Origin of the sequence: Cellulomonas gilvus ATCC 13127, assembly GCF_000218545.1 — a bacterium.
In the GTDB taxonomy this organism is placed as follows: domain Bacteria; phylum Actinomycetota; class Actinomycetes; order Actinomycetales; family Cellulomonadaceae; genus Cellulomonas; species Cellulomonas gilvus.
The window spans coordinates 2,281,346-2,512,031 of sequence record NC_015671.1; the positions used below are offsets into that span (position 1 = coordinate 2,281,346).

The 230,686-nt window shown below is 74.3% G+C and carries 204 protein-coding genes and 6 tRNA genes (2 of these 210 cut by a window edge); 67 read left to right on the forward strand and 143 right to left on the reverse strand.

The features are described from left to right. Positions 1–1,212, reverse strand: the 5' portion of a protein-coding gene (locus CELGI_RS10510) for a proline--tRNA ligase (RefSeq protein ID WP_013884102.1). Its footprint begins 600 nt before the window's first position; only the first 1,212 of its 1,812 coding nucleotides appear in the window; its start codon is at positions 1,210–1,212; its stop codon lies beyond the left edge, outside the window. A 90-nt stretch (positions 1,213–1,302) separates the two neighbouring features. Here CELGI_RS10510 and CELGI_RS10515 point away from each other — a divergent pair, with 90 nt between their 5' ends. Next, positions 1,303–2,193, forward strand: coding sequence for an Fpg/Nei family DNA glycosylase (locus CELGI_RS10515; protein WP_013884103.1), 891 nt, complete (start codon positions 1,303–1,305; stop codon positions 2,191–2,193). 7 nt (positions 2,194–2,200) lie between these two features. Here the strand turns inward: CELGI_RS10515 and CELGI_RS10520 are convergent, their stop codons facing one another. The 4 genes from CELGI_RS10520 to CELGI_RS10535 form a co-directional block, all read right to left on the reverse strand. After that, the gene (locus CELGI_RS10520) at positions 2,201–3,097 is read right to left on the reverse strand and encodes a GNAT family N-acetyltransferase (protein WP_013884104.1); all 897 of its coding nucleotides are present in this window, start codon (positions 3,095–3,097) and stop codon (positions 2,201–2,203) included. A gap of 64 nt (positions 3,098–3,161) precedes the next feature. Then, positions 3,162–4,322, reverse strand: coding sequence for a flavodoxin-dependent (E)-4-hydroxy-3-methylbut-2-enyl-diphosphate synthase (gene ispG, locus CELGI_RS10525; protein WP_013884105.1), 1,161 nt, complete (start codon positions 4,320–4,322; stop codon positions 3,162–3,164). A gap of 100 nt (positions 4,323–4,422) precedes the next feature. Beyond that, a complete protein-coding gene (locus CELGI_RS10530) occupies positions 4,423–4,773 on the reverse strand; it encodes an iron chaperone (RefSeq protein ID WP_013884106.1) in 351 nt (116 codons plus the stop codon). A gap of 2 nt (positions 4,774–4,775) precedes the next feature. Further along, a complete protein-coding gene (locus CELGI_RS10535) occupies positions 4,776–6,092 on the reverse strand; it encodes a M50 family metallopeptidase (RefSeq protein ID WP_013884107.1) in 1,317 nt (438 codons plus the stop codon). A 149-nt stretch (positions 6,093–6,241) separates the two neighbouring features. Here CELGI_RS10535 and CELGI_RS10540 point away from each other — a divergent pair, with 149 nt between their 5' ends. Next, positions 6,242–7,426 (forward strand): NAD(P)/FAD-dependent oxidoreductase, encoded by a 1,185-nt coding sequence (locus CELGI_RS10540; protein WP_013884108.1) that lies wholly within the window; start codon positions 6,242–6,244, stop codon positions 7,424–7,426. Positions 7,427–7,447: 21 nt separating this feature from the next. Here the strand turns inward: CELGI_RS10540 and dxr are convergent, their stop codons facing one another. The 8 genes from dxr to rpsB all read right to left on the reverse strand — a co-directional run bounded on the left by dxr (position 7,448) and on the right by rpsB (position 14,426). Continuing rightward, positions 7,448–8,629, reverse strand: a complete 1,182-nt coding sequence (gene dxr, locus CELGI_RS10545) for a 1-deoxy-D-xylulose-5-phosphate reductoisomerase (protein ID WP_013884109.1) — start codon at positions 8,627–8,629, stop codon at positions 7,448–7,450. Positions 8,630–8,639: 10 nt separating this feature from the next. Further along, positions 8,640–9,194 (reverse strand): DivIVA domain-containing protein, encoded by a 555-nt coding sequence (locus CELGI_RS10550; RefSeq protein ID WP_013884110.1) that lies wholly within the window; start codon positions 9,192–9,194, stop codon positions 8,640–8,642. After that, on the reverse strand, positions 9,191–10,318 hold the full coding sequence (gene rlmN, locus CELGI_RS10555; RefSeq protein ID WP_013884111.1) for a 23S rRNA (adenine(2503)-C(2))-methyltransferase RlmN: 1,128 nt from the start codon (positions 10,316–10,318) through the stop codon (positions 9,191–9,193). The genes CELGI_RS10550 and rlmN overlap by 4 nt, the downstream gene beginning before the upstream one ends. Positions 10,319–10,343: 25 nt before the next feature. Beyond that, the gene (locus CELGI_RS10560) at positions 10,344–11,192 is read right to left on the reverse strand and encodes a phosphatidate cytidylyltransferase (RefSeq protein WP_013884112.1); all 849 of its coding nucleotides are present in this window, start codon (positions 11,190–11,192) and stop codon (positions 10,344–10,346) included. Continuing rightward, a complete protein-coding gene (gene frr / locus CELGI_RS10565; RefSeq protein WP_013884113.1) occupies positions 11,192–11,749 on the reverse strand; it encodes a ribosome recycling factor in 558 nt (185 codons plus the stop codon). The genes CELGI_RS10560 and frr overlap by 1 nt, the downstream gene beginning before the upstream one ends. 49 nt (positions 11,750–11,798) lie before the next feature. Then, positions 11,799–12,545, reverse strand: a complete 747-nt coding sequence (gene pyrH, locus CELGI_RS10570; RefSeq protein WP_013884114.1) for a UMP kinase — start codon at positions 12,543–12,545, stop codon at positions 11,799–11,801. Between the two features lie 89 nt (positions 12,546–12,634). Then, entirely contained in the window at positions 12,635–13,480 is an 846-nt protein-coding gene (gene tsf / locus CELGI_RS10575; protein WP_013884115.1) for a translation elongation factor Ts, read from the reverse strand. Positions 13,481–13,526: 46 nt separating this feature from the next. After that, entirely contained in the window at positions 13,527–14,426 is a 900-nt protein-coding gene (rpsB, locus tag CELGI_RS10580) for a 30S ribosomal protein S2 (RefSeq protein ID WP_013884116.1), read from the reverse strand. Between the two features lie 407 nt (positions 14,427–14,833). On the opposite strand from rpsB, the gene CELGI_RS10585 reads away from it, so the two are divergent. Then, positions 14,834–15,415 (forward strand): murein hydrolase activator EnvC family protein, encoded by a 582-nt coding sequence (locus CELGI_RS10585; protein ID WP_013884117.1) that lies wholly within the window; start codon positions 14,834–14,836, stop codon positions 15,413–15,415. A 2-nt stretch (positions 15,416–15,417) separates the two neighbouring features. Here the strand turns inward: CELGI_RS10585 and CELGI_RS10590 are convergent, their stop codons facing one another. The 29 genes from CELGI_RS10590 to CELGI_RS10730 all read right to left on the reverse strand — a co-directional run bounded on the left by CELGI_RS10590 (position 15,418) and on the right by CELGI_RS10730 (position 45,050). After that, a complete protein-coding gene (locus tag CELGI_RS10590) occupies positions 15,418–16,362 on the reverse strand; it encodes a FliA/WhiG family RNA polymerase sigma factor (protein ID WP_013884118.1) in 945 nt (314 codons plus the stop codon). Positions 16,363–16,376: 14 nt separating this feature from the next. Next, a complete protein-coding gene (locus CELGI_RS10595) occupies positions 16,377–17,297 on the reverse strand; it encodes a tyrosine recombinase XerC (RefSeq protein ID WP_013884119.1) in 921 nt (306 codons plus the stop codon). Between the two features lie 147 nt (positions 17,298–17,444). Next, positions 17,445–18,734, reverse strand: a complete 1,290-nt coding sequence (gene dprA / locus CELGI_RS10600; protein WP_013884120.1) for a DNA-processing protein DprA — start codon at positions 18,732–18,734, stop codon at positions 17,445–17,447. Further along, a complete protein-coding gene (locus CELGI_RS10605; protein ID WP_013884121.1) occupies positions 18,731–20,257 on the reverse strand; it encodes a YifB family Mg chelatase-like AAA ATPase in 1,527 nt (508 codons plus the stop codon). The genes dprA and CELGI_RS10605 overlap by 4 nt, the downstream gene beginning before the upstream one ends. Further along, positions 20,254–20,610 (reverse strand): YraN family protein, encoded by a 357-nt coding sequence (locus CELGI_RS10610; protein WP_013884122.1) that lies wholly within the window; start codon positions 20,608–20,610, stop codon positions 20,254–20,256. Before CELGI_RS10610 ends, CELGI_RS10605 begins: the two co-directional genes overlap by 4 nt. Positions 20,611–20,808: 198 nt before the next feature. Continuing rightward, complete coding sequence (locus tag CELGI_RS10615) at positions 20,809–21,132, reverse strand: DUF2469 domain-containing protein (RefSeq protein WP_013884123.1); 324 nt, start codon at positions 21,130–21,132, stop codon at positions 20,809–20,811. 7 nt (positions 21,133–21,139) lie between these two features. Beyond that, a complete protein-coding gene (locus CELGI_RS10620) occupies positions 21,140–22,033 on the reverse strand; it encodes a ribonuclease HII (RefSeq protein WP_013884124.1) in 894 nt (297 codons plus the stop codon). Then, positions 22,030–22,956, reverse strand: coding sequence for a signal peptidase I (gene lepB, locus CELGI_RS10625; RefSeq protein WP_013884125.1), 927 nt, complete (start codon positions 22,954–22,956; stop codon positions 22,030–22,032). Before lepB ends, CELGI_RS10620 begins: the two co-directional genes overlap by 4 nt. A gap of 108 nt (positions 22,957–23,064) precedes the next feature. Further along, positions 23,065–23,424 carry a 50S ribosomal protein L19 gene (gene rplS, locus CELGI_RS10630; protein ID WP_013884126.1) on the reverse strand — a complete coding sequence of 120 codons (360 nt, stop codon included), beginning with the start codon at positions 23,422–23,424 and terminating at the stop codon, positions 23,065–23,067. A 201-nt stretch (positions 23,425–23,625) separates the two neighbouring features. Next, a complete protein-coding gene (gene trmD / locus CELGI_RS10635; protein WP_013884127.1) occupies positions 23,626–24,420 on the reverse strand; it encodes a tRNA (guanosine(37)-N1)-methyltransferase TrmD in 795 nt (264 codons plus the stop codon). A gap of 3 nt (positions 24,421–24,423) precedes the next feature. Further along, positions 24,424–24,975: a ribosome maturation factor RimM gene (rimM, locus tag CELGI_RS10640; protein WP_013884128.1), complete on the reverse strand. Its 552-nt coding sequence runs from the start codon at positions 24,973–24,975 to the stop codon at positions 24,424–24,426. Between the two features lie 138 nt (positions 24,976–25,113). Next, positions 25,114–25,353, reverse strand: a complete 240-nt coding sequence (locus CELGI_RS10645) for an RNA-binding protein (protein WP_013884129.1) — start codon at positions 25,351–25,353, stop codon at positions 25,114–25,116. After that, a complete protein-coding gene (rpsP, locus tag CELGI_RS10650) occupies positions 25,353–25,784 on the reverse strand; it encodes a 30S ribosomal protein S16 (RefSeq protein WP_013884130.1) in 432 nt (143 codons plus the stop codon). Before rpsP ends, CELGI_RS10645 begins: the two co-directional genes overlap by 1 nt. 195 nt (positions 25,785–25,979) lie before the next feature. Further along, on the reverse strand, positions 25,980–27,074 hold the full coding sequence (locus tag CELGI_RS10655) for an amidohydrolase family protein (RefSeq protein WP_013884131.1): 1,095 nt from the start codon (positions 27,072–27,074) through the stop codon (positions 25,980–25,982). A gap of 1 nt (position 27,075) precedes the next feature. After that, positions 27,076–28,668: a signal recognition particle protein gene (ffh, locus tag CELGI_RS10660; RefSeq protein ID WP_013884132.1), complete on the reverse strand. Its 1,593-nt coding sequence runs from the start codon at positions 28,666–28,668 to the stop codon at positions 27,076–27,078. Positions 28,669–28,690: 22 nt separating this feature from the next. After that, positions 28,691–30,511, reverse strand: a complete 1,821-nt coding sequence (locus tag CELGI_RS10665) for a [protein-PII] uridylyltransferase family protein (protein ID WP_013884133.1) — start codon at positions 30,509–30,511, stop codon at positions 28,691–28,693. Positions 30,512–30,516: 5 nt separating this feature from the next. Further along, the gene (locus CELGI_RS10670) at positions 30,517–30,858 is read right to left on the reverse strand and encodes a P-II family nitrogen regulator (RefSeq protein ID WP_013884134.1); all 342 of its coding nucleotides are present in this window, start codon (positions 30,856–30,858) and stop codon (positions 30,517–30,519) included. Beyond that, positions 30,858–32,159 (reverse strand): ammonium transporter, encoded by a 1,302-nt coding sequence (locus CELGI_RS10675; protein ID WP_013884135.1) that lies wholly within the window; start codon positions 32,157–32,159, stop codon positions 30,858–30,860. The genes CELGI_RS10670 and CELGI_RS10675 overlap by 1 nt, the downstream gene beginning before the upstream one ends. Positions 32,160–32,316: 157 nt before the next feature. Then, positions 32,317–33,564, reverse strand: coding sequence for a signal recognition particle-docking protein FtsY (gene ftsY / locus CELGI_RS10680; protein WP_013884136.1), 1,248 nt, complete (start codon positions 33,562–33,564; stop codon positions 32,317–32,319). An 87-nt stretch (positions 33,565–33,651) separates the two neighbouring features. Next, a complete protein-coding gene (locus tag CELGI_RS10685; RefSeq protein ID WP_013884137.1) occupies positions 33,652–33,984 on the reverse strand; it encodes a hypothetical protein in 333 nt (110 codons plus the stop codon). Between the two features lie 86 nt (positions 33,985–34,070). Continuing rightward, the gene (gene smc / locus CELGI_RS10690; protein WP_013884138.1) at positions 34,071–37,625 is read right to left on the reverse strand and encodes a chromosome segregation protein SMC; all 3,555 of its coding nucleotides are present in this window, start codon (positions 37,623–37,625) and stop codon (positions 34,071–34,073) included. 61 nt (positions 37,626–37,686) lie between these two features. After that, positions 37,687–38,112, reverse strand: a complete 426-nt coding sequence (ndk, locus tag CELGI_RS10695; RefSeq protein WP_013884139.1) for a nucleoside-diphosphate kinase — start codon at positions 38,110–38,112, stop codon at positions 37,687–37,689. Positions 38,113–38,169: 57 nt separating this feature from the next. Further along, positions 38,170–38,577 (reverse strand): DUF4233 domain-containing protein, encoded by a 408-nt coding sequence (locus tag CELGI_RS10700; RefSeq protein WP_013884140.1) that lies wholly within the window; start codon positions 38,575–38,577, stop codon positions 38,170–38,172. Further along, positions 38,574–40,277 carry an MDR family MFS transporter gene (locus CELGI_RS10705; RefSeq protein ID WP_013884141.1) on the reverse strand — a complete coding sequence of 568 codons (1,704 nt, stop codon included), beginning with the start codon at positions 40,275–40,277 and terminating at the stop codon, positions 38,574–38,576. The genes CELGI_RS10700 and CELGI_RS10705 overlap by 4 nt, the downstream gene beginning before the upstream one ends. A gap of 81 nt (positions 40,278–40,358) precedes the next feature. After that, a complete protein-coding gene (locus CELGI_RS10710) occupies positions 40,359–41,051 on the reverse strand; it encodes a TetR/AcrR family transcriptional regulator (RefSeq protein WP_013884142.1) in 693 nt (230 codons plus the stop codon). 68 nt (positions 41,052–41,119) lie between these two features. Then, entirely contained in the window at positions 41,120–41,857 is a 738-nt protein-coding gene (dhaM, locus tag CELGI_RS10715; RefSeq protein ID WP_013884143.1) for a dihydroxyacetone kinase phosphoryl donor subunit DhaM, read from the reverse strand. Then, the gene (gene dhaL, locus CELGI_RS10720; protein WP_013884144.1) at positions 41,854–42,486 is read right to left on the reverse strand and encodes a dihydroxyacetone kinase subunit DhaL; all 633 of its coding nucleotides are present in this window, start codon (positions 42,484–42,486) and stop codon (positions 41,854–41,856) included. The genes dhaM and dhaL overlap by 4 nt, the downstream gene beginning before the upstream one ends. A gap of 48 nt (positions 42,487–42,534) precedes the next feature. Beyond that, a complete protein-coding gene (gene dhaK / locus CELGI_RS10725) occupies positions 42,535–43,530 on the reverse strand; it encodes a dihydroxyacetone kinase subunit DhaK (protein WP_013884145.1) in 996 nt (331 codons plus the stop codon). Between the two features lie 146 nt (positions 43,531–43,676). Beyond that, entirely contained in the window at positions 43,677–45,050 is a 1,374-nt protein-coding gene (locus CELGI_RS10730) for a bifunctional folylpolyglutamate synthase/dihydrofolate synthase (protein ID WP_013884146.1), read from the reverse strand. A 104-nt stretch (positions 45,051–45,154) separates the two neighbouring features. Between CELGI_RS10730 and CELGI_RS10735 the strand changes: the two genes are divergently transcribed. Next, entirely contained in the window at positions 45,155–46,210 is a 1,056-nt protein-coding gene (locus tag CELGI_RS10735; protein ID WP_013884147.1) for a right-handed parallel beta-helix repeat-containing protein, read from the forward strand. A gap of 51 nt (positions 46,211–46,261) precedes the next feature. Here the strand turns inward: CELGI_RS10735 and ileS are convergent, their stop codons facing one another. Further along, positions 46,262–49,558: an isoleucine--tRNA ligase gene (ileS, locus tag CELGI_RS10740; RefSeq protein WP_013884148.1), complete on the reverse strand. Its 3,297-nt coding sequence runs from the start codon at positions 49,556–49,558 to the stop codon at positions 46,262–46,264. Positions 49,559–49,872: 314 nt separating this feature from the next. On the opposite strand from ileS, the gene CELGI_RS10745 reads away from it, so the two are divergent. Then, positions 49,873–50,541, forward strand: a complete 669-nt coding sequence (locus CELGI_RS10745) for an HAD hydrolase-like protein (RefSeq protein ID WP_013884149.1) — start codon at positions 49,873–49,875, stop codon at positions 50,539–50,541. A gap of 4 nt (positions 50,542–50,545) precedes the next feature. Here CELGI_RS10745 and CELGI_RS10750 read toward each other — a convergent pair whose 3' ends face one another. Continuing rightward, positions 50,546–51,541 (reverse strand): aminoglycoside phosphotransferase family protein, encoded by a 996-nt coding sequence (locus tag CELGI_RS10750; protein ID WP_169315148.1) that lies wholly within the window; start codon positions 51,539–51,541, stop codon positions 50,546–50,548. A gap of 128 nt (positions 51,542–51,669) precedes the next feature. Here CELGI_RS10750 and CELGI_RS10755 point away from each other — a divergent pair, with 128 nt between their 5' ends. Beyond that, positions 51,670–52,335, forward strand: a complete 666-nt coding sequence (locus CELGI_RS10755; RefSeq protein ID WP_013884151.1) for an HAD hydrolase-like protein — start codon at positions 51,670–51,672, stop codon at positions 52,333–52,335. A gap of 15 nt (positions 52,336–52,350) precedes the next feature. Here CELGI_RS10755 and CELGI_RS10760 read toward each other — a convergent pair whose 3' ends face one another. Then, positions 52,351–52,866 (reverse strand): phosphoribosyltransferase, encoded by a 516-nt coding sequence (locus CELGI_RS10760; protein ID WP_041574657.1) that lies wholly within the window; start codon positions 52,864–52,866, stop codon positions 52,351–52,353. A gap of 112 nt (positions 52,867–52,978) precedes the next feature. Between CELGI_RS10760 and CELGI_RS10765 the strand changes: the two genes are divergently transcribed. Beyond that, the gene (locus CELGI_RS10765) at positions 52,979–53,728 is read left to right on the forward strand and encodes a MerR family transcriptional regulator (protein WP_013884153.1); all 750 of its coding nucleotides are present in this window, start codon (positions 52,979–52,981) and stop codon (positions 53,726–53,728) included. Between the two features lie 85 nt (positions 53,729–53,813). Here the strand turns inward: CELGI_RS10765 and CELGI_RS10770 are convergent, their stop codons facing one another. From CELGI_RS10770 to CELGI_RS10820, 11 genes are all read right to left on the reverse strand, one after another. Further along, positions 53,814–55,673 (reverse strand): ABC transporter ATP-binding protein, encoded by a 1,860-nt coding sequence (locus CELGI_RS10770; RefSeq protein ID WP_049785629.1) that lies wholly within the window; start codon positions 55,671–55,673, stop codon positions 53,814–53,816. Between the two features lie 26 nt (positions 55,674–55,699). Continuing rightward, the gene (locus CELGI_RS10775; protein ID WP_049785630.1) at positions 55,700–57,565 is read right to left on the reverse strand and encodes an ABC transporter ATP-binding protein; all 1,866 of its coding nucleotides are present in this window, start codon (positions 57,563–57,565) and stop codon (positions 55,700–55,702) included. 111 nt (positions 57,566–57,676) lie between these two features. Further along, complete coding sequence (locus tag CELGI_RS10780; RefSeq protein ID WP_013884156.1) at positions 57,677–58,432, reverse strand: SDR family oxidoreductase; 756 nt, start codon at positions 58,430–58,432, stop codon at positions 57,677–57,679. Then, positions 58,429–59,778: an aspartate aminotransferase family protein gene (locus CELGI_RS10785; protein ID WP_013884157.1), complete on the reverse strand. Its 1,350-nt coding sequence runs from the start codon at positions 59,776–59,778 to the stop codon at positions 58,429–58,431. The genes CELGI_RS10780 and CELGI_RS10785 overlap by 4 nt, the downstream gene beginning before the upstream one ends. A gap of 124 nt (positions 59,779–59,902) precedes the next feature. Further along, entirely contained in the window at positions 59,903–61,063 is a 1,161-nt protein-coding gene (locus CELGI_RS10790) for an ABC transporter substrate-binding protein (RefSeq protein ID WP_013884158.1), read from the reverse strand. 126 nt (positions 61,064–61,189) lie between these two features. After that, positions 61,190–61,969, reverse strand: a complete 780-nt coding sequence (locus CELGI_RS10795; protein ID WP_013884159.1) for an ABC transporter permease — start codon at positions 61,967–61,969, stop codon at positions 61,190–61,192. Then, complete coding sequence (locus tag CELGI_RS10800) at positions 61,966–62,835, reverse strand: ABC transporter ATP-binding protein (RefSeq protein ID WP_013884160.1); 870 nt, start codon at positions 62,833–62,835, stop codon at positions 61,966–61,968. The genes CELGI_RS10795 and CELGI_RS10800 overlap by 4 nt, the downstream gene beginning before the upstream one ends. Next, positions 62,832–63,794: an ABC transporter permease gene (locus tag CELGI_RS10805; protein WP_013884161.1), complete on the reverse strand. Its 963-nt coding sequence runs from the start codon at positions 63,792–63,794 to the stop codon at positions 62,832–62,834. The genes CELGI_RS10800 and CELGI_RS10805 overlap by 4 nt, the downstream gene beginning before the upstream one ends. Next, positions 63,791–64,828, reverse strand: coding sequence for a TIGR03842 family LLM class F420-dependent oxidoreductase (locus tag CELGI_RS10810; RefSeq protein ID WP_013884162.1), 1,038 nt, complete (start codon positions 64,826–64,828; stop codon positions 63,791–63,793). The genes CELGI_RS10805 and CELGI_RS10810 overlap by 4 nt, the downstream gene beginning before the upstream one ends. Positions 64,829–64,839: 11 nt before the next feature. Beyond that, complete coding sequence (hydA, locus tag CELGI_RS10815) at positions 64,840–66,261, reverse strand: dihydropyrimidinase (RefSeq protein WP_013884163.1); 1,422 nt, start codon at positions 66,259–66,261, stop codon at positions 64,840–64,842. 25 nt (positions 66,262–66,286) lie between these two features. Beyond that, positions 66,287–67,135, reverse strand: a complete 849-nt coding sequence (locus CELGI_RS10820) for a nitrilase-related carbon-nitrogen hydrolase (RefSeq protein ID WP_013884164.1) — start codon at positions 67,133–67,135, stop codon at positions 66,287–66,289. A 243-nt stretch (positions 67,136–67,378) separates the two neighbouring features. Here CELGI_RS10820 and CELGI_RS10825 point away from each other — a divergent pair, with 243 nt between their 5' ends. The 5 genes from CELGI_RS10825 to cofD all read left to right on the forward strand — a co-directional run bounded on the left by CELGI_RS10825 (position 67,379) and on the right by cofD (position 72,836). Beyond that, on the forward strand, positions 67,379–68,752 hold the full coding sequence (locus CELGI_RS10825; RefSeq protein WP_013884165.1) for an aminotransferase class I/II-fold pyridoxal phosphate-dependent enzyme: 1,374 nt from the start codon (positions 67,379–67,381) through the stop codon (positions 68,750–68,752). 184 nt (positions 68,753–68,936) lie between these two features. Beyond that, entirely contained in the window at positions 68,937–69,974 is a 1,038-nt protein-coding gene (locus tag CELGI_RS10830; RefSeq protein WP_013884166.1) for a putative F420-0 ABC transporter substrate-binding protein, read from the forward strand. 8 nt (positions 69,975–69,982) lie between these two features. Continuing rightward, positions 69,983–71,056, forward strand: coding sequence for a putative F420-0 ABC transporter permease subunit (locus CELGI_RS10835; RefSeq protein WP_013884167.1), 1,074 nt, complete (start codon positions 69,983–69,985; stop codon positions 71,054–71,056). Continuing rightward, positions 71,047–71,856: a putative F420-0 ABC transporter ATP-binding protein gene (locus CELGI_RS10840; protein WP_013884168.1), complete on the forward strand. Its 810-nt coding sequence runs from the start codon at positions 71,047–71,049 to the stop codon at positions 71,854–71,856. The genes CELGI_RS10835 and CELGI_RS10840 overlap by 10 nt, the downstream gene beginning before the upstream one ends. Continuing rightward, positions 71,853–72,836, forward strand: coding sequence for a 2-phospho-L-lactate transferase (gene cofD / locus CELGI_RS10845; RefSeq protein ID WP_013884169.1), 984 nt, complete (start codon positions 71,853–71,855; stop codon positions 72,834–72,836). The genes CELGI_RS10840 and cofD overlap by 4 nt, the downstream gene beginning before the upstream one ends. Here the strand turns inward: cofD and cofC are convergent. Both cofC and CELGI_RS10855 read right to left on the reverse strand, forming a co-directional pair. Beyond that, positions 72,826–73,485, reverse strand: a complete 660-nt coding sequence (gene cofC / locus CELGI_RS10850) for a 2-phospho-L-lactate guanylyltransferase (protein ID WP_013884170.1) — start codon at positions 73,483–73,485, stop codon at positions 72,826–72,828. The genes cofD and cofC overlap by 11 nt on opposite strands. A 325-nt stretch (positions 73,486–73,810) precedes the next feature. Continuing rightward, the gene (locus CELGI_RS10855) at positions 73,811–74,809 is read right to left on the reverse strand and encodes a hypothetical protein (RefSeq protein WP_041574177.1); all 999 of its coding nucleotides are present in this window, start codon (positions 74,807–74,809) and stop codon (positions 73,811–73,813) included. 137 nt (positions 74,810–74,946) lie between these two features. Between CELGI_RS10855 and CELGI_RS10860 the strand changes: the two genes are divergently transcribed. Then, positions 74,947–75,516, forward strand: coding sequence for an HhH-GPD-type base excision DNA repair protein (locus tag CELGI_RS10860; protein ID WP_013884173.1), 570 nt, complete (start codon positions 74,947–74,949; stop codon positions 75,514–75,516). A gap of 3 nt (positions 75,517–75,519) precedes the next feature. On the opposite strand, the gene CELGI_RS10865 is transcribed toward CELGI_RS10860, so the two are convergent. The 4 genes from CELGI_RS10865 to CELGI_RS10880 all read right to left on the reverse strand — a co-directional run bounded on the left by CELGI_RS10865 (position 75,520) and on the right by CELGI_RS10880 (position 79,811). Then, positions 75,520–76,740, reverse strand: coding sequence for a glycoside hydrolase family 3 N-terminal domain-containing protein (locus CELGI_RS10865; RefSeq protein ID WP_013884174.1), 1,221 nt, complete (start codon positions 76,738–76,740; stop codon positions 75,520–75,522). A gap of 51 nt (positions 76,741–76,791) precedes the next feature. Continuing rightward, positions 76,792–77,619 carry a coenzyme F420-0:L-glutamate ligase gene (cofE, locus tag CELGI_RS10870; RefSeq protein WP_013884175.1) on the reverse strand — a complete coding sequence of 276 codons (828 nt, stop codon included), beginning with the start codon at positions 77,617–77,619 and terminating at the stop codon, positions 76,792–76,794. Next, entirely contained in the window at positions 77,616–78,587 is a 972-nt protein-coding gene (locus CELGI_RS10875) for a TIGR03557 family F420-dependent LLM class oxidoreductase (RefSeq protein WP_041574661.1), read from the reverse strand. Before CELGI_RS10875 ends, cofE begins: the two co-directional genes overlap by 4 nt. Positions 78,588–78,845: 258 nt before the next feature. Further along, positions 78,846–79,811: an EamA family transporter gene (locus CELGI_RS10880; RefSeq protein WP_013884177.1), complete on the reverse strand. Its 966-nt coding sequence runs from the start codon at positions 79,809–79,811 to the stop codon at positions 78,846–78,848. Positions 79,812–79,963: 152 nt separating this feature from the next. Here CELGI_RS10880 and CELGI_RS10885 point away from each other — a divergent pair, with 152 nt between their 5' ends. Continuing rightward, entirely contained in the window at positions 79,964–80,521 is a 558-nt protein-coding gene (locus CELGI_RS10885; RefSeq protein ID WP_013884178.1) for a CGNR zinc finger domain-containing protein, read from the forward strand. A 13-nt stretch (positions 80,522–80,534) separates the two neighbouring features. Here the strand turns inward: CELGI_RS10885 and CELGI_RS16535 are convergent, their stop codons facing one another. Continuing rightward, positions 80,535–82,157, reverse strand: coding sequence for a hypothetical protein (locus tag CELGI_RS16535; RefSeq protein WP_013884179.1), 1,623 nt, complete (start codon positions 82,155–82,157; stop codon positions 80,535–80,537). Then, positions 82,154–82,444: a hypothetical protein gene (locus CELGI_RS10895; protein ID WP_041574178.1), complete on the reverse strand. Its 291-nt coding sequence runs from the start codon at positions 82,442–82,444 to the stop codon at positions 82,154–82,156. Before CELGI_RS10895 ends, CELGI_RS16535 begins: the two co-directional genes overlap by 4 nt. Before the next feature lie 169 nt (positions 82,445–82,613). Between CELGI_RS10895 and CELGI_RS10900 the strand changes: the two genes are divergently transcribed. The 4 genes from CELGI_RS10900 to CELGI_RS10915 all read left to right on the forward strand — a co-directional run bounded on the left by CELGI_RS10900 (position 82,614) and on the right by CELGI_RS10915 (position 88,500). Further along, positions 82,614–83,099 (forward strand): hypothetical protein, encoded by a 486-nt coding sequence (locus CELGI_RS10900; RefSeq protein ID WP_013884181.1) that lies wholly within the window; start codon positions 82,614–82,616, stop codon positions 83,097–83,099. Positions 83,100–83,157: 58 nt separating this feature from the next. Next, positions 83,158–85,797: a valine--tRNA ligase gene (gene valS / locus CELGI_RS10905; protein ID WP_013884182.1), complete on the forward strand. Its 2,640-nt coding sequence runs from the start codon at positions 83,158–83,160 to the stop codon at positions 85,795–85,797. 78 nt (positions 85,798–85,875) lie between these two features. Next, on the forward strand, positions 85,876–87,711 hold the full coding sequence (locus CELGI_RS10910; protein WP_013884183.1) for an AMP-dependent synthetase/ligase: 1,836 nt from the start codon (positions 85,876–85,878) through the stop codon (positions 87,709–87,711). Positions 87,712–87,876: 165 nt separating this feature from the next. Further along, the gene (locus CELGI_RS10915) at positions 87,877–88,500 is read left to right on the forward strand and encodes a PilZ domain-containing protein (protein ID WP_013884184.1); all 624 of its coding nucleotides are present in this window, start codon (positions 87,877–87,879) and stop codon (positions 88,498–88,500) included. Positions 88,501–88,565: 65 nt separating this feature from the next. Here the strand turns inward: CELGI_RS10915 and CELGI_RS10920 are convergent, their stop codons facing one another. The 7 genes from CELGI_RS10920 to CELGI_RS10950 form a co-directional block, all read right to left on the reverse strand. After that, positions 88,566–89,768 carry a baeRF2 domain-containing protein gene (locus CELGI_RS10920; protein ID WP_013884185.1) on the reverse strand — a complete coding sequence of 401 codons (1,203 nt, stop codon included), beginning with the start codon at positions 89,766–89,768 and terminating at the stop codon, positions 88,566–88,568. Positions 89,769–89,913: 145 nt separating this feature from the next. After that, complete coding sequence (locus CELGI_RS10925) at positions 89,914–90,255, reverse strand: chorismate mutase (protein ID WP_013884186.1); 342 nt, start codon at positions 90,253–90,255, stop codon at positions 89,914–89,916. A 31-nt stretch (positions 90,256–90,286) separates the two neighbouring features. After that, positions 90,287–91,564 (reverse strand): ATP-dependent Clp protease ATP-binding subunit ClpX, encoded by a 1,278-nt coding sequence (gene clpX, locus CELGI_RS10930; RefSeq protein ID WP_013884187.1) that lies wholly within the window; start codon positions 91,562–91,564, stop codon positions 90,287–90,289. A gap of 248 nt (positions 91,565–91,812) precedes the next feature. Then, on the reverse strand, positions 91,813–92,517 hold the full coding sequence (locus CELGI_RS10935; protein ID WP_013884188.1) for an ATP-dependent Clp protease proteolytic subunit: 705 nt from the start codon (positions 92,515–92,517) through the stop codon (positions 91,813–91,815). Between the two features lie 49 nt (positions 92,518–92,566). Continuing rightward, positions 92,567–93,163 carry an ATP-dependent Clp protease proteolytic subunit gene (locus tag CELGI_RS10940; protein ID WP_150104881.1) on the reverse strand — a complete coding sequence of 199 codons (597 nt, stop codon included), beginning with the start codon at positions 93,161–93,163 and terminating at the stop codon, positions 92,567–92,569. A gap of 206 nt (positions 93,164–93,369) precedes the next feature. Then, on the reverse strand, positions 93,370–94,731 hold the full coding sequence (gene tig / locus CELGI_RS10945) for a trigger factor (RefSeq protein ID WP_013884190.1): 1,362 nt from the start codon (positions 94,729–94,731) through the stop codon (positions 93,370–93,372). Positions 94,732–94,882: 151 nt separating this feature from the next. Continuing rightward, a complete protein-coding gene (locus tag CELGI_RS10950; protein ID WP_013884191.1) occupies positions 94,883–96,220 on the reverse strand; it encodes a glycosyltransferase in 1,338 nt (445 codons plus the stop codon). A 203-nt stretch (positions 96,221–96,423) separates the two neighbouring features. On the opposite strand from CELGI_RS10950, the gene CELGI_RS10955 reads away from it, so the two are divergent. Then, a tRNA-Gly gene (locus tag CELGI_RS10955) sits at positions 96,424–96,494 on the forward strand. Positions 96,495–96,693: 199 nt separating this feature from the next. Here the strand turns inward: CELGI_RS10955 and CELGI_RS10960 are convergent. From CELGI_RS10960 to CELGI_RS10970, 3 genes are all read right to left on the reverse strand, one after another. After that, a complete protein-coding gene (locus CELGI_RS10960) occupies positions 96,694–97,569 on the reverse strand; it encodes an IS3 family transposase (RefSeq protein WP_013884192.1) in 876 nt (291 codons plus the stop codon). Next, positions 97,566–97,853, reverse strand: coding sequence for an IS3 family transposase (locus tag CELGI_RS10965; protein ID WP_013884193.1), 288 nt, complete (start codon positions 97,851–97,853; stop codon positions 97,566–97,568). Before CELGI_RS10965 ends, CELGI_RS10960 begins: the two co-directional genes overlap by 4 nt. Positions 97,854–98,176: 323 nt before the next feature. Beyond that, on the reverse strand, positions 98,177–98,542 hold the full coding sequence (locus tag CELGI_RS10970; protein ID WP_013884194.1) for a hypothetical protein: 366 nt from the start codon (positions 98,540–98,542) through the stop codon (positions 98,177–98,179). A gap of 306 nt (positions 98,543–98,848) precedes the next feature. Between CELGI_RS10970 and CELGI_RS10975 the strand changes: the two genes are divergently transcribed. The 4 genes from CELGI_RS10975 to CELGI_RS10990 are packed head-to-tail and all read left to right on the forward strand — an operon-like array spanning position 98,849 to position 102,685. Beyond that, positions 98,849–99,871, forward strand: coding sequence for an SMODS domain-containing nucleotidyltransferase (locus CELGI_RS10975; protein WP_013884195.1), 1,023 nt, complete (start codon positions 98,849–98,851; stop codon positions 99,869–99,871). Then, positions 99,868–101,385 (forward strand): ThiF family adenylyltransferase, encoded by a 1,518-nt coding sequence (locus tag CELGI_RS10980; protein WP_041574180.1) that lies wholly within the window; start codon positions 99,868–99,870, stop codon positions 101,383–101,385. Before CELGI_RS10975 ends, CELGI_RS10980 begins: the two co-directional genes overlap by 4 nt. Then, complete coding sequence (locus CELGI_RS10985; RefSeq protein ID WP_150104720.1) at positions 101,382–101,921, forward strand: Mov34/MPN/PAD-1 family protein; 540 nt, start codon at positions 101,382–101,384, stop codon at positions 101,919–101,921. Before CELGI_RS10980 ends, CELGI_RS10985 begins: the two co-directional genes overlap by 4 nt. Further along, positions 101,918–102,685 (forward strand): DUF6602 domain-containing protein, encoded by a 768-nt coding sequence (locus CELGI_RS10990; RefSeq protein ID WP_013884197.1) that lies wholly within the window; start codon positions 101,918–101,920, stop codon positions 102,683–102,685. Before CELGI_RS10985 ends, CELGI_RS10990 begins: the two co-directional genes overlap by 4 nt. Before the next feature lie 112 nt (positions 102,686–102,797). On the opposite strand, the gene CELGI_RS17375 is transcribed toward CELGI_RS10990, so the two are convergent. Next, positions 102,798–103,535 (reverse strand): hypothetical protein, encoded by a 738-nt coding sequence (locus CELGI_RS17375; protein ID WP_013884198.1) that lies wholly within the window; start codon positions 103,533–103,535, stop codon positions 102,798–102,800. A gap of 345 nt (positions 103,536–103,880) precedes the next feature. Between CELGI_RS17375 and CELGI_RS17775 the strand changes: the two genes are divergently transcribed. Together CELGI_RS17775 and CELGI_RS11010 are read left to right on the forward strand one after the other, a co-directional pair. Then, complete coding sequence (locus tag CELGI_RS17775) at positions 103,881–106,754, forward strand: helix-turn-helix transcriptional regulator (protein WP_013884200.1); 2,874 nt, start codon at positions 103,881–103,883, stop codon at positions 106,752–106,754. Positions 106,755–106,890: 136 nt separating this feature from the next. Beyond that, positions 106,891–108,081 carry an LCP family protein gene (locus CELGI_RS11010; RefSeq protein ID WP_013884201.1) on the forward strand — a complete coding sequence of 397 codons (1,191 nt, stop codon included), beginning with the start codon at positions 106,891–106,893 and terminating at the stop codon, positions 108,079–108,081. 60 nt (positions 108,082–108,141) lie between these two features. Here CELGI_RS11010 and CELGI_RS11015 read toward each other — a convergent pair. Further along, a tRNA-Pro gene (locus CELGI_RS11015) sits at positions 108,142–108,215 on the reverse strand. 107 nt (positions 108,216–108,322) lie between these two features. Between CELGI_RS11015 and CELGI_RS11020 the strand changes: the two genes are divergently transcribed. The 4 genes from CELGI_RS11020 to epsC all read left to right on the forward strand — a co-directional run bounded on the left by CELGI_RS11020 (position 108,323) and on the right by epsC (position 112,788). Then, complete coding sequence (locus CELGI_RS11020) at positions 108,323–108,964, forward strand: SGNH/GDSL hydrolase family protein (protein ID WP_013884202.1); 642 nt, start codon at positions 108,323–108,325, stop codon at positions 108,962–108,964. 51 nt (positions 108,965–109,015) lie between these two features. Then, the gene (locus tag CELGI_RS11025; protein WP_013884203.1) at positions 109,016–110,764 is read left to right on the forward strand and encodes a bifunctional 3'-5' exonuclease/DNA polymerase; all 1,749 of its coding nucleotides are present in this window, start codon (positions 109,016–109,018) and stop codon (positions 110,762–110,764) included. Between the two features lie 415 nt (positions 110,765–111,179). Then, on the forward strand, positions 111,180–112,115 hold the full coding sequence (gene cysK / locus CELGI_RS11030) for a cysteine synthase A (protein WP_013884204.1): 936 nt from the start codon (positions 111,180–111,182) through the stop codon (positions 112,113–112,115). 88 nt (positions 112,116–112,203) lie between these two features. Continuing rightward, positions 112,204–112,788, forward strand: coding sequence for a serine O-acetyltransferase EpsC (gene epsC / locus CELGI_RS11035; RefSeq protein ID WP_013884205.1), 585 nt, complete (start codon positions 112,204–112,206; stop codon positions 112,786–112,788). On the opposite strand, the gene CELGI_RS11040 is transcribed toward epsC, so the two are convergent. Further along, the gene (locus tag CELGI_RS11040; RefSeq protein ID WP_013884206.1) at positions 112,779–113,270 is read right to left on the reverse strand and encodes an NUDIX hydrolase; all 492 of its coding nucleotides are present in this window, start codon (positions 113,268–113,270) and stop codon (positions 112,779–112,781) included. The genes epsC and CELGI_RS11040 overlap by 10 nt on opposite strands. Positions 113,271–113,406: 136 nt before the next feature. Between CELGI_RS11040 and CELGI_RS11045 the strand changes: the two genes are divergently transcribed. Genes CELGI_RS11045 through CELGI_RS11055 form a run of 3 tightly spaced genes read left to right on the forward strand, consistent with a single transcriptional unit; the run spans position 113,407 to position 116,142 of the window. After that, the gene (locus tag CELGI_RS11045) at positions 113,407–114,444 is read left to right on the forward strand and encodes an LLM class F420-dependent oxidoreductase (RefSeq protein ID WP_013884207.1); all 1,038 of its coding nucleotides are present in this window, start codon (positions 113,407–113,409) and stop codon (positions 114,442–114,444) included. Positions 114,445–114,478: 34 nt separating this feature from the next. After that, on the forward strand, positions 114,479–114,829 hold the full coding sequence (locus CELGI_RS11050; RefSeq protein ID WP_013884208.1) for an MGMT family protein: 351 nt from the start codon (positions 114,479–114,481) through the stop codon (positions 114,827–114,829). A 47-nt stretch (positions 114,830–114,876) separates the two neighbouring features. Next, a complete protein-coding gene (locus CELGI_RS11055; RefSeq protein ID WP_041574182.1) occupies positions 114,877–116,142 on the forward strand; it encodes a GNAT family N-acetyltransferase in 1,266 nt (421 codons plus the stop codon). A gap of 51 nt (positions 116,143–116,193) precedes the next feature. On the opposite strand, the gene CELGI_RS11060 is transcribed toward CELGI_RS11055, so the two are convergent. Further along, positions 116,194–116,640 (reverse strand): ribose-5-phosphate isomerase, encoded by a 447-nt coding sequence (locus CELGI_RS11060; protein WP_013884210.1) that lies wholly within the window; start codon positions 116,638–116,640, stop codon positions 116,194–116,196. Positions 116,641–116,697: 57 nt separating this feature from the next. Between CELGI_RS11060 and CELGI_RS11065 the strand changes: the two genes are divergently transcribed. Then, positions 116,698–118,677: a M13 family metallopeptidase gene (locus CELGI_RS11065; RefSeq protein ID WP_013884211.1), complete on the forward strand. Its 1,980-nt coding sequence runs from the start codon at positions 116,698–116,700 to the stop codon at positions 118,675–118,677. A 51-nt stretch (positions 118,678–118,728) separates the two neighbouring features. Here the strand turns inward: CELGI_RS11065 and CELGI_RS11070 are convergent, their stop codons facing one another. The 6 genes from CELGI_RS11070 to CELGI_RS11095 all read right to left on the reverse strand — a co-directional run bounded on the left by CELGI_RS11070 (position 118,729) and on the right by CELGI_RS11095 (position 123,041). Further along, positions 118,729–119,235: a hypothetical protein gene (locus tag CELGI_RS11070; RefSeq protein WP_013884212.1), complete on the reverse strand. Its 507-nt coding sequence runs from the start codon at positions 119,233–119,235 to the stop codon at positions 118,729–118,731. A gap of 111 nt (positions 119,236–119,346) precedes the next feature. After that, positions 119,347–119,961 carry a mycothiol-dependent nitroreductase Rv2466c family protein gene (locus CELGI_RS11075; protein WP_013884213.1) on the reverse strand — a complete coding sequence of 205 codons (615 nt, stop codon included), beginning with the start codon at positions 119,959–119,961 and terminating at the stop codon, positions 119,347–119,349. Beyond that, a complete protein-coding gene (locus CELGI_RS11080) occupies positions 119,961–120,884 on the reverse strand; it encodes an ABC transporter ATP-binding protein (RefSeq protein ID WP_013884214.1) in 924 nt (307 codons plus the stop codon). The genes CELGI_RS11075 and CELGI_RS11080 overlap by 1 nt, the downstream gene beginning before the upstream one ends. Next, a complete protein-coding gene (locus CELGI_RS11085; protein WP_013884215.1) occupies positions 120,881–121,942 on the reverse strand; it encodes an ABC transporter substrate-binding protein in 1,062 nt (353 codons plus the stop codon). Before CELGI_RS11085 ends, CELGI_RS11080 begins: the two co-directional genes overlap by 4 nt. 23 nt (positions 121,943–121,965) lie before the next feature. Next, positions 121,966–122,739: an ABC transporter permease gene (locus tag CELGI_RS11090; RefSeq protein ID WP_013884216.1), complete on the reverse strand. Its 774-nt coding sequence runs from the start codon at positions 122,737–122,739 to the stop codon at positions 121,966–121,968. Then, a complete protein-coding gene (locus tag CELGI_RS11095) occupies positions 122,718–123,041 on the reverse strand; it encodes a thiamine-binding protein (protein ID WP_013884217.1) in 324 nt (107 codons plus the stop codon). The genes CELGI_RS11090 and CELGI_RS11095 overlap by 22 nt, the downstream gene beginning before the upstream one ends. Before the next feature lie 302 nt (positions 123,042–123,343). Between CELGI_RS11095 and pepN the strand changes: the two genes are divergently transcribed. Then, positions 123,344–125,935 carry an aminopeptidase N gene (gene pepN, locus CELGI_RS11100; RefSeq protein WP_013884218.1) on the forward strand — a complete coding sequence of 864 codons (2,592 nt, stop codon included), beginning with the start codon at positions 123,344–123,346 and terminating at the stop codon, positions 125,933–125,935. An 81-nt stretch (positions 125,936–126,016) separates the two neighbouring features. Here the strand turns inward: pepN and malQ are convergent, their stop codons facing one another. After that, positions 126,017–128,146, reverse strand: coding sequence for a 4-alpha-glucanotransferase (gene malQ, locus CELGI_RS11105; protein ID WP_013884219.1), 2,130 nt, complete (start codon positions 128,144–128,146; stop codon positions 126,017–126,019). 123 nt (positions 128,147–128,269) lie between these two features. Here malQ and CELGI_RS11110 point away from each other — a divergent pair, with 123 nt between their 5' ends. Together CELGI_RS11110 and CELGI_RS11115 are read left to right on the forward strand one after the other, a co-directional pair. After that, positions 128,270–130,471, forward strand: coding sequence for a prolyl oligopeptidase family serine peptidase (locus CELGI_RS11110; protein WP_013884220.1), 2,202 nt, complete (start codon positions 128,270–128,272; stop codon positions 130,469–130,471). Then, positions 130,468–131,628 carry a mechanosensitive ion channel family protein gene (locus tag CELGI_RS11115; protein WP_013884221.1) on the forward strand — a complete coding sequence of 387 codons (1,161 nt, stop codon included), beginning with the start codon at positions 130,468–130,470 and terminating at the stop codon, positions 131,626–131,628. Before CELGI_RS11110 ends, CELGI_RS11115 begins: the two co-directional genes overlap by 4 nt. Before the next feature lie 7 nt (positions 131,629–131,635). On the opposite strand, the gene CELGI_RS11120 is transcribed toward CELGI_RS11115, so the two are convergent. After that, positions 131,636–132,097 carry a PTS sugar transporter subunit IIA gene (locus tag CELGI_RS11120; RefSeq protein WP_013884222.1) on the reverse strand — a complete coding sequence of 154 codons (462 nt, stop codon included), beginning with the start codon at positions 132,095–132,097 and terminating at the stop codon, positions 131,636–131,638. A gap of 22 nt (positions 132,098–132,119) precedes the next feature. Beyond that, positions 132,120–132,350: a glucose PTS transporter subunit EIIB gene (locus CELGI_RS11125; protein WP_041574184.1), complete on the reverse strand. Its 231-nt coding sequence runs from the start codon at positions 132,348–132,350 to the stop codon at positions 132,120–132,122. Between the two features lie 187 nt (positions 132,351–132,537). Here CELGI_RS11125 and ptsP point away from each other — a divergent pair, with 187 nt between their 5' ends. From ptsP to CELGI_RS11155, 6 genes are all read left to right on the forward strand, one after another. Further along, positions 132,538–134,232 (forward strand): phosphoenolpyruvate--protein phosphotransferase, encoded by a 1,695-nt coding sequence (gene ptsP / locus CELGI_RS11130; protein ID WP_013884224.1) that lies wholly within the window; start codon positions 132,538–132,540, stop codon positions 134,230–134,232. Positions 134,233–134,268: 36 nt separating this feature from the next. Next, on the forward strand, positions 134,269–134,652 hold the full coding sequence (locus CELGI_RS11135) for a globin (RefSeq protein ID WP_013884225.1): 384 nt from the start codon (positions 134,269–134,271) through the stop codon (positions 134,650–134,652). A 70-nt stretch (positions 134,653–134,722) separates the two neighbouring features. Beyond that, positions 134,723–135,589 carry an acyl-CoA thioesterase gene (locus CELGI_RS11140; protein ID WP_013884226.1) on the forward strand — a complete coding sequence of 289 codons (867 nt, stop codon included), beginning with the start codon at positions 134,723–134,725 and terminating at the stop codon, positions 135,587–135,589. Between the two features lie 50 nt (positions 135,590–135,639). Then, positions 135,640–137,955, forward strand: a complete 2,316-nt coding sequence (locus tag CELGI_RS11145; protein ID WP_245528091.1) for an MMPL family transporter — start codon at positions 135,640–135,642, stop codon at positions 137,953–137,955. 10 nt (positions 137,956–137,965) lie between these two features. After that, positions 137,966–138,961: a DNA topoisomerase IB gene (locus CELGI_RS11150; RefSeq protein ID WP_013884228.1), complete on the forward strand. Its 996-nt coding sequence runs from the start codon at positions 137,966–137,968 to the stop codon at positions 138,959–138,961. Between the two features lie 59 nt (positions 138,962–139,020). Beyond that, entirely contained in the window at positions 139,021–140,673 is a 1,653-nt protein-coding gene (locus CELGI_RS11155; protein ID WP_013884229.1) for an SDR family oxidoreductase, read from the forward strand. Between the two features lie 49 nt (positions 140,674–140,722). Here the strand turns inward: CELGI_RS11155 and CELGI_RS11160 are convergent, their stop codons facing one another. From CELGI_RS11160 to CELGI_RS11195, 8 genes are all read right to left on the reverse strand, one after another. Further along, positions 140,723–141,196, reverse strand: a complete 474-nt coding sequence (locus CELGI_RS11160) for a hypothetical protein (RefSeq protein WP_013884230.1) — start codon at positions 141,194–141,196, stop codon at positions 140,723–140,725. Then, positions 141,193–141,693, reverse strand: a complete 501-nt coding sequence (locus CELGI_RS11165) for an acyl-CoA thioesterase (protein ID WP_013884231.1) — start codon at positions 141,691–141,693, stop codon at positions 141,193–141,195. The genes CELGI_RS11160 and CELGI_RS11165 overlap by 4 nt, the downstream gene beginning before the upstream one ends. Positions 141,694–141,777: 84 nt before the next feature. Continuing rightward, positions 141,778–143,460: an energy-dependent translational throttle protein EttA gene (ettA, locus tag CELGI_RS11170; protein WP_013884232.1), complete on the reverse strand. Its 1,683-nt coding sequence runs from the start codon at positions 143,458–143,460 to the stop codon at positions 141,778–141,780. Positions 143,461–143,594: 134 nt separating this feature from the next. Next, complete coding sequence (locus CELGI_RS16540) at positions 143,595–144,203, reverse strand: single-stranded DNA-binding protein (RefSeq protein WP_013884233.1); 609 nt, start codon at positions 144,201–144,203, stop codon at positions 143,595–143,597. Positions 144,204–144,355: 152 nt separating this feature from the next. Next, positions 144,356–145,837, reverse strand: coding sequence for a GTPase (locus tag CELGI_RS11180; protein WP_013884234.1), 1,482 nt, complete (start codon positions 145,835–145,837; stop codon positions 144,356–144,358). After that, complete coding sequence (locus CELGI_RS16545) at positions 145,834–147,594, reverse strand: dynamin family protein (RefSeq protein ID WP_013884235.1); 1,761 nt, start codon at positions 147,592–147,594, stop codon at positions 145,834–145,836. The genes CELGI_RS11180 and CELGI_RS16545 overlap by 4 nt, the downstream gene beginning before the upstream one ends. A gap of 240 nt (positions 147,595–147,834) precedes the next feature. Beyond that, complete coding sequence (locus CELGI_RS11190; RefSeq protein WP_013884236.1) at positions 147,835–148,275, reverse strand: SRPBCC family protein; 441 nt, start codon at positions 148,273–148,275, stop codon at positions 147,835–147,837. Between the two features lie 105 nt (positions 148,276–148,380). Beyond that, positions 148,381–148,453, reverse strand: a tRNA-Arg gene (locus CELGI_RS11195). A gap of 577 nt (positions 148,454–149,030) precedes the next feature. On the opposite strand from CELGI_RS11195, the gene CELGI_RS11200 reads away from it, so the two are divergent. Then, positions 149,031–149,282 carry a hypothetical protein gene (locus CELGI_RS11200; RefSeq protein WP_013884237.1) on the forward strand — a complete coding sequence of 84 codons (252 nt, stop codon included), beginning with the start codon at positions 149,031–149,033 and terminating at the stop codon, positions 149,280–149,282. Between the two features lie 25 nt (positions 149,283–149,307). Continuing rightward, a complete protein-coding gene (orn, locus tag CELGI_RS11205; RefSeq protein WP_013884238.1) occupies positions 149,308–149,964 on the forward strand; it encodes an oligoribonuclease in 657 nt (218 codons plus the stop codon). Between the two features lie 96 nt (positions 149,965–150,060). Here orn and CELGI_RS11210 read toward each other — a convergent pair. From CELGI_RS11210 to CELGI_RS11230, 5 genes are all read right to left on the reverse strand, one after another. Further along, positions 150,061–150,136, reverse strand: a tRNA-His gene (locus CELGI_RS11210). An 81-nt stretch (positions 150,137–150,217) separates the two neighbouring features. Continuing rightward, positions 150,218–151,171, reverse strand: a complete 954-nt coding sequence (locus tag CELGI_RS11215; RefSeq protein ID WP_013884239.1) for an ATP-grasp domain-containing protein — start codon at positions 151,169–151,171, stop codon at positions 150,218–150,220. Positions 151,172–151,287: 116 nt separating this feature from the next. Then, positions 151,288–151,363, reverse strand: a tRNA-Lys gene (locus CELGI_RS11220). Between the two features lie 86 nt (positions 151,364–151,449). Then, complete coding sequence (locus CELGI_RS11225; protein WP_013884240.1) at positions 151,450–151,638, reverse strand: hypothetical protein; 189 nt, start codon at positions 151,636–151,638, stop codon at positions 151,450–151,452. A 130-nt stretch (positions 151,639–151,768) separates the two neighbouring features. Continuing rightward, positions 151,769–152,065: a GroES family chaperonin gene (locus CELGI_RS11230; protein ID WP_150104885.1), complete on the reverse strand. Its 297-nt coding sequence runs from the start codon at positions 152,063–152,065 to the stop codon at positions 151,769–151,771. 144 nt (positions 152,066–152,209) lie between these two features. Between CELGI_RS11230 and CELGI_RS11235 the strand changes: the two genes are divergently transcribed. Then, a complete protein-coding gene (locus CELGI_RS11235; protein ID WP_013884242.1) occupies positions 152,210–152,680 on the forward strand; it encodes a peroxiredoxin in 471 nt (156 codons plus the stop codon). Between the two features lie 8 nt (positions 152,681–152,688). Here CELGI_RS11235 and CELGI_RS11240 read toward each other — a convergent pair. The 4 genes from CELGI_RS11240 to trxA all read right to left on the reverse strand — a co-directional run bounded on the left by CELGI_RS11240 (position 152,689) and on the right by trxA (position 155,851). Beyond that, a tRNA-Leu gene (locus tag CELGI_RS11240) sits at positions 152,689–152,771 on the reverse strand. A gap of 32 nt (positions 152,772–152,803) precedes the next feature. Then, positions 152,804–153,811: a hemolysin family protein gene (locus tag CELGI_RS11245; protein WP_013884243.1), complete on the reverse strand. Its 1,008-nt coding sequence runs from the start codon at positions 153,809–153,811 to the stop codon at positions 152,804–152,806. Continuing rightward, positions 153,808–155,208 (reverse strand): hemolysin family protein, encoded by a 1,401-nt coding sequence (locus CELGI_RS11250; protein WP_013884244.1) that lies wholly within the window; start codon positions 155,206–155,208, stop codon positions 153,808–153,810. The genes CELGI_RS11245 and CELGI_RS11250 overlap by 4 nt, the downstream gene beginning before the upstream one ends. 277 nt (positions 155,209–155,485) lie before the next feature. Beyond that, positions 155,486–155,851 (reverse strand): thioredoxin, encoded by a 366-nt coding sequence (trxA, locus tag CELGI_RS11255; protein WP_013884245.1) that lies wholly within the window; start codon positions 155,849–155,851, stop codon positions 155,486–155,488. A 145-nt stretch (positions 155,852–155,996) separates the two neighbouring features. On the opposite strand from trxA, the gene CELGI_RS11260 reads away from it, so the two are divergent. Then, positions 155,997–156,551 carry an NUDIX hydrolase family protein gene (locus CELGI_RS11260; protein WP_013884246.1) on the forward strand — a complete coding sequence of 185 codons (555 nt, stop codon included), beginning with the start codon at positions 155,997–155,999 and terminating at the stop codon, positions 156,549–156,551. 7 nt (positions 156,552–156,558) lie between these two features. Here the strand turns inward: CELGI_RS11260 and CELGI_RS11265 are convergent, their stop codons facing one another. The 8 genes from CELGI_RS11265 to clpS all read right to left on the reverse strand — a co-directional run bounded on the left by CELGI_RS11265 (position 156,559) and on the right by clpS (position 163,572). Next, complete coding sequence (locus CELGI_RS11265) at positions 156,559–158,298, reverse strand: ABC-F family ATP-binding cassette domain-containing protein (protein WP_013884247.1); 1,740 nt, start codon at positions 158,296–158,298, stop codon at positions 156,559–156,561. Beyond that, on the reverse strand, positions 158,291–158,932 hold the full coding sequence (gene rdgB / locus CELGI_RS11270; RefSeq protein WP_013884248.1) for an RdgB/HAM1 family non-canonical purine NTP pyrophosphatase: 642 nt from the start codon (positions 158,930–158,932) through the stop codon (positions 158,291–158,293). The genes CELGI_RS11265 and rdgB overlap by 8 nt, the downstream gene beginning before the upstream one ends. Further along, complete coding sequence (gene rph, locus CELGI_RS11275) at positions 158,929–159,732, reverse strand: ribonuclease PH (RefSeq protein WP_013884249.1); 804 nt, start codon at positions 159,730–159,732, stop codon at positions 158,929–158,931. Before rph ends, rdgB begins: the two co-directional genes overlap by 4 nt. An 82-nt stretch (positions 159,733–159,814) precedes the next feature. Next, positions 159,815–160,600: an MBL fold metallo-hydrolase gene (locus tag CELGI_RS11280; protein WP_013884250.1), complete on the reverse strand. Its 786-nt coding sequence runs from the start codon at positions 160,598–160,600 to the stop codon at positions 159,815–159,817. Next, entirely contained in the window at positions 160,597–161,412 is an 816-nt protein-coding gene (gene murI / locus CELGI_RS11285; protein WP_013884251.1) for a glutamate racemase, read from the reverse strand. Before murI ends, CELGI_RS11280 begins: the two co-directional genes overlap by 4 nt. A 10-nt stretch (positions 161,413–161,422) precedes the next feature. After that, the gene (locus CELGI_RS11290) at positions 161,423–162,430 is read right to left on the reverse strand and encodes an IS481 family transposase (protein ID WP_013884252.1); all 1,008 of its coding nucleotides are present in this window, start codon (positions 162,428–162,430) and stop codon (positions 161,423–161,425) included. A 114-nt stretch (positions 162,431–162,544) separates the two neighbouring features. Continuing rightward, entirely contained in the window at positions 162,545–163,282 is a 738-nt protein-coding gene (locus CELGI_RS11295) for a DUF2017 family protein (protein WP_013884253.1), read from the reverse strand. Continuing rightward, positions 163,282–163,572, reverse strand: coding sequence for an ATP-dependent Clp protease adapter ClpS (clpS, locus tag CELGI_RS11300; protein WP_013884254.1), 291 nt, complete (start codon positions 163,570–163,572; stop codon positions 163,282–163,284). Before clpS ends, CELGI_RS11295 begins: the two co-directional genes overlap by 1 nt. A 59-nt stretch (positions 163,573–163,631) precedes the next feature. Between clpS and CELGI_RS11305 the strand changes: the two genes are divergently transcribed. Then, positions 163,632–165,017 (forward strand): nicotinate phosphoribosyltransferase, encoded by a 1,386-nt coding sequence (locus CELGI_RS11305; protein WP_013884255.1) that lies wholly within the window; start codon positions 163,632–163,634, stop codon positions 165,015–165,017. Positions 165,018–165,124: 107 nt separating this feature from the next. On the opposite strand, the gene CELGI_RS17380 is transcribed toward CELGI_RS11305, so the two are convergent. The 9 genes from CELGI_RS17380 to CELGI_RS11345 all read right to left on the reverse strand — a co-directional run bounded on the left by CELGI_RS17380 (position 165,125) and on the right by CELGI_RS11345 (position 174,166). Further along, positions 165,125–165,271, reverse strand: a complete 147-nt coding sequence (locus CELGI_RS17380) for a hypothetical protein (protein ID WP_013884256.1) — start codon at positions 165,269–165,271, stop codon at positions 165,125–165,127. A 251-nt stretch (positions 165,272–165,522) separates the two neighbouring features. Then, entirely contained in the window at positions 165,523–167,331 is a 1,809-nt protein-coding gene (locus CELGI_RS11310; RefSeq protein ID WP_013884257.1) for a DEAD/DEAH box helicase, read from the reverse strand. Next, positions 167,328–167,711, reverse strand: a complete 384-nt coding sequence (locus tag CELGI_RS11315) for a DUF3039 domain-containing protein (RefSeq protein WP_013884258.1) — start codon at positions 167,709–167,711, stop codon at positions 167,328–167,330. Before CELGI_RS11315 ends, CELGI_RS11310 begins: the two co-directional genes overlap by 4 nt. A 63-nt stretch (positions 167,712–167,774) precedes the next feature. After that, on the reverse strand, positions 167,775–168,557 hold the full coding sequence (gene nagB / locus CELGI_RS11320; protein WP_013884259.1) for a glucosamine-6-phosphate deaminase: 783 nt from the start codon (positions 168,555–168,557) through the stop codon (positions 167,775–167,777). Beyond that, on the reverse strand, positions 168,557–169,519 hold the full coding sequence (locus CELGI_RS11325; RefSeq protein ID WP_013884260.1) for an ROK family protein: 963 nt from the start codon (positions 169,517–169,519) through the stop codon (positions 168,557–168,559). Before CELGI_RS11325 ends, nagB begins: the two co-directional genes overlap by 1 nt. Before the next feature lie 14 nt (positions 169,520–169,533). Further along, a complete protein-coding gene (locus tag CELGI_RS11330) occupies positions 169,534–170,448 on the reverse strand; it encodes a carbohydrate ABC transporter permease (protein WP_013884261.1) in 915 nt (304 codons plus the stop codon). After that, positions 170,445–171,419, reverse strand: a complete 975-nt coding sequence (locus CELGI_RS11335) for a carbohydrate ABC transporter permease (protein ID WP_013884262.1) — start codon at positions 171,417–171,419, stop codon at positions 170,445–170,447. The genes CELGI_RS11330 and CELGI_RS11335 overlap by 4 nt, the downstream gene beginning before the upstream one ends. A gap of 157 nt (positions 171,420–171,576) precedes the next feature. Continuing rightward, the gene (locus CELGI_RS11340) at positions 171,577–172,905 is read right to left on the reverse strand and encodes a sugar ABC transporter substrate-binding protein (RefSeq protein WP_041574677.1); all 1,329 of its coding nucleotides are present in this window, start codon (positions 172,903–172,905) and stop codon (positions 171,577–171,579) included. A 94-nt stretch (positions 172,906–172,999) separates the two neighbouring features. Further along, the gene (locus CELGI_RS11345) at positions 173,000–174,166 is read right to left on the reverse strand and encodes an ROK family transcriptional regulator (RefSeq protein WP_013884264.1); all 1,167 of its coding nucleotides are present in this window, start codon (positions 174,164–174,166) and stop codon (positions 173,000–173,002) included. A 338-nt stretch (positions 174,167–174,504) separates the two neighbouring features. Between CELGI_RS11345 and pgi the strand changes: the two genes are divergently transcribed. After that, on the forward strand, positions 174,505–176,193 hold the full coding sequence (pgi, locus tag CELGI_RS11350) for a glucose-6-phosphate isomerase (RefSeq protein WP_013884265.1): 1,689 nt from the start codon (positions 174,505–174,507) through the stop codon (positions 176,191–176,193). A gap of 51 nt (positions 176,194–176,244) precedes the next feature. Here the strand turns inward: pgi and CELGI_RS11355 are convergent, their stop codons facing one another. Both CELGI_RS11355 and CELGI_RS11360 read right to left on the reverse strand, forming a co-directional pair. Further along, positions 176,245–178,962, reverse strand: a complete 2,718-nt coding sequence (locus CELGI_RS11355) for a multicopper oxidase domain-containing protein (RefSeq protein ID WP_013884266.1) — start codon at positions 178,960–178,962, stop codon at positions 176,245–176,247. Next, positions 178,959–180,098 carry a hypothetical protein gene (locus CELGI_RS11360; protein ID WP_013884267.1) on the reverse strand — a complete coding sequence of 380 codons (1,140 nt, stop codon included), beginning with the start codon at positions 180,096–180,098 and terminating at the stop codon, positions 178,959–178,961. Before CELGI_RS11360 ends, CELGI_RS11355 begins: the two co-directional genes overlap by 4 nt. A 121-nt stretch (positions 180,099–180,219) precedes the next feature. On the opposite strand from CELGI_RS11360, the gene CELGI_RS11365 reads away from it, so the two are divergent. Together CELGI_RS11365 and CELGI_RS11370 are read left to right on the forward strand one after the other, a co-directional pair. Next, complete coding sequence (locus CELGI_RS11365) at positions 180,220–181,077, forward strand: helix-turn-helix transcriptional regulator (RefSeq protein ID WP_013884268.1); 858 nt, start codon at positions 180,220–180,222, stop codon at positions 181,075–181,077. After that, positions 181,074–181,385, forward strand: coding sequence for a DUF2249 domain-containing protein (locus tag CELGI_RS11370; protein ID WP_013884269.1), 312 nt, complete (start codon positions 181,074–181,076; stop codon positions 181,383–181,385). Before CELGI_RS11365 ends, CELGI_RS11370 begins: the two co-directional genes overlap by 4 nt. Positions 181,386–181,487: 102 nt before the next feature. Here the strand turns inward: CELGI_RS11370 and CELGI_RS11375 are convergent, their stop codons facing one another. Next, positions 181,488–181,946, reverse strand: coding sequence for a GyrI-like domain-containing protein (locus tag CELGI_RS11375; protein WP_013884270.1), 459 nt, complete (start codon positions 181,944–181,946; stop codon positions 181,488–181,490). Positions 181,947–182,057: 111 nt separating this feature from the next. Between CELGI_RS11375 and CELGI_RS11380 the strand changes: the two genes are divergently transcribed. Beyond that, on the forward strand, positions 182,058–182,432 hold the full coding sequence (locus CELGI_RS11380) for an RNA-binding S4 domain-containing protein (protein ID WP_013884271.1): 375 nt from the start codon (positions 182,058–182,060) through the stop codon (positions 182,430–182,432). A 120-nt stretch (positions 182,433–182,552) separates the two neighbouring features. On the opposite strand, the gene CELGI_RS11385 is transcribed toward CELGI_RS11380, so the two are convergent. Then, positions 182,553–183,713: a GDSL-type esterase/lipase family protein gene (locus tag CELGI_RS11385; protein ID WP_013884272.1), complete on the reverse strand. Its 1,161-nt coding sequence runs from the start codon at positions 183,711–183,713 to the stop codon at positions 182,553–182,555. A gap of 295 nt (positions 183,714–184,008) precedes the next feature. Between CELGI_RS11385 and CELGI_RS11390 the strand changes: the two genes are divergently transcribed. The 4 genes from CELGI_RS11390 (at position 184,009) to CELGI_RS11405 (ending at position 188,500) form a co-directional block, all read left to right on the forward strand. Beyond that, positions 184,009–184,353, forward strand: a complete 345-nt coding sequence (locus CELGI_RS11390) for a YciI family protein (RefSeq protein ID WP_013884273.1) — start codon at positions 184,009–184,011, stop codon at positions 184,351–184,353. Positions 184,354–184,392: 39 nt separating this feature from the next. After that, the gene (locus tag CELGI_RS11395; protein ID WP_013884274.1) at positions 184,393–184,623 is read left to right on the forward strand and encodes a hypothetical protein; all 231 of its coding nucleotides are present in this window, start codon (positions 184,393–184,395) and stop codon (positions 184,621–184,623) included. 176 nt (positions 184,624–184,799) lie between these two features. After that, entirely contained in the window at positions 184,800–187,457 is a 2,658-nt protein-coding gene (locus tag CELGI_RS11400; protein WP_013884275.1) for a sodium-translocating pyrophosphatase, read from the forward strand. After that, positions 187,454–188,500, forward strand: a complete 1,047-nt coding sequence (locus CELGI_RS11405; RefSeq protein ID WP_013884276.1) for a hypothetical protein — start codon at positions 187,454–187,456, stop codon at positions 188,498–188,500. Before CELGI_RS11400 ends, CELGI_RS11405 begins: the two co-directional genes overlap by 4 nt. Before the next feature lie 10 nt (positions 188,501–188,510). Here CELGI_RS11405 and CELGI_RS11410 read toward each other — a convergent pair whose 3' ends face one another. Further along, positions 188,511–190,604, reverse strand: coding sequence for an acyltransferase family protein (locus tag CELGI_RS11410; RefSeq protein WP_013884277.1), 2,094 nt, complete (start codon positions 190,602–190,604; stop codon positions 188,511–188,513). Between the two features lie 115 nt (positions 190,605–190,719). On the opposite strand from CELGI_RS11410, the gene CELGI_RS11415 reads away from it, so the two are divergent. Next, positions 190,720–191,184 (forward strand): S-ribosylhomocysteine lyase, encoded by a 465-nt coding sequence (locus CELGI_RS11415; protein ID WP_013884278.1) that lies wholly within the window; start codon positions 190,720–190,722, stop codon positions 191,182–191,184. Beyond that, on the forward strand, positions 191,181–191,948 hold the full coding sequence (gene mtnN / locus CELGI_RS11420) for a 5'-methylthioadenosine/S-adenosylhomocysteine nucleosidase (RefSeq protein WP_013884279.1): 768 nt from the start codon (positions 191,181–191,183) through the stop codon (positions 191,946–191,948). The genes CELGI_RS11415 and mtnN overlap by 4 nt, the downstream gene beginning before the upstream one ends. Positions 191,949–192,005: 57 nt before the next feature. Here the strand turns inward: mtnN and CELGI_RS16925 are convergent, their stop codons facing one another. Then, entirely contained in the window at positions 192,006–194,090 is a 2,085-nt protein-coding gene (locus CELGI_RS16925; RefSeq protein WP_013884280.1) for a DUF7937 domain-containing protein, read from the reverse strand. A 135-nt stretch (positions 194,091–194,225) separates the two neighbouring features. Continuing rightward, entirely contained in the window at positions 194,226–195,341 is a 1,116-nt protein-coding gene (rlmC, locus tag CELGI_RS11430) for a 23S rRNA (uracil(747)-C(5))-methyltransferase RlmC (protein ID WP_041574683.1), read from the reverse strand. A 61-nt stretch (positions 195,342–195,402) separates the two neighbouring features. Between rlmC and recC the strand changes: the two genes are divergently transcribed. The 3 genes from recC to recD are packed head-to-tail and all read left to right on the forward strand — an operon-like array spanning position 195,403 to position 204,280. Continuing rightward, positions 195,403–198,915, forward strand: a complete 3,513-nt coding sequence (gene recC, locus CELGI_RS11435) for an exodeoxyribonuclease V subunit gamma (RefSeq protein WP_245528093.1) — start codon at positions 195,403–195,405, stop codon at positions 198,913–198,915. Beyond that, positions 198,912–202,373, forward strand: coding sequence for a UvrD-helicase domain-containing protein (locus CELGI_RS11440; protein ID WP_013884283.1), 3,462 nt, complete (start codon positions 198,912–198,914; stop codon positions 202,371–202,373). The genes recC and CELGI_RS11440 overlap by 4 nt, the downstream gene beginning before the upstream one ends. Then, the gene (recD, locus tag CELGI_RS11445; protein WP_013884284.1) at positions 202,370–204,280 is read left to right on the forward strand and encodes an exodeoxyribonuclease V subunit alpha; all 1,911 of its coding nucleotides are present in this window, start codon (positions 202,370–202,372) and stop codon (positions 204,278–204,280) included. The genes CELGI_RS11440 and recD overlap by 4 nt, the downstream gene beginning before the upstream one ends. Here the strand turns inward: recD and CELGI_RS11450 are convergent. From CELGI_RS11450 to CELGI_RS11485, 8 genes are all read right to left on the reverse strand, one after another. After that, positions 204,270–205,028, reverse strand: a complete 759-nt coding sequence (locus CELGI_RS11450; protein ID WP_013884285.1) for an alpha/beta hydrolase — start codon at positions 205,026–205,028, stop codon at positions 204,270–204,272. The genes recD and CELGI_RS11450 overlap by 11 nt on opposite strands. A 120-nt stretch (positions 205,029–205,148) precedes the next feature. Then, a complete protein-coding gene (locus tag CELGI_RS16555) occupies positions 205,149–206,540 on the reverse strand; it encodes a S1C family serine protease (RefSeq protein ID WP_013884286.1) in 1,392 nt (463 codons plus the stop codon). Positions 206,541–206,650: 110 nt separating this feature from the next. After that, a complete protein-coding gene (locus tag CELGI_RS11460) occupies positions 206,651–207,688 on the reverse strand; it encodes a glycoside hydrolase family 6 protein (RefSeq protein ID WP_013884287.1) in 1,038 nt (345 codons plus the stop codon). Between the two features lie 70 nt (positions 207,689–207,758). Continuing rightward, a complete protein-coding gene (locus CELGI_RS11465) occupies positions 207,759–208,061 on the reverse strand; it encodes a DUF1905 domain-containing protein (protein ID WP_013884288.1) in 303 nt (100 codons plus the stop codon). Between the two features lie 49 nt (positions 208,062–208,110). Then, positions 208,111–209,583, reverse strand: coding sequence for a glutamate synthase subunit beta (locus tag CELGI_RS11470; protein WP_041574688.1), 1,473 nt, complete (start codon positions 209,581–209,583; stop codon positions 208,111–208,113). A 39-nt stretch (positions 209,584–209,622) separates the two neighbouring features. Then, the gene (locus CELGI_RS11475; RefSeq protein WP_013884290.1) at positions 209,623–210,951 is read right to left on the reverse strand and encodes a glycoside hydrolase family 32 protein; all 1,329 of its coding nucleotides are present in this window, start codon (positions 210,949–210,951) and stop codon (positions 209,623–209,625) included. Between the two features lie 49 nt (positions 210,952–211,000). Then, positions 211,001–212,107, reverse strand: coding sequence for a bifunctional glycosyltransferase family 2/GtrA family protein (locus CELGI_RS11480; protein ID WP_013884291.1), 1,107 nt, complete (start codon positions 212,105–212,107; stop codon positions 211,001–211,003). Continuing rightward, positions 212,104–213,123, reverse strand: coding sequence for a phosphodiester glycosidase family protein (locus CELGI_RS11485; RefSeq protein WP_049785559.1), 1,020 nt, complete (start codon positions 213,121–213,123; stop codon positions 212,104–212,106). The genes CELGI_RS11480 and CELGI_RS11485 overlap by 4 nt, the downstream gene beginning before the upstream one ends. A 186-nt stretch (positions 213,124–213,309) precedes the next feature. Here CELGI_RS11485 and CELGI_RS11490 point away from each other — a divergent pair, with 186 nt between their 5' ends. From CELGI_RS11490 to CELGI_RS11510, 5 genes are all read left to right on the forward strand, one after another. Further along, the gene (locus CELGI_RS11490) at positions 213,310–215,238 is read left to right on the forward strand and encodes a DUF4914 family protein (RefSeq protein WP_013884293.1); all 1,929 of its coding nucleotides are present in this window, start codon (positions 213,310–213,312) and stop codon (positions 215,236–215,238) included. A gap of 10 nt (positions 215,239–215,248) precedes the next feature. Then, positions 215,249–216,493, forward strand: coding sequence for a DNA polymerase IV (gene dinB / locus CELGI_RS11495; protein WP_013884294.1), 1,245 nt, complete (start codon positions 215,249–215,251; stop codon positions 216,491–216,493). A 153-nt stretch (positions 216,494–216,646) separates the two neighbouring features. Then, positions 216,647–217,666, forward strand: a complete 1,020-nt coding sequence (locus tag CELGI_RS11500; protein WP_013884295.1) for a GmrSD restriction endonuclease domain-containing protein — start codon at positions 216,647–216,649, stop codon at positions 217,664–217,666. Between the two features lie 107 nt (positions 217,667–217,773). After that, entirely contained in the window at positions 217,774–218,733 is a 960-nt protein-coding gene (locus tag CELGI_RS17135; RefSeq protein WP_169315150.1) for an Ig-like domain-containing protein, read from the forward strand. 235 nt (positions 218,734–218,968) lie between these two features. Further along, positions 218,969–220,597 carry an ATP-binding cassette domain-containing protein gene (locus CELGI_RS11510; protein ID WP_013884297.1) on the forward strand — a complete coding sequence of 543 codons (1,629 nt, stop codon included), beginning with the start codon at positions 218,969–218,971 and terminating at the stop codon, positions 220,595–220,597. Positions 220,598–220,644: 47 nt separating this feature from the next. Here CELGI_RS11510 and CELGI_RS11515 read toward each other — a convergent pair whose 3' ends face one another. From CELGI_RS11515 to CELGI_RS11535, 5 genes are all read right to left on the reverse strand, one after another. Continuing rightward, positions 220,645–222,132: an MATE family efflux transporter gene (locus CELGI_RS11515; protein WP_013884298.1), complete on the reverse strand. Its 1,488-nt coding sequence runs from the start codon at positions 222,130–222,132 to the stop codon at positions 220,645–220,647. A gap of 300 nt (positions 222,133–222,432) precedes the next feature. Further along, positions 222,433–222,756, reverse strand: a complete 324-nt coding sequence (locus CELGI_RS11520; RefSeq protein WP_150104727.1) for an STAS domain-containing protein — start codon at positions 222,754–222,756, stop codon at positions 222,433–222,435. 749 nt (positions 222,757–223,505) lie between these two features. After that, positions 223,506–224,906 carry an HNH endonuclease signature motif containing protein gene (locus tag CELGI_RS16560; RefSeq protein WP_049785560.1) on the reverse strand — a complete coding sequence of 467 codons (1,401 nt, stop codon included), beginning with the start codon at positions 224,904–224,906 and terminating at the stop codon, positions 223,506–223,508. Positions 224,907–225,396: 490 nt separating this feature from the next. Then, a complete protein-coding gene (locus CELGI_RS11530) occupies positions 225,397–226,821 on the reverse strand; it encodes a dicarboxylate/amino acid:cation symporter (RefSeq protein ID WP_013884301.1) in 1,425 nt (474 codons plus the stop codon). Positions 226,822–227,191: 370 nt separating this feature from the next. Then, entirely contained in the window at positions 227,192–228,667 is a 1,476-nt protein-coding gene (locus CELGI_RS11535; RefSeq protein ID WP_013884302.1) for an amino acid permease, read from the reverse strand. A gap of 286 nt (positions 228,668–228,953) precedes the next feature. Between CELGI_RS11535 and CELGI_RS11540 the strand changes: the two genes are divergently transcribed. Beyond that, positions 228,954–229,610, forward strand: coding sequence for a TerD family protein (locus CELGI_RS11540; RefSeq protein ID WP_013884303.1), 657 nt, complete (start codon positions 228,954–228,956; stop codon positions 229,608–229,610). Between the two features lie 3 nt (positions 229,611–229,613). Here CELGI_RS11540 and CELGI_RS11545 read toward each other — a convergent pair whose 3' ends face one another. Together CELGI_RS11545 and CELGI_RS11550 are read right to left on the reverse strand one after the other, a co-directional pair. Then, a complete protein-coding gene (locus CELGI_RS11545) occupies positions 229,614–230,033 on the reverse strand; it encodes an SHOCT domain-containing protein (protein ID WP_013884304.1) in 420 nt (139 codons plus the stop codon). 67 nt (positions 230,034–230,100) lie between these two features. Beyond that, complete coding sequence (locus CELGI_RS11550) at positions 230,101–230,427, reverse strand: hypothetical protein (RefSeq protein WP_013884305.1); 327 nt, start codon at positions 230,425–230,427, stop codon at positions 230,101–230,103. Between the two features lie 71 nt (positions 230,428–230,498). On the opposite strand from CELGI_RS11550, the gene CELGI_RS11555 reads away from it, so the two are divergent. Continuing rightward, positions 230,499–230,686, forward strand: partial view of a TetR/AcrR family transcriptional regulator gene (locus CELGI_RS11555; protein ID WP_013884306.1) — the start only. The gene runs 397 nt beyond the window's last position; the window shows 188 of its 585 coding nt (coding positions 1–188); it begins with the start codon at positions 230,499–230,501; the stop codon falls past the right edge of the window.

Here is a 230,686-nt window from a genome sequence, read left to right on the forward strand (position 1 = left end):
GGCTGTGAAGTCGCGCCCGGCGACCAGGTCGAACACGTGCCGGCCGGGCACGTTCGCGCCCGTGATCCAGCGGGTGCCCGGCACCACGCGCGGGTCCAGCAGGTACCGCACCGCGGTCCGCTCGGCGCCGTCGGCCACGGGCGCGTTGGGCCCGAGCACCGCGGGACCGATGTAGCCGCGGACCAGCTCGGGGTGCGCCGCGAAGTCCGCGTCACCCGCGGCCTCGACCTCGGCCGGCGCGACGGCGGCCTCGAACCGCTTGAGGTCGACCTCGCGGTCGCCCGGCAGGCCGACCACGACGAGCTCGCGCTCGCCGGTGGGGTGCACGAGCGCGAGCACGACGTTCTTCAGCGTGTCGGCCGCGGTCCACGCGCGGTCGGGCCGCGCGAAGCGCTCGTTCGCGAGCGCGACGAGCGAGTCGATCGTCGGCGTGTCCGGCGTGTCCTCGACGTGCGCCGCGGGTGCGTCGTCGTACGGCAGCGCGTCCGGGACGACGGTCGTCACGGCCTCGACGTTCGCCGCGTAGCCGCCGGCCGAGCGCACGAACGTGTCCTCGCCGATCGCGGTCGGCGTCAGGAACTCCTCCGAGCGGGATCCGCCCATGGCGCCCGACGTCGCGGCCACGATCACGTACTCGAGGCCGAGCCGGTCGAACACGCGCTGGTAGGCCTGGCGCTGCGCGTCGTAGGACGCGTCCAGCCCGGCGTCGTCGACGTCGAACGAGTAGGCGTCCTTCATGACGAACTCACGCCCGCGGATGAGCCCCGCACGCGGGCGGGCCTCGTCGCGGTACTTGGTCTGGATCTGGAAGATCGTGAGCGGCAGGTCCTTGTACGACGAGTACAGGTCCTTGACCAGGAGCGTGAACATCTCCTCGTGCGTGGGCGCGAGGAGGTAGTCGTTCCCCTTGCGGTCCTTGAGCCGGAAGATGTTCGGCCCGTACTCGGTCCACCGGCCCGTCGCCTCGTACGGCTCGCGCGGCAGCAGCGCCGGGAAGTGCACCTCCTGCGCGCCCGCGGCGGCCATCTCCTCGCGCACCACGGCCTCGACCTTGCCCAGCACGCGCAGGCCCAGCGGGAGCCACGTGTAGATGCCGGGGGCGGCGCGCCGGATGTAACCGGCGCGCACCAGGAGGCGGTGGCTCGCGACCTCGGCGTCGGCGGGGTCCTCCCGCAGCGTGCGGACGAACAGCGTGGACATACGCAGGAGCATGGGCCGAAGCCTAGTTGTCCGCGCCGCGTGCGACGCACGCCGTTTCCGCAGCGGCCGACGCGCTGCCGTGCGGTGCGCCACGATGTCCTCATGCCTGAGCTTCCCGAGGTCGAGGCACTCGCCGGGTTCCTGCGCGAGCGCGCCGTGGGCCGGACCGTCACGCAGGTCGGCGTGGGTGACATCGCCGCGCTCAAGACGTTCCGGCCCCCGCCGGACGCCCTGGTCGGCGGGACCGTCGTGGACGCGAGCCGGCACGGCAAGTGGCTCGACCTGCTCGTCGCGACGCCCACGGGTGAGCCGTTGCACCTGGTGTGGCACCTGTCCCGCGCGGGCTGGGTCCGGTGGTCCGACCAGCTCGCGACGACGCCCGTGCGGCCCGGGCGGTCTCCGCTCGCGCTCCGGGTCCGGCTCGACGACGGCTCGGGGTTCGACCTCACGGAGCAGGGCACCCGCAAACGGCTGGCGGTGCACGTCGTCGACGACCCGCAGCTGGTCCCGCAGATCGCGTCGCTCGGCGTCGAGCCGCTGTCCGCGCAGTTCACGCGTGAGCGGTTCGGCGAGCTGGTCACGGGGCGCAACCAGCAGATCAAGGGGCTCCTGCGCGACCAGGGCACGATCGCCGGGATCGGCAACGCGTACTCCGACGAGATCCTGCACGCCGCGCGCACGTCACCGTTCGCGCTCACCGGCAAGCTGGGCGCCGCCCAGGTGGACGTGCTCTACGCGTCGATCCGTGACGTGCTCGACCAGGCCGTCGCGGCCGCGTCGGGCAAGCCCGCCGCCCAGCTCAAGGACGCGAAGCGTCAGGGCATGCGCGTGCACGGCCGCACGGGTCAGCCGTGCCCCGGGTGGGACGGCACGCCGTGCGGCGACACCGTGCACGAGGTCGCGTTCGCGGACTCGTCGTTGCAGTACTGCCCCACGTGCCAGACCGGCGGCAAGCCGCTCGCCGACCGCCGGATGTCCCGGCTGCTGCGCTGACGCGTGCTCAGAACAGCACCGTGGCGTACGAGCCGACCTGCCGGAAGCCCACCGCGCGGTACGCCGCGATCGCACGCGCGTTGTAGTCGTTGACGTACAGCGACACGACCGGCGCGAGCTCGCGCGCGAGCTCGACCACGGCCGCCATGCCGTGCTCCGACAGGCGCACGCCCCGCCGGTCGGGCGTCACCCACACGCCCTGCACCTGGGCGACTCCCCCGGCAATCGCTCCCAGCTCGGCCTTGAAAGCGACGCGGGCCGTCCCGTCGGGCCCGGGCTCCATGCGCACGAACGACCGACCCTGCGCCACGAGCGAGCGCACGCGGGTCTCGTACGGGCCGTGCGGTCCGCTCGCCGGTGAGTAGCCGACCTCCTCGGTGAACATGCGCACGCACGCGGGCAGCACCGTGTCGTACTCCTCGGGCCGCGAGCGGCGGACCAGGGGGTCGGGTGCGCGCAGCGGCGCGTGGTCGATGACCATCGAGGGCTGGTCGTCGCGGATCTCGCGCACCCCGGGCCATGCCTGCCGCAGCCGCTCCCACAGACCCAGCACCGCGGGCGCCGGGCCCACGAGCGACGAGCACCGCCGCCCCTGCTTCGCGGCGAGGAACGCGAACGCGTCCAGCGCGGCGCCGGCCACCGCGGGATCGGCGGCGGGCACCACCGGGACCATGTTCGCGCCCGCCCAGCACACCGCGACGAGCGTCCCCGCGTGCTGGTAGCCCCACAGCGTGCCGCCCGCGCTGCGCAGCCCGACCGTGCGCGCGTGCTCCAGGCGGGCCGTGGCCAGCACCGAGCCGACGGGGTCCTGCGCACACACGCCGAGCGCGGCGACCAGGTCGACGTCGGCCAGCACGCGCGCGCCGGGACGACGCTCGAGCACCGTCGCACGCCGCGCAGCCATGGGGGGATTCTGCCTCACCCGGCCGTGGTGCGCGCCCGGCGTCAGCGGTCCGGTCGACCCTGCGTCAGCCGACCGTGACGACGGGGCTGCCCTGACCGGCCTCGACCACGTCCATCGACTCCGCGATGCGCATGGCCTCCTCGATCAGCGTCTCCACGATCTGCGACTCCGGCACGGTCTTGATGACCTCGCCCCGCACGAAGATCTGCCCCTTGCCGTTGCCCGACGCGACGCCGAGGTCCGCCTCGCGCGCCTCGCCGGGACCGTTCACGACGCAGCCCATGACGGCCACGCGCAGCGGCACCTCGAGACCCTCGAGCCCGGCCGTCACGCGCTCGGCGAGCGTGTAGACGTCCACCTGGGCGCGACCGCACGACGGGCAGGAGACGATCTCGAGCTTGCGCGGCCGCAGGTTGAGGGACTGCAGGATCTGGATGCCGACCTTGACCTCCTCGACGGGAGGGGCGGACAGCGAGACCCGGATCGTGTCGCCGATGCCCTTGCTGAGCAGCGCGCCGAACGCGGTCGCCGACTTGATCGTGCCCTGGAAGGCCGGGCCCGCCTCGGTGACGCCGAGGTGCAGGGGCCAGTCGCCGCGCTCGGCCAGCAGCTCGTAGGCCCGGACCATGACGACCGGGTCGTTGTGCTTGACCGAGATCTTGAAGTCGTGGAAGTCGTGCTCCTCGAACAGCGACGCCTCCCACACGGCCGACTCGACGAGCGCCTCGGGCGTGGCCTTGCCGTACTTCGCGAGCAGCCGCGGGTCCAACGAGCCCGCGTTGACGCCGATCCGCAGGCTCACGCCGGCATCCGACGCCGCGCGTGCGATCGCGCCGACCTGGTCGTCGAACTTGCGGATGTTGCCCGGGTTGACGCGCACCGCGGCGCACCCGGCGTCGATCGCCGCGAACACGTACTTGGGCTGGAAGTGGATGTCCGCGATCACGGGGATCTGCGACTTGCGTGCGATCTGCGGCAGCGCGTCCGCGTCGTCCTGGCTGGGCACCGCGACGCGCACGATGTCGCAGCCCGAGGCCGTCAGTGCGGCGATCTGCTGCAGCGTCGCGTTGATGTCCGTGGTGGGCGTCGTCGTCATGGACTGGACGCTGACGGGGGCGTCCCCGCCCACCTCGACCTTGCCCACCCGGATCTTGCGGGACGGGCGACGCGGGGCCAGGACGGGTACGGGGGCCTCCGGCATGCCGAGGCTGATCGGGACGCTCACCGTCCCATCTTCCCACCCCGGTGCCGTGCACATGGCGCCCAGGCGTGCGCCCACCGCGAACCGGCACGGGATCGGCACACTCCGTCACCCGTCCGGGGCGTCACGCGCACTCGATCTCGTCCCGGCGGACGGTCAGCAACCGGTCCAGGACGTCGTCGGGCACGGGCCGCTCGGGCGTGAAGCGGACCGTGCCCTTCGACAGCGCGAACCCGACCAGCTCGGGGCGCACCGCGTCGATCGCCGCCGGGCTGAACGGGTACAGGCCGATGTGCCGCGCCGCGGGCCTCACGGCGACGAGCGGCCTGCCCCGGTGGACGAGCGCGGGCATGCCGTAGCCGAGGCCGTCGACCGCGTCGGGTACGAGCGCACGCGCGCGGTCGTAGACGCGCACCACGGCGGCGCGCGTGGGCTCCTCGAGCCCCGCGAGCATGGCCTCGAGCTCGCCCGGCACGGTCAGATCCGCACGGGGTTGACGATGTCCGCGTAGATCAGCAGCACGCCCATGAGCCCCAGCACCACGAACACCCCGTACGCGAGCGGCACCAACCTCGCCGTGTCGAACGGACCCGGCCGCGGCAGCCCGCGCACCCGCGCGACCTGCCGCTTGGCGCCCTCCCAGAGCGCCGCGGCCACGTGCCCCCCGTCGAGCGGCGGCAGCGGGATCAGGTTGAACACGAACAGCGCGAGGTTGAGCGCCGCGAGCATCTCGAGCAGCCCGGCGAGCTTGTCGCCCCAGTCGATCCCGTCCGCGTCGTAGGACGCGATCTCGCCCGCGAACCGCCCGACGCCGACGATGCCGACGATGCTGTCCGTGCCGCGCTCCTCCTGGCCGAACGTGGTCTCCACCAGGTCGACCATGCGTGCGGGCAGCGTCGCGACGACGGACATCGTCTGCCACGTGCGCTCGGCCACGACCTGCGGGACCTCCCCGACGCCCGTCGGCACCATCGCGGTGGTCGGGGTCACGCCCAGGAAGCCCACAGCGCGCGCGATGGCACGCCCGTCGTCGTCCAGCACCGGCTCACCGTCGTCGTCGAGCACGGGGCGCTGCGCCAGCACCGGCGTGACCGTGAGCTCGACCTCCTGACCGTCGCGCTGCACCACGACGGGCGTGGCCTGGCCGCCCGAGGCCCGGATCAGACCCGTGAGCTGGTCCCACGACGCCACGGCGACGCCGTCGTAACGGATCACGGTGTCCCCCGGCAGCAGACCCGCGGCCGCGCCCGGGGCGGGCTCGTCCGTGGCGGTGCACGTGCGGTCCGCGGGCTCGTCGGCCGGGATGACGCACTGCGAGACGGTGCCGAGCGTCGCGGTCGTGGTCGGCACGCCGAAGCCCAGCATCACGACCGCCATCAGCACGAACGCGATGATCAGGTTCATCACGGGCCCGCCGAGCATCACGACGAGCTTCTTCGGCGTCGACAGCCGGTAGAACGCCCGGTGGTCCTCGCCCGGTCGGATCTCCTCGGCGCTCGCCGCACGCGCGTCCTGCGCGAGCCTGCCCAACCAGGTGCGCGCGGGCGGGTTGCCCACGGCCTCGGCGGGTGCGTACATGCCGACGAGCCGCACGAACCCGCCCAGCGGGATGGCCTTGACGCCGTACTCGGTCTCGCCACGCGTGCGCGACCACAGCGTCGGGCCGAACCCGACGAAGTAGTGGCTCACCCGGACGCCGAACCTCTTGGCGGGCACCATGTGCCCCACCTCGTGCAGCGCGATCGACGCGAGCAGCACGACGACGGCGATCAGCACGCCGATCAGGTACTCCACGGACCCTCCCTGGACCGACCGCGCGGGGGCGCGCGGATGCCCATCATCCACCGCGTTCCTGGGTGCGCGCCGACGACCCGCGCACGGCACGGGCCGCGCCGCGTGCGTGGCGAGTTGAAGCGGGCGGCGCCGCGGGTGAGCATCAGCAGGTGATCCGACGACGACGTGCCGACGCCGGCGACGGCCCCCCGCTGTGGGTGGACGGCGCGGCCGTCCCCCGCCCCCCGCTCGACGGCGACACCACGGCCGACGTCGTGGTGGTGGGCGGCGGCCTGACGGGCCTGTGGACCGCGTACTACCTGCTCGACGCCGACCCGGCGCTCGACGTGCTCGTCGTCGAGGCCGGCGTGACCGGCCAGGACGAGCGCGGCGTGGGTGCGTGCTCGGCGCGCGCCGGCCTCACCGCGGACGCCCTCGCCGCGCGGCACTCGCGCACGGCCGCCGCGCACGCGCGCGCGCTGCTGCGTGATGCGGTCGTCGAGGTCGGTGGCGTCGCCGCGGTCGAGGAGATCGACTGCGGCTTCGCGTTCGGCGGCGAGCTGGTCCTGGCCGCCGACGACGACGCGCTCACCCGGCTCGAGCGCCAGGCCGCCTCCGCGCAGCGCTGGGGAGACGAGACGCACGTGCTCGACGCGGCCGGACTGCGCGAGCGCGTGCTGGTCGACGACGCGGTCGGTGGCACGTGGTCGCCCGAGGCGGCGCGGCTCGACCCGGGGCGCCTGGCGCGCGGCCTGGCCGGCGTCCTGGTCGCGCGTGCGGCCCGCATCGCGGACCGCACGCCCGCGGCACGCGTCGTCGACCAGGCCGTCGTGACGCCGCACGGCACGGTCCGCGCCGCGACCGTCGTGGACACCCGGCCCGAGGCACCCGAGCTGCGTGCCTGGGCCGCGACGCTCGCCACGGCGCCGCTGCCCGACGCGACATGGGCGCGGATCGGTCTCGCGGATGCCGAGGTGCTCGCGCACGGCGACGGCCTGCGCGTCGTCCGCACCCCCGACGGGCGGCTCGTGGCCGGCCGCGCGCGACCCGGGGCGCCGCGCCTGGTCCGCGCCCTGGACGCGCTGCTGCGCCCGCCCGCGTCGGCCACGGCGCTGCACGACCTGCTCGTCGACCTGCTGCCGGTGCTGACCGACGCGCCCGTGACGCACGCGTGGCTGCGACCGCTCGCGGCCTCCGGCGCGCTGCCGTCGGTCGGCCACGTGCCGGGCGCCACGTGGGCGCGCAGCGGCGGGACCGGACCGGCCGCCGCCAACGTCGCGGGACGCACCGTCGCCGAGCTCATCACGGGCACCGCGTCCGAGCTCGCGACCGCGCCCTGGGTGCGGCGCGCCTGAACCTCTCGGTCAGCGCTGCGGTCAGCGCTGCGCGAGCAGCGCGTCGGCCCGCGTGCGTGCCCACGTCTCGGCGGCCAGCACGGCCTCGAGCGAGAGGTCCTCGGCGGCGGTCCCGGCGTGCTCGTCGAGCACGCGCTCGACCGTCGTGACGATGTCGAGGAAGCCGATCCGCCCCGCCAGGAACGCCGCGACGCACTGCTCGTTGGCCGCGTTGTAGACGGCCGGGTGCGTGGCCGACGCCGCGACCGCGTGCCGCGCGAGCCGCACGGCACGGAACAGGTCCTCGTCGAGCGGCTCGAACGTCCAGGACGTGGCCGCCGTCCAGTCGCACGCGGGCGCGACGTCCTCGAGCCGCTCGGGCCAGGACAGCCCGAGCGCGATCGGGAGCCGCATGTCGGGCGGCGACGCCTGCGCGATCGTCGAGCCGTCGACGAACTGCACCATCGAGTGCACGACCGACTGCGGGTGCACCACCACGTCGATCCGCTCCACGGGCACGTCGAACAGCAGGTGTGCCTCGATCAGCTCGAGCCCCTTGTTCATGAGCGTGGCGGAGTTGATCGTCACCACCGGGCCCATCGCCCACGTGGGGTGCGCGAGCGCCTGCTGCGGTGTGACGGCCTTCACGTCGTCCGCGGTCCAGCCGCGGAACGGTCCGCCCGACGCGGTGAGCACCAGTCGAGCCACCTCGCCCGCGGTGCCGGACCGCAGCGCCTGTGCGAGCGCCGAGTGCTCGGAGTCGACCGGCACGATCTGGTCCGGGCGCGTCGCCGCGCGCCGCACCAGGGCGCCGCCGACCACCAGCGACTCCTTGTTGGCGAGCGCGAGCGTGCTCCCGGCCCGCAGCGCCGCGAGCGTGGGCTGCAGGCCCACCGAGCCGGTCACGCCGTTGAGCACGACGTCGGCACCCTCGCCCGCGAGCTCGGTGGCCGCCGCGGGCCCGGCCAGGACCGCGACGCCGCGAGCTCCCGCGGCGGTCAGCGCGTCGCGCACCGCGGGCGCGGCGCGCTCGTCGGCGACCGCGACGCGGGCGACCTCCAGCTCGACGGCCTGCCGCGCCAGCAGCGCGGGATCCCCGCCGCCCGCCGCCAGGCCGGTCACCCGGAACCGGTCGGGGTGCCGCACGACGACGTCGATCGCCTGCGTCCCGATCGACCCCGTCGAGCCGAGCAGCACGACGCTCCGGACGCGCTCCGCGCTCACGCGCCGCGCCTCACTCGACGCCGAGCAGGACCTCGACGGCCCGCGCGACGAACGCGTCCACGGCGGGCTCGCCATAGGCGTCACTGCCCTTGCGACGGCGGAACGTGGCCGAGCGGACCTCACCCGACGTGAGCGCCGCACCCTTGTCGAAGTACGCGATCAGCCGGTGGCACAGCGCGTCGACATCCGCGGGCTCGTAGCCCTGCTCGCGGCCCTGGGGCGGCGCGAACCGGTCGCCGTCGGGTCGCCCGAGCCGGCCGTACAGCGTCCTGGCCTGCTCGCCGAGCTGCGCCATCCACGCCTGCTGACCGTGCTGCTGCACGTACTCGGCCCGCGCGCGCGCGACGAACGCGGACTCGAGACGGTCGAGCGCCGCGTCGACGGCGGCCGTCGCGTACCCGCCGCGCACCATCTCGAACCCGACGCGGCGCACGTCCTTGGCCGAGAGCGCCGTGCCCGGCCCCTTCTCGTACATCGCGCGCGCGTGGTCGAAGAACTCGTCGACCTCGTCCGGGTCGTACCCCGACCGGAAGCCCGACACCGTCCGGAACATGCCGTCGCTCACTCGTCCTCCTCCGCGGCGAGCTGGCCGCACGCGCCGTCGATGTCGCTGCCACGGGTGTCCCGGATCGTCGTCGGGATCCCGTGCGCACGCAAGCGTGCCACGAACTCCTGCTCCACCCGGGGATCGCTCGCCGTCCACCGCGAGTTCGGCACGGGGTTGAGCGGGATCGGGTTGCAGTGCACCCATCCGCGGCCGCGCGCGTTGAGCTTCTCGCCCAGGAGGTCCGCCCGCCACGCGTGGTCGTTCACGTCGCGGATCAGCGCGTACTCGATCGAGACCCGCCGGCCCGTGACCTCGAAGTAGTGGTAGGCGGCGTCGAGCGCCTCGTCGACGTCCCAGCGCGTGTTCACGGGCACCAGCTCGCTGCGCAGCTCGTCGTCCGGAGCGTGCAGCGACAGCGCGAGCGTCACCGGGATGCCCTCGTCGGCCAGCTTGCGCATCGCGGGGACCATGCCGACGGTCGAGACCGTGACGTTGCGCGCGGACAGGCCCAGGCCCTCGGGCGCCGGGGCGACGAGCGTGCGCACCGTCGCCATGATCGCCTTGTAGTTGGCCAGCGGCTCGCCCATCCCCATGAACACGACGTTCGACAGACGCGTGGGCCCGCCGGGGACCTCGCCCGCCTGCAGCGCGCGCGCCGCCTCGCGGACCTGCTCGACGATCTCGGCCGTCGACAGGTTGCGCGTCAGGCCCATCTGACCCGTGGCGCAGAACGCGCACGCGAGGCCGCACCCGGCCTGCGAGGAGATGCACAGCGTGGTGCGGTTCGCGTACCGCATGAGCACCGACTCGACCTTGGCGTGGTCGAACAGGTGCCACAGCGTCTTGACCGTCGTGCCGCCGTCCGCGGTCTGCGTGCGCGCCCTGGTGAGCAGCTGCGGGAACAGGTCGGCCACGAGCGTGTCACGCGTCGCCGCGGGAAGGTCCGTCATCGCGGCCGCGTCGGCCGTGAGGTGCGTGAAGTAGTGCGTCGCGAGCTGCTTGGCCCGGAACGGCTTCTCCCCGAGCGCGGTCACCGCGGCGACGCGCTCGTCGGGCGTGAGGTCGACGAAGTGCCGGGGCGGCTTGCCCCGGGGCCCGCGGACGGGTGAGGACAGGTCCAGGCGGACGGGGGTGGCGGGCACGGGTGACTCCGGGGGATGGACTGGGCTAGAAGCCGACGGGGGCCGGCTGCAGCAGGGTGAGGACCAGGTAGACGGCGGGCGCCGTGAGCAGGAGCGAGTCGAGGCGGTCGAGCACGCCGCCGTGACCGGGCACCAGGCGTCCCATGTCCTTGAGCTCGAGGTCACGCTTGAGCATCGACTCCGCGAGGTCGCCCAGCGTCGCGGTGACGACGGTCGCCAGGCCCAGGAACACGCCGACCAGCGGCTCACCCTCGAACGCGACCTGCACGCTCACGACCCCGACGACGCATGCGAGCACGACCGAGCCCGCGAGCCCCTCCCACGACTTCTTGGGGCTGACCGACGGCGCGAGCGGGTGCCGGCCGAGCAGCACGCCGACCGCGAACCCGCCCGTGTCGCTCGCGACGCACAGCAGGATGAAGACGAGCACGCGCGCCGGGCCGTCGGGCTCCGCGAGCATGAGCATCACGAAGCCCGCCAGGAACGGCAGGTACGCCGCCGCGAACGCACCGCCGACCACGTCACGCAGCGCGCTGTCGCCGCTGCCGTCGAGGACCCGCCACACCACGACGCCGCCGACGGTCAGCATGAACGAGACGAACAGCGCCTCCGGCCCGGCGGTGTACGACGAGACCAGGATCCCGACCGCGCCCACCAGCAGGGGCAGCAGCGGCAGGTGGATCGCGCGGCGGGTGAACGCCTGCGCGAGCTCCCACAGGCCCGCGCACACCGCGAGCACCGCCACCACGAGGAACGCCTCCTTCCTGATGAACAGGGAGGCGACCACGACGACGAGCATGCCGACGCCGACCGAGATCGCGACCGGGAGGTCACGACCCGGTCGAGACGTGGTGGGGGCGGCGAGCTGCGTCATCAGACCTCGAGCAGCTCGCTCTCCTTGGACGTCAGCAGGTGGTCGATCGTGTCCACGTGCTTCTTGGTCAGCGCCTCGAGCTCCTTCTCGGCGCGTGCGACCTCGTCCTCGCCCGCCTCGCCGTCCTTGACGATGCGGTCGAGCTCCTCCTTGGCGCGGCGGCGCACCGCACGCACCGACGTGCGCGCCTGCTCGGCCTTCGCCTTGGCGAGCTTCACGAAGTCGCGGCGACGCTCCTCGGTGAGGGCGGGCAGCACGACGCGGATGACGTTGCCGTCGTTGTTGGGGTTGACGCCCAGGTCCGAGTCCCGCAGCGCCTTCTCGACCGCCGCGGTCGCCGACTTGTCGAACGGCGAGATCAGCACCGTGCGCGCCTCGGTCACGTTGAACGACGCGAGCTGCTGCAGCGGCGTCGGCGAGCCGTAGTAGTCGACGAAGATCTTGGAGAACATCGCGGCGTTCGCACGGCCCGTGCGGATGGTCGCGAAGTCGTCCTTGGCGACCTCGATCGCCTTGTCCATCTTCTCCTCGGCCTCGAGCAGCGTCTCGTCGATCACCGGTTCTCCTCGTGCATTCGTTCGATCAGGCTCAGGACGAGTCTGCTGGTCAGTCTGCCGTGACGGACGTGCCGATCTTCTCACCCTGGAGCGCGCGGGTGACGTTGCCGACCTCCTCGAGGCCGAACACGCGCATGACCACGTCGTTGTCGCGGCACAGCGACAGCGCGGTGGCGTCCATCACGGCCAGGTCGCCCACCAGGGCGTCGGTGTACGTGAGGTGGTCGAGCTTCACGGCGTCGGGGTCCGTGCGCGGGTCCGCGCTGTACACGCCGTCCACGCCGTTCTTGCCCATGAGCACCTCCTGGCAGTGCGTCTCCAGGGCGCGCTGCACGCTCACGGTGTCGGTCGAGAAGTACGGCATGCCCGCACCCGCGCCGAAGATGACGACGCGGCCCTTCTCGAGGTGCCGGATCGCGCGCAGCGGGATGTAGGGCTCGGCGACCTGGCCCATCGTGATCGCGGTCTGCACGCGCGTGCTCACGCCCGCCTGCTCCAGGAAGTCCTGCAGCGCCAGGCAGTTCATGACCGTGCCGAGCATGCCCATGTAGTCCGCGCGGGCCCGGTCCATGCCGCTCGCGGACAGCTCGGCACCACGGAAGAAGTTGCCGCCGCCGACGACGATCGCGACCTCGACGCCGCCGCGCACCGCGACCGCGATCTCCTCGGCCACGCGCCGGACCACGTCCACCGCGAGGCCGACCGAACCGCCTCCGAACGTCTCACCCGAGAGCTTCAGCAGCACCCGGCGCCGGGGGGCGACCGTGGTCGCGTCGGTGGAAGTGTCCAGGGTCACGTCGCCTCCAGGCGGGTCGCTCACGGGCTTGCCTACGCCGGTGGCCCCGGCCCACCTGGGACCAGGGCCACCGTGCGTCGATGGTGGGATCAGGCTCCCACGCGGAAACGGACGAAGCCCGTCACCGTGCCGCCGGCCTCCGCCAGCACCTGACCGACCGACTTCTTCGAGTCCTTGGCGAACGCCTGGTCGACCAGGACGTTCTCCTTGAAGTACCCCGTGAGCCGGCCCTCGACGATCTTCGCGAGCGCGGCCTCGGGCTTGCCCTCGTTGCGGGCCGTCTCCTCGGCGATCTTGCGCTCGTTCTCGACCGTCTCGGCCGGGACCTCGTCACGCGTGAGGTACAGCGGCGAGAACGCCGCGATGTGCGTCGCCACGTCACGCGCGACCGAGGCCGCGGCCGCGTCCGTCGCGACGAGCACGCCGACCTGCGGGGGCAGGTCCTTGTTGACCTTGTGCAGGTAGACCTCGACGTGCTCGCCGGCCACGCGGGCCAGACGACGCACGACGACGCGCTCACCGAGCGTGGCGGCCGTCTCGTCGACGATGTTCTGCACGGTCGTGCCCTCGTACTCGGCCGACGTCAGCGCGTCCGCGTCGCGGGCACCCGTCGAGACGGCCGCCGCGAGCACGCGCTCGGCGAGCGAGATGAACGACTGGCTCTTCGCCACGAAGTCGGTCTCCGAGTTGACCTCGACCAGCACGCCGGTCTGGCCCTCGCCGTCGGCCGTGGGGCCGACGTGCGCCGCGACCAGACCGTCGGAGGCCGCACGGCCCTCACGCTTGCCGACGCCCTTGAGGCCCTTCACGCGGATGATCTCGAGCGCCTTGGCCGGGTCGCCCTCGGCCTCCTCGAGCGCCTTCTTGACGTCGAGCATGCCGGCGCCGGTCTTCTCGCGCAGGTCCTTGATGTCCTGGAGCGAGTAGTTCGCCATCAGTGTGTCCGTTCTTGTCGATGAAGCGATCGAAGACGTGCGGTGCTCAGGCCTGGTCGGCCGGGGCGTCGGTGGCAGCCTCGGGCGCGGCCTCGGCGGCGGGCGCCTCCTCGGCGGCCGGCGCCTCGGCCGGGGCCTCGTCGGCGGCCGGAGCGGCGGCCAGGTCGGCCTCGGCACCCGCGAGGAGCTCACGCTCCCACTCGGCCAACGGCTCGGCCTCAGCCGGCGCGCCACCCTCGGCGGCGGCCTTGCCCGAGTGACGCTTCATCAGACCGTCCGCGACCGCGTCCGCGATCACGCGGGTCAGCAGCTGCACGGCGCGGATCGCGTCGTCGTTGCCCGGGATCGGGTAGTCGACCACGTCGGGGTCGCAGTTGGTGTCGAGGATCGCGACGACCGGGATGCCCAGCTTGCGCGCCTCGTCGACCGCGAGGTGCTCCTTGTTCGTGTCGACGATCCACACGGCCGAGGGGACCTTGGCCATGTCGCGGATGCCGCCGAGCGTCTTGGCGAGCTTGTCCTTCTCGCGACGCAGGACCAGGAGCTCCTTCTTCGTCAGGCCCGAGGCCGCGACGTCGTCGAAGTCGATCTGCTCGAGCTCCTTGAGGCGCTGGAGACGCTTGTGCATCGTGGAGAAGTTGGTGAGCATGCCACCCAGCCAGCGCTGGTTGACGTACGGCATGCCGACGCGCGCGGCCTGCTCGGCGACGGGCTCCTGCGCCTGCTTCTTGGTGCCGACGAACAGGATCGACCCGCCGTGCGCGACCGTCTGCGAGACGAAGTCGTACGCGCGGTCGATGTAGGACAGCGACTGCTGCAGGTCGACGATGTAGATGCCGTTGCGCTCGGTGAAGATGAAGCGCTTCATCTTGGGGTTCCAGCGGCGGGTCTGGTGCCCGAAGTGGACACCGCTCTCGAGCAGCTGGCGCATGGTCACGACGGCCATGGCACTTCCTTCCGTGGCGCACCGCTCGGCGGGGCGCACGTCAGGCGGGCCGCCGTTCGTGCCGGGTCCGTGCGGACGTCCGGCGGGCGGTCCCGCAGTTCGGTTGTCGGCGCCGGCGGATGCCGGAGCCCCTGGTGCCCTGGCGTCCCGCACCGGCCGGGAAGGACCCGACCGGACCACGCGGAGGACGCCCCGGATCCACCGCCGCGAACGGCGGCGTCCCGGAGGAGGGCACGCGAAGTCGACCAGCTCTCGCCGGTCGCGCGTGAAGTCTACCCGACGCGTGCGGCCCCCTCGGCCACAGCCGTGCGTCCCACCCGACCCCGGCCCGCACGCGCGGCCGCGCGTCCCCCGACATCGCGGCCGGACGCGGTGCGCGACCTCCCGCGGCCGCGAGCATCGGTGCCATGTCCACGTCGCGCCCCGCCCCGCGCACCCGCTCCGGCGTGGGTCCGGGGCGCACCGGACCTGCGGTCCGACGGGGCGTGGTCGCCGCGCTCCTGGCCTCGGTCGTCGCGGCATCGCTGTCGACCGCCGCGGCCGTGCCCACGCGACCTGCCACGGTCGCGACGTCGGCGGCCACCTGGGTGCTCCCGGTCGCGGGTGCGCACGTGCTGCGCGCGTTCGACGCACCGCCCGCGCCGTGGGCGGCGGGCCACCGGGGCGTGGACCTCACGGCGACGACGGGCGGTCCGGTCGCCTCCCCCGCGGACGGCGTGGTGGCGTTCGCGGGTCCGGTCGCCGGCCGGCGCGTGCTCACGATCCGGCACGCCGCGGGTCTGACGACCAGCCTCGAGCCCGTGCGCGCGGACGTCACCGTCGGCACGCACGTCCGCGCGGGAACACCGGTGGGCACGGTCGAGGGCGGCCCGCACTGCGGCGGCACGCCCTGCGTGCACTGGGGCGTCCGCACGGCGCCGGACAGCTACCTGGACCCGATGCTCCTGATCGACCCGGGCGGGCCCGTGGTCCTGCTGCCCGTCGGCTGACGTCAGATGCGCTCGGCGTCGACCAGTCGGGTGCGCAGGCGGGTCATCGCCGCGGTGTGCATCTGCGAGATGCGCGACTCCGTGACGCCGAGCACGCGGCCGATCTCGGCCAGGGTCATGCCCTCGTAGTAGTAGAGGACCACGACGATGCGCTCGCGCTCGCCGAGCTGCTCGATCGCGCGGGCCAGCAGGTGCACCGTCTCGGCGTCGGCGAGCGTGCCCGCCGGGTCGTCGATGCGCTCGTCGCACAGCGTGTCGCCGAGCGAGACGCCGCCCGCACGGTCCTCGCCGCCGAGGAGCTCGTCGAGCGCCGCCATGTTGGACGTCGCGAGCTGGGAGTTGACGTTGCGCAGCTCCGTGACCTGGCAGCCCAGGTGCTGGGCGACCTCGGCCTCGGTCGGCGCGCGGTGCAGCGTCGCCTCGAGCTCCGCGAGCGCACGATCCACCGAGCGGGCCTTGGTGCGGACCGAGCGCGGCACCCAGTCCATGGCGCGGAGCTCGTCGATGATCGCGCCGCGGATCCGCGACGACGCGTACGACTCGAACTTCACCGCGCGGTCGAGCTGGTACTTCTCGATCGCGTCGATCAGGCCGAACATGCCGTAGGAGACCAGGTCGGCCTGCTCCACCATCGCCGGCAGGCGCATGCCCACGCGGCCCGCGACGGCCGTCACCAGCGACGCGTAGTGCAGGATCAGCGCGTCGCGGTGCTCGCGCGCACCTGTCGCCTTGAAGTCCGTCCACATCGTGGCGACGTCCGGGTCGACCGGCTCGGCACGCTGCGTGGGGACCTCGGGGAGCGCGACGACGGTCGCGAGCTCGCCGTCCAGCAGCTCGTCCAGCTCGACGTCGAGCTGACCCCGCTGCTGGGGGATGACGCCGAGGGGGGCGGTCGCGCTGCGTCCGATGACAGCCAGCGCGGCCGGGGCGTCCAGGTGGATGGTCATTCCGTGTTCCGTCCTCAGGCCCGGGGGTGTGCCTGTGCATAGGCCGAGCGGAGCCGCTCGGCAGATACGTGGGTGTAGCGCTGCGTGGTCGTGAGGCTCGAGTGGCCGAGGATCTCCTGCACGCTGCGCAGGTCCGATCCGCCCTCGAGCAGGTGGGTGGCGGCCGAGTGCCGCAGCGCGTGGGGCGCGACGTCCGCGCCGGCGGCCGTGGTCGCGCGGTGCACCACGTCGCGCACCTGGCGCTGGTCGATGCGGCCGCCGCGCGCGCCGACGAAGAGAGCGGCGCCGGCGCCCGCGAGCTCGCCCCGCACGCGCAGCCAGGCGTCCACGGCGTCGGCCGCGGGACGCCCGAACGGCACCACGCGCTCCTTGTCGCCCTTGCCGACCACGCGCAGCGTGCACGTGGCGAGGTCCAGGTCGCTCACGTCGGCGCCGCACAGCTCGCCCACGCGCACGCCCGTGGCGTACAGCAGCTCGAGCAGCGCCCAGTCCCGCACCACGAGCGGTTCGCCCGTGCGCGCGTCCTGCGCGCGCTCGTCGAGCATGCGACGCGCGGTGTCCTGCGTCAGGACCGTGGGCAGCGGGGCCGCCACGCGCGCGGTCGCGAGCCGGATCGCGGGGTCGCGCTGCACCCGGCCCGTGTGCGCGGCCCAGGCGAAGAACGTGCGGGCGCTGGCACCGCGCCGCGCGAGCGTCGCGCGGCTGCGCTGCCCGGCCGCCATCGACGCGAGCCACGCGCGCAGCACGGCCAGGTCGACGTCGGCCAGCGTGCGTGCGCCGTGCCGGGCCGCGTACGACAGCAGCGCCTCGACGTCGCCGCGGTAGGCGCGGACGGTGTGCGCGGACAGACCGCGCTGCGCCACGAGGTGCTGCTCGAAGTCAGCCAGGAGACGCACCCGAGCGGGTGTCTCCTGGGTGATCTCGGCCTCGGGCATGGCACAAAGGTGACGGGAATCGCCCGGCAAGACAAGCGCCACTTTCACCTGACCGGGCTAACGGTGGGCGATACATTCTGCAATGTCCGATTCCTGTGGCTCCATTCCGTGTTCTCGGCGTCTTTTTCACCCGGGTGAGCGCTCAGGTCAGGCGTGGGTACGCCATCCGGACGCGTCCCGGAGCGCCGCGCCCGCGAGCTCCAGGAGCCCGAGAGCGGTCGCGGTCTCGCGCGTGGTGAGCCCCGCGTCCCGGGCGATCTCCTCGAGCGGGCGGCCGCGTCGCGTGCCCAGCGCGTCGTGCACGCGCTGCTCCCGCGGACCGACCCCGTCGAGCGGGCGGGGGCCCCGCGGGTCGCCGGGCTCGGGTGCGGCCGCACCCGCCGGGCCGGCGAGCTCGAGCACCTCGGCGGCGTCGGTCACGCAGACCGCGACGCCGTCCCGCAGGAGGCGGTGACACCCGGCGGAGGCCATCGACGTGACCGGCCCGGGCACCGCGCCCACGGGCCGCGCGAGGCGTGCCGCGTGATGCGCGGTGCTCAGCGCACCCGACCGCCACGCGGCCTCGACCACGACGGTGACCTGGGACAGCGCCGCGATCAGGCGGTTGCGCTGCAGGAACCGGCTGCGCGTGGGCAGCGCGCCCGGCGGCACCTCGCCGATCACGGCGCCGCCCGTGGCGACCGCCTCCTCGACCAGCCGGGCGTTGCCCGCGGGGTAGGCGCGGTCCACGCCACCCGCCGCGACGACGACGGTCCGGCCGCCGCGCACCAGCGCACCGCGGTGCGCCGCGGCGTCGATGCCGTACGCGCCGCCGGACGTCACGACGACGCCGGCATCGGCCAGTCCACCCGCCAGGTCGGCGACGACCCGCTCCCCGTACGCGGTCGCGGCACGTGCGCCCACGAGCGCGACCGCGCGACGAGGCCGGTCCGCACCGTCCGCGAGCGCGTCCGGGTCGCCCCGGACCCACAGGCACGCGGGGGCCGCGGCGCCCAGGTCGGTGAGTCCCACGGGCCACCGCGCGTCACCCGGGACCAGCACGTGCACGGCGGCCGGGCCGCCACGAGTGCCCGGGGCGACGAACGGCGCGACCTCCGGCGCGGGCGTCGCACTCCCCCACCCGTGCGCCGCGAGCACCGCGGCGCGCGGCGTCCACCGCTCGATCGCGCGGACCAGCCGACCGCGTGCGAGCTCGGTGCCCAGGCCGTCCAGGTGGGCCGGGGGCCGGTGCGGCGCCTCCAGGAGCCAGCGCCATGCCTCGACGGCACCCAGGGCGTCGAGGAGCGCACCCGCCACGACGTCGCCGGGCTCGGCGAGCGCGCTCCACGCCGCCCGCGCCCACCGCTCGGCCTCGTCGACGGTCACCGCGCCACCGGTCGGCCGCTGCGCCCCGCACCCGTCCACCGGCCGGTCCGCGTCCGGGCGCGCGCTCGTCACGACGCCCCCATGGTGCGCAGCGCGAGCGCGGTCGCGACGTCGTCGCGACCGGGTGCCGTGCGGCCCGCGAGGTCGGCGACGGTCCATGCGACGCGCAGCACACGGTCCGCCCCACGCAGGCTCAGCGCACCACGGTCCACCTGGACCGCCAGGCTCGAGACGAGCGAGCGGTCCGGGCCCAGGCGCTCCCGCAGCCACGCGGCGGGGGCCTGCGCGCACGTGCGCCACGGCAGTCCCGCGAACCGCTCGGCCTGGGCCGCCCGCGCACCTGCCACGCGTCGCGCGACCACCGCGGACGACTCCCCCGACCGGTCGCTCGCACGTGACGGCTGCAGCTCGACCTGGAGGTCCACCCGGTCGAGCAGGGGCCCGGACAGCCGGCCGAAGTACCGGCGACGCTGCTCCGGCCGGCACGAGCAGTCGAGGCCCTTGCCGACGGCACGCCCGCACGGGCACGGGTTCGCGGCCAGCACCAGCTGGAAGCACGCTGGATAGCGCGCGGTGCCCATCGCGCGGTGCAGCACGAGCTCGCCGTGCTCGAGCGGCTGCCGCAACGTCTGCAGCACGGCCGTGGTGAACTCCGGCGCCTCGTCGAGGAACAGCACGCCGCGGTGCGCCCGCGACGCCGCACCCGGGCGTGGCACGCCGCTGCCGCCGCCGATCACGCTCTGCGGCGTCGCGGTGTGGTGCGGGTCCTCGAACGGCGGCCTTCGGACCAGGCCCTCCCCCGGGTCGAACGTGCCCGCCACCGAGTGGATCGCGGTGACCTCGACCGCGTCGGCCTCGGACAGGTCCGGCAGGATGCCGGGCAGCCGGGCGGCCAGCATGGTCTTGCCCGTGCCGGGCGCACCCACCATGAGCAGGTGGTGACCGCCGGCCGCCGCGACCTCCAGGCACCAGCGCGCCTCGGGCTGGCCCACCACGTCCGCCAGGTCGAGCAGCCGCGTCCCGCCGCGGGTCTCCGGCTCGTCGTCGCGGACGGGCTCCACGTCGGCGACCTCGATCTCGGCGCCGTGCCACGCGAGCACCTGCGCGAGCGAGTGCGCTCCGCGCACGTCGGCACCCGGGACCAGCGTCGCCTCCTCGACGTTGCCGACCGGCACCACGATGCGGGTGCGCCCCGCCGCGACCGCCGCGGCGACGGCCGGCAGGACGCCCCGGACGGGCCGCAGCCGGCCGTCGAGACCGAGCTCACCGAGGTGCACGACATCGCGCGTCCGCTCGGGGTCGACGGTGCGCGCGCCCGCCAGCGCGGCGATCGCGATCGCGAGGTCGAACGACGAGCCGGACTTCGGCAGCGTCGCGGGCGAGAGGTTCACCGTGACGCGCCGGTTGGGCCACGTGAGCCCCGACGACGCGACCGCGGCGCGCACGCGGTCACGCGACTCGGCCAGCGCCGCATCCGGCAGGCCGACGAGCGTGAACGCCGGCAGCGCCGCGGCCAGGTGCGCCTCGACGTCCACGACGTGCCCGCGCAGCCCCACGAGCGCGACCGCGAGCGTGCTGCCCAGCCCCGCGCTCACCAGACCCCCTCGAGGTGCTCGACCTGCGCCGCACCCGCGGCCGGGAGCAGCACCGCGATCACGTCGACCCGGACCGACCGGGGCCGCACGTCGTGCGCCGCGAGCCACGCGGCCGCGAGGCGACGCACACGCGCGAGCTTGCGGTGCGTGACCGCCTCCGCCGGGGAGCCGTACGCCGTGGAGCGCCGCGTCTTGACCTCGACGACCACGAGCTCGTCGCCGTCCATGCCGACCAGGTCGATCTCGCCCTCGCGGCAGCGCCAGTTGCGGTCCAGCACCCGCCAGCCCCGCGCGACCACATGGGCCGCGGCCACGTCCTCGCCGTGCCGTCCGACGGCATCCGTCGCTCGCATGCCCACCACCTCCGGCCCGAACGCTCGCAGGCGGGCCACGGGGCACCCGGCGATCCGCAGCCCGCCCAGGGACCGGCGGCGCGTTCGGTGGGCTGTGGGCGGGTGGCGCTCGCGTGGCACGCGTCAGCCGCGTGGACCGGCGACGGGATGCGCGGCGGCCGGCCGCCGCGCGGGGTGGGACCCGCGGGGTGGCACCCGTCAGCGCGGGAAGCCCGCACCTCCGCCGAGGTCGAGCTCGGCCTTGGCGAGCTCCTCGACGTTGACGTCCTTGAACGTCACGACGCGGACCGACTTCACGAACCGCGCCGAGCGGTACACGTCCCAGACCCACGCGTCGGCGAGCGACAGCTCGAAGTACACCTCACCCGCCGCGGACCGGACCTGAAGGTCCACGTGGTTGGCGAGGTAGAACCGACGCTCCGTCTCGACGACGTACGCGAACAGGCTCACGACGTCGCGGTACTCGCGGTAGAGCGCGAGCTCCATGTCCGTCTCGTAGTTCTCCAGGTCCTCCGCACTCACGCGCTCATCATCCCCCACCGTCCGGCGCGCACACGTCGAGGTCCACGGCCCCGGGCGCGTCGCCCGCCGGGAGCCGCCACGAACGACGGTGCAGCGCGCTGGGGCCCAGCGCGCGCAGCGCCGCCACGTGCTCGGGGCTCGCGTAGCCCTTGTTCTCGTCCCAGCGGTACGCGGGGTGTGCGGGTGCGAGTGACGTCATGAGCGCATCGCGTTCGCACTTGGCCAGGACGCTCGCGGCCGCGACGCTCGCGCACGTACGGTCCGCCTTGATGCGCAGGTGCACGGCCGGCACGGGCACAGCGGGCACGGGCACAGGGGCGACGTGCGCATCGGAGGCGTGCGGAGCGAGCGCTCGGGTTGCCACCTCGAGAGCGAACAGCTCACCCTGCGCGGGAGGCGTGAGCCAGTCGTGGTTGCCGTCCAGGAGGACCACGTCGACCGGGCCCGCGACCGCACCGACGGCGGCGAGCGCGCGATGACCGGCGAGGCGCAGCGCGGCGATGATCCCGATCGCGTCGATCTCCGCCGGGCTCGCGTGCCCGACCGCGCGCGCCACGCCCCAGCGGCCGAGCGCCGGCAGGAGCGCAGTGCGCGCGGCGGGCGTCAGGAGCTTGGAGTCGGCGACGCCGCGGGGAGCGGACCGCGTCTCGAGGCCGACGACGACGACACCCACGGACACCGGACCCGCGAGCGACCCGCGGCCCACCTCGTCCATGCCCGCCACGAGGCGGGCCCCCGAGCGCAGCAGCGCACGCTCGTGCCGCAGGTGCGGACCGGGCCGCGCGCCACCCGACCCGCGGCCCGACACCGGGGCGCGGCGCGGCGTCGCGACGGCCGCGGCTGACCGTGCCGCCACGGAGGTCGCGTCGGCGACCACGGGCTCGTCGTGCACCGTCGTCATGACGGGTCGGGCACGTCCTTGAACGTGTCGCCCGGGTTGTGCAGGACCGTCATGCGGTCCACGGGCCACACCGTCACGAACGCCTTGCCGACGACGTTGTCCATGGGGATCGAACCACCGCCGGGCTCGCCCATGTGGAAACGGGAGTCCGCCGACCTCTGCCGGTTGTCACCCATCACCCAGAGGCTGTCCGCGGGGACCGTGATGTCGAACGGCTGCTGCGCCGGGATGGCACCCGGGGCGAGGTACGGCTCGTCGAGCGGGACGCCGTTGACGGTGACCGGCTCGCCCTCGCCCTTGCACGCCACACGGTCGCCGGGCAGGCCGATCACACGCTTGACCAGGTGCTCGCCCGCGTCCTGCGGGTACAGGCCCACCGACGTGAGCACGTCGTTGACCGCGCTGCGCCACGCGCTGGGCTTCTCGACCACCTGGCCGTCGAGCCACGTTCCGGGGTCCTTGAAGACGACGATGTCGCCCCGCTCGAGGTCGAACGGTCCCGGCGTCAGCTTGCTGACCATGATCCGGTCGTCCTCGATCAGGGTGTCGTTCATCGAGTCGCTCGGGATGAAGAACGCCTGCACCAGGAACGTCTTGATGAGCCACGAGAGCACGAGCGCGGAGACCAGGATGATGCCGGTCTCCTTGAGGATCGACGCCCCGGAGCCGCCGCGTGACCTGCGGGCCGCCGGGCGGGGTGCCTGCTCGTCGGACGATTCCGCCGCCACGTCGTTCACGCTCGAGTCCACGCCCACGTTCGTCCCGTCCTGATCGTCCTGGAAGTCCTGCCCGTCCTCACCGTGACGGCCGACCTCGCCGCTGCGCCGTCCCACGCGCGCGCCGCGGGTCGTGACGTCGTCGTCACGCCCGCCCGGCGCCTGGTCACCGGCGGCCGCGCGCGGGTGCTCGTCGTCGGCGCTCACGCGGACACTCTTGCACGCCGAGCCGTGCGTGGCGGATCCGGTCACCCGCCGGACACGAAGAAGGGGCGGTCACCGCCTGGCGGTGCCGCCCCTCCTCGTGACGCGTGGTCAGCCCTTGGGGGCGTTGACCCGCTTCTCCTTGATCTTCGCCTTCTTGCCGCGCAGCGCACGCAGGTAGTACAGCTTCGCGCGACGGACGTCACCGCGGGTGATGACCTCGATCGACTCGAGCGAGGGCGCGTGCACGGGGAACGTGCGCTCGACGCCGACCTGGAAGCTGATCTTGCGGACCGTGAACGTCTCGCGGACACCGCTGCCCTGGCGGGCGATGACGACGCCCTGGAACGCCTGGACGCGCGAGCGGTTGCCCTCGACGACCTTGACGTTGACCTTGACGGTGTCACCGGCGCGGAACTCCGGGATGTCGGTGCGCAGCGCGCCTGCGTCGACCTGGTCGAGCGTGTGCATGATGTCTCTCCCCGCCCTGCCACAGGTCAGGAACGCGATCAGTGGGCGCGTCCGCACGCGGACGGCGTCCCGATGGTCTGGTTCGTGGTGCGGCCGGACGGCGTACGCCCTCCGGTGGTCGGTGGTCGTCTCCCCTGTGGCAGAGACGCGGCCGCGCGCACCAACGGGCGATTCTGCCACACGGCGCGGGGCGGCCGGTAATCAGGCGGTGCCGGGCACGGCCTCGCCGTCGGGCACGTCGTCGGCCCTGCCGTCCGCCTCGGCGTCGAGCACCGCGCGGTCGTGCGCGTCGAGCGCACCGGCGGCGAGCGCCGCGATCAGGTCCGGGCGGCGTGCGGCGGTGCGGCGCAGCGCCTCGTCACGCCGCCACCGGGCGATGCGCGCGTGGTGCCCGGACAGCAGCACGTCGGGCACGTCCAGGTCCCGCCACTGCGGCGGCTTGGTGTAGACGGGGTACTCGAGCAGGCCCGCCTCGCCGTGCGACTCCTCGACCAGCGACGCGGGGTTGCCCACCACGCCCGGCAGCAGGCGCGCGACGGCCTCGACCACGACGAGCGCCGCGACCTCGCCGCCGTTGAGCACGTAGTCGCCGATCGAGTACTCGCTGACCCGCACCCCGGCCGCGCGGTAGTGCTCTGCGACGCGTGCGTCGATCCCCTCGTACCGCCCGCACGCGATCACCAGGTGCGACTCCTCGTCGGCCCACGCGTGCGCGGTCGCCTGCGTGAACACGTCACCCGACGGCGTGGGCAGCAGCAGGTGCGCCCCCGGCGTGAGCACGTCGTCGAGCGCGCGCCCCCACACGTCCGGCCGCATGACCATGCCGGCGCCGCCGCCGAACGGCGTGTCGTCGACCGTGCGGTGCCGGTCCTGCGTCCACTCGCGCAGGTCGTGCACGCGCAGGTCCAGCAGACCCGCCTCGTGCGCCTTGCCGACGAGCGACAGCTCGAGCGGCGCGAGGTACGCCGGGAAGATCGTCAGGACATCGATGCGCACGGCTCAGTCCCTCGGCTCGCCGCGCGTCTCGTCGGACACCACGAGGTTCGCCGCGTCCGACGCGAGCAGCCCACCGGGCGGGTCGAGGACCACGCGGCCACCGGCGACGTCGACCACCGGCACGATCGCGGTGACGAACGGCACCAGCGTCCGCGTCCCGTCGGGCTCGCGCACGACGAGCACGTCGTGCGCCGGCAGGTGGTCCAGGCCGACGACCTCGCCCAGGACGCGGCCGTCCACGTGCTCCGCGCGCAGCCCGGCCAGCTCGTGCGGGTACCAGGCGTCCTCCTCGTCGGACCCGTCCTGCTCGACGACCAGCACGGTGCCCGTCAGGGCCTCGGCGGCGGAGCGGTCGGCCACCTCGGCGAACGTCACGTACCAGCGGCCCTGCTGCACGCGCGTGCGCGTGACCGTGAACGGCCCCACACCCGGCGGGTCGGTGCTCAGCACCGCGCCGACGGCCAGGCGCTCGTGCGGGGTGTCCGTGCGCAGGTCCAGCGCGAGCTCGCCGCGCAGTCCGTGCGGGCGGCCGATGCGCGCGACGGTCAGCTGCATGTCCAGGTCCTTCGATCGGGGTGGGGCGGGCCGGGCGGCCGCGTCCGGGGCGGTCATGGCGCGACGAAGGCCCGGCCCCACAGTAGGGCCGGGCCTTCGTCGTCAGCGTGCGGTCCGGACGCGGCCGGACCGGGAGGCTCAGCGCCGGTCGACGTCCACGACGTCGACCCGGACCGTGCCGTCCGGCGAGAGCGCACCGACGACGGTGCGCAGCGCCTTCGCGGTGCGGCCGTTGCGGCCGATCACGCGCCCGAGGTCCTCGGGGTGCACCCGGACCTCGAGCAGCTCGCCGCGGCGCAGGGCCACGGCATTCACGCGCACGTCGTCCGGGTGGTCGACGATGCCGCGCACCAGGTGCTCGAGCGCGTCGGCCAGCATCAGGCCTGCTCGTCCTCGGTGGCCTCGGCCTCGGGTGCCGGGGTCTCCTCGACGGCGGCCTTCTTCTCGGACGCCTTCGCCTTGACCTTCTCGGCGTCCGCAGCCGCCGCCTCGACAGCGGCCTTCGGGTCGGCCTTGCCGGCCTTCACGCGCAGCGTGCCCTCGGCGCCCGGGAGGCCCTTGAACTTCTGCCAGTCGCCCGTGATCTTGAGGAGGGCGAGGACCTGCTCGGTCGGCTGCGCGCCGACGCCGAGCCAGTACTGCGCGCGCTCCGACTCGATCTCGATGAGCGAGGGCTCCTCGGTCGGGTGGTACTTGCCGATCTCCTCGATCGCACGACCGTCGCGCTTGGTGCGCGAGTCGGCGACGACGATGCGGTAGTAGGGGGCGCGGATCTTGCCGAGACGCTTGAGGCGGATCTTGGTGGCCACGGTGTGGTCTTCTCCTGGGGGTGTGCGCTGGGTGCCGTTGCGCGTCAGCCCGTGGGGTGGGCGACTGCGGTCAGGCCAAGGACACATCGAGAGCGGCTAGAGGGTCCGCGAACGACGAGTACAGCCGACCATCATGCCAGACGCACGGCGTGCTCCCCAACCGGCCCCGTTCGGCACGTGCCCTCTGGTCGGTGATCAGCGGACGCGGGTCCCCCGCAGCACGACGGCCGCGGGCCGGCGCAGCGCACCGATGTCCACGCGCGGGTCGGTGTCGTAGACCACGACGTCGGCGCTCGCGCCCTCGGACACGCCGTCCACGCCCAACCAGGCGCGGGTCCGCCAGGAAGCGGCGGCCACGACGTCGCGCGCGGGGATCCCCGCGGCCACCAGCTCCGCGGCCTCGTCCGCGATGCGCCCGTGCCCGATGGTCCCGCCGGCATCCGTGCCGACCAGGACCCGCACACCCGCGTCGTGCAGGTCACGCACGTGCGCGTACCGGCGCTCGCCCATCGCCCGCATGCGGGCCGCGAAGCGCGGGTAGCGCTCCTGTCCCTGTGCGGCGATCGCCTCGAACTGCGCGACCTGCAGCAGCGTCGCGGTCACGGGCACACCCAGCAGCGCGATGCGCTCGACCTGCTCGGCGTCCGCGCCCGTCGCGTGCTCGAGGCAGTCGACGCCCGCGTCGAGCAGCGGGTCGATCGACTCGGTCGCGAACGTGTGCGCCGTGACGCGCGCGCCCGCGTCGTGCGCCGCCGCGACCGCGCGGACCAGCACGTCGTCGGGCCACAGGGGGCGCAGGTCGCCCTGGGTGCCCAGGTCGCGGTCGATCCAGTCGGCGACGAGCTTGACCCAGCCGTCGCCGCGCAGCGCCTCGGCGTGCACCGCACCCGGCAGGTCCTGCACGTCGGGCAGCTCGCGGCCGTAGTGGCGCAGGTACCGCTTGGGCCGCGCCAGGTGGTGGCCGGCCCGGATCAGCCGTGGCAGGTCCGTGCGCGCGTGCACCCATGACGTGTCCGCGGGTGAGCCTGCGTCCCGCACCAGCAGCACGCCCGAGTCGCGGTCCGCGACCGCCTGCCGCTCCGCCGTCGCGCGGTCCACGGCACCGTCCCGCGCCAGGCCGATGTGGCAGTGCACGTCGACCAGCCCGGGCAGCACCCAGCCGTCGAGCGTGGTCGTCGTCGCACCCGGTGGTCGCTCGAAGGTCAGGCGTCCACCGACGACCCACGCCTCGCCGACCTCGCGCTCGTCGTCGAGCACGACCGTCCCGCGCAGGCGCAGGACGTCCGCCACGTCAGCGACCCAGGAACTTCTCGAAGCCGGCGGGCAGCTCGAGCGCCGCGGGGTCCGCCTCGGGCGCGGCGCCACCCAGGCCGAACGCCGAGCCCGTGGGTGCCGACGGTGCGGGCCGCCCGTCGATCGCGGCCCGCTCCTGCGCGGCGCGCTTGGCCGGGTTGCCCGACTTGCCGCGCACCTTGCGCGCGGGAGCCGCGGTCTTGCCCCGCGCCTTCTTGCCCATGCCCGGCAGGTTGCCCATGCCCGGCATGCCCGGCATCCCGCCCGACCTGGCCATCTGGCGCATCATCTTCTGCGCCGCGTCGAACCGCTCGAGCAGCTGGTTGACGTCGGTCGCCGTGGTGCCCGAGCCCCGCGCGATGCGGGCGCGGCGCGAGCCGTTGATGATCTTGGGGTTGTCCCGCTCGCCCGGCGTCATCGAGTGGATGATCGCCTCGATGCGGTCCACCTCACGCTCGTCGAAGCTGTCGAGCGCGTCGCGCATCTGCGCCATGCCCGGCAGCATGCCGAACATCTTCTTGAGCGAGCCCATCTTGCGCAGCTGCTGCATCTGCTGCAGGAAGTCCGCGAGCGTGAAGCCCTCGCCGCTCGCGAGCTTGCCGGCCATCGCCTCGGCCTGGTCGGCGTCGAACGCGCGCTCGGCCTGCTCGATGAGCGTCAGCACGTCGCCCATGTCCAGGATGCGCGAGGCCATGCGGTCCGGGTGGAAGACCTCGAAGTCGGTGAGCTTCTCGCCCGTGCTCGCGAACAGGATGGGGCGGCCCGTGACCGACGCGACCGACAGCGCCGCACCACCGCGCGCGTCGCCGTCGAGCTTGGACAGCACCACACCCGTGAAGCCCACGCCGTCGGCGAACGCCTGTGCGGTGGTCACCGCGTCCTGACCGATCATCGCGTCGATCACGAACAGGATCTCGTCGGGCTGGACCGCGTCGCGGATGTCCGCGGCCTGCCGCATGAGCTCGGCGTCCACACCCAGACGTCCCGCGGTGTCGACGATCAGCACGTCGTGCTGACGCGTGCGCGCGGCCTCGAGGCCCGCGCGCGCCACGGCGACGGGGTCCGCACCCAGCGGCATCACGTCGTCGGCGCCCTGGTTGCCCGGGTGGGGCGCGAACACGGGCACGCCCGCACGCTCGCCGACCACCTGGAGCTGCGTGACCGCGTTGGGTCGCTGCAGGTCCGCCGCGACCAGCAGCGGGGTGTGCCCCTCGCCCTTGAGCTGCAGCGCGAGCTTGCCCGCGAGCGTGGTCTTGCCCGCGCCCTGCAGACCCGCGAGCAGGATGACCGTCGGCGGGTTCTTCGCGAACCGCAGCGTCCGGGTCTCGCCGCCCAGGATGCCGACGAGCTCCTCGTTGACGATCTTGACGACCTGCTGCGCCGGGTTGAGCGCCTGCGAGACCTCGGCGGACAGCGCGCGCTCCCGCACGGCGCCCGTGAACTGCCGCACGACGGTGACGGCGACGTCCGCGTCGAGCAGCGCCCGGCGGATCTCGCGCACCGTGGCGTCGACGTCCGCCTCGGACAGGCGGCCCTTGGTGCGCAGGTTCTTGAACGTCGACGTCAGGCGGTCGGACAGGGTGGCGAACACGTGCGTCCTCAGCGGGAGGGGGTCAGGGACGTCCCAGCGTACCCGTGCCACCTGCCGCACGACCGGCGACGATCCGCGCACGCGCACGTCCGACGAGGTCGTCGACGAGCGTGCCGCGCCACTGGCTCCATGCCGCGGGGCCCGCGGCGACCGCATCGGCCTGCGTGAGCACGCGCAGCGCGTCGAGCAGGTCCTCGCGGTGGTCCACCGCGTCCAGCAGCCGGTCGACGGTGGCGGGGTCGTCGGGGTCCGCGGTCGTCGCGAGGTCGACGAGCGTGAGGTGCTCGCGCACGAGCCGCGCGACGTCACGTGCGACCTGCTCGCCGAACCCCATGCGCTCGACGATCGGCGCCGCGAGCCGCGCGCCCTCGACCGAGTGGTCGCCCGCGCCCGCGCGTTTGCCGATGTCGTGCAGCACGGCGGCGACCAGGAGCGTCTCCCCCGGCGTCGCGTCGCAGAGCGCGGCGGCGTTGGCCGCGGTCTCCACGAGGTGGCGGTCGACCGTGTGCCGGTGCACGGGTGAGCGCTGCGGGCGGTTGCGCACGCCGGCCCACTCGGGGATCCACGTCGTCACCACGCCCGCGAGGTCGAGCGCCTCCCAGATCGGCACCTGCGCGTGCCCGGAGCCGAGCAGCTGCAGCAGGTACGTGCGCGCCTGGCGGGGCCACGGCTCGGGCAGCGCGGGCGTGCCCGTGAGGTGCTGCACCGAGACCGGGGACAGCGACAGCCCCGTGCGCGCCGCGGTCGCGGCGGCCCGCAGCGCCAGCAGCGGGTCGTGCTCGGGCTGCGCGTCGACCGCGAGCACGATCTCGTCACCGTGCTGGACGAGCCCCTCCGCGATGGGGCGCAGGCGCGGCGGCACGCGCCGGCCCCGGACCAGCCGGGGTCCGCGTGCGGGCCGCTCGAGCGCCTGCCGTGCGTTGCGTGCAGTCGTGTCGAGCGCGTAGGAGATGGTCCGCGCGGCCTCCGCCACGCCGGCCAGCAGGTCGTCCCGGTCGGCCGAGCCGACGAGCGCCGCGACCTCGTCCTGGTCGGCCAGCAGCAGGCGGTTGGTGTGCCGCCGCGTGACGACCTGCACCGCGTCACGCACGTCGAGCAGATGCGTCCAGGCGCGGTCCACCGCGCCGTGCGGCCGGTCCGTGAGCCACGTGGCCGCGAGCGCCGAGAGGACCACGGCGTCCCGGATCCCGCCGCGCGCCTCCTTGAGGTCCGGCTCGATCAGGTACGCGAGCTCACCGTGCCGCTCGGCGCGCTGACGCGTCGAGGCCAGCAGCTCCGGCAGGCGTCGGCGGGCGGCCGCACGCCAGTCCTCGAGCAGCGCGGACGTCGCGCGTGCGATCACCACGGGGTCGCCCGCGACGTGCTGCAGGTCCAGCAGCCCGACCGCGGCGGGCAGGTCCTTGGACGCGACCTGACGGCACTGCGCGAGCGAGCGCACCGAGTGGTCCAGGTCGAGCCCCGCGTCCCAGATCGGGTACCAGAGCCGCTGCGCGAGGCCCTGGAGGTCCTCGGACGAGCGGCCCCGCCCCTCGTGCACCAGCAGCAGGTCCAGGTCGGACACCGGGCTCGCGTCGCCCCGCCCCACCGAGCCGACCGCGCCGAGCGCGATGCCCGTCAGGTCCTGCCCCGCGGTGGCCTCCTGCCACAGCTCGGCCAGGCGCGCGCGCACCAGGACCGAGACGCGCAGGCGCCGGGCCACGCCGTCGCTCGTCGGCCCGGACAACGCGGAGGCGAGGTCGAGGCGTTCGACACGCAGGTCCCGCACCCCAGGGGCGGGGTGCGGGACCTGCGTGTCGTTCTCGTCCCCGGCCGCGCCCCCCACGGGCGACCGTTCGTCGGACATCCGGGCTACAGCGCGTCGTCGCCGTGCTCACCGGTGCGGACGCGGGCGACGTCCTCCACCGGCACGACCCAGACCTTGCCGTCGCCGATCTTGCCGGTCTGCGCCGCGCGCACGACCACCTCGACCACGCCGGCCACGTCCTCGTCGGCGACCAGCACGTCGATCTTGACCTTGGGCACCAGGTCGACCGTGTACTCGGCGCCGCGGTAGACCTCGGTGTGGCCACGCTGGCGGCCGTAGCCGCTCGCCTCGCTCACCGTCAGGCCGCGGACGCCCGCCGCCTCGAGGGCCGACTTCACGTCGTCCAGCCGGTGCGGCTGGATGACCGCCGTCACGAGCTTCGTCATCACTTCACCTCCGTCACGACGCGGGCCCCGCCCAGCGTCTCGTAAGCCGACTCACCGTGCACGGCGAGGTCGATCCCGCCGACCTCGACCTCCTCGGAGACCCGCAGGCCCATGGTGGCCTTGAGCGCGAGCGCGATGATCGCGGTCACGACGCCGCTGAACAGCACGGCCGCCAGCGCGACGACGACCTGCGTGACCAGCTGGTCGGCACCGCCGCCGTAGAACAGGCCGTTGGCCGCGCCATCGGGGTACCAGGTCGAGTTCTTGTCGGTGGCGAAGAACCCGATGAGGATCGTGCCGACGAGGCCACCGACCAGGTGGACGCCCACGACGTCGAGCGAGTCGTCGTAGCCGAACTTGTACTTCAGGCCGACCGCCAGCGCGCACAGCACACCCGCGACCGCACCGATGGCGAGCGCACCCCACGTGTCCACCGCGGCGGCGGCCGGCGTGATGGCGACCAGGCCGGCGACGACACCCGACGCCGCACCGAGCGACGTGGCGTGCCCGTCGCGCACCTTCTCCGTGGCGAGCCACGCGAGCATGGCGAGCGCGGTCGCGATCGTCGTGTTGAGCCACGCGCGGCCCGCGGTGCCGTCCGCCGCGAACTCGGAGCCCGCGTTGAAGCCGAACCAGCCGAACCACAGGAGCGCGGCGCCGAGCATCACGAACGGGAGGTTGTGCGGACGCATCGGCTCACGGCCGAAGCCCTTGCGCTTGCCCGCGATCACGGCGAGCACCAGGCCCGCGATGCCCGCGTTGATGTGCACGACCGTGCCACCGGCGAAGTCGATCGGGAGCGGCAGCGAGTCCTTGAGGAAGAAGTTGCCGCCCAGCAGACCGCCGCCCCACACCATGTGCGCCATGGGCAGGTAGACGAGCGTGACCCAGACGCCCGCGAAGACCAGCCACGCGTTGAACTTGAGCCGGTCCGCGACCGCACCCGAGATCAGCGCGACGGTGATGACCGCGAACGTCAGCTGGAAGCCCGCGGCGACCAGGAACGGGACGCCGGTGGCCGCCATGAGGCTGTTCTCGTCGGCGACGCCCTGCAGTCCGAGGAAGTCGGTCGGGTTGCCGATGAACCCGCCGATGTCCGAGCCGAAGGCGGCGGAGTAGCCGTAGATCACCCAGATGACCGAGATGAGTCCCAGAGCGCCGAAGCTCATCATCATCATGTTGAGCACGCTCTTGCCGCGCACCATGCCGCCGTAGAAGAACGCCAGGGCCGGCGTCATGAGCAGCACGAGCGACGCAGCGAGGATCATGAACGCTGTGTTGCCGGTGTCGAGTTCGAACATCGAGTGTGCCTCTCCCCTCGCCAGCCCGGGGTGGCTGGACGCGGACAACGTTCGGGGAGCGGCGTTTCGCTGAGGCACGGCGGACGTTACTGCCGTGTGACAAGGGGCACGTGCGTGTAAACGTTCGGTTTCGTCGCGGCCGCATGGGCCGCGCGCGCTACTGGAGCAGGCCGTCGACGAACGACTCGGCGTCGAACGGCGCGAGGTCGTCGGGACCTTCGCCGAGGCCTACGAGCTTGACCGGCACGCCCAGCTCGCGCTGCACCGCGACGACGATGCCGCCCTTGGCGGTGCCGTCGAGCTTGGTCAGCACGATGCCCGTGACGCCGGCGACCTCACCGAACACGCGCGCCTGGTTGAGACCGTTCTGACCGGTGGTCGCGTCCAGCACGAGCAGCACCTCGGACAGGGGCGCCTCCTTGCCGATCACGCGCGTGATCTTGCCGAGCTCGTCCATCAGCCCCGCCTTGTTCTGCAGGCGTCCCGCGGTGTCCACGACGACGACGTCCACGTCGGCGGCCTTGCCCGTGCGGACCGCCTCGAACGCGACCGACGCCGGGTCGGCGCCCTCACGGTCGGAGCGGACCGTGGGCACACCGACGCGCGAGCCCCACGTCTCGAGCTGGTCGGCCGCGGCCGCGCGGAACGTGTCCGCGGCACCGAGCACCACGGAGCGGTCCTCGGCGACGAGCAGGCGCGTGAGCTTGCCGATCGTCGTGGTCTTGCCCGTGCCGTTGACCCCGACGACGAGCAGCACCGCGGGCGTGCGCGTGCCGTCGGCCGCGGTCGTCGGCGCGGTGCGCAGCGTCCGGTCGAGCGACGGGTCGACGAGCGCGACGAGCTGCTCGCGCAGCACCGCCTTGACGAGCGCGGGGTCCTTGAGCCCCTCGACGCGCACGCGCGTGCGCAGCGCCTCGATCAGCTCACCCGTGGGCCCCGCACCGACGTCGGCCAGCAGCAGCGTCTCCTCGAGCTCGTCCCAGTCGTCCTCGGTCAGGTGGTCGCGGGACAGGACCGCGAGCAGGCGGGTGCCCAGCGGCGAGCCCGAGCGCGCGAGCCGCTCGCGCAGCCGCGCGAGCCGGCCCTGCGCGGGTGCCGGCACGTCCAGCGCCGGCCGCCCGAGCTCGGGCGCCTCGACCGAGGGTGCCGCGGGCTGCGTCGGGACGTCGTCGAGCGTGCCGACGCCCGCACCCGGCGGGACCTCGAGTCCCGCGCCGGTCGCGTCCACCGCGTCGTCGACCGCCGCGGGCTGCGTCGGGACGTGCGTGATCGTCGGACCCGCCGGACCGGGCGCGTCCGCGTCGTCGCGCGGACGGCGGCGGGACACGAACACGGTCGCACCGGCCGCGACGAGCGCGAGCGGCACACCGGCGGCGAGCAGGACTGTCAGCACATCGGGGTTCACCCGGACAGTCTGACGGCGAACGCGGGTGGTGCGCTAACCAGGACGTTCAGCCGGCCGGCTCACGCGCCGGGGGGCACGCGCCGGAGGTCAGCCGTGGCGGCGCAGCGGGACCGCGCGCACGGCCTTGTCCCGCGCGCGCTGCAGGCCGTCGGCGAGGTCGTCGACGTGCAGGTAGCCCTCGCCCTGCTCGGCCGTGACGCGCAGGAAGTCGGCGAGCGACAGGTCCACCGGCTCCGCCTCGGCGGCCTGGGCCGCCGCCACCTGGTCCGGAGCGGGGTTGCGCCGCGCGGCCAGGCCGCGCCGGAAGGCCCGCCAGGGCGACTCGTCGTCCCGGCGGTCGTCGGCGCTCGAGGTGCTCGCGACGAGCAGGACGACGCCCGCGACGATCAGCGCGACGAGGACTCCGAGGACGACAGGCACACGACCAGTGTCGTCCCACGACCGGCCGCGTGCCGCCGTGGGACACGATCGCGACCGCTCCCACACACGATCTTCACGCCTGCCGGTCAGACGGTCTCGCGCATGCGCTGGCTGACCACGGTGGTGACGCCGTCGCCGCGCATCGTCACGCCGTACAGCGCGTCGGCGATCTCCATCGTGCGCTTCTGGTGGGTCACGACGATGAGCTGCGAGTCCTCCTGCAGCTCGCGGAAGATCTCGAGCAGGCGGCCCAGGTTCGCGTCGTCGAGCGCGGCCTCGACCTCGTCCATCACGTAGAACGGGCTGGGCCGCGCCTTGAAGATCGCGACGAGCAGCGCGACCGCCGTGAGCGACCGCTCGCCGCCCGAGAGCAGCGACAGCCGCTTGACCTTCTTGCCGGCCGGACGCGCCTCGACCTCGATGCCCGTGGTCAGCATGTCCGACGGGTCGGTGAGCACCAGGCGCCCCTCGCCGCCCGGGAACAGGCGCGGGAACACGTCGTCGAACGCAGCCGCGGTGTCCCGGTAGGCGTCCGTGAAGACCTGCTGCACGCGCTCGTCGATCTCCTTGACGATCTCGAGCAGATCCGCACGCGAGCGCTTGAGGTCCGCGAGCTGGTCGACCAGGAACTTGTGCCGCTCCTCGAGCGCCGCGAACTCCTCGAGCGCGAGGGGGTTGACCCGGCCCAGGAGCGAGAGCGCGCGCTCGGCGGCGCGCAGCCGCTTCTCCTGCTGCTCGCGGACGTACGGCACGTGCGTCGGGGCCTCGGGGTCCGGCTCGGTCCCGGGAGCCGTCACCACCGGCACGTCCTGGTGCGGCCCGAACTCCTCGACCAGGACCGCCGGGTCGAGCCCCAGCTCCTCGACCGCGCGCGTCTCGAGCTGCTCGATGCGCAGCCGCTGCTGCGTGCGCGCCACCTCGTCGCGGTGCGCGACGTCCGTGAGCCGCGCGAGCTCGGCTGCCTGCTGCTCGGCGAGCGCGCGGGCCTGCGCGATCGCCTCGTCGCGCCGCGCACGCGCGGCCTCGGCCGTCTCGCGCTCGTCCGAGGCCCGGCGCAGCGAGCTGTCGAGCACCTCGAGCGCGCGCGCCGCGCCCGCGCGGACCGCCTCGGCCACGGCCGCCTGACGGGCCCGCGCGCGTTCGCGCTCCGCCGCCCGCTCACGGGCCGCACGTTCGGCCTGCGCGGCGCGTTCGAGCGACTCGGCGCGGCCGGACAGCGCACGCGCGCGCTCCTCGACCGTGCGCAGCGTGAGGCGCGCCTCGGTCTCCCGGGTGCGGGCCTGCGTCGCGGCCTGTGCGAGCTCGTCGCGCCGCTGCGTGCCGGCCACGATCTGCGCCTCGCTCTCGACGGGCTCGACCTCGGCCGCGGTCAGCCGCTCGGTGAGCTCGGCCAGCTGCGCGGCGTCGTCCTCGAGCGTCCGGGCCGCCTGGTCGAGCGAGGCCTGCACGCGCTCGGCCTCGGCACGCGCCGCACGCGCGGCCGAGCCGAGGCTCCCCAGCTGCTCGGCGACCGCCGCGAGCTGCGCGTCGGACTCGTTGAGGCGCTCGAGCGTCGCCTCGTACGCGACCTTCGCCGCACGCTGCCGCTCGGTGGCGCTCGCGACCTCGAAGCGCAGACGCTCGGCGTCCTGCGCCGCGGTCTGCGCGCCGGTGCGCGCCTGGTCGAGCGCCGACTGCAGGTGCAGCGCGCTCGGCGCCGCGGACGACCCGCCGGACGCGCGGTGCCGGGACAGCACGTCACCCGTGCGGGTCGCGACGACGACGTGCGGCGCCCGGGTGAGCACCGCGCGGGCGGTCGCGAGGTCGTCGACCACCACGACGTCGGCCAGCAGCGCCTCGACCGTGCCGCGCACCTGCTCGGGTGCGCGCACCAGGTCGAGAGCCCGGTCGACGCCCGCGGGCAGCTCGACGGGTCCGGCGCCCGCTCCCCCGCCGACCAGGAGCGTGGTGCGGCCCGCGTCCTCGGTGCGCAGCCAGCGGATCGCGTCGACCGCGGCGTCGACGGAGTCGACCGCAACCGCGTCGGCCAGCGCGCCCAGCGCCGCGACCACGGCCTCCTCGTCGCGCTCGTCGACCGCCAGGAGCGCCGCGACCGAGCCGATCGTGCCGGGCAGGCCGTCGGCCGCCAGCAGCGCACCCGCGCCGTCCTTGCGGGTCAGGCTGAGCTCGAGCGTCTCGGCGCGCTGCTCGAGCGCGGTCCGCTCTCGCTCCGTGGCGGCCAGCCGCTCGGTGAGATCGGTGAGCGCGACGGTCGCGTCCTCGAGCGCCGCCGTCGCCGCCTCGTGCGCGGCGTCCAGGCCCTCCTCGCCCTCCTCGGCGCCCGCGACCTGCGACTCGAGCGCGGCGAACTCGGCCGTGGCCTGCGCACCGCGCCGCTCGGCCGCGGCCAGCGACTCGCGCAGGCGGCCGATCTCCGCCTCGGTGGCCTCGACGCGGCTGCGCCGGGCGGCGACCTGGCCCGCGAGCCGCGCGACGCCCTCGCGCCGGTCGGCGGCACCCCGCAACGCGGTGGCGAGCTCCTTCTCCGCGGCGCCCGCGTCCTGCTCGACCTGGTGCCGCGCGGCGACCGCACCCTCGAGCGCGGCCCGCGCGACGTCGACCTCGGCCGCGAGCTCCGCCTCGGCCACGCGGACTCGCTCGGCCTGCGCCGCGAGGTCGTCGGGGTCCCGGCCGTCGGTGCGTTCGGGCGCCGACGAGCCCAGCAGCCGCACACGGTCGGCCGCGAGCGTCGCGGTGCCGCGCAGGCGCTCCCGCAGCGAGGACAGGCGGTACCAGATCTCGCTCACCTCGGACAGCGCGGGCGCCGCCAGCGCGGCCTCGCGCTCGAGCGCGGCGAGGTCCGCGCGCGTGGCCGTGAGCGCGGCCTCGACCTGCGTGCGCTGCTCGACGAGCGCGGTCTCGTCGGCGATCTCCTGCTCGAGCTGCGACGTGAGCTGGGCCAGGTCGTCGGCCAGGAGGCGCGCACGCGCGTCGCGCAGGTCGGCCTGGACCACGGCGGCCTTGCGCGCGACCTCGGCCTGCCGACCGAGGGGCCCGAGCTGCCGGCGGATCTCCGCCGTGAGGTCGGCCAGGCGCGTGAGGTTGGCCTGCATCGCCTCGAGCTTGCGCAGCGCCTTCTCCTTGCGCTTGCGGTGCTTGAGGACGCCCGCCGCCTCCTCGATGAAGCCGCGCCGCTCCTCGGGCGTCGCGCGCAGCACCGCGTCGAGCTGGCCCTGACCCACGATCACGTGCATCTCACGGCCCAGGCCAGAGTCCGAGAGCAGGTCCTGGATGTCGAGCAGGCGGCAGCCCTGGCCGTTGATCGCGTACTCCGAGCCGCCGTTGCGGAACAGCGTCCGCGAGATCGTGACCTCGGAGTACTCGATGGGCAGCGCGCCGTCGGCGTTGTCGATGGTGAGCGCGACCTCGGCGCGGCCGAGCGGGGGCCGGCCCGCGGTCCCGGCGAAGATGACGTCCTCCATCTTGCCGCCGCGCAACGACTTGGCGCCCTGCTCGCCCATGACCCACGCGAGCGCGTCCACCACGTTGGACTTGCCCGACCCGTTGGGGCCGACCACGCACGTGACCCCGGGCTCGAAGCTCAAGGTCGTCGCCGAGGCGAACGACTTGAACCCGCGCAGGGTCAACGTCTTGAGGTGCACGGGGGCGAGTGTAGGTCGCGCGCGGTCCCGGACCGGGGACGCGGCGCTGCGGCGGGTGGCCTCAGAGAGCGGGGAACCAGAGCGCGATCTCGCGCTGCGCCGAGGCGGGCGAGTCCGAGCCGTGCACGATGTTCTCGATGACGTTCCTGCCCCAGTCGCGGGCCAGGTCCCCGCGGATGGTGCCGGGCGCGGCCGTCGTCGGGTCGGTGGCGCCCGCGAGCGAGCGGAACCCCTCGATCACGCGGTGCCCCTCGACGACCGCGGCGAACGTCGGGCCCGAGCCCATGAAGTCGATCAGCGGCTGCACGAACGGCTTGCCCGCGTGCTCGGCGTAGTGCTCCGCGAGCAGCGAGTCGTCGGCCGTGTGCAGGTCCACCGCGACGAGCGTGTAGCCCTTCGCCTCGATGCGGCGCAGGACCTCGCCGATCAGGCCGCGGGCCACACCGTCGGGCTTGACCAGGACGAGGGTGCGCTGGACATCGCTCATGGGACGAACCCTAGCCGTGCTCGTGGTGCGCGGCGCCGCGCGTCCGGCGCTCGGCCGTCACGGCCCGACGACACCCGGGTGGGCCGCGTCGAACTCGGCCCGCTCGCGGTCGATCCGGCCGCCCAGCCGCAGCGCGACGACCCACAGGCCGACGAACACGAGCGCGACGAGCACCGCCACGTCCCGCGCGACACGCGGCAGCACGACCGCCGCGCCGACCATCCAGCCCTGCAGGACCCAGCCGACGAGGTATCCCCCGGGCCGACCGACCATGCCCGCGGCGATCATCATGACGAGGGCCAGCCCCCCGCCGACACCCCAGACCCAGGCGGGCTCCGCCGCGCGCAGGCCGTGCGCCACGAGCGTCGCGAACAGCACGCACAGCGCCTCCAGGACGAGGATCGTCTGGGTGAACTGCGGCTTCGCGGGGCGCTTGCGGCGCACGGCCGGCGCGGGGGACGTCACCGGTCCAGGCTACCGGCGTGCTCCTGCGGCTCCGGCCGGGCGCCCACGTGCGCCGTGAGCTCGTCGACCACCACGGGAGCGTCCTTCTCCGACGCGTCAGGTGTGCCGGGCTGCGCGACGTGCGAGCCGTCGGCCGCCACGGCCTCGCCGCGCGCCACCATGCCGGCGACGTCGGAGAGCTTCACCTCGCGCAGGAAGAGCGCGAGCACGAGCCCGATCAGGACCAGCGGCACGAAGTACCAGAACGACGGGGCCAGCGTGCTCGCGAACGCGTCGATCACACCGCTCCGGTACGGCTCGGGCAGCTGCTGCACGACCTCGGGCGTGACGTCCGACGCGCCCGCTCCGTCGCCCGGAGCACCGGCGAAGACGTCGGTCAGCTTGGCGTACAGGGCCGAGGTGAAGATCGTGGAGAAGATGGCCGTGCCCACGGCCGCACCGATCTCCCGGAAGAAGTTGTTGGCGCTCGTCGCGGTGCCGAGCTCGTGCGGGTCCACCGCGTTCTGCACCGCGAGCACGATCGTCTGCATGACCAGGCCCATGCCCGCGCCGAGCACGAAGATCATCGCGCCGAACAGCCACATGGACATGTCACCCGAGATCCGCGTGAGCCATGCCAGGCCCAGCGCCGTGATGACCAGGCCCGCGACCGGGAAGATCTTGTACCGGCCGGTCTTGGTGATCGCGATGCCCGAGCCGATCGCCGTGAGCATCACGCCGACCATCATCGGCAGCATGAGGAACCCGGACTCGGTCACGCCCGCGCCCGTGGACATCTGCAGGAACGTGGGCAGGAACGCGAGCGCCGCGAACATGCCGGCGCCGAGGATGAAGCCGATGAGCGTCGCGATGGTGAACGTGGGGTTCCGGAACAGCCGCAGCGGCAGAATCGGGTCCTGCACCCGCAGCTCGACGAGCACGAACGCGGCGATCGCGACGACCGTCCCGACGACGAGGGCCAGCAGGCGCAGGTCGGACCAGTCGTAGCCGCTCTCGCCCGAGAACGACTGCCACGAGCTCGCGAGCACCAGGCCGGACGTCGCGACGACGAGGAAGAAGATCCCGGCGACGTCGAGCGGGCGGGTCGAGCGGTGCGACGGGAGCTTGAGCGTGAACCACGCGGTCACGAACGCCGCGACGCCGATCGGGATGTTGATCCAGAAGCACCAGCGCCAGTCGGCGTGGTCGGTGAACAGGCCACCCAGGAGCGGGCCGATGACCGCGGCGATGCCGAACAGCGCGCCCATCGGACCCATGTACTTGCCGCGGTCCTTCGCGGGCACGATGTCCGCGATGATCGCCTGCGACAGGATCATCAGGCCTCCACCGCCGAGGCCCTGCACGCCGCGCCAGGCCACCAGCTCGGCGAACGACTGCGCGAACCCGGCACCCGCGGACGCGACCGTGAACAGCCCGATCGCGACGAGGAACGGCCAGCGCCGGCCCCACAGGTCGCCGAACTTGCCGTACAGCGGCATGACGATGGCGATCGCGAGGATGTACGCGGTCACGACCCACCCCTGGTGGGCGACGCCGTCGAGCTCGCCGACGATCGTGGGCATCGCGGTGCCGACGATCGACTGGTCGAGCGAGGACAGGAACATGCTTGCCATGAGCGCGCCGAAGATCAGCCAGACGGTGCGCGGCGTGAGCACGACGAGCGGCTTGTCGCTCGTCTGCTCGGGGGCGGTGACGGCCATGCGGGGACCTCGTTCGGGTGGTGCGGACCGGGCCGTGCGGCGACCCGGCAGTCCTGGGGTGGGGTGGTGTGGTGTGGCGGGTCAGCCGGTGCCCGCGAAGACCGTGCGCAGCTCGGCGACGACGGCCGCCAGGTGCGGGCGCGGATCGGCGTCGGGGCCGGCGGCCTCCCAGCGCATCGCGGTCGCGTGCACCAGGTACATCGCGAGCGAGGCCACCGTGTCCGGCGCGACCGGCGCGTCGTGCCCGAGGCGCTCGGTCGCGAGCTCGAGCATCTGGGCGCGGTGCGACTCGACCCACGCGATGTGCCGTGCGAGCAGCCGAGGCTCGGCGGCCGCGAGCTCGAGCGCGCGCCGGAAGCGGTCGTGCCCCATGGGCGGCTGCGTGATGACCGTGGCCAGCAGCTCTTCGAGGTCGGCCACGAGCTCCCCGGTGGGTCCACCCTCGACGAACCGGACCGCGGCGGCCGGCGACACCGGCCACGGCCCGTGGCCGAGCACCGCGTCGTCCTTGGACTCGAAGTAGTTGAAGAACGTGCGCGTCGAGACGCCCGCCGCCTCGCAGATCGCCTCGACCGTCACCGCGTCCAGGCCGTCGCGCTCGACCAGTCGCTGCGTCGCGTCGACGAGCGCCTCGCGCCGCGCGCGCTTCTTGCGCTCGCGCAGGCCGACGTCGCCGCCTGCGGTCAGCGCGTCGGCGAGCGCCGCGAGGCCGGGGGCGTCGGCATCCGGACGCCCGGAAGCGTCAGGGCGCGAGCGAGGTCGGGTCGGGAGCACGGATGAACGTTACATCGAGTGCAACTTTGCACACCACGCAAGATCGAGCGACGTGCGTCACATGCGCGTCAGATCTCGCCGAACCCCGCATCGATCGCGTCGGTGAGCGCCGTCACCGCCTCGCGGGCCTGCGGGCCGGACGCCTCGACGCGCAGCTCGGCGCCCTGCGTCGCGCCGAGCTTCATGAGCTCGAGCACGCTCGCCGCGTTCACCCCGTTGACCGCCACCTGCGCGTCATAGCCCGCGAGCATGCGCGCCACGACCGCGGCCGGCCGGGCGTGCAGCCCCAGCGGGTTGAGCAGCGTGCGGTGCGCCCGGACCACGCCGTCGTCGGACCCCGCGCCCCCGCCGTCGGGGTCCGCCGTCGGCTCCGCGGACCCGACCTCGGGCGGTGCGCCGTACAGCCGGCCCGCATGCTCGGCCGCGGCCCGGACCTCGTCGTGCGGCGCGCCGCCGTGCGCGGTGACCGCGGCCGCGACCGCACCCTCGACGAACGGGGCGTCGACCAGCGCGACGCGTGCGGCGACGTCCGCGTCCGCGAGCTCGAGCACGGACTCGGTGGTGAGGACCGCGGAGCCCAGGTCCGCGAGGACCACGACCGACCGGCCGTCGCCCGCCGCGCGTGCCACGGCCTGCTCGATGCGCTCGAACGACGTGCCCAGCCCGCCGTCCGCCATCCCGCCCGCCGGCAGGATGAGGACGCCCGGCGCCATCTGTGCCGCGAGCTCGGCCGCTCCGCGCGCGAGCGCCTCCGAGTGCGAGACGAGCACGAGCGCGACGCGAGCGACGTCACGGTCCGGGGTCACGGCGCGACCTGCACGGCGGCGGCCAGCAGCAGCTCCGACGACCGTGCGCCGGGGTCCAGGTGTCCCGCCGAGCGCTCGCCCAGGTAGCTCGCGCGGCCCTTGGTCGCCACGAGCGGGATGGTCGAGGCGGCACCCTGCGCCGCGGCCTGCGCGGCCGCGACGAGCACGCCCCGCGGGTCGGCGCCCTCGGCCGCGGCCTTCGCCGCGGCGTCCGCCGCGGGCGACCACGCGTCGACCATGGTCTTCTCCCCCGTCGTGGCCTTGCCACGCGCGACGATCCCGTCCAGACCTGCCTCGAGCAGCGCCACGACGCCCGCCGCGTCGAGCGTCGCGACATCCGTGGCCTTCGCCGCGCGCAGGTACGCGGTGCCGTACAGCGGACCGGCCGCGCCCCCCACGGTCGACATCAGCGTGGTCGCGACCAGCCGGAGGACCTCGCCGATCGTCGCGGGCGGCGCGTCGAGCGCGTCGAGCTTGGCCGTCACCGCCGTGAAACCCCGCTTGAGGTTCTCGCCGTGATCACCGTCGCCGATCTGCCGGTCCAGCTCCACGAGCTCGTCCCGGTGCTCGACCACGGTGGCCGCGCTCGCGCGCACCCAGCTCACCGCCCACGCCACGTCCAGCGTCATGCAGGCCCCTCCTTCGTCGTCGCCCCATCCTGGCCCACGCGGCGGGCGCTACCAGCGCAGCGCCGTGGTGTGGACCGGAGCGTCCCACAGGGCCGTCAGCTCGGCGTCGAGCCGCAGCACGGTGACGGACGCACCCTGCATCTCGAGCGACGTCACGTAGTTGCCGACGAGCGAGCGGGTCACGCGCACGCCGCGCTCCTCCAGGAGCGCACGCGCGCGGCGGTAGACGATGTAGAGCTCGGACGCCGGGGTCCCGCCCATCCCGTTGACGAGCAGCAGGACCTCCTCGCCCGAGGTCAGCGCGAGGTCCTCGACCACGGGCGTCAGCAGCATCTCGGTGATGGCGTCCGCACCCGCCAGCGGGATGCGGTGGCGCCCGGGCTCGCCGTGGATGCCGATGCCGATCTCGATCTCGTCGTCCGGCAGGTCGAACGACGGCTTGCCGGCGTGCGGCACGGTGCACGCGGTCAGCGCGACGCCCATGGTCCGGACGTTGGCGATCACGCGCTGCGCGACGGCCTCGACCGCGGCCAGGTCGTCGCCGCGCTCCGCGGCCGCACCCGCGATCTTCTCCACCGCGACCGTGCCCGCGACGCCGCGCCGCCCGGCCGTGTACAGCGAGTCCTCGACCGCGACGTCGTCGTTCACGACGACCGTGCGCACGGTGACGCCGTCGGCCTCGGCCAGCTCGACCGCGGTCTCGAAGTTGAGCACGTCGCCCGTGTAGTTCTTGACGATCGCGAGCACGCCCGCGCCGCCGTCGGCGGCCTGGAAGGCGGGCGCGATCTGGTCGGGCGTCGGGCTCGTGAACACCGCACCCGGGACCGCCGCGTCGAGCATGCCCACGCCCACGAAGCCCGCGTGCAGCGGCTCGTGCCCGCTGCCGCCCCCGCTCACGAGGCCGACCTTGCCGGTCACGGCCCCGCCCGCGCGCGTCACGTAGTCGGGCCCGGTGTGGACCGCGACCAGGTCGGCGTGCGCCGCGGCGAACCCCGCCAGGGTCTCGGCCACCACGTCCGCGGGGTCGTTGATGAGCTTCTTCACCGTCGCCGTCCCATCCCCGGGGCACGTCCGGGCCCCGGCCTGCGCGTCCTGATCCCGACGTCCTCACCTTCGTCGTGCGCACCACCGGCGGCAAGAGGAAGGCGTGCACCCACCCTGCACGTCTGTGCAGGTCCGTGTCGAGCCCGTCAGGGCCGGCCGAGCAGCACGCGCGCCTCCGCGACCAGCAGGATCGATCCCGTGACCACGACCGCGGCCCCGCGCTCGACCTCGGACTCGGCGCGCTCGACCGCGATCGCGACCGCGTCGTCCAGCCGCTCGGCCACGTGGACGCGGTCCTCGCCGAACACCTCGACCGCGATCTCCGCGAGCTCGTCGGCCGGCATCGCGCGTGCGTTGCCCGCCTGCGTGACGACCACCTCGGCCAGCTCGGGCTCGAGGACCGACAGGATGCCCTCGGGGTCCTTGTCCGCCATGACGCCCACGACGCCTACCACGCGCTGGAACGCGAACGCCTCGTCGAGCGAGCGGACCATCGCCGCCGCGCCCGCCGGGTTGTGCGCACCGTCGACCAGCACCGTGGGGCTCGACCGCACGATCTCGAGCCGGCCCGGCGAGGTCGCGTCGGCGAACGCGGCGCCCACGACGTCACCGTCGAGCGCGGCACCGCCCGTCAGCAGCGCCTCGGCCGCGACCAGCGCGAGCAGCGCGTTGTGCGCCTGGAACTCGCCGTGCAGCGACAGGAAGACGTCCGCGTAGACACCGCCCAGGCCACGCAGCGTGAGCAGCTGGCCGCCCACGCCCACCTGCCGGTCCACCACCGCGACGTCGACGCCCTCGCGCACCACGCGTGCGCCACGCTCCGCAGCGACCTCGAGGACGAGCGCCTCGACCTCCGGGTCCTGCTGCGCGAGCACCACGGTGGCACCCTGCTTGACGATGCCCGCCTTGACGGCCGCGATCTCCAGCAGCGAGTCTCCCAGCCAGCGCTCGTGGTCCATCGCGACCGGCGCGATGACGGCCACCTCGCCGTCCGCGACGTTCGTCGCGTCCCACAGGCCGCCCATGCCGACCTCGACCACGGCGACGTCCACGGGGGCGTCGGCGAACGCCGCGAACGCCATGACCACGAACACCTCGAAGAACGACAGGCGTGGCTCGCCCCGCTCCGCGCAGCGCGCGTCGACCATCTCGACGTACGGCAGCACGTCGCGGTACGTCGCGACGAACGTCTCGTCGTCGATCGGCTCGCCGTCGACCGCGATGCGCTCGTTGACGCGCGTGAGGTGCGGGCTCGTGAAGCGGCCCGTGCGCAGCCCGTGCTCGCGCAGCAGCCGCTCGACCATGCGGCTGGTCGACGTCTTGCCGTTGGTCCCCGTCAGGTGCACCACGCGGTAGGCGCGCTGCGGGTCGCCCAGCAGCTCGCACACCTCCTGCACGCGCCGGAACGACGGGTCGATCTCGTGCTCGGGCTGCCGCTGGAGGATCTCGCGGTAGACCTCGTCGGCCGCGGCACGGGCCGCCGCGAGCGCCTCGGTGCGCACGTGCTCCTTGCCGCTCATGACGGACGACCGGGACGTGCGGCGGTGGGGGTCATGAGGCCATTCTGCCCGCCGTCGACCTGCGGGCCCACGCGCGGCGGCGCGTCCGCCGCTACCGTTCCGGGATGCGTCGCGCCGCCGTCCTCCTGATCGCCCTGGTGCTGGGCGCTCCCCTGGCCTCGACCCCGGCCGCCGCGGGCGGGGTCGAGGGCGCGGGCCCGGCGGCCGTCACGGCCGAGACCGTGAAGACGGTCGGGAACGGCACGCCCCGGTCCTGCACGCCCGCGGCGCTGGCCCGGGCGGTCCGCGGCGGGGGCACGGTCCGGTTCCGGTGCGGGCCGGACAAGGTCACGATCGTGCTGGACCGCACGCTCGTCGTGTGCAACACCACCACGTGCCGGCACCCGGGGGCGGACCCGAAGGCCAGGGTCGTCCAGGAGCTGGTGCTCGACGGTGGGGGCAAGGTCGTGCTCTCGGGGGGCGGCGCGCGCGGCATCCTCTACGCGAACACGTGCCAGGAGTCGTTCGGCTGGCTCTCGGCGCGCTGCGACCTGCAGACCACGCCGCACGTGGTGGTGCGGCACCTCGTCATGCAGAAGGGCGACGCGACCCGGGCACCGGTGTGGGGCGGGCGGCGCCTCGAGGACCTGCGCGGCGGCGGGGCCATCGCCATGCGGGGCGGCCGGCTCACCGTGCAGGACGTGACGTTCCGGGACAACCGCTGCGTCGCGCGTGACTCCGACGCGGGTGGCGGCGCGGTGCGCGTGACCGGGCAGCACGTGCGCGCCCGCGTCCTGGCCTCGACGTTCCTGCGCAACACGTGCGCCAACGGCGGTGCGATCTCCTCGCTCCAGGCCCCGCTGCTGGTGCGACGCTCGACGCTCGCCGACAACACCGCGACCGGGACGGGCGCCTCGTCGGGTCAAGGCGGCAACGGCGGTGCGGTGTACTTCGACGGGACCGACCAGGACGTCACCGTCGAGGACTCCGTGATCCAGCGCAACCACGCACCCGAGGGCGGACCGGGGGTGTTCTACGTGAGCAACGACCGCACGGGGACGTTGACGATCACGGGGTCGACCATCACCAAGAACACCGGTGCCCGGTTCTGGACCGGCAGCACGCGCAGCATCTTCTTCCTGGGCAAGGCGTTCGTGCGCGTGTCCTCCACGATCACCTGACGGTGCCCGCCCGGCCCGCGCGTCGCGGACCGGGCGGACCACCCGGAGCGGTCAGGCCTCCGCGCGGACCACGTGCGCGGCGAGCTCCGCGCCGGGCTCGATCGTCACGTCGAGCGCGAGCGTCTCGGCGGCGACGAAGTCGCGGTGCGCCTCGACCGCGCCGACGTGCTCGGCGGGCACGGTCAGCGTGAGCGTGATGCGGTCCGCGACGTTCAGGCCCGCGGCCTTGCGCGCGTCCTGCACCGCCCGCACCACGTCGCGCGCGTAGCCCTCGGCCCGCAGCTCGTCGTCCAGGCCGATGTCGAGCACCACGAACCCGCGCCCCGGCAGGACCGCGGCCGCGACCTCGTCGCCCTCCTCGTCGCGCACCGCCGCGACCAGCGTGTACTCGGGCTCGAGCAGCGGCACGTCGCCGTCGGGCGTGCGCACGACGACGCCGTCGGCCGTCTGCTCCCAGTCCCCCGCCTTGGCGGCCCGGATCACGGTCTGCACCGCGCGGCCGAGCCGAGGACCGGCCGCGCGCGCGTTGACGTCGAGCCGCGTCCACACGCCGAACTCCGACGCCGACGCGTCGTCGACCGACAGCACCTGCACGCTGCGCACGTTGACCTCGGTGGCGACCAGGTCCGCGAACGGCACCGCGAGGTGCGGGAACGGGATCGCGACGCGCAGCTCGCGCAGCGGCTGACGCACGCGCAGCCCGTTCGCCTTCCGCAGCGCGTGCGCGGCCGAGACGATCTCGCGCACCCGGTCCATCGCGGCGACCAGCTCGGCGTCCGTGAACTCGGCGCCCGTGAGCGGCACGCCGTCGGCCACCGCGGCCGCTCCGGCGCCGGGCGCCGTGACCAGCTCGTCGGGCGTGGGCCAGTCGGTGAGGTGCACGCTGCGCCCCCCGGTCAGCCCGCGCCAGATCTCCTCGGTGACCAGCGGTGCGAGCGGCGCCATGACGCGGGTCAGCGTCTCGAGCGCCGTGAACAGCGTGTCGAACGCCGCCTGGTCCTCGTCCCAGAACCGCTGGCGCTGCGTGCGCACGTACCAGTTGGTCAGCACGTCCAGGTGCTGCCGCACGGCCTCGCACGCACCCGAGACGTCGTACTCGTCGAGCAGCCGCGTGACGTCCGCGACGAGCTCGCGCGTACGAGCCAGCAGGTCACGGTCGGCCGTGCGCAGCGCACCCGCGCCGGCCTCGTCGACGCGCGCCGCACGCAGGCCCGCCCCGCCGCGCGCCGCACCGGCGTACAGCGTGAAGAAGTAATAGGTGCTCCACAGCGGCAGCAGCACCTGACGCACGCCGTCGCGGATGCCCTCCTCCGCGACGATGAGGTTCCCGCCGCGCAGGATCGGGCTCGACATGAGCGACCAGCGCACCGCGTCCGACCCGTACACGTCCCACATCTCGACGGGGTCCGGGAAGTTGCGCAGCGACTTGGACGCCTTGCGGCCGTCGTCGCCGAGCACGATCCCGTGGCACATCACGTTGCGGAACGCGGGTCGGTCGAAGATGCCCGTGGCCAGCACGTGCAGCGTGTAGAACCAGCCCCGGGTCTGGCCGATGTACTCGACGATGAAGTCGCCCGGGTAGTGGTGCTCGAACCAGTCCGCGTTCTCGAACGGGTAGTGCACCTGCGCGAACGGCATCGAGCCCGAGTCGAACCACACGTCCAGCACGTCCGGGATGCGGCGCATCGTGGACCGGCCCGTCGGGTCGTCCGGGTTCGGACGCGTCAGCTCGTCGATGAACGGGCGGTGCAGGTCGGGTTCACCCGCGGCGTTGGTGGGCACGCGGCCGAAGTCGCGCTCGAGCTCGGCGAGCGAGCCGTACGCGTCGACCCGCGGGTGCTCCGGGTCGTCGGACACCCACACCGGGATGGGCGTGCCCCAGTACCGGTTGCGGCTGATGGACCAGTCGCGCGCACCCGAGAGCCACTTGCCGAACTGGCCGTCCTTGATGTGCTCGGGGATCCAGGTGATCTCCTGGTTGAGCTCGACCATGCGGTCGCGGTAGTCCGTGACGCGCACGAACCACGACGAGACGGCCTTGTAGATCAACGGGTTCCGGCACCGCCAGCAGTGCGGGTAGGAGTGCTCGTACGTCTCGTGCCGCACGACGACCGCGCGCCGGTCGGCGGGGACGCGCGCGAGCGGTCCCGTGCCCGCCTTGAGGTCGGCGATGATCGGCTTGTTGCCCTCGAACACCTGCGTGCCCGCGTAGTCGGCCACCTGCGCGGTGAACCGGCCCTTCTCGTCGACCGGCACGATCGAGGCGATGCCTGCGGCGTCGCACGCCGCCATGTCGTCCTCACCGAACGCGGGCGCCAGGTGGACGATGCCCGAGCCGTCCTCGGTGGTCACGAAGTCCGCGACGAGCACGCGGTGGGCGTTCTCGTGCCCCGCGAAGTAGTCGAACGGCGGCGTGTAGCGGCGGCCGGCCAGGTCGGCGCCCAGCACGGTCTCGACGACGGTAGCCTCGCCGAGCTCACGCGCGTAGGCCGCGAGCCGCGGTGCCGCGAGCAGCACGCGCTCGCCCGGGTGCGCCTGCCCGAACGGCGAGTCGGCGGCGGGCTCGACCACGACGTACTCGATCTGCGGGCCCACCGCGACGGCCAGGTTGGACGGCAGCGTCCACGGCGTCGTGGTCCAGATCAGTGCGAGCTCACCCGTCTCGAGGCGCAGGCCGACCGTGAGCGCGGGGTCCTGCCGCGTCGCGTACACGTCGTCGTCCATGCGCAGCTCGTGGTTGGACAGCGGCGTCTCGTCGACCCAGCAGTACGGCAGGACGCGGTGCCCCTCGTACGCCAGGCCCTTGTCGTAGAGCTGCTTGAACGCCCAGATCACGGACTCCATGAACGTGACGTCGAGCGTCTTGTAGTCGTGGTCGAAGTCCACCCAGCGCGCCTGGCGCGTGACGTACTCGCGCCACTCCTGCGTGTACTTCAGCACCGAGTCACGGCACGCGTCGTTGAACGCCGCGATGCCCATCTGCTCGATCTGCGCCTTGTCGGTGATGCCCAGCAGGCGCTGCGCCTCGAGCTCGGCGGGCAGCCCGTGCGTGTCCCAGCCGAACCGGCGCTCGACGCGCTGACCCTGCATGGTCCGGTACCGCGGGACGACGTCCTTGGCGTAGCCGGTCAGCAGGTGCCCGTAGTGGGGCAGGCCGTTGGCGAACGGCGGGCCGTCGTAGAAGACGTACTCGTTGCTGCCGTTCTCCCCCGCGGGACGCTGGTCGATCGACGCCTGGAACGTCCCGTCGGCGGCCCAGTGCGCGAGCACGTCGCGCTCGAGCGCGGGCAGGTCGGGCGAGGGGGCGACGGGCTCGTCGCGGTGCAGCGGGTAGTGACGATCGGTCACCGGGCGTCTCCTGTGGTCGGCACGCCCTGGTCGGGCGCGCGTCGCGCGGCTGCGAGGACGACGACCCGGACCGGCCGGGACCACCGCGGTACCACCTCGCTTGCCGGCTCACCGTCACCCGGCCCGCCGACGCGACGGGTCCGACGACGACGCGTCGACCACTCGAGAGGCTGTGACGGGCCTGCCCCGTCCGGTTCTACTGGGGCCGCTGACGCGGCCTGTTCTTCCGGAGGCTCCCCGGTGATGGCCGGATCGGTGCCTGTGGGCTCAGCCTAGCCCAGCACCCCCAGCCCGCCGCACGGCATAGTGCCGGGGTGCCTGCTCATCACCGCCCCGTCGTCCTGCTCGACCTGGACGGCACGCTCAGCGAGTCCGCGCCCGGCATCACCGCGTCCGCGGCGCACGCCTACCGCACGCTGGGCCTGCCCGTGCCGGACCCCGCCACGCTGCTCGGGTTCGTCGGGCCACCGCTCGCGGACAGCCTGCGCGCGCACGGCGTGCCCGAGCACCTGGTGGCCGACGCGCTGACCGCGTACCGCGCGCACTACGACGCGGGTGCGCTGCGGGCCACGCGCGCCTACCCGGGCGTGCTCGACGCGCTGCGGACCCTGCGCGCCGCGGGCTGCACGCTGCTGGTCGCGACCTCGAAGCCGCAGGTGCGGGCGGACCCGGTGTGCGCGTACCTGGGCGTGGACGCGCTGGTCGACGGCGTGTTCGGGGCCCCGCCCGACGACGTGCCCAGCACCAAGGCCGACGTGGTCGCGGCGGCGCTCGCCTCGGTGCCCGGCCACGGCCCCGCCGTGATGGTGGGCGACCGCGTGCACGACGTCGTCGGCGCGCACGCCAACGGCGTACCGTGCGTCGGCGTGACCTGGGGCTACGCGCAGCCCGGCGAGCTCGCCGACGCGGACGTGCGCGTGTCCGCACCCGGTGCGCTCGCCACCGCGGTGCTCGCCCTCCTGGCCGCGGCGGGCCGCACCTGACCCGTCACTCGAGCGCGGCGGCCACCACGCCGGCCGACCCCAGGTGGGCCGCCAGGTCACCCAGCGCGGCCACGCGCCGCGCGGGTGCGCGTGCCGGGTCCAGCGCGACGGTCGCGGCGGCGACCACGTCCTGCACCGCGCGGACGCAGCGCACGTGCACCAGGCGGTCGTCGTCGATGTCAACCCGTCCGTAGCCCGTGAAGAAGGCCGCCGCCTGCTCGGCCGTGACGGGCACGTGCGGGAGCACGCCGCCCAGGACGAACATCAGGTCCGCCTCGGGCGGCGCGAGCCGTGCGTGCTCCCAGTCCAGGAGCGCGACGTCGCGCGGCCCCGTGGCGACCACGTGCCCGACGTGCGCGTCACCGTGGCAGACCACGAGCGGCTCGTCGTGCCGCCGCGCACGCAACCGCCCGCTCACGCGCACCGCACGGTCGGCCACCAGCGCGACCCGGTGCCGCGCGACCTGCCACGCCTCCACGACCGCGTGCGCGAGCGGGTCCGCCGCGGCACACCGCTCGATCGCGTGCTCGACGGCCGCGAGCGCCGCGCATGCGGGTGCGGGGTCGAACCGCTCGCGCGGCAGTCCGGGCACGCTCGCCGGGTCGATCGCGTGCACGCGCGCGACCAGCCGTCCGAACGCCGTCCACTGCGGTGGCGACAGCGGCACGTCGCGGCCCGTGGGGCCGTCCAGCCAGGGCTCGACGCTCAGCCGCCCGCCGTCGTGGACCGCGTCGGTCGACCCGGTGCGCGTCAGCACGGGCGGCGCGACGTGCGCGGGCGCAGGCACCACGGATGCGGGCCGCACCGGCACGGTGCGCGCGAGCGCGAGCGCGACGTGCGGTGCGGCCGACGCCGCGTACGTCCACCGGACCGCGTACGCGCTCGGCCCGACCGTGGCACGCCACACCCGCCCGGACGCGCCCGCGCTCACGGCCTCCAGGGTCTCCACCTCGAGCCCGTAGTCCGCGCGCACGCGCTCCCGGAGCGTCACATCCGTCACGCCCGGCACGCTAGGCACCCGGTGTTGCCCGCACGTTGCCAGCCCGTGCCCATCAGGACACGGGCGGCTCACACCCCCGCGGCGGGACGTCCGTCCGGCGCCCGCGCGCCGGGTGCGAGGATCTGCGGGTGAACCCCGTGGTGCTGCTGGACCTGGACGGAACGCTCGTCAACTCCTCGCAAGGGGTCCTGCACGCGCTGCGCGCGGGCTTCACGGGGGCCGGGCTGCCCGCCCCGGACGACGCGGTGCTGCGCACGTTCATCGGCCCACCGGTGCACGACTCGCTGCGGCGCGTGGGCGTGCCCGCGGACCGGCACGCCGACGTGGTGCACGGCTACCAGGTCGCGTTCGCCGAGCGTGGCAACCTGATGACGCACGTGTTCGACGGCATCCCGACCGCGCTGGCCGACCTGCGGGACGCGGGGGCCGTGCTCGTCGTCGCGACCGCCAAGCCGCACCGGTTCGCGGTGCCCGGGCTCGCGCACCTGGGCCTGGCCGGGCTCCTCGACGGGGTGGTCGGGGCACCGCTCGACGAGAGCGAGAGCAAGGGTCAGATCATCGGACGCGCGCTGGCGTCGCTCGGCGACCGGCGGCCCGACCGCACGCGCGTCGTCATGGTGGGCGACCGTGAGCACGACGTGGCGGGTGCGCGCGAGAACGACCTCGCGTGCCTGGGCGTGCTGTGGGGTTTCGGCGACCGCACCGAGCTCGAGGCCGCCGGCGCAGCCGCGCTCGTGAGCACCCCCGGCGAGCTGGCGGCCGCGGCGCTCGCGCAGCTCGGGGTCCGCACGTGAGCGCGCCGCGTCGCCTCAGCCGCGCGACGGCGTCACGGGCTCCTTCGCCGACCACGGGAACGTGATCCAGCGGTCCGTGCGGCGCCACACGTAGTCCGGGTCCACCACCGAGTGCGGCTTGGCGTACAGCACCGCGGTGCGTGCGTGCGCGCAGTGCTCCGCCACCAGCCGGCCGACCAGCGCGAGCGTCTCGCCCGTGTCCGCGACGTCGTCGACGACGAGTGCGCGCAGCCCCGTGAGCGCCTGCGTGTCCAGCAGCGGGGGCAGCACCGCGGGCTCGGGCAGGCGCGCGTCCACACCCGTGTAGAACTCGACGTTGAGCGTGCCCACCGCCTTGGTGCCCAGCGCGTAGGCGATCGCGCCGCCCGCCGGCAGCCCGCCCCGCGCGACCGCGACCACCAGGTCCGGCACGAAGCCCGAGTCGACGACCGTCTGCGCGAGCTCGCGTGCGGCCCGGCCGAACGTCTCCCAGTCCAGGATCTCGCGGTCGCCGGGGAGCTCGGTGCCGGGGGCGGCCTCGGTCGTCGTCATGCGCCGCATCATGCCGTGCGCGCATGTCGGGCTCGTTGCGCGGCCCGAGCGCTTGACCTTGACGCGACGTCAACTTCTACCGTGGCTCAGGTCCACATCTCAGGAGGTGCCCATGGAGGCGTCGATCCAGGAGGTCGCCCGGCTCACGGGGACCACCAGCCGCACCCTGCGGCACTACGACCGCATCGGCCTGCTGCCGCCCAGCCGCGTCGCCGACAACGGCTACCGCTGGTACGACGACGACGCGCTCGTGCGGCTGCAGCGCATCCTGCTGCTGCGCGGGCTCGGCCTGGGCCTGCAGGAGATCGGCCGCGTGCTCACCCACGAGCGCGATGAGCTCGTCGCCCTGGAGCACCACCTGGACTGGCTGCGCAGCGAGCAGCGTCGACTGGCCCGCGTCGCGGCGTCGGTCGAGCGGACGATCCACGCACGGCAGGAAGGAGCGCCCGTCATGGCGCACGAGATGTTCGACGGCTTCGACCACACGCAGCACCGCGAGGAGGTCGAGCGCCGCTGGGGCGCGCAGGCCTACGCGGACTCCGACGCGTGGTGGCGCGGCATGTCCGCCGACGAGCGGGCCGCGTGGCAGGAGCGCACGGCCCGGCTCGCGGCGGACTGGGCCGCGGCGGCGCACGCGGGCACGGACCCGACGTCCGAGGCCGCGCAGCGGCTGGCGGAGCGTCACGTCGCATGGCTCACCGCGATCCCCGGGACGCCGGGACACGGCACCGGCGCTCCCGTGGAGTACGTGCTCGGGCTCGCGGACCTGTACGTCGCGGACCCGCGCTTCACGGCCACGTACGGCGGCGCGGACGGCGCGACCTTCGTGCGCGACGCGCTGCGCGCCTGGGCCGCCCGCTGACCTGACCGCTGCCCGTTCCCGCCGCCCCCGCTCCACCGAGCCGGTGGACGCCGACCTGGTAGTTGTCCGCCGAGCCGGCGGACAACTACCAGGTCGGCGGGTGGGGGTGGGGGTCGGGTCGGGGGGCGGGGTGGGGCGGGGTGTGCAGGGTCGCCTGCCACTGTGCGTGCAGGTCCGCGAAGCGGCCGCCCGCCTCGACCAGCGCGGCGGGGCTGCCGTCCTCCACCACGCGGCCGCCGTCGACCACGAGCACCCGGTCGGCGCTCATCACGGTCGAGAGCCGGTGCGCGATCACGACCGCGGTCCGGCCCGCGAGGAGCGTGCGCAACCCGCGCTGCACCTGCGCCTCCCCCGGCACGTCCAGCGAGCTCGTCGCCTCGTCCAGGATGAGCACGGCGGGGTCCGCCAGCAGCGCACGCGCGAACGAGACCAGCTGGCGCTGGCCCGCGGACAGCCGCACGCCGCGCTTGTCCACGTCGGTGTCGTACCCGTCGGGCATCGCGGACACCAGCTCGTGCACGCCCACCGCGCGCGCCGCGGCCTCGATCTGCTCACGCGTGGCGCCCGGGCGACCGAGCGCGATGTTGGCCGCGACGGACCCGGAGAACAGGTACGCCTCCTGCGTCACCATCACCACCGCGCGGCGCAGGTCCGGCGGGGCGACCTCGCGCACGTCGACGTCGTCGAGCAGCACCGCGCCGGCGCGCACGTCGTAGAACCGCGCGAGCAGCTTGGCCACCGTCGACTTCCCGGCTCCCGTCTCCCCCACGAGCGCGACGGTCTGCCCCGCGGGCACGTGCAGGTCCAGCGCCGGCAGCACGGTCGGCCCCGTGCCGTACCCGAACTCGACGCCCACGAACCGCACGTCGCCGCGCACGTGCGGCAGCGCGACCGGCCGCGCGGGGTCGGGCAGGGTCGGCTCCTGCGCGAGCAGCGCCGACAGCTTCTCGAGCGCGGCGGTCGCGGACTGGAACGAGTTGTAGAACATGCCGATCTGCGCGAGCGGCTGGAAGAACCGGCGCGCGTAGAGCACGGCCGCGACCAGCACCCCGACCGCGAGACCGCCGTCGAGCACCCGCAGGCCGCCCGCGAGCAGCACCACCGCGACGGTCGCACCGCCGATCAGGTGCAGCCCCGTGTCGAACACGCCGTTGACGCGGATCGCCTGCGCCGTGGTGCGCCGGTAGGCGACCGCCTCGTCGTCGTACGTCGCCGCCGCGCGGTCCTCGCGCCGGAACGCCTGCACCGCACGGATGCCCGTCATGGTCTCGACGAAGCGGACGATCACGCGGGCCGCCGCGGTGCGGTGGCGCCGGTAGTAGCGCTGCGAACGCAGCTGGAACCAGCGCGTGAGGACCACGCCCGGGACCACGGCGACCAGCAGCACCAGCCCGCTGCGCCAGTCGAGCAGCGCGAGCGACACGGCCGTGAACGCCATCGCGAGCCCGCTGCCCGCGAGCGTGGTCACGCCGCCGTCGAGCAGCTCGCGCAGCGCGTCGGTGTCCGAGGTCTGCCGGGAGATCACGCGGCCCGACGTGTACGTCTCGTGGAACTCCAGGTCCAGGCGCTGCGTGTGCCGGAACAACCGCCCCCGCAGGTCCAGCAGCACGGTCTGGCTGACGCGCGCCGATGCGCGGACCACCTCGGCCGAGAGCAGACCGCCGACCAGCGCGAGCGCCAGGTAGGCCGCGGCCGCGCGGACCAGCGGACCGGCATCGTCGCGCGCCGCGAGCGCGGGCAGCGCGTGATCGATGCCGTACGCGACCAGGGCGGGCCCCGCGACGGCCGCGAGCTGCGCGAGCACGACGAGCGCGACCGTCCACCACGCGCGCCGCGCCACGGGCCGCAGCAGCGTGCCGAGCAGGCGCAGCGACCGACGCCGCACCGCGGCCGCCGACTCGGACGGTGCCCCGGGTGCCGGGGGGTCCGCCGCAGGCGTGCCCAGGGGCGCGGGCGAGGACCGGGCCCCGCTCACGGCGTCACCTCGGCCGACTCGTCGCACGCCCGCACCTCGAGGAGGTCCTGCTCAGCGACGTCGACGGTCCCGTCGACGTCGGTCTCCCCGCGTGGGCGGTCACGCTCCGCCGTGAGCACGTAGCGGTAGTGCGCATGCGTCGCGAGCAGGTGCTCGTGCGTGCCGACGCCCGTGATGCGGCCGTCCTCGAGCACCGCGACCCGGTCCGCGAGCGCGACCGTGGACGGCCGGTGCGCGACGACGAGCGTGGTGGTGCCCGCGAGCGCGTCCCGCAGACGCGCGGTCACCTGCGCCTCGGTGGCCACGTCCAGCGCGGACAGCGGGTCGTCGAGGAGCAGCACGCGGGGCCGCACGGCGATGGCCCGCGCGAGCGCGACGCGCTGCCGCTGGCCGCCCGACAGGCTCAGGCCCTCCTCGCCGATCACGGTCGCGACGCCGTCCGGCAGGTCGTCGACGAAGTCCGCACGCGCGACGTCCAGCGACTCGCGCAGCAGCGCGTCCGCGGCGTCGTCGGGCAGGTCCGCGGGCACGCCCAGCAGCACGTTCTCGCGCACCGACGCCGAGAACAGGATGGGGTCCTCGAACGCGATCGCGACGGCCTCGCGCAGCTCGCGGCGGCGCACGTCGCGCACGTCGACGCCGTCGACGAGCACCTGGCCCGCGGTCGCGTCGTACAGCCGCGGGACGAGCTGCAGCAGCGTCGTCTTGCCGCTGCCCGTCAGGCCGACCAGCGCGGTGGTCCGCCCGGGCTCGAGCGTCAGGTCCACCCCGGAGAGCACCTCGACGGGCGCCTCGGCCGGCGTACCCGCGTGCCCCCGCCGGACCGGGTGCGCGAACCGCACGCCGCGCAGCTCGACCAGCGAGCCGCCGTCCGGGCGCGCGGGCAGCGGCACCGGGTCCGCGGGGTCGGCGACCGTCGGTGTGGTGTCCATGACCTGCAGGTACCGCTCGGTGGCGGCACGCGCGTCGAGCGTCATCGCCAGGAACTGGCCGAGCCGCTCGACGGGCCCGTTGACGATCGCCGCGGTCGCGAAGTAGGCGACCAGCGCGCCCACGCTGAGCCGCCCCGACGCGGCCAGCGGGACGCCGACGGCGAGCGACACCGCGAGGATCGCCTCGGGGATCGCACCGAGCGCGAGCGTGACCCGCGCCTGCGTGCGCGCCTTGTGCACCTCCGAGTCGCGCAGCAGCGCGGCCTGCGCCTCGAAGTCACCCGCGGCGTCCTGCCCGCGGCCGAACCCCTTGAGCACGCGGATGCCGTGCACCGACTCCTCGACCAGCGTGGCCAGGTCCCCCGCCTGGTCCCGGGCCTTGCGCGCCACGGCCTTGTAGCCCTGCCGGAACCGGAACCCGAGCCACACCATCGGGACGGCCCCGACGAGGTACACGAGCCCGAGCACGGGTGCGGTCGCGATCATCAGGCCGATGCCGACCACCATCGTCGTCGCCGAGACGCACAGCATCACCAGGCCGAACACCATCCACCGGCGCACCGTGGACAGGTCGCTCATCGAACGGGACAGCAGCTGCCCGCCCGACCACCGGTCGTGGAACTCGACGGGCAGGTCCAGCAGCCGCGCGAACAGGTCCCGGCGCATCGCGAGCTCGGCCTCGGTGCCCGGGTCCAGCACGAGCGCACGCCGCGACCACACCAGGAACGACTCCAGCAGGCCGAGCAGCAGCACCAGCCCCGCTGCCTCGACCACGGCCGTGCGCGAGCCGTCGGTCAGCAACGGACCGTTGACCACCGACCTCAGCACCTGCGGCACCGCGAGCGCGAGCAGGCTCGCGCCGAGCGCGGTGAGCCCGCCCAGCACGATGCGCGGCAGCGCCGGCCTCGCCCACCGGACGAGCCGGAGCATCACGCGCGTCGTCGACGGCGTGGCGCGGTTCTCGGGGGGCACCGGGTCACCCTACGGCGGTGGGCCGACACCGCTCGTCGGCGTCGTGGCCCGTCCTGGTCGACGCGCGGCTCAGACGCCCGTGCGCGCGATCGTGGTGTTGTTGGCCTGCGCGCGGGGCCGCACCACCATGAGGTCGACGTTGACGTGCGCGGGGCGGGACAACGTCCACCAGATCGCGTCGGCCACGTCATCGGCGACGAGCGGCTGGTACCCCTCGTAGACCTTCGCCGCGCGCTCGGCGTCGCCGTCGAACCGCACGAGCGAGAACTCCTCGGTGGCGACGTTGCCGGGCGAGATCTCGATCACCCGGATCGGCTCGCCCACGATCTCCCAGCGCAGCGTCGTGGCGAGCATGCGCTCGGCGTGCTTGACGCCCGTGTAGCCCGCGCCGCCCGGGTAGGCGGCGTGCGCGGCGGTCGACGTCACGACGAGCACGTCGCCCTGGCCGCGCTCGCGCAGCAGCGGCAGCAGCCCCTTCGTCACGCGCAGCGTGCCGAGCACGTTGAGCTCGTACATCGAGCGCCAGCGCTCGAGGTCGGCGTCGGCGACGGTGTCGAGGCCGAGCGCGCCGCCCGCGTTGTTCACCACGGCGTCCAGCCCGCCCGTCGCGCGGACGTGGTCGACGAGCGCCGCGACGTCCTCGTCGGACGTGATGTCCGCGACGAACGGCTCGGCGCCCGTCTCGTGCGCGAGCGCGGTCAGCCGGTCCGCGCGGCGCGCGGTCGCGACGACGTCCCAGCCCTCGGCACGCAGCCGACGCACGGTCGCGGCGCCGATCCCGGACGAGGCCCCCGTGACGAGGGCGCGGCGCGGGGTGGTGGTCATGTGGTGCTCCCTGAGGGTTCGAGGACGGCGGTCAGCACGGCGTCCAGGACGGCGAGGCCCTCGCGCGCCTCGTCGGGGCTGATGATGCACGGCGGGACGACGTGCACGCGGTTGTCCTGCACGAACGGCAGCACGTCGCGGGCCAGCAGACCCGCCTTGATGGCGGCCATCGTCGCAGGTGGCAGCGGCGCGCGCGTCACGGGATCGGACACGAGCTCCACCGCCCAGAAGACGCCGGTCCCCCGCACCTCGCCCACGGCCGCGTGCCGCGCGGCCAGGTCCGCGAGGCCCGGGCCGATCACGGTGCGTCCCACGGCCGCGGCGTTCTCCACGACGAGCTCGTCCTCCATGGCCTCGATCGTCGCGACGACCGCGGCCATCGCGAGCGGGTGCCCGGAGTAGGTCAGCCCGCCCGGGAAGACCCGGTCGTCGAACGTGGCAGCGACCGCGTCGCTGATCAGCACGCCGCCGGCCGGCACGTACCCCGAGTTCACACCCTTGGCGAAGGTCACCAGGTCCGGCACCACGCCGTGCTGCTCGAACGCGAACCACGTCCCGGTGCGGCCGAACCCGGCCATGACCTCGTCGAGGATCAGCACGATGCCGTACCGGTCCGCGATCTCGCGGACGCCGGCCAGGTACCCCGGCGGCGGCACCAGCACGCCCGCGGTCCCGGGTACCGACTCGAGCAGGATCGCGGCGACCGAGTCCGGACCCTCCGCGGCGATCACGTGCGCCAGGTGCTGCAGCGCGCGCTCGCTCTCCTGCTCGGGGCTCGTCGACCAGAACTCCGAGCGGTACGCGTACGGCCCGAACACGTGCACGTGGCCCCGTGCGTACTCGTTGGGCACGCGGCGCCAGTCGCCGGTCGCGACGACCGCCGCTCCGGTGTTGCCGTGGTAGCTGCGGTAGTGCGAGACCACCTTGTCGCGGCCCGTGTGCAGGCGCGCCATCCGGATCGCGTTCTCGTTGGCGTCGGCCCCGCCGTTGGTGAAGAACACCTTGCTGAAGCCCGGCGGGGCGTGCCGGACCACCGCCTGCGCCGCGCGCCCGCGCGTGAGGTTGGCGGTCGCGGGCGCGATCGTCGCCAGGACCGCGGCCTGCTCCTGGATCGCGGCGACCACGCGCGGGTGCTGATGGCCGATGTTGACGTTGACCAGCTGGCTGGACAGGTCGAGCCACGTGCGGCCGTCGTGGTCCCACACGTGGCAGCCCGAGCCGCCCGCGAGCGCGAGCGGGGCCAGGTGGGCCTGCGCGGACCACGAGTGGAACACGTGCGCGCGGTCGAGCCGCAGCGCGGTCGCGCCGTCGCCCTCGAGGGCGGCGCTCGGGTCGGTGATCGGCATGGCGGTCTCCTTGGTCGCGCGCTGCCCGCGCGCGTCGGTGGGTGATGGCCGGGTCCGGGCCGGGCGGACTGATCGCCGTGGCCCGGGCCGGCGTGCGAGCACCGCGCCGGCCCGGGCCGCGGGCTCAGGCGCCGCCCTCGGCGAGGGTCACCTCGACGGGCTCCCAGTCGGCGCCCACCACGTCCACGCCCTCGGCGGTGAGCTCGTCGAGCGCCTGCTGGACGTACTCGGTGGTGTACGCCGACTCGGGCGGCGCCTTCGTGATGATCGTCGCGCCGGTCTCGTTGTGCGTGTCGAGCGCGAGCGCGACCGTGCGGTCCCAGACCTCCTGGTCCACCAGGCCGATGCCGCCCGTGGTGCTCGGCCAGATCAGCTTGTTGACCTCGTTGGTCATCCAGAGCTGGTGGCTCGTGCCGAGCGTCGAGCCCGCCGCCGTCACGGCGTCCGCGGCGGCCTGCGCGTTGTCACGCGCGTAGATCCAGCCCTGGATCGACGCCTTGAGGAACTTGACGGTCGTGTCCTGGTACTCCTCGTCGGACTCGAGCCGCTCCGTGTCCGCCCAGATCGCGTCCTGGAGCATGGCCACGCCCTCGTCGTTCCAGTCGATGACGTCGAAGTCGTCGGGCGTGTACAGCTCGCCGGTGTCCGGGTCCACGGTCTCGAGCAGCTGCGCGTACTCGTTGTACGTCATGGCCTGGGCGGCGTCGATGTCCCCGGACAGCAGCCCGAGCATGTCGAACGCCTGCGTGACCAGCTCGAAGTCCGTCACGCCGGCCTTGTTGAGCCCGGCGAACAGCTCCCACTCGTTGCCGTAGCCCCACGAGCCGACCTTCTTGCCCGCGAGGTCCGCGGGCGACGTGATGCCCGCGTCCTTGAAGGACACCTGCAGCGTCGCGGAGCGCTCGAAGATCTGCGCGACGTTGGTGATCTTCGCGCCCTGCTCGATCGAGCCGAGCACCTTGGGCACCCACGCGATCGCGTAGTCGACCTCACCCTGCGCGAGTGCGTCCTGCGGGACGATGTCGCCGCCCGACGGGATGATCTCCACGTCCAGCCCGGCATCGGCGTAGTAGCCCTGGTCGAGCGCGGCGTAGTAGCCCGCGAACTGGGCCTGGGTGAGCCACTGCAGCTGCAGCGTGACCGGGGTCAGCTCGCCGGGCTCCTGGCCGGCACCGCTCGGTGCGGCGCCCGGCTCGGAGTCCGAGCCGGACGAGCAGGCTCCCAGCATCAGCCCGGCAGCCATCGTCGCCGCGAGCGCAGCCCCCCAACGCGTCGTCGTCCTCATGTCACTTCCCTTCGTCGTGCCATCGATGGGTGGTGCAGGTTGCGCGCACGGGGCGCGTCGACCGGCCTGGCATCGTCGGCAGGCGGACGGGTGGGCGGGCGGCGCACGGGCGCGCCCGGGGCACTGTCAGGCATCGGGCCGCGGTCCGTGCCGCCGCGCGACGACGTGTTCGGCCAGCGCGGTGACCGCGTAGAACAGCAGCCCGACGACGATGCCGCCGAGCACGTACGCCCACGCCTGCGCGTAGTTCGAGCCCGCTGCGGCCGTGGTGATGAACGAGCCGATGCCCGAACGCGGACCGCCGAAGTACTCGGCGACGATCGCGGAGATCACCGCGAGCGAGGACGCCATGCGCAGGCCCGTGAACACGAACGGCACCGCGGTGGGCACCGTCACGGTCCGCGCGACCTCACGCGACGACGCGGCGAGCACGCGCATGAGGTCGCGGTGCACGGGCAGCACCTGGCCCAGCCCGCGCAGCGTGCTGACGTACACCGGCACGAACACCGCGAGCGCCGCGACGATCACGCGCGCCTGCTCCGAGGCCGCGCCGTACATGCCGTACAGCACGGGTGCGAGCGCGACGATCGGCACCACCGCGAGCGCCGCCACGACGGGCTCGGCCAGGCGGTCGAACGTGCGCACGGCGGACGCCAGCACCGCGAGCCCGATCCCGAGCACCGCGCCGAGCACCAGGCCCAGCAGCGCGTTGGCGCCGGTGACCTGGGCCGCGCGCACGATCGGCCCGCGGAACTGCTGCGCCTGGTCGAGCACGTCGGCCGGGCCCGGCAGGACGAACGGCGGGATGTCCGCGCCGGTCACGAGCGCGTGCCAGCCGAGCACGAGCGCCGCGAGCAGCACGACCGGCGGCAGCACCTGCCGCGCGAGCGCGCGGGCGGTGCTCACAGGTCCGTCCCGCGGGCGGTCGGCGCCCCGTGCAGGCTGTCCCGCACGGCCGCCACGGCCGCGAAGAACGCAGGGTCGTTGCGCACGGCGTCATCCGTGCGTGCGCCGGGCGGCGCGTCCGCGACGACGCCCGAGCGGTCCAGCCCGACCGGCACGATCTCGCGGATGCGCCCCGGCCGGGGCGACATCACCACGACCCGGTCGGACAGGAACACCGCCTCGGGGATCGAGTGCGTGACGAACACGACCGCCGCGCGCGAGCGGGCGCAGATCCGCAGCAGCTGCGTCTGCAGGTGCTCACGCGTCATCTCGTCGAGCGCGCCGAACGGCTCGTCCATCAGCAGCAGGCTGGGCTCCAGCGCCAGCGCGCGCGCTATCGCGACGCGCTGCTGCATGCCGCCCGAGAGCTGGTCCGGATGGTGCTGCGCGAACGACGAGAGCCCCACCAGGTCGAGCAGCTCGTCGGCCCGTTCGCGCCGCGCTGCACGGCCCGTGCCGGCGAGCTGCAGCGGCAGCTCCACGTTCGCGCGGACGCTCCGCCACGGCAGCAGCCCCGCCTGCTGGAACGCGATCCCGTACTCGCGGTTCTCGCGCGCGGTGCGCGCGCTGTGGCCGAACACCTCGACCGTGCCGCTCGTCGGGGAGTCGAGGTCCGCGACCAGGCGCAGCAGCGTGGACTTGCCGCAGCCCGAGGGGCCGATCAACGACACGAACTCGCCGGGTGCGACCGTCAGGTCGACGTCCTGGAGCGCCGCGACCTGACGCGGTCCGGTGCCGAACACGCGCGTGACGCCCGTGGCCTGCACCGCGCGCGCGAGCGGCGGGCTCGCGGTCGCGGTCTCCAGCGTGGGGGTGGGAGTGGTCATCGCAGGACCTCCGTGCGTCGGTACCGGACGAGGGTGCGGCCGAGCAGCGCGACGACGCCCGCGGCCAGCAGGCCGAGCGCGACCGCACCGAAGATCGGCGCCCAGGGCTTGGCGGGGTCGCTCGCGGCGAAGTTCGCGAACTCGACGATCATGCGGCCGATGCCGCCGGGCAGACCCGTGGCGACCTCGGCGACGACCGTCCCGACGACCGCGTTCGCTGCGGCCAGGCGCAGCGCGGGCAGCACGTGCGGGACGGCCGCGGGCAGGCGCAGCCGCAGCGTCGTGGTCCACCAGCCGGCCGCGCTCGCGCGCAGCAGCTCGACGTGGATGGCCGCGGGCGACTGCAGCCCGCGCAGCATGCCCACCGCCACGGGGAAGAACGCCAGGTAGGACGCGATGACCGCCACCGACATCCACGGCTGCCAGTCGGCCGAGCCGAGCTCGAGCTGCGAGCCCCAGGACCGCACGAGCGGGGCGAGCGCGATGAGCGGGACGGTCTGGGACAGCACGACGAGCGGCAGGACGGCGGCCTCGACGATGCGCACGCGCTGCATCGCGAGCGCCAGCAGCACGCCGACCGTCACGCCCAGCAGCCAGCCGACCACCGCGATGCGCAGGCTCGCCCCCGCGGCCGCCAGCACGGCCTGCCACAGCGGCTCGGCGTCACGCGCTCCTGTCACGGGTTCGAGCAGGCGCTCGACCATCGACCAGGTGTGCGGCATGACCATGTCGTCGGTGCGAGGCAGCAGCCGCGTGTCCCCCAGGCTCCAGCCCTCGCACGGACCGAGCCACTTGTACAGCTCCCACAGCGAGCCGACCGCGAGCAGCGCCAGCAGCGCGGTGCCGACGCGCGCACCCGTCCGCGTCGCCGCCCGCCGGGCACGGGCTCGTCGCGTCGCCCCGGCCGCCGGCGTGACGGCCGGGGCTGCGACGGGAGGCGCCGCGGTCGTCGTGGTCATGCCGACGCCGTCGCGACGACGGGCTCGGCGAGCGCCGGGATGATCCGCTCGCCGTACAGCCGCATGGTCTCCTCCTTGTTGTCGTGCTGGAGGTAGGCGGCGAACTGCGTGCACCCGAGCGCCTCGAGCGCCCGCAGCTTCTCGACGTGCTCGTGCGGCGAGCCCAGCAGGCAGAACCGTTCGACGATCTCGTCGGGTACGAACGTCGTGTGCGAGTTCCCCGCGCGGCCGTGCTCGTTGTAGTCGTACCCCTCGCGGTCCCGGATGTAGTCCGTCAGGGCCTTGGGGATCGCCGAGTCGGTGCCGTACCGCGCGACGATGTCCGCGACGTGGTTGCCCACCATGCCGCCGAACCACCGGCACTGCTCACGCATGTGCGCGCGTTCGGCGGGCGACTGCCCGTCGCCGACGTACGCGGGTGCCGCGACGCAGAACTTCACCGCGTCCGGGTCGCGGCCCACGGCCTCGGCCGAGTCCCGGACGGCCTTGATCATCCACGCGGCGATGTCCGGGTCCGCGAGCTGCAGGATGAACGCGTCACCCACCTCGCCCGTGAGCTTGAGCGCGAGCGGGCCGTACGCGGCCACCCACACCTCGAGCTCCGAGCGCCGCGACCACGGGAACCGGACGGTGCGTTCGTTGTGCTCGACCGAACGCGAGTTCGCGAGCTCACGGATCACGTGGATCGACTCCCGCAGCGTCGCCAGGTTGGACGGCCGGCCGTTGAGCGTGCGGACCGCGGAGTCCCCGCGCCCGATGCCGCACACCGTGCGGTTGCCGTACATCTCGTTGAGCGTCGCGAACAGCGACGCGAGCACGGTCCAGTCGCGCGTGGCCGGGTTGGTCACCATGGGTCCGACGACGACCTTGCGCGTGGCCGCGAGGATCGCGGAGTAGATGACGAACGGCTCCTGCCACAGCAGGTGCGAGTCGAACGTCCACACGTAGTCGAACCCGTGGTTCTCGGCCTGGCGCGCCAGGTCGACCGTGCGGGACGCGGGCGGGTTGGTCTGCAGGACGACGCCGAACTCCATGGTGACTCCTCTCAGACCAGGTACTGGGACAGGCCGCGGCGCACGAACGCGCCGTGGCCGGGCCGGCCGTGGTAGCCCTCGTCGTCCACGACGACGAGCCCGCGGGACAGCACGACGTCGACGTGACCGTCGATCTCGTACCCCTCCCACGCGGAGTGGTCCATGTTCATGTGGTGGGTCTCGCCCACCCCGATGGACGTGTGGCCGTTCGGGTCGTACACGACGACGTCCGCGTCAGCCCCGGGGGCGATCACGCCCTTGCGCCCGTGCAGCCCGAACATGCGGGCGGGCGTCGTCGAGGTGAGCTCGACCCAGCGCTCGAGCGTGAGCTCGCCCGTGACGACGCCCTGGTACATCAGGTCCATGCGGTGCTCGACGGATCCGATGCCGTTGGGGATCGCCCGGAAGTCACCGACCCCGAGCTCCTTCTGGCCCTTCATGCAGAACGGGCAGTGGTCGGTCGAGACCATCTGGATGTCGTTGGTGCGCAGCGCCTGCCACATGTGGTGCTGGTGGCCCTCCTCACGCGAGCGCAACGGCGTGGAGCACACCCACTTGGCGCCCTCGAAGCCGGGTGCGCCCAGCTGGTCCTCGAGCGAGAGGTACAGGTACTGCGGGCACGTCTCGCCGAACACGTTCGCGCCGTTGTCGCGCGCCCATGCCAGCTGCGCGACGGCCTGCTTGGCGCTCACGTGCACCACGTACAGCGGCGCCTTCGTCAGGTCGGCCAGCATGATCGCGCGGTGCGTGGCCTCCTCCTCGAGCTGCCACGCGCGGGCGATCCCGTGGAAGTACGGGTCGGTCCGGCCGGCCTCGACCAGCTGGGCCGCGAGCACGTCGATGGCCGGACCGTTCTCGGCGTGCATCATCGTCAGCAGGCCCAGGTCGGCCGCCTTCTGCATGGCCCGCAGGATCTGCGCGTCGTCGGAGTAGAAGACCCCCGGGTACGCCATGAACAGCTTGTAGCTGGTGATCCCCTCGTCGACGAGCGACTCCATGGCGCGCAGCGAGGCGTCGTCGACGCCGCCGATGATCTGGTGGAACGCGTAGTCGATCGCGCACCGGCCCGCGGCCTTGGCGTGCCACGCCGCGAGCCCGTCCTCGACGCGCTCACCCGCCCGTTGCACCGCGAAGTCGATGATCGTCGTGGTGCCGCCCCACGCCGCCGCGCGGGTCCCGGTCTCGAACGTGTCGCTCGCCGCGGTCCCGCCGAACGGCAGCTCCATGTGGGTGTGCGCGTCGACGCCGCCCGGGATCACGTACCGGCCGGTCGCGTCGATCACGCGGTCCACGGAACCGGCCAGGTCGTGGCCCAGCAGGGTCGAGCCGGGCGCGAGCACCGCGGCGATCGTCTCGCCGTCGACGAGCACGTCCGCGAGCACGCGGCCGGTGGCCGAGACGACGGTGCCGCCGCTGATGAGGGTGGTGGCCATGGGGGTCCTTCCGGTGCGCGCGGGGTCAGGGGGCGACGATCGGGCCGTACGCGTCCGGGCGGCGGTCCCGGAAGAACTGCCACCGCTCGCGCACCACGCGGACCTGGTCCAGGTCGAGGTCCCGGATGACGAGCTCGTTCTCGGTGGAGGACGCGACCTCGCCGACGACGTTCCCGTCGGGGCCCACCGCGTAGGACGAGCCGTAGAACGCGACCGCCTCGTCGCCGTACTCGTTGTCCTCGAGCCCGACGCGGTTGTTCGCGACGACGAAGATCCCGTTGGCCGCGGCGGCGGCGGGCTGCTCGATCTCCCACAGGCGGTTGGACACGCCCGGGGCCGTGGCGTTGGGGTTGAACACGATCTCGGCGCCGTTGAGCGCGAGCACGCGCCAGCCCTCGGGGAAGTGCCGGTCGTAGCAGATGTTGACGCCGATCTTCCCGACCGCGGTGTCGAACACCGGGTACCCCAGGTTGCCGGGCCGGAAGTAGAACTTCTCCCAGAACTTCGGCAGGTGCGGGATGTGGTGCTTGCGGTACGTGCCCAGCACGGTGCCGTCGGAGTCGATCACCACCGCGGTGTTGTAGAGGACGCCCGGCTGGTCCTCCTCGTAGATCGGCAGCACCACGACCATGCCCAGCTCGGCCGCGAGCGCCGCGAACCGCTGCGTCGTCGGTCCGGGGATCGGCTCGGCGTAGCCGTAGTACGCGGTGTCCTGCGTGATGCCGAAGTACGGGCCGTAGAACAGCTCCTGGAAACCGATGACCTGCGCGCCGGCGGCGGCCGCCTCACGCATCCACGCCTCGTGGAGGTCGATCATCGACTCCTTGTCGCCGGTCCAGGTCGCCTGGGTGAATGCGACGCGTACGACGGTCATGGGTCCTCCGTGGGCTGCTCGACGGTCCGGCTCGGGCGGCGGACGGGACCCCGGTGCGCCGCGGCGGGCTCCCGGGGCTCCGTCGCCGTGGAATGTGACTGTCGTCGTTGAACATTTCTGCCAGGTCACCGGACCTTTGCCGGGCGCGAACATCGCGACCCCCGCGCGTCAACACCCCGTTTCGTGGTCCCCCGGGCGGGTGGACCGGGCAGGCCGGGCCGCCGCGCGGTGCACCATGACGCCATGGACCTGGCCCCCCTCGTCGAGGACCGCAGCCCTCGCGGCATCGCCGCGGCGGTCGCGCGCCTGGTGCGCGCGGGACAGCTGCAGCCCGGCGACCGCCTGCCCACCGTGCGCGAGCTGGGCGCGGCGCTCGGCGTGAGCCCCGCGACCGTGAGCGGCGCGTTCCAGGCGCTGGCCGCCGTGGGCCTCGTGGTCTCGCGGGGCCGCGCGGGGACGTTCGTCGTGCCGCCGCCCGCGGGCTGGCTGCCGCCGCGCTACCGCGAGCTGGCCGACGGCGCACCCGCGACGCGCGTCGACCTGTCCACCGGGACGCCGGACCCCGACCTGCTGCCGGCGCTCGGGCGCGCGCTCGTGCGCGTGGCCGGACGCGCACCGTCGGGCGCACCCGAGACGTACACGTCGGCGCCCGTCGTCCCCGAGCTCGAGGGTCTGCTGCGCGCGTCCTGGCCCTTCGCGCCCGAGCGGCTCACGGTGGTCGACGGTGCGATGGACGCGATCGGTCGCACGCTCGAGGTCGCCGCGAGCTTCGGCGACCGCGTCGCGGTCGAGGACCCCGGGTTCCCACCGCTGTACGACCTGGTGGACCAGCTGGGGCTCGAGCGCGTGCCGGTGCCGCTCGACCGGCACGGCATGACGGTCGACGGGCTCGACGCCGCGCTGCGGGCCGGCGCGACGGCGGTGGTGCTGCAGCCGCGCGCGCACAACCCCACGGGCGTGAGCCTGACCGCGACGCGCGCACGCGACCTCGCGGGCGTGGTGCGCCGGCACACCGCGGGCAGCGCGGGTCCCGCCGGCGGCGCGCAGGTGCGGTCCACACGCCGCATCGTCGTGATCGAGGACGACCATTCCGGTCAGATCGCGTCCTCGCGCGACGTCTCGCTGGGCGCGTGGCTCGCGACCGTGGTGCACGTGCGCTCGTACTCCAAGTCGCACGGGCCGGACCTGCGCATCGCCGCGGTGGGCGGGCCCGCCACCGAGCTCGACGCGCTCGTCGCACGCCGCATGCTCGGACCCGGCTGGACCAGCCGCCTGCTGCAGCACACGCTCGCGGACCTGCTCACGGACGCCGACGCGGTCGAACGCGTCGCGCACGCGCGGCGCGTCTACTTCGCACGCCAGCAGGCCCTCGGGGATGCGCTCGGCACGCACGGTGTCGCGGTCAGCCCCGGCGACGGCATCAACCTGTGGCTCCCGGTGCACGACGAGGCGACGGCGCTGGTCCGGCTCGCGGCCGCGGGCCTGCGCGTGGCGCCCGGCACGCCGTTCGCGGCGACACCCGACCCGCGCCCGCACCACGTGCGCGTCACGGTGAGCCCGCTGCGCGACGACGTCGAGCAGGTCGCGCACGCGCTCGCGCTCGCCGCGGCGCCCTGACCTGAGGGGTTGTTGCGTCGGTGCGGCCCGGTCCTTAGGGTGACCGGCGGAACCTGGTCGGTCGCTCGGCCGGGTCGCACCGTCCTCGACTGGGACGGTCCTCCGCGACGCGACGTGCGCCGAACCCCCTTCCCCCGCGCCCGACGGCGTGCGCGGCGCCGACCCCCCAGTCCCCGGAGGACCCATGCGCGCGCCCGCCCGCACCCGTCTGGCCCTGATCGGCCTGCTCACGCTGCCCGTCGCGGTCGTCGCGGCGTGCTCGTCGACCGACGGCCCCGCAGCCACGCCGTCGGCAGCCGCGTCGTCCGCGGCGACGTCGTCGACCGCGTCGCCGTCGGCCGCCGCCTACCCCGTGACGGTCGACAGCTGCGGCACCGAGGTGACGCTGACCGCCCCGCCCCGCCGCATCGTCACCATCAAGTCCTCGACCACCGAGATGGTCGCGGCGCTCGGTGCCGCCGACCGGCTCGTCGGGACCGCGTTCAGCGACGGACCGCCGCCCGCGGACCTCGCCGCCGCGCTCGCCGACGTGCCCGTCCTGTCCGACAAGGTGCCCGGCCAGGAGGCGCTGCTCGAGGTCGAGCCCGACTTCGTCTACGGCGGGTGGGAGTCGAACTTCTCCGCCGACGGCGCGGGTGAGCGGGACACGCTCGCGGGCTACGGCATCGGCACGTACGTCTCGCCCGCGGCGTGCAAGGAGCCCGGCTACCAGCCCGACCCGCTGACGTTCGAGGCGGTGTTCGACGAGATCCGCGAGGCCGGTGCGCTGCTGGGCGAGCCGGCCGCGGCGGAGCGCGTCGTCGCCGAGCAGCAGGCGACGCTCGACGCGGTCGAGCCGCTCGACGGCCCGAGCGTCGTGTGGTGGTCCTCGGGCGACGACACGCCCTACGTCGGCGCGGGCATCGGCGCACCGCAGATGATGCTCGACGCGGCCGGCCTGACCAACGTGTTCGCCGACGTGCACGACACCTGGACCTCGGCGGGCTGGGAGGAGATCGTCGCGGCCGACCCCGACGTGATCGTGCTGGTCGACGCGACGTGGAACAGCGCCGCGGACAAGAAGGCGACGCTCGCGGCGAACCCCGCGACCGCCGCGCTGGCCGCGGTGCAGCACGAGCGGTACGTCGTGGTCCCGTTCGCCGCGACCGAGGCGGGCGTGCGCAACGCGGACACGGTCGCCGACCTGGTGGCCCAGGTCACCGCGCTCGGGATCGGGGGCTGACCCGCCGCGTGCGCAGCGCACCGTCCCGTCCCCCCGCGCCCGGCGCCACGGACCCGCGCACGCGTCCGGCGCTGCGCCCGCCGCTGCCCGTGCTGCTCGGCACGGGCGCCGCGCTGCTCCTGGTGAGCCTCGTGGTCGCGGTCACGATCGGGCCCGCGGACCTCGGGGTCGCGCAGGTGGCACGCGTCGTCGGGCACCACCTGGGCCTCGTCGGGGACGTCCCGCCCCTGCACGACGCGATCGTGTGGAACCTGCGGCTGCCGCGCGTCCTGACCGCGGCAGCCGTGGGCGCGGGGCTCGCGGTCGCGGGCGCCGTGATGCAGTCGCTCACCCGCAACCCCCTGGCGGACCCGTACCTGCTCGGCCTGTCCTCGGGCGCGTCGCTCGGTGCGGTCGCGGTGCTGGTGGTCGGCGTCTCGCTGCTGCTGCCCGTCGCGGCGTTCACGGGTGCGCTGGCCGCGCTCGTCGCGACGCTCGCGCTCGCACGCACGGGCGGCTCGGTCACGCCCACGCGCGCCGTGCTGGCCGGGCTCGCGGTCTCGCAGCTCGCGGCCGCGGCCACGTCGTTCGTCATCTTCTGGACCGCGACGGGCGACTCCTACCGCGAGATCCTGTCCTGGCTCATGGGCTCGCTCGCGGGCGCGACGTGGCCGTCGGTGGGCATCGCGGGCGGTGCCGTGGTGCTCGTCGGCACGGTGCTCGTGGCCACCGCGACCCGCCTCGACGCGTTCGCGTTCGGCGACACCTCGGCCGCGGCGCTCGGCATCGACGTGGACCGCACGCGCTGGACGCTCATGACGCTGGTCGCGCTGCTCACGGGTGCGATGGTCGCGGTCAGCGGGGCCATCGGCTTCGTCGGCCTGGTCCTGCCGCACGCGGTCTCGGTGGTGACCGGACCCGCGCACCGGCGGCTCCTGCCCGTCGCGGCCCTGACCGGCGCAGTGTTCCTGGTCTGGGCGGACACGCTGGCGCGCACGCTGTTCGACCCGCGCGAGATCCCGGTCGGCATCGTCACCGCACTCGTCGGCGTGCCCGTGTTCGCGCTGCTGCTGCGCCGGGGACGGGGCACCGCATGGAGCTGAGCATCGCGGACGCGGGCGTGCGGCTGGGCGGCCGCTGGGTGGTCGACGGCATCGACGCGACTCCCCCACCGGGTGCGCTCACGGGGCTGCTCGGCCCGAACGGCGCCGGCAAGACCACGCTGCTGCGCCTGGTCGCGGGCCTGCTCCCGCCCGAACGTGGCGCGGTCCTGGTGCCCACGCCCGAGGGGCCGCGGCCGGTGCACACGCTGGACCGCCGGGCCCGTGCGCGCCGCGTGGCCCTCCTCGAGCAGGAGTCGCACGCATCGGTGCCGCTCACGGTGCGCGAGGTGGTCGCGCTCGGCCGGATCCCCTACCGCACGCTGTGGGGCTCGGACCCCGACGAGCGGGCGGTCGACCGTGCGCTCGACGCCGCCTCGGCCGCGCACCTGGCCGCCCGGTCCTGGGCGACGCTCTCGGGCGGCGAGCGTCAGCGCGTGCACGTGGCGCGCGCGCTCGCGCAGGAGCCCGAGCTGCTGCTGCTCGACGAGCCGACGAACCACCTGGACGTCGCCGCGCAGCTCTCGCTGCTCGCATTCGTGCGCGACCTGGGCGTCACGAGCGTCGCGGCGCTGCACGACCTCAACCTGGCCGCGGCGTTCTGCGCGCACGTGCTGGTGCTCTCGGACGGGCGCCTGGTCGCGGCCGGACCGCCCGCCGACGTCCTCACGCCCGAGCTGCTGGCCCGCGTGTACGGCGTCGACGCCGACGTCCTGGTCCACCCCCGGACCGGGCGCCCGGTGATCGCCCTGACGGGCCACGCCGACCCCCCTCTGCTCGGCCCACCACAGGAGGACGCGTGAACATCACCGTGCTGTCCGGAGGGGTCGGCGGCGCGCGGTTCACGCGCGGCCTGCTGGCCCTGCTGCGCGAGCGCCTGCCCGACGGTGCGGGCGGCACCACCGCGCACGTCACGGTCGTCGCGAACACGGGCGACGACCTGTGGCTGCACGGCGTGCGCGTCTGCCCGGACCTGGACACGCTCCTGTACACCCTGGGCGACGCGGTCCACGAGGAGCAGGGCTGGGGCCGCCGCGACGAGTCGCGCCGCGTGAGCGACGACCTGGCCGCATACGGGCTGGGCTGGGAGTGGTTCACGCTCGGCGACCTGGACCTGGCCACGCACCTGGCCCGCACCGAGCTGCTGCGCCGCGGGCTGCCGCTGTCCGCGGTCGTGGAACGCCTCGCGCAGCGCTGGCGGCCCGGGGTGCGGCTGCTGCCGATGACCGACCACGAGGTGGAGACGCACGTGCGCACGGCCGACGGGCTCCTGCACTTCGAGGAGTGGTGGGTGCGGCACCGCGCCGCCGTCCCCGCGCTCGGGTTCGAGCAGGTGGGCCTGGCGGGCTCGTCGCCCGCGCCCGGCGTGCTCGACGCGATCGCCGGGGCGGACGTCGTGGTGGTGCCGCCCTCGAACCCGGTGGTCAGCGTCGGCACCATCCTGGCCGTGCCCGGGGTCGGCGACGCGCTGCGCACGACGACGGCCCGCGTCGTCGGGGTCTCACCCGTGGTGGGCGGTGCGCCCGTGCGCGGCATGGCCGACGCGTGCCTGGCCGCGATCGGCGTCGAGACCAGCGCGCTCGCCGTCGCGCGGCACTACGGCCGGCGCGCGGCCGGTGGTGTGCTCGACGCGTGGCTGGTCGACACCGCCGACGCCGACGCCGTCGCTCCGCTGCGCGCCGAGGGCTGGGACGTGGCCGCGGCCGGGACGCTCATGCACGACGTGCCGACCACCGCGGGGATCGCAGCGCGTGCGCTCGCGCTCGTCGGCCTCACGCCCTGACGCCGGCCCAGCCGCCCACCAGCGCCGCCGTGTGCGGACCCGCCGCCCGCGGCGGCAGGTCGGCGGGCGTGTCCACGTCGTGCCGCAGCGTCGATCCCGCGGGCACGTCCAGCTCGACGTGACCCGCCGCGCGGTGCGCCGCGGCCGAACCGGTGCCGAACCGCGGCGCCAGCCGCGCATCGGCGCGCGCGGTCAGCAGCGTCGTGCCCGTGCCCTGCGCGTCGGCGACGAACGCCCGGGCGTGCCGGCCCGCGGCGCGCAGCGCGTCCGCGAGATCGGTCGGTGCCAGCGCGGGCAGGTCGCCCAGCAGCGCCGCGACACCCGCACCCGGCCACGCGTCGCGTGCCCGCTCCTCACCCGCGAGCACCGCGGCGTCCAGCGGCGGCACGTCGCCGGGCGCTGGCTCGTCGACCACGTGCGCGCCCAGCGCAGGGACGGCCGCGCGCAGCGCCTCGTCGGCGGTCACGACGAGCACGTCGCGCACCCCGCCGGCCGCGAGCGCGGCCCCGATCGTGTCGAGCGCCATCGCGCGGACCAGCTCGACGCGGTCCTCGGGTGGCAGCGCCCGGGCCAGGCGCGTCTTGCCCGCGCGCGCGTCCTTGACGGGCACGACCACCACCCACGCCACCCGACCGTCACGCGCCGTCATCCGACCATTCTCGCGTGCCCCCGCGGGCCGTCGTCGCGGGCGTCCGTGGCCCGCGCGAGCGCGCTGGGTCAGGATGGGCGCATGGGCCTCCAGATCGCCAACGAGCCGGCCGCCGACCAGGTGCTCGACGAGCACCCGTTCGCCGTGGTCGCGGGCATGATGCTCGACCAGAGCATTCGTTAACCACCGTCTATCACCGCAGGTCAGAGCGCTTCACCGTAGATCGGGGAACTCCGCATCGGCAGCCTCTACACCCTTGCCGACATGCTCAGAGTCCCAGCGACGACTTTGTTACCCGACGGCAGCCCCGTACCCGTCGATCCGGCTACGAGGTGAGACCGATCGGCGTCGGCGCGAGCACGGAGGTCACCATCTGGTCGGCTTTGACACCGCCCGCCACGATCAGACCGGCGGCCGACGTCTCCGTCTTGAGCAGTTCGGGCTGGGCCAGCCTCTTCAGCGCCTCGATGACGTCGACCGCCGGGAACCCCCGCCGGTCTTCGAGGTATCGCGCCACCTGTCGCGCGGCGGGCCGCGGAAGATCGACCTCCTTGGGGAGTTTGGCGTCAGCATGGATGAACGCTGTAACCACTTCCCACGCCATGTAGAAGATCTCAACAAATGCGCCGTCGTACGGCACCGGGCAGATGATGAGGCCCTTCCGGTCGTCCTTCCTAACAGCGTCGGAGCGGCCCTGGGAGGTGGGCACGAGACCTACGCGCAGACCGCGCGCTGGAGCGAGATCGATCTGGTTGATCTTCACGGATGTTCCAACCCACTTGTCGGAGTCGGAGTTACCAAGGAACAGATCGGCCTTCCACAGCCCGTCGATGCTCTGCGGCAGCCTAGAAGCCTTCCCCCGAGTTCGGAATGCGGTCGTAGCTGCCGCGATGTGTCGCTTGAGCAACGGCGGATGACCCACACGACCGGTCATCACTCGTGACTCCGATGTCAGCAAATCCGCGGCGGTGTCGATCAGAGACTGCTTCCCGCTCTTCTCCACGCCGAACAGGATCGAACTCTGATGGGATCCTGGGATCTTGCACAACTTGAGCGCATCCTCGACGCGCTCCTGGACCGAAGGTTCGCCTCTCTGGACAGCGTCATGAACTGCGTACTCAAAGCAGATTCCGGCGTCACCATCACCTGGCCGATGGTTCCGCGCGAGCAAGTACAGCGGGATCTTCTCGTAGCCTCCAAGAGCATCGGCCACCTCCCGCTTGAGCGAGTAGAGAACGCCATGAAGGATCGGACCTACCACGGCCGTGATGGCCGAGACCTCGTCTGCCACTGGGTTCAGTTGATGCTCTTCGCGAATCTCCACAACCTGGAGAGTAGCCAACCGGGCGTTCCGATAAACCCGCCACACGGAGGACGGCGCGCACTTCACCCGCCCGCCGGCGGGTCCGTCGGCCTCCGTCCGTTGCTGTCAAGCGGGTGCAACCGGTGCGGGATGGGAGGATGACCGAGCGTCTCTGGCTCACGGGCGACCCCGATGCCGACCAACTGCTGACCGACGACTTCTTCGCACTCGCGCTCGCGATGCTGCTGGACCAGCAGTACCCGATGGAGCACGCGTTCCGAGGCGGGTGGAAGGTGCTGAGCCGGTTCGGCTCGCTCGACCCGGCCGCGATCGCGGCAGCGGACCCGCAGGAGTTCACCGCGCTGTGCAGCACGCCCCCGGCGATCCACCGCTTCCCCGGCTCGATGGCGCGCCGCCTGCAGGAGCTCGCGGCACTGGTGGTCGAACGGTACGACGGCGACGTGACCCGCCTGTGGACCGAGCCGACGACGGGCGCGGAGCTGTTCGCGCGCGTCCAGGAGCTGCCCGGCTTCGGCCGGCAGAAGGCCCAGATCTTCGTCGCGCTGCTCGCCAAGCAGCTCGGGGTGCGGCCCGCGGGCTGGGAGGCCGTCGCGGGCGACTACGCGCTCGACGGGTACCGGTCGGTCGCGGACGTGGTGGACGGGGACTCGCTGCGCAGGGTCCGGGAGTTCAAGCAGGCGAAGAAGGCGGCCGCGAAGCGGGCCTGAGCCTCACGGCAGGGCGGACTTGGCCGCGAGCACGCGCGTGAACGCCGCGTCCACCTTGGCCGCGAACTGCGGGTCGACGCGCGCCTGGTGCACCACGGCCCCGACCATCTCCGGGGCGACCTGCGGGACCTTCGAGACCAGGACGAGGTCCACGCCCGCGTCGATCGCCGCGATCGCGCGGTCCGCGGGCGACCACTGCTGCACCTGCTCGGCGCCCGAGAGGTCGTCGGTGATCACCAGCCCGTCGAACCCGAGGCGCTCGCGCAGCAGCCCGCCGACGACCGCCGGTGAGAACGCCGCGGGCGCGGACGGGTCGATCTGCGTGTAGATCGCCGTGGAGACCATGACGCACGTGGCGCCCGCAGCGATGCCGTCGGCGAACACCCGGATCTGCGCGCCGTCGCTCGTCGTGACGTCGTCCGTCACGCCCGCGGTGGTGTCGGTGTCGGCGGTCACCGCGCCGAGGCCCGGGAAGTGCTTGATCGCGACCGCGACCCCGGAGTCGCGCAGGCCCGCGGCGAACGCGTTCGCGTGCGAGGTCACCGACCGGGGCGTGGTGCCGTAGTTCCGGTCGAGCGCACCGACCGGTGGGTTGTCGGCCTCAGTGCCCGCGGCGACCAGGTCCATCACGGGGGCGAGGTCCAGGTTCACGCCCACCGCCGCGAGCTCGCTCCCCCACGCGGTCGCCTGCTCGCGCAGGTCGGCAGGATCCCACGTCGCCTGCTCCGTGGCGGCCGGGATGTCCGAGAACCCCGGGCCGCGCAGCACCTGCACGCGGCCGCCCTCCTGGTCGGTCGCCACCAGCATGGGCCGGCCGTGCGTGGTCTCAGCGCCGACGAGCGACGTGTGGCGCTCGACGAGCGTGCGCACGTCGGCGGCGCCCGCGGTGCTGCGGCCGTGCAGGAACAGGTTGCCCACGTGGTCCTGCACGATCGCGCGGCGGCTCACGGGATCGGGCTCGGTCACGTCCACACCGACCATGAAGAGCTGGCCGACCTTCTGCTCGAGCGTCCACGCGTCACCCGCGGGCGTGGGCGTGGGCGTGGGCGACGGCGCGGGCACCGGCGTCGGGCTCGCCGTGGTGCGGGCGCTCGTGGACGGGGTGGGCGCGGCGGACCGGTCGGCGTCGCGTGCCAGCACCAGCGCGGCCACGGTCACCGCCGCCGCGACCAGCACGACCGCGACGGCCAGGAGCACGCGCTCTGTTCGGCTCACGCGCCCCATCGTGGTGCAGCCACCCCTCCGACGCGCGCGCTCACGAGCGCCTCGTCCCCGTCACCGGTCCGGGGCGTCCTGCGGGCGGTCGAGCGCGTCCTTCCACCCCTGGGCGTACGCCTCGGCGCTGCCCTGACTGAACATGTCCTGCGCGCCGAGCCGCACCAGCGTGCGGGCGCCCGGTCCGTCGTCGTCCAGCACGTGGCTCGCGAGCCCGCGCACCACCGCGACGGGACGCCCCGACGCCTTGCCCTTGACGAGCTCGGCCGCGGCCGCGACCTCGTCGCCCACCGCCGTGACGGTCATCGTCAGGGGCCGGCCCTGCGTGTCGTGCGCGCCGCGCAGGTCCTCGAGCACCCGGACGCCCGCGGCGCCGATCGTGATGTCCGTGACGCCGTCCCGCCACGGCCGGCCCGCGGTGTCCGTGACCAGCACGCCGATCCGCACACCGCACGCGGCCCCGACGCCCGCGCGCAGCGCCCGCGCGCTCGCATCCGGGTCGAGCGGCAGCAGCAGCACGGTGCCGACGGGCGTGTTGCTCGCATCCACCCCCGCCGCGGCCATGACCAGGCCCAGCCGGTTCTCCACGATGCGCGTCACGCCGCCGGCGTGCTCACGCGTGGCCACCACGCGCACGGTCTCGTCGGTGATCGCCTGCTCGCGGTCGTCGGCGGCGACCACGCGTCCCTCCGCCTTGGACACGATCTTGGACGTCACGACGAGGATGTCGCCGTCCCGCAGCGCGCGGTCCGGGTGCGCGGCGGCGTCGTCGCGCAGCAGCCCGACGAGCAGGGCCACGAGGTCGTCGCCCGGCACCACCTCCGGCAGCCCGGCGGGTGCCCAGACGCGGAGGTCGCCGGGCGCGTCGGACGTCGGCGCAGGGCTCATCGCACCAGCTTCGGCAGCACCTGCGCGCCGAACGTCTCGATCCACTCGCGCTGGTTGCGCCCCACGTTGTGCAGGTAGATGCGGTCGAACCCGAGGTCCACGTACTTCTGGATCTCCGCGCGGTGCACGTCGGGGTCGGCGGAGATCACCATGCGACCCTCGAAGTCCTCGGGCCGGACCAGCTTGGCCATCTGCTCGAACTCGAACGGCGAGCGGATGTCACCCTTGGGGAACTTCATGCCACCGTTGGGCCACTCGTGCATCGCGTTGGCGAGCGCCTCCTCGTCCGTGGGCGCCCAGGACAGGTGCAGCTGCAGCACCTTCGGGAGGTCCTCGGGGTTGCGGCCCGACTCGCGCACGCCGTCGTGGAAGCGGCCGAACAGCCCCTCGATCTTCTCGAGCGGCGCACCCACCGTGATGAGCCCGTCCGCGTGCCGGCCCGCCCGCTTGGCCGTGATCGGGCCCGCGGTCGCCACCAGGATGGGCGGCGCCTGCTCGGGCATCGTCCACAGGCGCGTGGACTCGAGCTTGTAGAAGTCACCCGAGTGCTTGACGTCCTTGCCCGCGAGCGACGCCGAGAACAGCTTCTTGATGATGTCGATCGCCTCGAACATGCGGTTGATCCGCTCGGGCGCCTCGGGCCAGTACTGCGCGGTGATGTGCTCGTTGAGCGCCTCGCCCGAGCCGAGCCCGAGCCAGTGCCGCCCCGGGTACATGGCCGCGAGCGTCGCGCTGGCCTGCGCGACCATCGCCGGGTGCCAGCGGAACGTCGGAGCGGTGACGCCCGGACCCATGTCGCCCACGGTCCGCTCGCCCACCGCGCTGAGCACGTTCCACACGAAGCTCGACTGCCCCTGCGCGGGGACCCACGGCTGGAAGTGGTCGGCGGCCATGACGCCGGAGAAGCCGTGCTCCTCCGCGTAAGCCGACAGCGCGACCGCCTCCGTCGGGTGGAACTGCTCGAGCATCGCCGCGTAGCCGACCGTCAGTCCGCTCGCCGTCACACCGGTCACGTCGCCCTCGTCCTCGTCTCGCCGTCCCGCGGCTCATCCGCCGGCTCGTCGGGCCCGTGCAGACCCGTCACGCGACCCTAACCCCGCGACATGACACCCACGTTTCCCCACCCACCCCCGACCTGGTACCTATCCGCCAGGTCGCCGACAAGACGGACACCCCCCACCGCCGAACTGGTACCTATCCGCCAGGTCGGCGGCATCGGCGGGGGGTCAGGGGTGCGTGGCGAGGGCGGGCTCGGGGTCCGTCGTCACGGGGGTGGGCGCGGCCTCGGCCGCGGCGCCCGCACGCACCAGCGCCACTCCCCCGACGACGAGCAGCGCGCCGGCCACCTGCACCGCGGTGGGCGCCTCGGCGAGCAGCAGCCACGCCAGGAGCACCGCGAACAGCACCTCGGTCAGAGCCAGGAAGGATGCGATCCGCTCCCCGAGCAGGCGCACCGACACGGCGCTGACCCCGTAGGCGAACGCGGTCGGCACCACGGCCACGACCGCGAGCGGCACGGCCCAGTGGACGTGCGCGCCCAGCAGGTCCACGCGGACGTCGGGCGCGTGGAGCGGAAGCACCCCGAGCACCACGCACACGCCGACGGTCAACGCGCCGACGACCATCGCGGACCCGGCCAGGGCGACGGGCGGCAGCGCGATGGGGCGTGCGGTGAGCGCGAAGTACGCGGCGTTCCCGACGGCCGAGGCGAGCGCGAACGCCAGGCCGAGCGGGTCCAGCGCGAGGTCCCCGGTCACGTCGAGCACCAGGACGAGTCCGCCCATGGCGAGCGCCGCGCCGACGAGCGTCGCGCGCGACGGCGTGCGCCGGGTCCTCACCCACGCCCACGCGAGCAGCAGCAGGGGCCCGGTGTACTCGATCAGCAGCGCGACCGCGACGGGCAGCCGGTCCACGGCCAGGTAGTACAGCGTCGACGCCCCGGCGACACCCAGCAGGCCGAGCGCGACGACGCTGCGCCAGTCGGTGCGCAGCAACTCCCACCGCCCGCGCAGCGTGATCGCGGCCGGGAGCGCGAGCAGCAGCGCTCCGAAGGACAGCCGCACCAGGATCGCCGCACCCGGGCTCCACCCGGCGGCGAGCAGCGGCTTGACCACGGGCCCGCTCACGGCGAACGCCAGCGCGGACACGAGCCCCGCGACCACACCGACGCTGCGCGCGCGCGTACCGTGCACGACTGGCTCCCGTTCCGGCGTCCTGCGACGCATCGCTCCCTCAGGTGCGCCGGCCCGGCGCGCCGCGGCGGACGGGTCCGGGATCACCGGATGTCAGGCGTCAACCGCTCATATGCTCGTGACAGTAGGCCCTCGCAACGACAGGAGTCAACGTGGTCTTCGCTCGTGACACCGAGGCCAACCTGCTGGCCGCCGCGGAGCTGGTCAACACCGCGCTGCGCCGCGACGGTCACGACGCGCTGACCACGCCCGCCGAGCTCGACGCGTTCTACGTCCGCTGGGGCTACTCGGTGCGGCACGACGGCGACGACGCCGAGCTCGCGGAGGTCCGTGCGGCCCGTACGCGCCTGCAGCGCCTGTGGGGCGTGGACCGCGACGAGGCGGCGGGCCTGGTCAACGCGATCCTGCGCGAGGCCGACGCGGTCCCGTTCCTCACCCGGCACGACGCGCTCGACTGGCACCTGCACGCGACCGCGCCGGGCGCACCGCTCGCGACCGTCGTGCTGGTCGAGACCGCGATGGGCGTCGCGGACGTGGTCCGGTCCGACGAGTACGCGCGCATGAAGCGGTGCGAGGGTGACGACTGCGACGCGGTGCTCGTCGACCTCTCGCGCAACAGGTCCAAGCGGTTCTGCGACGTCAACAACTGCGGCAACCGCGCGAACGTCGCGGCCTACCGCGCACGCCGGGCGGACGCGCAGACCGGCTGACCGCGGGGCCACCTCATCCCGCGGGCACCACCACGGCCCACGGCGTGTCCCACCCGCCGGCCCGGAACGATCCCTCGACGAACTGCTCGCGCGTGATGGTCAGCCGCACCCCGCGGCCCGGCTCGTACACGTCGACCGCCGCGTCGGCGTGCGCGTACACCAGCACCACGTGCCGCGGCATGCCCGCGTCGCCGACGTACAGCACCGCGGGGGCACCGTCGTCGGTCGCCGCGACGAGCCGCGCGAACGCCGCCGCCCGGTCCGCTCCCGACCGCGGGTCCACCAGGTCGACGCCGTACCCCGCACCACCGGGCGGCGCGAGCGCGGACAGCTCCTCCGCGGCGGCCCACGGCGACGTGCCGAGGAACGGCGGCCAGGGCGCGGAGACATTCGTCGGCGACCACGCGGCGGCCGTGTCCTTGCGCGGGTCGTCGGTACGGCGCTTGGTCGCGGCCTCGAGCGCCCGGAACCGCGCCGCCACGGCGTCGGACGGCAGCACCGCATCGCGCGGCGGTCCCGCCTCGGCCGACGACGCCGCACCGACCGACGGCCCCCCACCGAGAGCCGCGCCCGCGACCCCGGCTCCGGCCGCGCCGTCGGCCGCGTCGAACCCGGTCAGCACGTGCAGCGCGGCGACGGGGTCGCGCAGCAGCCGCGCGAGCACCAGCGACGACGAGCCGCACGTGGTGCCGGTCGACTGCCGGAACGGCCCGTCCGGCCGCAGGGCGCGCTCGGGGTCCAGCACCTGGTCCGGGTCGGACGTGGACGCGATCCGGACGGCGAACCGCCGCACGGTCGCCGCGTCGTGCCCCGCGGCCAGCGCGGCGAGCACCCAGGCGCGGTGCCGCGCGGTCGGTGCCTCGGCGAGGAGGTCGTCGAGCGCGCTGCGGTCGGCGGCGGGGAGCGCACGTGCCGCGGCCCGGGCCCGCACCAGCACGCCGCCGACCCACGGCCGACGGCCCGAACCCGGCTCGTGCTGCCCGACCGCGTCGAGCGCACGCATCCCGGGAGCGGCGCCGTCCGGGAACGGCATCGCCGCGCGCACCTGCGCGAGCTCGGCGGCGCACGTGCGCTCGGCCTGCTCCGCCCGGTCCCACGCCTCGGTCGCGCCCGCGATCGCCGCGCGCAGGTGACGGACCACGTCGTCGACCTGGTCGAGCTCTCCGGGATGGCGCGGGACGTCGTCCTTGGCGCGCGCCAGCTCGGCGAGCGCGTCGTCGTGCGCCCGGTGGGCGGTGTCCAGCTCGCGCGCGTGCGCCTGCAAAGCGTCCGCACCCCGCTGCGCCGCGACGCTCGCGGCACCGAGCCGGACGTCGAGCAGGGCCGCGGTCGCGTCGAACGCCACCGCCGCGGTCCCGCGCCACACCCGCCGGCGCTCGGCGCGCACGTCCTGGACGTCGGCACGCGCCGCCGCGAGCGCGAGCGCGAGCGTGCGCCATGCGCCCGCGGCGTGGCCGAGCGCGGCGGGGTCGCCCGGTGGGCGGTGCGCGAGCTCACGGCGCGTCTGGTCGACGAGGCCCGCTGCCGTGCGCACGTTCGTCGCGAGCTCGAGCGGGTTGAGCGAGAACCCGGCGTCGTCGACGCGGGCGAGCAGTCCCCACAGGCCGCGCACCGCGGCCTGGCCCCGCGCGCTCACGGCTGGACCCCGCCCGGCGTCGGTGCCACGCCGTCGTCGCCCGCCGGTGCCGCCGACGCGTCGACGTCGTCCGCGGCCTCCGCCAGGGCGGCGACGGCGACGTCCAGCCCGCGCGTCCACCTCTCGACCAGCACCGCGTGCTCGGTCTCCACCGGTGCCACGGCACCGCCTGCCGCCACGGCGTGCGCACCGCGCGCCGCGTCCAGCGCGAGACCCGTGCGCCGCAGCCGTTCGGCGATCACCGGCAGTGGACCGGCCGGGACCGGTGTCCCCTCGTGCTCCGTCACAGCCCGCCCCTTCGCGTCCGCTCTGTCCGGACCTGTCATGGTGCCAGGCCCGTGCGCGCCGACCAGGCGCGGAGACCGTAGGCGTGAACTCGCCCGCGACGGCCCGTGCGCGTGCGACGATCGCGCCGCCGGACCGCCCGGCGCCGTCCCGCCTCAAGGAAGAGCATCGATGACCCCCCTCGAATACCGCGCCGCCGTCGAGTCCCGCATGGTGGCGGCGGGCTACCAGATCCAGCAGTCGGACGCCTACGGCCTGATCGGGTACCGCAAGGAGTTCAAGCTCCGCTGGATGGCCTCGACGCTCCACCTGCTCGTGCACGTCACCGCGGTCCCGCAGGTGACGGGCCAGGGCCTGATGGAGCACACCCAGGCCGCGCTCGAGCACGCCAAGGCGACGCGGGGCGAGATGCGCGGGCTCCAGTCCGGCGTCGCGGTCATCACGGCCGCCGTCGGCGAGACCGCGGACGAGGCCGCGCACGACTACGCACGGCGCGAGATCGTCAAGGGGTTCGCCGCGTTCGCGTGGCCCACGGTCGTGGACCTCGGGGCGGGTGTGCGCACCAGCCACGTCGGGCGGCCGGTGATCGGTGCGGTGTTCACGCCGTGGATGCGGCAGCAGATCGAGACGGTCCTGCCGCAGCCGGGCGAGCTCTGAGCGACCGGACCCCGGACCTGGCGGGGGCGGTGCGTCGCATCTGGGAAGATGGGCGGTCATGAGCGACCTGACGTCCCGGCCCGAGTCCCCGACGACCGCCACCGCCGGCCGCGTACCGGACAAGGTCGGGCTCGAGGGGCTCGAGACCACGTGGTCGCGGCGCTGGGCCGAGGCGGGGACGTACGCGTTCGACCGCACGTGCACGCGTGAGCAGGTCTACTCGATCGACACCCCGCCCCCGACGGTCTCGGGCTCGCTGCACGTGGGCCACGTGTTCTCCTACACGCACACCGACGTGGTCGCGCGGTACCGCCGGATGCGGGGTGCCGAGGTGTTCTACCCGATGGGCTGGGACGACAACGGCCTGCCCACCGAGCGGCGCGTGCAGAACTACTACGGCGTGCGCTGCGACCCGTCGCTGCCGTACGTGCCGGACTTCACGCCTCCGTTCGAGGGCACGGACGGCAAGACGATCAAGGCGTCCGACCAGGTGCCGATCAGCCGCCGCAACTTCGTCGAGCTGTGCGAGCGCCTCACGGTCGAGGACGAGCGGCTGTTCGAGGCGCTGTGGCGCTACCTGGGGCTGTCCGTCGACTGGTCGATGACCTACCAGACCATCTCCGCGGAGGCGCGTGCGGTCGCGCAGCAGGCGTTCCTGCGCAACCTCGCGCGCGGCGAGGCCTACCAGGCCGAGGCTCCCGGGCTGTGGGACGTCACGTTCCAGACCGCGGTCGCGCAGGCCGAGCTCGAGGCGCGCGACTACCCGGGTGCCTTCCACCGGGTTGCGTTCCACGGCGCGGACGGCCCGGTGGTCATCGAGACGACCCGGCCCGAGCTGCTGCCGGCATGCGTCGCGCTCATCGCGCACCCGGACGACGAGCGGTACCAGCACCTGTTCGGCACCACGGTGACCACGCCGCTGTTCGGCGTCGAGGTCCCGGTGCTCGCGCACCCCGCGGCCGAGCCGGACAAGGGTGCGGGCATCGCGATGTGCTGCACGTTCGGCGACCTGACGGACGTCCAGTGGTGGCGTGAGCTGCAGCTGCCCACGCGGTCCGTGGTGCAGCGCGACGGGCGCCTGCTGCGCGAGACGCCGGAGTGGATCACGGACGAGGCCGGCCGCACGCGGTTCGCCGAGCTCGCGGGCAAGACGACGTTCTCGGCCCGTGAGGCGGTCGTCGCGGGCCTGCGCGAGACGGGCGACCTGGACGGCGAGCCGACGCCCACGCAGCGCAAGGCGAACTTCTACGAGAAGGGCGACAAGCCCCTCGAGATCGTGACGAGCCGCCAGTGGTACATCCGCAACGGCGGCCGCGACGCCGAGCTGCGGGACGCGCTGCTCGCGCGCGGCGCCGAGCTCGGCTTCCACCCCGAGTTCATGCAGGTCCGGTACGAGAACTGGGTGGGCGGCCTGAACGGCGACTGGCTGATCAGCCGTCAGCGGTTCTTCGGCGTGCCGTTCCCGGTCTGGTACGCGCTCGACGAGGACGGTCAGCCGATCCACGACGCACCGCTGCTGCCCACCGAGGACCAGCTGCCGATCGACCCCTCGTCGGACGTCCCCGCGGGCTACACGGCGGAGCAGCGCGGCGTGCCCGGCGGGTTCGTGGGCGACCCCGACATCATGGACACGTGGGCGACGTCGTCCCTGACGCCCCAGATCGCGGGCGGCTGGCGGTCCGACCCCGACCTGTTCGCGCGCGTGTTCCCGATGGACCTGCGCCCGCAGGGCCAGGACATCATCCGCACCTGGCTGTTCTCGACCGTGGTGCGCTCGCACCTCGAGCACGGCTCGCTGCCGTGGTCGGACGCCGCCATCAGCGGCTGGATCCTGGACCCGGACCGCAAGAAGATGTCGAAGTCCAAGGGCAACGTCGTCACGCCCATGGGTCTGCTCGAGGAGCACGGCTCGGACGCCGTGCGCTACTGGGCGGCCTCGGCCCGCCTGGGCACCGACGCGGCGTTCGAGGTCGGCCAGATGAAGATCGGCCGCCGCCTGGCGATCAAGGTCCTCAACGCCTCGAAGTTCGCGCTGTCGTTCGGCGGCGACGACGAGCCCGCCTCGCTGGACCCCGCGCGCGTCACGGTCGCGCTGGACCAGGCGATGCTCGCGGGCCTCGCGGACGTCGTCGAGCAGGCCACCGCGGCGCTCGAGGCGTACGACCACACGCGTGCGCTCGAGGTCACCGAGACGTTCTTCTGGACGTTCTGCGACGACTACCTCGAGCTGGTCAAGGACCGCGCGTACGGCGAGGGTGCGGGTGCCGACAGCGCGCGCACCGCGCTGTGCCTGGCGCTCGACGTGCTGCTGCGCCTGCTCGCGCCCGTGCTCCCGTTCGCCACGGAGGAGGTGTGGTCCTGGTGGCGCGAGGGCTCGGTGCACCGCGCCCCCTGGCCGCGCCCGGACGCGCTGCGCACCGCGGCCGGTGACGCGTCGTTCGCGACCGTGACCGCGTCGGGTGCCGCGCTCGCCGCGCTGCGCAAGGTCAAGTCCGAGGCGAAGGTCTCGATGCGCACCGAGATCCTCGCGGTGCGGCTCGAGGTCCCGACGGCCGCGCTCGCGGCGGTCGAGTCCGCGCTCGACGACGTGCGCGCGGCGGGCCGCGCCACGGGCACGCTCGAGCTGGTCGGCGGTGACGTCGAGCAGGCGACCGCGCACGACGCCGAGCTCGGCGAGTCGGTCAAGCGCGGCGGCTGACACCCGCACGTCGGGACGCGACCGGCCTGGCCCCTGCGGCCCACGAGGGGACGCAGGGGCGCCGGTAGTGTCTCGGGCGTGCCATCCAGCGACTCCCCCGCCACGCGTCCCGACGAGCCCGCCCTGACCGCTCCGCTCGAGCAGGCCCGGTCCCTGCCGGACCTGCTCGCACGCCGCCTCGCGCGCGACCCGCAGAGCACGCTCATCGAGCGCTCGGGCGGTCCCGGCACGGCGTGGACGCCGGTCTCGGTGCGCGCGTTCGTCGACGAGGTCACGGCGGTCGCGCGGGGCCTGGTGGCTCGCGGCATCCAGCCGGGCGACCGGGTCGCGATCATGTCCCGCACGCGGTACGAGTGGACGCTGCTCGACTTCGCGTCGTGGGCCGCGGGCGCGGTCGTGGTGCCGGTGTACGAGACGTCGTCGGCCGAGCAGGTCCGCTGGATCTGCGCCGACGCGGGCGCGCGGCTCGCGGTCGTCGAGACGCCCGCGCACGCCGCCGCGGTCGCGCAGGTCCGCGACGACCTGCCGGGGCTCACCGACGTGCTCGTGATCGACGAGGGCGGGATCGACGCGCTCGTCGCGGCGGGCGCGGACGTCCCGGCAGCCGAGGTCGAGCGCCGCAGCGCGCTCGCGGGCCTGGACGACCTGGCGACCGTGATCTACACCTCGGGCACCACCGGGCGGCCCAAGGGTGTCGAGCTCACGCACGGCAACTTCGTCGCCCTGACGCTCCTGGGCACCGAGGGGCTCGCGGAGGTGTGCGCCACGCCGGGCTCGCGCACGCTGCTGTTCATGCCGCTCGCGCACGTGTTCGCGCGGTTCATCGAGGTGCTGTGCATCCCGTCCGGTGCCGTCCTGGGCCACACCCCCGACACGCGGAACCTGCTCGCGGACCTCGCGTCGTTCCAGCCGACGTTCATCCTCGCGGTGCCGCGCGTGTTCGAGAAGGTCTACAACGCGGCCGAGCAGAAGGCGGGCTCGGGCACGCCGCTGCGCATCTTCCGCTGGGCGGCCAAGGTCGCGATCGCGTACTCGCGCGCGCTGGACACGCCGCAGGGGCCGAGCGCCGGGCTGCGCGTCCAGCACCGGCTCGCGGGGCGCCTGGTGCACGCCAAGCTGCGCGCCGCGCTCGGCGGTCGCGCCCGGTTCGCGATCTCGGGCGGCGCGCCCCTGGGCGAACGGCTGGGGCACTTCTACCGCGGCATCGGCGTGCGCGTGCTCGAGGGGTACGGCCTGACCGAGACGACCGCCCCCACCTCGGTCAACATGCCCGACCTCATCAAGGTCGGCACGGTCGGGCCGGCGTTCCCCGGGACGCGGGTGCGCGTCGACGAGGCGGGGGAGATCTGGGTGGCCGGGCCGCACGTGTTCCGCGGGTACCGGCACGACGAGGAGGCGACCCGCGCGGTGCTCGTCGACGGCTGGTTCCGCACGGGCGACCTGGGCACGCTCGACGAGGACGGCTACCTGCGCATCACGGGCCGCTCGAAGGAGATCATCGTGACCGCGGGCGGCAAGAACGTCGCGCCTGCCGTCCTCGAGGACCGTCTGCGCGGGCACCCGCTGGTGTCGCAGGTCGTCGTGGTCGGCGACCAGCGGCCGTTCATCGGTGCGCTCGTCACGCTCGACGAGGAGATGCTCCCCGGGTGGCTCGCCAACCACGGCCTGCCCGCGATGGACCTGGCCGCGGCGCAGGCGCACCCGGCCGTGGCCGAGGCGCTCGACCGCGCGGTGACCCGGGCGAACGAGGCGGTCTCGCGCGCGGAGTCGATCCGCAAGATCCGGATCCTGCCCACCGACCTGACCGAGGAGAACGGCTACCTCACGCCGAGCCTCAAGGTGAAGCGCGCGCTCGTGCTGCGCGACTTCGCCGCCGAGATCGACGCGCTGTACACCGACACCCGGACGGCGTAGTCCTCGCCCGCGGCGGCGCCCTGACCCGTTCGGGACGTCGCCGCAGGCCACGGCGCCCGTGCAGCGTCGGCATCCCGCCGTGGTGTACAAAGGTCGCCCCGGGCGCCTGCCCGGGGCGAGGCGAGGTGCGCCTCGAGGACGGTCCGGACGCGACGAGGCGGTGACGTGCACGAGCTGGCTGCCTGCCACGTCGTGACCAAGACGGGCACGGTCGTGGGATTCGTCGAGCGGTTCGAGGCCGGCGTCATGCTCATCCACGTCGACGAGCCGCCCGTGGACCGCCGCATCGGCGACGAGGCCCAGCTCGTCGTGCTCGACCCCGTGCAGGGCGAGTGCCGCTACGTCGGGCTGCTCGGGGGCATCGGCCCCGACACCGTGCACGTGGTGGTCGAGGACCAGGTGGCCCGCCACCAGCGTCGCTCCGCCGCGCGCGCGTACTACCGCGCGACGTGCCTGGGCGCGCTCGAACGTCACGCGGCCGACGACGCGTCGGGCGACGGGCCGGACGGCGCCGGCGCGTTGCGGCTCACGGTCGTGGACGTCAGCGCGTCGGGCATCCGGTTCGCGAGCCCGCACGAGCTCGCGCACGGCGACGTCGTGCGCATCTCCCTGCCGGTCGACGACACCGCGCTGCCGCTGCGGGCGCGGGTCCTGCGCATCGAGGAGTCCCAGAGCGGCTGGCGCTACGGCTGCGAGCTGCTCGACCTGGCCGAGCGCACGCGCGAGCAGCTGTTCCGCCTGGTCCTGCGCCTCCACCGCGAAGAGGCCCGCGCCCGCGCCGACCGCTGACCCCCACCCCACGCCACCCCACGCCGAGCTGGCGGACAAGTACCAGCTCGGCGTGGTGGAGGGGGTCAGGGGATGGAGCGGACGCGGTGGGCGTCGGCGGACTGCGTGAGCAGCTGCTCGCTGGGGGTCGAGCCGTCGGACCAGCGCAGCAGCGCCCCGACGCCGTCCACGAGCTCGGCAGCTCCGTCCGCGGCGAACGTGACGCCCGCGTCCTGGGCCAGCGCGGCGCGCACCAGAGCCACGATTGCGGGGTACCGGCGGGACTCGGTGGCTCCCAGCGCGTCGAGCTCGCTCTGCGAGCTGCCGAGCTCGAGCGGCTGGGCGCCGACCACGAGCTCACGCTCCTGCAGCGCGCCGAGCCCGGCCTCGCCGAGCACCAGCTCGGCGACCTGCCCGCGCCGCAGCACCTCGACCACGTCGTCGAGCGCCGTCACGGCGCCGTCGCCCCGGCCCAGGGCCTCCGCGAACCGGTCGAGCACGGCCTGCCGCCGGCGCGCCCGGTAGGCGTCCACGGCCTCGCGGACCTTGCCCGCGAACGCGTCGGTCTTCGCACCCTCGCCCCGTGCACCACCCGCGACCTCGACGACGAGCTCGCGCGCCTGCTGACCGAGCGCGTCGCACACGAGCGCGACCGCCCGGACGTCGCCCGTGAGGACCACCAGCTCGGGCGACCGCTCGGCGACCCGCTTGTCCAGGAACGCCGCGACCGCCTCGGCGTTGCGCTGCCACGAGTCCTCGGCCCGGGTCTGGCTGCGCCGGGACAGGCCGCCCTCGCGCGTCTTGTGGATGTCGTCGTGACCACCCTCGACCGACTCGTGCAGGTGCTGCTCGTCATCGGTCGGGGCCGACCGCGCGCCGCCCGCACCCTTCCACACCAGGTCCGCGCCGGTCCGGTCGACCGCGACCACGACCAGGGACACCGACTCGTCGGCGGACCGCACCGCGGGCAGCAGGTCCGGCACCGGCCCGTACGTCGCACCGCTGCGCGCGGGGGGCTCGGCCACCACGCGGTCCACGACCACGCCGTGGGCGTCGGCGACGACGACGCGACCGTGCGGTCCGCGGGTCCCGGTCGGCACCGAGACCAGGTCCGCGATCTCGTCGAGCACCGTCGCGTCCGCGCCGGCCCGCTCGAGCTCACGGCGCACCGCACGCCACCGCTCCGCGGCCTCCGACTCCCCCGCCGCCTCGGCGCGCGTCGCATCCAGGAACACGGTGGTGAACGGCGCAGGGCGGCCGACGAGCGGCTTGAGCCAGTGCAGGTCCATGGGCAACCTCCCGTACTCGGTGAGCGGGACGCGGCAGTCCACGGCCGGCCCCGCTGCTGACCTACCCAACCAACCGCACGGGGCGCGCGGACGCCACCCCTGGGGCCGCCGTCATCGCCCGTCCGCGCACCGCCGGGTGCGCGCCTCAGCCGCGCGGGGCGTGGTCCTGCGCGAGCGCCTCGTGGTGGCGGATGACCTCACCCACGATGAACGCGAGGAACTTCTCGGCGAACACCGGATCGAGGTCGGCCTGCTTGGCGAGGTCGCGCAGACGTGCGACCTGACGCTCCTCACGCGCGGGATCGGATGCGGGCAGCCCACGCTCCGCCTTGAGCACGCCTACCTGCTTGGTCGCCTTGAACCGCTCGGCGAGCAGGTGCACCAGCGCGGCGTCGATGTTGTCGATGCTGTGCCGCAGGCGTTCGAGCTCGGGCGGGATGGTGCCCGACGTGTCCGTGCTGCCGGCCGGCCCGCCCTGATCGCTCACGCGGCCGATCCTAGGCGCCGTGCGCCGGAGGTCAGGCGCTCTTCTCGCGGGGCGGTCGCTTGTCGCGCGGGACCTCGCGCGGCACGAGCGTGGGGTTGACGTTCTCGAGCACCACCTCGCGGGTGATGAGGACCCGGGCCACGTCGTCGCGGCTCGGCACCTCGAACATCACCTGCTGGAGGACCTCCTCCATGATGGCGCGCAGGCCACGGGCTCCGGTGCCGCGCAGCAGCGCCTGGTCGGCGATCGCCGCGACCGCGTCGTCGGCGAACTCGAGCTCGACGCCGTCGATCTGGAACATGCGCTGGTACTGCTTGACCAGCGCGTTGCGCGGCTCGGTGAGGATCCGGACGAGCGCGTCCTGGTCGAGCCGGCCCACGGCCGCCACGACCGGCAGACGCCCGATGAACTCGGGGATCAGGCCGTACTTCTGCAGGTCCTCGGGGCGGACCTCGGAGAACAGGTCGCCCTCCTCGTGCGCCTCGACCAGCGGGGCGCCGAAGCCGACGACGCGCTTGCGGGCACGGGCCGCGATGATGTCGTCCAGGCCCGAGAACGCCCCCGCGACGATGAACAGCACGTTCGCCGTGTCGATCTGGATGAACTCCTGGTGCGGGTGCTTGCGGCCCCCCTGCGGCGGCACCGAGGCGGTGGTGCCCTCGATGATCTTCAGCAGCGCCTGCTGCACGCCCTCACCGGACACGTCACGCGTGATCGACGGGTTCTCGCTCTTGCGCGCGATCTTGTCGATCTCGTCGATGTAGATGATGCCCTGCTCGGCCTTCTTGACGTCGTAGTCGGCGGCCTGAATGAGCTTGAGGAGGATGTTCTCGACGTCCTCACCGACGTACCCAGCCTCGGTCAGCGCGGTGGCGTCCGCGATCGCGAACGGCACGTTGAGCATGCGCGCGAGCGTCTGGGCGAGGTACGTCTTGCCGGTCCCCGTGGGGCCGACCAGCAGGATGTTGGACTTGGCGATCTCCACGTGGTCGTCCGCGCTGCGCGCGCCCTCGCCCGCCTGGATCCGCTTGTAGTGGTTGTAGACCGAAACCGCCAGGGCCCGCTTGGCGGCGTCCTGCCCGACGATGTACTGCTCGAGGAAGTCGAAGATCTCCTTCGGCTTCGGGAGCTCGACCAGGCCGGTCTCGTTGGCCTCGGCGAGCTCCTCCTCGATGATCTCGTTGCACAGCTCGATGCACTCGTCGCAGATGTAGACCCCGGGGCCCGCGATGAGCTTCTTGACCTGCTTCTGGGACTTGCCGCAGAACGAGCACTTGAGAAGGTCGGCACCGTCCCCGATCCGAGCCACGTGTGTCCCCTTCCCTGCAGCTGCTGCGTGCACCGCCCGGCGGGCGGATGGATGTCCGTGCGTTCATTGGACACTACGCCGAACCTCGTGTCAGGCGTACCCCGCCACGACGCTCCGGCGTGTCCCTCTCATCGGCTGGTCCGGCCCGGTTCCTGAACGGACCGCGGCGGCGACTCCGCACCCCGGCCGTAGCCGTCGGGTCCACGATGTGGACGGGGTGCGGGGTCGCCGCCGGTGCGGCGCGTGCGTCAGGAGGGCTCGACGACCGTCGGGCGCACGCCCTTGCGGCTCGCGAGCACCTGGTCCACCAGGCCGTACTCGAGCGCCTGCTGGGCCGTGAGGATCTTGTCGCGCTCGATGTCCTGACGCACCAGGGCGACGTCGCGCCCGGAGTGGTGCGCGATCGTCTCCTCGAGCCACTCGCGCATGCGGATGAGCTCGTTGGCGTGGATCTCGATGTCGGACGCCTGCGCGTAGCCGCCGCCCTCCATCGCGGGCTGGTGGATCAGCACGCGCGCGTTGGGCAGGGCCAGGCGCTTGCCGGGCGTGCCCGCCGCGAGCAGCACCGCCGCCGCCGAGGCCGCCTGCCCGAGGCAGACGGTCTGGATGTGCGGCTTGATGTACTGCATCGTGTCGTAGATCGCCGTGAGCGCCGTGAAGGAGCCGCCGGGCGAGTTGATGTACAGGATGATGTCGCGGTCCGGGTCGGTGCTCTCGAGCACCAGGAGCTGGGCCATGACATCGTCGGCCGAGGCGTCGTCCACCTGCACGCCGAGGAAGATGATGCGGTCCTCGAACAGCTTGGTGTACGGGTCCTGGCGCTTGAAGCCGTAGGCCGTGCGCTCCTCGAACTGCGGCAGCACGTAGCGGGACGACGGTGCGGCCGCCGCCGGCCGGCCGAAGCCGCCGGCGAGCGCGCCCGCACGGGCGATGAACTGGGACTCGGTGCTCACGGGTTCTCCTCGAAGTCAGCTGGGCTGCGGGCCGGACGGGGCTCCGCGCTCAGGCGGTCCCACCCTGGCCGGTCACCGAGCTCGCGGCCTCGACCACGTGGTCGATGAACCCGTACTCGAGCGCCTCAGGGGCGGTGAACCACCGGTCGCGGTCGGCGTCGGAGTTGATCTGCTCGACGCTCTTGCCCGTCTGCTCGGCGGTCAGCTCGGCCAGGACGTTCTTCATGTGCAGGATGAGCTGTGCGTTGATGCGCACGTCGGTGGCCGTGCCGCCGATGCCGCCCGAGGGCTGGTGCATCATCACGCGGGCGTGGGGCGTCGCGTAGCGCTTGCCCTTGGCGCCCGACGAGAGCAGGAACTGCCCCATCGAGGCCGCCATGCCCATCGCGATCGTCGCGACGTCCGGCTTGATGTACTGCATCGTGTCGTAGATCGCCATGCCCGCGGTGATCGAGCCGCCGGGCGAGTTGATGTACAGCCAGATGTCCTTGTCGGGGTCCTCGGCCGCCAGGAGCATCATCTGCGCGCAGATCGCGTTCGCGTTCTCGTCGCGCACCTCGGAGCCGAGCCAGATGATGCGCTCGCGCAGCAGCCGGTTGTAGATGTGGTCGTTCAGGCCGAGACCCGGGGAGTCGGCCCGGGCCATCGCCGGGAAGTCGTTCACGAAGGCTCCTTGTTCGGTACGGGGGTCCTGCGTTGCATGGACACTAACGCCCGAGCGTCACGCGTCATGGCCGCCGACGGGCCCTTTTCGCTGTCGGCGCAGCGGGAGGCCGCGCACGACGCAGGGCCCCGACACCGGTGTGCGGCGTCGGGGCCCTGCGTGGCGTGCGGGTCGTCGTGCGGGGCCGGTCAGGCCGTGGCGTCCACCGCGGCGTCCGCGACGGCGGCGGCCGCAGCGGCGTCGTCGTTCTGCTCGGCAGCGTCGTCCTCGTCCGTGCCGATGAAGTCGGACAGGTCCACCGCGTTGCCCGCGGCGTCGGTGACCGTCACGCGGCGCAGCGCGACCGCGAGCGACTTGGAGCGCGCGACCTCGGCGACCATCGCCGGGATCTGGCCGCCCTCGTCGAGCGTCTTGATGAACGTGTTGGGGTCCATGCCGTACTGGCGCGAGGACTGCACCAGGTACTCGATGAGCTCCTGCTGGGAGACCTTGACCTCGAGCTGCTCGGCGAGCGTGTCCAGCAGGATCTGGTTGCGCAGCGCGGTCTGCGCCTGCTCCGTGACCTCGGCGCGGTGCTCGTCGTCCTCGAGGCGGCTCTCGGACTCGAGGTGACGGTGCACCTCGGCCTCGACGACGCCCGACGGGACGGGGATCTCGGTGCCCTCGAGGAGCTTCTCCACCAGCAGGTCACGCGCCTGCACGGCCTGGTTGGAGACCTTGGTGCGGCCGACCTGCTCGCGCAGGTCCGCGGTGAGCTCCTCGAGCGTGTCGAACTCCGAGGCGAGCTGCGCGAACTCGTCGTCGGCGTCGGGCAGCTGGCGCTCCTTGACGCTCGTCGCGGTGACCGTGACCTGGGCCTTCTCGCCCGCGCGGTCGCCGCCGACCAGCTCGGTCTCGAACGTGGTGGTCTCGCCGGCGGACAGGCCCGTGAGCGCCTCGTCCAGGCCCGAGAGCATGTTGCCCGCGCCGATCTGGTAGCTGACGCCCGAGACCGAGTCGACGTCCTCGTCGTCGATCTTGGCGACCAGGTCGATCACGACGAAGTTGCCCTCGGCGGCCGGGGCGTCGACGCCCACGAGCGTGCCGAAGCGCTCACGCAGCGCGTCCAGGCGGCCGGTGACGTCCTCGTCGGACACCTCGACGCCGTCGACCTCGAGCGTGACGCCGTCGAGCGCGGGGATCGTGATCTCCGGGCGGACCTCGACCTGCGCCGAGAAGTGCAGCTCACCCTCGTCCTCGCCGGGGACCAGGCCGGGGACCTTGGTGACCTCGACCTCGGGCTGGCCCAGCGGGCGCAGCTTGTTCTCGCGCACCGCCTCGGCGTAGAAGCCGCCCAGGCCCTCGTTGACCGCGTGCTCGATCACGGCGGGCCGGCCCACGCGCTGGTCGATGATGCGCGGCGGCACCTTGCCCTTGCGGAAGCCGGGGACCGTGACCTGCTCGGCGATGTGCTGGTACGCGTGCTCGATGCTCGGCCGCAGCTCGTCGTACGTCACCTCGACGGTCAGCTTGACCTTCGTCGGCTCCAGGGTCTCGACGGCGCTCTTCACTTCGATGCTCTCCAACTGATCGGGGTGACCTGCCGAGGTCGGCGGGTTGGTGCGGCGGGGTTCCGGCGGATGCGTCGCCCCGCGGCGCGCGCGACTGGCGGCGCACAGGCGACCCTCGATGGTACGCCACGCGCCTCGTCGCGACCGAATCTCACGCGGGGTCCGCGGTCAGCGCTCCCCGTCCCGCCAGGCCCAGCACGACGTCCGCCACGCGGCTCGCACCGTCGAGCGCGGCGTACTCGCAGGCGAGCTCACGCGCCCGCGCCGCGAACCGCTGGTCGGTGAGCACCTGCCGCACGCCGCGCAGCACCGCCGCCGGGGTCGCGGCGTCCGTCACCCGGTCCGTGTGCACGACGACACCCGCACCCGACCACCGCACGCGCGCGCCCACCTCCGCCTTGTCCTGCGCGCGACCCGCGACGACGACCGGCATGCCGTGCGCGAGCGCCTCCTGCACGCCGCCGAAGCCTCCGTTCGTCACCAGCACGTCCGCGAGCGGCAGCAGGTGCTCGAACGGCACGAAGCGCTCCACCACCGCGTTCTCGGCCCGCCGCGTGGCCGGCACCGCACGCTCGAGCCCGGGCGCACCGGTCGTGGCGACGACGAGCACGTCCTCACCGCGCAGCGCGTCGAGCGCGGGCAGCACCAGCTGCGCCGGGTCGGTGGCGAGCGTCCCCTGCGTGACGACCACGACGCGGCGCCCGCTGGCCCGCGCCGCGTGCAGCCACGGCCACCACGCCGGCTCGTCGAACGGCGCCGCGGGGCCGCTGCGCGCAGTCGCACCCACGACCTCGACGTGCGTCGGCAGGTCCGCACGGGGGTACTCCAGGCCGGGAACCGACAGGTGCAGCACCCGGTCGGCGAGAGTCTGCGCCCAGTCCAGGACGAACCCGCGCGGCCGTGGCAGCCCCGCCTCGGCGACCACCTGCAGCGCCTCTCGCTGCGCCGCGCGGAACAGCCCGCGCTGCACCGCGACCCGCATCCATGCGGCCCGTGCACGCTCGACCGGCCCCTGCGGCGGCTGCAGACCCGTGCCGAACGGGAACGTGTCACGGCTGGTCAGCGACAACGGCGAGACCGAGAGCGAGACCGTCGGGATGCCGTGCACGCGGCCCGCGAGCACGCCCGCGACCATCGCCGTGTCCGAGACGATCACGTCCGGGCGCTCGTCGCGCACCAGGTCCGCGAGGTCCACAAGGAACCCGGGGATCGTGAGCACGACGTGGTGCAGCACGTCCCAGGCCAACCGGCGCAGGCCGGGCGGCGGCGCGCCGTTCCTCCGCGACCAGGCCTCGACGAGCGCCTCGGGCAGGTCCCGCCCGATCGTCGTCGGCGCGTGCCGCGCCCCCGCCGCCGCGATCGCGTCCCCGAACCGCTCGCCCGTGTACACCGTCACGTCATGCCCGTCCTGCGCCAGTCGCTGCACCACGGGCAGCACCGGACGCACGTGGCCCGTGGCCGGGGTGAGGGCGAACAGGATCCGGGTCATCGACGTCCACCGCTCCCAGGCCGGCCGGCCCCGCGCACCGGCGGGGCGGTGCTGCCGCAGCACCTGTGGGTGGAGGGGTGCGTCGCCCCCGCCCTGATACGTGCGGCGCCCGACGACGACGGCGTCGCGGGGTGGTCCGGGTGCGGACCGGGGCGTCGGAACGGGTAGCCTGTCCGGGCTGGTCGCGCCTCGGCGCGGCCCGTGCGGACGTAGCTCAATGGTAGAGCCCCAGTCTTCCAAACTGGCTACGCGGGTTCGATTCCCGTCGTCCGCTCCGAGGGTGGTTATGGTTTTGCAGCCATCCCAGTTCCGGAAATGGCTTGCGGACGGCGGCTACGGCTTGCGAGCGGCGTTGACTCGGGCCCGCCAGGCCGGATCAGTCTGTTCGATGGGGCGTGGGGCGTCGCGGGCAACCGTGTCGACGCCGTGCGCGGGAGCCTGACCCGCTTTCGCGGGCACCTGTGGTTGGTTGATCATGCCGCCGCGGTCGCGGCGGTGTGAAGGTTCTCGAACTCGGTCGGGGATCGGTTCCCGAGGCTGGTGTGCCGGCGTCGGGGGTTGTACCAGGCCTCGATCCACTCGAAGATCGCGGTCGCGAGTTCGGCTTTCGAGGTCCAGTGCTGCTGGTCGAGCAGCTCGCGCTGCATGGTCGACCAGAAGCTCTCGATCATCGTGTTGTCCACGCTCGAGGCGACCCGGCCCATCGAGCCGAGCAGCCCGGCCTCGCGCAGCCGGTGCCCGAAGACCCAGGACGTGTACTGCGGGCCCCTGTCCGCGTGGACGATCGCGCCGGGCTCGGGTCGGCGTCGCCAGGTCGCCATCTGCAGGGCGTCGACGACGAGTTCGGCGCGAATGTGGTCCGCGATGGACCACCCCACGACCTGCCGGGAGAACACGTCCAGCACCGCGGCGCAGTACACGCGGCCCTCGCTCGTGGGGTGCTCCGTGATGTCGGTGCACCACAACCGGTTCGGCTCCTCGGCGACGAACCTGCGACGCACCAGGTCCTCGTGCGGCGCGGGCGCGGGTCGGTGGCGGCCGCGTTTGCGCTGGTGGCAGATCCCACCGATGCCCGCGGCGCGCATCAGCCGCGCCACCCGTTTGCGACCGCAACGGATTCCGAGCCCCAGGCGCAGCTCGGCATGAACGCGCGGGGCGCCGTAGGAGCGGCGCGACATCTCGTGCACCGCCACGATCGTCGCCGACAGCTGCGCGTCGGCCACGGACCGCGCCGAGGGCGGCCGCGTCGACCAGGCGTGGAACCCCGAACGTGAGACGCCCAGGACCCGGCAGGCCACCGCGACCGGCACACCGGCCGCGGCGAGGTCTCGGACCAGCCGGAACATCATTTTGGGAGGACGTTCTCCCGGGCGAAGTACGCGCTGGCGCGCTTGAGGATCTCGTTCTCCATCTCCAGCACCCGGATCCGCCGGCGCGACTCGACCAGCTCCTTGCGCTCCTCGCTGGTCAACCCCTCGCGGCGGCCGGCATCGACGTCGTCCTGAGCCATCCACCGACGCAGACACGACTCGCTGATCCCCAGATCGGCCGCGATCCTCGCGACCGGCTGCTGACCCGAACGGGCCAACTCAACGGCTCGCCGGCGGAACTCCGGCGGCTTGGCTGCAGGCATCCAGGACTCCTCTCCGAGGCGATCATCACCTCAGCGAAGGTGTCCACGGAAGCGGGTCAGGCTCCGGCCAGGCTCCCCAAGCCTCAGCCCGGCGTGTCAGGCCGACCCCCGCCCACCGTTCATCTGACAGACCCACACCTGGCGCGCCGGCACGCACCGCTCCACGCCAGCGGAAATCGAGGAGACGCGAGTCGCCGTGCGAGACGCGCTGATCCGCGCAGGATGCCCCGTCCCACGCTTCCTGCGCTGAACACCCGTGAGGGGCCCCACCACGGGGCCCCTCACGTGGCTGCTGCACAGAAGCCGGGGATCGACCAGCACAGTCAGTTCGGCGGCTCCAAGTCGGCGTCCGCCTCGAGCACCAACTCGGCCGGGGCCTGCGATGCGGGCGTGCGGGAGACCGGCACCGGCGGCTCGGGCACTCCGAGGCCGACCTCGTCCAGCGCACCGTGCAGCGCCCGGACGACCTGGGCTTTGGCGTCGGCAACCCCCTGCGCATAGGCGAGTTGAGCCGCGGCACCGGCCGCCCAGCCTGCCTTGGCGTAGGCTTCGAACCACTGCACGACCTCGTACCCGCCGCCCTCGGCATGGCGCACACGCGCCACCCAGTAGGTCGAACCGTACGTTCGAACCGTCCACCACGAACCGTCCGCGGTGTAGGACCTGTAGCCGCCTCGCGCGTCGCTCATGGACCGACTATGGCACTGAACCGCGCGGCCGTCTGCCAAACGGTCGCGGCAGCCTTCGTCATCGCATCCAGGCCAACACCTGCCGACACGACTCCGGTCCAGCGGGCGTCCGAAGTCGCGGATCAAGTTCCAACCGAAGTCGGCCCACCTGGTCCTCAAGCACCCGTGCACCAGTGACCTGACCCATCGACGACGAGGGGGTCCGCATCAGTGGCTGTTGCGAGTGGCGGATAGGTGGCGAGAACAACCGCGTCATGTCGGTGCGCGGCGCTACCGTCTGCCCCACGGGATGAAGGAGATGTGCAGATGCCGCAGCTCACGAGCCAGTTCACGCAAGCGCTGCGCCGTGTGGAGCCAACCTCGGACGACAAGTCGAATGCGCCCAAGGCACACACGGACGTCCGAGATGTACTGCTCGCTGACGAGACCCTGTGCGGATGGGGCCTCGACCCGATTCTCATCGGGAGCTACAAGCGACACGTCAGCATCCGGCGAGTGAAGGACGTCGACGTCTTCGGCAGGCTGACGGAGCTCCCCGACGACGTCCCGCCCGCGAGCCTTCTCAAGGAGTTCGAGCGAGTCCTCAAAGCCGAGTACGGGGACCGGGTCGCGCGGCAGGCACGCAGCCTCCAAGTCTCGTTCCCGGACCTGGACGGCCTGTACGTCGATGCCGTGCCCGCCCGCGCCTGGGCGAGCCCCTTCGGCGAAGACGCGTGGCAGCTGCCCAAGCGCGGCGAGGCCGGGTGGCAGGCGACAAACCCTGAACGCCTCACCGAACTGGTCTCGGAGCTGAATGGGCAGTTCGACCAGCGGTTCGTGCACGTGGTCAAGCTCTTGCGGCAAACCCGACGGTCCCTGCTCGGCAAGCGGAAGCCCGGCGGCCTCACCATCGAGATGGCCACCGTGCTCGCGTTCCAGTCTGGCGCCGTCACTGGGGCCACCCTCACCGACCTGTACGTCTCGGCACTTAGAGAAGTCGGAACGCTGCTGTACAACGCATTCCATGTCGGGCTCGGCCTGCCCGACCCGACCCTGACCGGTGAGTACCTGGTAGTGCGCGGCGAGGACGACGACAAGCAGGCGCTGGCCGACGAATTCGTGGCCGCCGGCCGACGTGCGCAAGAGGCTCGGGACGCCGCGGACCGCGACAAGTGCCAGGCCGCGCTCACCTTCCGGAGGATTCTCGGAAAGGCCGTGGACGACCACGGCGACCAGGACTACGTGTTCCCGATGCCCGACGACTGCAATCTGGACGGCACGAGCAAGGACTTCGAGCGTGTCCGAGCTGGGGACCGGACGGTCGCCGGTGGCGACCGTCGGTTCGGGTGACCGAGCCGAGCGCAGCCGACCGTCTGCGGTGGGCGTGCGCCGAAGCCACTGACCGCCTGGTTGACCGCCTTGCACTTTCGGGGTTCCGTGAGGAACCCGGTCAGACGCACCAGTGGAAGGGCCTCGTGCCGTTAGGACCGGACGAGGACCCTCAGTTGACGTTAGTCGAACTCACCATCCCTATTGAGTACCCGTACCAACGTCCCCGGGTCACGCCGCTGCCGCGCGAAGCGGCCGAAGCTTGGGCCGGACGCGACCTGCCGGACTACTACGAGGTGTCGGCGTCATGGCATCTGGAGCCGTCGGGCCAGATGTGCCTGTTCGAGGAGGCCGACTACACCGAGCTCCCCTGGGCCGACCCCGGCAGCTTCCTTGACCACCTGCGCGCGTGGCTGGCGGCGGACCGGTCGTCGTGGCCGGACGACCCGCCCGCACTCGACCTCGACCGCTACTTCGATCGGTCCTCCCACGTCCTCGTCTACGACCTCGCCTCGCTCCGTGCGGCGACCGCTCAGGTAGTCGAACTGACTCGACGAGGCGACGCAATCAGGGTCGGCCCGGTCGCCCACCGGCCCACCGGGCGGAAGGCGGCCAGCACGAAGTGGGGAAAGAACCGGGCACTCATTCTCAACCTTGGTCCGGTCGACCATCCGTTGCGGAGCATCGAGCAGATCCTGGAGGTCGCCGGGGGCGACGCGGCTCTCATCGCCCAGGAGATTCGCCGGGGAGTCCCCGAGCTCATCTTCATCTACGAGCGGGCGTCCCGCCCCGGCGTCCTCGCCGTGAGCCTCATCGAGCGGCCAGGGAAGCTCGTTGCGCACCGGGCGGCACCGGAAGACACGGACGCCGTGATGCTTCGGTCCCACCCGGAGTGTCACACCCTCGCCGGCAAGGTCGTGACAGTTGTTGGCGTGGGTGCTATCGGTTCCACCGTTGCTGACCTGCTTCACCGCAGCGGCGTCGGCCACCTCCATCTGGTGGACCCAGACCGGTTGCTGCCCGGCAACCTTGTCCGGCACCTCTGCGGGCATTCCCAGGTTGGAAGACCCAAGCCGGAAGCGGTCCGCGACACGCTCCTACAGGTCCGGCCTTTGAATCCTGTGCAGGTCACGACGGGCACGGACGGTGTGGGGTCTTTGGCCGACGCGGTCACCCTGTTGGAGAGCTGCGACATTCTGGTCGACGCCACCGCGGACTCGACGGCCTCGCGGCTCATCCAGGCAGCATCGAATGCGGGCGCAGGCCGAGCCATCAGTGTCGCTGTGCTGGCGGACGGCTACGCGATCCGGATCGACCATTGGCCCGCGCCTCCCGGCGGCGGACTGCCGATGCCGGACCTCCCACAGGTCACCCCAGGGGTGTTCGAAGTCGGGTGCAGCAGCCCGGTGAGCACTACTCCCCCGGCGGCCGTGTGGGAGGCCGCGTCCGTCGCGGCACGCCACACCATCGACGCCCTTCTCGGTGCACCGACCCCTGCCGGGGAAGAGCGCGTCTTGCGCGGCGAGGACGGGTGAGCGTGGCCGGGCGCCCCGAGATCGTCGTTGCGGAAGCCGTGCTCGCCTCAATGACAGATGCCGGCCTTGCGGCTCTCCCGTTGGAGACAGGCGGCGTGTTGGCGGGGTTTCGGGCGGGCGACCAGATCTTTGTGACACGAGCGTTCACGCTTACCGATGCCGCAAGCACCCGGCGCAGCTACATTCGCCGCGAGGCGGGCGCACAGACATGGTTGACCGATGTCCTCGCTGCCGGCCCTCCGGTCGTGGGGTATGTGGGCGAGTGGCACACCCACCCGGCAGATGAGCCTCCGAGTCCCACGGACCGGTCCTCGCTGCGGGATGCCGCCCGCGCATCGCGTGACTTGGTTGCGCTGCTTGTCCTTCCGTTCCACGACGGGCAGCCCCGGCCCATCCACGGCCTGGTCGGCCAACGCCGGGCGGCACTGCGGCCCACACTGGTCGGAGAAGCCGACGTCACAACTTCGTGCTCCGATGCGACGGAGTTGGAAGCACGAGCCCAGGCAGTCTTCACCCTCGACGAGGAGATTCCATGACCGACGCCCCCGACCAAGCCGTGCAGTTCGACCTGCGAGGCACGTTCATCGGCCACAGCCAGATGATGGCTGCCAAGTTCGCCGTGGCGGCAGCCTCAACCACCCACGGCACGACGATCGGTGACGCCTCCGAGGACGCGTGGCGCAGCATGCTGCAGGAGTTGTTGCCGAGCCGGTACGCCGTGTCCAACGGGCTCGTCGTGGACAGCCACGGCCACAGCAGCCTCCAGATCGACCTGATCGTTCACGACCGCCACTTCTCCCCCGTGTTCTCCACGGCCGGGGCCACGTTCGTGCCGGCCGAGAGCGTGTACGGGGTCTTCGAGATCAAGCAAGACCTCTCAAAGGCGCACGTGGAGGCCGCAGCCGCGAAGGCAGCGAGCGTCCGTGCCCTGCACCGGACCTCGGCCCCCATCGCTCAGCTGAGCCAGGAACCAACGAGCAAGGAGCCGCCGCGCATTCTGGCCGGCATCCTGACCGGACGGAACTCGTGGGTAAGCCTTGGGGCACCTCTGGTGACAGCGCTCGATGCGCTGAGCGAGGACGAGCGTCTGGACCTCGGTTGCGTTCTCGACACTGGGACGTTCGAACTTGCGGAGGCGGCGCCAGCATCTGAGTTGGAGGTGACGGAAGCGGAGGTCGGGTTGGCAATGTTCGCGATGCGCCTGATCGCCCGGCTGAACGCCATGGGCACGGTCCCTGCAATGGATGTCGCCGCGTACACGTCGCCGCTGTCCCACCGCGTGGTGTCACCAAAGGCTTGACGCCTGTGACCGGTGGTCTTCTTGGATGTGCGAAGTCGCAGGTCAACGGGCCGTGTGGAGCGCGTCACACCTTGCTTCGGAGGGCCTCGTCAGATGTCGTAGTCGGGCCTGGTCACACCCAAGAGACCAAGCGGACGCGGCCTTCCCCGGACGCCGCGGCGATCGCCATCAGCTCCAACAACTGTGCCACCTCATCAGGCTGATTGACCGCCGCCCGCGTCAGGAACTCGACGAACTTCTCGTTCGCCTCCGCCGCACATGCGCGCAGACCCGCCTCGACCCCTGGAACCTCGGCTGGGCCGCAGCGGACGAAACCCGCGTCCAGCCACTTGAAGACCGGTGACCGTCTGGCTGCCTCCGTGAAGAAGAACCTCCACTCCCGCTCGGGATGCCGGGACAGCAATGGAGTCACCTCCCTCATCCCCGACCAGCGCGCAGAGCGCTCGTCATCCACGTCAACGACCGTGATCGGCGGGAACTCGTCAGGCGACATGACCGGATCGTGCACCAAGTCCTGGGACCAGCACCAGGGCGCCGTACAGGCTCCGCTGACGGTCACGCGCAGAATGAACGACGGTCGTCGGGCAGCCTCAAGCTCGGGCCTCCTGGACGCGGGCGCGGAGTGAACCGCCCCGGCTTCCATGGAGGCTCTCAATCCACGGAGGATGAGAGTCATGGCTGCACCGAGGAAGTACCCGGACGAGTTGCGTGAGCGCGCGATCCGGCTCGTGCTGGACGTGAGGAGCGACCCGGTGTCCTGGAGCATCGCCGACAGGCGCGCGCGGGCCTCGTCGAGCTCGCCGTCGTGGATCCACTGCTCGACCGACGCGGTCAGCTCGTCGGCGTCCATGCGCAGGACCCTGGTGCGGCCTGAGGTACCTCAGGGGCCGTTCCGGGCACCCGCCTCACTCAGGACTGGGCGCACGTCCGATCCGCCCGCCACCGCCTCACGGGCAACCTCGAGGGTGTCGGAGGAAGAGGGAGGGACTGCCATGCAGGAGATGTGGGGGCCGGCGCTGGAGGCCGAGCTCACGTACCGCCGTCAGGAGCTGGTCGAGTCGATGCGGGCGGCAGGCGTGGCGCGGGGGCGCCGCGCACCGGGCCGGGGGCCGGGCGGCTCCGCGGGGCCGCGCACGGGCACCCGTGCAGCGCGTGGGTGGTCGCTGCCAGGATCGGGGGCGTGGTCCGCGGCCCGATGAGCACACCATTCGTCGCCCGCTCGGGTCAGGTCGACGTCCTGCGGGACGCCCTGGCCCGGGCGGGCTCGGGCGCGCCCGGGGTCGCGCTGGTCGCGGGCGACGCGGGCGTGGGCAAGTCCGCGCTGGTGCGGGAGATGGCGCGCGTCGCGCAGGAGGCCGGTGCGACCGTCGTCGTGACGCACTGCGTGGACCTGGGTGAGATCGGCCTGCCGTACCTGCCGTTCGCGGACGCGGCGGCTCGGCTGCGCGACCTCGCACCCGAGCAGGTGGCCGCGGTGGAGACCGACCGGCCCGCGCTGGGCACGCTGCTGGGCCGGGGCTCGGGGAGCGCCGAGGAGGCGGACCGGCTGCAGCTGTTCGACGGGATCGCCGAGCTGCTCGGGGCCGTCGCCCGGCCGGGGGCGCCGCTGCTCCTCGTGGTGGAGGACGCGCACTGGGCGGACGCCTCGAGCCGCGACGTGCTGCGCTTCCTGGTCTCACGGCTCCGCGACGAGCCCGTGCTCCTGGTGGTCACGTACCGCACGGACGACCTGCACCGCCGGCACCCGTGGCGCCCGGTCGCGGCCGAGCTCGCGCGTCACCCCCGCGTGCAGCGGGTCGACCTCGCGCCGTTCACGCCCGACGAGATGCGCGAGTTCGCGATCGCGCTGACGGGTGCCGCTCCCCCGCCCCGCACGCTGCGCTCGGTCACGCGGCGCTCGGGCGGCAACGCGTACTTCGCGCAGGAGCTGCTCGAGACCGGGTGCGACGAGCTGCCCGGCTCGCTCGCCGACGTGCTGCGGGCGCGCGTCGAGGTGCTCGACCCCGCGGTCCAGCAGGTGGTGCGCGTGGCGTCGGTCGCGGGCAGGCGGGTCAGCGAGCCGCTGCTGCGTGCCGCATGCCGCGCGACGGACCCGCAGGGTGCGGGCACGCTCGACGCGGCGCTGCGGGACGCGGTGGGGCACCACGTGCTGGCGGTCGAGGACGGGCATCTGGCGTTCCGGCACGCGCTGCTGGGCGAGGCCGTGGCCGCGGACCTGCTGCCGGGCGAGCTGTCCTCGCTGCACCGTGCCTACGTGACCGCGCTGCGCGAGGACCCGAGCCTCGGCAGCCCGGCCGAGCTCGCGGCGCACGCGCTGCACGCACCCGACCTGCCCACCGCGCTCAGCGCGTCCCTGGCCGCGGCCGACGCGGCGCACACCCGCCTGGCCCCGCAGGAAGAGCTCCGGCACCTCGAGGTCGCGCTGCGCCTGTGGGACGCGGCGGCCGGCGCGCTGCCCGATCTGGAGCCGCAGGACGCGGTCCTGGACCGCGCCGCACGTGCCGCCGCGGCCGCGGCCCGTCGGGACCGCGCGGTGCAGCTCGCCCGGTCCGCCGTGGACGTCGCCGACGACGCCGCCCGGCCGCGCCGACGCGTGGCGCTCGCCCGCCACCTGCAGGCGGTCGAGCGGATCGACGACGCGCTCGAGCAGTCGACGCTCGCGCTCGACGCCATGCCGGGCACGCCGAGCGCCGGACGCGCCTGGGCGCTGGCGACGCACGCGCGCTCGCTCGTGTACCTGGACCGCACGCTCGACGCGTTCGAGGTGCTGCAGGAGGCGCTCACGGTGGCGCGCGGGGTCGGGGCGCTGTCCGCCGAGTCGGACGCGCTGACGTCGTTCGCGATCCTGGTGGCCGACGACGACGCCGCACGCGCCGACGCGCTGCTCGAGGAGGCGCTCGAGCGCGCGCGCACCGTCGGCGACGCGGGCACCGAGCTGCGCATCCTCATGAACATGGCGGCCACCCGGTACGAGGTGGGCGACCTGCCCGGGACCACGCGGCTCGCCGAGCTGGGTCTGGCCAGGGCCCGCGAGACGGGGCTGACGCACTCCGACTTCGGGCTCGAGCTCGCGGGGTACGGTGCGCTCGCGTCGTACGTGAGCGGCGATCTCACGCCCGTCGCGCAGCCGGCACGGGGTCCCGACGAGGACGGCGGCCTCCTGGACCTCGCGGTCCTGTACGCCGCGGTCGCGCGCGGCGACGACGACGTGGTCGCCCGGTGCCGGGCCCTCGAGCCCCGGTGGGAGCGGGACGGCCTCGCGGCGCTGATCGCCGGTGGGTGCGCGGCCGACGCGCTGGCGCGGGCGGGCGAGCACGACGAGGCGGTCACGCTGGTCCAGCGCGTGCTGGACCAGCTCTCCGCGGCCTGGAGCCCGCAGTTCTTCGGAGGCATCTGGCTCTCGGCGCTCGGGCTCGCGGCGCTGGCGGACGCCGCGACCCAGGACCGCCGGCACGGCCGGGACGCTGCCGAGCGCGTCGCGGCCGGCGAGCCGCTGCTGGCGCGCGCCGAGGGGACGATCGCGCGCCCCCTCCCGCCCGGTCGCAGCGTCGGCCCCGAGGGCCGCGCGTGGGCCGCGCGTGCGCGCGCCGAGCACGCACGGCTCGCGGGCCCCGCGGCCAACACCCCCGACGTGTGGCGCACCGCGGTCGACGCCTTCGGGTACGGGCACCGCTACGAGCAGGCGCGCAGCCGGTTCCGCCTCGCGGAGGCGCTCCTCGAGGCGGGCGAGCGCGCGGACGCGGCGAGCGAGGCCGCGACGGCGCTGGCCGATGCCGAGGCGATGGGGGCCGCACCGCTCGCGACCGCCGTGCGGGACCTGGTCCGCCGGGGACGGCTCGCCGTCACGGGCGCCGCCGCGGGCGCGGGCGACGTGCTCACCGCACGCGAGACCGAGGTGCTCGAGCTGGTCGCCCAGGGTCTGTCCAACAACCAGATCGGGCGGGCGCTGTTCATCTCGGGCAAGACCGTGTCCGTGCACGTCTCCAACGTGCTGGCCAAGCTCGGCGCGTCCGGCCGCGCCGAGGCGGTGGACCTCGCGCACCGCCGGGGGCTCATCGGACGCGTCTGAACCGCTCCGGCAACACCCGACTTGTGTGCGTCGCAGCGCCCTGACCTGCGGATCTTCACGCCGCGCACACGTGACCTCTCCCGCACGTCCGCCGGACCGCGCCCGCGCCAGGACGCGCCCGTCCTAGCGTGCCGACGTGACCACAGCACCCACCGATCCGGCCCGCCACTCCCGCCGCCCGCGAGGCTCCCGCACGGGTGTGCGCATCGCCGTCGCGACGCTCGTGGCGGTGCCCGTCTTCGGGCTCACGGCCGCCTGGGCCACCTACGCGCACCTGCAGGGCAACCTGGAGACCGCCGACGGCGTCGACGAGTACCTCGGCGCGTCGCGCCCGACCGTCGCCACGTCCGCGGACCCGCTGACCGACGGCTTCGCGGGTGCGCCGCTCAACATCCTGGTGATGGGCGTCGACGCGCGCGACGGCGACAACGCGAAGTTCGCCGGGTACGTCGAGGGGCAGCGCTCGGACTCGACGTTCCTGGTCCACCTGCCCGCCGACCGCTCCCGGATCGACGTGGTCTCGATCCCGCGCGACTCGCTCGTCGACATCCCGTCCTGCCTGCTCGCCGACGGGACCGAGACGGGCGACCGGACGATGACGATGTTCAACGCGGCGTTCGAGATCGGCTCGGGCCCGGACGACGACCTCACGACGGCCGCGGCGTGCACGCGCCGCACGTTCGAGCAGAACACCGGGCTGCGGACCGACGAGCACGTCGTCGTGAAGATGGACGGCGTGCGGGACGTGATCGACGTGCTGGGCGGCGTGCCGTTCTGCTTCCCCGAGGCGATGGACTCCGACGACGCCAAGCTGCACGTCGAGGCCGGCCCGCGCGTGCTCGACGGCAAGACCTCGATCGCGTTCCTGCGGGCGCGGACCGGGACCGGCTGGGGGCTGTGGATCGGCAGCGACCTCGGGCGCCTGGACCGTCAGCACGCGTTCCTCGAGGCGCTCACGGACAAGGTGCACGACGAGGACCTGCTGGGCGACCCCGCCCAGCTCCTCAAGGTGCTCGACCGCGCGACCAAGTCGCTCGCGGTCAGCCCGGGGCTCGGCGACCTGCGCACGCTCGCGGGCCTGGCCAACGGCCTGCGCGGCATCGACGGGACGGAGATCGAGGCCATCACGGTGCCGAACGAGCCGTACGGGAAGAAGGGCCGCGTGGTGTGGACCGCGGCGGCCGACGACGTGTGGCAGCGGATCCGCGAGGACCGCCCGCTCACCGACCCGACGCCCACGTCGCCGAGGTCGCACGGCACAGGGGGGAAAGGCACGGGGACGGGCTCGACCCCGGACCCGCAGGAGTCGACGGGACCGTGCGGCTGACCGACGCGCACCGTGCCCGGTCGCCGCATGCGCGAGGCGCACGGCGACCGGGTCACACGGTCGGGGTGGCGGGATTCGAACCCACGACCTTCCGCTCCCAAAGCGGACGCGCTACCAACCTGCGCCACACCCCGCAGCACGGGCCGGCCCGTGCGCGCGTCCAGGCTAGTGGACGCCCCGGGGACGCCCGACGCGCGTCCGGCGTGCGGGTCCCGGACCGGCGCCGGGCGCATGTGGTGGGATGGCCCGCGTGACGACGTACCTGCAGCGTGGCGACCACGTCCTCTTCCAGGGCGACTCCATCACCGACTGGGGCCGCGACCGCCAGGACCCGACGAGCCTGGGGCACGGCTGGGCGGCGATCGCCGCGGCACTGGCCGGGGCGCGCCGGCCCGAGCTGGGGCTCACGTTCAGCAACCGCGGCGTCGGCGGGGACACCACCGCGATGGTCCGGGCCCGCTGGGAGCGCGACGCGCTGGCGCTCTCGCCGACGGTCGTCTCGCTGCTCGTCGGGATCAACGACACGTGGCGCCGGTACGACGGCGGGACGGCGACCAGCACGGACGAGTACGAGGAGCACTACCGCGCGCTGCTCGACCCGGTCCGCGCCATCGGGGCGCGCCTCGTGCTGGTCGAGCCGTTCCTCCTGCCGGTCACCGCGCAGCAGGCGGCCTGGCGCGAGGACCTGGACCCGCGCATCGCGGTGGTCCGGCGGCTCGCGGCCGAGTACGGCGCACTGCACCTGCCGGCCGACGACCTGTTCGCCGAGGCGACGCAGGCCGCGGGCGCGGCGCACTGGACCACCGACGGCGTGCACCTCACGCCCGCCGGCAACGGCCTGCTGGCCGAGGCGTGGCTCGACGCGGTGGGCATCCCCGCCTGACACGTAGACGCGGCGCCGGGAGGTGTGGGCGGCGTACGGCAGGCTCGTGGTGTGCTCGTCCTGCTCGCGCGTCCCGCACGCGGCGCCCACCCCGGGGCCGTGGTGCACGCACGCACGCTCGACGATGCGGTGCTCGCCCCGGAGCGCGCGGTCCGGTGGGTGTGGGCGGACACCGCGGCCTGGTACCCGCGGCTGCTGACGGACGGCGTGCGCGTCGAGCGGTGCCTGGACCTGCGGCTCGCGCACCACGTGCTGCGCGCGAGCGCCGCGACCGCCACGTCCGACCTCGCGCGCGCACCCCGGGGGCCGTTCGACGCCGGCCCGGCCGAGCAGGCCGCCGAGCCGGACCGGCCGCCGACGCTGTTCGACACCGACGACGAGCCGACGACCGAGGCCGGGCAGTCGGACGCGGACGAGGACGCGTGCCTCGCGGAGGTCGCGGCGCAGGACGCCGCGGTGGCCGGCGCCGCGACCCCGGGCCGGCTGCGCCTGCTGCTCGCGGGCGAGTCGGCGGGCGCGCTGGCCGCGGCCGAGATGCGGCACACGGGCCTGCCGTGGGACGTGGCGGCGCACGACGCGGTGCTGCGCGAGCTCCTGGGCGACCGGCCACGCCGCGGAGAGCGCCCCGGCCGGATGGCCGCGCTCGCGGCCGAGGTACGCGACGCGCTCGACGCGCCGCACCTGAACCCGGACTCGCTGCCGGACGTGCTGCGCGCGCTGCGGCGCGTCGGGCTCGACGTGACGTCGACCCGGAAGTGGGAGCTGCAGGACGTCGACCACCCCGCGATCGCACCGCTGCTCGCGTACAAGAAGCTCTCGCGCCTGCACAGCGCCAACGGCTGGGCGTGGCTGGACCAGTGGGTCCCGGACGGGCGGTTCCGGCCTGAGTACGTGGTGGGCGGCGTGGTCACGGGCCGCTGGGGCTCGAGCGGCGGCGGCGCGCTGCAGATCCCGCGGCTGCTGCGCGGTGCGGTGTGCGCGGACCCGGGATGGCGCCTCGTCGTCGCGGATGCCGCCCAGCTCGAGCCGCGCGTGCTCGCGGGCATGGCGCGTGACGAGCGGATGTCGGCCGCGGGCGCAGGCAAGGACCTGTATGCGGGCATGGTGGACGCCGGGGTGGTGCCCGAACGCGCGCTCGCCAAGATCGGGATGCTCGGCGCGCTGTACGGCGGGACCACGGGCGCGAGCGCGGCCGTGCTGCCCCGCCTGCTGCAGGCCTACCCGCAGGCGTTCGGCGCGGTCGAGGCCGCGGCGCGCGCGGGTGAGCGCGGAGAGGTGGTCTCCACGCTGCTGGGCCGCAGCTCACCGCGCCCCGACGCCGCGTGGTCACGCGTGCAGGCGGACGCGCTGGACCCCGACGCGAACGACCGCGCGCAGTCCCGCGCCCGCGCGCAGACCCGGTCCTGGGGCCGGTTCACGCGCAACTTCGTGGTGCAGGGCACCGCGGCCGAGTGGGCGCTGTGCTGGATCGCCGAGCTGCGCCGACGCCTGTGGGCGCTGGGCGAGAGCACCGGCACGCCCGGCCGCGCACCCGCGCCGTTCACGGCGCGCCCGCACCTGGTCTACTTCCTGCACGACGAGATCGTGGTGCACACCCCGGCCGGCCTCGCCGCCGAGGTGGCCGAGCAGGTCACGGCGGCCGCGACGGCCGCGGGTCGGCTGCTGTTCGGCGACTTCCCGGTGCAGTTCCCGCTCTCGGTGGGTGCGGCGTCGTCGTACGCGGACGCCAAGGACGCCGCGCGCCTCCCGTGGGACGAGCCGCTGGACCAGCCGGTCGACGACCGGGCCGACCGGTCCTGAGAAGTGCGCCACGTCACGCGTCCGTTGGCCGGGAACCTTTGCGCACGTCGTCGCGTTGACGCTACCGTCAGCCCGACCGTGGCCCACCGGCCACATCTGGAGGAGAGCGATGAGCGAGCGGACGTCCGCCCCCGCCTCCTTCGTGCGTGCCCTCGGCGCGCCCTGTTGTCGCTGTCGGTAGAGCGCTGGCTCCCGCGCGCGACGACGCCACCACCCGGTGAGGATCGTCCCTGTGCGCCAGCGCTCGCCCCGGCGGACGCGTCCCCGCACCACCTGACCCACGGATCAGGTGACCCCGGTCCCCCGGACGGGCGCCCGTCCACCCGCACCGTAGCAGCAGTCCCGCACGACCACGTCCCCCGCAGTTGTCCCCGCACCGCCGCCGCACCCGCGGCGGCTCGACCGAAGAGGAACCATGGCACGCATCTACGACGACGCGACCGCGCTCATCGGCAACACCCCGCTGGTCCGCATCAACAAGATCACCGACGGCGCCCCCGCGACGGTCGTCGGCAAGCTCGAGTTCTACAACCCGGCGAACTCGGTCAAGGACCGCATCGGCGTCGCGATCATCGACGCGGCCGAGGCCTCGGGTGAGCTCAAGCCCGGCGGCACGATCGTCGAGGCCACGTCGGGCAACACCGGCATCGCGCTCGCGTTCGTCGGAGCCGCGCGCGGCTACAAGGTCGTGCTGACGATGCCCGAGTCGATGTCCAAGGAGCGGCGTGCGCTGCTGCGGGCGTTCGGCGCCGAGCTGATCCTCACGCCCGCGGGCGAGGGCATGAAGGGTGCGGTCAACCGCGCCAACGAGGTCGTCGCCGAGCGTGAGGGCGCCATCCTGGCCCGCCAGTTCGCCAACGAGGCCAACCCGGCGATCCACCGTGCGACCACGGCCGAGGAGATCTGGGCCGACACCGACGGCGAGATCGACATCCTGGTGGCCGGCATCGGCACGGGCGGCACCATCACGGGCGTCGGCCAGGTGCTCAAGGAGCGCAAGCCGGGCGTCAAGATCGTCGCGGTCGAGCCTGCGGAGTCGCCCATCCTCAACGGCGGCCAGCCCGGCCCGCACAAGATCCAGGGCATCGGCGCCAACTTCGTGCCGGAGATCCTCGACACCTCGGTGTACGACGAGGTCATCGACATCGACGCGGAGACGGCCGTGACCTACGCGCGCCGCGCCGCGGCCGAGGAGGGCCTGCTCGTCGGGATCTCGTCGGGTGCCGCGCTCGCCGCCGCCAAGCAGCTGGCCGAGCGCCCCGAGAACGCGGGCAAGCTGATCGTCGCGATCATCCCGTCGTTCGGCGAGCGCTACCTGTCGACGGTGCTGTACGCCGACCTGCTCGACTGAGCACGTGCCGTGCCCCGGTCGCCGCGCGCGGCCGGGGCACGGCGTCCCCGGGTCCGTCCCCCGCACCACGTCCCGAGAGCCAGGTCCCATGCCTCCGCTGCAGCACTTCGTCGCCACGTTCCGCGAGGACCTCGAGGCGGCACGTCGGCGTGACCCCGCGGCACGCTCGTTGCTCGAGGTGGCCCTCGCCTACCCGGGTGTGCACGCGGTGTGGACGTACCGGGTCGCGCACGCGATGTGGCGCGAGCCCGGGCTGCGGCTCCCGGCACGGCTGCTGTCGCAGCTGGTGCGGGCGCTCACGGGCATCGAGATCCACCCCGGCGCACGGCTCGGGCGCCGACTGTTCATCGACCACGGCATGGGCGTGGTCATCGGCGAGACCGCCGAGGTGGGCGACGACGTGGTGCTGTTCCACGGCTCGACGCTCGGCGGCAAGTCCATGCGGCACGGCAAGCGGCACCCGACGCTGGGCGACAACGTCGTGGTCGGCGCCGGCGCCAAGATCCTGGGCCCGGTGTGGATCGGCGACGGCGTCCAGGTGGGCGCCAACGCGGTGGTCATCCAGGACGTCCCCGCGGGGGCGATCGCCGTCGGGGTGCCGGCCCAGGTGCGCCTGCGCCCGGTCGCGGCGCCGTTCGACGCCGAGGTGGACGACCCCGCGATCTACATCTGAGGCTCGTCGGTGCGGCGGCGCACCACGCCGTCCTCGACCACGAGCACCGCGTCGGGGTCGGCGGGCGCCAGGCCCAGCACGTGCTGCACGAACGGCAGCGTCGCGACCGACGCGACCATCGGCCGCGGGAGCCACGCGATCGCGTCCGACGTCCCGTCGGACTCCGCCCGTTCCTCGCCGCCCTCGACCGCGACCGGGTAGCACAGCCGGACCGAGTGCAGCACGATGCCGCGGTCGCGGACCTCGAGCACGTCCGAGACGACCGTGGGCGGTCCCGTGACCCGCACGCGCAGGCCGGTCTCCTCCTGCACCTCACGCACCACGGCGGCCGCGGGCTGCTCGCCGAACTCCACGCCGCCGCCGGGCAGCCACCACGTCCCCGGCACGTCGGACCGCGGGCTGGCGCGCACCAGCAGCACGTTCCCGCCGCGCTCGACCACGCCGTACGCCCCGACCCGCACCACCCGCGCCTGCTTGACCACGCCCCGACCCTAGACACCGGCGGGGCCCGCGCGCAGCGCACCGCACCGTGACACGCGCCCGGGCGCACCGTACCGGCCGGTAACCTGGCCGCGCGCCGCGGGGGCGGCGCACGACGACGACGTCACGGAGGCTGGTATGCGACTGGGCTACTCGCTGGGCTACTGGTCGGCGGGCCCGCCGCCGCACGCGCTGGAGACCGTGCTCGCGGCCGAGCGGCTCGGCTTCGACTCCGTCTGGACGTCCGAGGCCTACGGGTCCGACGCGTTCACCCCGCTCGCGTGGTGGGGCTCGCGCACGACGAGCGTGCGGCTGGGCACCGCGATCGCGCAGATCTCCGCGCGCACGCCCACCGCCACCGCGATGGCGGCGCTCACGCTCGACCATCTCTCGGGTGGGCGGTTCGTGCTCGGGCTCGGGGCGTCGGGGCCGCAGGTGGTCGAGGGCTGGTACGGCGCGCCCTACCCGCGCCCTCTGGCCCGGACGCGCGAGTTCGTCGCGATCGTGCGGCAGGTGCTCGCACGCGAGGCGCCCGTGACGTTCGCGGGCGACTTCTACGACCTGCCGCTGCCGGGCGACCAGGGCATGGGCCTGGGCAAGCCGCTCAAGCCGACCGTGCACCCGCTGCGCGCAGACCTGCCGATCCACCTCGCCGCGGAGGGCCCCCGCAACGTCGCGCTGTCCGCGGAGATCGCGGACGGCTGGCTGCCGATGTTCTACTCGCCGCGCATGGACGACGAGTACCGCGCGCTGCTCGCCGAGGGCTTCGCGGCCCGCACCGACGGCCGCGACCCCGCGGGCTTCGAGGTCGTCGCGCCCGTCCCCGTGGTGCTGGCCGACAGCGTCGAGGCCGCCGCGGACCAGGTGCGCCCGTTCGTCGCGCTGTACGCGGGCGGCATGGGCGCCAAGGGCGCCAACTTCCACCGCAACGTGCTCGACCGGCTCGGCTACTCCGCGGTGTGCGACGAGATCCAGGCGCACTACCTCGCCGGGGACAAGGCCCGTGCCGCCGCCGCCGTGCCCGTCGAGCTCGTGCGCGACGTCGCACTCGTCGGGACGCCCGACGACGTGCGCGCACAGCTGCCCGCGTGGCGCGCGACCACGATCACGACGCTCGTGGTCCAGGGCGACCCCCGCACGCTGCCGGCCGTCGCGGAGCTGCTGCGCGACGCGTGACCCGACGGCCCCGCCGCCAGGGCACACTGCACGCGTGGACGACGAGTACCTCGAGGCCGTGCTGGACCTCGTCGCGACGATCCCGCCGGGCCGTGCGATGACGTACGGGACCGTGGCCGAGGTGGTCGCAGAGCGGTTCGTCGCGGCGGGCGGGCGTGCGCGCGGCGGGCCGCGACAGGTCGGTCAGGTGATGGCGCGCGCGGGTTCGGGCGTGCCGTGGTGGCGTGTGGTCAACGCCGCGGGCGCACCACCCGCACGGCACGCCACACGCGCGCTGACCGAGCTGCGCGGCGAGCGCACGCCGTTGTCCGCCGACGGCACGCGCGTCGCGCTGCGCCGGGCGATCTGGTTCCCCGACGAGCCGAGCGCGCACGGCACGGGCTGATGCAAAGCGCTGGGCTTTCCACCTGCGACGGGACCACGATGGGCGCCATGACCCCACTGCCCGACGGCTACCGCATCGTCACCGTGCCCCTGGACCGCAAGGACGAGTTCCGCGCGGTCAACCACCTCGCGTTCGCGTTCGAGCCCGACGAGAAGACCAGCGAGATCATCCCCGACCAGCTCGAGTGGGACCGCACCGCGGCCGTCGAGCGGCCCGACGGCACGCTCGCGGCCGTGCACGCGTCCTACGACTTCGACCTCCCGGTGCCCGGCGGCGAGGTCGCGTGCGCGGGCCTGACGTGGGTGGGTGTGCGGCCCGACGAGCGCCGCCGTGGCCTGCTCACGTCGATGATCGACTTCCACTTCGCGCGGTCGCTCGAGCGCGGCGAGGCCGTCTCGGCGCTGTTCGCGGCCGAGATGCCGATCTACGGCCGGTTCGGCTACGGCTCGGTGGCCGACGACGTGCGGCTCAAGATCCCGCGCGGCGCCCGTCTGCGGGACGTGCCGGGCAGCGCCGAGCTCACGGTGCGGTTCGACACGGCCGACGCCGACCGGCACACCGACCTGGTGCACACGATCCACACCGCGGGCGGCGCGGGCCGGCCCGGCTGGATGCCGCGCTCGTCGGACGCGATGCGTCGCGGACGCGTGGTCGACCCGCCCGCGTGGCGCGACGGGGGCGAGTCGCTGCGCATCGTCACGGTGCACGATGCCGCGGGCGAGCCGCGCGCGTACGCGCTGCTGCGCCGCAAGGAGACGTGGGCCGACCCGGGCGCCCGGTACCCGGTGCACGTGCGCGAGGCGGTCGCGCTCGACGCGGCCGCGGCGCACCGGCTGTGGTCGTTCGTGCTCGACCTGGACCTCACGGTCGAGGTGAACACGGGCATGCTGCCCGCCGACGACGAGCTGCTCCACCTGCTGGTGGACGCGCGCGGCGCCGTGCCGCGGTTCTCGGACAACCTGTGGGTCCGGCTGCTCGACGTGCCGACCGCGCTCGAGGCCCGGCGCTACTCGTCCGCGCTCGACGTGGTGCTCGAGGTCACCGACGCGCGGCTGCCGCAGAACGCGGGCCGGTGGCGCCTCACCACGGGTGACGCGGACGCCAGCGGCTTCACCGCGCGGGTCACCTCGACCGACGACGAGCCCGACCTGCGTCTGGACGTGCGGGAGCTCGCGGCGGCCTACCTGGGCGGCCGCTCGCTGGCCGCGTACGCGCGTGCCGGGCTGGTCACCGAGGTGGCACCCGGGACGCTGCTGCGCGCCGCGACCGCGTTCTCGTGGCCCGTCGCACCGGTGTGCAGCTGGGTGTTCTGACGCACGCTCGTCGGTCCCGCCGCTCCTGCCGCGGGACCGACGAGCGGACGGTCAGCGCGCCTCGTACGCCGTGAGCAGGTCGATGCGGCGCTGGTGGCGCGGGTCGCCGCTGAACGGCTCGGCCAGGAACGCCTCGACCATCGCGATCGCGTCGTCGACCGAGTGCTGACGCGCACCGATCGCGATGACGTTCGCGTCGTTGTGCTGCCGGCCCAGACGCGCGGTGTCCAGGCTCCATGCGAGCACCGCGCGCACGCCGGTCACCTTGTTCGCGGCGATCTGCTCGCCGTTGCCCGAGCCGCCGAGCACGATGCCGAGCGACCCCGGCTCGGCCACCACGGCCTCACCGGCCGCGAAGCAGAACGGGGGGTAGTCGTCCTGGGCGTCGTACTCCGCCGGCCCGTGGTCCACGACGTCGTGGCCACCGGCCCGCAGGTGCTCGACGAGCGCGACCTTGAGCTCGTACCCCGCGTGATCAGATCCGATGTGGATGCGCATGGCCTCATCCTGCCGCACGGTGCCGGGGCTCCCGGCGCACGTCCGTAGGCTGGGGCCATGACGCGCAGCGGACTCGACCTGACCGACCTCGACCCCGACGTCCGCCCGCAGGACGACCTGTACCGGCACGTGAACGGGCGCTGGATCGCGCAGCACGTGATCCCGGCCGACCGCGCGATGGACGGCACGTTCCGCACGCTGCACGACGCGGCCGAGGCGCAGGTGCGCGAGATCATCGCCGACCTGGGCGCGCAGGCGGGCGACGGCACGGGTGCGGGTGCGAAGGTCGGCGCCGTGTTCGCGAGCTTCATGGACACCGACGCGATCGAGGCCGCGGGGCTCGCGCCGCTGCGCACCGACCTCGCGCTCGTGGAGGCCGCGACCACGCAGGCCGAGCTCACCGGAGCGCTCGGCGCGCTGCAGCGCACGGGTGCGGGCGGCGCGTTCGGTTTCTGGGTGGACAACGACGCCGACGACCCCGAGCGCTACGTCGTCTACCTGCACCAGGGCGGCCTGGGGCTGCCCGACGAGGCGTACTACCGCGACGAGCAGTACGCGCACCTGCTGGCGGCGTACGGCCCGCACGTCGCGCGCATGCTGCTGCTCGCCCAGGTCGCGGCGGACCAGGAGGACGCCGACCGGCTCGCGGGGCTCGTCGTCGGGCTCGAGACCCGGCTCGCCGCGGCGCACTGGGACGTGGTCAAGGACCGCGACGCGGACCTGACGTACAACCCGACGACGCTCGCGGCGCTCGCCGAGCGCGCACCGGGCTTCGACTGGCACGCGTGGGCGCTCGCGCTCGGCGCCCCGGAGGGCTCACTCGACCACCTGGTGGTGCGCGAGCCCGACTTCGCGGACGCGTTCGCACGGCTGTGGGCCGACGAGCCGCTCGAGACGTGGCGCGCGTGGCTGTCCTACCACGTGGTCAGCGACCGCGCGCCGTACCTCACGCAGGAGCTGGTCGAGGCGAACTTCGCGTTCTACGGCCGGACGCTGACGGGCGCGCAGGAGCTGCGGGACCGCTGGAAGCGCGGCGTCTCGCTGGTCCAGGGCGTGCTGGGCGAGGCCGTGGGCGAGGTGTACGTCGAGCGGCACTTCCCGCCGTCGCACAAGGAGCGCATGGACGCGCTGGTCGGCTACCTGGTCGAGGCGTACCGCGAGTCGATCACGGAGCTCGACTGGATGAGCGAGGAGACGCGCGCCAAGGCCCTGGCCAAGCTCGACGCGTTCACGCCCAAGATCGGCTACCCCGTCCGCTGGCGCGACTACTCGGCGCTGCGGGTCGACGCGGGCGACCTGCTCGGCAACGTGCGGGCCGCCAACGTGTTCGAGCTCGAGCGCGAGCTGGGCAAGATCGGCCGGCCCATCGACCGCGACGAGTGGTTCATGACGCCGCAGACCGTCAACGCGTACTACAACCCGGGCATGAACGAGATCGTCTTCCCCGCCGCGATCCTGCAGCCGCCGTTCTTCGACGCGGACGCCGACGACGCCGTGAACTTCGGCGCGATCGGCGCGGTCATCGGGCACGAGATCGGCCACGGGTTCGACGACCAGGGCAGCAAGTACGACGGCGCCGGGCGCCTCGAGGACTGGTGGACGGCCGACGACCGCGCGGAGTTCGAGCGCCGCACGCGCGCGCTCGTCGCGCAGTACGACGCGTTCTCGCCCGCGCAGCTCGACGGCACGCACCACGTCAACGGCGAGCTGACGATCGGCGAGAACATCGGCGACCTCGGGGGGCTGTCGATCGCGCTGCGCGCCTACCGCATCGCGCTCGGCCACGCGCTCGAGGACGCGCCGGTGATCGACGGGCTCACCGCGGCGCAGCGGTTCTTCCTGGGGTGGGCGCAGGCGTGGCGCACCAAGGGCCGCGACGAGGAGGTCGCCCGCCGGCTCGCGACGGACCCGCACGCACCCGACGAGTTCCGCTGCAACGGCGTGGTGTCCAACGTGCCGGAGTTCTACACCGCGTTCGACGTGCAGCCGACCGACGCGCTGTACGTGGCGCCCGAGGACCGCGTCCGCATCTGGTGACGTCCCGCGCGGTCCGGGCGTGCGCTCAGCGCCGCTCGGACCGCGGTGCGGTCACGGCAGCTCGGACCACGCGGCGCGCGCCAGCTTGAACCCGGTGCCCGCGTCGTCGACGCAGCTCACGCCGTCGGTCGCGCTCGTGCAGACGTAGGGGCCCGAGGTCGCCTTGGAGCCGTACTCGAGGACCGGCACGTCGTCCCCCGCCACCGTGGGCGCAGGACCGTCGACGCAGTCGAACGCGAAGCCGTCGTCGTTGAGCACCAGCACGTGACCGGTGTCGCCCGCGCAGCCCGGGACCGCGGGCGGCTCGTACGTGATGCTCGCGATGGTGCACGTGACGCCGGACGGCGCCATGGTGCACGCGATGTTGCCGCTGGGCAGGCGGAACTTGGCGGGTGCGGCCGAGCCCGTCGCGGCCGCCGTGGGCGTCGCCGTCGTGCTCGCCGGTGCGCCCGGGCTGCCCGACGGTCCGCCGAGGGTGGCCACGAGCAGCACGACGAGCACGGTGACCAGCACCGCGTCGATCACGACCCACGTCCGGATCGTGCGCTTGCTCGTCATGGCTCTCCTGTCCGTCGGACCCTGCAGACCGCCAGACAGCATCACACGTCCACATCGGGACGATCCACCCGGCGGCACCACCCGGGACGGGGAGCCGCCGGGCGCGAGACGTCAGCCGAACACGGGGCCCGACGTGCGCGTGCGCTTGAGCTCGTAGAAGCCCGGCACGCGCGTCATGAGCACCAGCCCGTCGAACAGGTCGAGCGCGGCCTGCCCGGTCGGCGCCGGGGTCACGACGGGGCCGAAGTAGCCGACGCCGTCGATCGCGACGACCGGCGTGCCCACCTCGTCGCCGACGAGCGCGATGGCCTCGGCGTGCGACGCACGCAGCAGGTCGTCGACCTCGGTGGTCGCCCCCACGGCGGCGAGCTCGGCCGGCAGGCCGACCTCTGCGAGCGCCTCGGCCAGGATCGCGTCGCCGTCCGTGCGGCCGCCCGGGTGGCGGCGCGTCCCGATCGCGTCGTACAGCGGCTTGAGCACCTGGGGCCCGTGGTCGCGGGCGGCGGCGACCAGGACGCGCACGGGCGCCCAGCCCTCGGCCATGAGCCGGACGTAGCGCTCGGGCAGGTCCGCACGGCCCTCGTTGAGCACCGACAGGCTCATGACGTGCCACCGCACCTCGATGTCCCGGTGCTGCGCGACCTCGTCGATCCAGCGCGACGTCATCCACGCCCACGGGCACGCGGGGTCGAACCAGAAGTCGACGACGGGGGTGGTGCTGGGCATCAGGCGTTCTCCGATCGGTCGTGGGCACGGTCAGGTGCGCCGGGTCGCCCCGCCGCCTCACGTGACAATCCCCGACGAGCGCCGCCCATTCCCGGACGGCCCCCACGCGCCGCGACGTGGTCGTCGTCGGCCGCGGCGTCGAGCGCTGCGAGCACGCGCCTGCGCGCGTCCTCGTCGCCGTCCGCACCGGCCGCACCCTGCACGTCGAGCTCGAGGACCAGGCGCGCGGGCCGCGCGCTGAGGACCAGGACGCGGTCCGCGAGCGTCAGCGCCTCGTCGACGTCGTGCGTCACGAGCACCACGGCCGACGGCTCGGTGCCGCCCGCCGCGGCGCGCAGGTCGAGGTCGGCCAGCCACGCGTTCATCCGGCGCCGCGTAAGCGCGTCGAGCGCGCCGAACGGCTCGTCGAGCAGCAGCAGGCGCGCGCCCACGAGGCACGTGCGCAGCAGCGCGAGCCGCTGTCGCATGCCACCCGACAGCTCGTGCGGCCACGCGCGCTCGTACCCGGCCAGCCCGAACACGGTGAACAGCTCGCGCGCACGCTCACGTGCGGCGCCCAGGTCCACGCCCGCGATCTGAGCGCCGAGCGTCGCGTTCGCGAGCGCACGGCGCCACGGGAGCAGCCCGTCGCGCTGCGGCAGCCACGCGACCGCGGGTGCGGGCGGGACCGCGTCCGGCCGGTGCACGGTGCCGGCCAGCACGCGCGTGCCGGGTGCCGGCAGATCCGCGAGCACGCGCAGCAGCGTGGACTTGCCGCAGCCCGACGGCCCCAGCACCGCGACCAGCTCCCCCGGGCGCACCGCGAGGTCGAGCGCGTCGACCACGGTGCCGCCCCGGTCGAACGCGATCGTCAGGCCGCGCGCGCCCCACGGCTCGTCGGCGCGCGCGGCGCGCGGGGCCTCGACGGCCGGTGCGATGGTCACGGCAGGAACTCGTCGGTCCAGGCCGCGGCCGTGTCGAACCCCTCGTCGGCGAGGTCGTTGTCCTGCAGGAACGCGACGAAGTCGGTCCACACGCGCGCGTCCTGCCGGCCCCACGCGGCCGGGTCGTCGGCGTACCGCGTCGCGAGCCATGCGGCGCTGCGCTCGACCAGCTCGGGCTCGAGCTCGGGCGCGGCCGCCAGCAGCGCGTCGGCCGCCGCGTCAGGCTCGTCCATCGCGTCGCGGTAGCCGTGCGCGAGCGCACCGACGAACGCGCGGACCGTGGCCGGGTCCTCCTCGACGAGCTCCGCGGACGTCGCCACGAGCGGCGTGTACCAGTCCGGGATGCAGTCGGTGTGGTCCGCGAACGCCAGGGTCGTGACGTCCAGGCCGTCCACGTCCCGCAGGCGGATGGTGTCCCACGCGTCGAACACCCATGCCGCGTCGTACTGGCCCGCGGTGAGGCCGATGCGGAAGTCGTCGGACGTCAGGGGCGGCATCTGCACCGCGTCGGGGTCTCCCCCGTCGCACTCCACGAGCCGCCGGATGAGCGCCGACTCGAGCTCCGAGCCGTAGGACCCGTAGCGCTTGCCCGCCAGGTCCCGCGGGCGCGTGATGCCCGCCGACGCCAGCGAGATCAGGCTCGACGTGTTGTGCTCGATCACGGTCGCGACCGACACGACGTCGGCGCCCTGCTCACGCGCGGGCACCAGACCCTCGGCCACCGAGTACGCGAACTGCGCCTTGCCGACCGCGACCATCTGCAACCCCGAGGTCTCCCCCGGCTCGACGACGTCGACGTCGAGGCCCGCGTCGGTGAAGTACCCGCGCTCGAGCGCGAGGTACAGACCCGAGTGGTTGGTGTTGGGCGTCCAGTCGAGCACCACGGTCACGTGCGTGGGTCCGTCCGCGGCGTCGGCGGCCGTGCAGCCCGCGAGCGCGAGCGCAGCGGCGACGAGCGCCGCCGCGGCGGCGGCCGGACGCCGTCGCGCGGACGTCGGACCGGGACGGCCCGTGAGGGTGGACATGAGGCGGCGTCGGGCCGCGGACCGGTGGGACATCGGGACTCCTGGGGTTCGGGTGGTCAGCGCGCGCGGCGCGGCTGCCAGGGCGTGGCGGCCCGCGCGAGCGCGTCGACCGCGAGGAAGAGCAGGCCCGTCAGCAGGGCCACCAGCACGACCGCGACGAGGATCGCGTCCACCTGGTAGCCCTTGCGGGCCCGTTGGATGAAGACGCCGAGCCCCGAGTACCCCGCGAGGTACTCGGCGACCACGGCTGCCCCGATGGCGTAGGTCGCGGCCACGCGCAGCCCGCCGAGCGCGCCGGGCACGGCCGCGGGCAGCCGCACCCAGCGCAGCTGCTGGCTCCGCGTGCCGCCGAGCCCGGCGACGACGTCCACGTGCTCGTCGTCGACGTCGGCCATCGCGGTGACCGTCGCCACGAGCACGGGGAAGAACGCGGTGAGCGCGACGAGCACGACCTTGGGCGTCAGCCCGAAGCCCGCCCACAGCACCAGCAGCGGGGCGAGCACGACCGTCGGGATGGTCTGCGTCAGCGTGAGCAGCGGGTACACGGTGTCGCGCACGGCACCGCTGAGGCTGAGCACGACCGCGAGCGCCACCCCGACCACAAAGCCGAGCGTGAGGCCGAGGACCGCCTCGAGCAGCGTCGTCGCGACGTGCGGCCCGAGCAGCGGGGCGTCCGCGACGCCCGTGGCCAGGACCTGCGACGGTGCCGGCAGCACGAACGGCGGCAGCCCCGCGGCGCGCACCCCGACCTCCCACACCGCGAGCAGCACCAGCACGACGAGCGCGGGTGCGACGACGCGGCGCGCGGTCAGTCGGCCGCGGGAGCGCACTCGCCCGACCCGCGACGGAACTTCCCGACGAGGTCGAGGATGCTCGGCCCGGCGTCACCGCGCGCCTGACCCACCTTGATGACGCTCGTGACGCCGTCGGCACCCGCGGCGAGCGTCGCCTCGTGCACCGCGCGCAGCAGCGGCCAGATCTCGTCGGGGCTGCCCTGCACGGTGGTGCCCATGGCGCCCACCTCGTGCACGAGCCCCGAGGACTCGATCACGGCGATCGCCGCGTCCACGTGGGCGTACCTGTCGTCGTCGGTGCCGCTCGGGCGCGGGGACACCTGGATCTCTGCGAGCACGTCGCATCTCCTCCGGTCACGGGGACCGGGCATGCCGAAAGGGCGAGCCTGTCGCATCCCTCCGCTGGCATTACCCAGTTCAGGTTGACGGGTCGACAGGCGCCGGCACCCGAAGGTGCCACGGCCCGTCCTCTCAGCCCGGCTGTCCCGAGCTCCCCGGCGTTGGCGAGCACGAAAGTACACCGTCCGGACGTGCGCGCAAGGCCCTGTCCACGCGGGTGCGCAGCACCTGTCGCGGTGCGCGTGGAATGATCGGGCGGGCCCGTGACCCGGGCCACCACCCACCGCGTGAAGGAGCCTTCGTGCCCGCCGAGAACCTCACCCGAGCCGAGGCGCGGGAGCGCGCCGCGACCGTCGCGACCCAGTCGTACGACGTCACGCTGGACCTGACCACCGGTCCCACGACGTTCACGTCCCGGACCGTCCTGCGGTTCACCGCGACGCCCGGTGCGAGCACGTTCGTCGACCTCATCGCCCCCGCGGTCCACGAGATCACGCTCAACGGCCGCACGCTCGACCCCGCGCAGGTGTTCGCCGACTCGCGCATCGCGCTGAGCGACCTGGCCGAGTCCAACGAGCTCGTCGTCGTGGCCGAGTGCGCGTACATGAACACGGGCGAGGGTCTGCACCGGTTCGTCGACCCCGTCGACGACGAGGTGTACCTGTACTCGCAGTTCGAGGTCGCCGACTCGCGCCGCGTGTTCGCGGTGTTCGAGCAGCCCGACCTCAAGGCCGAGTTCACGTTCACCGTGACCGCGCCCGCGCACTGGGTGGTCGTGTCGAACTACCCGCAGGTGGGCGAGCCCGTCCCGGTCGAGGGCGGGGTCAACCGCAACGGCGGACGCGACCAGGGCACCTCGACGTGGACGTTCGAGACGACGCCGCGGCTCTCGCCGTACGTGACCGCCGTGGTCGCGGGTCCGTACCACCACGAGCACGGCACGCTGACCAGCAGCGACGGCCGCGAGATCCCGCTCGGCGTGTACTGCCGCGGCTCGCTCGCGCAGTACCTGGACACCGACGAGATCCTCGACGTCACGCGCCGGGGCTTCGCGTTCTTCGAGGAGCGGTTCGACCAGCCGTACCCGTTCGCCAAGTACGACCAGCTGTTCGTGCCCGAGTTCAACGCGGGCGCCATGGAGAACGCGGGCTGCGTGACGTTCGTCGAGTCGTACGTCTTCCGGTCCAAGGTGCCCGAGGCCACGGTCGAGCGCCGCGCGGTGACGATCCTGCACGAGCTCGCGCACATGTGGTTCGGCGACCTGGTCACCATGCGCTGGTGGGACGACCTGTGGCTCAACGAGTCCTTCGCGGAGTACGCCTCGACGCTCGCGGCGGCCGAGGCCACGCGCTGGACCAGCTCGTGGACCACGTTCTCCTCGCTCGAGAAGTCGTGGGCCTACCGCCAGGACCAGCTGCCGAGCACACACCCGATCGTCGCGGACATGACCGACCTCGAGGACGTCGAGGTCAACTTCGACGGCATCACGTACGCCAAGGGTGCGAGCGTGCTCAAGCAGCTCGTCGCATGGGTGGGCCAGGACGAGTTCTTCGCGGGCGTGCGCGCCTACTTCGCGCGGCACGCGTGGGGCAACACCGAGCTGCGCGACCTGCTCACGGAGCTCGAGGCGACCTCGGGCCGCGACCTGACGCCGTGGTCGGCGCTGTGGCTCGAGCGTGCGGGCGTCACGCTCCTGCGCCCGCTCGTCGATGTGGACGACGAGGGCGTCATCACGTCGTTCACGATCCGCCAGGAGGTGCCCGACGAGCACCCGGTGCAGCGGCCGCACCGCCTCGCGGTCGGCGGGTACGACCTGGTGGACGGCCGCCTGGTGCGGACCGTGCACGTCGAGCTCGACGCGGACGGGGAGAGCACCGACGTGCCCGAGCTGGTCGGCACGCGCCGTCCGCTGCTGCTGCTGGTCAACGACGACGACCTGGCCTACGCGAAGATCCGCCTGGACGAGGACTCGACGGCCGCCGCGATCGAGCACCTCTCGGCGTTCGACGACTCGCTGCCCCGCACGCTCATCTGGGCGGCGACGTGGGACGCGACGCGCGACGGCGAGCAGCCGGGCCGCGACTACGTCGACCTGATCCTGGGCAACATCGCGCACGAGACCGACTCGACCGTCGTGCTCGTGCTGCTGCGCCAGCTCACCACGACGCTCGACCTGTACGTGGCGCCCGAGCACCGGCGGGACGCGGCCGTCGCCGCGGCCGACCGCCTGCTCGAGCTCGCCCGGGGTGCCGCGGCCGGCTCCGACCTGCAGCTGCAGCTGCTCAAGGGCTTCGCCGCGCGTGCGACGACGCCCGAGCAGCTGGCCGTGGTCGCGGACGTGCTCGACGAGCGCGAGGTCCTGCCGGGCCTCGAGATGGACACCGACCTGCGCTGGGAGCTGCTCGCGGCGCTGGTCGCGGGCGGCCGGGCCGACGAGACGCACATCGCGGCGCAGCTGGCCACCGACGCCACCGCGACCGGCGAGCGTGCCGCCGCTCTCGCGCGCGCGGCTGTCCCCACCCCGGAGGCGAAGCAGGCGGCCTGGGCCGCGGTGCTCGACGGCGACCTGCCCAACGCGATCCAGGCGGCCACGATCGCGGGCCTGGTGCGCGTGCAGGACCGCGCGCTGCTCACGCCGTTCGTCGCGCCGTACTTCGACGCGCTGACGCGGGTCTGGGCGGACAAGACCAACGAGATCGCGCAGAACATCGTGGTCGGTCTGTACCCGACGCTCCTCGCGGACGCCCCCGAGGTCGACCTGCTGGGCGCGACCGACGCGTGGCTCGCCGCGCACCCCGACGCGGCGCCCGCGCTGCGCCGCCTGGTGGTCGAGTCCCGCGACGGCGTGCGCCGCGCGATCGCCGCGCAGCAGGCCGACCGGCTGCGCGACTGACGAGCCGGGCCGGGACCCGTCCGCGCTGCGGATGCGGTCCCGGCCCCGGTCCTCGTCCTGCCGCGGCCCGCGGAGGGCTGCTCAGCCGCGCAGCACCGCGGCCAGGCTGCGCAGGCGCGCGTTGGTGAACAGGTCGTCCAGCAGGACCACCTGCCCGACCGAGTCGGCGAGCGGCACCTTCCAGTTCGGGTACTCCTGGTCCGTGCCCGGCTGGTTCTGCGCGCGGCGCTCCCCCACGGCGTCCGCGAGCGCGACGCCGACGAGCACCGCCGGCGTGGCGAGCACGTACCGGTGCATCGCCTCGACCACCTCGCGCTCGGACGGGTCCGGCCCGACGAGCCCGCGCGCCCGCAGCGCGCCGATCATCCGCTCCCGCTCCGCGTCGGCCTGCGCCCGGACCACCGCGAGCGGCTCGGTGAGCAGGCCCAGCCGCTCCCGGATCGCGACGTGCTCACCCGCGAGGTACCCGGCGGTCGGCGGCAGGTCGTGCGTCGTGACCGTGGCCAGCACCAGCGGGCGGTAGTCCTCGGGCGGCAGCGGCTGCCCGTCCGCACCGTTCTCGAACCACAGCACCGACGTGCCGAGGATGCCGCGCTCGGACAGGTAGCCCCGCACCCACGGCTCGACCGTGCCCAGGTCCTCGCCGATCACGACCGCGCCCGCGCGGTGCGCCTCGAGCGCGAGGATGCCGACGAGCGCCTCGTGGTCGTAGCGGACGTAGGCACCCTCGTCGGCGCCCGCACCCTTGGGGATCCACCACAGGCGGAACAGCCCGAGGACGTGGTCGATGCGGATCGCACCCGCGTGGCGCAGCACGGTGCGCAGCATGTCCCGGTACGGCGCGTACGCCGCGCGGGCCAGCGCGTCCGGGCGCCAGGGCGGCTGCGACCAGTTCTGGCCCTGCTGGTTGTACATGTCGGGCGGTGCACCCACCTCGGCGCCGCGGGCCAGCACGTCGCCCAGCGACCAGGCGTCCGCACCCGCGGGGTGCACGCCCACGGCCAGGTCGTGCATGATCCCGATCGACATGCCGCCGGCGCGCGCGGCCGCCTGCGCGGCCCCGAGCTGCTCGTCGGCCACCCACTGCAGCCACGTGTGGAACGCGACCCGGTCCGCGAGCAGCGCAGCCTCGACCGCGACCGCGGGCGAGGCCGGGTCGGCCAGCTCGGGCGGGATGGTCTCGGAGCCGTACTTCTCGGCCAGCGCGCACCACAGCGCGAACGTGCGCAGCCCCGGGCCCTGCTCCTGGACGAACGCGTCGAACGCTGCCTGCCGTGCGGCCGACCGCTCGTGCGCGAAGATCACGTCGAGCGCGGCGCGCTTGGCGTTCCACGCGGCGTCGCGGTCGATCGGGCCCGCGTCGAGGTTGAGCCCGGTGACCGACTCGGCCGACCACTCGACCAGCGCGCGGTCCGCCGCGGTGAGGTAGGCCGCCTCCGGCACCGCCTCGGGGCGCACGTACAGCGGGTTGACGAAGCGCCGCGTGGTGGGCAGGTACGGCGAGGGCGTGAGCGGCGCGGCGGGCTCGGCGGCGTGCAGCGGGTTGATGAGCAGGAAGTCCGCGCCCGCCTCGTGCGCCGCGAGCCACCCCAGGTCGGCGAGGTCGGCCAGGTCGCCCACGCCCCACGAGCGCCGCGAGCGCACCGAGTACAGCTGCGCCATGTAGCCCCACGCGCGCCGGCCCTGCAGCGGGGCCGGCAGCTCGAGCCGGTCGGGCGTCACGACGACGACCGCGCGCGCGTCCCCGCTCGGTCCCGACGCGTGGATCTCGTGCCAGCCGAGCGGGAGGTCGTCCGGCAGCGCGAACGTCGCACGGCCGACCAGCCGGCCGTCGACCGTGCGTGGCTCGACGTACACGTCCGCCTGGTGCAGGTCGCGCCGCCCGCCGCCGACCTCGGGGTCGAGCTGCAACCACACGTGCACCGGGTCGCCGTGCGTCACGTGCACGGGCACGTCCTGGCTCCGCCCCGACCGCACGACGACGACGGGCGGCAGCGTGCGGCGCCACGGCATGTCGTCGATGTGTGCCAGCGCGAGATCGATGCGCTCGGGCGAGGAGGCGTCCACGCCGAGCGCCGCGAGCACCGCCCGCAGCGTCCCGGCGGATGCGCGGCGCAGCTCGCCGTGGAACCCCCAGTGGTCCGGGACCACGCCGTGCGCGGCGGCGAGGCGCAGCAACGCCTCCGAGGGAGCCTGCGAGTCGTCCACCACGGGTCGATCCTGCCAGAGGAGACCGTGCACGGGCACAGCGAACGTCCCGACGCGCGGTCCGGGAGGGTCCGTGCGGGCCCCCGCGACCCCGTCCCGCGGTGGCACGTCGTAGCCTTGCGCACCATGACGGCAGCCTCGTCGCAGTCCCCGGCGCCCGCGACCGCCACCGCCCGCTACCCCGACGCCCACCGTCTCGACCTGGTCGAGGACCTGCACGGACGCCGCGTCGCGGACCCCTACCGCTGGCTCGAGGACGAGGCGGACCCCGCGACCGCGCGGTGGTCGCGCGCGCAGGACGACGCGTACGCGGCCTACCTGGCCGCCGCACCGGCCACGGGCCCGTTCTCGCCCGCGACGCTGACGCCCCGGCTGCGCACGCTGCTCGGCGCGGGGTTCGTCGGTGCCCCCGCGTGGCGGGGTGAGCGCCGGTTCTTCTCGCGGCGTGCGGGCGACCAGGAGCATGCGGTGGTCGTCGTGGTCGAGCCCGACGGCGCGGGCGGCGAGCGCGAGCGCGTGCTCGTGGACCCGATGCTGCTCGATCCCGCGGGCACCACGACGCTCGACGCGTGGCAGCCGTCCAAGGAGGGCACGCTGCTGGCGTACCAGACCTCCACGGGCGGCACCGAGGAGTCGGTGCTCCGCGTGCTCGACGTCGCCACGGGTGACGTGGTCGACGGGCCGGTCGACCGGGCGCGGTACTCGCCCGTCGCGTGGCTGCCGGGTGGTGAGGCGTTCTTCTACGTGCGCCGCCTGGCGCCCGAGCTGCTCCCGGCCGACGAGGCGCAGTACCACCGCCGGGTCTGGCTGCACCGCGTCGGTACCTCGCCCGAGCGGGACGTCGAGGTGTTCGGCGCCGGGCGTCCGATCACGAGCTACTACGGCGTCTCGGTCTCGCGCGACGGCCGCTGGCTGGTGGTCTCGGCGTCCGAGGGCACGGCGCCGCGCACCGACGTCTGGATCGCGGACCTCGCGGGCGGCGCGCTCGACGCACCGGCGTTCGCCGAGGTCGCGGTCGGGCTGGACGCCGAGACGGGCGTGTGGGTCGGGCGCGACGGCCTGCTGTACGTGCACACCGACCTCGACGCGCCGCGGGGCAGGCTCGCGGTGACCGACCCGCGCACGCCGGGGGTCGGTCACTGGCGCACGCTGCTCGACCAGGACGACGAGGCGGTCCTCGAGGACGTCGCGTTCACGGACGGTGGCGGGACCGGCACCACGCCGCAGCTGCTGCTCGCGTCCTGGCGCCGGCACGCCGTCTCGGAGATCACGGTGCACGACCCCGCCACGGGACAGCGACTGCCGGGTGCGGCGGGATCCGTGCCGCTGCCTGGGCTCGGCTCGACGTCGGGCCTGGTCACGCGCCCCGACGGCGGCCCCGAGGTCTGGTTCTCCTACACCGATCACACGAGCGTGCCGACCGTGCTGCGGTTCGACGCCACCACGCGCGAGGTCACACCGTGGGCGGCACCACCCGGTGCGGTGCCGGACGTGCCCGACGTGCGCGTGCGGCACCTCGAGGTCGCGTCGTCCGACGGCACCACGGTGCGCGCGTTCGTCGTCGCGCGTGCGGACCTGCTGGACGCCGCGGGCGACCCGCTGCGCCCGTGCCCGACGATCCTGTACGGCTACGGCGGCTTCCAGATCTCGCTCGAGCCCGGGTTCTCGGCGACGACCCTGGCCTGGGTCGAGGCGGGCGGCGTGTACGTGGTCGCGAACCTGCGCGGCGGCGGCGAGGAGGGTGAGGACTGGCACCGGGCCGGGATGCGGGGGGCCAAGCAGAACGTCTTCGACGACTTCCACGCGGTCGGTGACGCGCTGGTCGCGGGTGGCTGGACGACACCCGCGCAGCTCGCGTGCTGGGGCGGGTCCAACGGCGGCCTGCTGGTGGGTGCCGCGGTCACGCAGCGACCTGACCTGTTCGCGGCGGCCGTGTGCTCCGCGCCGCTGCTGGACATGGTCCGCTACCAGCGGTTCGGGCTGGGCGTCACGTGGACCGAGGAGTACGGCGACGCGGACGTCCCCGCCGAGCTGGACTGGCTGCTGGCGTACTCGCCGTACCACCGCGTCGCACCCGGGACCGCCTACCCCGCGACGCTGTTCACGGTGTTCGACGGCGACACGCGCGTCGACCCGCTGCACGCGCGCAAGCTCGCCGCGGCGCTCCAGCACGCCACGTCCGCCGACCTGCAGGACCGCCCGGTGCTGCTGCGCCGCGAGACGGGTGTGGGGCACGGGGGGCGCGCGCTGTCCCGGACGATCGGGCTGACCGTCGAGCAGCTGCAGTTCGTGGCGCGCCAGACCGGCCTGGCGGGGGCCGGCGCATGACCGGGCTGCACGCGGCGCCCGCGCCCGACCCGACGACGACCGCTCCCCCGCTCGTCCCGCAGGACCCGGCCTCGGTGTCCTCGTGGTGGGACTGGGTGCTCGGCGTCCCGCTGCAGATCGCGGTGATCGTGGTCGCGAGCGCGCTGGTGCTCGCGCTGCTGCGCACCGCGATCCGCCGGGTCACCGAGCACATCGCCGACGGCACCCCGGTGATCCAGCGCGGCGTGCTGCGTCCTCTCGGCGAGTCCGCGGTCGCCTCGACGCTGCTGCGCACCGACCCGCTGGCCACCGCGCGCCGCAAGCAGCGCGCGCGCACGCTGGGCTCGGTGCTGCGCTCGTCGGCCACGGTCCTGGTCGGTGGGATCGCGGCGTTCCTGGTGCTCGACGCGCTGGGCGTGAACATCGCCCCCTTCATCGCGTCCGCGGGGATCGTCGGCGTCGCGCTGGGCTTCGGTGCGCAGAGCCTGGTCAAGGACTTCCTCACGGGCACGTTCATGATGCTCGAGGACCAGTACGGCGTGGGCGACGTGGTCGACGTGGGCCCTGCGACGGGGACCGTGGAGGCGGTCACGCTGCGCGTCACCAAGGTGCGCGACGGGGACGGCACGCTCTGGTACGTGCCGAACGGATCGATGCTGCGCGTCGGCAACAAGACGCAGGGCTGGTCCACCGCGGTGGTCGAGCTCGACGTCGACTACTTCGCGGACCTCGACCACGTGCAGCGGCTGCTCCTGCGTGCGGCCGAGCAGGTCGGCGCGGACCCCGAGCTCGCCGACGCGATCCTGGGCAGCCCGACCGTCACGGGCATCGAACGGCTCACCGCGGAGGCGATCACGCTGCGGCTCCAGCTGCGCACCGCACCCGCCGTGCAGTGGGAGGTCGCGCGCGCGCTGCGGATCGCCGCGCGCCGGACGCTCGAGGAGGCCGGCGTGCCGCTCGCGGGTCAGCGCGACGCGCTGACCGCGCACCTCGAGGCGCGCGAGCCGGCCGACCCCGCCGGCCCGGTCACCGCGGAGGAGTCCGACGAGCCGGCGGACGGCGCCGGACCCGACGGCGCACCACCCGCGGACCCGCACGACACCCCGGTCGACGAGGCGCTGCGCGCACCACGGCAGGACCCGCCCGCCGCGGGGCCGTCGGCCGGCCGCGCCGGCTGAGCGGGCCTCAGCCCCAGGTCAGCAGCGGGTCGCCGGCCGCCACGTGCGCGCCGGCGGCCGCGTCCAGCGTGACCGCGCCCGCGTCCGCCTGCAGCGCGACCACGGGGCACACCGTCGGCATGCCGGAGGCCGCCACGTCGACGGGTGACCACGTCACCATCCGCTGACCCGCGCGGACCGTGTCACCGCGCTGCACGTGCAGCGTGAAGCCCAGGCCCGCGAGCCGCACGGTGTCGATGCCCAGGTGGACCAGGACCGAGCGGCCCTCGTCGACCTCGATCGCGAACGCGTGCGGGTGCAGGGCGCCCACCACGCCGTCGCACGGTGCGACCGCGTCGAGCAGACCCACGTGGTCGGGCTCGATCGCGACACCGGGACCGACGATCTCCTGGGCGAACACCGGGTCGGGGACCTGGCCGATCGCGCGGACCGTGCCGGGCACGGGCGCGAGGACGCGCAGCGCGCTCATGGTCGGCGGGACGTCGGGCGGGTCAGCGCAGCGAGTCGAGCTCGGCGGCCAGGTTGTCGGCCTCCGGGCCGACGATCACCTGGACGATGCGGCCCGAGCGGACCACGCCGAACGCGCCGGAGGCCTTGAGCGCGGCCTCGTCGACCAGCTGGGCGTCGCTGACCTCGACCCGCAGGCGCGTGATGCACGGCTCCAGGTCGACGACGTTCGCGTCTCCACCCAGCGCGGCGAGGATCTGCTCTGCCTTGCTCAATGCCACTCCTCGGGGGTCCTGCGGGGTCGCCCTGCCCACGTGCTGCGCTGCGGACCGGGGGCACGGCCGACCAGCCGTACCGGCCCAGCCTAACCCTCCCGCGCCGCCCCGCCCCGCGTGTCCGGTTGGCCTGGCGGCGGCCGCGCGGCAAGACTGCGTGGCACAGCCGACGAGGAGGACGCCGCACGTGAGCCCCACCCAGCCCCCCACGGTGGTGCACGGGCTCGGGGTGAGCCCCGGGCGGGTCGCCGCGCCCGTCGTGCTCATGCCGGAGCCGGTCGCCAAGCCCCCGTCGGGGCGCCGTCTGCCGCCCGGTGCCGATCAGCGCGCCGCCGCTGACCGGATCGCCGCCGCGTCGCAGCGCGTGCGCGAGGACCTGGACGCCGCTGCCGACCGTGCGACCGGTGACGCCGCCGACGTGCTGCACGCGACCGCCGCGATCGCCGCCGACCCCACGCTCGTGGCGGACGCCGTGCAGCGCGTCATGACCGACCACCTGGTCCCCGAGCGCGCGGTGTGGGAGGCGGCGGAGGCCGTCGCCGAGCAGTTCGCGGCGCTGGGCGGGCTGTTCGCCGAGCGCACGCGGGACATCGCGGACGTGCGGGACCGCCTGGTCGCCGACCTCACGGGCCGCCCGGCGCCGGGTGTGCCCGACCGGCCCGAGCCGTTCGTGCTCGTGGCCGCTGACCTGGCACCCGCGGTCGTCGCGACGCTGGACACCACACGCGTCCTGGCGATCGCCACCGCGGCGGGCGGTCCCACCGCGCACACCGCGATCCTCGCGCGCGCACGCGGCATCCCCGCGGTCGTCGCCGCCCGCGGCCTGGACCTCGCGGTCGCCGACGGCGACGTGGTCATCGTCGACGGCGGCGCGGGCACGGTCGTCGTGCACCCCGACGACGAGCAGGTCGCGGCCGCCCGTGCGCGGCAGGCGACCGCCCGCACGTTCGACGGCGACGGCCGGACGAGCGACGGGCACCGCGTCGAGCTGCTCGCCAACGTGGGCGACCCGTCCGAGGCCGCGGCGGCCGCGGCGGCCGGTGCGCAGGGCGTGGGCCTGTTCCGCACCGAGTTCGGCTTCCTGGACCGCGACGAGGCGCCGAGCATCGACGAGCAGGTGGCCGCCTACCGTCGCGTGTTCGAGCAGTTCACGGGCCGCAAGGTGGTGATCCGCACGCTCGACGCGGGCGCCGACAAGCCCATGCCGTTCCTCGCGAGCGACTTCGAGGCCAACCCCGCGCTGGGCGTGCGGGGCCTGCGCACGGCCGTGCAGCACGCCGACGTGCTCGAGGACCAGCTGACCGCGATCGCCCGCGCCGCGCAGGGGCAGGACACGACCGTCTGGGTCATGGCACCGATGGTGTCCACCGTCGAGGAGGCCGAGGACTTCGTCGCGCGGTGCGCGCGGCACGGCCTGCCGGACGCGGGCGTCATGGTCGAGGTGCCGAGCGCCGCGCTCGTGGCCGACCGGATCCTCGCGCACGCGACGTTCGCGAGCGTCGGCACCAACGACCTGACGCAGTACGCCATGGCGGCGGACCGCATGCTCGGCTCGGTCGCGCACCTGTCGGACGCGTGGCACCCCGCGGTGCTGCGGCTCGTCGCCGAGACGTGCCGGGGCGGCGCGACGCAGGGCCGACCGGTCGGCGTGTGCGGTGAGGCCGCCGCGGTCCCCGCGCTCGCCGTGGTGCTCGTCGGGCTCGGCGTCGCGTCGCTGTCGATGACCCCGCGCGCCCTCGCCGACGTCGCCGCGGTCCTCGCCGCGACGTCCTACGACGAGTGCGTCCGGCTCGCGCAGCTCGCGCTCGCGGCGTCGTCGGCGGCCGATGCGCGGGCGACCGTGCGCGCCGCGCTCCCGGTGCTGGCCGAGCTCGGGCTGTGACGCGGACGGCCCCCGGGACCGTGTGAGGATGAGCCGGTGAGATCCGACTCGTTCTACACGGCGGTCGGCGGGCACGACACGTTCGTCGCGCTCGTCGACAGGTTCTACGAGGGCGTCGCCACCGACCCCGTGCTCAAGCCGATGTACCCCGAGGAGGACCTGGGCCCCGCCGCGCAGCGCCTCACGCTGTTCCTCGAGCAGTACTGGGGCGGGCCCACCACGTACTCCGACGAGCGCGGCCACCCGCGCCTACGGATGCGGCACGCGCCGTACAAGGTCAACCCGGACGCGCGCGACCGCTGGCTGCTGCACATGCGCACCGCGCTCGACTCGCTCGACCTCGCGCCCCTGCACAAGGCCGAGCTGTGGGACTACCTGGAGCGCGCCGCGCACTCGATGCTCAACACGTTCGAGGACTGACGCGCGGGATGTCGCACGTCACGTCCGCGCGGCACGGGTCGCGTGCGGCGGACGTGAGATTCTGCCGGTCATGACCACTGCGCCGGACCCGATGGCGCCCGTGCTGGGCGCGCTGCAGCTCGAGAGCGACCCGCACGAGGCCGACGTCTTCCGGGGCAGGAGCCTGCCCCAGCCCAGCGGGCGCGTGTTCGGCGGCCAGGTGCTCGCGCAGGCGCTGCTCGCGGCCGGAGCGACGGTCGAGCCGGACCGCCTGCCCCACTCGCTGCACGGGTACTTCCTGCGCGCGGGCGTGATCGACGAGCCGATCACGTTCGCCGTCGAGCGGCTGCGCGACGGGCGCTCGTTCACCGCGCGCCGCACGCACGCGCTGCAGGGCGGTGCGCCCATCCTGTCGATGATCGCGTCCTTCCAGGCCGAGCAGGAGGGCCTGGCGTACGCCGACGAGATGCCGCACGACGTGCCCGCACCCGAGGACCTGCGCTCGGCGTTCGACGTGCTCGGGCCGATCGACCACCCCGTCGCGAAGTTCTGGACGCAGGAGGCGGCGTTCGACGTCCGGCACGTCGAGGGTCCGCTGTACCTGGGCCCCGCCGCCGAGCGCACCGGGCGGCAGATGGTCTGGTTCAAGGCGCTCTCGCCGCTGCCCGACGACGGCCTGCTGCACCGCGCGCTGCTGGCCTACGCGTGCGACCAGGTGATGCTCGAGCCCGTGCTGCGGCGCTCGGGTGAGTCGTGGGTCAGCCGCGGGATGTCGATCGCGAGCCTGGACCACGCGATGTGGTGGCACCGGGACGTGCGCGTCGACGAGTGGCTGCTCTACGTGCAGTCGACGCCGAGCGCGCAGGGGGGCCGCGGGCTCGGCGCCGCACGGGTCTTCACCCGGTCCGGCGAGCTGGTCGCCTCGATTGCCCAGGAAGGCATGATTCGTCTGCCCTGACCTGCGGTCTTGGCGCGCGGAAACGGTCCGCGTCCAGCATGCTCAGCACCATGTCCACCCGCGTGTCCCGCCGCTCCGCGCTCACCCGCGCCCTGCTCGTCGCCGTCGCCCTGGTCGCGTGGCTCGCGATCGGCTCGCTGGGGGGTGTGGCCCAGGGCAAGCTGTCTCAGGTCCAGACGAACGACGCGGCGGCGTTCCTGCCGTCGTCGGCCGAGTCCACGCTCGCGGCCGAGGCCGGGCGGGACTTCGTCGAGACGCCCACGCTGCCCGCGCTGGTGGTGCTCACGCCCGAGGGCGGCGGCGCGGTGACCGAGGCGCAGGTGGGGCAGGTCACGCAGGTCGCGCAGGCCGTTCCGGCCGCCCCGGTCGCGGGCACCGACCAGACCTGGGCGGAGTACCTCACCGCCGAGCCCGTGGTGACGCCGTCGCAGGACGGCGAGGCGTTGCTGGTGGTGTTCTCGCTCGACGCGGAGGCCGCCGAGACGCTGATCGGCGCCGGTGAGGAGTCGGTCACGGAGTCGTTCGTCACCGAGCTGCGGCAGGTCTTCCTGGACGAGCTGGGCGCGAGCGCGGACGCCGCGGGTGAGGCGGGCCTGCAGGCGTGGGTCACCGGCCCCGCGGGCTTCGTCGCGGACCTGGTCACGGCGTTCGGCGGCATCGACGGGATCCTGCTGCTGGTCGCGCTCGGCGCGGTGCTGCTCATCCTCGTCGTCATCTACCGCTCGCCCCTGCTGCCGCTCGCGGTCATCCTCACCGCGGTGTTCGGGCTGTGCCTGGCCGGCCTGGTGGTCTACCACCTGGCCGACTCGGGCACGCTCGTGCTCAACGGGCAGTCCCAGGGCATCCTGTCCATCCTCGTGGTGGGCGCGAGCGTGGACTACGCGCTGCTGCTGGTGGCGCGCTACCGCGAGGAGCTGCGCCACACCGCGCACCCCGCGGACGCGATGCGCCGGGCCTGGCGCGCGTGCCTCGAGCCGATCGGCGCGTCCGCGGGCACCGTCATCGCGGGCGTGCTGTGCCTGCTGCTGTCCGAGCTGGGGTCCAACCGCTCGCTCGGTCCCGTCGCCGCGATCGGCATCGCGTCCGCGCTCCTCGCCGCGATGACGCTGCTGCCGGCGCTCCTGCTGATCGGCGGGCGGCGCTCGCGGTTCTACTTCTGGCCGCGCGTGCCCCGTCCGGCCGCCGCGGCGACCGAGGGTTCCACGCACGGCTCGCACGCCGCCGCGGTGCCGGACCCGGCCGAGGCCACCGGGCTGTGGGGGCGGCTCGCGCGGTGGGTGGCCCGCCGCGCGCGTGCGGTGTGGGTGGTCACGGCCGTGGTCCTGCTGGGCTTCGCGGCGTTCCTGCCCACGTTCCAGGCCTCGGGCACCAGCGAGACCGACGTGTTCCGCACACCCGTCGACTCGGTCGCGGGCGAGGAGGTGCTCGCGGCCCACTTCCCCGCGGGCGCGGTCCAGCCCGTCACCGTCGTCGTGCCGCAGGCGGACGCGTCCGCGGCGCAGGAGGCCGCCGAGGGCGTCGACGGCGTCGACTCCGTGCGCGTGTTCACGGGTGCACCGGCGGGCGCGCCCGGCGCAGACGACGCACCGCCGGTCGTCGTGGACGGCACGGTGCGGCTCGACGTCACGACGAGCGCGCCGTCGGACTCGGTCGCGGCCCAGGACGTGGTCCGCGACGTCCGCACCGCGGTGCACGCGGTCGCACCCGACGCGCTCGTCGGCGGCCCCGCGGCCGAGCAGGTGGACACGATCGACGCCGCGCAGCGGGACCTGCGCGTGATCGTCCCGCTGGTGCTCCTGGTCATCATGGTGATCCTCATGCTGCTGCTGCGGTCCGTGCTCGCGGCCGTGGTGCTGCTGGTGGCCAACGTGCTCTCGTTCGCCGCGACGCTGGGCGTCGCCGCGATCCTGTTCGACGGGCCGTTCGGGTTCCCGGGCTCCGACCCGACCGTGCCGCTGTTCGCGTTCGTCTTCCTGGTCGCGCTCGGCGTCGACTACTCGATCTTCCTCATGACGCGCGTGCGGGAGGAGTCGCTGCAGGTCGGCACGCGGCGCGGCGTGGTGCGCGGGCTCGCGGTCACGGGTGGCGTGATCACGTCCGCGGGCATCGTGCTCGCAACCACGTTCGCGGCGCTCGCGGTGATCCCGCTGCTGTTCCTGGTGCAGCTCGCGTTCCTGGTGGCGTTCGGCGTGCTGCTCGACACGTTCGTCGTGCGCAGCCTGCTGGTCCCGGCCGTGGTGCACGACCTGGGCGACCGGGCCTGGTGGCCGTCACGCGTGGGCGACCGCGCGGGGACGGCACACCAGCCCGCGCACGCGGGTGCCGCGTCCGGTCCCTCGTCGGGCGGCACCGCCGGCGGCGAGTGAGACTGCGCGCATGGTGCGACTGCGTCGCGTCCGCGTGGACGCCCCGGGCTGGACGCGACGCCGTGCGGGCTCCGGGTTCGTCTACCTGGACCTGGAGCGCGTCCGGATCACGGACGACGAGCACCTGACGCGCATCACGTCGCTGGCCATCCCGCCCGCGTGGCGTGAGGTGTGGATCTGCCCGCTGCCCAACGGGCACATCCAGGCCGCGGGGCTCGACGACGCGCGCCGTCGTCAGTACCTGTACCACCAGCAGTGGCGGGCGCGCCGCGACCGGCTGAAGCACGACCACGTGCTCGACGTCGGGGCGCGCCTGCCCGCCGCACGCCGGCGCGTGCGCCGCGACCTGGCGCTCGAGGGCTTCCCCCGGGACAAGGCGCTCGCGCTCGCGTTCCGGCTGCTCGACCTCGCGTACCTGCGCGTGGGCGGCGAGGGGTACGCGCTGCGGCACGGCTCCTACGGCCTGGCCACGCTGCTGCGCGAGCACGTGGAGGTCCTGGCCCCCGAGACGCCCGACGACCCAGGCCGCGTGCACCTGCGGTTCCCCGCGAAGTCCGGGCAGGTCCGGGACACCGTGGTCGAGGACGACGACGTGGCGCGGCTGGTCCGCACGCTCGTCCGCCGCCGCGACGACGGCCCCGAGCTGCTCGCGTGGCAGGACGACGCGGGCTGGCACGACGTGACGAGCGCGGACGTGGCCGCGTACGTCAAGGCGCGGCTCGGCGACGACGCGACGCCCAAGGACTTCCGCACGTGGCACGCCACCGTCATGGCGGCACGCGCGCTGGCCGCCGCGGGTCCCGCACCCGCCTCGCAGCGCGCCCGGCGCCAGGTGGTCACGCAGGTGGTCAAGGACGTGGCCGAGGAGCTCGGCAACACGCCCGCGGTGTGCCGCGCGTCCTACATCGACCCGCGCGTGATCGACCTGTGGGAGCGCGGCGAGACCATCCGTGCCACGCGCTCGCGCGCGGTGGCCGAGCGCGAGACCCTCGCGCTCCTGCGCTGACCTCGGCGCCGGGCCGTGCCGGGGTGCGGCGTGCGACGCGCGCCCGCAGACTGGCCCGGATGACCATCGACGAGGACCTCGCCCCCCAGCCCGTCGCCGCCACGCTCCCGGGCCTCGTGCCGGGCACCGGCGACGACGGCCTCCCCCGCCCGGACGCGCCCCTGGCCGTGGTCACCGGCGTGACCGGCTACGTGGGCGGACGCCTGGTGCCGGAGCTGCTCGCCGCGGGCTACCGCGTGCGCGCGCTCGCCCGCAACCCCGACCGGCTGCGCAGCAGGCCGTGGTTCGACCAGGTCGACGTGGTGCGCGCGGACGCGTCCGACCCCGAGCAGATCGAGCCCGCGCTGCGCGACGCGCACGTCGCGTACTACCTGATCCACGCGCTGGGCACCGGCAGCAGCTTCGCCGACCGCGACCGTCGCACCGCGACGACGTTCGCACGCGCCGCACGCGCCGCCGACGTGGGCCGCATCGTCTACCTGGGCGGTCTGACGCCCGAGGACGAGGAGCTCTCGCCCCACCTGGCCTCGCGGGCCGAGGTGGGCCAGATCCTGCTCGACAGCGGCGTCCCGACGACCGTGCTGCGCGCCGCGGTGATCCTGGGCTCGGGTTCCGCATCGTTCGAGATGATGCGCTACCTCACCGAGCGGCTGCCCGCGATGACCGTGCCGCGCTGGGTGGACAACCGCATCCAGCCGATCGCGGTGCGCGACGTGCTGCGGTACCTGGTGGGCGCCGCCGCGATGCCGCCCGACGTCAACCGCGCGTTCGACATCGGCGGGCCCGACGTCCTGACGTACCGCGACATGATGCAGCGCTACGCGCACGTCGCGGGCCTGCCGCGGCGCGTGATCGTGGGCGTGGGCGTCCTGACGCCCCGGCTGTCCAGCCTGTGGGTCTCGCTCGTCACGCCCGTCCCCGGCGGGCTCGCGCGCCCGCTGGTCGAGTCGCTGGTGCACGAGGTGGTGTGCACCGAGCACGACATCGCCGCGCACGTGCCCGACCCCCCGGGAGGCCTTGTCGGGTTCGAGCGCGCGGTGCTGCTCGCGCTGCACCGCGTGCAGGAGGCCGCGGTGACGACGCGCTGGTCGTCCGCGTCGGTGGCCGGTGCGCCCTCGGACCCGCTGCCGTCCGACCCGGACTGGGCCGGCGGGTCGCTGTACGTCGACGAGCGGCGGGTCCAGGTCGACGCCTCGCCCGCCGCGCTGTGGCGCGTGATCGAGGCCGTCGGCGGTGAGCGCGGCTGGTACTCGTGGGCCCTCGCGTGGCGGGTCCGCGGGCTCGTCGACCGCGTCGTCGGCGGTCCCGGCCTGCGGCGTGGGCGGCGCGACCCGGGGCGGCTCCTGGTGGACGACACCGTCGACTTCTGGCGCGTCGAGGCGCTCGAGCCGGGGCGCCTGCTGCGCCTGCGTGCCGAGATGCGCCTGCCGGGCCTGGCGTGGCTCGAGCTCCGGGTCGAGCCCGAGCAGGGCGCCGCACCGCTCACGGACGCCGACTGGACCCGCGCACCCGTGGTGTTCTCCCAGCGCGCGCTGTTCCACCCGCGGGGCCTCGCCGGGCAGGTGTACTGGTGGTCGGTCGCACCGTTCCACGGAGTCGTGTTCGGCGGCATGCAGCGCAACATCGCCCGGGCCGCAGAGCGTGCCGACCGCGCGATGATCCGCCGCACGCCGACGTCGCCCGTGCCGCCGAAGCCCCAGGCGGACGACTGACGAGACGACTGACGGCTGGCACGTGACGACGGTGCCCGCGCGCTCGGCGTCAGCCGCGCCGCCACCACCGGCGGGCAGGCCGGTGCGCGACGAGCGTGCCGATCAGCAGCGCGCCCGGCTCGAGGCTCTCCTCGTCGGGCGCCACGGCCGAGGCCAGCACCACGTACGGGCCGTTGCGCAGCGCGACCGCGGCCCACGCGCTGTCCACGCCGTGCCACCGGGCGGTCGCGGGCCCGGTGAACCCGAGCGCGGGATCGTCCGACGTGCCGACGGCGGCCGACGCGCCGGGCTCGTCCGACGTGCCGACGGTGGCCGCCGCGCCCCGGTCCCGCGCGAACGCGAGCACGACCGCGCGCGCGTCGGGGCCGCCGTCGTCCTGCCGCCGGTGCACCGAGACGTCGACGCGCACGTCGAGCCCGTCGCACCGCAGCCGGTACCGATGGCCCTCGACCCCGGTCGCCGCCCAGCCCTCGGGCACGCTCAGCCGGAACACGCCCGAGCGCTCGAGCACGTGCCCGCTCATCGGGTGCCGCGCCGGCGGATCGTCACGGGCTCCTCGAGCAGGGGCTCCCACGCGGCGCGCGCCACGGCGTCCAGGCGGGTGGGAGTCCCGGTGCGGGAGTCGACGAGCACGAGAGTCGTGACCGCCCGCGCGTACACGACCGATGCCGGGTCCGCCGCGGGCAGGTCCCGCACCTGGTAGCACACGTCCAGGCTCGCGCCGCCCAGGTGCCCGATCCACATCTCCACGACCACCGGCGCGCGCCGGTAGCCCAACGGGCGGACGTACTGGATCTCCTGGTGCGCGACGAACGTCGAGACCAGCGTCCCGGGGCCGGCGTCCAGCACCGCCGACGGCCACGCGGGCGCGGGCCGCGTGCCGTCGTCACCCGCAGGGTGCTGCCAGAACGCCTCGATGCGCGCCTCCTCGAGCAGCCGCAGCATCTCGACGTTGTTGACGTGCGCGTATGCGTCCATGTCCGACCAGCGCAGCTGGACGGGCACCTCGAGCCGGGCCATGGGTCTCCGTTCCGGGGCCGGGCTGCCCGGCCGACGACCGTCGGCCCTCCCTCGCGAACGCGGGGAGGGCCGACGGGTGCCGCATCAGTCGCGGCGCAGCTTGCGGTAGGTCACGCGGTGCGGGCGCGCGGCGTCCGCACCCAGACGCGCGACCTTGTTCTCCTCGTAGGACGCGAAGTTGCCCTCGAACCAGTACCAGTTCGCGGGGTCATCCTCCGTGCCCTCGTAGGCCAGGATGTGCGTCGCCACGCGGTCGAGGAACCACCGGTCGTGCGAGACGACCACCGCGCAGCCCGGGAAGTCCAGGAGCGCGTTCTCGAGCGAGCCCAGCGTCTCGACGTCCAGGTCGTTCGTCGGCTCGTCGAGCAGCAGCAGGTTGCCGCCCTGCTTGAGCGTGAGCGCGAGGTTGAGGCGGTTGCGCTCACCACCCGACAGCACACCCGCGGGCTTCTGCTGGTCCGGGCCCTTGAACCCGAACGCCGCGACGTACGCGCGCGACGGCATCTCGACGTTGCCGACCTTGAGGAAGTCGAGGCCGTCGGACACGACCTCCCACAGCGTCTTCTTGGGGTCGATGCCGCCACGGCTCTGGTCGACGTAGGAGATCGAGACCGTCTCGCCGACCTTGAGGTTGCCCGCATCCAGCGGCTCGAGGCCCACGATCGTCTTGAACAGCGTCGTCTTGCCGACGCCGTTCGGGCCGATGACGCCGACGATGCCGTTACGCGGCAGCGTGAAGCTCAGACCGTCGATGAGCGTGCGGCCGTCGAAGCCCTTGACGAGCTCGGTGGCCTCGAGGACCACGCTGCCCAGGCGCGGGCCCGGCGGGATCTGGATCTCCTCGAAGTCCAGCTTCCGGGTGCGCTCGGCCTCGGCCGCCATCTCCTCGTACCGCGCCAGGCGGGACTTGGACTTGGTCTGCCGGCCCTTGGCGTTGGAGCGGACCCACTCCAGCTCGTCCTTGAGGCGCTTGGCGAGCTTCGCGTCCTTCTTGCCCTGGACGTTGAGCCGCTCCTGCTTCTTCTCCAGGTAGGTCGAGTAGTTGCCCTCGTACGGGTACAGGCGGCCGCGGTCGACCTCGCAGATCCACTCCGCGATGTTGTCGAGGAAGTACCGGTCGTGCGTGACCGCCAGGATCGCGCCCGCGTAGTCCTTGAGGTGCTGCTCGAGCCACAGCACGGACTCGGCGTCCAGGTGGTTGGTCGGCTCGTCGAGCAGCAGCAGGTCGGGCTTCTCCAGCAGGAGCTTGCACAGCGCGACGCGGCGGCGCTCACCACCGGACAGGACCGAGACGTCGGCGTCGGGCGGCGGGCAGCGCAGCGCGTCCATCGCCTGCTCGAGCTGCGCGTCCAGGTCCCACGCGTCGGCCGCGTCGATGGCCTCCTGCAGCTGGCCCATCTCGGCGAGCAGCGCGTCGAAGTCCGCGTCCGGCTCGGCCATGAGCGCCGAGATCTCGTTGTACCGGTCGAGCTTGCCCTTGATCTCGGCCACGCCCTCCTCGACGTTGCCGAGGACCGTCTTCTCCTCGTTCAACGGCGGCTCCTGCATGAGGATCCCGACCGTGTAGCCCGGGCTGAGCCGGGCCTCGCCGTTCGACGGCTGGTCGATGCCCGCCATGATCTTGAGGATCGTGGACTTGCCCGCGCCGTTCGGGCCGACGACGCCGATCTTGGCGCCGGGCAGGAAGTTCAGCGTGACGTCGTCGAGGATGACCTTGTCACCGTGCGCCTTGCGCGCCTTGTACATGCTGTAGATGAACTCAGCCACTGGCTCGGTTCTCCGCCTCGGGTGCTCGGGTGGGGATCGCGCGGATCACGCGATCGGCGACCGCCGACGACGCCGGCCGCGCACGTGCGGCAGCGGCCGGTCGTCGTCGGATCGCGATGCACCAGCCTAGACGCTCAGGCGCCGGCCGCAGCCAGGGAGGGCCGCCGTCCCCTGGCCGCCTTCCCGCCGTCGGTGCCGACCTCCGGCTCCCCGGTGTCGTCGCCCAGCACGTGGCCGCCGTCGACGAGCTCGTCGTCCGGCGGCTCCTCGGACGCGTCCCCGAGCGCGGAGCCGGCCTCGGTCAGCGCCGTGACGTCGATCGGACCGCGCTCGTGGCGCACCTCGTCGGGCGCCTGCGCGGCCGCGCCGGACAGCGTCCTCTGGAACTGCCCGACGGTGCCGTAGCTCAGGTCCAGGCCGATCGCGGTGGCCTCGAGGACGAGCGTCGTGCGGACCGCACCGTGCTCGTCCTGCCACTCGCGCGTCGCCAGCCGGCCCTGGACCACCACGGGCACGCCCTTCTTGAGCGAGAGCCCCGCGTTGACCGCGAGCGTGCGCCACGCCTTGACCTGGAACCACTCGGTCTGCGAGTCCTGCCACGCGTTCGTCGCGCGGTTCCACCAGCGACGCGTGCTGCCGAGGCGGAACGTGGTGTACGCCGCCCGTCCGTCCTGGGCGGGCAGCGTCGTGACGTCGCTGCCCACCCATCCCGTGACCGTGAGGTCGAGGGTCCCGTTGCTCATCGGTGCCTCCCTGCCAGGCGCCCCTGCCGTGGGGCGAGTGGCTCCGAGGGTGACCGCGGCGGGGCGGCGCCGGTGGGCGCGCGTGCGGACCTGTGGACCGGCGCCCGGCGGCATCGACCTGGGGTCGGGTGGGGCCTCGCGCGCCGACCGCGTCAGGCCAGGGCGGCCTCGAGCAGACCGCGCACGCGCCGGTGCTCGGCCACCACCGCTGCCGCGGGTTCCACCAGATCGGTGCGCGCGACACCCTCGATCGCCGCGCGCCCCTCGTCGTGCACCCGCGTCGCGGCGCGGCGCGCGGCGCTGCGCCGCACCAGACCCGCCCCGACCGCGCACGCCGCCGCGGCCAGTGCCGCCACCACCGCGACCTGCACGTCGGCGCCGGTCCGGACGCCGTCCGGTCCGAGCATGCGGCCGACAGCGAGCCCGCCGACGACCAGCGCGACCAGGCCGAGCGCGACGGCGCACCAGCCGAGCACCGCGGCCGGCACCGACCGCCGGACGGTGACCGTGACCGCGCCGAGCGCATCCGCCAGGTGCGTCCCCAGCCGGGACGCCGGCGCCACACGCGCCTCGACGTCGTCCACCCACGCGCGCGGCAGACCGCCCGTCGCGGTCGACAGCCACGACGCCCGCGCCAGCCGCACCGCGTCCGGGTGCACGGGCACGATGTGCGGCACCTGAGAGCGCCGCCGCCTGCCGCGCACCACGGCGGCGACCGCGTCGCTCACCGCGTCGAGCCCGGACGCCGCCGACAGGGTCTCGACCAACGGGCCCGTCGCGAGCGCGGTCGGCGCCGGCTCACGCTCGGCGAGGCCCGCCGCCACCCGAGCGGTCGCGGTCTGCACCTCGGTCTCGGCCCGGCGCGCGGCCAGCGACCGGCCCGCGACCACGGACGCGAGCCCGGCGCGCAGCTCGGTGATGCCCTCACCCGTCGTCGCCGACGCTGTGCGCACGGGGACGTCCGGCAGTCCGTCGGCCGCCAGCAGACGCGACACGTCGCGCGCGAGCGACGCGCGCTCGGCCGGGCGCACGGTGTCCACCTGGTTGAGCACGACGAGCATCGACGTGTCCTGCCCCGCGAGGTGGCGCAGGTACCCGCTGTGCAGCGCATCGTCGGCGTACTTCTGCGGGTCGACCACCCAGACCAGCAGGTCGGCCTGCGGCAGCAGCGCGTCCACGACCTCGCGGTGCGCGGGCTCGACCGAGTCGTGGTCGGGCAGGTCCAGCAGCACCAGGCCGCGCAGCGCGGCCTCCGTCTCACCGTCCAGCAGGCTCTCGCGCTGGATGCGCCGCTGCGGGTCCACGCCGAGCCAGTCCAGCACCGCGTCGCCGTCGGTCCCCCACACGCACGCGGTGACCTGCGACGTCGTCGGGCGGCGCACGCCGACGTCCGCGAAGCTCAGGCCGCTGATCCGGTTGAACAGGCTCGACTTGCCCGAACCGGTGCCGCCGACGAGTGCGACCACGGTGTGGTCGACGCCGAGCGCGATCCGCTCGCGCAGGCGCTCCACGGCGGCGCGGGCCTCGGCCACCGCGGCGGCGTCGAGCCGCTCGCCGCCCAGCTCGATCGCCTCCTCGAGCGCACCCACGCGCGCCTCGAGCGCGCGCGTCTCCTCACCGATCCGCACGCTCATGTGAGCCCCTTGATGACGGCGAGCCGCAGGCGCAGCCGGGCGGCGGCGTCCGCGGCGAGATTCGGGTCGGTCAACGGCTCGGCGGCCTGCGCGCGCACCTGCTCGACGCGCGCACGGGCCCGCTCGGCCAGGTCGTCGCGCAGCTCGGCCACGATCCGCGGTGCGGCGGGGCCCAGCAGGCCGGTCAGCAGGTCGACCGCGTCCGCGACGCCCGCCGCACCCGTGAGGGCCACGGTCGCGAGCGTCTCGTCGCCCAGCACCTTGACGGCTTTGTCACGGCGGCGGGCCAGCCCCTTGTCCGGGACGGCCTCCGCGAGCGCGGCACGCACCGCGCGCACGCCCTGGCCCGTCCAGGCCCGCGCGGCCTGCTCGGCCGCGGGGTCCGGCCCCGGCGGGACCGTGGCCCACCGGTCCAGCACGGCGAGGGCGCCCGGCGGCCCGGCCGCGAGCGCCTCGCGCAGGTCGTGCTCGGCGTCGTCGGCCGCGGCGGCCAGGACGGTGGTGGCCGCGTGCGCGACCTCGGTGCGCAGCGGCTGGACCGCCGCCTCACGGTCGGCGCGGCCCCGCGCCGAGCCGCGCACCTTCGTCGGGCGGCCGGACGTGGTCGACGCCGGACGGCGCACCGCGGCGCCCAGCACACCCGTCGGCGACGTCAGCTCGGCCCACCGCACCGCGACGGCACCCGCCGCGACGACGCCGTCCGTGACCGCACGCGCGGCCCGGTCCGCGGGCTCGCGTGCGCCGTCGGTGAGCAGGTCGCCCGCCTGCTGCGCGGCGTCCGCCTGGTCCTGCACGGCCTCCGCGAGCTCGTCGACCCAGATCCGCAACGACACGAACGAGCCGCGCAGCGTCCGCTTGATGACCGTGCGCGCGCGGTCGGGTCCCGCGAGCATGAGCAGCCACCGCCGCACGGGCGCGACGACCGCCGCGTCGAGCGGCCCCTCGTGCGGTCCCGCGTCGGGCACGACGAACAGCGGCGAACCCGCGAGGCCGTGCTCACGCAGGCGCGCGAGCAGGTCGCTGCGGACCGCCGCGAGCGAGTCAGCGGGAACCCGGTTGAGCACCATCGCGATCGACGCGCCGCGCTCGACGGCCGACTCCAGCACGCGCCACGGCAGCGCGTCGCCGTAGCGCGCGGCGGTGGTCACGAACAGCCACAGGTCCGCGGCCTCCAGGAGCCGGTGCGCCGACTCGCGGTTGCTGTCCAATACGGAGTCCAGGTCGGGCGCGTCCAGCAGGGCGATCCCGCGCGGCACCGCATCGTCCGCGACCGCGCGTGCGGAGCCGACCAGCGGGTGCGCCGCGAGCAGGTCCGCGTCTCCCGGGTGGTGGACCAGCACGGGCTCACGTGTGGTGGGACGCAGCACGCCCGCGGTCGTCACCTCGTGCCCCACCAGCGAGTTCACCAGCGTCGACTTGCCCGCACCCGTGGAGCCGGCGACCACGACGACCGCCGGCGCGGACAGCTCAGTGAGCCGCGGCACCAGGTGCTCGGTGAGCTGGTCGACCAGTCGTGCCCGGGACGAGCGCGCGCGCTCCACGCCCGGCAGGTCCAGCGGGAAGCCGGTCGCGTCCACGTCGCGGCGCAGGTCACGCACCGCGTCCAGCAGCGACTCCGCGGCCAGCGGGCGGACCAGGATCTCGCGCGGGTCGTCGGCGGTGTGCCGCCCCATGGCGAGGGCGCCAGCCGTGCCCGCAGCGACCTCGGGCGCTGGCTGCGCCGAGTCGGGGCCGGGCTGGGCGCTCACGCGGCCCATTGTCACGGCGCGGGATGACCTGGACAAACGCGCCACGCGGGACGGACCGCCCCGGGTCTGCCGACGACATGCCTCAGGGGCACCGGGCCGACAGACGCGCACGGCTCACCCCGGCCTCTTCCCGCGGCCGGCCGGACCAGCAGCTCGTCGGCCGCGCGAACCAGATCGCCACCCACGACGAGGTGACTGATGCCGGTGCGGCGGCCACGTCCGTTGCGACGACGGCACGACGTCCGGCGATCAGTGCGCCTGGACCTCCGCCCCGATCTGGTCGGGCGCGGCGAGGTGGACGGCGAGCCGGGCGAGGCAGTCGTCCCAGCCCTGCACGTGGTCGTCGCGGGTCGCCTCGTCAGCGAAACCGCGGTGGACGAGGCGCAGGACGGCTCCGTCCTGGCGTGCCTCGATCGCGATCTCCACGGTGGTGACCTCGGGCTCGCCGTCCCACTGCCAGGTGAACGCCGCACGCGACGGCGGCTCGACGACCTCGTACTCGCCGCCGACGCCGATCCCCGCGACCGAGGAACCGAGGTGATAGCGGCCCGCGACCCGCAGGTCGAGCCGGCAGACCGTCGCGAAGCTGTCCGGCCACATCCAGGCTGCCCACTGCGCCGGGCTCGTCATCGCCGCCCACACACGCGCGGGAGCGGCGTCGAGGTGCTGCTGCACGCTCAGCTGGTGCATGACGGCTCCTTCTCGGCGGCTGCGCTCCGCCACGTGCGGGCCGCGACACGGACATGATCACCGTCGGACGCCGTTCCTGCCAAGGCTCATTCGCCCGTGCATGGGTGCCCCCGGCAGGACTCGAACCTGCGACCGACCGCTTAGAAGGCGGCTGCTCTATCCACTGAGCTACGGGGGCCGGCACCGCGCAGGCTACCGGCTCCGGACCGGTCGCTCGCGGCGCCGACGGACCGCGCGGTCCGGCGGGGAGGCGCGCGCATGCCATTAATCCGGTGACCGGCGGCATGCCCGCATGGTCCAGTTCTCCTGCACACGTCGTCGGCCCCGGCCACGACCACGCGGCGCGGTCAGCGTCCGCACACACCCCACCCCCACTCTCCTGCCTGGAGTCGTCATGCACCCCCTCATGTCCATCGAGATCGCCCGTCGCGAGCAGCACGACCGCCTGACGGCCGTGGAGCACGCGCGTCGGCGCGCACCCCGGCGCGTCTCTCGACAGCACGCCTCGAGCCATCCGCCCGAACCGTCGCCGTCCCGCCCGGCCCAGCGCACCAGGATCGCCACCGCGTCCTGACCCGCCGACGCCGCCAGGCAGCGACCGATCGACCACAGGACGGGCGCGAGCTCCCTTCACCGGGGCTCGTGCCCGTTCGTCGTCCCCGCCACGCGCGCGTGCGCGTCCTTACCTGACCGCCGTGCCACGATGACGCCATGCATGCCGGCCGGCCCCGTCCCGCGATCCGCGGAGCGCGCTGATGGGCCGCCACGCGGGCTCGTCCGAGCCCGCCGCACGCGAGCCCGGTGCGGCCGCCCTGGTGTGGCTCGAGCGCGGTCTGCTGGGCCTGGTCGCGGGCGCCGTCATCGCGCTCGTGCTGCGGTGGGCGGGGCTGGCCGCGGACACGAGCCTCGTCGTCGGGATCGTCGTGCTCGTGCTGGTCCCCGTCGCGGCGTGGGTCGCCTCGACCGTCCCGGACCGCCCCGCCCATGACGACGAGCCGCCCGCGTAGGACCCCGCCCCCGTAGGCTGGCCGGGTGACCAGCAACAGCACCGGCAGCCCGCAGCCCAACGGGCACGAGAGCCAGGACCGGATCGTCTGGATCGACTGCGAGATGACCGGCCTCGACCTGGGCGCCGACGCCCTGATCGAGGTCGCCGCCGTGGTGACCGACTCCGAGCTCCGCGTCCTGGGCGACGGCGTCGACGTCCTCGTCGCGCCGCCCGCGGAGGCGATCGAGGGCATGTCCGACTTCGTCCGCACCATGCACACGACGTCCGGCCTGCTCGACGAGCTCGCAACCGGGACGACGCTCGCGCAGGCCCAGGAGCGCGTCCTGGAGTACGTGCGCCAGTGGGTGCCCGAGCCGGGCAAGGCGCCGCTCGCGGGCAACTCGGTGGGCACCGACAAGGCGTTCCTCGACCGGGACATGCCCGTGCTGGTCGGGCACCTGCACTACCGCGTGATCGACGTGTCCTCCATCAAGGAGCTCGCCCGCCGGTGGTACCCGCGCGTGTACTTCGCCTCCCCGCAGAAGAACGGCGGGCACCGCGCGCTGGCGGACATCCTCGAGAGCATCGACGAGCTGCGCTACTACCGGGCCGCGCTGTTCCCGGCGACCCCGGGGCCCGACTCCACCACCGCGCGCCGCCTCGCGGCCGAGATCGCGGCGACGTCGGTCACGCGCCGCTGAGGTCCGGGCCGGGGCTGCCGGCCGGGCCGGGCTTCCGGCCGGGACGGGCGGGGACGACGAAGGGGCGCTGACGGATCAGCGCCCCTTCGTCCTGCGTGGGGTGGCTAACGGGACTTGAACCCGCGACCCCCTGGACCACAACCAGGTGCTCTACCTGCTGAGCTATAGCCACCACGACCGCGGCGAACCGGGCCGACGAGAAGTGTACCGGGTCGTGCGGCGGGGTGCGCACACGCTGCCCAGCGGGCGGCGGTCAGTCCTGCGTCGTCGCGGCGATGCGCGCCACCACGGCGTCGGCGAACCGGTCCAGCGCCCCGGGGGCCTGTGCGAAGAACAGCGACGGCTCGGTCAGCTCGAGCTCGAGCAGCACGGGCTCACCCTCGTCGTCCGGGATGAGGTCGACACGCGCGTACAGCAGCGGCCCGTCGAGCCCCAGCACCTCGGGCAGCGCGTCGACGACGCGGCGGGCCACGGCCATCTCCGCCTCGCTCGGCTCGCGCGGGGTCATGGTCTCCTCGCGGTACAGCACGCCCTGCAGGTCGCCCTCGCGGTACGGGCCGGACAGCAGCGGGTCCTTGCGGACCGCGTGGCTGAACTCGCCCTCGACGAACACCAGCGCGGTCTCGCCCACGGTGTCCACCTGCGCCAGGTAGCGCTGGATCATCACCCACCGACCCACGCCGAGCAGGTTCTTGGCGTGCGTGATGGCCTGCGAACGCTGCGGCGTCTCGTCGGCGCGGTAGCGACCCGTGTCCCGCGAGCCCGCGCTGACGGTGGGCTTGACCACGAAGTCGCCGAACGCCGGGAAGCGCGTGTGGATCGCGCGGCCGTCGAAGTTCCGCGCCGGGTCCAGCCAGATCGTCGGGACCGTCGGGATGCCGCGCTCCTCGAGGTCACGCAGGTACGTCTTGTCGATGTTCCAGCGGACCACCGAGGCGGGGTTGAGCAGCACGCTGGAGGCCTCGACCTGCTGCGTCCAGCCGCTGAAGCGCTGCGGGCGCTTGGAGTAGTCCCACGTGGAGCGGATGAGCACGTGCTGGTACGTGCCCCAGTCCACGGTCGGGTCGTCCCACACGACCACGTCCGTCGCGATGCCACGCTCCTGGAGCGCGGCCCGCAGCGGGACGTCGTCGGGGTCCAGCTCGGGCAGCTCGGCGCAGGTGGCGAGCGCGAGCCGCGCGTCCTGCCCGCTCGGTAGCGTGGTCACCTTCGGAAGGTTACCTGCGGGGCGCCGCGGCGCTCGGGGTGACGGTGGTCACGTGCCGACGTCGACCTCCGGGCGGACGACGACGGGCGCCCCGGTGATCCGGGACGCCCGTCGGTTGGTACGGCACCAGGGACTCGAACCCTGAACCCGCTGATTAAGAGTCAGCTGCTCTGCCAGTTGAGCTAGTGCCGCGCGGTGCAGAAGATTAGCAGGCCCGCGGGGGTGCGAGCGAACCGGATCCCCCGCGCGTGACGAGGGTCACGCGCGTCCGCGGTCGATCACGCGGAACGGTCGCCGTGCAGCTCGTCGCGCAGGATCTGGGCGCTGGTCGGGGCGTCCTTGCGGAGCAGGTCGAGCAGCAGCGTGTGCGGCACGCGGCGGCTCACCAGGGCGCGCAGCCGCTCGGGGCTCACGTCCACCTCGCGGTGACGCCCACCCGCAGGGCCGCGTCGGCTCGAGTCGTTCATGGTGCACCTCCCCGCCGGGGCGTTCGCCCGGATCGGTCAGGCCATGAGAGCACCGCAGCCTGGGCGTCGCCTGGGAGCCGGGTCCGCCACGGCGGACCCTCACAGAACGTTCACGAGGCCGTCCCGCGGGCTACAGGTAGAGGCCCGTGCCCTCGCCCGTGCCGCCGGGCGTCGCGACCGCGTGCACGTCCTTCTCGCGCAGCAGCACGTACGTCTGCCCCTCGAGCTCCACCTCGGCGCGGTCCTCGGGGTCGAACAGCACGCGGTCGCCCACCTCCACCTGCCGCACGTGCTGACCCGCCGCGCGCACCAGCGCCCACGCGAGCCGCTTGCCGACCACCGCGGTCGCCGGGATCACGATGCCGGCCGACGACCGGCGCTCGGCCCCCTCGGCGTCGAGCTCGACCAGGAGGCGGTCGTTGAGCATGCGGATCGGCAGGGCGGGGCGGGGTTCGGGTGCGGAGCTCACGCCGCGACCGTACCCCGCACGCACCGGTCCCCCGCCGTAGTCTGACGGGGCGCCCGGCTCCGCCCGGGCCGCGCTCCCCGCACCCGGCCCTCAGGAGAGACCGTGCCCCGCCTCGCCGTCGGCGACACCGCCCCGGACTTCACGCTCCCGACCGCCGACGGCGGCAGCCTCACGCTGTCCGACCTGCGCGGCCGACGGGTGATCGTCTACTTCTACCCCGCGGCCGGCACGCCCGGGTGCACCAAGCAGGCGTGCGACTTCCGTGACTCGCTCGCGGCGCTGCAGGGCGCCGGGTTCGCGGTCGTCGGCGTGTCCCCGGACCCGGTGGCCACGCTCGCACGGTTCGCCGCGGCCGAGGGCCTCGCGTTCCCGCTGGTCTCCGACGAGTCCCGGGAGGTCCTGCAGGCGTGGGGTGCCTACGGCGAGAAGCAGCTGTACGGCAAGACCGTGACGGGCGTGATCCGCTCGACCGTGGTCCTGGACGCCGAGGGCGTGGTCGAGCTCGCGCAGTACAACGTGCGCGCCACGGGCCACGTCGCCAAGCTCCGCCGCGACCTCGGCCTGACGGCCTGAGCACCGGGTGCGGGAGACGGGAGTCGAACCCGCACGCCCGTGAGGGCACCAGGACCTAAACCTGGCGTGGCTGCCGTTTCACCACTCCCGCTCGCGGCGCCGATCCTGCCACACGGCACGGCCTCACCCGCCGACGGGCACCTCGCCCCCGACGGGCGGGAACAGCCGCGCGAGCAGGTCCGCGAGCGTGACCACCGCGGCCTCGCGGCCGGGTTCTCTCACGACCGCGAGGTGCTCACGCGTCTCCCGCATCGTGGCGAGCGCGGCGTACACGGGCGTGGTGGCCGGCAGCGTCAGCCCGGGGCGCGCGAGGGGCGCCACCGGGTGCTCGTCGGCCAGCACCAGCGTGTCACGCACGTGCACCACCGCGTCCGTCCCGACGAGCACGCGCAGGTGCCCCGAGCGCAGCGTCGCCGCACGCACCTCACCGACCGTCGCACCCGTCGGCACCGCGGTCGGCGCGTGCGCGCGCACCACGTCCGCGAGCGTGAGCGCCTGGAGCTCGAGCGCGCCCGACAGGTGGGCCGAGAAGCGCTCGTCGAGCGCGCCCACCGTGGCCGAGTGCTCCACCAGGTGGCGCAGGTCGTCGGGGCTCGAGCCGACCGCCACCTGGTCCGCCGGCTCGACGCCGACCGCGCGCAGGCACCGGTTGGCGGCGCCGTTGAGCGTGCGCAGCAGCGGACGCGTGAGCCACATGAACGCACGCATGGGCAGCGCCAGGAGCGTCGCGGACGTCTCCGGGTGCGCGATCGCCCAGGACTTCGGCGCCATCTCGCCGACCACCAGGTGCAGGAACGTCACGACGACGAGCGCGAGGACGAAGCCCGCGACGTCGGCCGCCCACGCCGCCAGACCCCAGTCCGCGAACAACGGCGTGAGCCAGTGGTGCACCGCGGGCTTGGTGACCGCGCCGAGCGCGAGCGTGCACGCAGTGATCCCCAGCTGCGAGCCCGCCAGGAGCACGGTGAGCTCGCTCGAGCTGCGCAGCGCCGCGCGGGCCGACCGGCTCGTGAGCGCGGCGTCCTCGAGCCGGTGGCGACGCGCGGCGAGCAGCGCGAACTCGACCGCGACGAAGAACGCGGACAGCGCGATCAGCGCGACCGTCGTGACGGCGACGACGAGCGGGCTCATCGGGGTGCCTCCTGCTCGTCGTCGGTGGCGGCCGCGGGTGCGGCACCCGGCCCGGCGTCCTGCTCGAGCCGCACGCGCACCTGCGCAGGGACGTGCCGCTCGAGCGCGAGCACCTCGATGCTCAGGTGGCGCTGCAGCGGCTCGTCGTGCTCGGTCAGGTCGCCCGGGTCGGGCGGCAGCGCGACGCGGACGCGTGCACCGACGGGCGGCAGCGCACCGTGCGCCGCGATCGCGAGACCCGCGATCGTCTCGTGGTCGCCGCGTGGCAGCACGTGGCCCACCGCGCGCTCGACCTCGTCCAGGTGCACGTCACCCGCCATGAGCCACATGCCGTCCTGCGGACCCGGCACCGCCTCGGGCACGTCGTCGTCGTGCTCGTCCGTGATCTCCCCCACGAGCTCCTCGGCGAGGTCCTCGAGCGTGAGGACGCCGGCCAGGCCGCCGTACTCGTCGACCACGCACGCCAGCTGGTCGCTCCGCGCGTTCAGCAGGCGCAGCGCGTCCGGCAGGGCCATCGACGTGGGCACCATCAGGGGCGGCCGCAGGAGGGCCGTGACCGGCGTCGCGTCGTCGGGACGCGTCAGCACGTCCTGCAGGTGCACCACGCCCAGCACCTCGTCGTCCGCGCTCAGCACCGGGTAGCGCGAGTGGCCCGTGGCCATCGCGCGACGTGCGTCGGCGATCGTCGCGTCGTCGGGCAGCGCGCCCACGCGCGCCCGCGGGATCATCGCGTGCTCGACGTCCTGGTCGGGGAAGTCGAGGATGCGGTCCAGGAGCATCGAGAGCTCGGCCGGCAGGTCCCCGCTGAGCCGCGAGTCCTCGACGATGTGCTCCAGGTCGCGTGCGGTCGCCGAGTGCTCGACGTCGTGCACCGGCTCGATCCGCAGCAGCCGCAGCAGCGCGTTGGACGCCGCGTCGAAGACCGTGACGAGCCAGCCGAAGACCGTGAGGTAGCCGGTCGTCGACCCCGCGAGCCGCACCGCGACCGGCTCGGGCCGGGCGATCGCCAGGTTCTTGGGGAACAGCTCGCCGAACACCATCTGCACGAGCGTCGAGACCAGCAGCGCGAGCACCGTGCCGACCGCGACGCCGACCCCCGTGGGGACGCCGACGCCGCCGAGCGCGGTGCCGAGGGACTCGCCGATCAGCGGCTCGGCCACGTAGCCGACCAGCAGGCCCGTGACCGTGATGCCCAGCTGCGCGCCGGACAGCATGAACGACGTGCGGCGCGTGACCGCGAGCGCGCGTGCGGCACCGGCGTCACCGGCCTCGGCCCGCGCGCGCAGGCGCGAGCGGTCCACCGCCATGTAGGCGAACTCCTGCGCGACGAAGTACCCGGTCGCCGCCGTGATCGCGAGCACCACGAGCAGGCCGAGCAGCAGGCTCAGCGCCCACATCGTCGTTCACCCCCCTCCGCGTGGTCGTGACGACGCCCGCGGTGGGGGCTGGGACTGCAGGGAAGGGCGGACATCTCTCTCCGGGTCGACACCAGGGACGCTCCCCCAACGCCCGACCCCCACCCCCGGTTCCCACCCCACCCCGCCGAACTGGTACCCAACCGCCAGTTCGGCCGGGGTGGGGGCGCCGAACTGGTAGCTAACCGCCAGCTCGGCCGGGGATGGCTGCGAACTGGTGGTTGTCCGCCAGCTCGGCGGGTGGGGGTGGGTGGGTGGGTCAGGCCTGGGGCGTCGCGGCGATCTTGGCGCGGACCTCGTCCATGTCGAGATCCTTGACGGCCTGGACCACCTGCTCGAGCGCGGGGCCGGGCAGCGCGCCGGCCTGGTTGAACACCAGGATGCCGTCGCGGAACGCCATCAGCGTGGGGATCGAGAAGATCTGCAGCTCGGCGGCGAGCGCCTGCTCGGCCTCGGTGTCGACCTTCGCGTGCACCACGTCCGGGTGCGTGTCCGAGGACGCCTCGAACACCGGCCCGAACCGCTTGCACGGGCCGCACCAGTCGGCCCAGAAGTCGACGAGCACGATCTCGTTGTCCTTGATGGTCTGACCGATCGTCTCGGCGGTCAGCGTGGTGGTGGCCATCGGGGCCTCCTTCGTCTCGGGGTCCGCCTGCTTGGAGCGTCGTGCCGCATCCGACTATTCCCGCCGCGCGGGCCATGGGCATCCCGACGGGCCCCCGCGAGCGCGCCTGGCGGCGCGGGCGGGCTCGTCGGGGTAGAACGGCACGGTGACCGAGACGGCCGACTTCCCCACCGACCCCGAGCGCCCCGCAGGCTGGCTCCCGCCCGACGAGATCACGCGCCTGCGCGGACTGCTCCCGCTGGTCTACGTGGACGCCGTGCCCGTACGCGTCGACGACTCGGGTGACGTGATCGCCGTGGGCCTGCTGCTGCGCGTCACGCGCGAGGGCGTCATGTCCCGCGCGCTCGTCTCGGGCCGCGTGATGTACCACGAGCGCGTCCGTGACGCGCTGGTCCGGCACATCGAGAAGGACCTCGGGCCGGTCGCGCTGCCGCAGATCCCCGCGGCGCCACAGCCCTTCACGGTCGCGGAGTACTTCCCCACGCCCGGCGTCACGCCGTACCACGACCCGCGTCAGCACGCGGTCTCGCTCGCGTACGTCGTGCCCGTGCTGGGTGACTGCCGCCCGCAGCACGACGCGATCGACCTGGCGTGGCTCACGCCCGAGGAGGCGTGCGCCGAGCAGGTGCAGGTGGAGATGAACGGCGGCCAGGGCGTGCTGCTGCGTCAGGCGATGGCCCACGTGGGGCGCTTGGCCTGAGCTCGCGTCACGCCAGGTCGAGCACCGGCCAGTCGGCCAGGTCGGCCCGCATGCGACGGTCGTGCGTCGCGACGACGACCGCGGCGGACGTCCCGCGCAGCGCGTCGGTGAGCTCGTCGACCAGACCCACCGACAGGTGGTTCGTCGGTTCGTCGAGCACCAGCACGTGCGGCGCCGCGAGCAGCGCGCACGCGAGGTCGAACCGGCGCCGCTGCCCCACCGAGAGCTCGCGCACCGGCCGGTCGAGGTCCTCCTCCGAGAGCAGGCCCAGGGCGGCGACGGGCACCAGCTGGTCGGGGTCGAGCAGGCCCTGGTCGAGCAGGTCGAGCGCGTGCCGTGCGTACGCGTCGAACGCGGTCGGGCCGCCGTCACCGTCGGGCCGACGTGCGGCGTGCTCGGTGGGCCCCTCCTGCGCGAGCACGCCCAGCCGCACACCCGGGGCGATCGTCCGGCTCCCCCGGTCCAGGGGCAGCGTGCCCGCGAGCGCCGCGAGCAGCGTGGACTTGCCCGACCCGTTGGGGCCGACGACGAGCAGGCGCGATGCGGGCGCCACCTCCAGGCGGCGGCCCGGCAGGTCCAGCCGGGGCCCGTGCGGGCCGGCCACGCGCGGCGCGCGCAGCTCGAGCAGCGGACCCGCGTGCGCGGCGGCGCGATCGGCGTCGGGGTCCAGCGGACGGTCGGGATCCGCACCCGTGGACGCGCGCCGCGGCAGGCTCGGCAGGTCCGGGAACGTCAGCGTGGGCGGCGGGACGGGCACGGCCACCGCGCGCGCCTCGAGCTGCTGCACCAGCCGGTCGGCGGCCTTGACGTGGATCCGCGCGCGCGTGGCCCTGCGGTGGCCCTGCGACCCCTTGGGCGGGCGCCACGCGTCGGACAGGCCCTCGTAGGACGCGTCGAGCCGCTGCGCGAGCTGCAGCGCACGCTTGCGCTCCTGCCGGTAGCGCACCTGCCAGCGCCGCAGCATCTGGTTCTTGGCGAACCGGTAGTCGGCGTACCGCGTCGCACCGTACAGCGCGGGGCGGCCGTCCATGGCCGGGTCCAGGTCGAGGATCGCGGTCATCACGTCGTCCAGCAGCCGCCGGTCGTGCGTCACGATCACCACGGCACCGGCCCACTCGCGCAGCAGCGGCGTGAGGTAGTCGATGCCGGCGGCATCCAGGTGGTTCGTCGGCTCGTCGAGCAGCAGCACGTCCGCACGCTCGCCGATCCGGCACGCGAGCCGCACGCGGTACCGCTCCCCCACGCTCAGCGCGTCCAGCCGCCGCTCCGGGTCGCGCGGTGCACCGAACCGCGTGAGCGCCTCGTCGACCCTGCGGTCCACGTCCCATGCCGCGAGCTGCTCGTACCGGGCCATCGCGGCCGTGAGCGCCGCGAGGTCGCCGCGCTCGTGGTCGAACGCCGCGATCGTCGCCTCGAGCTCGGCCGCCGCGGCCCGCACGGTCGCGCCCGTCGCGGCGACGAGCGTGCCCACGGTGTCCCCGGGTGCGACGACGAGCTCCTGGTCCACCACCGCCAACGAGCCGGAGCGCCGCACGGAGCCCGACGAGGGGACGAGCTCGCCCGCGAGCACGCGCAGCAGCGTCGTCTTGCCCGCGCCGTTCTCCCCCACGAGGCCGAGCCGCTCACCCGCGGCGACCGTCAGGTCCAGCGCGTCCAGCACCGGCCGGTCGGGGTAGCCGAACGAGACCGCGTCGGCGACCAGGTGCACCGTGCCGCGCGCGGCGTCAGGGCGGGTGGCGTCAGCCACCGGCGCCCTGCCCGGACAGCAGGTCCGCGACCACGGGGCCGAGCGCGCGGAACGCCTGGCCACGGTGGCTGATCGCGTTCTTCTCGTCGGGCGAGAGCTCCGCGCACGTGCGCGACCCGCCCGTGGGGACCAGCACCGGGTCGTAGCCGAACCCGCCGGCGCCGCGCGGCGCGAGCGCGAGCGTGCCGACGAGGGCTCCGGTCTCGACGTGCTCGAACCCGTCGGGCGTGACGAGCGCGGCCGCGCACACGAACCGCGCACCGCGGTGCGGGTCACGGATGTCCGCGAGCTGCGCGAGCAGCAGCTCGAGGTTGGCGGCGTCGTCGCCGTGCCGGCCCGCCCAGCGTGCCGAGAAGATGCCGGGCGCCCCGCCCAGCACGTCGACCGCGAGCCCGGAGTCGTCGGCGATCGCGGGCAGACCCGTGAAGGCCGCGAGCGCACGCGCCTTGAGCAGCGCGTTCTCCTCGAACGTCACGCCGTCCTCGACCGGCTCGGGGGCACCCACGTCCCGCGCGCCCACCACGGCCGACGGCTCGAGGCCGGGCAGCAGCGGCGCGAGGATCGCGCGCAGCTCACCGACCTTGTGCGCGTTGTGCGTGGCGAGCACCAGGCGGGCGGCGTCGGGCACGCTCATGCGCGCCCCGCCGACCGGGTCGCCGAGCCGTCGGCCGCGGGTGCGGCCAGCACGGCCGCCTGGAGCGCGGCGAGCTGCGACGTGCCCGCGAGCGCCAGGTCGAGCAGCGCGTCGAGCTCCGCGCGGACGAACGGGGCGGCCTCGGCGGTGCCCTGCACCTCGACGAACGCGCCCGAACCCGTGACCACGACGTTCATGTCCGTCTCGGCCCGCACGTCCTCGACGTACGGCAGGTCGAGGACCGGGACACCGTCGACGATGCCGACGCTCACCGCGGCGACCGAGTCACGCAGCACCTGACGCCCGGGCGCGACGATGCCGCGCTCCTGCGCCCACGCGACCGCGTCCGCGAGCGCGACGTACGCACCCGTGATCGCCGCGGTCCGCGTCCCGCCGTCGGCCTGCAGCACGTCGCAGTCGAGCACCAGGGTGTTCTCCCCGAGCGCGCTCACGTCGATGATCGCGCGCAGCGAGCGGCCGATCAGCCGCGAGATCTCGTGCGTGCGGCCGCCGACCTTGCCGCGCACCGACTCGCGGTCGGACCGGCTGTTCGTCGCGCGGGGCAGCATCGCGTACTCCGCGGTCACCCAGCCCTGGCCCGAACCCTTGCGCCACCGCGGGACGCCCTCGGTGAACGACGCGACGCACAGCACCTTGGTGTCGCCGAACTCGACGAGGACGCTGCCCTCGCCCGCGCTCAGGAAGCGCCGCGTGATCGTGACGGGCCGCAGCTCGTCGGCGGCCCGGCCGTCCGGGCGGGCCGAGGTCGCGGGTGCGGGGGTCGGAGAGGTGGCAGACATGCCCAGGAGCCTAACGAGCGCGCCGCGGGCCGGCGGCACCGGCCACGACCCGGCGACGACCCGGCGACGACCCGGGTACGCCTCAGAGCGTGTACGTCGCCCCGGGCCGGGCCACGTCGATCGGTCCGGCGAACGACTGCGCGGCACGCGCGACGACGTCCGCGGGATCGGCCCACGCGCTCAGGTGCGTGAGGACCAGCCGGCCCGCGCCGCCGCGCGCGGCGGCAGCACCTGCGCGCGCACCCGTCAGGTGGATGCCGCGCACGTCGTCGTCGTGCACGTCACGGAAGCCCGCCTCGCACAGCAGCAGGTCGGACGCGGCGAGCGCGTCGAGGCCGGGGCACTCGTCGGTGTCGCCCGTGTAGGCGAGCGTGACGGTGCGCGTCGCGTCGTCCTCCGCCGGGCCGTGCACGCGCACGCCGAACGCCGGGACGGGGTGGTCGACCGGGACGGGCTCGAGCGTCAGCGGGCCGACGGTCACGCGGGCGCCGGGCTCCCACGTGCGGAACCGGAACTGCCCGTCGACCTCGGTGGCCGGGTCCTTGCCGGCCATCTCGGCGATCCGCTCGGCCGTCCCGGGCGGCCCCCACACGTCGACCGGCGGCAAGGGTCCGTCCGGCCGGTAGCGCCGCAGCACGTTGAGGACCACCAGGTCGGCGACGTGGTCGGAGTGCAGGTGCGAGACCGCGATCGCGTCGAGGGCTGTGGGGTCCCCGTACCGCTGCAGCGGGCTGAGCGCACCGTTGCCCAGGTCCAGCAGCACGTTCCACGTGCGGCCCGCGGCGTCGCTCGCCTGCACCAGGTACGACGACGCCGCGGCGTCGCGCGACGGGTACGAGCCCGCGCAGCCCAGCACGGTGAGCCTCATCGCAGCGCCCCGGCGGGCTCGACCTGCTCGACCTCGGGGCCCAGGAAGCGCCGCGCGAGCGTGCGGAACGAGTGCGGGTCGCCCGTGGCCAGGAACCGGTGCTGCGGCGGGCCCGCGAGCGTCGAGCGCTCGAGCCCGTGCGCGACGAGCGTGCGGTAGACGTCCTTGGCGGTCTCCTCCGCGCTCGAGACGAGCGTGACCTGCTCGCCCATGACGTAGCTGATGGCGCCCGTGAGCAGCGGGTAGTGCGTGCACCCGAGCACGAGCGTGTCGACGCCGGACTCACGCACCGGGTCCAGGTACTCGTGCGCGACCGCGAGCACCTCGGGACCCGAGGTCACACCCGCCTCGACGAGCTCGACGAACCGCGGGCACGCCTGCGTGACGAGGCTGACCCCGGGGGCGACCGCGAGCGCGTCGTCGTACGCGAGCGAGTCGATCGTGGAACGGGTCGCGATCACGCCGATCCGCCCCGTCCGGGTCGCGGCCACCGCGCGGCGCGCCGCGGGCAGGATCACCTCGACCACCGGGATCCCGCGGCGCAGCGTGTACCGCTCGCGCGCGTCGCGCAGCATGGCCGACGACGCGGTGTTGCACGCGATCACCAGCGCCTTGACACCCGCGTCCACCAGGTCGTCCATGACCTCGAGCGCGAACGCCCGCACCGCGGCCAGCGGCTTGGTGCCGTACGGCGTGTTCTGCGTGTCGCCGATGTACACGGTGGACTCGTTCGGGAGCTGGTCGAGGATCGCGCGCGCGACCGTCAGACCCCCGACGCCGGAGTCGAAGATGCCGATGGGGGCGTCGTTCACGGGTGCGAGCCTAGCTGTTCCGGCTCATGAGGTTGGTGACGCCTGCGTGGAGGCGTGAGGCCGGGGGCTGGTTGCCGGCGGCGGTGTGGCAGCGATGGTAGTTGTAGTGGACGTTCCAGATCTTGATCGCTGCGGCCCGCTCGGCCTCGGAGGTCCAGATGCGGGCGTAGAGGAGTTCCTCGGCCAGGATCCGGTTGTATCTCTCGACCTTGCCGTTGTGCCGGGGAGTGTGCGGACGGATCCGCTGGTGACGCGAGGCGAACGCGGTCACCGTCCGGGTGAACGCCTTGGCGGTGTAGTTCGCGCCGTTGTCGGTGACCACCCGGACCAGCCGGTTGATGCCGTGGGCGGCGAAGAACGCCCGTGCCCGGCAGAAGAACCCGATCGTGGTCGCTGCCTTCTCGTCGGGCAGGTGCTCGGTGTAGGCCAGTCGGGAGAAGCCGTCGACGGCGGAGTGCAGGTAGACGTAGCCGGCGCGGGCGCCCTTGGTCTTGGCCCGCTGGGCGGCCTTGTCCGCCGCTGAGCCGCGCCCGTGAGCGCGCCAGCCGCCGCCATCGGGGATGCGCCCGACCTTCTTGACGTCCAGATGGACCATGTGACCGGGGTAGCGGGCGGTGATGCGGCCCGCGGTGCGGTTCATCGACCCGTCGGGGTCGATGTCGCGGCGCCGGCTGATGCCCAGGCGGACCAGCCACCGCCCGACGGTCGCGACCGAGACCTGGTGCCCGCGGCGGACCAGCTCGAGGTGGATCGCCCGGGCCGACCACTTGTGCTCCCGGCGCCACGTCTCGATCAACGCGACCAGGTCGGGCTCGAGCTGGGTCGGGGACGCGTGAGGGACACTCGCCCGGTCGGCCAGCCCGACCTCGCCCAACTCGTCGAACCGGGCCTTCCACTTCGACAGGCACTGCCGAGAGATGCCCGCCTCGGCAGCGACGTGAGCGATCGGTCGGTGGGCGCAGCGGCGCACGAGCCGCAGCCGCCCTTCGGGGGTGAACGGGGCGTTAGCGTGGCTCATCGAGGGGTAGGTCCTTCGCGCAGCAGTTGGTTGGTCGCACTTCCATCCTGCCGCCGGGGGCCTACCCCTCCCTCACACCCCCAGCCGCGTCACCAACCTCATGAGCCACAACACCTAGCCGGACGCCGGCGGGCCACCCCCGGGACGCCGGTGTGACGTCCCCCGCGCCCGCGCGTCGGCGAGCATGGCCCCGACGAGCGTCTCCTGCAGCTCGGACAGCACCGCGTAGATCCCGACGAACGCGTGCCGCACCTGCGCGGCGCGGTCGTCGCCCGGGTCCAGCGCGAGCTCGTCGTACAGCCGGTCGGCGTCCTCGTCGGTCACGACGCCCAGCCGGTCCGCGAGCACCAGGCGGATGTCGGTGAGCGCGGCGGCCACGGCGGGTGCCTCGGCGGCGGTGACCGCGACCGCGTCGCCCGAGCGGCCGCCCGGGGTGCGCAGCGCGGACCACCACGTGCGCAGGCCCTCGACCTTGCGCGCACGCAGGTCCGGCTCGGTCAGCCGCCGGAACTCGGCGGCCTGCTCGGCGTCGAGCGACCCGTCGGGCAGCAGCCGACGCACCGCGGGGTCCTGCGGCGGCTCGATCTCCTGCTCCCAGGGCCAGCCGCTCGTCGGGAGCCCGTCCGCACCTGCCGCCCCGGCGGACGAGGCCGCGGTGCTGTCGTGCCCGACGGTCCCTCCGTCGCGCGTGCCCGCGCTCTCGGCGGCCTGCGCAGCGGCACGGGCGGCACGGCGGAACGGCACCGCGCCCAGCATCACGCCCACGTCGGACGCGATGCCCGCGAGGACGTCCCGCTCGCCGGCGTCCAGGCGTGCGACGTACTGGCCCTGCCGGGCGACGAAACCGCGCATCAGGCGCCGCTGCGCTGCAGCGTGGCCCACAGCCCGAAGCCGTGCATCGCCTGCACGTCGACCTCCATGGCCTCGAGCGTGCCGCGCGAGACCACGGCCCGACCGTCCTGATGCACCTGACGCATGAGCTGCGCGGCCACGTCGTGCGGGTGCCCGAAGTACGTCTCGAACACGTAGGTCACGTAGGTCATGAGGTTCACCGGGTCGTTCCAGACGATCGTGACCCACGGGTCGTCGACGGAGGACTGCGCGTCGGCCTCGACGACCTCGTCGAGCTGGGGCACGGACATGCTCACGGCGACAACTCTAGGGAGCGCCGGGTACGTCCGCTTCGGCCTACCGTGTGCGCATGACCACGCCGTCCGAACCGTGGGACGCCCGGGCCGCGCACGCGCCCTCGCCCGCGCTGCTGACCGACCGCTACGAGCTGACGATGCTGCAGGCTGCGCTGCGCGACGGGACCGCGCACCGCCGTTGCGTGTTCGAGGTGTTCACCCGTCGGCTGCCCGCGGGGCGCCGGTACGGCGTGGTGGCGGGCACGGGCCGCGTGCTCGAGGAGCTCACGCGCTTCCGGTTCGGCCGCGCCGAGCTCGACTGGCTGGCCGACGAGCGCGTGGTGGACGACGCCACGCTGACCTTCCTGGCGGACTACCGGTTCACGGGCTCGATGGTGGGCTACGCCGAGGGCGAGGTGTTCTTCCCCAGCTCGCCGGTCCTGGTGGTCGAGGGCACGTTCGCCGAGGCCGTCCTGCTCGAGACGTTCGTGCTCTCGGTGCTCAACTACGACTCCGCCGTGGCATCGGCCGCGTCCCGCATGACCAGCGCGGCCGTCGACCGGCCGTGCCTCGAGATGGGCTCACGCCGCGCGCACGAGTGGGCGGGTGTGGCGGCCGCACGCGCCGCTGCGGTCGCCGGCTTCGCGGGCACGTCGAACCTCGAGGCGGGCCGGCGGTACGGGCTGGCGACCATCGGCACCGCCGCGCACGCGTTCACGCTGCTGCACGACGACGAGCGCGCAGCGTTCGACGCGCAGGTCGCGGCGTCGGGCACCGGGACCACGCTCCTGGTGGACACGTACGACGTGCGGACGGGTGTCGAGCACGCGCTGGCCGCCGCGGGGACCGGGCTCGGCGCGGTCCGCCTCGACTCGGGCGACCTGGGCGCGCTCGCGCACGAGGTCCGCGCGCAGCTGGACGCCGCGGGGGCCACCGGCACCCGCATCACCGTGACCTCGGACCTCGACGAGTACGCGATCGCGGCCCTCGCGGTCGCCCCGGTGGACTCCTACGGCGTGGGCACGTCGCTCGTGACCGGGTCGGGCGCGCCGACGTGCGGGATGGTCTACAAGCTCGTCGCGCGCGAGAGCTCCGACGGGGTGCTGACCCCCGTGGCCAAGGCGTCGCGCTCGAAGACGAGCGTCGGGGGACGCAAGGCCGCGGCGCGGCGCCTGGTCGACGGCCGGGCCGTCGAGGAGGTGCTCGTCACGGGCCCCGACGACGCGGTCCGGACCTGGGCGCCGGACGGCCGCCCCGACGACGAGCACGGCGCGCTCCGCGCGCTGCACGTCCCGTTGGTGACCGACGGCGTGGTCGACGACCGCTGGACGGGGGCGCAGGGCGTCCGCACCGCGGCCCGCCGTCACCACGACTCCCGCGCCGAGCTCCCGCGCGGCGCCCGCAGGCTGTCCGCGGACGAGGCGGCGCTGCCCACCGTGCCGCTGGTGCTGGAGGTCTGACCCGCTGCCGACGCGACGACGCCGGCCCTCGCGTGGTGCGAGGACCGGCGTCGTGGATCCGGGCGTACGGCCGGCGTGCAGTGCCGCCGGACGTGCGGTGCCGAGGGCTACACGCGACGGCGGCCGAGCAGGGACATGATGAGGCTGACGACGAGGACGGCGACGCCGATCCAGATGAGGATCTTGGCGATTCCGGCCAGGCCGAGGATCAGCAGCACCACACCGAGGATGATCAGGATGAGCCAGGTGGACATCGTCTGCCCCTTTCGTCACGGGCGGTGGCCCGCGGTTCGCGAGGTCCGAGGTGCGGCGTTCCGCACCCGGTATGGGACAACCGTGCTCCGCCGGACGATCCTCGGCACGTCGAACGACAACTTGCGACGCAACGCCCCGGTGCTATGTGGACACGCGTCCACCGCGCTGACCTGCGGTTTCTCATCCTCGGCGGCTCCGACAGGGTATCTCGGATCGTGAGACGGGCCTTGCGCTCACCACCGGCTCGGGGTTACTTGCGGCCGACGAACCACCCGCGGATCATCTCCACGCGGGACCCGAGCTGGGCCGGGTCCGCCAGCGCGACCTCGGGCCCGCCGCACCGCCGACGCAGCTCGGCGTGCACCGCGCCGTGCGGCTGCCCGCTGCGCCGCGACCAGGCACCCACGAGCTGCGCGAGCTCCTTGCGCAGCTCGGCCTGCTTGCGGTGGTCCATCTCGGCCAGGTCGGGTGCGGTCCGGACCGTTCGCCGGCCCTTGAGCTGATCGGCCTGACGCTGCCGCAGCAGCGCGGAGACCTGGTCGGCGTCCAACAGGCCCGGCAGCCCCAGGAAGTCGAGCTCCTCGTCGGACCCCACCTCGGCGCCCGTGCCGAACTCACCGCCGTCGAACAGGACGCGGTCGAACGAGGCCTGCGCCTCGAGCGCCTCGAACGAGCCCTGCAGACCGTCCGGGCCGACCGCGTCCGGGCCCGACCGCTCGGAGTTCGCCGCAGCGAGCAGCGCGTCCTCCGGGTTGTAGCCCGCGCCGTCCTCCTCCGCCGTCTTCGGCCGGTCCAGCGCGTGGTCCCGTTCGAGCTCCATCGACCCCGCGAGCGCGAGCAGCTGGGGCACCGACGGGAGGAACACCGAGGCGGTCTCGCCCCGCTTGCGCGCGCGCACGAACCGGCCGACGGCCTGCGCGAAGAACAGCGGCGTGGCGGTGCTGGTCGCGTACACGCCCACCGCGAGCCGGGGCACGTCCACCCCCTCGGAGACCATGCGGACCGCGACGAGCCAGCGCGAGTCACCCGCGGAGAACTCGTCGATCTTGTCGCTCGCGCCCTCCTCGTCGGACAGCACGACCGTCGGCGACTCGCCCGTGAGCCGCGCGAGGTGGCCCGCGTACGCGCGCGCGTCGTTCTGGTCGGTCGCGATGATCATGGCGCCCGCGTCGGGCACCGTGCGCCGCACCTCGGTCAGCCGACGATCGGCACCCGCGAGCACGGCCGGGATCCACTCGCCGCCCGGGTCGAGCGCGGTGCGCCAGGCCTGCGCGGTCATGTCCTTGGTCAGCGCCTCCCCCAGGCGCGCGCTGACCTCGTCACCCGTGCGCGTGCGCCAGCGCATCGCGCCCGAGTAGGACAGGAAGATCACCGGACGGACGACGTGGTCACGCAGCGCGTCTCCGTAGCCGTACGTGTAGTCGGCGCGTGAGCGGCGGATGCCGTGCGCGTCCCGCTCGTACTGCACGAACGGGATCGCGGCGGTGTCGGAGCGGAACGGCGTGCCGGTCAGCGCGAGCCGTCGCGCGGCGCCCTCGAACGCCTCCCGGACGCCGTCGCCCCAGGACAGCGCGTCGCCGCCGTGGTGCACCTCGTCCAGGATCACCAGCGTGGGGGCCGCGGTGGTGCGCGCCGCGTGCAGCGCGGGCTTGTTGGCCACCTGCGCGTACGTCACCGCGACGCCGTCGAACCCGTGACCGTGCCTGCCCTGTGCGTTGCTGAACGCGGGGTCCAGCCGGATCCCGACCCGCGCGGCCGCATCCGCCCACTGGCGCTTGAGGTGCTCCGTCGGGGCGACCACGGTCACCCGGCGCACCACGCGTGACTCGAGCAGCTCGGCCGCGATGCGCAGCGCGAACGTCGTCTTGCCCGCGCCCGGCGTGGCGACCGCGAGGAAGTCCCGCGGTGCGCGCGCCCGGTACAGCTCGAGCGCCTCGGCCTGCCACGCGCGCAGCTTGCCGGCCGTCCCCCACGGGGCACGCGACGGGAACGCCGGCGGCAGGTGCGATGCCGCAGACGAGGACGCGTGGGTGGTGGACGGCTCCTGCCGGGCGCTCAACGCCCCGAGGACCCGCGGCCGAAGCCGCTCCAGCGCCGGCCGGAGCCGCCGCCAGCGTCCCCGCCCGAGCCGTTCGAGCCGTCCCCGCCGTCCTGCGGCGGGCGCAGGCCCTCGTAGATCTCCTTGCACACGGGGCACACCGGGAACTTGTTCGGGTCGCGGCCCGGCACCCAGACCTTGCCGCACAGCGCGACGACGGGCGCACCCGTCACGGCCGACTCCGTGATCTTCTCCTTGCGCACGTAGTGCGCGAAGCGCTCGTGGTCGCCCGGTTCCACCTGCTCGGTGGTCTCCGTGCGCTCGAGGACGCTGGTCCCCGTCCCGGAGTCCGAGCCGAACGGGTCGTCAGGGCCGGCGGGCGGGAACTGCGGTTCACTCATGGCGGGAAGTCTACGTCGGGCGGCCGACACGGCCGCGGGTGGGACCACCGGGCCCGCACGTCCTCACAACCCCTGCCACGCGGGCTTGGCGGCGTACGTCTCGCGGTAGTAGTCGCCCAGCTGCAGCCGGCTCGCGGCCGCGTCGTCGACCAGGACCGTGACGTGCGGGTGGTGCTGCAGCACGGTCGCGGGCCACAACGCCGAGACCGGCCCCTCGACCAGCTGGTGCACCGCCTCGGCCTTGCCCCGACCCTGCGCCAGCAGCACCAGGTGCCGCGCGGACATGATCGTCGCCAGGCCCTGCGTGAGGCAGTGCGTGGGGACCTGCGCGACGTCGTCGTCGAAGAACCGCGCGTTGTCCTCGCGCGTCTGGCGGGTCAGCGTCTTGATGCGGGTCCGCGACGCGAGCGAGGACCCGGGCTCGTTGAACGCCACGTGGCCGTCGGTGCCGATGCCGAGCAGCTGCAGGTCCACGCCACCCGCGTCGGCGATCGCGTGCTCGTACGCCGCGCACGCCGCCACCAGGTCCTGCGCGAGCCCGTCGGGACCCAGCACCGCGCCGGGCGGCAGGTCCACGCGCGAGGCGAACTCGGTCTCGATCACGTTGCGGTAGCGCTGCGGGTGGTCCGCGGGCAGGCCCACGTACTCGTCGAGCATGAACGCGCGCGCCCGTGCGAACGACAGCCCGTCGCGCGTGTGCCGCCGCGCGAGCTCGTCGTACACGGCCAGCGGGCTCGAGCCCGTCGCCAGGCCGAGCACCGCCGTGGGGCGCGCCCGCAGCAGCCGTTCGACCGCGTCGGCCGCGATCCGGGCCAGCTCGGCACCCGGTGCGATCACGACCTCCATCAGATGCCTCCCCGTCCGACGAGGCCGGCGCCCACCGCGCCGACCGGCACCCCCGCGGGTGCGAGCCGCAGCCGGCCGGGCAGGTCCGCCTCGGCCAGGAACGGCGAGCCGGCGGCCTGCCGCTCGAGCTCCGCGACGAGCGCGTCGAGCAGCGGCGCGCCCAGCTGGCTGACGCCTCCACCGATCACGATCCGGCCGACGTCGCACGTCAGCACGAGCACCCGCACCGCCGCCGCGACCGCGCCGACGAAGTCCTCCCGCACGCGCACGGCGTCCGGGTCGCCCGCCGCGGCCGCCTCGAACAGCTCGACCGGGGCGGGCCGGCCCGTGCGCGACGGCCACGCGGCGTCGATCGCCGAGCCCGACGCGTACCGCTCGAGGCAGCCGGTCTGCCCGCACTTGCACGGCAGCCCGTCGGGCACGTATCGCAGGTGCCCGATCTCGCCCGCGGCCTGGTGGGGACCGCGCCGCAGGCGGCCGTCGAGCATGATGCCCGCGGCCAGCCCGGTGCCGAGCGCGACGAACGCGAGGTCGTCGACCCGTCCCTCGCCGGATGCGGCGAGGTGGTGCGCGGCGCCGATCACGGCGGCGTTGAGGTCGTTCTCGAGCCGCACCCGGGTGCCGCCCAACGCGTCGGACACGAGCGCGGCGAGCGGTGCGCGGCCCTCCACGCCGAGGTTGACCGCGTTCGCGACCGAGCCGCCGTCGGGGTCCACGACCCCGGGCACCCCGACGCCGACCCCGACGAGCCGGTCGGCCGGCACGTGCGCGTCGTGCAGGACGCGACGCACCGCGTCGGCGACGCCGCGCGCGACGGCCTCGACCCCGTGCCGCGTGGGCGTCCGGTCCTGGGCGACCACGCGTCCGGCACCGTCCAGCAGGACCGTCGCCGTCTTGGTGCCGCCGACGTCCACGCCGACGGTGTGGCCGACCTGCTCGTCGGCCGTGCTGTGCCTGTCCATGATCCGGGGCCGCCTCAGCCCTTGACCGCGCCGGAGACCAGGCCGGACGTCATCCGGCCCTGCACGATCAGGAAGAACACGATCACCGGCAGCGCGATCAGCGTCGAGGCCGCCATGACCTGGCCCCAGTCGACGCCGCGGTTGACCGACGCCGTGAGGAACTCCCGCAACCACAGCGGTAGCGTCTGCCGGTCGGGCGACGGGAGCGCGACGATCGCGACCGTGAACTCGTTCCACGCCTGCAGGAACGCGTACACCCCCGACGCGACGAGCCCGGGCGCCAGCAGCGGGAACGTGATGCGCAGGAACGCCTGCGTACGGGACAGCCCGTCGACCATCGCCGCCTCCTCGAGCTCGGCGGGCACGCCCGCGACGAACCCGCGCAGCATCCAGATGGTGAACGGGATGACCGCCGCGGTGTACAGCACCGTCACGCCGATCACCGAGTCCAGCAGGTGCGCGCTCGAGAGCATCTTGTACTGCGCGATGAACAGCCCCTCGGCCGGGAGCATCTGGATGAACAGCACCGCGAGCACGAACGACTTGCGGCCCCGGAACTTCCAGCGGCTGATCGCCAACGCCCCGAGGAACGCGAACGCCAGCACCAGGACGACGGTCAGGGACGTGATCGCCAGGCTCATCCTGAGCGCGGTGGTGAACCCGTCACCCTCGAGCACGCGCGAGAAGTTGACCCACGTCGCGTGCACCGGCAGGAGCTGCGGGTCCTTCGAGCGCAGGTAGGCCGACGGCGTGAACGCCGACAGGATCATCCAGTAGACCGGGAAGACCCAGACGAGCGATGCGACGAGTGCGAGCGCCGACAGCAGGACCCGGCGCAGCCGCCGGCGCCCGGCACCCGGCGCGTGCGGGCGGCGGACCGCGTCCCGCGCCGCGGCGGGTGCGACCTGGGCGGGGGCGATGGTGCTCATGCGTCCTCCTTCATGAGGCTGCGGACGTACGGCCAGCTCAGCGTGACCGTCAGGACGAGCACGAAGATCGAGACCGCCGCGGCGCCGCCGAAGTCCTGCCTGCTGATGCCCAGCTCGTAGATGAAGTTGCCCAGCAGGTTGGTCTCGGACACGGGCGCTCCCGCGTCCTGCAGGAGCCGGATCTGAGCGAACACGCGCAGGTCCCAGATGATCTGCAGCAGCAGCACGATCGAGATCACGGGCCGCACCATCGGCAGCAGGATGTACCAGAGCTGCTGGAACCCGCCCGCGCCGTCGATCCGGGAGGCCTCGAGCACCTCGTCGGGGACGGCCGTCAGGCCCGCGTAGATGGAGAGCGCGACGAACGGCACGGACATCCACACGATGACGAGCGTCGCGACGAGGAAGAACGTGAACGGCTGCGACAGCCACGAGAACCCGTCCATGCCGGAGAACCCGAGCTTGACCAGGAGCCAGTTGACGACACCCGTGCGGTAGTCGAACAACCACTTGAACACCGTGACGCCCGCGACCATCGGCATCGCCCACGCGAGCAGCAGGCAGACCTGCAGGACGATCCGGACCGCGGTGCCCACCGCGCGCATCAGGAGCGCGAAACCGAGGCCGATCAGCACCGTCAGGCCCGCGTTGACCAGGCAGAACACGATCGAGCGCAGGACCACGGACCACAGGCTGTCGTCGGTGAAGATCCGTACGAAGTTGTCGGCGCCGACGAACTCGGGCGGCTGACCGAACTGCTGCTCGAGGCCGAACCTCTGCAGCGACAGCACCACCTGCCGGCCCACGGGGTAGGCCAGGCCCGCGAGCAGCGCGAGCAGCGCCGGCAGCAGGAGCAGGTAGGGCGCGGCCGGGACGCGGCGTCGGCGCGGTGCCGGCGGGGCGCTCGTCGGGCCGCCGTGGTCGGCGTCCGCGCGGTGCGCGGGCACGCCGAGGGCAGCGTCGTGAGGCATGGGGTCTCTCCTGTGCGCCGGGGCGGCGCGACGTCGGTGCCGAGGCGGTGCCCCGGAGGGTGCCGTCCGCGGGGGCGCAGGGGGCAGGCTCCCGCGGACGGCCGTTCGGTGGGACGGGGTGGCCGGACCGGCGGTCCGGCCACCCCGCGAGCGGGCGTCAGCCCGCGGCGCCGCCGTTGAGCATCGGCGTCAGCTTGGCGTCGTACTCCGCGGCCAGCTCGGCCACGTCGCCGCCCTCGGCGATCTTCTGGAACAGCTCCTCGTAGACGGACGCGCCCTCGATCGCGGCCCAGCCCGGTGCGGGCGGGGTCTGCTTGGAGGCCTGCGCGGTCTCGATCATCGTCGTCGCGAACTTGTCGTCGCCCAGCGAGGACACGTAGTCGGAGTTGCCCGGGCCCAGGCCCGCACCGCCCAGCATCGTCTGGTACTCCTCGGAGAAGATGATCCGCAGCAGGTTCTCCGCGAGCTCGGGGTGCTGCGACTTCGCGGACACCGCGATGTCCGAGCCTCCCGCGAACACCGGCGCGACGCCGCCGTCCACGCCCGGCAGGGCGAAGATGTCGAACTTGGTCGCGTCGGCCATGCCGTCGCGGACCTCCTCGCCCTTGTCGTTCTCGGTCATGTCGCCGATCGACCACTGCGCCCACCGGGGCGCCATGATCGTCGCGGCCGCCGGGGCGTCCGGGTCGTCGTTGAGGAAGTCCCAGTACGCCACGTCACGCGCGGTCGAGGGCAGGTTCGAGCCGACCTGGTAGATCTCCTGCCACTGCTCGAGGCCCTTGATGGTGTTGGGGTCCGAGAGCGTCGACGTCCACGTGGTGCCGTCGACCGTCGCGAGCTCGCCGCCGTTGGCGAACACCCACGAGATGCCGTTGCGCCAGTCCTGGCCGCCCATCGCGAACCCGGACTGCTTGTCCGTCGTCAGCTTCTTGGCGGCCTCCGTGAACTCGGCGAGCGTCGTGGGGACCTCGACGCCGGCCTCCTTCCAGATGTCCGCGCGGTAGAACATGAAGCGCGAGCCGAAGTAGTACGGCAGCGCGAAGTTCTTGCCGTCGACCGTGCCCGCGTCGACGAGCGGCTTGAGCAGCTTGTCGCCGCCCAGCTCCTCGTACAGCGGGGTCAGGTCGCGGAACGCCCCGACCGTCGTGAACGTGGGCGCCTGTGTGTTGCCGATCTCCACGACGTCGGGCGTGTTGGCCTCGTCGGGCAGGGCGGTGGTCAGCTTGGTGATCAGGTCACCCCAGCCGATCTCCTCGATGACCAGCGTCGAGCCGGGGTTCTCCTCGGCGAACGTGTCCACCAGGTACTTCCGGAGGTCGGCGTTGGTGTCGCTGCCGGCGAGCCAGAGGGTGATCTCCGCGGCCTCGGGGGCGGCCGAGGTACCGCCGCCTCCGTTCGTCGCGGGGTCGGAGGGGTTGTCGTCGCCGGAGCCGCACGCCGTCAGCGCGAGCGTCGCCGCCACGCCGAGAGCCGCGAACCGTAGCATCTTCACGTTGGGGTTCCTCCCGAGAGCGAGGCGAACGCCGGGGCGGCGGTCGCCGGGTTGGAGCTTCGACCTGCAAGGGGGCGGCTCGGGGTCGTCACGTGACCCCGAGCTGCCCTGACAGGACCAGGACTGCCGCACCGGACAGCACCCCGTCCTCGTCGAGCGAGCTCATCCGGACCGACAGGCCACGCCCGATCACGGGCATGGTGCGGGTCCGGACTGCGGACAGCGCCGCCTCGCGCAGTGGGCCGTCCAGCAGCTCCGGCGGACCGGAGAGCAGGACCTCCGCGAGGTCGAGCGCACTGACGACGGGTGCGAGGGCGATGCCCAGCAGCCGTCCGACCGACGCCAGCGCGGCGTCGGACTCCTCGGGGGGCAGACCGGCGATGCGGCGGCGCAGCGCCGGCACGCTCAGCACGGTCTCCAGGCAGCCCGCGCGGCCGCACGCGCACTGCGCGGGGACCTCACCGGGTGTGGACTCGTCGACGACCGTCAGGTGGCCGAGCTCACCCGCCGCGTCGTTGCGGCCGACGACGAGCGCGCCGTCCACCACGATGCCCGCGCCCACGCCCTCGCCCACCGTCAGCACCAGCGACCCGTCGCCCGACGCGGTGCCGAACGTGAACTCACCCAGCGCGCGCGTGTTGGCGTCGTTGGCGACGTGCACCGGGACGCCCAGGCGCTCGCTGAGCGTCGCCGCGAGCGGCAGGTCGTACCAGCCGCGGTTCGGCGCCTGCACCACGTGGCCGTCGGTGGTGATGACGCCCGGCGACGCGATGCCGATGCCGATCACGGGCCGGACCGCGGCGGCGAGCAGCGCGCGGCACAGCTCCTCGAGCGCCGCGAGCGCGGCGTCGCCCGAGCGTCCGTCGATCGGCACCTCACGCCGTGCGGCGACGTCGCCGACGAGCGTGAGCGTGGCACCGTGCATCGTCGTGTCGTCGGTCAGGTCGACCGCGACCACCTGGAACGACTCGGTGCGCATCTGCACGAGCGTCGCGGGCTTGCCGACCTTGCCCTCCACCCGCACGCCCAGGTCCTCGACCAGCCCCTCCTCCTGGAGGTCCGCGACCAGGCCGGAGACGGTCACGCGCGTCAGGCCCGTGGAGCGGGCGATGTCCGCCCGGGACGACGGGCCGGTGTGGAACAGGTGCGCCAGGACGAGCGACCGGTTGTGCACGCGCGTGTGCTTCGGCAGCGCCTTGGCGGTGGGCCGCAGGGCGCGTCCGGCGCGGTTCCCGGGGCGGGTGGTCGTCGACACGTTTGTTAGTAGACGTTCCTTACTAATCCCGTGTCAAGCATCGATCGTGACCGTGATCACATCGTGACCCCCCGTTCACACCCCCGGAACGCGCCCCCACTCGCCGAACTGGCGGACAACTACCAGGTCGGCCGGTGGGGTCGCCCGGGGTCACCACCCACTCGCCGAACTGGCGGACAACTACCAGGTCGGCGGGTGGGCGGGTGGGGGTCCCAGGGGTGTCCTGTGCGGGGCGGCGTCGCGTCGCACTAGGTTGGGAGGGCCCGCGCGCACCGCAGCCGTCCCGGTTCGCCGTCCGCCTCCCCGGGCCACCCCAGCACATCTCGGAGGGAACCACCGTGACCAGCTCCACCGGCCCCATCGACGCCACCGCGACGAGTGCGTGGCAGGACCTGTCCGCGCACGAGTCGACCCTGACGCCGGACCTGCGCGGCTGGTTCGAGGCGGACCCGGCGCGCGCGCAGCGCCTCACGCTGCAGCTCGCCGACCTGCACGTCGACCTGTCCAAGAACCTCGTGACCGACGAGACGCTCGCGCTGCTGGTGCGCCTCGCGGACGAGGTCGGCCTCGCCGACCGGCTGCAGGCGCAGCTCACGGGTGAGCACATCAACGTCACGGAGGACCGCGCGGTCCTGCACACGGCGCTGCGCCGGCCCGCGGGTGCCGAGCCCCGGCTCGTCGTCGACGGGCAGGACGTGGACGCCGACGTGCAGGCCGAGCTCGCCAAGATGTACGCGTTCGCGGACCGCGTGCGCTCGGGCGAGTGGACGGGTGTGACGGGTGAGCGCGTGCGCACGGTCGTCAACATCGGCATCGGCGGCTCGGACCTGGGCCCCGTCATGGCGTACGAGGCCTTGAAGCCGTACGTGCAGGACGGCCTGGAGGTGCGCTTCGTCTCCAACATCGACCCCACCGACCTGGCCGAGAAGGTCAAGGGCCTGGACCCGACGACGACGCTGTTCATCGTCGCCTCCAAGACGTTCGGCACGCTCGAGACGCTGACGAACGCACGCCTGGCGCGCGAGTGGCTGTGGACCGAGCTCGCCGCGGCGGGCGTCCTCGAGGACTCCGACGACGCGCGCACGGCCGCGGTCGCGCAGCACTTCGTCGCGGTGTCCACGGCGCTCGACAAGGTCGCGGCGTTCGGCATCGACCCCGCCAACGCGTTCGGGTTCTGGGACTGGGTCGGTGGCCGGTACTCCGTGGACTCGGTGATCGGCACGTCGCTCGCGATCGCGATCGGTCCGGACGGCTTCCGTGACTTCCTGGCGGGCTTCCACGCCGTGGACCAGCACGTGGCCACCACGCCGTTCGCGCAGAACGTGCCCGTCCTGATGGGCCTGCTCAACGTCTGGTACGTCAACTTCCTGGGCGCGCACACGCACGCGGTGCTCCCCTACGCGCAGTACCTGCACCGCTTCCCGGCGTACCTGCAGCAGCTCACCATGGAGTCGAACGGCAAGTCGGTCCGCTGGGACGGCACGCCCGTGACCACGCAGACCGGTGAGGTGTTCTGGGGCGAGCCCGGCACCAACGGGCAGCACGCGTTCTACCAGCTGATCCACCAGGGCACGCGGCTCATCCCGGCCGACTTCATCGCGGTCGCCAACCCCGCGCACCCGCTGCGCGACGGCGACGCGGACGTGCACGCGCTGTTCCTGGCGAACTACTTCGCGCAGACCAAGGCGCTCGCGTTCGGCAAGACCGCGGACGAGGTGCGGGCCGAGGGCACCGCCGAGGAGATCGTGCCGGCGCGCGTGTTCTCCGGGAACCGGCCGACGACGTCGATCCTCGCCGCGTCGCTCACGCCGTCCGTGCTGGGTCAGCTCATCGCGCTGTACGAGCACATCACGTTCGTCCAGGGCGTGGTCTGGGGCATCGACTCGTTCGACCAGTGGGGCGTCGAGCTGGGCAAGAAGCTCGCCATGGAGATCGCGCCCGCCGTGGTGGGCGACGCCGACGCGCTCGCCGCGCAGGACCCGTCGACGCGGTCCCTCATCTCCACCTACCTGGCACTGCGCTCCTGACGCCGGACCGGCGGGTGGCGGCGCACGACCGCCGCCACCCGCCGGAGCTCGTCAGGGCGTGACGCGCACGCGCCCCATGGCGCCCTTCTCGGCGTCCGACATCACGTGCGTGACGAACGGGTACGTGCCCGCCTGCGGGAACGTCAGCTCGACGAACCCGCCCTCCGCGGGCTGCAGCGCGAGCACCTGCGCACCACCCGTCCCCGTGGAGCCGCCGGCCCGCAGCGTGTAGTCCCCCTCGCGGAACACGGTGTCGAACTGACCGCCGACCACGTGGAACGCGCTCGGCCGGTTCGGTCCCGCGTCGAGCACCCAGAGACGCACCCGCTCACCCACCGCTGCGGTCAGCGGACGGTCCCGGTACTGGTTGGCGTACCCGTTGAGGACGACGAGGTCCGGGACCTGGCCCGCGACCTTGGCCGCATCGACCTCGCCACCCTGCTCGCCCAGGTACAGCTCGTGCTGGACCACCACGTACTGCCGGTCGGCCTGCGCGAGCCCGTCGGGCTCGATCACGACCGCCCCGAGCATGCCGTTGGCGATGTGCACGGACATCGGCATCGTCGAGCAGTGGTACATCCAGACGCCCGACCGCGTCGCGGTGAAGCGGTACGTCAGCTCCTGCCCGGGAGCGATCGTGCGCATGACGTCGTCGGGTGCGAGCGCACCCGCGTGGAAGTCGATCGAGTGGCCGATCGAGCCGTCGTTGACCAGCGTCACGACGAACGTGTCCCCCACGCGCCCGTGCAGCACCGGGCCGGGCGCCTGCCCGCCGAACGTCCACAGCCGCTGCGTGACGCCCGGGGCCACCTCGCGCACCACCTCCTGGACCTCGAGCCGCACGTGCCGCGTGACGGGACCGTCGTCGGGGCCCAGCGGCGGCAGCGCCGCGTCGCGCGCGACGAACGACGCATCGGGTTCCGCCATGAGGTCGAGCCGGTCCGCGGCGGAGACGCCCGGTGTGCTCGCGGAGCCGTGGCCCATGTGGTCGCCGCTGTGGCCGCCCACGGTCGGCGCACCGGACGGGTCGGCGCTCTGTGCGGTGCGCGGCGCCTCGCCCGTGACGGCGATCTCGAGCGTCATGCCCATCAGGCGGTGCCCGGCCACCGAGCACCACGCGTCGGTGTCCGTGCCCACCACGCCCACGTCGACGCGGGCCGACTCCCCCGGCGCGAGCCGGCCGCTCGTCGCGCCGTTCGCGACGACGAGATCGTGCACGTCGTCGTCGACGTTGGTCACCTCGACGACCAGTCGGTCGCCCGCGGGCACCTCGATCCGGGCGGGCGAGAAGCGCATGTCCTGCGCCTGCACCGCGACCGTCGTCGTGCGGCCCGTCGCGGTCACGCCTCCCGCGACGTCCGACGCGGCGATGCCGGCTGACGGCGGATCCATCGCGACACCCACCACCACGGCGAGCGCGAGCCCGCCCACCCCCACCGCGAGCGCACCGCTGCGCACGGGGCGCTGGGGAACGGCCGGGCGTGCCTCGTCCACGGGCGCCGTGGGCCCCGCGGGTGCCGTGCGCCGGGCGATCAGCACTGCGCGCGCCGCGAGCACCAGGAACGCCGCGAGCGCGCCGAGCACGACGAGCGAGACCACGACCCGCACCGCGCTCGGCACCGGCGCGCAGAACAGCAGCAGCCCGCCGTTGACCAGGACGAGCCGCACGACCGCACCGCGATCGAGCTCGGCCGCGGTGCGCCGCGTGACGGCCGGTCCGCCGCCCAGCACCACGGGCAACAGGTGGGACAGCGCACCCAGCAGCACCTGCGCGGCGAAGCCCACCGCGAACGGCGCGACGAGTCCGCGCACGCGGTCGGCGGCGACGTCCCAGCCCGGCGCGGCCGCGACCACCGCCCCGAACGCGAGCAGCGAGCCCGCGAGCCAGGCGGTGGACGCCGCGAGCGCCACCGGGGCGAACGTCGGCGGCACGTGCACGGGTGCGGTGCGGCCCGGCGTGGCGCGTGCGGCGTTCGCCGCGACCACCGGAGCCGCCGAGCGCCACTGGCGCCACATCATCGCGCCGATCAGGCCCGCGCCGACCGCGACCACGACGCAGCCCGCGGGTACGAGCACGCGCAGCCCCGTCGCGGTGCCGATCACCACGACCGCGAGACCCGCGAGGACCACGGGCAGCGCGCGGCGACCCGCGGCCTCGTCGGCGGGCTCGATGCGCGCATGCGTGACGGTCGGCCACAGCACCATGAGTGTCCCGAGCACCGTGACCGCGACCCAGCCGATGAGCGTGAGCGTGACGTGCGCGACGTACAGGCGGCCGTGCAGCTCGTCCGAGAGCGTCCCGCGCGCGAGCACCACACCACCCGCGACGCCCAACGGGAGCGCGGCGCCGGCCGCGACGTACCACCGCACCAGGGGCCGGAACCGGCCCGGGAGCGCGGCGCGCATCTGGCGCAGCAGCACCACGGCCTGCGCCGCACCCGCACCGGCCACGAGCACCCCGCCGGGCACCACGAGCGCGAATGCGGGCACCGCGAGCCCCGCGACGACGAGCAGCGCCCCGACGGTGTGCGCCGCGAGGCGCAGCGTGAGGCCGCGACGCCCGCCCGGTGCGGGCTGCCGCAGCAGCGTGTCGGCGAAGTGCTGGCTCCACAGGAGGATCGCGCTGCTCACGGCGCCGAGCAGGAGCAGGTGGACCATGAGCCACTGCGCCGCGGGGACCCAGCGGTGCGCGACGGTCAGCGTCGCCGCGGCGAGCAGCCACGCGAGCACCAGGGCGTTGGCACGCAGGTGCCACGATGCGCGCGTCACGCGACCACCGCCACGGTGGGCGCCGGCTCGGTGCGGGACCGCACGGGCCGCACCGTGGGCGGTGCGCCCCGCAGCACGCTCGTCGCCGCGACGGCCACGAACGTCAGCACGGCCACGATGTTGCCGACCCCGCCCACCTGCACGGCCCACGCGACGTCACGCGCGTCGCCCACCAGCACCCGCAGCACGAGCGTGCTGTGCAGCAGCGCGAGCGGCACGTACATCACGGGGCGGTACGGCAGCGGGCGGCGCAGCACCGCGGGCAGGATGACGGGCGCGTGCGCCATCACCATGGACATCACGAACCCGAGGAAGACCGCGTGCAGCACCGCGTCGTACCGCACGCCGCCGGTCGCGGGGCCGCCCAGCAGCCAGATGCCCCCGGCGACCGCGAGCCACGCGAACGACGCGAGCATCGCGACCGCCATGAACCGCGGCAGCCCGTGCCCGCGCACCGTCCGCCGTGCGACGTCGAACCTGCCGAGCACCGCGACGAGGCCCACGAGCGAGGCACCGAGCACCGCGGTGCCGAGCCCGGGCCACAGCAGCGTGAGCGCGGCACCGCTCACCAGCCCCAGCGACGCGGCCACCAGCCCGCGCTCCGCCGCGGCCGGCACGGGCGTGATCCGCATCAGCTCGAGCCGCTCGCCGGCGATCGTGAGCACCAGGAACGCGACCAGCCACGGCGCGAGCGCCGGGACCGGGACGCCTGCCGCCCAGAGCGCCGCGGCGCCCACCGCGGCCACCGCACCCAGCCCTTGCACCGCGATCGCGGCGTCCGCCCGCCGGCCCCACGCCGCGCCGTACAGCGCCACGAGCACACCCGCGCCCCCGACCTGGCACAGCTGGCCGACGACGAGCGGGGCGGGCGCGACCAGCAGCAGCCCGCCGAGGCCCAGCAGCCCGGGCGACGCCCACGCCCATGGCCGGGAGCGCTCGCCGGCCGTGCGCGGCGCGAGCGCCACCGCGCGCTCGAGCGCGACGAGCGTGCCGACGAAGCCGAGCACCATGAGCGGGCCGTGCACGACGGGGAGCCGGTCGAGCCGGACGGGCGCCGGCAGCCCCAGCAGCGTGAGCGCGGCGTCGAGACCGGCGAGCAGAGCGACGCCCGCGGGGAGCAGCAGCACGAGCCGCACGGGCGGGGTCCGTCGCGGCGGGTGATTTTCCACGTTCCCGACCGTAATTAACCGGCCCCGCGGGGTGCACGGGACCTCGGTCCCCTGCGGACCCCGGGTGCGCGGGCCGGATACTGCCACCATGCCCGCAACCCGACGCCAGCCCGGCGAGCGCACGCTCGCCGCCGCGAGCCGCGTCGACCTGCTGCACATCCTGCAGCGCGGCGGCTCGCACACCGTGCACGAGCTCGCGCGGACCACCGGGCTGCACGAGAACACGACGCGTGAGCACCTCGCCAAGCTGGTCGGCGACGGCTACGCGGTGCGGGCGCCCGAGACCCGCACGGTGCGCGGCCGGCCCCGGATGCTCTACCGCGCGGCCTCGGCCGACGACGCGCGCCGCGACCCGATCGCGATGGGACGCCTCGAGCAGTCCATCGCGCACGTCGCACTCACGAAGGTGCTGCTCGACGGCTTCGGCCGCTCGCTGGGCCCCACCCGGGACGCGGCACGCACGGCGGGGCGGTCGCTCACCGCTCCCGGCGGTGCGCTCGAGCCGCCGCTCGCCCCGGCCGACCCGGCGGGCACCGCGCAGGACGCCGCGGCCCGCCAGCTCGACGCGCTCGAGGGCCACCTGGACCGCCTCGGGTTCGACCCGCAGCGCGACGACGACGGCCTGCGGGTCCACCTGTGGCGGTGCCCGTTCCTCGAGCTCGCACGTGAACGGCCGGACGTGGTGTGCAGCGTCCACCTGGGCCTGGCCTCGGGCGTCCTGGAGACCGCCGGCGGGCCCGTCACGGCGCACCGGCTGCGCCCGTTCGTGGGCCGCGAGCACTGCGTGCTGGACCTGCGCCGCGACCCCGACGTGGCGCCCACCGCCCCGGCCGACAAGCACGCGGGCCCGGGTTTTTCCACGGCGGGTCCTGTGGCATCACCCCCCGCACCCGTCCCATCCTCAGAACCCGGGCACAGCGCCCACGTCCCACGGGAGGCACCATGACCAGCCAGCACGTCGAGATCCTCGGCTCCGCGCCGACGCCCGAGCCCGCCGCGCACTCGTGCGGCTGCGGCGGGCACGACGAGGCCGACCCGGTCCTCGACGTGCGCGCGATCCCGCACGCCATCCGGCACGCCACCGTGTTCGGCGCGTTCGAGGCCATCGCGCCCGGCCAGTCGCTCGTGATCGTCGCGCCGCACCTGCCGCGTCCGCTGCTCGCGCAGCTCGCGGAGCGCGCGCCGATCGACACCGAGGTGCTCGTCGACGGCCCCGAGGCCTGGCACGTGCGCATCACGCGCCGCGCCGACTGACGGCACCGCGCACGGCGCCGCACCGCGGTGCCCCACGTCGCCGGTCGCTCCGGGTGAGGACTCCCCGGAGCGACCGCGCCGTGCCCGCGATCGCGGGCAGGCTCAGCGCAGGGGCAGCACCAGGCGGGTGACGTTCGCGGCCGGGTCGTCGTCCGGGCTCGGGTCGGTGAGGTACTCCTCCCAGAAGTCTCCGCGACCGGCGGCGCCGTGCTGCGCCGCCCACGTGACCAGCTGGTCCCAGGCGCCCGGGAGACCGTCGTACGGACCCGTGTAGGTCCCGACGACGGCGGCACCGGCCGGCAGCGTGTGCGTCTGCACGTCGTCGACGAACGGCCCCGCCCCGTCGGGCACCGCGAAGCCCGCGGCGACGTCCACCGAGTCCGTGGGCATGTCCGCGTACCAGCCGATCGCGGGACCTGTGGGCGCGAGCCCCGCGGCCGTCAGCGCGCGCTCGACCCGTGTGTAGGCGCTGTCGTAGAACCCCGTGAGCGCGGTCATCGCGACCCGCTCCCGGACCACCGCGAGCGTCGTCTCCGGCAGATCCACCTGCTCGATCTCCATGTCACCCTCCCTGTGCGGCGACCCTCGCCGTCCGCCCCCACCCTGGCGGACCGGCACCCCGAGCGCCAGGCTCTCGGCGGCGCGCTGCGGCTCGTGTGTCAGGGTGGGTGCGTGGCGGAGGCGGTGCGGGCGAGGGTCGACGCGTGGTGCTGGGCGGTGCGCCTGTTCCCGACCAGGTCCGCGGCCGGTGCCGCGTGCCGCGCCGGGCACGTGCGGGTCAACGGCGAACGCGCCAAGCCCGCGACGATCGTCGTCCCCGGTGACGAGGTGCACGTGCGCGGCGGCGAGCGGGAACGCGTGGTGATCGTGCAGCGGACGATCGTCAAGCGCGTGGGCGCGGCCGTGGCGGTCGCGTGCTACCTGGACCGGTCCCCCGCCGTCCCGCCGCGCGAGCAGGTCGCGCTGGCCGGCGTGCGCGAACGGGGTGCGGGTCGCCCGACCAAGCGGGACCGCCGCGAGCTGGACCGGCTGCGCGGCAGGGGCTGACCGCCGGCCCGGCTGCGCACCCGGTCCGCGAGGCCCGGCCGGTCCGAGTGCCGCGTCCCACGGGCCGGCCCGCACCACCCTGCGGAGGCGTGCGGGCCGGCGCGTGGCGCGACGCCGCCGTCAGGCGCCGCGGCAGGTGACCGACGTGGCCGTCGGGTCACCGGTCCCCTGGAAGCCGAGCTCGGTCGAGGCCCCTGCGGCGAGCCCGGAGTTCCACGCCGCGGGCGTGAACGTCGTGGTGGACCCCGCCGTCGCGACCTGTGAGCTCCAGGCGTTGGTCACCTGACCGCCCGGGATGCTCGCGACGACGCTCCACGACGACAACGCGCTCGCCCCGGCCGTGACCCGCACCGTCACGACGAACCCGCCCGGCCAGCGGCTCGCCACGGTGTACGCGGCGGTGCACGCGCCACCCGGCGCGGTGGACGTGGGCGACGGTGTCGGTGTCGCGCTCGCCGTGGGCGTGGGCGTGGGCGTCGGGGTGGGCATGGGCGTCGGCGTCGGGGTGGGCGTCGGCGTCGGGGTGGGCGTGGGCGTGACGCCGCGGACCGCGTCGACCACCGGCTGGAACCAGCGGTCGGCCATCTTGACGATGCCGGACTGGTTGGGGTGCACACCGTCACCCGTGTCGGCCGCCGCGTCCCAGCCCGTCCACTGGTCGACCACGCGCACCGGCGAGGCGGGGGTGCTCAGACCCGCGGCCCACGCGGGGATCGCCGCGTTGAGCTCGACGGTGCGCCCGGGGCACTGCGCGCATGACGAGGGTGCGACCGGGATGATCTGCGCGACGAGCACCGTGATGCCCGGGTCGTGGTCACGCATCTGCTGCACGAGCGTCGTGTAGGCCGCCAGGATCTGGGTCGTCGACCGGTTCGACCACACGTCGTTCGTGCCGAAGTGCATGAGCACCACGTCGGGGTCGGTCCGGTCCAGCCACCCGACCAGAAGGCCCTGCGCCGCGACGTCGGTCACCAGGTAGCCGCCGTGGCCCTCGTTCTCACCGTCGTACGCGAACCCGCAGCCCTGACCCGGCAGCGTCCCGACGAAGTCCGTCCCGGTGATCCCCGCGGCCTGCAGCCGCTGCCACAGCAGCGCGCGCCAGCAGCCGGGCGACCCGGTGATCGAGTCGCCGAGCGCCATGATCCGGACCGGGTCCGCGGCGGTGCCGGCAGGCGCCGTGGCCACCAGCCCGAGCACCGCCGCGAGCGCCGCGACGGCGAGCGCCGCCAGGGCGGATACCAGGCGCGGCACGCGCGGGGTCGAGGTCGTCGTGGTCCGCATGCGTGGTCCTCCCCCGGGATGCGGGGCGCGACATCGCGCTCCGTCGTCGAACCGCCTCGCGCACGTCGCCGTGCCACGGGTCGGCCCGTGTGCACCTTGGCGCAGGATCACGGGCCGGACCAGCCGTCGAATCGCTTAACCTCCGGGGGCGGCGACGCGGCGCGCACGGCCCGCGCCCGCGACGCCCGCGCACCCGCACGGCACGATGGCGCGGGTCGGGGTGCGGCCGTGTCGAGAACCGCGGACGTCGCGCGTCATCCCCGTGTCAGGACCGCAACTCCCGAAGGAGCCCACCATGCAGTTCCTCATGATCGTGTGCGAGGACCCCGAGGCCGAGCCGTACCGCGCCGAGGACGACAACATCGAGCAGTGGGTCGCCGACGTCGAGGCGCGCGGCGTCCACGTCCAGGGCGACCGCCTGCGCCCCGCCGCCGAGGCCCGGACGGTGCGCGTGCGCGGCGGCGAGCTGTCGGTCACCGACGGCCCGTTCGCCGAGGCGGGTGAGCACATCGCCGGCTACGACATCCTCGAGTGCGCGTCGCTCGAGGAGGCGGTCGAGATCGCGTCGCGCCACCCCATGGCCCGGTTCGGCCGGATCGACGTGCGGGCCGCGTGGCCGTTCGAGCCGGGCGACGCGTGACGCACCCGCGGGACCAACGTCCCGGGTAGGCTGCGCCGCATGAGCGAACCCGTCCTGCAGCGCCGCGACGACGACCGTTCCGGCTCCCCGGAGCGTGCCGTCACGGTCTTCTTCGCCTTCGTCCTGTTCCTCGCCGGCCTGGCGATGTTCTGGATCGCGTTCGAGGTGGTCGAGGCGGCTCGCCCGTGGGTCTTCTTCGGCGGCATCGCGTCCGTGAGCCTCGCGTTCGCGATCCCGACGACGATCGTCCCCGCGCTCGAGGACCGCTGAGCCCACCCCTGCCGGCCGGAGGCCGCGTCCGCACCGACACCGGTGCCGGGCGCGGCCTTCGTCGTCCCCGGACCGCGCACGCCGCGACGACGAAGGCGTGACCTTCGTCTCAGAACCGCACCCCGCGGCACTCCTACGTTCGACGGTGAGAGACCTTCGCCACCTGAGGGGATGTTGTGGACACCGTCGCCCGCTCCACCAGCCGCACCCACGCGCCGACCGCCCCCCGGCGGCGGCGCTGGGTGCTCGCCGTACTCGTCGCACCGCTGCTGACCCTGCTCGCCGGATGCGCGCAGGAGACCTCGAGCAGCGGTTCGGGGGTGCACGGCGGCGAGGCCAGCCTGTCGCTGCCCGACCTGAGCGAGGTCACCGTCGTCGGCGGGATGTCCGGCCGCGTGCTGCTGGGCCTCGGCCTGGTCGTGTGCGTCATGGGCCTCGCGATGGGCGTGGCCACCTACCTGCAGATGCGCAAGCTCGAGGTGCACACCTCGATGCGCGAGGTCTCGGAGCTCATCTACTCGACCTGCAAGGCCTACCTGGCCCAGCAGGGCAAGTTCCTCATGGTGCTGTGGGCCTTCATCGCCGCGGTGATCGTCGTCTACTACAAGGTGCTCGTCGGATTCGAGTGGGGCCGCGTCGCCGTGGTCATCGCGTTCAGCCTCATCGGCATGGCCGGGTCCTACTCGGTGGCGTGGTTCGGCATCCGCGTGAACACGCTGGCCAACAGCCGGGTCGCGTTCGCGAGCCTGCGCGGCAAGCCGCTCCCGCTGCACCGCATGCCGCTCAAGGCCGGCATGTCGATCGGCATGGTGCTCATCAGCCTCGAGCTGTTCATGATGCTCGTCATCCTCATGTTCCTGCCCCGCGACATCGCGGGCGCGTGCTTCATCGGCTTCGCGATCGGCGAGTCGCTCGGCGCGAGCGCGCTGCGCATCGCGGGCGGCATCTTCACCAAGATCGCGGACATCGGCTCCGACCTCATGAAGATCGCGTTCAAGATCAAGGAGGACGACGCGCGCAACCCCGGCGTCATCGCCGACTGCACGGGTGACAACGCGGGCGACTCGGTGGGCCCGTCGGCCGACGGCTTCGAGACGTACGGCGTGACCGGCGTCGCGCTGGTGACGTTCGTTCTGCTGGGCGTGCACGACCCCGCGGTCCAGGCGAGCCTGCTGGTCTGGGTGTTCGTCGTGCGCGCCGTGATGATCGTCGCGTCCGCGGTCTCCTACCAGCTCAACGACCTGTACACCGCACGGCGGTACCGCGACGCGGAGCGCATGGACTTCGAGCGTCCGCTGTCGAACCTGGTGTGGCTCACGTCCGCCGCGTGCATCGTCGCGACGTTCGCGACCACGTGGTTCGTGCTCGCCGACACCGCCGCGGGCGACCAGTGGTGGCGTCTGGCGACGATCGTCTCCTGCGGCACGCTGGCCGGCGCGCTCATCCCCGAGCTCGTCAAGGCGTTCACGTCCACCTCGTCGCGGCACGTGCGTGAGGTCGTCAAGTCCTCGCGGCAGGGCGGCCCGTCGCTCAACATCCTGTCCGGCCTGGTCGCGGGCAACTTCTCGGCCTACTGGCTGGGCATCGCGATCGTCGGCCTCATGGGCGGCTCGTACCTGCTCAGCGAGCAGGGCCTGGGCGACCTCATGGTCGCGCCCGCGGTGTTCTCGTTCGGGCTCGTCGCGTTCGGCTTCCTGGGCATGGGCCCGGTGACCATCGCGGTCGACTCCTACGGTCCCGTGACCGACAACGCGCAGAGCGTGTACGAGCTGTCCGTCATCGAGGACATCGAGGACATCGACGCCGAGCTCGAGCGCGAGTACGGGTTCACGCCGCAGTGGGAGCGCGGCAAGCTCATGCTCGAGGAGAACGACGGCGCCGGGAACACGTTCAAGGCGACCGCCAAGCCCGTCCTGATCGGCACGGCCGTGGTGGGTGCCACCACGATGATCTTCTCGATCATCATGGGCCTGACCGGGGGCCTGACCGAGGGCATCGAGAACCTCTCGCTTCTGCACCCGCCGTTCCTGCTGGGTCTCATCACCGGTGGTTCGGTCATCTACTGGTTCACGGGCGCCTCGATCCAGGCCGTCACCACGGGCGCGCACCGCGCGGTCGAGTTCATCCGCACCACCATCAAGCTCGATGGCGTGTCCAAGGCGAGCGAGGCCGACTCCCGCCGGGTCGTCGAGATCTGCACGCAGTACGCGCAGCAGGGCATGCTCACGATGTTCCTGGGCGTGTTCTTCGCGACGCTCGCGTTCGCGTTCGTCGAGCCGTACTTCTTCATCGGCTACCTGGTGTCCATCGCGACGTTCGGCCTCTACCAGGCGATCTTCATGGCCAACGCCGGTGGTGCGTGGGACAACGCCAAGAAGATCGTCGAGACCGACCTGCACGCCAAGGGCACGCAGCTGCACGACGCGACGATCGTCGGCGACACCGTGGGCGACCCGTACAAGGACACGTCCTCGGTCGCGCTCAACCCCGTCATCAAGTTCACGACGCTGTTCGGCCTGCTGGCCGTCGACCTCGCGGTCTCCCTGACCGACCAGGGCCGGCACACGCTCGTCGTGTCGCTCGCGGCCGTGTTCTTCGTGGTCTCCGCGTACTTCGTGCACCGGTCGTTCTACGGCATGCGGATCCAGACGTCGCTCGAGGGTGACGACGAGCCCGCGGTCGTCGAGGAGCCCGCACCGTCCGACGAGCCCGCCGACGGACTGCCGAGCCCCGCACGCCCGCGCGACGACGAGCCCGCGTCCGACGACGCGCCCGGCGCCGCCGGCGACGAGGCGCCGGGCGAGACGGTGCCGCAGGAGGCGGGTGCACGATGAGGATCGCGGTCCGCTACCGGGACGTCCTGATCGACCCCGACGGCCACGTCGCGGGGCACGACGCGGGTGCGACGCTGGTGCGCCGCCTGCTGCGCGTGTTCCCCGGTGCGATCGTCGTCGGGGACGGACCGCGTCGGTGCGACGGGTTCGACGTGCTGCCGCTCGAGTTCCTCGACGCGCGCGAGACCGTCGTCATCAACATGGACGTCGTCGACTCGATGTCCGTGTGGCGCACGCTGCGCCAGTCGTGCGACGAGCCCAAGGTCATGAACTTCGTGTGGTGGACCACGTCGCAGTTCACGCACCCGGTGGACCGGGCCGCGCTCGGCCTGTCCTGCGCGCTGTTCCCGACGTTCGCGAACTCGCAGCGCACCGCGACCGAGATCCAGGAGATCGTCGGCCAGCAGGTGGTCCAGCCGCTCGCCGAGCAGACGCGGATCGGCTGGGTCAACCTCGGCATCCGCCTGGAGCACGTGCACCCGCGCCAGGAGCCCGCGGTGCCCGTGGTGCTCTACCCCGCGATCTACCTGTCCGAGCGCAAGGCGCCGCAGGTGTTCTTCGACGTCGTCGAGCGCGTGCGCAAGCACGTGCCCGTCCGGGTCGAGGCGCGCCTGGTCGAGTCGCACCTGGTCTCCGAGCAGGCGATGCGGCTGTCGCGGCACGAGTGGGTGTGGATGGGGCCGCTGACCGCGAGCCGCGACGACTACTGGGAGGCGCTGTCCCGCACGACCGCGTTCCTGGCGACCGCGACCGACGAGTCCTACGGCCTGGAGTACATCGAGGCGCTCGTGGCCGGGGCCGTGGGCGTGTTCCCCGACCGGCCGTGGGCGCGCGCGATCCTGCCCGCGGACTACCCGTTCCTGTACTCCACCACGGCGCAGGCCGAGGAGCTGCTGCTGCGGGCCGTGAGCGACCCGGCCGGGTGCCGCCGTCAGCTGGACGACGCCGCGGGCGGCGACTTCCAGGACTGGCTGCGCGCGCGGCACGACGACGACGCGTTCGACCGGTCCGTGGTCGAGCACGTCCGCCGCTGGTTCGGCTGACCCGGACCGCTCAGCGACCCGTGACCAGAGGTGCGAGCCAGTCGCGCAGGTCGGGGACGAGCGAGCGCGCGTAGCTCGCGGTGACGTGGTCGGCGTCGCGCCACACGAGCACTCCCCCGATGATCGGCGGGCACGTGCCGTCGGGGCACATGAGGTCGGTCACGTCGAGCATCGGCAGCCCGAGCGCGTCCGCAGCCGCGCGCTGCTGCGCGACACCCGACCGTCGCGCGGGCACGTCCACCGGGAGCGTGCACGCGGTGGCCCAGTCGTCGGTGTGCTGCGCGACGCACTCGGGCGCGTCGATGCCGACCCATGGCGTGTCCCCCAGCACGACCACCGGCACCCCCGCCGCCTGCAGTCTGCTCCACGAGGCGGTCAGGCCTGCGACGGCCGCCCGGTCCTCCGAGGCACCCGTCAGCCGCTCGTCGTCCGCGCCCACCACCTCGGCCCGGTTGCTGCTCACCACCACGACGTCCGGCGGGTCGGCGAGCAGGTGCGCCAGCACCGCGTCGTTCCACTCGCCGCACGCGGTGTACGGCGCGTCCGTGGTGCCGAGCCACGTCCGTGCCGACGTCAGGCCGCAGCTGCCCTTGGTGTACGTGTCCAGGCGCCAGCCCTCGGCCTGCGCGATCTGCGCGAGCGGCGGCTGCCACTGACCCGCGTGCGAGTCCCCCACGAGCGCCACCACCGTGCCCGACGCGGGGTCGCCGAACGTGCACGCGTCCGGTGCGGTGCCGTGCGCGTCCTGATGGCAGTCCTGGTCGTACAGGTCGGCCACGTCCTGCGTCGCATCCGCGAGCGCGGGCACCAGCGCGTCCAGGTCCGTCCCCTGGTCGGGTCCTCGCCACGTGCCGTCGCGCAGCACCTGCGCACCCGGCGGTGCGGCGTCCGACGTGCTCGGCACCGCGCGCAGCAGACCCGCCGCGGCGAGCACGCCGACGAGCGTGCACGCGACCCCCAGCAGCGCGGACCGCGAGGTGCTGGCGCGCAGCCGCGCGGACGTGTGGAGCGGCCGTTCGACGAACCGGTACGACGCGACGGCCGGCACCACCGACACCAGCACCGCGATGACCAGCGCACGCGTGCTGGGCTCCCCCTCCGCGAGGCTCGTCGCGACCACGACGGCGGGCCAGTGCCACAGGTAGAGCGAGTAGGACGCGGCACCGACGGGCTGCAGCACGCCCGCGGTCAGCGGGCGCAGGCCGGGGCCTGCGAGACCCGCCGCGAGCACGAGCACGGTCCCGCCGACGGGCAGCAGCGCGGCCGTGCCCGGGAACGGCGTGCCGCCGTCCAGCAGCACCGCGGCGAGCAGGATCATCGCCAGGCCGGCCCACCCGCCCGCGCGGAGGAGGCCGGCGGGTGCCCGCACCACGCGGTGCGCGAGCAGCGCCAGCAACGCGCCTGCGGCCAGCTCCCACACCCTCGTCGTGGTGACGAAGTAGGCGCGCGCCGGGTCGAGGCCGGTCAGCGTCACGGACCACAGGACGGACGCCCAGGCGACCACCGCGACGCCGACGACGAGCGCACGCCGCGTGACCCGCTTGCCGCGCATGCGCGCGAGCGCGACCAGCGCCACCACGAGCAGCGGCCAGACGACGTAGAACTGCTCCTCGACCGCGAGCGACCAGAAGTGCTGGACCGGGCTCGCTGCCGCTCCCTCGGCCAGGTAGTCCACGGACCGGTCCGCCAGCCGCCAGTTCACGACGTACAGCGCGGTCGCGACCACGTCGCCGGCGATCTCTCGCCACCGTGTCACAGGCAGCCAGACGAGCGTGGCGACGACCACGGCCGTGAGCGTGAGCGCGGCCGCCGGGAGCAGGCGGCGCGCCCGACGCGCGTAGAACCGGCCGAGCCGGAGACGTCCCGTGCGTGCGACCTCGTCGGCGATCAGACCGGTGATGAGGAAGCCGGAGACGACGAAGAACACGTCGACGCCCACGAACCCGCCGGGCACCGGCAGACCCGCGTGGAACGCGAGCACCAGCGCGACCGCGACCGCGCGGAGCCCTTGGACGTCCCGGCGGAACCCGCGTGCGCGTGCGGCGGGCCCCGCCACCGCACGCGCGGCGACGTCCCGCTCGGCGAGGTCCGGGGGCGAGGGCACCGGCGCACGCTAGCCGACACGGCCCTGCGGCGCGCGGCACGTCGGGCAGCCTCCGGTCCCCGGGCACGGCTGGTGGACAATGGCGGCTCCGTCATCCACCACCGGGAGCACCCTCATGCCGGAGCACATGAACGTCGAGTCCTTCAACCTCGACCACCGCACGGTCGCGGCACCGTACGTGCGCCTCGCGGACGCCAAGCAGCTGCCCGCGGGCGACGTCATCGAGAAGTACGACGTGCGCTTCACGCAGCCGAACGTGGCGCACCTGGAGATGCCGACCGTGCACTCGCTCGAGCACCTGTTCGCGGAGCACTCGCGCAACCACAGCGACCAGGTGATCGACTTCTCCCCCATGGGGTGCCAGACGGGCTTCTACCTCACGCTCGCCGGGCAGTGGGACTACGACGACGTGCTGGCGCTGGTCGAGGCCACGCTGCGGGACGTGCTCGCGGCCGATGCGGTCCCCGCCGCGAACGAGGTCCAGTGCGGCTGGGGTGCGAACCACACGCTCGAGGGTGCCCAGGACGCGGCGCGCACGTTCCTCGCGGCACGTGACGAGTGGTCCACGGTGACGGCGTGACGGACGCGAGCACGACCGCCGCGGACGGCTCCGGACGCGTGGACGCGGTCGTCGTCGTCGCGATGGACGTCGAGGCCGAGCCGTTCGTCGCGCTGGCCGAGTCCGCCGGTGCCGCGCGCGACGTCGCCGGCGCGACGTGGCGCCGGCTGCGGCTCGCCGGACGCGACGTGCTGCTGGTGCGCTCGGGCGTCGGCCTGGTCAACGCCGCGTCGTCCGCGGCGCTCGCGCTCGCGGTGCACCCGCCCACGGTCCTCGTCAGCGCGGGGAGTGCGGGCGGTCTGGGTGTGGGCGTGCGCGTCGGGGACGTGGTGGTCGGCACAGAGCACGTCTACACCGGCGCGGACGCCCGCGCGTTCGGCTACGCGCTCGGTCAGGTGCCGGGCATGCCCGCGACCTACGCGGGCGACCCCACCCTGCACGCCGACGCGCTGGCCGCCGCTGCCGCGCTCGGTCCCTGGGCCGGCGCACCGCACGACGTGCGGGTGCTGCCCGGTGCGATCGTCGCGGGCGACGTGTTCGTCGACGCCGAGCGCGTGGGTCCCGTCCGTGAGGCGTTCCCTGCCGCGCTCGCGACGGACATGGAGACCACGGCGCTCGCGCAGACCGCGTTCCGCGCGGGGGTGCCGTTCCTGTCCGTGCGCGGCATCAGCGACCTGTGCAGCCCGATGGAGGCCGGCGAGTTCGCGACGCACGTGGACGACGCGGCGGACAGGTCCGCCGCGGTGGTCGCCGCGCTGCTCGCGTCGGCCCGTCTGCTGGCCTGACCACCGCTGCGGTCCCGGGGGCCGGCAGCACCAGGCTGCCGACCCCCGGCGACGGGGTCAGCGCCGCCGCGCGAGTGCGGCGTCGATCTCCGGGTCGCCCAGACGCCCGAGCCACTCCACGAGGTCCGGGTACGTCGACGGGTTCGACGCGAGGTGGACCCGCAGCTCGGGTGCCTGGGCCGCGATCGCGGCCAGCACGTCGAGGCTCGTGGCCGGGTCCTGCGCCTGCTCCGCCGTGAACGGGTGCGCGGGTGCGGGCGCCTGCTCGACCGGAGCCGGTGCGGGCGCCGGAGCCTGCTCGACCGGAGCCGGTGCGGGCGCCGGAGCCTGCTCGACCGGCGCGGGTGCCTGCTCGGCCGGCGCGGGCGCCTGGTGCTTGGTCAGGATGTCCACCGGTGCGGCGTCGGGCGCCGGTGCCACCGGCTGGGCTGCCGCGTGCTCGGGCGCGACCGGTGCCGGTGCGACGGGAGCCGGCGCCGCCTGCGGGTAGCCCTGCTGCTGCGGGTAGCCCTGCTGCGGGTAGCCCTGCTGCGGGTAGCCCGCCTGCTGCTGGGCCTCGCCCTGCCACGCGGGCCGGGGCGCACGGGGCACCGCGTGCGCCGTGAACCAGCTCCGCACGCTCGCGGGTGCGAGCAGCGCCGTGGCGATGAGCGCGGGCAGGCCGAACGCGATCAGCAGCAGCTCGAAGCCGACGGGCCACCACGAGTCGTGGTGCGACGCGGTGAGGATCACGGCCGTGAGGCCGAACGCCGCGACCACACCCGTGATGCCGAGCGCGGTCGCGCGCGCGGACGCCGGGTTCCCGACGAACATGGTGCGAGCGACCACGGAGCCCACCGCGGCGATCGCGAGCAGGATCACCATGACGACGACCCACACGATGCTGTCGCCGGTGTAGTCGAGGTACGGCTGCACGCCGATCAGGCGGAACGTCTGCACCACCGCGTAGCCACCGGCGACCACCGCGAGCGCGAGCCAGCCGAGCGACGCGACGCCGAACCACTCACGTTCGGGGGCGTCGGGGGCAGGAGCGGCGAGGAACCGGCGCGTCACCGCGGTGAGCGCGAGCACGCCCGCTGCGGGCAGGAGCACGAGAGCGGCGGTCCCGGAGCCGACGGACAGCGCGGCGTGGAAGTCCGAACCCGCGGACTCGCGGTTGATCGGGCCGAAGAAGACGAAGAGGAACACCGCGGTGCCGGCGAACGCCACCAGCACCCACCGCCACTCGAGCGAACGGCGCAGCGCCGTGCCGAGCGCGGGCCCGGCCGCCATGACGGCGACCAGGAGCGTCGAGGCGATCGAGGCCAGGAGCGCCGCCCAGCCCCGGTCCTGCCCCAGCGTGCCGTCCGAGTCGACCAGGATCGAGACCAGGCCGAGCAGCTGCAGGACGGCCGCGCCGCCGACGACGCCCAGCAGCGCCGTGCGCACCCACCGGCCGAGCTGGTCGGCGGTGTGCGCGGTGCCGACCTCGGCAGCGCGCGGCGAGGCCGCGAGCAGCGCCCCGGCGAAGCCGAGCGCGACGGCCGGCCCGAGACCACCGGTGCCCTCGACCGCGTCGCCGTCGAACGCGAACACGACGTCGAGCAGCGCGTAGATGCCGACGAGCAGCGCGAACGGCACGTTGGCCAGCGCGCGCACGGTCATCACGGTCGTGTTGCTCCACGTGTGCGGCAGCGCACCGGCGCGCGCGAGGTAGAACAGCCCGAGCGACAGCATCGACACGATCGAGACGAGCACGACCTCGATCCGCCCGGTCGCGGAGTGCTGCAGGTCCCACCCGTGACCGAGGGCGACCGCGAGCAGCAGCAGCGCGACGACGTCGGTGACGTAGTCCCGCACGGGGACCCCCTGGAACGGGCTCGGCGGCCGGGGCGCCGTGGCGGCCGCGGACGGCTGCGCACCGGGCGCGGGCGCCTGGGCGTACCCGGGCTGCGGGTAGGCGCCCTGCGGGTACTGGGCCTGGGGATACGGGCCCTGCGGGTACTGGGCCTGGGGCGGCTGTGCCGGCGGGTACGGGGCTTGGGGCTGCTGGGCCGGCGGGTACGGGGCCTGCGCGTACGCCGCATCCGGACCCGGTGCCGGGGCGGGGTCCGGCGGTGCGTGCTCCACCGGCGGGTTCGTGCCCTCGTCAGACGTGCTCATCCTCGTCGTGCCCTTCCTCGACCGCGTCACGTCACCCGTCCCGGGCGACGAGGCCCGACTGTATCGGGCACATGCCGGTGACGTGCCGATTCGCCCGGGCCGGTGGACGGACGCACGGCTGCCGGCGCGCCGAGGCTAGACCCGCTCGAGCAGCACGGCCACCTCGTAGTGCGTCGTCTGGGGGAACATGTCGAACACGCGCGCCTCGCGCACGGCCAGCGAGGGCATCGCGGCGAGGTCGCGCGCGAGCGAGACGGCGTTGCACGACGAGTAGACGACCCGGTCCACCGGCGCACGCTCGAGCCACGCGGCCAGCGCGGGGCCGATGCCGCGCCGCGGCGGGTTGACCACCACGAGGTCGGGCGCGGCCGGCTGCGCGAGCGCCCACGCGGTCGCGTCCGCCGCGACGAACGTCGCGGGCCGGCCCAGCTGCGCCGCGCTGGTGCGGGCGCTCTGCACGGCCTCGGGGCTGGTCTCCACCCCCACCACGTCGCGCGCGGGCAGGTGCAGCGCGAAGCCGCCCACCCCGCAGTACAGGTCCCACACGCTCGTCGGCGCCGCGGCGGCGACCCACTGCGCGGCCTGCGCGTACAGCGCGGCCGTCACCGCGGTGTTCGTCTGGAAGAAGCTGCGCGGCCGCAGGTGCAGCGGGACGCCGCCGACGTCCATCGTCAGGGTCTGCCGCTCGGTCAGCGGGATCTCGAGGTCGCCCTCGAGCACCGCCCGGTGCTCGGGCAGGATGTTCGCCGAGACGACGGCCAACCGGGGCAGCTCCGCGAGGAGCGCCGGCAGGTGCTTGCGGATCCGGGTCACGGCCTCCTGCGAGCGCAGCACGAAGCGCAGCATGAGCGCACCGTCCTCGGCCTGCGTGACGAGGACGTGCTTGAGCTCGCCGCGGCGTGCGGGCACGTCGTACGGCTCGATCGCGGCCCGCGTCACGAACCGCTGGACCACGGGCAGCACCGCGCGCAGGCCGTCCGGGTACAGGCCGCAGCCCTGCAGGTCGACGCCGTGGCCCGCGGCGTCGAGGATGCCGAGCGTCGGGTGCTCGCGCGTACCGGCGACCACCATCTTGGCCTTGTTGCGGAAGCCCGACTCGGCGCTCGCGACCGGCGGCAGCCAGTGCGCACCGGTGTGGTCCGCGAGCAGCTCACGCGCGTGCGCGGCCTTGGCCGCGAGCTGCTCGTCGTACGGGCGGCCCATCCAGCCGCAGGACCGGCACGCTCCCGCGTCGAAGTAGGAGCACTGCACGTCCACAGGGTACGGCGCGCACCCCGGACGCCTGTCGCAGCCGGTGGCTAGGGTGCGGGACGTGGAGGAGACGGCGGACGACGGCGAACGTGCGCGGGCGGCGCAGCGCACCGACCCGCGGCCCGCCGGTCTGCACGTGCACGTCGCCGAACGCGCGGACGCCCTGGTCGAGGCGCTGGCGGCCGAGCTCGCCGCACCGCCCGACGACCCGTTCGCCGAGGACCTCGTCGCGGTGCCGACGCGCGGCGTCGAGCGGTGGGTCGCGCAGCGGCTCGCGCACCGGCTCGGGGTCGGGGCGGCACCCGGCGCGGGCGACGGCGTGTGCGCGCACGTGCGGTTCGCGTCACCCGCGCGCGTGGTGGCCCAGGTGCTCGCGGGCGTCACCGGCGTCGAGCGGGAGCAGGACCCGTGGCGCGCGGAGAGCGTCGTGTGGGACGTGCTGGAGATCCTGGACGAGCGCGCGGGTGAGCCGTGGCTCGCGACCGTGGCCCGGCACGTCGGCGCCGTCCCGGGCGCGGGCTCGCGGGACGGCGACGACGACGAGGTGCGTGCGGGCCGCAGGTTCCACCTGGCGCAGCGCCTGGCCCACCTGCTCACCGCGTACGACGCGCGGCGCCCGGCGCTGGTGCGGTCGTGGACCGCGGGCGGCGACGACGACGGCACGGGTCAGCCACTCGCGCCGGACCTCGCGTGGCAGCCCGTGCTGTGGCGCGCGCTCGTGGACCGGCTCGGGCCGCCACCCGCGGTGCGCCTCGAGGACGCCGCCGCGCGGCTGGTGGCGGACCCGGGCCTGGTGGACCTGCCGCCGCGGCTGCACGTGTTCGGCCCCACCGCGCTGCCGGCCGGGCACCTGCGCGTCCTGTCCGCGCTCGCGCACGCGCGCGACGTGCACCTGTGGCTGCCGCAGCCGTCGCTCGCGCTGTGGTCGGCGGTCGGGCCGGTCGTCGGTGACGTCCGTCGCCGGGAGCTCCCGGCGCCCGCGCGCCACCCGCTGCTGCGCTCGATGGCCACCGACGCGACCGAGCTCGCCGCCCGGGTGGGCGCGCTCGCGGCCCACATCACGCACGTCCCCGCCCCGCCGCCGCGCGCGACCGTGCTCGGTGCGCTGCAGGCGCGCGTGCGCGCCGACACCCCGGCCGACGGTGCGCGCCCCGCCGACGACCGCGTCCCCGTCGCACCGGGCGACCGGTCCGTCCAGGTGCACGCGTGCCACGGCCGCTCGCGGCAGGTCGAGGTGCTCCGGGACGTCGTGGTCGGTCTGCTCGCCGACGACCCGACGCTCGAGCCGCGCGACGTGCTGGTGATGTGCCCGGACGTGGAGGCGTTCGCACCGCTGGTCCACGCCGTCCTCGGGCCCGCGCCCGACGTCGCAGGCGACCAGGACGTGCCGGACCATCCGGGTCGCACGCTCCGCGTGCGGATCGCGGACCGCTCCCCCGCGCGCACGAACCCCGTGCTCGCGGTGCTCGAGACGCTGCTGGGCCTGGCCGACTCGCGCGTGACGGCGTCGGCCGTGGTGGACCTGGCGGGCGCGGCTCCCGTGCGCCGCCGCTTCGCGTTCGACGACGACGCGCTCGACCGGCTGCGTGCGTGGGCGCTCGAGTCGGGCGTGCATTGGGGTGAGGACGTCGGACGCCGCGCACGGTTCCGCCTGGGCGCAGTCGCGCAGGGCACGTGGTCGGCGGCGCTCGACCGGCTGCTGCTCGGCGTGACGATGGCGGAGCAGGACGCGCGGTTCGTGGGTGCCGTGCTCCCGATCGACGACGTCGGGTCCTCGGACGTCGCGCTGGTCGGACGCGTGGCCGAGATGCTGGACCGCCTGGCCGCGGTGCTCGCGGACCTGACGGGCGCGCATCCCGCGGCGTACTGGTGCGATGTGCTGGACCGCGCGCTGACGCTGCTCACCGCGGTCGAGCCCGCCCACCGCTGGCAGGAGCTCGAGGCGGCGCAGGTGCTGACCGCCGTCCGGACGCAGAGCGCGGGTCGCGAGACGCTGCTGCGGCTGCCCGATGTCGTGGCGCTCGTGCGACCCCGGCTCGCGGGCCGGCCCACGCGTGCGGGGTTCCGCACGGGTGCGCTCACGGTGTGCTCGATGGCTCCCATGCGTGCCGTGCCGCACCGCGTCGTCGTGCTCCTGGGCATGGACGACGGCGCGTTCCCGCGCGCCGGGCGCCGTGACGGCGACGACGTGCTGGCGCGCGACCCGATGGTCGGCGAGCACGACCGGCGCCAGGAGGACCGGCAGCTGTTCCTCGACGCGGTCATGGCCGCGACCGACCACCTGGTGGTGCTGCACACGGGCGCGGACGAGCGCACGGGCGCACGCCGTCCGCCGTGCGTGCCGGTCGGCGAGCTGCTCGATGCGGTCGACGACGCGGTCACGCTGCCCGGCGGGGCGCGCGGCGCCCTCGTGGTCGAGCACCCGCTGCAACCCGTGGACCCGCGGGTGTTCACCCCCGGCGCACTGGGCCGGCCCGGGCCGTTCGGCTTCGACGCGCTCGACCTCACGGCGGCCCGCACCGCGGCAGGCCCACGCGAACCCGCCGGGCCGCTCGTCACCGAGCCGCTCCCGCCCGACGACGGCTCCGCGCCCGACCACGACCTCGACGACCTGATCGCCGTGCTCCAGCACCCTCCGCGGGCGTTCGTCGTGCAGCGCCTGGGTGCGCGGCTCCCCCGGGACACGCCCCAGCTCGACGACCGCATGCCGTTGGCGCCGGACGCCCTGACGCGCTGGGGCGTGGGCGACCGCCTGCTCAGCGCGGCGCTCGACGGTGCGGACCTCGCGGACGTGGCCGCGGCCGAACGACGCCGCGGGCACCTGCCGCCGCGTGACCTGGGCGCCGCGGCGCTCGACGAGATCGTCGCGCAGGCGCGCGCGATCCTCGAGACCGCACGCCCGCTGCTCGCGGCCCCGCACGAGTCCCGCGACGTGCGGATCGCGCTGGCCGGCGGCGAGGTGACGGGCACCGTGCGGGGCGTGCGGGGTCACCGGCTGGTCAACGTCGTGTACTCGCGGCTCGCCCCGAAGCACCTGATCGCGACGTGGGTCCAGCTGCTGGCGCTCTCGGCCGGCACGGTGCCGCCACCCGCGGCCGGGCCGGGGAGCGCCGCGGAACGGGTCCGCGTGGCCCTGACGATCGGCCGAGGGGCCGGCGACGCCGCCGTGAGCGTGCTGCGGGCACCCGAGCCCGAGCACGCCGCTGAGCTGCTCACCGACCTGCTCGCGGTCCACGACGAGGCGCTGCAGGCCCCGGTCCCGCTGCTCACCCGCACCAGCCACGCGTACGCGGCCGCACGCTGGGAGCGCGGTTCGACGCGCGAGGCCACCCAGGCCGCGCGCCGCGCGCTGGGCTCGCTCGACGACGCGGAGAGCGGCCGCGGCGGGTTCGAGCGGGTCGACCCGTATCACGTCCTGGCCTGGGGCGACGGCTTCGAGCTCGACGACCTCCTCGGGGAGCCGACACCGCTGGACCGTGCGCTCCGGCCCGACGAGCCCACGCGGTTCGGCGCGCTCGCGTCACGCGTCTGGCGCGCGCTGCTGGAGCACGAGCGGTACGAGGAGGCACCGTGACGACCGTGCCGGTGTTCGACGTCCGCGGGCCGCTGCCCGGCGTGGAGACCGTGGTCCTCGAGGCGAGCGCAGGCACGGGCAAGACGTGGACGATCGCGTCGCTCGCGGTGCGGTACGTCGCCGAGCTCGGGGTCCGTCTGCCCGAGCTCATGCTGGTGACGTTCGGACGGGCCGCGACCACCGAGCTGCGCGACCGCGTGCGGGGCCGCCTGGTCGAGGTCGAGCGCGGCTTGCGGTCACCCGTGGCACGCACGTCGAGCGACGAGGTCGTGGCGCTGCTCGCCGACGCCGACCCGGCCGAGGTCACGGCGCGCCGCACCCGGCTGGCCGCCGCGCTCGCGGAGTTCGACGCCGCGACCATCACGACGACGCACGGCTTCTGCCAGCAGATGCTCGCGATGCTCGGCACGACGTCCGACGTGGACCACGACGCGACGCTGCTGCCGGACGTCGCCGACCTCGAGGCCGAGGTCGCGGACGACCTGTACCTGCGCACGTACGCCGCCACCACGACCCCGCTCGTCACGGTCGACACCGCGCGCGAGGTGATGCACGCGGCCGTGTCCGACCACGCCGCCGTGCTCGAGCCGGGCGACGCCGAGCCCGGCACCGCTCCCCACCACCGGTTCAAGCTCGCCGAGGTGGCGCGCGCGGAGATGCGCCGCCGCAAGCGCGCCGCGGGTGTCGTCGACTACGACGACCTGCTCACGCTGCTGCGCGACGCGCTCGTCGATCCCGTGACCGGGCCCGCGGCCCGCGCGCGCGTACGCGCCGCGTTCCGGGTGGTCATGGTCGACGAGTTCCAGGACACCGATCCGGTGCAGTGGCAGATCCTGCGGTCGGCGTTCCACGGCGAGCGCACGCTCGTGCTCATCGGCGACCCCAAGCAGGCCATCTACGCGTTCCGCGGTGCCGACGTCACGACGTACCTCGTGGCCGCGGCCGAGGCGCGCCGGGCGACCCTGGCGCGCAACCACCGCGCGGACCCCGCCGTCCTGGCGGGACTGCGCCCGGTCCTCGAGGGGGCCGCACTCGGTGACCCCCGCATCGTCGTGCACCCCGTCGAGGCGCAGCACCGCGGCCGACGCCTGGCCGGTGGTCCGCCCGTGGTGCTGCGGCAGGTGACCCGGACCGCGCTGGGCACCCGTCCCGGACGCGTCCCGCCCGTGGGCGCGGTGCGTGACCTGCTGTACGCCGACGTCGCGGCGCAGGTGGTCGAGACGCTGACCACGTGCCGCGTCCCCGACGACGGCACCGCACCGCACGGCACCGCAGCGGACGGCACCGCACCGGACGGCACCGCGCTCGCCGGACGGCACGACCCGCCGCTGCGCGCCGTCCGACCGGGCGAGATCGCCGTGCTGGTCCGGCGCAACCGCGACGCGCAGGCGGTCCAGCGCGCGCTCGCCGAGGCCGGGGTGCCCGCCGTGATCTCGGGCCTGGCGAGCGTGTTCGGCACGCGCTCGGCCCAGCACTGGCTCACGCTCCTGTCCGCGCTGGCCCGTCCGGACGACTCCGGGCTCGCCGCGGGCGCCGCGCTCACCCCGTTCCTCGGCTGGACGGCCGCCGAGCTCGCGCTCGCGGACGACCGTGCGCGCGACCGCCTGGCGGAGCGCGTGCGCACCTGGGCCGCGACGCTCGCGTCGCACGGGGTCGCGGCGCTGCTCGAGGCGGCCGCGGCCACCGGCATGCGGGCGCGCGTGGTCGCCGCGGTGGACGGCGAGCGCGAGCTCACCGACCTCCGGCACGTGGGCGAGGCGCTGCACGCCGTCGCGGTCCACGAGAGCCTCGGCGCGTCCGCGCTGCTCGAGTGGCTGCGCGCACGGATCGAGGAGGCCGGCAGGGACTACGCCGAGGAGCGCAGCCGCCGCCTGCAGACCGATGCGGCCGCCGTCCAGGTGATCACCGTGCACGCGAGCAAGGGGCTGCAGTTCCCGGTCACGCTCGTCCCGTTCGCGTGGGACACCTGGGTGCCGTCCGAGCCCGCGGTGCTCCGCTTCCACCGCGACGACGAGCGAACGCTGCACGTGGGCGGTCCGGGCAGCCCGGGCTATGCGGCGGGAGCTGTGGCGCATGCGGAGGACGACGCGGGTGAGCAGCTGCGGCTGACGTACGTCGCCCTCACGCGTGCCCGCAGCCAGGTGGTGGTGTGGTGGGCACCGAGCCGCAACTCCGAGCGCAGCCCGCTGTCCCGCCTCCTGCTGGGGGCGCGCACGCCCGACGGCACCCCGGACGCGGTGGTCCCGGTGCCGACCGACGAGGACGCGACGGTCCGCTTCGCCGAGCTCGCCGCACGCACCGGCGGCGACCTGGTGCTCCAGGTCGTCGACGCGCCACGGGCACGCGCCCGCTGGTCACCCCCGGCGACCGCACGGCCCGCGCTCGAGCTCGCGCGGCTCGACCGCACGGTCGACCTGCTGTGGCGGCGCACGTCGTTCACGGGTCTCACCGCGGCGGCCTACGACCACCGCCCGCACGCGCCGTCGTCCGAGCCCGATGACCCGGGTGTGCAGGACGAGCCCGACGGCCCCGTGACGGGGACGTCCGCGCTGCCGGCCGCGGGTCCGGTCACGCCTGCGCAGGACGACGAGGAGCGCGTCGCCCGTGCGTGCGCCTCACCGCTCGCCGACCTGCCCGCCGGCACCGCGTTCGGCACGCTCGTGCACCACGTGCTCGAGCACGTGGACACCACGGCACCGGACCTCGGCGCCGAGGTGGCGCTGCGCTGCGCCGAGGCGGATCCCGGGGGCTCGCTCGGGATCGACCCGGAGGTGCTCGCCGCACGCCTGCTGCCCGCGCTGCGCACGCCACTGGGTCCGCTGATGGGCGGCCGGACGCTCGCGGACGTCCCGCCGGGCGACCGCCTGGCCGAGCTGGACTTCGAGCTGCCCCTGGCCGGCGGCGACGACCGGGCCGCACCCGGCCGGCCCGCGACGCTGCGCGCGGTGGCCGACCTGCTGCGCGCGCACCTGACCGCCGACGACCCGTTCGCGGGGTACGCCGCCCGGCTCGAGGACCCCGAGCTCGCCGGCGGCCCGCTGCGCGGCTACCTCGCGGGGAGCATCGACGCGGTCCTGCGGGTGCCGGCACCCGACGGCGGGCACACGTACGTGGTCGTGGACTACAAGACCAACCGGCTGGGCCCGTGGGACGAGCCGCTCACGGCGTGGCACTACCGGCCCTCGACGTTGGTGGACGCGATGGTCGAGCACCACTACCCGCTGCAGCTGCTGCTGTACTCGGCCGCGCTGCACCGGTTCCTGCGCTGGCGCGTGCGGGACTACGACCCCGCCCGGCACCTGGGCGGCGCGCTGTACCTGTTCGTGCGCGGGATGACCGGCCCGGGCACGCCCGTGCTGGACGGGCCCGGCGGTCCGAGCCCCGCGGGTGTTCTCGCCTGGCGCCCGCCCGCCGCGCTCGTGACGGACCTGTCCGACCTCCTGGCAGGTGTGCGATGAGCCACGACGTCACGCTCGGCGGCCAGGGCGCCGTGCCCGGAGCGTTCCCCGGTGCGCGTGACGCCGCACGCGCGTGGTCCGGCGACGCGTCGCCGGATGTGCCGTGGCACACCGAGGGCCTGCTCGCACCGTTCGTCGCCGCGCGCGTCCTGACGTCGGCCGACGTGCACGTCGCGCGCCGCGTCACCGCGCTGTGCGGCGAGGCCGACGAGTCGGTGCAGCTCGCCGCGGCGCTCGCGGTGCGCGCGCTGCGCGCGGGCTCGGTGTGCGTGGTCCTCGCGGACGTGGCGGCGACCGTGGTCGAGCCCACCGACGACGACGCGGGCAGCGACCCGCTCCCGGCCCCGTTCCCCGGCACGCCCGGGGTCGCCCCCGAGCCCGACGGCCTGCCGTGGCCCGAGACGGGCGCGTGGACCGGTGCGGTCCGCGCGAGCCCGGCGGTCGCGGACGGAGCCGACGGCCCGCCGGACCGGCCGCTGCGCTGGACGGACGGCCGCCTCTACCTGGACCGCTACTGGTGCGACGAGGTCGAGGTCGCCGAGCACGTCGCCGCGCGTCTCGAGCCGGTCGCGGTCGACGAGCAGCGCCTCACGGCGGCCGTGCAGCGCCTGTTCCCGGACGCCGCCGACGACCGGCAGCGGGCGGCGCTGCGGACCGCGGCCACGTCCCGGCTCACGGTCCTCACGGGCGGGCCGGGTACGGGCAAGACCACGACGGTCGCCCGGCTGGTGGCGGCGCTGCAGGACGTCGCAGGCCCCGGGCTGCGGGTCGCGCTCGCGGCGCCCACGGGCAAGGCGGCGGCGCGTCTGCAGGAGTCGGTCACCGCGGAGCTGCAGGCCCTGCCGCTCGACGCCGACCGGGCCGCAGCGGGCGAGCTCCGCGCGAGCACGGTCCACCGCCTGCTCGGGCACCGCCCGGGCAGCAGCACGCGCTTCGGCCACGACGCGCGGCACCGGCTGCCGCACGACGTGGTCGTGGTCGACGAGTGCTCGATGATGTCGCTCCCGCTCATGGCGCGCCTGCTCGAGGCCGTGCGGCCGCAGGCGCGCGTGGTGCTGGTGGGTGATGCGCACCAGCTCGCGAGCGTCGAGGCGGGCGCCGTCCTCGGCGACCTGGTCGCCTCGCTCCCGCACGGCGTCGTCGAGCTCACGCGCGAGCACCGGTTCGGTGCCGAGCTCGCGGCCCTCGCGCACGCCATCCGGGAGGGCGACGCCGACCGCACGGTCGCGCTGCTCACGGCGGGCGGTGCGGCCGTCGAGTGGGTGCCGACCGCGGGCGACGCGCCCACCGCGCGCGAGGCGGCGGGCCTCGAGGCCGACGTCCGCGCGACCGGCGCCGCGCTGGTCGCGGCGGCCCGCGCCGGTGCCGTCGACGACGCGCTGCACGCACTCGGTGAGCACCGGCTCCTGCTGGCCCACCGGCACGGGCCCGCGGGCGTCGCGCACTGGACCGACGTGGTCGAGGAGTGGGTGGCGCAGGAGACGGGCGGCCGGTCGGCAGCGCCGTACCCACCGGGCCGGCCGCTCATCGTGACGCGCAACGACCGGTCCACGGGCCTGTACAACGGCGACACGGGTGTGGTCGTGGAGACGCCCGACGGCGTCGCGGTCGCGTTCGGCGCACCCGGGGCGCACCGCCTGGTGGCGCCCTACCGGCTCCCGCCCGCGCGCAGCGTGCACGCGATGACCGTGCACCGCGGCCAGGGCAGCCAGTTCACGCGCGTGAGCGTGGTGCTGCCGCCGGCGGCCTCCCCGCTGCTGACGCGCGAGCTGCTGTACACCGCGGTCACACGGGCGCGCACGCACCTGCGCGTGATCGGTTCGGAGGCCGCGGTGCGGGCCGCCGTGCAGCGCCCCGTGCAGCGTGCGAGCGGCCTCGCGGCAGGAGCACGGCCCGTCACCGGGTGATCGGGAGCCACGCGAGCACGTCCTGGATGCGCGCGTCCCAGTAGCCCCACTCGTGCGAGCCGGGCCCCTCGACGTCCGTGCGCACCGCGACCCCGCGCTCGCGCGCGCGCTCGAGGAAGCGCAGGTTGCCCTCGTACAGGAAGTCCTCGGTGCCGCACGCGACGAACAGGTCCGGCAGCGCCCCGGGGTCGGCCGCGTCGAGCAGCGCGAGCAGGTCGTCGTCGGGTCCGGGCACCTGCCCGCCCCAGACCTGCGGGACCAGCGTGCGCAGGTTCTCGTCGGGCACCACGTCGAGCGCCCCGGACAGGGCAGCGGCCGCGGCGAACCTCCCGGGCTCGCGCAGCGCCCACTTGAGCGCCCCGTACCCGCCCATCGACAACCCCGCGACGAACGTGTCCTGCGGCCGGGTCGAGACGCGGAAGAACGACGACACGAGCGCGGGCAGCTCCTGCGTCAGGTGCGTCCAGTACGCGCCGCCGTGCCGCTCGTCGGCGTAGAACGACCGCCCCGCGCGCGGCATGACCACCGCGATGCCCCGCTCGGTCGCGTACCGCTCGATCGACGTGCGGCGGGTCCAGATCGTCTCGTCGTCGGACAGGCCGTGCAGCAGGTAGAGCACGGGCGGCGGTGCGTCGGACGCGACGCCCTCGAGGCCGATCTGCGCGTGCGTCGTCTGGGGCAGCAGCACGGTCATGGCGGTGCTGACCTGCAGCACGTCGGAGAAGAAGTGGCAGGTGACCAGGGCCACGCGGGGACCTCCTCGTCGGGGTGGGCGGACCGGCTCAGCCTGCCACGCCGCGCCGACGGCGCTGACCGGCCCCGCGGGGGGCTCCGCGGGGCCGGTCAGCCTGGGCCGCGCCGCGGACGGTCAGTCCGCGGGGCCCTGGACGAGCGTCACGGTCGCGGTCTGCGTCCCGCCCGTGCTGCCCGACGTCCAGGTGAGCGTGACCTCGTCGCCCGGGGCATACCCCGCGAGCACGCTCGAGAGCTCGTCTCCCGACGAGACCGCGGTGCCGTCCACGGCCGTCACGGTGTCTCCGGCCTCCAGTCCGGCCTCGGCGGCCGGCGTGTCCGCCACGACGCCCGCGATCGTCGCTCCCGCCGCGGAGCCCGCGCCCGACGGGCCCGTCGCCAACGACACCCCGAGGAACGCCGGGTACCCGATCGTCACGCCGCCGGAGTCGTCGCCCGACCGGATCTGCCGGACCAGCACGAGCGCGTCCTGCACGTCGATCGCGTACGCGACGGTCGTGACGCCCCCGCTCGACGCGGCGGTCGTCATGCCGACGACCTCGCCCTCGTCGTCGAGCACCGGCCCGCCCGAGTCGCCCGAGACCACGTCGGCCTGGAGCTGGACCAGGCCCGACAGCGTCTCGGAGTCCGTCCCGTCGGTCGAGGCGGTCATGGTCTGCTCGGTCGCGGTGACCGTCCCGGCCGCGGCGACCAGGTCGCCGGTGCCCTCGGCGTTGCCGACGGCCGTGACCTGGTCGCCCACGTCGACGCCGCCGTCGTCGTCGATCGTCACGGGGGTCAGCCCCGAGGCATCCTCGAGCTGCAGCAGCGCGACGTCGGAGTCCGGCGCCGTGCCCACCACCGTCGCGGCGTACGTCGTCCCGGTGGACTCGACCGTCACCTCGATCTCGGTCGCGCCGTCGATCACGTGGTTGTTGGTCAGCACCAGGCCGTCGGCGGTCAGGACCATGCCCGTCCCGGCCGACTCGGCCTGCGCGTAGCCGAGTGTGCTCGTGATGGTCACCACGCCCACCTGCTGGTCCGCATCCGCGGCGACCGCATCGCTCTGCGCGCCACCGCCCAGCGCAGAGCCGTCCTGGTCCGGGCCGGTCAGCCCGCCCCCTCCCGGACCACCCCACATGCCGTCGGGCAGCGTACGCGTCGCGTCCGACGAGCCCGAGCCGTCCGACGAGCTCGTGTCATCCGACGTATCGGTGCCGTCCGACGACGCGTCCTGCTGCGCGGTCACGCCGGTGCGCACCGAGCCGGTCGGGTCGGCCGACGACATGCCCTCGACGACCCCGAGCCCGACGATCGCGGCGATCGCGACGGGCGCGACGCCCATCGTGACCAGCTGCCAGGTGGGCGTGCGGTGCGGTGCCCCGGGCGCCCCCGGTTCCGTGGGCGGAGGCGGCACGGGCGGGAGCGCGGCCCGCGTCGGGTGGTCGGCGGGGCCGGCCAGGCTCGCGTGCGGGTGCTGCTCGGGGCGTCCCGCGCCGTCCTGCGGGTGGGGCGTGCTCTGCGACATGGTGCCGGTCCCTCCTTCGCGCCGCTCTGGCGCTCTGGGACCCATGTCACGCCCCGGACCCGGACGTCACCTGGACGCCGGCTCCGGGCCCGCTGTGAGTTCTCGGCGGGTCAGCGCACGCGGTGCGCGACCAGCTCGAGGGCGATCTCCTCCCACCACTGACCGGCGCCCGGTCCTCCGTTGCACGCGCCGTCGGACTCGCCGGGGTGCTTGACCCACAGGAGCGCGTCGAGCAGGTACCCGTCCTTCTTGGTGACGGGCCGCACGCCCAGCCCCTGCCCCCGGGGGTTGCACCACTGCCCGCGGGCGCTCGCCGTGCCGTTGCGCGACGTGTCGATCACGAAGTGCCGGTGCGCCTGACCGACGCCCGCCGCGGCGAGCTGCTGCGCGACCTTCTTGGCGTACGCCTGCTCGGCCGACGTCGCGTTGTAGTTGGACACGTTCGTCGCGAACCCGCGCGCCTTGGCCACACCCGCGGCGCGCAGCCGTGCGGCGGTGTCGGCGGGCGTGCGCCAGTTCGAGTGACCCGCGTCCAGGTAGACCCACGCGCCGGTCGCCGCGAGCTTGGCGGTCGCGTCCTTGATGAGCGGGACGCGCGTCGGGTCGTCGCAGTCCTGCACCAGGGCGTCGGGCTCGAGCACCACGATCGCCTCCGACCGCCCGCCGACCGCGCCGTCCCGCAGCCCGAGCGCGACCTGCGCGATCCACTTCGGGTAGGTCTGCGGCGTCAGGCCGCCGCCCGAGTGCCCGCCGCAGTCACGGTTGGGGATCGCATACAGCACCAGCTGCGGCGTCTGGTTCTTGGCGCGCGCCTTCTTCACGTACGCCGCGACCTCGGCGCGCGCACCGGCCACCCCGGTCCAGTCGCCGATCCAGCGCGCCTGCGGCGCGGTCGCGATGACGTCGAGCCGGTTCGCGACGCTCGTGCGGCCCGCGGCGCGGGCGGCCTTCGCGGCCGCGCGGGCCTGCGTGTCGGTGTCCACGTACAGGCGCTGCGCGAGGCGCGGCGCGACGCTCGCGGCCGGGGCCGCGTCGGAGGCTCCGGCCGACGCGGCCGCACCGGGCGCCGCCTGGGTCGGTGCCGCCAGGGCGAGCAGGAGCGCGACGACGGGCAGGGCCAGGAGCGCGCGGGCGCGGATGCGGGTCACCCGGCGAGGGTAGTGCGCACCGCGGACAGCGCCCAGCCCCGTCGCCGGGCCACGAGTGGGCGGAACGTGCTCACACGTCCACGAGACCCAGCCGCACTCGGGCCACGTCGCCCGCCTCGACGCCCTGCGCGCGGCGGACCGCCGCCTTCACCGGGAGCACGTACGTCGTCGCGCCCGGGAAGATCGACGTGCGCCACGTCGACGTCCCGATCGTCACCTCGACGCGCACGGACCCGAAGCCGCGCGCCACGCCCTCCGCCAGGTCGGCGATCTCGTCGGCGACCGACGTCGGCAGGTCCGCGAACGTCCACGAGTCGGACTTGCGGGCGTCCCACAGCCGCAGCTGCGCGTCGAACTCGAACTCGTGCTCCATGCGCCCATGGTGCCGAACCCCACCGACACCGCGGACGCGCGACCAGCCGTCAGGCGCGCAGCGCCATGGTGCTCGCGCGCACGGGTGCGGGCAGCGCGGTGGTGCCCGTGAGGTGACGGTCGACGCTCGCCGCGGCGGCGCGGCCCTCCGCGATCGCCCACACCACGAGCGACTGACCGCGTCCGCAGTCGCCCGCCACGAACACGCCCGGCACGGACGTCGCGAAGTCGTCGTCGCGCACGAACGCGCCCCGCGCGTCGGTCGCCAGCCCCAGCTGCTCGGCCAGGCCCCCGGTCTCGGGCCCGACGAAGCCGAGCGCGAGCACCACCAGCTGCGCGGGCAGCACGCGCTCGGTCCCGGGCACCGCCTCGAACCGACCGTCCACGCGCTCGACGTCGGCGATGCGCAGACCGCTGACGCGACCCTCGTCGTCGCCCACGATCTCGAGCGTGCTCACGGCGAACAGACGCTCGCCGCCCTCCTCGTGCGACGTCGAGACCTTGAAGATCGTGGGGTACGTGGGCCACGGCTGTGCGTCGGGACGCTCGCGCGGGGCCTCGGGCATGATCTCGAGCTGCGTGATGGAGCGGGCGCCCTGGCGGACCGCGGTGCCCACGCAGTCGGCGCCGGTGTCCCCGCCGCCGATGACCACGACGTCGCGCCCGGTCGCCAGCTCGGCGCCCGGCACAGGTGCCCCCACCGCGGCGTGGTTGGCGGGCACCAGGTAGTCCATCGCGGGCAGCACGCCGCGCAGCTCGCGGCCCGGCACGGGCAGGTCGCGCGGCACCGTCGAGCCGACGGTCACGACGATCGCGTCGTGCCGGCGCCGCAGCTCCTCGCCCGTGAGGTCCTTGCCGATCTCCACGCCGCAGCGGAACACCGTGCCCTCGGCCCGCATGACGTCCAGGCGGCGCTCGACCACGGCGGCGGGGAGCTTGTACTCGGGGATGCCGAACCGCAGCAGGCCACCGGGCGCGGACGACCGCTCGTACACGCTCACGGTGTGACCGGCCTGCGTCAGCTGCTGCGCGGCGGCCAGCCCGGCAGGCCCGGACCCGACGACGGCCACCGTGAAGCCGGTCATGCGGTCCGGCGGGAGCGGCTCGACGAGGCCGCGTGCGAACCCCTCCTCGGCGATGCTCAGCTCGATGTTGCGGATGGTCACGGGCGGCTGGTTGATCCCCAGCACGCACCCGGCCTCGCACGGCGCGGGGCACAGGCGGCCGGTGAACTCGGGGAAGTTGTTGGTCATGTGCATGCGCGCGGACGCGTCCGTCCACTGACCGCGCCAGACCAGGTCGTTCCACTCGGGCATGAGGTTGCCCAGCGGGCACGCGTGGTGGCAGAACGGCACGCCGCAGTCCATGCAGCGCCCGGCCTGCCGCGACAGGGTGCCGATCGCGGACTCGTCACCGGTGGGGTTCCGGTGCACCTCGTCCCAGTCCAGGATGCGGACGGGAACCGCCCGGTCGGCGGGCAGCTCACGCTCCCGGGTCCGGAGGAATCCACGCGGGTCGGCCATGCCGCGAAGGTAGCCGAACCCCGGCACCGCGCGAGCGCCCTAGGTCCTGGGTGGACACCCGTGGTCGACGAACGTGTCCAGCAGGGCGCCGCGTGCCACCTGCTCGGTGAGCGTGAGCCGCCCGTCGTCGACGAACACCTCGACGATCCCGGCGTCCGCCACCACGAGCAGGTCCACGTCGCGGTCGGGCAGGTCGACGGCCGCGCGGTGCAGCGTCGCGGGGACGGCGCGGGGTGCGCACCGCGAGCGGTCGACGACGAGCCGCCCGCCCGCGACCTCGAGGTGCAGCGCGGTCCCAGGATCCTGGGCGGCGTGCAGCACGAACGTCCGCGCGTCGCCGCGTGCGGCCCGCGCGCGGTGCACCACCAGACCGGGCGGTGTCGCTGCCGGCAGCACGGGGGTCGAGCGCAGCACCGGGCCACCCTCCGCCGACGGCACCAGCTCGAGGTCCCGGGCGAGCGTCATGGTCGCGCCCCACGGCTCGTCGAGCAGGTCGCGCGCGTAGAGCCACGACCCGGCCCAGGCCAGGGCGACCACGCGGCCGTCGGGTGCGTCCGTGAACGTGACCGCCGCGTAGTGGTCGTGGCCGTGGTCCAGCCAGCGCACGTCGTCGTGCCGCGCGCGGAAGGTCGTGCCGTCGAAGTCGCCCACCACGTACTGCGTCGCCGACCCGCCGCCCTGCGGCCCGCCGCGGTCGACGTTGACCAGGAGCACCCATGCGCGCTCGTCGGTCCCCGCCACGGGCACGTGCACCAGGTCGGGGCACTCCCACGCCCCCTCGACGCTGCCGTGCGGGCCGAACGCGGACAGCCACGTCCACGTGCGCAGGTCGGGTGACGTCCAGAACGCGATGCGCCGCTCGAGCGGCTCCGCGAGCGCCATGAGCCAGCGCCGCGCGGCGGCGTCCCAGCGCACCTTGGGGTCGCGCGAGTCCTGCTTGCCGAGGTCGAGCACCGGGTTGTCCGCGATGCGGGTGAACGTCGCACCCTCGTCGTGGCTCACCGCGAGCGACTGCGTCTCGGTCCCCGCACGCGGCGAGCCGGGCTCGTGGTGGCTCGTGAACACCGCGACGAGCGGTCCGCGCGGACCGTCGGCGGGCGTCGCGAGCCCTGCGGTGTCGAGCGGGTCGGCGACCACGCACCCGCTGAACGACATCTCGTCGGGCGTCGCGGGCAGCGCGTGCCCGCGCCACGTCCACGTGAGCAGGTCCGACGAGGTCGCGTGCCCCCAGCCGATCGATCCCCAGTCCCGGCCGTGCGGGTTGTGCTGCAGGTACAGGTGCCACACGCCGTCCCGGTGGATCATCCCGTTGGGGTCGTTCATCCACGTGGCGCCCGTCGTGAAGTGCGCCACCGGCCACACCGCCATGGGGACCCGCCTTCGTCGTCCTGTTCGTCGCCTCACCCTCGTCCGGGCCTCACGCTACGCGGCGCCGCGCCACCACCCGCGGCGCGGCGGCCGGCCCGACCACCGCGAGCGACGGCGCGTCCCGCTCGCGACGCCGGACGAACACCGCGGCGCGCTGCACCTGGAACCCGACGACGAACAGCAGCAGGTCGGTGAGGACCTTCGCCGGCAGCAGCGCGACCCCGAGCTCCGTGAGCCCCCACAGCGTCGCGTAGCCCGCCGTGAGCAGCACGACCGCCAGCGCCCAGTACCGGGCGGCCTCCTGGGGCCACCGGCCGCGCTGCGGGCGGCGGAACACCCACCACCGGTTCGCCGTGAAGTTGACCACCGAGCTGATCAGCCGCGCGAGCACCACGGCCGGGAGCAGCGCGTGCGTGACCGCGACGAGCGCGAGCAGCGCCACCGCGTCCACCGCGAACGCCACGAGCGACGACGCGGCGAACCGCAGCAGCGGCGCGTACACCCGCGCCGAGTCCACCAACGGCCGGAAGTGCGAGGACGCGTTGCCGTCCAGGTACACGGTCGCGATCGGCACCTCGACGATCGTCCGATCCTCGGCCACGGCGCGCAGCAGCGCGGCGAGCTCGTACTCGAACCGGTCGCCCTGCACCTCCAGCAGCCCGGCGAGCGCGTGCGCGGGGTACGCGCGCAGACCGGTCTGCGTGTCCCGGACCCGGCAGCCCGTGCCCAGGTGGAAGGCCGTGCGCGTGCACGCGTTTCCGAACCGCGAGCGCAGCGGCACCCGGCCGGTCAGCAGGCGCGTGCCCAGGACCACGTCCGCGTCGCCCAGCATCGCGCGGTCCGCCACCGCGAGCACGTCGCCGACCGTGTGCTGGCCGTCGCAGTCGGCGCACACCACGCCGGCTCCCGGATGGTGTGCGCGCACGTGCGCGAACCCGGTGCGCAGGGCCCGGCCCTTGCCGCGGTTCCGGTCGTGCCGCAGGACCGTGGCGCCCGTGGCCGCGACGCCGGCCAGGACGTGAGCGCATGCGGGACCGCTACCGTCGTCGACCACGACCACGGGCAGGTCCGGCCGCGCGGTGCGCACGCGCGCCACCAGCTGCACCAGCCGCTCGTCGGGCTCGTACGCGGGGATCAGCAGCACCATGCCGCTCATGCGCCGGCCGCCGTGCTCGCCGCGGCCAGGCCGCCGACGTACAGGACGTCGGACGTGCCGCGCTCCTGGCCCCTGCCGAGGGGGTCGTTGACGAGCTCCCCGCCGAACACCATGGTCGACGAGCCGCCACCGTCCAGGTTGTACGCGGTCTGGGCCCCGAGGCCCTGCATGATCTCGGTCAGGCCGGGGAGCGTCACCCCGGCGCTGTAGCCCGGGCTACGACCGTCGACGACGACGAGCACCAGGTGGTTCTCGTCCACGACGCCGATCGCGGTGCGCGGCTGCTCGCCCTGGATCGAGTGGTTGCCGACGTTCGTGTCCACCTCGACGTCCTCGACGCCCTCGACCACCTGCCCGTCCTGGAGCAGCGCGGGGCCGAAGCTGAGCGTGTTCCACACCCCGGCGGCGACGAGCTCGTCGGCGGTCGTGGTGGTCTCGTCGACCACCTCCACATGCCCGTCGCGGTAGAACGCCAGCGCCTGGCGCGCACCCTCGTCGCGGTACGCGACGCCGTTGCGGATGACGATCCCCGTGTCGCGGAACCCGTAGTAGTCCCCGTTGATCGCGAGCACCGCGTCGTGCGCCGCCGCGATGTCGGACGTGTCCTGCGTGATGTTGGTGCCGTACGCGTCGTCGGCGAACGCCGAGCGCAGGACGGTCGCGTCGGAGAGCACCACGTCGGCCACGTAGTACGTCACCTTGTCGTCACCCGTCCCGGTCACGACGGTCGAGATCTCGATGCTCGCGTCGTCGGACGTGTACGTGGTCGCGGTCAGCGTGCCCGCCGCGCCCGACGACCGAGTGGTGTCGGTGGTGCCGTCGGCCACCGCGAGCGCGGCCTCGTACGCGCTCACGTCGGCGATCTCGACGTGGTCGATCACGAAGCGGTCGAGCGCCCACGCCGTGGTGCCGCCCGCTGCGAGCACGAACGTCGCGGTCGAGGCGAGCAGGATGCGGCGCACACGGCGCCCGGGGTGCGGCGCCGGGTCAGGCCCTGCGGGTGGTGGAGTCGTCATGGGAGGTGTCTACGGAGGCGACCTGGAGCGCCCGTGGGCTCCGGCTGCGAGCAGGCTGGACGCCCCGTCATGTGACCCAGGTCCCAGGGCCCGGGCCGCCGACGGCCGTAATCTCCGAGTCAAGTGCGGACCGTGTCCGGGTGTGCTCTCGACCAAACGCCCGCGGTCCTGACGAAGGGAGCACCCGTGGGCACCGTGCCGGAGCTGACCGCCGTCCACCTGCCGCCTGCCGTGCGCGCAGCGATCGAAGCGAGCCCTCGGGTCATCGTGCCGTCGTCGCGCGACGAGCTGTACCGCCTGTCGCTGGGCCCCGCCGGTGGCCCCGTGCACGAGGTCGCGTACGACGTCGCGGGTCCGGACGGGACCACGTCGGTGGTCGAGGCGACCGTGACGCGCTGCCGCAACGGCATCGCGGTCAACTACCCCGAGGACTACATGCGCCGGCGCGACCCGGACTGCATGCGCATCGCCGACGACCTGCCGACCGACAAGCCGCGCTACGCCGACGTGTACGGCGAGCAGTTCGCGCCGACGAAGGCCGCGACGCTCGAGTGGCTCGGCGAGCAGGACCTCGTCGTCGTGCCGTTCAAGGCGGGCGGGCCGACGTTCGGGTACCCGTCGGTGGCGCTCGTCCCGGTCAACGCCGCGTTCTTCGCGCTCGCGCTCGTGGACCTGCAGGGCTGGGTCACGTTCGACGAGCTGGTCGAGCAGCACGGCGAGTTCGCGCCGCGCTCGATCCTGTACGTCGCTCCCCCGTTCCGGCACACCGCGTTCGCGGGGCGGCAGGTCGTCGTGCACGACCGCACGCCCGACCTGCACGAGGTCTTCGCGTACAACCTGTACCCCGGCCCGAGCGCCAAGAAGGGCGTGTTCTCGGTCCTGCTCGACATCGGCGAGGCCGAGGGCTGGATCACCGCGCACGCGTCGGCGGTCCGCGTCACCACGCCGTACGACAACGACACCGTCGTCATGCACGAGGGTGCGTCGGGTGGCGGCAAGTCCGAGATGTGCCAGGAGTTCCGCCGCCAGGACGACGGCCGCATCCTGCTCGGCACCAACGTGGTGACCAACGAGCCGTACGTCATCACGCTCGCCGAGTCGAGCGCGCTCGCGCCCGTGACCGACGACATGACGCTGTGCCACTCGTCGCTCCAGGACGGCGACGGACGCCTGGTCATCGCCGACGCCGAGGCCGGCTGGTTCGTGCGCGTGGACAACCTGCGCTCGTACGGCGAGGACACCAACTTCGAGCGCGCCTGCATCCACCCGACCAAGCCGCTGGTGTTCTTCAACATCCAGGGCGTGCCGGACGCGACGGTCCTGCCGTGGGAGCACACGCTCGACTCGACGGGCAAGCCGTGCCCCAACCCGCGCGTCGTCATCGACCGCTCGATGATCCGCGGCGTGGTCTCCGAGCCCGCCCACGTGGACGTGCGGACGTTCGGGGTCCGGATGCCCGCGTGCACGCGTGAGAAGCCGACCTACGGGATCATGGGCGTCACGCACTTCGTCCCCCCGGCCCTGGCGTGGGTGTGGCGCCTGATCGCCCCGCGCGGGGACAAGAACCCGTCGATCGGCGAGACGAAGTCCGAGGCCAAGGTCATCAAGCACGGCGGCATGGTCTCCGAGGGCGTCGGCTCGTACTGGCCGTTCGCGACGGGCACCAAGGTCGCCGCCGCGAACCTGCTGCTCGCGCAGCTGGTCGAGGCCTCGCGCACGCGCTACGTGCTCACCCCCAACCAGCACATCGGCGCCTACCAGGTGGGTTTCGCGGCCGAGTGGATGACGCGCGAGTACCTCGCCCGCCGCGGTGGCGGTCGTGTCCGTCGTGACCAGCTGACCCCGGCACGGTGCGCGCTGTTCGGCTACACGATGCGGGAGATGAAGCTCGACGGGCAGCTGGTGCGCCCCACGTGGCTCGCCCCCGAGATGCAGTCGCAGGTGGGCGTCGAGGCGTACGACGAGGGCGCGCGCATCATCTCCTCGTTCTTCAAGGCCGAGCTCGAGCAGTACCTGACCGACGACCTGGACCCGCTGGGCCGCGCGATCATCGAGCTCGTGCTCAAGGACGCGTCGATCGAGGACTACGAGGCGCTCACGCCGATGCACATCTGAGCACGCCCGTGTGGGTGGTCGGGTCGAACATGTGTTCGTGCGACCCGACCACCCCCGCCGCGACGCGACGATCCTGCACGCCGACCTGGACGCGTTCTACGCGTCGGTCGAGCAGCGTGACGACCCGCGCCTGCGGCGGCGCCCCGTGGCGGTCGGCGGCGGCGTGGTGCTCTCGGCGTCCTACGAGGCGCGGCGGCGCGGTGTGCGCACCGCGATGGGTGGCGCGCAGGCGCGGCGGTTGTGCCCCGACCTGATCGTCGTCCCACCCCGGTTCGACGAGTACGTCGCCGCGAGCCGCGCGGTGTTCGCGGTGTTCCGCGAGACCACGCCCCAGGTCCAAGGCGTCTCGATCGACGAGGCGTTCCTCGACGTGGCCGGGCTGCGCCACGTGGACCCGACCCCGCCGGTCGGGATCGGCGCACGCGTGCGCCGGCGCGTGCGTGACGAGGTCGGGCTGCCCATCACGGTCGGCGTGGCGCGCACGCCGTTCCTCTCCAAGGTCGCGAGTCGGGTCGGCAAGCCCGACGGCCTGCTCCTGGTCCCGCCGGACCGGGAGGCCGCCTTCCTGCACCCGCTGCCCGTGGAGACGCTCTGGGGCGTCGGCGCGGTGACCGCGGCGCGCCTGCACGCGCTGGGGCTGCACACCGCGGGCGACGTGGCCGCCCTGCCCGAGGACGTGCTGCGCGGCGTGCTGGGGCCCGCCGCGGGCGCGCACCTGTTCGCGGTGGTGCACGGCCGGACGGGCACGCACCTGGTGACCGACCACGCGCGCGGGTCGATCGGCGCGCAGCGCGCGCTCGGCCGCGGCCCGCACCCGCCCGCGGACGTGCGCGCGGCACTGCTCGGGCTCGTGGACCGGGTGGCGCGCCGGCTGCGGGCCGCACACCTGGTCGCCCGGACCGTGGTGCTGCGCCTGCGCTTCGCCGACTTCACGCGCGCGACGCGCTCGCGCACGCTCGCGTTCGGCACCGCCTCGGGACCCGAGCTGACCTCCTGTGCGACGCACCTGCTGGACTCGGTGGGCGCGCTGGTCGACGAGCGTGGGCTCACCCTGATCGGCGTGGCGCTGACCGGGCTCGGCTCGGACGCCGCAGTGCAGCCGGCGTTGGCGCTCGACGCACCCGACCGGGAGCGCCTCGACTCGGCGACCGACGCGTTGCGCGAGCGGTTCGGGGCGCGCAGCCTCACACGCGCGAGCCTGCTGCGGGTCGGCGACGGGTTCGCGGCACCACAGCTGCCCGAGCACGGCCCATGAGCACGCGGCCCCACAGCGTCGGCCACGCGCCCACACCCCACGGCGGCAGCCCACCGTGACACCCGGACGCCCGGATCCGCGCGTGCCCGGTCGCAGCCGAACGTCACACCCGACACGCTGGATCGGGGCGCGTCCGGTGCCGATGATCTGCACATGTCCCGCACGGTCGCCGCCCGACGACGCCCGCCGCACGCGATCGCGGCCGCCTGCGTGGTCGCGGCCACGCTCCTTCTGCCGGCCGGGTGCACCGCCGCGGCGGAGGCTGGCACGCGCGCCGCGGCGACGTCGTCCGCGACGGCGCCGCGACCGACACCCCCACCCTCGGCCCCGGCACGTCCGGCTCCCGCGCCCGGCCCGTCCGCGACTCCGCACGCGACCACGGCGCCGCGCCCGGGCTCGGCTCTCGCCACGCTCGCGCAGCTGGACGTCAAGGGCCGTGCGCCGCTCACGGGGTACGACCGCGCGCGGTTCGGCTACGAGGACGGGGATCTGGACGGCGACGGCTGCGACACGCGCAACGAGATCCTGCGGCGGGACCTGGTGGCGGTGACCCTGCGCCCGGACGGCTGCCTCGTCGACTCGGGCGTCCTCGCCGATCCGTACTCGGGGCGCACGATCGCGTTCGAACGTGGGGTGCAGACGTCGCCGCTCGTGCAGATCGACCACGTCGTCGCGCTCGCCGACGCGTGGCAGAAGGGTGCGCAGCGCTGGGACGCCGCCACGTCCGAGCGCTTCGGGAACGACCCGCTCAACCTGCTCGCGGTGGACGGCCCGCTCAACCAGCGCAAGGGCGCGGGAGATGCGGCGACCTGGCTGCCGCCGCACAAGGCGTTCCGCTGCGCGTACGTCGCGCGGCAGGTCGCGGTCAAGCACGAGTACGGGCTGTGGGTCACCGCCGCCGAGCGCGACGCCATGACGCGCGTCCTGACGGCCTGCCCCGACGAGCCGCTGCCCGACGCGTCCGGTCCGGCGCCGCGCAGCCCCGCCTCCCCGGGCCCGGCCGTGCCGAGCGCACCCGCGCCCGGGTCACCCGCGCCGACGCCGCCGGCCGACGCGCCGTACTACGCGAGCTGCGCCGAGGCCCGCGCCGCCGGTGTGACGCCGCTGCACCGGGGAACGCCCGGCTACCGGCCGGAGATGGACGGCGACGGCGACGGGATCGCCTGCGAGTAGGAGACGGCCCGGAGCTCACGACTGTCCGACCCACCTCCGCCCGCTCCCCGCGGCCGTCCGGGCCACCCCCGATCCTGGGCAGCGACTCCTCCACCGTGCCGAGCTACGTGGCCCGGTTCCCCGTGCCGGGCGACCCGGGGGCGGGCATCGAGCCGCCGGCAGCGCCCGACGACCCGGCGACCAACCCGGAGACCGAGCCCGTGGTGGCCCGCCCGGCGACCGTCACCGTCGCACCCCTGTCGCGCGTCTACGGCACGGCCGGAACCGTCAGGGTCCAGGTCACCGCCGGGGCCGGCGCGACGCCGACCGGCACCGTGCAGATCCGCAAGGGCACCGCGGTGCTCGGGTCCGCGACGCTCGACAGCGCGGGCGTCGCGCGTGTCCGGCTGCCCGCGACGCTCGCGCGGGCGACGCACACGCTCACGGTCGCGTACTCGGGAGACGCGACGACGAGCCCTGCGGCCGTGAGCCTGACCGTCACGGTCGCCAGGGTGACCCCGCGCCTGACCGCGAGCGCGCCGCCGCTGCGGTACGGCACGGCGGGGACGCTGACGGTCGTCGTCGGCGCCGGCGCGGGCGACCGCACGGGCACCGTCCGGCTCGAGGACCTCACCGCAGGGTCCGTGCGCACGGGCACGCTGAGGAACGGCACGGTTGCGTTCACCCTGCCGAAGACGATGCGGCCGGGTGAGCACGTGCTCCGCGTCACGTACCTCGGCTCGTCCACCGTCGCTCCGGCCACGACGACGCTGCGGGTCACGGTGCGCAAGGCCGTGTCACGCACCACGGTCCAGGTGCCGGCCGGAACGGTCCGCGCCGGCACGCAGGCCGTGCTGACCGGGCGGGTCACCGCCCCGGGGGTGACGGCCCGGGGCACCGTCACGATCCGCGTGCGGTCCGCCGCGGGTGCGGTCGTGGCGACGCGCACGGCGACGCTCACGAGCACGGGGAGCTACCGCGTGGTGCTCCCGGCGTTGCGGGCCGGGTCGTACACGGTCGTCGCGCAGTACGCGGGCAGCGCGACTGTCTCCGCGTCGCACGTCGGCGCACGGCTCTCGGTGCGCTGACGCACCCACGCGCGGCGGGGTCGTCCGGTTCGCCGGGCGGCCCCGCCGCCGTGAGTAAACCGTTGGAACCGCCGCCCGGGACGTGCGAAGGTGCGACGTCCTTGCCGCCTGACGAAGGTCGTGATCATGACGGGCATGCCGTCCGCGCCGAGCCCCGCGCGCTGACCCCACGCCCCGCCGCACCTGCGGCCCGGGCAGGACGGTCGCGCGCACCCCGCCGACCCGTGGAGCCCGCATGTCATCCTTCGATCCCGCACGCCCCGGCCCGTCCGTCCTGCCGACGCGGTCCGCCGTCACGTTCACCGACGTCACCCTGGTCCGCGCCGACGGCACCGTGACCCTCGACGCCGTCTCCGGCACGTTCGGCCCGGGCCGGACGGGCCTGGTCGGCGCGAACGGCTCCGGCAAGTCCACGCTCCTGCAGATCGCCGCCGGAGCGCTGCATCCCACCTCGGGCACCGTCACCGTCGCCGGCGACGTGGCCCTGCTCCCCCAGTCCGTCGCGCTCGACCAGGACCGCCGCGTCGCGGACCTCCTGGGCGTGGGCCGCACGCTCGACGCGCTGCGCGCGATCGAGTCCGGCTCGGTCGACGAGGCCGACTTCGATGCCGTCGGCGACGACTGGGACGTCGAGGCGCGCTCGGCGGACGCGCTGCGGCCGCTCGGGCTCTCCCCGGCGGACCTCGAGCGCCCCGTCGGGACACTGTCGGGCGGCGAGGCCGTGCTCGTCGCGGTCACCGGGCTGCGCCTGCGCCGGGCCGCGGTGACGCTGCTCGACGAGCCGACCAACAACCTCGACCGCACGGCGCGCGCCGCGGTGCGCGACCTGGTCCGCACGTGGCCCGGCGCGCTCGTCGTCGTCTCGCACGACACGGCGCTCCTCGAGGAGATGGACGAGACCGCCGAGCTGTACGCGCACCGGCTGTCGGTGCACGGCGGGCCGTACTCGGCATGGCGCGCGCGGCTCGAGGTCGAGCAGTCCGCGGCGGCGCAGGCCGCACGGACGGCGGACCAGCAGGTGCGCGTCGAACGGCGGCTCCGGATCGAGACGGAGACGAAGATCGCGCGCCGGGCCCGGATCGGCCGGTCGATGGCCGAGAACGCGAAGGCGGCGCCGATCGTCCTCAACTCCTGGGCGGCCAAGGCCGAGGTGACCGCAGGTCGGCAGCGGCGTGGCGCGGACGACCGGGTCGCCGCGGCACGCGCCGCCGCGGGGGCTGCCGCTTCGCGGGTCCGGGACGACGAGTCGGTGCGGCTCGACCTGCCCGACCCGGACGTCCCACGCGGTCGGCGGATCGCCGAGCTGCGCGGGTTCGCGAGCGGCGCCGCGCCCGTGGTGCTCCAGGGACCCGAGCGCGTCGCGCTGGTGGGCCGCAACGGCGTCGGCAAGACCACGTTGCTGGAGGGCCTTGTGCACGGCAGGGGCCCGGGCGCGCTGCGCACCGACCGTGTCGGCTACCTGCCGCAGCGCTCGTCCCACCTGGACGACGACGCGAGCGCGCTGGCCGTCGTCGGCGCAGCCGCACCGGGAGTGCCGGACCGAGAGCTGCGCAATCGGCTGGCCCGGCTGCTGCTGCGGGGGGACACGGTGCACCGGCCGATCGGCACGCTGTCCGGCGGTGAGCGGTTCCGCGTGTCGCTCGGGCGGCTCCTGCTGGCCGACCCGGCACCGCAGCTCCTGGTGCTCGACGAGCCGACCAACGACCTGGACCTCACCACGGTGGACCAGCTCGTCGACGCGCTCGCGGCCTACCGCGGTGCGGTGCTCGTGGTCAGCCATGACGACGCGTTCCTCGCGCGGATCGGCCTGGACCGCCGCATCGAGCTGCGGGCGGACGGCGCGCTCCACGCGGTCGACGCCTGACCCGCCCGGGCCCGGCCGTGGCGGCGCACGCCACGGCCGGGTGCCGCTCAGCCCGCGTGCTCGAGCCGGGGGCGCGCGTCGTCCTCGTCGCCGGTCGGCGGCTCGTCGGGGTCGCGCGGGTGCGGGATCACCGCCTCGACGACGACCGAGCCCTCGGCGGGCCCCTCGACCACCATGGGTTCCGACCGCGGCGCGCTCGTGCGGCCGAGCGCGCCGAGCGCACGCTGCGCGCGCACGTAGGCGGGGATGAGCAGCACGACCGCGCCGATCCAGGCGAGCGGGTTGCTCCAGACCACGCCGGCGTACCCGAACGCCGCACCGAGCACGATCGCCGCACCCACGCGCATCGCGAGCTCGAGCACGCCCGTCATCGTCGGGACGAACGACTGGCCAAGCCCCTGCAGCGCGCCGCGCAGCACGAACAGGACGCCGAGCACGGCGTACATCGCGCCGTTGACGGTCAGGAACAGCGCGGCCATCTCGACCACGCGCTCCTCGCCCGGGCCCACGAACATCTCCACGAGCGTGGCGCCGCACGTGATCAGCACGGCCGCGAGCAGCGCGGCGCCGACGACCGCCATCACGACGCCCTGGGTCACCCCGCGGCGGATCCGGTCGGACCGGCCCGCACCGTGGTTCTGCGCCGCGAACGTGGACACCGCGAGGCCGAGCGACGCCAGGAGGGCGACCGCCAGGCCGTCCACCCGCGCGGCCGTGGTGTACGCCGCGACCGCGTCCGAGCCGAGCTCGTTCAGACGCAGCTGCACCACGAGCGTGCCGATCGCGATGATCGACGACTGGAAGCCCATCGGGAGCCCGAGGCGCAGGTGCGCCACCACGTCGGCGCGGTGGACGTGCCAGTCCTCGCGGTGGACGTGCAGCGCGGGGACACGGCGGCGGACGTACGCCAGGCACAGCAGCACCGAGACGGCCTGCGAGATCACGGTCGCGAGCGCTGCACCACCGACGCCCGTGCCCAGTCCGCGCACCAGCCCGACCACGAGGACCACGTTGAGCGCGCAGCTCACGGTGAGGAAGAGCAACGGGGTCCGCGAGTCGCCGATCGCTCGGATGATCGCCGCGAGGTAGTTGTAGAACATCGTCACGGTGGACCCGGCGAAGCTGACCAGGGCGAAGGTGCGCGCCTCGGGCAGCAGGTCCGCGGGGGTGCGCAGCAGGTGGAGCGCCGGGTCGACCATGAGCACCGCGACCGCCATCAGCACCACGCTCGCGCCCGCGGTCAGGAGGGTGCCCGTCGCGACGGACCGGCGCACCGCGCGCGCGTCGCCCGCGCCGAACGCCTGGGCCGTCGGGATCGCAAAGCCCGTGGTCATGCCCCACGCGGCGCCGAGCAGCAGGAACAGGAGGCTGCCGACCACGCCGACCGCGGCGAGCGACGTCACGCCCAACGATCGGCCGACCACGAAGGCATCGGCGACCTGGTACAGCTGCTGGACGACGCTGCCGATCAGCAGCGGGACGGCGAAGGCAAGGATGACGCGCCAAGGGCGGCCGGTCGTGAGGACCTTGGCCATGAGGTGCTCCGAGGTGGTGCGGGTCGGGTGGGGACGAGCGCCCGGGCGGGGGCTGACCGACGCGACGCTCCCCCGATCGTATCGTTACGACCCGCACTGGACTGAGCCCTTTTCCGTCATGCACTGCCACGCGACCCGCGCTGGACTGAGCTCTGTTCCGTCACGGTCCGCCAGGCGACCGCGCTGTACCGAGCCCGCCTTCGCCGCGCGTCGCCAGGCGACCCGCAAGCCCGCACGGTCGCCACACACACCATCGCCGGCTACGCGCCACACGCCCCACGGACGCCGCTCGATCGGCCCTCAGACGGCGGCGGCGACCTCGTCAGCGTCGCGGAGCAGGCTGCCCGCGCCGATCATCTCGAGGACATCCCGGAGCACGCGCCCCGGGTCGCGGAGCGAGAGGTCCATGCGCGCCTCGTCGGCTGCACGCTTCATCTGCATGACAAAGGCGATGCCGGACGAGTCGACGAACGTCGCCTCGGTCGCGTCGACCACGATGGGTGCGTCCGCGGTCAGCGCGGTGGCCATCGACAGGCTCGCCTGCTCGCGCAGCGCGACGTCGATCTCCCCGACCAGCCTGACGAGCGTCGTGCCGGGACCCGCCTCGACGCGGATCTCGCCCATTGCCGCCACGGTCTCTCCTCGCTCATCGCAGCCGATCGACACACGGCCCTTGTGACCATACGCGCACTTCGCGAAAGTGCCAGTCCCGCACACCACGCTCCTCCTTCCGAACGAGCCAGCCATCGGACCCGTTCCACCAGCACCGCACCCTGGCACCCGTACCCGAGCCCGCCCTTGCGCCTGCGCCGGACCCCGCGCCAGCACCGTGTCCGCACGCCGCCGGCATCCGAACCGCCGCACCCCACTCGTGTCCCGCACCCGCACCCCACTCGTGTCCCGCACCGCACCCGCACCGCGCCCGCACCGCGCCCACATGCGACCCGAGCCCGCACCTGACCCGCGTCTGCGTCCGACCTGCGCCGCACCCGCGCGGTCTCCGTACCCGCGACCGCACCCGCGCGGCGCCCGTACCCGCGACCACACCCGCGCGTCGCCCGTACCCGCGACCACACCCGCGCGGCGCCCGTACCCGCGACCACACCCGCGCGGCGCCCGTACCCGCGACCACACCCGGCGCATGCCCGCACGCGCGTCCGCACCCCGCCCGCATCCGACCCGCGCCCGACACTCCGGCCGACGGTCACAGCACACGATGTGGGCCGAAAGTCCTCACACCAGGGCAAGCCGGTCAGGTTGCCTTGACCAACGGACTGCATCGCCCCTCGACGACCGGTCCTCCTGGACACCTCGCGGCGGTACGTGGCTCACAACTCGACCGCCGCGGGGTGGTTCTCCCCCGCTGGACGCCCCTAGAACGGTGGCGGTTGGCACGCGCCCGGCCCCGCCCGCGCTCCCGCCGCCTCCGCCGGCGCGTGGCTCCAGGCCGTGGGCTCCGCCAGCACCGCCTCGGGGTGCACCACGTAGGTGATGCCCGTCCGACTGGTCCAGGCCACTCCACCATCGGCGACGCGTCTCACCGTCCAGAGCCCCTGCGTCTTGAGGTCGTGGTGCCGCTTGCACGCGGCGTGCAGGTTGTCAGCGGTCGTCTGCACCGCATCCGCAGCGTCGTGCCGGTACGGCGTGATGTGGTCGAGCTCGCACGTCGCCGCCGGACGCACGCAGCCCGGGAACGTGCACGTCACGTCGCGCGCGCGCACATGAGCACCGAGCGCCGCACCCGGCCGGTAGGCCGTGGAGCCCCGCTCGACCAGCGCACCCGTGCGCGGGTCGGTCAGCAGCCTGCGCCACGTCCCGTCCGCGGCGATCGCGCGCGCCACGTCGGCGCCGACCGGCCCGTACCCGGCCAGCTCCGCGGGAGCGTCGTCCAGCCCGAGCAAAGTCGTGGCCGCCACCGTGACCTGGATGTGCGGCTTGACCCGCTGACGCGCGGGCAGCGCGTCGCCGCAGGGCAGCACGCCCGTGCTCGCGATCCCGTCGAAGATCGACACGAACGCATCCGCACGCCGCTGGTCGAGCGTGCGCGGGTCGATCGCGTCGCGGACGTCCGCCGCTGCGTCCAGCACCGTGCGCACCACGATCGCGTCGGGTGCCGTGAGAAACGCGCTGACCCACGCCATGCCGTCGGGCGCCCAGTCCACACGCACGCTCCTGCGCGCGCGTGCCTGCTCGGCGCGCGTGCGCGCCGCGGCCGGGTCGACCGCGATGACCTCGCGCCGCACGAGCCGTCGCAGCTGCGTGGTCGTCCGGCCGTCGGCACGGCTCATGGCGGCCGACGCGACCCGGCTGCGCGCGGCGCGCACGTCGTGCGCATCAGGAAGCTCATCGGTCCCGACCGTCAGCGCGGCGAGCTCGTCCAGCAGCACGTCCACCTTGCGCGCATCCACCACACCGTCCCGCAGCGCCTCGTCGACCACGGGGAGCTCGCCCAGCCCTTCCGCACGCGCGACGAGCTGCTGCGCAGCAGGCGTCGTCCAGGCCAGCGCCGCAGCCAGCTCCTCGGGCAGTCCGTCGAGGATGCCGTGGCCGCGCGCGAGCAGCTCCCGCACCACCGCCGCCTGACCCGCGACCGCGAGGCCGATCAGCTGCTGCCAGCCGACCACCAGTCCGACCAGATCGACGTCACGCACCTGCGGGACATCCGCAGCTGTCAGGAGCGCGATGAGGTCCGCCGGGCGGACCCGCGGCGCCGGCAGCGTCGCGAGGTCCTGATCCCACCGCTCGTCGGACGCACCCCCGTCACCCGCGGCCACACTGCGCCCTGGACCGGCTGGTCGCACGACGGCACTGCCGCCAGGCACCCGAACCCGCCGCTCCGCGACCGACACCGTCATGCGCTCACCCCCTCGAACAAGTGTTCCATCGACCACTGACATGCCCTCCACCTCGCGGCGTCCGCACGACGCGAGGTCCATGCACGACAGACGGCGGAGCACGTGAGTGCACCTCAGGAACGGCTGGACCGCCGCAGCGACGTCGCGCGACGGGCGCCCTTTCGGGCAGCGAGCCACGTCGAGACCGCCGCAGCGACGAGAGCCACAGATGCGACGACGTGGCTCATACGCGACGAGGCAGCTGGAGCGAGGCGCCCGACCGACATCGCACCCCGCAGGTACCGCGTCGCGGAATGGCGCGTCACGCGAGCGGGGCGCACGGCCGACGCGGCGGCCCACGGGGCCCGGGCCCGGGAACGACGAAGCCCCGGCCGCACGACGTGCGACCGGGGCCCGTGCACAGGCTGCGCTAAGCGCGGACGGGCACCCGCTCCCCGTCACGCGCCGCGCCGGCCTCGTCGGACGGCACCAGCTCGCGGTCGGCGACGGGCTCGTCCGCGAACAGGTCCTCGGCCGACGCCGAGGCGTAGCGCTCGAGGTCGAGGATCCCCTCCCGCTTGGCGACGACGGTCGGCACGAGCGCCTGCCCGGCCACGTTCACGGCCGTGCGGCCCATGTCGAGGATGGGGTCGATCGCCAGCAGCAGGCCCACGCCGGCGAGCGGCAGCCCGAGCGTCGAGAGCGTGAGGGTGAGCATCACGACGGCGCCGGTGAGACCGGCGGTCGCGGCGGAGCCGACGACCGAGACGAACGCGATGAGCAGGTAGTCGGTCAGCGACAGGTCGATGCCGAAGATCTGCGCGACGAAGATCGCGGACACCGCGGGGTAGATCGAGGCGCAACCATCCATCTTCGTCGTCGCGGCGAGCGGCACGGCGAACGAGGCGTACGACGGCGGGACGCCCAGGTTGCGCTCGGCGACCCGCTGCGTGACGGGCAGCGTGCCCACCGACGAACGGGACACGAACGCGAGCTGGATGGCGGGCCAGGCCCCACGGAAGAAGCTCAGCACGCGCAGCCCGTTGGTCCGCAGGATCACGGGGTAGATCGCCAGGAGGACGATCGCCAGGCCCAGGTAGATGGCGCCGGCGTACGTCGCGAGCGGGGCCAGCAGGTCCCACCCGTAGGTCGCCACCGCGGTGCCGATGAGCCCGAGCGTGCCGAGCGGCGCGAGGCGGATGATCCACCACAGCACCTTCTGCACCACGGCCAGCGCCGAGCGGTTGAACGCGAGGAACGGCTCCGCAGCCTTGCCGGTCCGCAGGGCCGCGATCCCGACGACGAGCGCGACGACGACGATCTGCAGCACGTTGAACGAGATGGACGTGCTCGCGGTGCCGTCCTCCGCGATCTGCGTCGAGCCGCCGATCCCCAGGAAGTTGGCGGGGATGAGGCCGTTGAGGAAGTCGAGCCACGACCCCGTCCGGGTCGGGTCGGATCCGTCCGCGGGGTCGAGCGTGGTGTTGGCACCGGGCCGCAGCAGCACACCCAGGCCGATGCCGACCGCGACCGAGATGCCCGCCGTGATGGCGAACCACAGCAGGGTCTGACCGGCGAGCCGGGCGGCGTTGGTGACGTGCCGCAGGTTGGCGATGGACGCGACGATCGCCAGGAACACGAGCGGCGGCACGATCGCCTTGAGGAGCGTCACGAACGACGACCCGATGGTGTCGAGCGTCGTCGTGAGCCAGTTGGGGCTGCCGTCGGGACCGACGGTCCCCAGGCGCAGGGCGATCCACCCGAGCAGGACGCCGAGGCCGAGGCCCAGCAGCACCTGCACGGTGAACGAGGGAAGGCGCAGCCGCCGGGTGGGCTGCGTGGACGTGTCAGACACGGGAGACCTTTCGAAGGCGCACGGCGACGAGGCCGCGGCGCGGTCAGGAAGGAGGTGCCGCCCGGGGCGGGTCGGCAGGAGGACGGCCCGACGAGGGCCGACGGCCGCGCGTCAGGCGCGGCGACAGGCGGAAGGACCCAGCAGGTCCACGCCCGGAGGACGAGCGACGAGGTCCGCTCGGCTCAACAGCCCCGCACGGGTCGACAGAGCGCGCTGGCGACCAGGGACAGGTCGACGGCACGGCGCTCGGTCAGGTTCCACGCGCTCACGCGGGGGCTCTCCTCGGTGCGGGGTCGATGGCGCGCCCGGAGCGGGCGGCCGTTTCCTCCAACACGCTAACCCGCCGGATTCATCCCACCCAACGGTGAGGTCAGCGCTTGCGCTCCTGCCCCTGTGCCGCGAGCCCCACGCGCGAGTGGCTCCGGGAGTACCCGAAGTAGATCGCGAACCCGATCGCGAGCCACACCAGGAAGCGCAACCAGGTCTCCACCGGGAGGTTGAGCATCAGGTAGAAGCAGACCACCGCGGCGGCCGCGGGAAGGACCGGCACCCACGGCACCCGGAACGCGCGCGGGAGCTCGGGCCGGGTGCGCCGCAGCACGATCACGCCCACGCTGACCAGCACGAACGCCGAGAGCGTGCCGATGTTGACCATCTCCTCGAGCACGCCCACGGGGGTGAGCCCGGCGATCAGCGCCGTCACCACGGTGACGATCACGGTGATGACCCAGGGCGTGCGGAACGTGGGGTGGACCTTCGCCAGGACCGGAGGGAGCAGGTGGTCGCGGCTCATCGCGAACATGACGCGCGACGCGCCGATCATGAGCGTCAGCACCACCGTGGTGAGTCCGGCCACAGCACCCGCGGCGATGATCGTGGCCATCCACCCCTGCCCGTGGATCTCGAACGCGCGCGCGAGCGCGGCGTCCTTGGGCAGCTCGTCGTAGGACACCATGCCGGTGACCACCAGGGCGACCGCGCAGTACAGGACCGTGCAGATCGCGAGCGAGCCGAGGATGCCGATGGGCAGGTCCCGGCGCGGGTTGCGCGTCTCCTCGGCCGTCGTCGCGACCACGTCGAACCCGATGTAGGCGAAGAAGACCAGCGCCGCGCCCGCGAAGATCCCCCCGACGCCGAACGCGGACGGCTCGATCCCCAGCACCGCCTGCAGGAGCGGCTGCGTGAGCCCGTTCTTCGCCTCGGCCACCGAGGCGGGCGGGATGAACGGGTCGTAGTTCGCGGACGAGATGAACCCGATGCCCGCGACGATCACGAACAGGACGATGAACAGCTTGAGCCCGACGAGCGCGATGTTGACCCGCATCGACTCCTTGATGCCGAGCACCACGAGCACGCCGAGCACGAGCACCAGCAGCACCGCGGGCAGGTCGACCGTGCCGCCGTGGCTGATCGCCGCCGGCAACGTGATCCCGAGCTGGCCGAGGAACGTGCCCAGGTAGGAGCTCCAGCCCTGCGCGACGACGCTCGCCCCCAGGAACATCTCGAGCAGCAGGTCCCAGCCGACGATCCACGCGACCAGCTCGCCCATGCTCGCGTAGGAGAACGTGTACGCCGAGCCGGAGATCGGGATGCTGGACGCGAACTCGGCGTAGCACATGGCCGCGAGCGCGCAGCAGACGGCGGCGATGACGAAGGACAGCACGATCGACGGACCGGCGACGTCGTGCGCCGCCCGGCCCGTGAGCGTGAAGATGCCCGCACCGATGACGACGCCGACGCCGAACACGACGAGGTCGAACGCCGAGAGCGTCTTCTTGAGCTGGTACTCCGGCTCGTCCGCATCGGCGAGCGACTGCTCGATCGACTTGGTCCGCAGCATGCTCATGGCAGGTCCTTCCGCTCGCGGCCGACTGTCGGACAGTGTGGCCGACCGCGGCGGGGAGGCGCGCGGGCGGCGGGCGTCCTCTCACGGTGCGGACACCCTCGACGAGTCGCTACCGCGGGCCCGAGGACGGCCGGCCCGACGTTCGTCCCGCACACCGGGGCCGGGGCGCGTGCGCTTCGTCACGCCGCGGCCGAGCCGCCGGTCTGTGCACGACGACCGCGCGCCACCCCACCGCTGGTTAGGGTGACCGCGAGCCGACCACCACCCGCCCGGAAGGAGCCCGTCCATGGGGCTGTTCTCGCGCACGCCGCGCCCGGTGCCCGCCCCGGCGACGGAGCCCGTCACCCCGACCGACGCGGCGACCGGCACCGGTCGCGTGAGCCTCACGAAGGGCTCGCGGATCACGCTCACGAAGGCGGGTGCGGACCGGCCGCAGATCCAGGCGAGCAACGGCTGGACCGCCAAGGGCAAGGACTACGACCTCAAGGCGCTGGTCCGATACCACGACGGGCACGTCGTGTACGTGGGCGCGGCCAACGCCGACGAGGTGCTCGTGACGCCGGAGGGCGCGGTCCGCCACTCGGGCGACGCACGCGGACCGGGCGAGCTCGAGACCGTCACCATCACGTGGCACCCGGACGTCGCGGCGGTCGCGCTGTCGAGCTACTCGGCGCTCGAGAACGGCTTCGGCAGCTTCCGCAGGTACGGCGTGCACGTGGACGTCGTCAACGGGGACCAGGTGATCGGCCTGGCCGCGGAGGACTCGTCGGCCCGCTGGAACCAGTACACGCTGTGCTTCGGGGAGGTGCTGCTCAACCCCGACGAGACGTTCACCGTGGTCAACCTGGAGCTCTACTCGCACAAGAACTCCGAGCACCGCATCGGCTACGTCGACGGCGTGGTCACCATGGACGCCGGACCGCGGGGCCAGCGCAAGGCCTGACGGCTAAGGGGCGAGCAGCGCGGCCTTCGCGTGCGCGTACTCGTCGTCGCTGAGGTGCCCCTGCGTGTGCAGGCGCTGCAACCGCTCGAGCTGGTCCACGAGGCTCGCGGGCGCGGGGACCTCGATGGTCGTCGACCCGGGCGCGGGTGCCGGGGTGGCGCTCGGCGCGTGACGCTGCTCGTCGCGGGTCGCGACGAACCCGTCGCGTCCGGCCTTGACCGCGGCTCCGGCACCGGACGCGAGCGCCGCCGAGGTCTCGGCGGCCGCGGCCACCACCTCGCCGCTCTTGATCTTGATCGTCGCGCGCGTGACCTCACCGACGGGCAGCTTGTCCACGCCCCGGCCGATCGCGCCCCCGAGGTCACGCGCCAGCGGATACCGCGCGAGGCGCTCGGCCACGGGCGGCTTGCGGTTCTTCGTCATCGCTCTTCCTCTCGACCAGGCTGAGGCCAGCGTAGGTCCCGGCCGGGGTCGCAGGGGCGCGCCCGACTCACGAGCCAGCGAGCGCCTCGGCCGCCACCAGGCCGAGACCCGCGAGCGCCAGCACCGCGCACGTGAGCAGCCAGACGAGCCCGAGGCCCGATGCGGCGGCCCGGTCGTCGCCGGGTGCAGGTGGTGCCGCAGGCTCGGCCGACCGCCACCGCGCCCATGCGGCACCGATCAGCAGCGGCGCGGCGAGCACGGTCCGCCACGAGACGCCCAGCCACACCAGCTGCGTGACGCTCACGACGAGCGCCGCCACGGCGACCGGCAGCACCGCCGCGGTCTGGGCCGTCCGGTCGGCCCGGTCGGCGACGGACTCCTGGGCTGCACTCATGGGCCCCAGGATGCCGCACCGGCGCTCGGACGGACGAGGTCGCGCGCGGGCATATAGTGAACAGCGTGTCCATGAATGAGGAGCCGCCACGCCGGGGTCGCCCGCGCTCCCCCGAGCGCCGCCGGGCGGTGCTCGATGCCGCCGCCGAGCTCGCGCTGGGTAGCGGGAACCTGCCGACCGTCGACGCGATCGCCACGCGCGCCGGCGTGTCCCGGACCACGCTCTACAAGTGGTGGCCGTCGGCGGCCGCCGTGCTGCT

Coding starts and splice junctions, on each gene's coding strand:
- CELGI_RS10515 (WP_013884103.1), top strand. CDS start 1,303: ATGCCTGAGCTTCCCGAGGTCGAGGCACTCGCCGGGTTCCTGCGCGAG.
- CELGI_RS10520 (WP_013884104.1), bottom strand. CDS start 3,097: ATGGCTGCGCGGCGTGCGACGGTGCTCGAGCGTCGTCCCGGCGCGCGC.
- CELGI_RS10560 (WP_013884112.1), bottom strand. CDS start 11,192: ATGACGCAGCTCGCCGCCCCCACCACGTCTCGACCGGGTCGTGACCTC.
- tsf (WP_013884115.1), bottom strand. CDS start 13,480: ATGGCGAACTACTCGCTCCAGGACATCAAGGACCTGCGCGAGAAGACC.
- rpsB (WP_013884116.1), bottom strand. CDS start 14,426: ATGGCCGTCGTGACCATGCGCCAGCTGCTCGAGAGCGGTGTCCACTTC.
- CELGI_RS10585 (WP_013884117.1), top strand. CDS start 14,834: ATGTCCACGTCGCGCCCCGCCCCGCGCACCCGCTCCGGCGTGGGTCCG.
- CELGI_RS10590 (WP_013884118.1), bottom strand. CDS start 16,362: ATGACCATCCACCTGGACGCCCCGGCCGCGCTGGCTGTCATCGGACGC.
- CELGI_RS10595 (WP_013884119.1), bottom strand. CDS start 17,297: ATGCCCGAGGCCGAGATCACCCAGGAGACACCCGCTCGGGTGCGTCTC.
- CELGI_RS10610 (WP_013884122.1), bottom strand. CDS start 20,610: ATGCGAGCGACGGATGCCGTCGGACGGCACGGCGAGGACGTGGCCGCG.
- CELGI_RS10620 (WP_013884124.1), bottom strand. CDS start 22,033: ATGACGACGGTGCACGACGAGCCCGTGGTCGCCGACGCGACCTCCGTG.
- rplS (WP_013884126.1), bottom strand. CDS start 23,424: ATGCACACGCTCGACCAGGTCGACGCAGGCGCGCTGCGCACCGACATC.
- rimM (WP_013884128.1), bottom strand. CDS start 24,975: ATGCAGCTGACCGTCGCGCGCATCGGCCGCCCGCACGGACTGCGCGGC.
- CELGI_RS10645 (WP_013884129.1), bottom strand. CDS start 25,353: ATGCTGGCCGACGCGCTCGAGCACCTGGTGCGCGGCATCGTCGACCAC.
- CELGI_RS10665 (WP_013884133.1), bottom strand. CDS start 30,511: ATGTCCGACGAACGGTCGCCCGTGGGGGGCGCGGCCGGGGACGAGAAC.
- CELGI_RS10670 (WP_013884134.1), bottom strand. CDS start 30,858: ATGACGAAGCTCGTGACGGCGGTCATCCAGCCGCACCGGCTGGACGAC.
- CELGI_RS10675 (WP_013884135.1), bottom strand. CDS start 32,159: ATGTTCGAACTCGACACCGGCAACACAGCGTTCATGATCCTCGCTGCG.
- ndk (WP_013884139.1), bottom strand. CDS start 38,112: ATGAGCGATGTCCAGCGCACCCTCGTCCTGGTCAAGCCCGACGGTGTG.
- CELGI_RS10705 (WP_013884141.1), bottom strand. CDS start 40,277: ATGGCCGTCACCGCCCCCGAGCAGACGAGCGACAAGCCGCTCGTCGTG.
- dhaL (WP_013884144.1), bottom strand. CDS start 42,486: ATGACGCTGGACGTGGCGTGGGCGGTGAGCTGGGTGCGCGCGAGCGCG.
- CELGI_RS10730 (WP_013884146.1), bottom strand. CDS start 45,050: ATGAGCGGCAAGGAGCACGTGCGCACCGAGGCGCTCGCGGCGGCCCGT.
- CELGI_RS10735 (WP_013884147.1), top strand. CDS start 45,155: ATGCGTCGCGCCGCCGTCCTCCTGATCGCCCTGGTGCTGGGCGCTCCC.
- CELGI_RS10760 (WP_041574657.1), bottom strand. CDS start 52,866: ATGACGACGACCGAGGCCGCCCCCGGCACCGAGCTCCCCGGCGACCGC.
- CELGI_RS10765 (WP_013884153.1), top strand. CDS start 52,979: ATGGAGGCGTCGATCCAGGAGGTCGCCCGGCTCACGGGGACCACCAGC.
- CELGI_RS10775 (WP_049785630.1), bottom strand. CDS start 57,565: ATGCTCCGGCTCGTCCGGTGGGCGAGGCCGGCGCTGCCGCGCATCGTG.
- CELGI_RS10780 (WP_013884156.1), bottom strand. CDS start 58,432: ATGACCACCACCCCGCGCCGCGCCCTCGTCACGGGGGCCTCGTCCGGG.
- CELGI_RS10785 (WP_013884157.1), bottom strand. CDS start 59,778: ATGCCGATCACCGACCCGAGCGCCGCCCTCGAGGGCGACGGCGCGACC.
- CELGI_RS10790 (WP_013884158.1), bottom strand. CDS start 61,063: ATGAGGACGACGACGCGTTGGGGGGCTGCGCTCGCGGCGACGATGGCT.
- CELGI_RS10800 (WP_013884160.1), bottom strand. CDS start 62,835: ATGACCACTCCCACCCCCACGCTGGAGACCGCGACCGCGAGCCCGCCG.
- CELGI_RS10805 (WP_013884161.1), bottom strand. CDS start 63,794: ATGACCACGACGACCGCGGCGCCTCCCGTCGCAGCCCCGGCCGTCACG.
- CELGI_RS10810 (WP_013884162.1), bottom strand. CDS start 64,828: ATGGAGTTCGGCGTCGTCCTGCAGACCAACCCGCCCGCGTCCCGCACG.
- hydA (WP_013884163.1), bottom strand. CDS start 66,261: ATGGCCACCACCCTCATCAGCGGCGGCACCGTCGTCTCGGCCACCGGC.
- CELGI_RS10820 (WP_013884164.1), bottom strand. CDS start 67,135: ATGACCGTCGTACGCGTCGCATTCACCCAGGCGACCTGGACCGGCGAC.
- CELGI_RS10825 (WP_013884165.1), top strand. CDS start 67,379: ATGGACCTGGCCCCCCTCGTCGAGGACCGCAGCCCTCGCGGCATCGCC.
- CELGI_RS10830 (WP_013884166.1), top strand. CDS start 68,937: ATGCGCGCGCCCGCCCGCACCCGTCTGGCCCTGATCGGCCTGCTCACG.
- CELGI_RS10840 (WP_013884168.1), top strand. CDS start 71,047: ATGGAGCTGAGCATCGCGGACGCGGGCGTGCGGCTGGGCGGCCGCTGG.
- cofC (WP_013884170.1), bottom strand. CDS start 73,485: ATGACGGCGCGTGACGGTCGGGTGGCGTGGGTGGTGGTCGTGCCCGTC.
- CELGI_RS10860 (WP_013884173.1), top strand. CDS start 74,947: ATGACCGAGCGTCTCTGGCTCACGGGCGACCCCGATGCCGACCAACTG.
- CELGI_RS10865 (WP_013884174.1), bottom strand. CDS start 76,740: ATGGGGCGCGTGAGCCGAACAGAGCGCGTGCTCCTGGCCGTCGCGGTC.
- cofE (WP_013884175.1), bottom strand. CDS start 77,619: ATGAGCCCTGCGCCGACGTCCGACGCGCCCGGCGACCTCCGCGTCTGG.
- CELGI_RS10875 (WP_041574661.1), bottom strand. CDS start 78,587: ATGCTCGAGCAGTTCCACCCGACGGAGGCGGTCGCGCTGTCGGCTTAC.
- CELGI_RS10900 (WP_013884181.1), top strand. CDS start 82,614: ATGACCCCCCTCGAATACCGCGCCGCCGTCGAGTCCCGCATGGTGGCG.
- valS (WP_013884182.1), top strand. CDS start 83,158: ATGAGCGACCTGACGTCCCGGCCCGAGTCCCCGACGACCGCCACCGCC.
- CELGI_RS10920 (WP_013884185.1), bottom strand. CDS start 89,768: ATGGACCTGCACTGGCTCAAGCCGCTCGTCGGCCGCCCTGCGCCGTTC.
- CELGI_RS10940 (WP_150104881.1), bottom strand. CDS start 93,163: ATGGCCCGGGCCGACTCCCCGGGTCTCGGCCTGAACGACCACATCTAC.
- CELGI_RS10950 (WP_013884191.1), bottom strand. CDS start 96,220: ATGACCCGGATCCTGTTCGCCCTCACCCCGGCCACGGGCCACGTGCGT.
- CELGI_RS10960 (WP_013884192.1), bottom strand. CDS start 97,569: ATGATGTTCCGGCTGGTCCGAGACCTCGCCGCGGCCGGTGTGCCGGTC.
- CELGI_RS10965 (WP_013884193.1), bottom strand. CDS start 97,853: ATGCCTGCAGCCAAGCCGCCGGAGTTCCGCCGGCGAGCCGTTGAGTTG.
- CELGI_RS10970 (WP_013884194.1), bottom strand. CDS start 98,542: ATGAGCGACGCGCGAGGCGGCTACAGGTCCTACACCGCGGACGGTTCG.
- CELGI_RS10975 (WP_013884195.1), top strand. CDS start 98,849: ATGCCGCAGCTCACGAGCCAGTTCACGCAAGCGCTGCGCCGTGTGGAG.
- CELGI_RS10990 (WP_013884197.1), top strand. CDS start 101,918: ATGACCGACGCCCCCGACCAAGCCGTGCAGTTCGACCTGCGAGGCACG.
- CELGI_RS17375 (WP_013884198.1), bottom strand. CDS start 103,535: ATGGACGCCGACGAGCTGACCGCGTCGGTCGAGCAGTGGATCCACGAC.
- CELGI_RS17775 (WP_013884200.1), top strand. CDS start 103,881: ATGAGCACACCATTCGTCGCCCGCTCGGGTCAGGTCGACGTCCTGCGG.
- CELGI_RS11020 (WP_013884202.1), top strand. CDS start 108,323: ATGGCCCGCGTGACGACGTACCTGCAGCGTGGCGACCACGTCCTCTTC.
- cysK (WP_013884204.1), top strand. CDS start 111,180: ATGGCACGCATCTACGACGACGCGACCGCGCTCATCGGCAACACCCCG.
- epsC (WP_013884205.1), top strand. CDS start 112,204: ATGCCTCCGCTGCAGCACTTCGTCGCCACGTTCCGCGAGGACCTCGAG.
- CELGI_RS11045 (WP_013884207.1), top strand. CDS start 113,407: ATGCGACTGGGCTACTCGCTGGGCTACTGGTCGGCGGGCCCGCCGCCG.
- CELGI_RS11055 (WP_041574182.1), top strand. CDS start 114,877: ATGACCCCACTGCCCGACGGCTACCGCATCGTCACCGTGCCCCTGGAC.
- CELGI_RS11060 (WP_013884210.1), bottom strand. CDS start 116,640: ATGCGCATCCACATCGGATCTGATCACGCGGGGTACGAGCTCAAGGTC.
- CELGI_RS11065 (WP_013884211.1), top strand. CDS start 116,698: ATGACGCGCAGCGGACTCGACCTGACCGACCTCGACCCCGACGTCCGC.
- CELGI_RS11070 (WP_013884212.1), bottom strand. CDS start 119,235: ATGACGAGCAAGCGCACGATCCGGACGTGGGTCGTGATCGACGCGGTG.
- CELGI_RS11075 (WP_013884213.1), bottom strand. CDS start 119,961: ATGCCCAGCACCACCCCCGTCGTCGACTTCTGGTTCGACCCCGCGTGC.
- CELGI_RS11085 (WP_013884215.1), bottom strand. CDS start 121,942: ATGTCCCACCGGTCCGCGGCCCGACGCCGCCTCATGTCCACCCTCACG.
- CELGI_RS11110 (WP_013884220.1), top strand. CDS start 128,270: ATGACGGCAGCCTCGTCGCAGTCCCCGGCGCCCGCGACCGCCACCGCC.
- CELGI_RS11115 (WP_013884221.1), top strand. CDS start 130,468: ATGACCGGGCTGCACGCGGCGCCCGCGCCCGACCCGACGACGACCGCT.
- CELGI_RS11120 (WP_013884222.1), bottom strand. CDS start 132,097: ATGAGCGCGCTGCGCGTCCTCGCGCCCGTGCCCGGCACGGTCCGCGCG.
- CELGI_RS11140 (WP_013884226.1), top strand. CDS start 134,723: ATGACCACTGCGCCGGACCCGATGGCGCCCGTGCTGGGCGCGCTGCAG.
- CELGI_RS11145 (WP_245528091.1), top strand. CDS start 135,640: ATGTCCACCCGCGTGTCCCGCCGCTCCGCGCTCACCCGCGCCCTGCTC.
- CELGI_RS11150 (WP_013884228.1), top strand. CDS start 137,966: ATGGTGCGACTGCGTCGCGTCCGCGTGGACGCCCCGGGCTGGACGCGA.
- CELGI_RS11155 (WP_013884229.1), top strand. CDS start 139,021: ATGACCATCGACGAGGACCTCGCCCCCCAGCCCGTCGCCGCCACGCTC.
- CELGI_RS11160 (WP_013884230.1), bottom strand. CDS start 141,196: ATGAGCGGGCACGTGCTCGAGCGCTCGGGCGTGTTCCGGCTGAGCGTG.
- CELGI_RS11165 (WP_013884231.1), bottom strand. CDS start 141,693: ATGGCCCGGCTCGAGGTGCCCGTCCAGCTGCGCTGGTCGGACATGGAC.
- CELGI_RS16540 (WP_013884233.1), bottom strand. CDS start 144,203: ATGAGCAACGGGACCCTCGACCTCACGGTCACGGGATGGGTGGGCAGC.
- CELGI_RS11180 (WP_013884234.1), bottom strand. CDS start 145,837: ATGAGCGTGCGGATCGGTGAGGAGACGCGCGCGCTCGAGGCGCGCGTG.
- CELGI_RS16545 (WP_013884235.1), bottom strand. CDS start 147,594: ATGGGCCGCGTGAGCGCCCAGCCCGGCCCCGACTCGGCGCAGCCAGCG.
- CELGI_RS11190 (WP_013884236.1), bottom strand. CDS start 148,275: ATGCACCAGCTGAGCGTGCAGCAGCACCTCGACGCCGCTCCCGCGCGT.
- CELGI_RS11200 (WP_013884237.1), top strand. CDS start 149,031: ATGGGCCGCCACGCGGGCTCGTCCGAGCCCGCCGCACGCGAGCCCGGT.
- CELGI_RS11225 (WP_013884240.1), bottom strand. CDS start 151,638: ATGAACGACTCGAGCCGACGCGGCCCTGCGGGTGGGCGTCACCGCGAG.
- CELGI_RS11230 (WP_150104885.1), bottom strand. CDS start 152,065: ATGCTCAACGACCGCCTCCTGGTCGAGCTCGACGCCGAGGGGGCCGAG.
- CELGI_RS11245 (WP_013884243.1), bottom strand. CDS start 153,811: ATGAGCCCGCTCGTCGTCGCCGTCACGACGGTCGCGCTGATCGCGCTG.
- CELGI_RS11250 (WP_013884244.1), bottom strand. CDS start 155,208: ATGTGGGCGCTGAGCCTGCTGCTCGGCCTGCTCGTGGTGCTCGCGATC.
- trxA (WP_013884245.1), bottom strand. CDS start 155,851: ATGGCCACCACCACGCTGACCGCCGAGACGATCGGTCAGACCATCAAG.
- rdgB (WP_013884248.1), bottom strand. CDS start 158,932: ATGAGCGTGCCCGACGCCGCCCGCCTGGTGCTCGCCACGCACAACGCG.
- rph (WP_013884249.1), bottom strand. CDS start 159,732: ATGTCTGCCACCTCTCCGACCCCCGCACCCGCGACCTCGGCCCGCCCG.
- CELGI_RS11280 (WP_013884250.1), bottom strand. CDS start 160,600: ATGAGGCTCACCGTGCTGGGCTGCGCGGGCTCGTACCCGTCGCGCGAC.
- CELGI_RS11290 (WP_013884252.1), bottom strand. CDS start 162,430: ATGAGCCACGCTAACGCCCCGTTCACCCCCGAAGGGCGGCTGCGGCTC.
- CELGI_RS11295 (WP_013884253.1), bottom strand. CDS start 163,282: ATGCGCGGTTTCGTCGCCCGGCAGGGCCAGTACGTCGCACGCCTGGAC.
- clpS (WP_013884254.1), bottom strand. CDS start 163,572: ATGTCCGTGCCCCAGCTCGACGAGGTCGTCGAGGCCGACGCGCAGTCC.
- CELGI_RS11305 (WP_013884255.1), top strand. CDS start 163,632: ATGACCACGCCGTCCGAACCGTGGGACGCCCGGGCCGCGCACGCGCCC.
- CELGI_RS17380 (WP_013884256.1), bottom strand. CDS start 165,271: ATGTCCACCTGGCTCATCCTGATCATCCTCGGTGTGGTGCTGCTGATC.
- CELGI_RS11315 (WP_013884258.1), bottom strand. CDS start 167,711: ATGAGTGAACCGCAGTTCCCGCCCGCCGGCCCTGACGACCCGTTCGGC.
- nagB (WP_013884259.1), bottom strand. CDS start 168,557: ATGGAGGTCGTGATCGCACCGGGTGCCGAGCTGGCCCGGATCGCGGCC.
- CELGI_RS11325 (WP_013884260.1), bottom strand. CDS start 169,519: ATGGACAGGCACAGCACGGCCGACGAGCAGGTCGGCCACACCGTCGGC.
- CELGI_RS11330 (WP_013884261.1), bottom strand. CDS start 170,448: ATGAGCACCATCGCCCCCGCCCAGGTCGCACCCGCCGCGGCGCGGGAC.
- CELGI_RS11335 (WP_013884262.1), bottom strand. CDS start 171,419: ATGCCTCACGACGCTGCCCTCGGCGTGCCCGCGCACCGCGCGGACGCC.
- CELGI_RS11340 (WP_041574677.1), bottom strand. CDS start 172,905: ATGCTACGGTTCGCGGCTCTCGGCGTGGCGGCGACGCTCGCGCTGACG.
- CELGI_RS11365 (WP_013884268.1), top strand. CDS start 180,220: ATGCCCGCAACCCGACGCCAGCCCGGCGAGCGCACGCTCGCCGCCGCG.
- CELGI_RS11370 (WP_013884269.1), top strand. CDS start 181,074: ATGACCAGCCAGCACGTCGAGATCCTCGGCTCCGCGCCGACGCCCGAG.
- CELGI_RS11375 (WP_013884270.1), bottom strand. CDS start 181,946: ATGGAGATCGAGCAGGTGGATCTGCCGGAGACGACGCTCGCGGTGGTC.
- CELGI_RS11385 (WP_013884272.1), bottom strand. CDS start 183,713: ATGCGGACCACGACGACCTCGACCCCGCGCGTGCCGCGCCTGGTATCC.
- CELGI_RS11390 (WP_013884273.1), top strand. CDS start 184,009: ATGCAGTTCCTCATGATCGTGTGCGAGGACCCCGAGGCCGAGCCGTAC.
- CELGI_RS11395 (WP_013884274.1), top strand. CDS start 184,393: ATGAGCGAACCCGTCCTGCAGCGCCGCGACGACGACCGTTCCGGCTCC.
- CELGI_RS11405 (WP_013884276.1), top strand. CDS start 187,454: ATGAGGATCGCGGTCCGCTACCGGGACGTCCTGATCGACCCCGACGGC.
- CELGI_RS11415 (WP_013884278.1), top strand. CDS start 190,720: ATGCCGGAGCACATGAACGTCGAGTCCTTCAACCTCGACCACCGCACG.
- CELGI_RS16925 (WP_013884280.1), bottom strand. CDS start 194,090: ATGAGCACGTCTGACGAGGGCACGAACCCGCCGGTGGAGCACGCACCG.
- recD (WP_013884284.1), top strand. CDS start 202,370: ATGAGCCACGACGTCACGCTCGGCGGCCAGGGCGCCGTGCCCGGAGCG.
- CELGI_RS16555 (WP_013884286.1), bottom strand. CDS start 206,540: ATGTCGCAGAGCACGCCCCACCCGCAGGACGGCGCGGGACGCCCCGAG.
- CELGI_RS11465 (WP_013884288.1), bottom strand. CDS start 208,061: ATGGAGCACGAGTTCGAGTTCGACGCGCAGCTGCGGCTGTGGGACGCC.
- CELGI_RS11470 (WP_041574688.1), bottom strand. CDS start 209,583: ATGGCCGACCCGCGTGGATTCCTCCGGACCCGGGAGCGTGAGCTGCCC.
- CELGI_RS11475 (WP_013884290.1), bottom strand. CDS start 210,951: ATGGCGGTGTGGCCGGTGGCGCACTTCACGACGGGCGCCACGTGGATG.
- CELGI_RS11480 (WP_013884291.1), bottom strand. CDS start 212,107: ATGAGCGGCATGGTGCTGCTGATCCCCGCGTACGAGCCCGACGAGCGG.
- CELGI_RS11485 (WP_049785559.1), bottom strand. CDS start 213,123: ATGACGACTCCACCACCCGCAGGGCCTGACCCGGCGCCGCACCCCGGG.
- CELGI_RS11500 (WP_013884295.1), top strand. CDS start 216,647: ATGTCCCGCACGGTCGCCGCCCGACGACGCCCGCCGCACGCGATCGCG.
- CELGI_RS11510 (WP_013884297.1), top strand. CDS start 218,969: ATGTCATCCTTCGATCCCGCACGCCCCGGCCCGTCCGTCCTGCCGACG.
- CELGI_RS11515 (WP_013884298.1), bottom strand. CDS start 222,132: ATGGCCAAGGTCCTCACGACCGGCCGCCCTTGGCGCGTCATCCTTGCC.
- CELGI_RS11520 (WP_150104727.1), bottom strand. CDS start 222,756: ATGGGCGAGATCCGCGTCGAGGCGGGTCCCGGCACGACGCTCGTCAGG.
- CELGI_RS11535 (WP_013884302.1), bottom strand. CDS start 228,667: ATGAGCATGCTGCGGACCAAGTCGATCGAGCAGTCGCTCGCCGATGCG.
- CELGI_RS11540 (WP_013884303.1), top strand. CDS start 228,954: ATGGGGCTGTTCTCGCGCACGCCGCGCCCGGTGCCCGCCCCGGCGACG.
- CELGI_RS11545 (WP_013884304.1), bottom strand. CDS start 230,033: ATGACGAAGAACCGCAAGCCGCCCGTGGCCGAGCGCCTCGCGCGGTAT.
- CELGI_RS11550 (WP_013884305.1), bottom strand. CDS start 230,427: ATGAGTGCAGCCCAGGAGTCCGTCGCCGACCGGGCCGACCGGACGGCC.